Below are 230,686 nucleotides of genomic sequence, written 5' to 3' on the forward strand. Positions count from 1 at the left end.
TAGAGCAATCTGAACAGGTGGCAACGTCTTATTTAACGAAGGCGATGGCAATTTTAGATACTTTTCCGGCATCAAAAGAAATGAAACCTTTGAAACAAATCGTGAAAATGCTTGATAAACGAGATTATTAGGAGGAATGTATGGTGGAGAGAACTTTTGTCATGGTAAAGCCGGACGGCGTACAGCGCGGCTTAATCGGGGAACTTGTCACGCGCTTTGAAAAGAAGGGTTTACGAATTGCTGGCGCAAAATTGATGCGAATTTCTGATTCTTTGGCGAAAACTCATTATGCGGAGCATGACGGGAAACCATTTTTCGCGGACTTAATTGGATTTATCACATCTGGTCCTGTTTTCGCTATGGTTTTAGAAGGCGACGATGCAATTGCCACGGCACGCCAAATGATGGGCAAAACAAGTCCGCTTGAAGCGGCGCCGGGAACAATTCGGTCAGATTTTGCTCTACATACGAATAGAAACGTGATTCATGGTTCTGATGGTTCGGCTTCTGCCGCACGGGAAATTGGTCTCTTTTTTAAACAAGAAGAGCTCTTGGATTACGAAAAAGCCACAGATTCTTGGCTTTAGGTGGTGACTGTCTCTTATGGTAAGAGGCAGTTTTTTCAAAAGAACTGGTTGTTTTCTAGTGGATGTTATGCTATTATTTAACACATACACTTTAAAGCGCTAAAATATTTAAAGTAAAGGAGAATGTCAGATGAGATATTTAACGGCTGGAGAGTCACATGGACCGGGACTTACAACCATTATTGAGGGGCTACCTGCGGGATTGCCGCTTTTATCAGAAGATATTAATGTAGAATTAAAAAGACGACAAGGTGGACATGGTCGGGGAGCGCGCATGAAAATTGAAAAAGATCGTGCGCAAATTACGGCTGGTATTCGGCACGGGAAAACGCTCGGTGCACCGGTTGCCATTTTTGTGGAAAATAAAGACTGGAAGCACTGGGAAACAGTGATGAGCATTGAACCTGTTGATGAGAAACATGAAGGGTCGCGAAAAGTGACGCGACCACGCCCGGGACATGCTGATTTGGTGGGGGGCATGAAATATGGTCACCGTGATATGCGAAATGTTCTAGAGCGATCAAGTGCGCGGGAAACAACGGTGCGAGTGGCTGCTGGTGCGGTGGCTAAACAACTTTTGCGTGAACTTGGGATTTCAGTTGCGGCGCATGTGCTTGAAATTGGTGGTGTGCGGGCAAATTTAACGCGTGATTACACGGTTTCTGAAATTGCTGAAATTGCGAATAATTCGCCAGTTCGAACTTTGGATAAGGATATTGAACAGGCGATGATGGATAAAATTGATGATACGAAGAAAAAAGGGGACACAATTGGTGGCGTTGTTGAGGTTGTAGTCGGTGGTGTTCCAGCAGGCCTTGGTAGCTATGTTCAGTGGGATAAAAAACTAGATGCTAAAATTGCACGTGCAATAGTTAGTATTAATGCCTTTAAAGGCGCTGAGTTTGGCGTTGGCTTTGAAGCAGCGCGCAAATATGGTAGCGAAGTCATGGACGAAATTGTTTGGTCGGAAAAAGACGGCTATACGCGTACGAGCAATAATTTAGGCGGATTTGAAGGTGGTATGACAAACGGTATGCCAATTGTGGTTCGCGGTGTCATGAAACCTATTCCGACTTTATATAAACCACTGCAAAGTGTGGATATTGATACGAAAGAAGCCTTTAATGCGAGCGTTGAACGTTCGGATAGTTCGGCAGTTCCAGCGGCGAGCGTGGTAGCTGAAAATGTAGTGGCGTGGGAAGTGGCCTGTGCCGTGCTTGATAAATTTGATAGCGACCGTTTTGATATTCTAAAAAAACATGTGGAAGAGCATCGTGAACTTACGAGGGGCTTTTAATATGTCTAAAATTACTGTTCAAACAGCGAGCAAGACGTATCCTGTATGCATTGGACGTGACATGTTAATTTCATATGGTGATGAGTTTTTAGACGAGTTAAAAAGGTTTTCAAAAGTTTTTGTTTTGACGGACCAGCACGTTTTTGACTTACATAAAGAGAAGCTCGACCGTGTTCTTGAAAGTTTAACGCACGTGACGTATTATGTAACGCCAAACGGTGAAGAGGCGAAAACATTTCAGGTGTATGAAGATGTGATGACAAAAATGATTGAAACGGGGCTTGATCGTAAGTCCGTGCTACTTGCTTATGGTGGCGGTGTTATTGGCGATTTGGGAGGCTTTGTTGCGGCAACGTATATGCGGGGTATTCCGTTTTACCAAATTCCGACAACTGTTTTAGCGCATGACAGTGCGGTAGGTGGGAAAGTGGCAATTAACCACCCGCTTGGGAAAAATTTAATTGGCAACTTCTATCAACCAGAAGCGGTGATCTATGATACGGCGCTACTTGCCACGCTACCTGTACGCGAAATGCGTTCGGGCTTTGCTGAACTTATTAAACATGCTTTAATTAGCGATCAGGCATTACTAGATGAACTAATGACGACCTTCCAAACACCAGATGACTTTTATTCACAAGATTTAACACCGTTTTTACAAAAAGGCATTTTGGTTAAAGCGGGAATAGTGGCACAAGATGAAACCGAGCAGGGCGTTCGCGCATATTTGAATTTCGGTCATACGTTTGGTCATGCTCTTGAAGCCTACGGTAATTTTTCACGTTTCCTTCACGGCGAAGCCATCATTTTTGGCATGATTTATGCGCTTTTAATGAGCGAGAAAACCCAAAACTTCTCGTTTGATAGGGCGTCGTTTACTTCTTGGCTAACTGGACTTGGTTACGAAACTGCGCTCCCAAATGATGTCCCATTTGAAACGATTTTTGAAAATATGCTACACGATAAAAAAACGACCTTTGAAGAAATTAAAATGGTGCTGTTAAATGAAATCGGTGAGATGGAAATCGTTCCTGCTGACCGGGAACTTGTTTTACAAATTTTTAACCAAATGAAAAAAGGAGAATGATGAGTGTGAGAGCGATTCGCGGTGCAACGACTATAAAAGAAAATACGGCAGATGAGATTTACGAGGCGACGAGCGAGCTTTTTCAGGAAATTTTAAAGCAAAATCAAATTGTTGACGCGGAAACGCTTATTTCGGTCATCATCACGGTAACAGAAGATATTACTGCAGCTTTTCCAGCGCGTGCTGTAAGGGTAACGCCTGGTTTCGAGCTTGTTCCTGTCATGGGTATGCAAGAAATCCCAGTACCCGGTGCGCCTTTAAAATGTATTCGGATGATGGTGCAAGCAAATCTTGATAAGTCACTTGCTGAAATTGAACATATTTATTTAAATGATGCTGTTCGTCTCCGTCCAGATCTCGTGGAAAGGAAGGATTCTTAATGAAATGGAAAACCTCTTTAGAAGGGCTTCATTCGTATAAGCCGGGTAAAAGAGAAGATGCGGTAATGAAAGAATTAGGGTTAACTAAAATTACAAAACTTTCCTCCAATGAAAACCCGCTTGGTGCGTCTAAAAAAGTTCAGGAACTTGCGCGCACCTTAACGTTTAAAACGGAAATTTATCCTGATGGGCATGCGAGTAATCTTCGAAAAACCGTTGCGGAATTTTATGATATATCGGAAGAAGAACTTGTCTTCACGGCAGGTGTGGATGAATTAATTGAGCTTTTAACACGTGTATTACTAGATCAAACGACGAATACCGTTATGGCAACGCCAACTTTTGTACAGTATCGGCAAAATGCGCTCATCGAAGGGGCAGAGGTGCGAGAAATTGCTTTGAAACCTTCCGGGCATCATGATTTTGAAAAAATGTTGGCTGCGATTGATGAAAATACGGCTATCGTGTGGATTTGCAATCCGAACAATCCAACAGGTAATTTTTTACCACTTGATGCCATTTTTGCCTTTATTCAAAAAGTGCCAACAGACTGCTTAGTCGTGCTTGATGAGGCCTATATCGAATATGTAGAGCCACAACCAGCTGCTCATGAAAAATGGGTGCGCGAATTTCCAAACCTGATTATCACACGTACATTTAGTAAAATATACGGGCTTGCAAGTTCACGAGTTGGTTACGGCATTTGCTCAAAAGAAATTGTGCATTATTTAAATGTCGTTAGACCACCTTTTAATACGACTACAGCCGGGCAACTACTTGCGCAAGAAGCTTTGCTTGACCAAGATTTTGTGGCTGAATGCCGGGCGTTAAATCACGCGGGAATCGCGGCCTACGAAGCGTTTAGCGCAGAATATGCGCAAGTCACACTTTATCCGTCGCAAGGCAATTTTGTATTGCTCGATCTTGGCCGACCAGCAGCAGATATTTTTTCTTACCTAGAGAAAAACGGCTTTATTACAAGGTCAGGGGCTGCTCTTGGGTTCCCGAATGCGGTGCGGATTACGGTTGGGACAGCGGCAGAAAACGAGCAAGTGATTGCGCTCCTAAAAGAGTTTTTAGGATAGGAGGCGATTTTTATGAAGGGGACAGTCGTCATTGTTGGGCTGGGGCTTATTGGCGGTTCGATTGCACTTTCGATTAAAGCTAAACATAAAGAGGCCCATATTATCGGGATTGATGTGTCGTTAAACACACTTGAAAAAGGACTTTCGCTTGGGATTATTGATGAAATTGGCGAAAGTGTGCTTATCGATGCGCCAAAAGCAGATTTGCTCATTTTTTGCTGTCCAGTGAAAGAAACAGAAGAGCTCGTTCGTCATTTACCAGGGTTAAACTTAAAAAAACAGGTTATCGTGACGGATACAGGTAGTACGAAGCAAACCGTTATGCAGGCGGCACTGGAGCTTGCTAATCAGTCAATTACATTTATTGGTGGTCATCCGATGGCTGGCTCACATAAAAGTGGTGTGACTGCAGCGAAGCGCTTGTTATTTGAAAACGCCTATTATTTGTTAACGCCGGGAAATGAAATCGCAAATGAACGGCTAGCGGAATTAAAAGAGTGGCTAAGTGGGACGAATGCTAAGTTTTTAACGCTATCGCCTAAAGAGCATGACCAAATTACAGGTATGCTTAGTCACCTTCCACATATTGTTGCGGCTGCCTTAGTTCAAGAAACGGAAGCTTTTACAGCGACTCATCCTGATGCGTTTAGTTTAGCTGCTGGCGGTTTTCGAGATATTACGCGTGTTGCTTCAAGTGATCCGCGCATGTGGACGGACATTTCCATAAGCAATCGGGACATTTTAAAAGAACAACTTACTTCTTGGCGTGACCGAATGAATGAGGCAATACAACTTATTCATTCGGCTGATAAAAATGCGATTTATGATTTTTTTGATGGTGCGAAAGAATTTCGCGATTCGCTTCCGATTCACCGCGGGGCTATTCCAGCTTTTTACGATTTGTTCGTCGATGTGCCGGATTACCCAGGGGTCATTTCAGAAGTGACAGCCATTTTAGCTGATGAAAAAATTAGTTTAACGAACTTAAAAATTCTAGAAACGCGCGAAGACATAAATGGTGTGCTACAAATTACATTTCAAAACGAAGCAGACCGCTTGCGTGCAAAAGCAAGTATTGAGTCAAACGCAGCATATACGTGTTATTTAGAGCAGTAAAGGAGTGTAAAGATGAAATTACAAACAGGAAAAAGTCATTTGCACGGAACGATTGAAGTTCCGGGTGATAAATCCATTTCGCATCGTAGTATTATGTTTGGTGCTCTAGCAAATGGAAAGACAAGAATTCGCCATTTTTTGCGCGCAGACGACTGTTTAAGTACGATTCAAGCATTTCGTGATTTAGGTGTGAAAATTGAAGAGACGCCTGATGAGATTATCGTTCATGGCGTTGGCTTTAATGGTTTCAAACAACCTGAGGCACCGATTAACGTAGGAAATTCAGGTACAACGATTCGGCTCATGATGGGTATCCTTGCAGCTGCCCCATTTGAGACGACGCTATTTGGCGATGCTTCCATTGCAAAACGACCAATGAACCGCGTTATGTTGCCACTAACAGAAATGGGTGCTCAAATGACTGGACGAGTAGGCAGTGAATTTGCCCCGGTTGATATTAAACGCACGGAAAAACTCCGCGGTATTACATATCACATGCCAGTTGCAAGCGCCCAAGTGAAAAGTGCTATCATTTTTGCAGCACTTCAAGCGGAAGGTGAGACGGTTATTTTCGAAAAAGAAAAAACGCGCGATCATACTGAAGAAATGATTCAAAAATTTGGCGGAAATATCGAAGTCGATGGTCTAACCATTCGCGTCTCAGGCAACCAGACGTTCCAAGGGCAAGCACTAACAGTTCCAGGCGATATTTCCTCGGCTGCCTTTTTTATCGTAGCAGGATTAATTGCAGAAGATAGTGAAATCGTTTTAAAAAATGTTGGTTTAAACCCTACACGGACAGGAATAATTGACGTGGTGAAAAAAATGGGCGGAGACATTTCAGTGGAGCAAGGTGATTTAGCTGGCACCATAACCATACGAACATCGCGTTTAACAGGGACGACTATTTCCGGGGAATTAATTCCGCGTTTAATCGACGAGCTCCCCATCATCGCGCTCCTAGCCACACAAGCAGAAGGCGAAACTATCATTCGCGATGCCGAAGAATTGAAAGTCAAAGAAACCAATCGCATTGATGCTGTAGCAACTGAACTTGCGAAAATGGGCGCCGATATTACCCCAACAGCAGATGGTCTCATCATTCGTGGGAAAACGAAGCTCCGCGGTGCAAAGGTAACAAGTTACGGCGACCACCGCATCGGCATGATGCTCCAAATTGCAGCGCTTTTAGTACAAGACGGGGAAGTGGAACTTGAAAAGGCGGACGCCGTTTCAGTATCTTATCCAAGTTTTTTTGATGATGTGAAAAGTTTGTTTGATGAATCATAAACAAAAAGAGGCTTAACGGCTTCTTTTTTTTATACAAGAGTGGGCAAATTGGGGCATAAAAATACCAGTATACAATTTATTATCATATCTTTATATGCTATACTAAAAAAGGATATACAAGTCAACAAAGAGGTGATGCAGATGATTAAAATTCAAATTAGCGAAAGCGAATTGCGCGCCTATGCAAGGGAGCTACGGGAGGCAAGCGGAGGGGCACCTTATCATCCGTGGGGTTCTGGGAATATGAGCTATTCCTATGCCAACTCCATCAATGAGTTCCGAACCGCGATCATGGAATCAATTGAGATGATGCACCAGTTTTCCGAGCTCGCGGACAAAGATGCGGCACGTTTAGAGAAAATGGGCGAAGCGTTCGTAAAACAAGATCGAGCGGCAGGACAAGCCATCGAAGGGATGGGGCTGCGCTGATGGATGCGAAAAGTGAGCGAAACACACAAGCCCTACTGGATTTACGAAAGCAAGAAAGCGACATGGAAAATGTTTTACATACCCTTCAAAATCAACAAAACCAATTGGAATGGCTGGAAGAAGACCATGTACGCGTCAAACAGGAACAAGAGGAACTGCGTGAACTTTTGCGTGAGGCTTGGCAAGGAGAGCGCGCTACGGGTTTCCATTTGTATACCGAAGAGATGCAGTACGAGGAACAACGGGACTGGCGGCAAGGTATTGAGAGAGAAACCACGGATGTTACGAACCAAGTAACGGCTTCTAAACAGACTTTACGAGAGCTAGAAGCGGCGCAGGTCAAACTTCGAAAGGAGTTGTCCTCATGAGCCGAATAGATATTGCCGAAGTACGTGCCTTTCAACAAGCTTTACAACAAGCCAATACGACCATGCGAGCCCGTATTCAAGCCGTACAAGCAAGCGCCTTGCGGTATTCAGGCGACTACTTTTTAGACGGACAAGCCATTCAAGCTTCCCAGCAGTATTTTCGCGAAACCTACCAGACGGTAGGGGGAAGTTTACTTGACATTTTAGATACGAGTGAAGCCCTTTTGGAACGCTATTTGAATGACTTTAGTGCCCAAGTAGATGACTCTAGAAACGCCAGAGTCGATGCAGAGTTACTAGGCATAGCTGCCGAGAAAGCGCGAAGTATCCGCCGAAAACAAGAAGATTTGAAGCGGTCTCTTACGGCACAAACAGGAGCTTCTCAGGAAGGACGCGTCCAACAGTTACGGCTAGACCTAGTTAACGCGGTGGAAGAAGAAAAAATTCTGGAGAACTATTTACAATTTGAGCAAAGTCATACCCACTTTTTCCAAGAACTTTTAGGTCTTGTGATGACCACACAAAGAACGATGCGGCAACTCTTGCAGGACGTCCAATTTAACGCCCAAACAGGAAGCTATACATATCCAAAAGGCTATACCCAGTCGATAGAAGGGTTGAAAAAGCGACTTGATGCCATTCGCGGCGTAGACCCAAAACTAGAAAAAGCGCTAAAAGCGTATCAAGTTTTGGCAGTGGTGTATTACGATGCTCACGGAAAACCGCAAGTGATGTGGCTGCTTGAACAAAACGGAGTTGGCGTGAGTGACCCGAAACTAAAAAAATACTTAGAGAAAACCGGAAAATACTTAGATCCAAGCGACTACCAAATTATCACAAATGAGGATTTAAACCAAAAAATCAACCAAGCGTGGAAAAAAGGCACGTATTATATGGACGGCACGAAATACTCCGGGATGGTTGGTGGCACGCTCCGCGCATCAGCATATGTGGAGTCGGTGAAAGGCACGCTGGACGAAAGTGGCCTGATGGACGTGGTGATGGGGCTAGGTCTAAGCACAGCAGCCATTAGGGGGAGCATGACGTATGGGAAGGTTGGCGGGACTAAAAATGTTGATGATATATCTTGGAGTTTAAATAAAAATGGAGCAACTATAAATGGACGTAAGTATTCTGGACATGCTTTAGAAAGAATGGCTCCTGACACACTAGAGATTCGAGCTCGATTGCATACTAGAGCATATGAAATTGCCAAAGGTAAGGAATATGTTCCTGGAACAAGAGAATATAGCGATTTTATAAAAAAATATGTACAGCCAAGAAATGTTCCACCATCAGTTATTGAAGACGCTATAAAAAATGGTGTAAAAACTACAGGAAACCAAATAAATACATGGAAATTTGAAACTGGTGATGTTACAGTTATAATTAATGATTTAGGTAATGTAATCACAGTGATACCTAAATAAAGGAGGCAGATAAAAGTGAAATATGATGAATTAGACTTGATGGAACTGTTTCTATCTGAAAGTGAAAGTTTGATAGACAATATAGGTGATGGCAATATAACGTATAAAATTAGCAAAGATGATTTTACTTTAAAAATCTTTGTAAGAACCTATGAAAACCAAATTAGTGTGTTCTTGACCTATAAAGAAAAAGATATTTTTTATGGAGATTTTGATAATGTTACTGAATTGAAAAAGGAAGATATGTATTTGAGAGTTTTAAGAGAAGATGGTACAATTGTCAGTCTTGGTTTTGGAACAACGCTTTCTATAAGTATTGAAAATCAATAATTGGATTACAAAAGACACTTCACTATCTAATTGGCGTCGGATCGTAAAGCCTTGACTAGCAAGAGTGAACTCACTAATCAAGTTGCGAATAGCCAACAAAAAGCTAACTGTATTTATTGGACTGGAAAAGCAGGGACTGTTCTAGTTTCTGGGTTTATTTTCCGTACTCTAAAAGCTGGGAATATGTAGTTATTGAAACGGTATTAGTGAAAGAAGCTGATACCGTTTTTTCATGTATCAAAAAACAGATTTTGGAGGATAAAAGTAATGAATACAAGAAAAAATAAGCAACCGATAAAAGAAATCAGCCATCAAGATATTTATCGTGGAAAATCGGTACATATATTATAGGGACGGCATGAAATGCACCAGAATGGTTGGAGGCACGCTTCACACTTCGGCATATGTGAAATCGCGATGAGAGCCACGCTTGATGAAAGCAGCCTTATAGATGTAGTGATGGGGTTAGGTTTGAGTACCGCAGCGATTCGGGGGAGCATGACGTATGGGAAGGTTAGTGAGGTTAATGTACCTAAAGTTGAAATTCCAAAACAAAGTTTGAAACATGCAAGTGTTGGAGATTTTACTGTTAATCCTTCTACAGGAAAAATGTCTAAAATGAAAGGTGGCGGGCATGGTCAATCTAACATTGATTTTCTAAAAGAAAATGAGTTTGAAGTAAATATCGAAAGAACTTACCCTAATGGTGTTAGAATTGGAAATGTACCAGACCATAAGGTTAGGGCTAAAAGAACAGGTAATAATCAATCTTGGTTTCCTGAAAATTGGACAAATAAAGATATAGAAAGTGCAGGACAATATATTGCTAGTCAACCAAACTATGCAATTGCTAAAGATGGGGAAGCTATTTTTGGTGAATTCAATGGTGTACGAGTTGGAGTAATAAAAACTGATGGAAAACCTGCAACTATATTCCCAGATGCGACAAGACAGCCATAAAATTTTAGGAGGAAAATTATGGAATTTAAGAATGAAATGGATACGATGCTAAAAAAAAGGAAAGGTTTAAATATAAATGATGATTTTGGAATAGCAAAGTGTTGGAATGAAATGACAGTACTTTTAACTCAAAATGAAAATGAAACAATAGACTATCTTAATGAGTGTAATGAAGATGATTTATATTATATCAGTGAAATTTTTGAAGATATATCTGAGCAGCTTCAAAGTGAAAGATTTATTACTTGCTTAAGAAACCTTGATAAAAAATTTCCTAATCTAGACATGGCTAAAGATATTGATATAGCTGAAAGTTATATTGAGAATTAAATAAAAAGACATTTTACTAGTAAATGAGAATTCAGTTGAGAGCTCAAGATATGTTCAATATCACCCTGGTGCCCACTGCCAGGGTGATTTACCATATTACAAAGTATCTTCTCCAGAACATGGAATTACTAGAATTTATACAAAAGGAAAGGTTGTGAAAGAATGACTGAAGATATAGAAAAATTGACAACGTTATATGACAGAGTTATTGAAAATCTTCAAGAATTTTCAATGCCAGCAGAAGAACAAATAAAAAGATTAAAAGGTTTTCCAGTTGCTGATGAAATTGCTTCGGATTTTTCTGATATCACATTAAATTATGCAAAAGAACTATTTGAAAATGCTTGGATTACTTTAGACCAGTATCAGCAATTTTTAGCTATTGATGAAAAATTAGATGATATGAGTAAGGATAAAACACTTTGGTGTGAAGAAGCACTGAGAGGTGCTAGTGAATGGAAAAAATGTAGAGAAGCTGGGCTAGAACTGCTAATATCTTTAGGATATTAGAAAATTAGGTTTGAATGTATGTAGTCAAGTGATTGAGCCTTGGTAGTAAGGAGTAATTTGGAGGTAAATAGTAGTTGAAAAAATTATCTTTAGGTGAAAAGTTTGATTGGTTTATAGATACTTTAAATAAAAGTGGTATGTTCATTTTAGATTTGTCTAATGAAGAAATAGAAACATTCATTTTTGAAGATTTAATTGTTGGTGTTACTTCTTTTCTCAGTAAAAATAATTTGAATGAACTGAAAGAGAATGGACTAATTGATGAAGAGATTGAAAAAAAGCTTATCTTCTCAGAAAAAAAGTATTAAATATTGACAATACAAATTTGTGGAATATTGATAGTGTGAGACAAAGTTCTGAGTGGCTAGACATATTTAAAATTTCTGATGAGTTGAAGAAAAAGATTCATGAAAGATGGTCTGATGAAGAAATAGAATACTTGAAGACAACATAAAAAGGCACTTCACTATCTGATTGTCGTCGGATAGTAAAGACTTGACTAGTAAAGCGTGACCCCACTAATCAAGTTGCCAGTAGCTAACAAAAGCTGGCTGTATTCACTGTATAGAAGTTATGCTACTGAAAAAGATATGAGAAAACTAACTCTGTAGAGAGATTAGCATACTCATATCTTTTTAACTGCTTTCCAAAGTATAAAAATCAATGTGTTGCTAAGTATGAGAGGCGGTTTGTTAAGTGAGTAGGGCTAGACTAACAAACGAAGTGCGGAAAAATTAACATTTACAATAGAAACTCATATTTTGACAAATATCTACAGCAACACCTTAAATAACGCAATCAAATATTGGCAAATATTCACGACCAATTGAAGCATTACCTTCCGCATCACAGCAATTAATGATATAATAATACCCATGATTTCAAAGGACACGGGGGTGCGTTATGGAAAATGCTGAAAAGATGCTACATGCTTTAGAACATGAAGACATGGTTTTGGCTAAAAAATATTTTGATTTAGCGGTTCAAAATGGTTCTGATGAGGAGCAATTTTTTCTAGCTGAGCAATTGTTTAGCTTAGGATTTTTAGATGAAGCGGAAGATTTATACGAGCTGTTACTAGCCAATTATAAAGACGAGGGTGCGCTACTCGTTCGGGCGGCAGAAGTGGCACTTGAAAAAGATGATATTGATACGGCGCAGGAGTATTTAGAAAAGGTGAATAAACAAGATGAGGCGTATCTTGAGAGCTTACTTGTACTAGCTGATTTGTATCAGATGCAAGGCTTGTTTGAAGTGACCGAACAAAAATTGCTTGAGGCAAAAAAATTAGCACCGAATGAGGCTATTATTGATTTTGCACTAGGGGAATATTATTTATCGCAAGGCAGGTTTGCGCTTTCTGTGCAGCATTACCAAGCTGTGTTAGATACAGGTGTGACAGAACTTGCACAAGGTACCATTTCCATCTATGAACGTATTGCGGAAGCCTATAGTGCGAGCGGGGCATTTGAAGAGGCGCTGCCATTTTATGAAAAGGCACTTTCAGAACATGAATCAGTCGATACATTGTTTGGACTCGGACTTACCGCTTTTCAGGCGAAGGAGTATGTAAAAGCGATTCATGCATTTGACCACTTGAAGGAACATGACCCGGCGTACACGACACTCTACCCGTATCTTTCAAAAAGCTATCAGGAAAACGGGGAACTGGAGAAGGCACTCCAGGCGCTCACGGAGGGTTTGAAATATGATGAATTTAATAAAGAGCTTTTTTTCGAGGCTGGAAAAGTGGCAGACCGTTTAGGGAAGCTTGACGAAGCTGAGGAGTTTTTCAGGCAAGCAATTGTGTTGGACGAGGAGTACTCGGCGGCTATTTTAGAACTAAACAAACTCTTTTTAGCAAAAGAAGATTTTGAAGGTTTGCTTGAGGTTTCTGAGGCACTTTCTGACGAGCTTGTGACGGAACCGCAAATTTTTTGGGACTTAAGTGTTGCATACAGCGGTGTGGAACAATATAATAAAGCAAAAGAAAATTTTGAAAAAGCTTATCCTCATTTTGAAGAAAATCCGACTTTTTTACGGGAATATGGTTTATTCTTGCGGGAAGAAGGGGAAATTCAGAGAGCGCGTGAAATTTTTGAACGTTATTTGAAATTTGAGCCTGAGGATGCGGAAATTCGAAATTTACTTGAGTTATAATCAACTTTCGGAAGGAGTGAGTGTGATGAAGGCATCCATTTCTGTAGATGAGAAGAAAGATTTTATTCGTTGGCTTTTAAATACGCATCAAATGAAACTTCGAGAAGCAATGTGGGTATTAAACTATATTGCTGGCCACGATCAAATTATACAATATGTCCACTTTGTTGATGACCTAGAAGGCTGCCACCGCGGGCTCGTTCTTTCTGCTGAGGGTGTGGACTTTGAACCATTCCGATTCTTTAAAGGAAAATTGACGACGAGTGATCCAGAAAAAGCTTTTCATGATATTCGTTTAAATTGGGACGAGGCGTTATATGTGGTACTCCATTTTAGTGAGGCGATTAGTTCTCCAGAGTATGCGCTCGTTCGTGAAGACAACCCGCACAAAGACTTACAAATTAACGAAGAGGAACAACAACTTGCAACGGACTTTTTAGATCATACGCTTAGCAATTTTATGGCGGAATCAGTCCAAAAGGAAATTGACCGTGCAATTGATGCGGGAGATAAAGCGCGATTTTTAGAACTTACGACTTTTTTAAAGGAAATGAAAGAATAGATATTGCTAAAAACTGGGCAAGTTTTTAAGTTCGAGCGTTTTGCGCCCACTAACTTAAAAGCATGCCTAGTTTTGTGTTTTTTTTAGAATGGGGGAAGTTTTTGTGTATGTTTTGCTACAAAACCGTACGTTTTTACGGTTGCTTTTGATTATAAACTTTTTAGGGGCAATTTACGGTTATATTTGGTATATTCCGCAACTTGAAATAACGAAACCAATATTTTGGTTGTTTGTTCCTGATAGCCCGACTGCTGTGTTGTTTTTCTTTTTTGTACTGGCGGCTTTTTTAGCTAAAAAACATTGGCCACTTATGGAAGCACTGGCGTTTGTTAGTTTAATGAAATACGGTTTATGGGCAGTGGGTATGAATATTTTCTTAATGATTGATCAGCAAACGATTATTTGGACGGGCGTTATGCTTATGATAAGTCATGGTTTTATGGCTGTTCAAGCAATGCTCTATGCGCCTTTCTACCGCTTTCGAATTGGGCATTTTATGATTGCGGCCGTTTGGGTACTACATAATGATGTAATTGACTACTTATTTGGGCAAATGCCTATTTATATGGGACTAGAACGATTCTTACCGTACATCGGTTATGCTACTTTCTGGCTTACGATTTTTGTTCTGATATATGTTTACAGAAAAACGTTAAGAGAAGACCGAATGAAACTTGAACTATTTTAAGATTAGAATTTTCTCATAGTGAGTGAAACCTGTTGAGAAGCAAGTGAAGATACTTTATAATAAAAATTAATCAAGTAAGTATTAGGAGGAAGATGATTTAAATGTCATTAGGATCTTATATAATTTATTTTTTAATTGTCGCAGCTATTCCACTTTGGGCGCAATTTCGTGTAAAAAGCACGTATGCACAGTATTCCAAAGTACGTGTTAGAAGTGGCCAAACTGGAGCTGAAGTTGCGCGAATGATTTTAGATCGAAACGGTCTTTCAAATGTGCCAGTACATGCAACAAAAGGCGTTTTAAGTGATCATTATGATCCAAGCAAAAAAGCCGTTTTCCTTTCAGAATCAAACTATCATGAAGCAACCATTGCGGCGGCAGCAGTAGCCGCTCACGAAGTTGGTCATGCGATTCAAGATAAAGAAGATTATGCTTTCATGCGTTTCCGTTCTGCATTAGTCCCAGCAACGATGTTTAGTTCAAACATTTCGTGGGTGTTTTTAATTATTGGGATGTTAGCCACGATTCCAAGCCTTATGCTTATTGGAATTGTATTAATGGCTGTAGGTGTATTGTTCCAAGTGATTACTTTACCTGTTGAGTTTGATGCAAGTAAACGTGCACTTGTGCAACTTGAAGATGGCGGTTTCTTAGAATCTTCAGAACAACCACAGGCGAAAAAGGTGCTTAGCGCGGCGGCAATGACTTACGTTGCAGCAATGGCTGTAGCTGTTCTAGAGCTACTTCGTCTTATCTTAATTTTTACCAATATGAATCGAAACTAGTCATAAAACCTGAGAAAAGTTCTCAGGTTTTATTTTGAGAAATAAAGATAAAATGAGGGGAAAATATGGATTTTGATGTTATTGTAATTGGCGGTGGTCCGTCTGGTTTAATGGCGGCGATTCAGGCGGCTAGGAAGAATAAAAAGGTGTTGCTCGTTGAAAAGGGGCCGAAGCTTGGGCGCAAACTGATTTTATCGGGCGGTGGTCGGTGTAATGTCACCAATCGTTTACCTGTAGAGGAAATCATTCGGCATGTGCCAGGAAATGGCCGTTTTTTGTATAGCGCGTTTCATCAATTTGATAATGAGGATATTATTGCGTTCTTCGAAAAACTTGGCGTGCATTTAAAAGAAGAAGATCACGGGCGAATGTTTCCGGTTTCAAATAGTGCAAGGTCGGTTGCGGATGCGATGATTAATCGGATGGAGAAGCTTGGGGTTACGATTTTTATGAAGACGCCTGTTAAAAAGGTGCTTTACGAAAATGGGAAGGTGAAAGGCGTTTTGCTGCAGGATGGACAGGTGAAGACGTCTTATAGCGTGATTATCGCGGTAGGCGGCAAATCAGTTCCGCGCACGGGTTCGACAGGCGATGGCTACGGGTTTGCAAGGGACGCTGGGCATACGATAACGGAACTTTATCCGACGGAAGTGCCGATTACGTCTAAAGAGCCATTCATTGTGTCGCGCGTACTCCAAGGGATTTCACTTCGGGATGTGTCGCTTTCTGTTTTAGGTAAGAAGAATAAAATTGTTGTAACGCACCGAATGGATATGATTTTTACGCATTTTGGCATTTCAGGTCCGGCGGCACTTCGGTGTAGTATGTTTGTCAATCAAGCGCTTAGGAAGCAGGAAACTGTCACGATGGAACTCGATTTCTTTCCAGATATTGGGCTAGAAGATGTGCATCAAAACGTCTTTAAATTACTAGAGGAAAATCCGAAAAAAGCTGTTAAAAATGCACTTTCCCCTTTAATCCAAGAAAAGCTCTTGCTCTTTCTTTTGGAAAAAGTGGGAATCAATCCAGAAAATCATTTTAAGCAGGAAAGTCCGAAGAAATGGGAAGCGTTTGTTCAGCTTCTGAAAAGTTTTGTGTTTATGGTAGACGGGACGCTTGATTTTGAGAAAGCTTTTGTAACTGGCGGAGGCGTGCAGACGAAGGAAATTATGCCGAAAGAAATGCAGTCGAAACTAATGCCAGGGTTATTTTTCTGCGGCGAGGTTCTAGATATTAATGGCTACACGGGTGGCTATAATATTACATGTGCACTTGTGACGGGGCATACGGCTGGGGAATACGCGGCAAGGTTTGCTAGTGAAGCGCGGAGAAGTGAGATTGATTGATGGGTTTAAGCAGAGTAGCATCACTACTCTGCTTTTTCATTTAAAAAAATGGTGACGATTTGCTCGCGTTCTTTTAAAAATGCGGCATTGTCTCGGCTTGGATGGATGCGGTTTGTTAGGACGATGAGTCCTTTTTTTTGTATGATGTCAAGGACGATAAAGGTACCAGTGAATCCAGTATGGTAAAGGGCGTAATGGTCGCCGTTTGGTTTTAAGTCATAGCCAATACCTCGGTCGCGATTTAAATCTTTCGTATAGTTTTCTTGCATGCGGGCGAGGCTTTCGGGCGTTAAAATGGGAGCGCCGTCTTGGAATAGGAGTGCAGATGCAAAACGGCTAAGGTCATCTAGGGTTGAGAATAGCCCCGCATGACCGGTGTTGCCACCTGCAATGAAAGCTTTATGGTCGTGGACAATGCCTGAAATGACACCACGCTTCTCGGTTACTTCAGTAGGAACAGAAAGGGCTTTGTCAGCCGAATAAAATGTTGTATCTTCCATATGAAGTGGGCGCAAAATGGCGTCTTGGACTTGGGTTTCAAATGGCTTTTTGCAAGCGACTTCGATGACCTTACCAAGAAGTAGAAAATTCAAATCAGAGTAGTCTACAATGGTGCGATTTTTGGCGACAGGACAGGCTGCGCCAATATAAGCATCAATGTCATCAGGCGTTTCAATTGGGAAGCCGGGAATGTTTTTTGGGAGCCCAGTGCGATGCGTCAAGCAGTCGAGAAGCGTTAAATCGGGCGTGTGGTAGTCAGGCAAAAAAGTACCAAGCGTGTCCGTTAAAGCCAGTTTTTCGCTCTCAACAAGCTGCATTACACGCGTAGTCGTCGCAACTACTTTCGTGAGTGACGCAATATCATAAATATTTTTTTCAAAAGAAAGAAGTGGTTTTTTTGAAGGGCTGAGTTGTTTTAAACCGCGAGTAAAAGACTGTGTCGCTTCTTGTGTTAAGAACTGGAAACTCGCCCCTGGTACGGTACCTGAGTCGACAAGGTTTTCGATGCGTTTTTTCGTTTGTAAAAACATGGCTACACCTCTTTATAAGAGGGCGTCCAGATGGCACTTTGAATGTCATCTTCTGTAATCGTTTTAATTCGTGCGACCCCGTCTTTTATGGCCGCTTTTGAAACGGCATAAGCCACCTTTTCGCTCGTTTGAAGAAGAGTTGAAACGTGCGGTAAAAGCGCGGCACCTTTATGTGTTGCATCGACTTGCTCTGATACCGTTTTTGCTGCGGCACGCAACATACCGTTCGTAATTTTTTTTGCCCGCGAAGTGACAGCACCAAGCCCAAGCCCTGGATAAAGTAGCGCATTGTTCGCCTGACCAATTTCAAAAGTTTGCCCGTCGTATTCAACTGGCGCGCTTGGACTGCCTGTCACAATCAGTGCTTTTCCATTTGTCCACTGGATTAAATCGGCAGCTTTTGCTTCAGCGAGTTTTGTCGGGTTTGAAAGCGGTAAAATGGCTGGACGAATCGTATAGCTCGCCATTTCACGTACCACGTCTTCAGAAAATGCAGAAGGGACGCCGCTTGAACCAATGAGCATAGTTGGTTTGATACACCTCACAAGCTCTAAGAGGGAAGAGGTGTCAATATTCTCGAAATCCGCTCGGTCCCGTGCAAAAGAACGTTGGCCTACAGTCAAGTCAGTCATGTCATCTGTGATAAGACCATTTCGGTCGACTAAATAAAAGGATTTTTTAGCATCATGTCGCGTTGCTTCGCTACTGTGTATAATTTCATGGCAAAGCTGGCTTGCAATACCAATTCCCGCTGTTCCCGCACCGAAAATCAAAATTCGTTGTTTGGCGAGTGGGATTTTGGAAACACGTGTGGTTGAAAGAGCAGCGGCAACAACCATCGCACCAGTCCCTTGAATATCATCATTAAACGTGCAAATCCCATCTTTGTAGTCATCTAAGATGCGGCTTGCATTATCTCGTCCAAAATCCTCAAAATGAAAAACAGCTTCTTTAAAAATTTCTTTTGCAGTGGAGATAAATTGTGCGATAAAATGGTCGTATTCTGTTTTGGACATGCGTGGCTTACGTTCGCCAAGATAAAGGGGATCATTTTGTAGCTCCAAATTGTTTGTGCCAAAATCTATGATGACAGGGAGGCAGCTAGACGGGTCGAGACCAGCTGCTACAGTATAAACCGCAAGTTTTCCTATAGCAATTTGAACACCATTTACACCCCAGTCACCAATGCCTAAAACACCTTCGCCATCTGTAATGACCATCATTTTAATTTTTTCAGGCTGTTCACATGCGTTCACCAAACTATTACGCAATATTTCTGGGCGAAAAGCATTGATAAAAAGCGCGTCATCGGTATTTTGAAAATGCTTATGATATTCCGTTACCGCATCCCCAATTGTTGGCGTATAAATGACAGGGAGGAGCTCCGTAACGTATTTTTGTACCGTCGCAAAATAAAGCGTCCGATTTTTATTATATAGGTCCGTTAAATAATAATTTTTTTGAAGCGCATCAGGAAGCGCGTCCAAAACGGCTTTCACACGAACAATTTGCTCATCAAGCGTTTCCACGTGCGGCGGAAGTAGGCCCTCTAAATGATATTTTTCGCGTTCAGCATATGTAAAAGCAGTACCTTTGTTTAAAAACGGGTTTTTTAATCGATTATTTTTAGTCATAAAGTTGCTCCTTTTCAATCTTTGGTTCCATTTTACCGCTTTTTTCAGATAAAATAAAATCCCTGCGCATACGTAATTCCAAGATCAACCAAATAATTGAGCTGATCTCTATTTTCAACACCTTCCACGACGACTTTTTTCCTCTTCTTTTCTAAAAAATGATGCAAGTTCGTGAGCACTAATTTTTTCCCGTGATGATGTTGAACATTTTTCAGCAGTTCAGCATCCGTTTTTACAAAATCTGTTGGGTGCTTTAGAACGCGTGCGATGTCTGCATAGCCAGAACCAAAGTCATCAATCGCAAATTGCGTGCCAAACCGCCTTCTCAGAGAAGTCATTTTCGCATGTAAGTCTGGCAACTGGTATTCATCAATAGAGGATGTTTCTAAAAATTCAAATGTAATTTTGCCACTTTCTTTCAAAATGTCCTCTAATTCTTGGTAGTGATTGATAAATGTGTCATAAGAAATATTTAAAAAAAGTTGCGTACTTTCGCGCCAACTAAAATGCTCAATGCCATTTTTAAGGGTGCGCAGTTCAAATTGATGAATCAAACGGTTTTTCTCGCATTCTTTAATAAAATCTCCAATGGAAAAGCGGCTAACGCGCGTTAAAGATTCGTAGCCAAAAATATGATTTTCTTGAATATTTACAATCGGTTGGTAAATTGTCTGGAATTCATTGGATTCAATTATATCCAAAATTTGATCTCTATTCATCTACTAACTTCCTTTTTTCTATCAAGGCTAACTCTTTATGCATGTAGTCAAAGAAATGTGTCGTAGTGGCATCTGACGTATCCATTTCGTTTAGTTTATCCATCGCTTTTTGATAAAAATCTGTTTGATTTGTCAGTGTATAGTATTTCGCAAGCAATGCATAAACGGCTGTCGATTCCATACTCTCCACAGGTTCTTTCGTATCCCGATAAAAACGTGCATAAACTCGATTATTTTGGTTCCATTCATTTTCTAAAAAAGCATCAAACTGCGGTTCTTTTTTATGTGTTAGCGTCACATATTGAATCGCAATTAGCATTTGATCAATCATATTCACTTGATTACCAGTCGTTTTATAGCGCCCATTTTCAAAGATTTCATCAAAAAACGGGCTAGCTACCGCATTTTCAAGCGGCGTAAAAGAGATTTCATCAAATCCAGCTTTTTTCATTGCAACACTATTATAATAACTCAAATGAAGCGTTTCTGCCTTTTCTTTTGTTTTAAAATCGAAGAAATCACGAGGTGTTTGGTTCACCAAGCCATATTTTTTCCAACTCACCGCGATTTTATTCGCGAATTCCTCGTATTTTGGGTAATGAAACTTGGCGCTTGCCTCCTGAAGGGCTTCATAAATCCGCATGTCATCAATAAAGGCGTTTGTAGTCACGTCATCGCCCATTTTCCACTTTATAAACGTTTGATCCACAAGAAGTTCATTTTGCATCGCCGTAAAAAGCGTATTAAATGTAAGGCTGTCGTTATTTAAAACTAGATACTGCATGTATAAACCTATACTTTCAGATAAATATTTGGTATTTTTTGAAACCTTATAGTCTGCAATTAAGCCGTTTTCTGCTAAATAATTCGCTTTCACATGTTCCTCCACATCCGAAAATTCAGGTTCTGTTTTTGCAGGCGGATTTTGCGTACATCCTGCTAAAAATGTAAGAAGTATCAGTAAAAGAATTTTTTTAAACATCCATATCGCTCTCCTTTGAAACGCTTGCTAAAACTTGATTACGCCCATTTTGTTTAGCAAGATATAGCGCCTGATCGGCTGCTTCAAACAGGTTTTCTTTTGTTTTATAAGGCTGTTCAGGGAAGTTTTGGCAGGAAACGCCTAACGATATTGTCACATGCCCGCTTTTAGGATTATAGGGGAATGTTGTGCGTTCAATTTGGCTACGAATGATTTCGGCGATTTGTTTACTTTCAGGGAGTGCGACACTGGGCAGTAAAATGGAAAATTCTTCGCCACCAATTCGAGAAATAAGGGTATTTTTAGGCAGTATATGATTTTTTAAAATCACGCTAAACTGGGATAATACTGTGTTGCCCGCCTGATGCCCATGCAAATCATTAATTTCTTTAAAATTATCGATGTCAATAACGATTAAACTAAGCGGTCTCTTTTTTTTCATAGAAAGAAGAAAAGCTTTTTCAAATGTGTCTAAAAAATAACGGATGTTAGGCAAATTGGTTAATACGTCTGTCATGGCGGAATTTCGGAGCTGAAACATGATTTTGTTGCTCTTATCAATGTAGTTACAAGCGGCGAAAACAAGGGCACCTGTAAGCATGAAAAGCATGTAGTAAAGCATGGCTTCTGTTCCTGTTAAAATCGTATGGCTTCCAAAGTCGGTAAAATAGTAATAGGCGAGAACTGGTATGGCACAGGAGAAGACAATTAAATATTTTTTTAAATAGCTCATTTTAAAACGGGTGACAATAAAGCAAATGATGTAAAAGCCTGTTAGGAGTAGAATGAATTTCAACTCATTTTGTGTCGTATGTCCTAACCAAATATGACCAACCACCATAAAGAAATAGGCAATTGTAACAGGAATTCGGCCACCAAAAATGGCGGTAATAAGTAATACATTCATCCGCATATTGGTGTACACGACAGTCGCCGCATCTTGTTCGCCACGAAAAATAAAGTAAACGCCGGCTAAACCGTAGTAAATACCGAGTAAAACATTTAAAAGTAGTCGACTTTTACGTTTTAAAAACCAATCGGGCTTTAATTCGCGAAGTTTGCGGAAGGTAATTCCTTGGATGAATAAAATCGCTAGAAAGGTCGAAATACTATCGATATAGGCATCAAATTGTGTGGGCATAAAAATTACTCCTTTAGTAAAACGGTTAAATTAGCTGCTGCGTGAACACGATTTCGACCGTCTTCTTTTGCCGCGTAAAGCGCCTTATCAGCAGTATTCAAGAGAGCCTCACCACTTTCAAATTCATGAAGTTCGTCCATCGTTGCCGTGCCAACAGAAACAGTCAAACGAATATCTTCATGCTGAAAAGGAAAGTCGGTTTTTTCAATTTTTTCCCTAAGCTGTTCGGCGTAAAGTTTCGCCCCTCTGCATGAAACATTTGGTAATAAAATCGCAAATTCTTCACCACCAATTCTTGCAATGACTGTTTTATCGGGAAATAAGACGTTTTGTAAGATACTGCTGAAGCTAGATAAAATAACATTACCCGTTTGATGCCCATATGTATCATTAATATTCTTAAAAAAATCAATATCAAAAATAATAATGCTCAGTGGTGCATGATTTTTTTTACTCTCAGAAAATTGTTCACGCAAACAATTGTCAAAATGGCGGTAATTTGCAAGATTTGTTAAAGGATCTAAGATGGTTGATTGGCGCAAAGCAAAGAGTTGCTTGTTTGAGGAATCAATGAAGCGTGCAGCCATATATAATAAAAAACTACCAAAAAATGAAATGCCAAAATATAATACCCACTTCGAAATCGCATCCATTTGAAGGGGGATGGCCATTTTAATGTGAAGGTAATAAATCATAAATGGAACAATGCTAAGCTTGCTTAAAATAAATTTACTAAAAAGTGAAATTTTCAAGGCACTAATTTGGATGCAAATAAGGAGAAAGGCGAATATGAAAAAAATATAGAGTAATTGAAGGCTTGTGTTAGATGCTAATAAAATTTTACTACAAGCCATTATGATTGCAGCAATTGTCGCGGGTCCTGCACCTGAAAACAAGTTGACAATTAAGATAATATTAATAAGCATATCAGTGTAAACACCGTAATCGGTGTCAGGTAAGCCGCGTAAAATAAAATACAACCCTAAAACACCATAGTATACGCCAATCAAGTAACGAATAAGATGATGTTGTCGATTATTGATAAACCAGTTTGGGCATCTTTCCCGAAGCCAACGTAAAACAATACCGTGAAAAAATAAAGCAGATAAAAAAAGCGCCAAACTAGACCATAATGAGTCAATCATATGCCACATAAAAAAAGCTCCCCTTTTGTAATTCGTACGGGAATTCAGTAAAATAAAAAGATACGGTTCATTCAGGAGGCGTGTCACGTTGCTATTCTGATGTTCATACAAAAAACTACCCATTTTTTAAACGCTGATTTGCATACCATATTATTGCAAATTACCATATTGTTGTCAATATAAGTAAAGGAAGGATATTATGCAGCGAAATGATGCTTTTTTTGAAACTTCAGATGCACTTATTCAACTTGTAAAAAAACGGAGTGAGCACTTGGCGCTTGAAGGCTTTGTGAAAAGTCGTGGCCCGAAAAACCCAAAAGTGATGTTAATTGAGGAGGCACCGGGCGAAACAGAGATTCATCATTTAATTCCGTTTAGCGGACGTGCGGGCGCTGAACTAATGAAGTTTTTTGAAAGAGCTGGCTTAACGCGGGAGGACGTTTATATCACAAGTACGGTTTTAAGTCGCCCTTTTAAAGAGGTTCAAAAAGTGGATGCGAAAACCGGGGAGCAAATTTTAAAGCGCTACAATCGTACGCCAAATCAAAAGGAGATTGATGCGCACGCTCCTATTCTTGATGATGAATTGCGGCATGTGCAACCGGAAATTGTTCTGACTACAGGGAACATTGCTTTAAGACGAGTGCTCGGGGAGAAAATATCAGTTTCAGATGTGCGCGGGAAGCGGCTCTATGTGCCATTTTCTAAACTGGCTTCGTTAAATCAGCGAGAGTATGTTAAAACAGAACGGAAATTTCGGATGATGGCGACTTTTCATCCGGCGAGTATTTTTTACAATCGAAAATTATTGCCGCTTATTGAAGCTGACTTTGATGCGCTTCGAGTGTGGTTAAAGGAGATTACGTCATGAAAATTGCGGTTATTGGTGCGGGGATTGTTGGTGCAAGTGCGGCCTATCATTTGGCGAAATGGGGTCATGAGACGACGATTATTGATGATAGGGCCCCAGGGCAGGCAACAGAACATGCGGCTGGAATTATTTGCCCGTGGCTTTCAAAACGGCGGAATAAAGTTTGGTATGAGCTCGCGAAACAAAGCGCTGCTTTTTATCCGCAGTTGTCTACAGAATTGGCGAATTTTTCGGTGGATTCTGGATACAAACAAGTGGGCGCGCTTGCGCTTCGGGGAAATGAAAAGGCACTTGATGCGTTGTTTGCGCTTGCGAAGGAGCGGCTTGAATTGGCACCTGAGATGGGTGAGGTGATTCGATTACAGGAAGCGGATGTGAAAAAGCGGTTTCCGCTAGTGAAAGCTGGTTTTGGGGCGGTTTTCGTCAGTGGTGGCGGGCGTGTCAGTGGTGCACGGATTCGTGATGCACTTTTAGACGGGGCAAGCCGAGTCGGCGCTCATAAAATATCGGCGCACGGTAAGCTAGATGCGACAGGAACGCTTTTTGCAGGTGAGGAGGAAGTGGCTTTTGATAAAATTATTCTGGCAGCGGGTGCGTGGATGCCACACTTTTTGGAGCCGCTTGGTTTTGAGGTAGATGTTTTGGCACAGAAAGGGCAAATTATTACAATGACATTTTCTGAGGAAACAGACGACTGGCCAGTGATTTTGCCACCTGCGACAAAGAGCATTGTGCCTTTTAGTGCAGGGAAAATAATGCTTGGCGCCACGCATGAAAAAGAAGCCGGCTTTAATCTTGAAGGGACAGAAGCCGGCTTCCGGGAAATCATGACGGAGATTGAACCATTTATTCATTTAGAAAGTGCACTGAAAAGTACAATTTCGGTTGGAACTAGACCTTATACGCCTGATTTTACACCGTTTATCGGACAAATTGCAGATACACCAATTTATGCAGCTAATGGTTTGGGAGCTTCTGGCTTAACAACGGGTCCTTTTGTTGGAAAATTGATTGCCGAATGCGCGACTGGTGAACCGGTTTCGCTGGACTTAACACGTTTTGACCCAGCGAATTATGTGAGAAGACGCTAATAAAGCGGATTTTTATTTTCATCCAGTGTGAAGCCTTCCCCCATCACATCATGAACAATACTGACAGAAACGAAAGCGTGCGGATCGACGGCTTCGATAATATTTTTTAGTTGGATAATTTCGTTTTTCGCAACGACGATATAAAGGACTTCTTGGTCAAGTTTTGAAAAGCCTCCTCGCCCTTCTAATATGGTGACACCGCGGTTCATTGCAAGCATGACGTGGCTTGCGATAGCATGGTTGTCTTTTGAAATAATTAGTGCCCCGCGTGCGGCATAAGCGCCTTCTTGGACAAAGTCAATTACGCGTGCGCCAATGAAGACAGCAACAAGGGTATACATGACTTGTCGAATGTCTAAATAGGAGAGTGAAGCCGTTAAAACAAGCGCATCGATGACGAATAATGTGCGCCCCATACTAATCCCTTTCTTAAAGTGAAGCAATTTCGCGATAATATCGCTACCGCCTGTTGTCCCGCCGTATCGAAAGACAAGCCCAAGACCAACACCTGTGAAGCTACCCGCAAATAAAGCGACAAGTAGTAAGTCAGTGTGCAGGTCGAGTGAAAACGGGATGCGCTGGAAAATCCATAAGAAAAGGGAGAGGCTGATGGTGCCGATACCACTATAAAGAAATGTACGGAAACCTAAAATACGCCAACCTAATAGGAAGAGTGGAATGTTTAAAAGAAGGTTTGAATAGGCGGGATCAATATGGAAGAAGTGTAACAATAGGAGAGTAATCCCAGTTAAACCACCTTCACCAAGTCCGTTTTGAATGTTGAAATTCACGAGGCCAAACGCATAAATGGCTGTACCAAGCATAATAAAAAGAATATTTTTAACCCGAAGTGTTTTGAACATATTCTGCTCCTTTCAAGATTTTTAGAATAACGTTATAATAATACTATTAGTGTATCAAAAAATGGGAGGGAAAGCGCGTGGCAAAGACAATAAGAGAGATGCAAAATGAAGTAGATGCTTTTATTGGGCAGTTTGAAGAAGGGTATTTTTCGCCGCTTGCCATGATGGCGAGAATTACTGAAGAGACAGGAGAACTAGCGCGCGAGATTAATCATCATTATGGTGAAAAGCCTAAAAAAACATCGGAAGGCGAAAAAACAATTCAAGAGGAACTTGGCGACTGTCTTTTCGTGTTAACTTGTATGGCAAACTCACTACATATTGATTTAGAAGAAGCTCATAATATGGTGATGCAAAAATTTGCGACACGAGACAAAGAGCGTTGGACGAAAAAGGAGGAAGAAAAATGATTCGAGTAGCAGTATCTGGTTATAAAGGTAAAATGGGTCATGAGGTTGTCAAAACAGTTTTACGGGAAGAGGATTTGGAGCTTGTTGCTGTACTTGATAAAGAGCCAGCAGAAAAAAACATCAACGAACTAGCGGCATTTACTGATTTAGATGTGCCTGTATTTGGTGATTTAGAGCAGCTTCTTACTGAGGTGAAACCTGAGGCTGTCGTAGATTTTACGATGCCAAGCGTTGCCTATTCCAATACGAAAAAAATTATTGAGCACGGTGCACGCGCAATTGTTGGAACTACGGGATTTACACCTGAACAAATCGAAGAGCTGACAAAACTCTCTACGGATAAAAAAATCGGAAGTTTAATTGCCCCTAATTTTGCTGTTGGAGCCGTTTTGATGATGCAATTTGCTGAAAAAGCAGCTGAATATTTCCCGAACGTTGAAATTATTGAACTTCATCATGATAAAAAATTAGATGCACCAAGCGGGACAGCTGTTAAAACGGCAGAGATGATTTCAAAAACTCGTGAAAAGATTAAACAAGGTGCAACTGGGGAAGAAGAAACTATTCAAGGTGCGCGCGGCGCTGATTATGAAGGCATGCGCATTCATAGTGTTCGCTTGCCAGGACTTGTTGCTCATCAAGAAGTTATTTTTGGTTCTGTTGGCCAGGGGCTCAGCATTCGGCACGATTCCTATGATCGGATTTCTTTCATGTCTGGCGTTGCACTTGCCATCCGTAAAACGGCGGAATACGATACACTCATTTACGGACTTGAAAATATTTTATAATGGAAGTGAAAAAAAATGAATATCGCTCTGATTGCCCACGATGAAAAAAAGGAACAAATAATCGAACTTGCGCTAAGCTACAAAAATTATTTAGAGCCGCACACGCTTTTTGCAACTGGAACGACTGGAAAGCGAATCATTGAGGAAGTAGGGCTTCAAGTTCATCGTTTTAAATCTGGTCCGCACGGCGGTGACCAGCAAATTGGTGCAAAAATATCAGAAAATCAGATGGACTTGGTCATTTTTTTGCGCGACCCATTGACTGCACAGCCGCATGAGCCAGATGTGACGGCGCTAATTAGACTTTGTGATGTATATGCGATTCCGCTTGCAACGAACATCGGAACGGCAGAGGTACTACTTCGCGGGCTTGCAGACGGCTTTTTAGATTGGCGCAAACTACGACGTGATGACACGTTTTAAGAAACGAGAGAGAGCTATGAATCAACTATTTAAACAAGCGATTCCAGTTTTAGAAAAATTAGAACTAGCAGGATATGAGGCGTATTTTGTTGGCGGTTCAGTGCGTGATACGCTCCTCGCGCGCGAAATTGACGATATTGATATTGCTACAAGCGCCTTTCCTGATGAAGTAAAATCACTTTTTCCAGCTACGTATGACACTGGCATCGAACACGGGACAATTACCGTCCGCTTTGAAACAGAATATTATGAAGTGACAACATTCCGTACAGATGGAAAATACGAAGACTATAGACGCCCAAAAAGCGTAACATTTGTGCGCTCGCTAGAAGAGGACTTGCTACGCCGTGATTTTACGATGAATGCTATTGCGATGGATAAAAACGGTGTGTATCATGATCCTTTTCACGGGCGTGACGCGATTCGCTTGAAAATGATTTGCGCTGTTGGAAATGCCAAAACGCGGTTTCATGAGGATGCTCTCCGAATGATGCGCGCAGTTCGCTTTGTCAGTCAACTGGGGTTTACTCTTGAGTCAGAAACCAAAGCGGCGCTGCTTTCTGAAGTGGGCCTTCTTTCGCATACTGCAACTGAACGAAAAAGAGTAGAGTGGGTTAAATTGATGCGCGGACCTTTTCGGAAAGAAGCCTTAGAAATTGCGCTACTCGCGAACATGGAAAATTATTTGCCACAACTTGCTGGCAGAAAATCGCAACTTGCCGAAATGTTCGCGTTTCATTTTGCAGATGACCCAGTTGAAGATGAAATTTGGCTTGCGTTATTACTTGCTGTTCGACCGAGTGAGGCGGATGAATTTTTGAAAGCTTGGAAGTTGCCGACTAAACGCATTCAGCTTGTTACAGCCGCGTACGCGCTCATTCTAGAAGATGTTTCATGGAATCCGTTAACTGTATTTCATGCTGGGCCGCTTTTAGTAGATTTAGTTGAAGCGGGACGCGCGTTTTATTCAGGTGAGAAAAAAACAGCTGCTATACTTGAAATTTATGAAAAGTTGCCAATTAAATCTCGTCGTGAGCTTGCGATTTCGGGAACGGAATTGATGGAGATATTCGGAAAACCAGGCGGAGCATGGCTTCGGGAGCTTTTTTCAGAGATTGAGCGAGCGGTCATTTTTCGGGAAGTTGAAAATGAAGAGGAAGCGATTCGGAGGTGGTTGCATCGTGGCTAATCAAAATCGGGAGAAGTTACTCGCTCTTTTTGCAAAGCAGCAAGGTGAGTTTTTATCAGGGCAACAAATTGCGGATTTACTCGGCTTATCGCGTACGGCGGTTTGGAAGCATATGGAAAGTTTACGAAACGAAGGTTTTGAAATTGAGGCGGTTCGAAATAAAGGGTATCGGCTAATTAAAAATAGTGATTCTTATTCGAAAGACAGCATTCTAATTGATTTACATACAAAATTCATGGGGCAAAAACTTTATTTCTACGATGAAGTGGATTCAACGCAATTTGTGGCGCATCAAAAAATTAGCGAAGGTGCAGCGAGTGGAACGGTTGTCGTTAGCGAATTACAGACGAATGGCAAGGGACGTCTTGCGCGCTCATGGGATTCACAAAGTGGCAAAGGAATTTGGATGAGTGTCATTTTAAAGCCGCAAATTGCGATGCAAAAAGTACCACAGTTTACGTTCATCGCCTCGCTTGCGGTGGCAACAGGTATTCAGGAAGTTACAAAGCTTGAACCGCAAATTAAATGGCCAAATGACATCTACATTGACAGAAAAAAAGTGTGTGGAGTTCTAACTGAGATGCGTGTTGAAGCAGCTTCTGTCGAGGCAGTTATTATTGGCATCGGCATCAACGTCAATCAACTAAGCTTTCCAGAAGAGATTAAGGAAAAGGCCACTTCACTTGCTCTTAAGAGCGGGCACTCTATTTCGCGAACAGCGCTTATTCAAGAGATTTTAAAACAACTTGAAAAATATTATCAGCTATTCATGGAAGAAGGCTTCCGACCAATTAAGCTACTTTGGGAAGAGAAGGCCATTCCTTTTGGGGAAAAAATTACGGTTTCAACGATGCAAGGAAAACTGACTGGCCGTGCCGAAGGAATTTCAGATGACGGCGTTTTGCTTGTCCGCGACGAATCAAATGTGCTGCACCAAATTTATTCGGCAGATATTGACTTCAACTCCTAAAATTGTTTTTCTGCTACAGAAAATTAAAAAATCAAGCCAATTTGCTTCGAGAAATTAAATTTTGCATAGGTTAACCTATTAGAAAATGCTAAACTTAGCATTTTCTTTTTTTGCGGAGATTGTGTAAAATGAAAATTGAATTAGGAGGTTTGAGATGAAAAAAATCATGCTGTTTGTTGGCGTTTGTGTGTTAGGTTTAGTTCTTGCTGCTTGTTCACAAACGGAAGGGAAAAAAGCCGAAGAAAATGACAAGACGAAAGAAACAAGTGAAGCCGCAAAAACGTTTTTAACGACAATTGGAACAAAAGAATTTTCAGATAAGAAAGATGGTTTTGTCTATGTGGGGCGTCCGTCTTGTGAAGATTGCCAAGCTTTTCAACCCATTTTAAAAGAAACACTTCAAGAAGAAAATTGGCCGGAGAAAATGGCTTATTATAATACAGATGCTGCAAGTGAAGAAAACCGCGATAAAATGATTAGTTTGTTGAAGGGGATGGATATTGATTCTGTGCCAACTATGGTGTATTTAAAAGATGGCAAAGTGGCATCTAAATTTTTAGGGAATGAGAGTAAAGCCGATTTAAAAAACTGGCTGGAAAAAAATGAGGAATAAAGTTAATCGTCATGCAAAAACTAGCCTGCCTTCGCTATTAGGTGAGGGCTTTTTTAGTAAGTATACTTTATAGCTGTGCGTAAATATGCTAAACTAACAGAGGTAGAGAGGCAATGATCGTATTCGACTGAAACGATACAGTCCTTCTTCTTTTTCAACTTATTTTTGCCGTGATTCACGAATGAACATGGACGAAAGGATGCGTTAAAATGAAAACACCAACTGATTTTTTAAGCATGATGCTAAAGCAGGAAAAAATTACAATGTTAACTGCTTATGATTATCCTTCTGCTAAAAATGCAGAAGCTGCTGGAGTGGATATAATTTTAGTCGGCGATTCACTCGGTATGACAGTTCTAGGCTATGATTCGACAATTCCAGTGACACTCTCTGATATGATTCACCATACAAAAGCGGTGAAACGAGGGGCGAAAAATACGTTTATTGTGACGGATATGCCTTTTATGACGTATCACGGGATGGAAAGCGAGACGGTAGAACGCGCTCGAACGCTTATTCAAGAGAGTGGGGCAAATGCAGTGAAACTGGAAGGTGCTGGTGATGTAACGCGGCATATCGCTGCTTTGACTGCGGCAGGAGCCCCTGTTGTTGCACATCTTGGTTTGACACCTCAATCTGTTGGGCTTACAGGAAGCTATAAAGTCCGCGCAAAATCGCAAGAAGATGCTAAAAAATTATTAGAAGATGCTAAAAAGGTAGAAGCTGCAGGCGCTATTGCACTCGTTTTAGAAGCAATACCAAAACAGCTTGCCGAAGAAGTGACGAAAAATTTAAGCATTCCAACAATTGGGATTGGGGCCGGGTCTAAGACGGATGGGCAAGTACTTGTATATCATGATGTCACCGGGTATGGTATTTCGCGGCGTGCTAAATTTGTGAAGGCGTATGCGGAAGTAGATGAGCTGATTGAAAAGGCACTTACCGCTTATGTGCAAGATGTTAAAACGCAAAATTTCCCAGAAGAGAGCCATAGTTTTACGATGAGTGAAGAAGATTTAAAAGGCTTATACGGGGGGAAATAAGATGAAAATTGTACGCACAAAAACGGAACTTCGTAGTACGCTTCTTGATGTGAATTCGGATTCGATTGGTTTTGTCCCAACTATGGGCTATTTGCATGAGGGTCACCTTAGGCTCGTTCGGGAAGCAAGGCGAGAAAATGACGTGGTTGTGATGAGCATTTTTGTAAATCCAGCGCAATTTGGACCGAACGAAGATTTGGAAGCTTATCCGCGCGATGAAAAACGCGATATTAAACGGGCTTCTGAAGCAGGTGTTGCGATTCTCTTTTTGCCAAGTGTTTCGGAAATGTATCCGTCTGAGTTATCGGTTGAATTACATGTTAAAAGACGTGTTGATGTACTGGACGGTGCGAAACGACCAGGGCATTTTGACGGTGTTGTCACCGTGCTACTCAAATTATTCCATCTCATTGGTTCTTGCCGCGCTTATTTTGGGCAAAAAGATGCCCAGCAAATTGCGGTTGTGGAAGGCCTTGTTCAGGATTATTTTTTGCCAGTCATCATTTGTCGTGTTGCGACGGTGCGCGAACGAGATGGCTTAGCGATGAGTAGTCGAAATGTCAACCTATCTATAGCTGAGCGAAGCGAGGCACCAATCATTCACCAAGCCCTATTAGCTGGTAGGAAATGCATTTTGGAAGGTGAGAGGGATGAGTCGGTCATTTTAGCCGAGGTACGAGCGGTACTTGGCGATGTGGCGATGAAATTAGACTACTTGGCGCTCTATGAATATCCTGATTTTACTGCCGTGTCAGATGATTCAAAATCGCTTATTTTAGCCATAGCGGTGCAGTATGAAAGAGCACGTTTAATTGATAATGAGATTATAAAGCGAGGTGATGAGTGATGCTTAGAACGATGATGCATGCGAAAATTCACCGTGCGACGGTTACGGAAGCAAATTTAAATTATGTGGGTAGTATTACGATTGATGCGGCTCTTTTAGAAGCAACTGGTTTACTGCCAAATGAAAAAGTACAGATTGTAAACAATAATAATGGTGCTCGTCTAGAAACGTATATTATTGCTGGTGAAAAAGATAGTGGTGTCATTTGTTTAAACGGTGCTGCAGCTAGGCTTGTATCGCCTGGAGATATTGTCATCATTATGGGTTATGGCTTATTTGAAACAAATGAGGCAGAGGCGCTTACGCCAAAAGTTATTGTTTTAAATGAGCGCAACCAAATTGTTAGTCGACTTTACGAAGAAAAAGCAAATACAACGTTGTAAAAAAACATGTGGAACTGGTTTTAGGAAGGTGAATGATATGGGACGAAAGTTAAAAAAATATATAGTGGTCGATTTAGAAACGACAGGAAATCAGGCATCAAAAGATGACCGAATCATTCAATTTGCCGCCACGCTAGTGGAAGGAAAACAAATTGTAGAGACTTTTTCAACCTATATTAACCCACTAAAGCCGGTTCCGCCTTTTATTCAAGAGCTAACAGGGATTACGCCCAATGATTTAGCGGGCGCACCGCTTTTTGAAGATGTGGCGGATACGATTTTAGCGCTACTTGATGATACGATTTTTGTTGCGCATAATGTTAATTTCGATTGGACTTTCTTACAGAAGGAAATGCGCCGCGCGGGTAAGCCGCTTCGTAAAATGAAGTTGCTTGATACTGTTGAAATGGCGCGCATCCTATATCCTTCTGTGGATAGCTATAAATTGCAAGATTTAGCAGATGAGTTTGGGTTTATTCACGAAAACCCGCATAAAGCGGATAGTGATGCTTTAGTGACGGCTGAGTTATTCATCCAATGTGTGGAAAAACTGGAAAGCTTGCCAGTTACGGTTATTCGAAAGATGACAACGATTGCTCAGCCATTAAAAACGTATTTACCAGAACTTTTCTTTGATATTGAAATGAAAAAAGAGCGCCGAGCTGAGCAGGTTCCTGAAAAATGGACGGAACATCGCGGTTTAGTTTTGCGTAAAAAAAATATTCATAAACCAATATATGATAAGAGAGATAAATTGGATTTTCCAAAAAGTGATGCGGACAAATTAGCTTTATTTAAACGTGCGGGTGCGCCCTTATACGCGAGGAGCGGTCAATTTGAAATGATGAATCTGGTCTTTCAAGGTATGCAAACTGGGTGTCATGCGCTTATTGAAGCGGGAACTGGTATTGGAAAATCATTAGGTTATTTTTTGCCATCAATTTATTTTGCAAAACAAAAAGAGCTACCTGTTATTATTAGTACATATACGAATCTTTTGCAAACGCAGCTTTATGAGAAAGATGTTCCACTCGTGTCAAAATTAACAGGTTTTGATGTGCAAGCTTCCCTTTTAAAAGGGAGAGACCATTATTTAAATCTGTTTAAATTTGAACAGTTACTTCATGAAAATGATCCACAGTATGATGTTGTTGTGACAAAATTAAAACTACTTGTTTGGCTTACGGAAACTGAAACGGGTGATATTGATGAAGTAAACTTATCAAGTGGTGGGGAATTGTTTTGGAATCGAATGAAGCACACAGGGTGGTATCTTTCCGAAAAAAAAGACCCATGGATCGACTTTGACTTTTATAAGTTTAGTTTAGAAAAGGCACGCCACGCGGATCTTGTCATTGTGAATCACGCTTTGCTTCTTTCAGACCATTTCAATGGGAAAAGATTATTGCCAGCCTATTCTTTTCTGGTCATTGATGAGGCTCATCATTTTGCGGAGAGTGCGCGCATGCAAAAGAGTTTTTATCTATCTTATCGAAAAGTAAAGTATTTCTTGAACCAACTTGGAACGCTCGAAAAATACTCACTGCTTAGTCGTTTAGAAATGGTTTTCCCAGCAGAAGAAAGTTTGTTTGATTTAGATATTGCGCAGTTAAAATTGACCGAGGCGACAGATATTTTATTTAGTCTATTACATGCGGAACTTTTAAAGAGTCGCGGCACAAAAAAAGAACTCGTTTTAATTGAAAATGAGCAAAAGATTCATTTTGATGACACATTAAAATATGCTGCCGAAAATGTGCTCGTATTGTTTCGTGAGGTGGAACGAAATATTGAAACACTTCTTGAAAAAGGGAAGCAGGATGTGGCAAATTTAAAAGAGGCTGAAACGGCTTTTGTTGAAGAAGTATATTCTTTCTTATTAGACTGGAAAACAATGCGGGAAGACTTTGCTTGTTTATTAAATGAAAATCAGCCTGTTATGACGGTTTCGCTTATGGCAGACAAAAATGGGGCATTGCCGAGTCTTCGAATTGTTGGTACGCTTATGGAAGTTGAGCGGGCACTTCAAAAGGACTTTTTTGAACAAAAAGAAAGCGTCATTTTGACGTCTGCCACGCTCTCCGTTAATCATGACTTTTCCTATATAAAAAAAGCACTAGGTCTTGAAGAAAGTGAGTTGATTGAAGCAAAAATTCCGTCGCCTTTCCAGTATGAGGAAAATGCACGGATTTTGATTCCAGAAGATATGCCGCAAATTAAAGGAACGCCTGTTTTTGACTATGCAAAGGCTCTTGCTGATTATTTGAGTGATGTAGCGCTTTGTACAAAAGGGCGGATGCTTGTTTTGTTTACGGCAACCGATATGCTGCGCGAAACGCTTCGCTTTATGAAAGAAAAAGAGGCGCTTTTAGAATATATGATTCTTGCGCAAGGTGTCTCTACTGGAAGTCCTGCTCGCTTGACGAAGCAATTTCAACTGTTTGAAAAAGCGATTCTACTCGGGACGACGAGCTTTTGGGAAGGGATTGATATTCCTGGCGAAGACTTATCTTGTCTCGCTATTGTGCGCTTACCATTTGCGCCGCTAGATGATCCATATACGAAAGCTCAAATTGCACTCCGAAAAGAGCGCGGGGAGAATGCTTTCCAAACGTATTCTCTACCAGAAGCTGTGTTGCGCTTTAAGCAAGGCTTTGGACGTTTAATTCGCCGCGAAACAGACCGCGGGATTATTTTAGTATTTGATAATCGAATTGACACGACAAAATTTGGTCAATCATTTTTAAATTCTATTCCGAAAGTGCAAACGAAAAAAGGCAATAAAACCGTTTTGCTAAGCGAAATTATCGACTTTTTTAAATCAGTTTAACAATAAAGCTTCAAAAAAAAGCAGCAAATTGCTATAATAGGAACATATTGAAACTTAGCCATTCTGGCAATTAAAGAATAGAAATGAGCGAATCAATTTGCAAAAACGAAAAAACAGACGAAAAATCGTCCGATATATCCTTATTGTAGTTAGTATTTTCATCGTTTTAGGACTTGCGTTCTTTTGGTTTTTGCATAGTGCTGAAAAGCCAATTAAAGCGGATGAACAAGAGGCGTTAGACCGAATAAAGGGTAGTGTAGATTTATTATCGCACGATGATTTTTATTTATATAATGGGACGAAAGAAACCTATTATGTTTTAACTGGGAAAAACAATTCTCGAAAAGACATTATTGTTTGGGTTCCAAAGAAAAAATCGGGTGAAGTTTTAGTCAAATATGCGTCTGATGGCATTAGCGAACAACAAGCACGAGATATTGTGCAAAAAGAGAAGAAGCCGCGTAAAATTTTAAATGTTACACTCGGTATGGAAGACGGCGTCCCAATTTGGGAAGTCAGTTATTTAGATAAAAACGATAATCTTGGTTACTACGACATGTCTTTCAGCAAAGGAGAATGGCTAAGACAAATCGAAAATTTATAAGAGGAGGAGAAAAAATGGACTTACCTTTGTCTAAACGCGTGCAGGAAGTCGCACCCTCACCGACGCTTTTTATTACGGCGAAAGCGAAAAAAATGAAACAAGATGGTATTGATGTCATTGGTCTTGGCGCAGGAGAACCCGATTTCAACACGCCGGAAAATATCATTCAGGCAGCTTATAAGTCCATGAAAGATGGCTTTACGAAATACACCCCTTCAACAGGAATACCTGAGTTGAAAAAAGCTATCGTTCAAAAATTAGAACGTGACCAAGATGTGCGTTATACAGAAGAACAAATTTTCGTTGGAACGGGAGCGAAACACGTTTTATATTCGGCCTTCCAAACGATTTTAAACCCAGGCGATGAAGTGATAATTCCAGTTCCATACTGGGTGACTTACCCGGAACAAGTCAAACTTGCCGGCGGTGTGCCTGTTTTTGTTGGGACAGGATTTGACGCCGATTTCAAAATCAGTCCGGCTAGTTTTGAGCAAGCGATTACGGCGAGAACGAAAGCTGTTCTATTTAATTCGCCAAATAACCCAACTGGCATGTGCTACTCAAAAGCCGAACTAAAGGCGCTTGCGGATATCGCTGTTAAACATAATTTATGGATTATATCAGATGAAATTTATGAAAAATTGTATTATGGTGACCCAGCAGATATTGTGTCTGTTGCAAGCCTTGGTCCAGAAATTTATGCGCGGACCATTTTAATAAACGGCGTTTCAAAAGCATATTCAATGACCGGCTGGCGAATTGGTTATGCGGCTGCAAATGCTGAAGTCATTCGCGGCATGGGGAAACTGGCTGATCATATGACGAGCAATCCAACGGCTAATGCACAGTACGCAGCAATTGAAGCTTATAACGGGAGCCAGGAAGTGCCGGAGAAAATGTATCAAGCGTTTTCAGAACGCATGGCGCAATTTTATCCACAGTTAGAAGAAATACCAGGCTTTAAACCGAAAAAGCCAGATGGTGCTTTTTATTTCTTTATTCATGCGCGTGAAGCCGCTATTCAAAAAGGGTATCCAAGTGTGGATGCGTTTGTGGAAGCTTTGCTGACAGAAGCGCTTGTCGCTGTTGTTCCAGGATCAGGTTTTGGTATGCCGGATTATATTCGGATTTCCTATGCGACAGATCCAGCTTTATTCCAAGAAGCAATAAATCGAATGAAAGACTTTATGAATCAATAGGGAGTGTACATGGTGAAAATTACAATTAATCAAGTGAAAGATTATGTAGGAAAAGAAGTTACAATTGGCGTTTGGCTTGCCAATAAGCGTTCCAGCGGTAAAATTGCTTTTTTACAAATGCGTGACGGAACAGCCTTTATGCAAGGTGTTGTTGTGAAAGCGGAAGTGACAGAAGATATTTTCGCACTTGCAAAAGGAATGACGCAAGAAACAAGTTTTTATGTAACAGGAATCATTCAAGAAGATACACGTTCGTCGTTTGGCTATGAAATGACAGTGAAAAATATTGAGGTGATTTCTGAATCACATGATTATCCGATTACGCCAAAAGAACATGGTACAGAGTTTTTAATGGATCATCGTCATTTATGGTTACGTTCCAATAAACAACATGCGATTATGAAAATTAGAAATGAAATTATTCGCGCATCTTACGAGTTTTTCAACAAAGAAGGTTTCATTAAAGTGGACCCACCGATTTTAACAGGTAGTGCGCCTGAGGGAACAACTGAATTGTTCCATACAAAATATTTTGATGAAGATGCCTATTTATCGCAAAGCGGGCAACTTTACATGGAAGCAGCTGCTATGGCGCTTGGAAAAGTGTTTTCATTTGGTCCAACATTCCGAGCTGAAAAATCGAAAACGCGTCGTCATCTAATCGAATTTTGGATGATTGAGCCGGAAATGGCTTTCTACACGCTAAAAGATAGCCTTGAAGTGCAAGAGAAATATGTCGCATTTCTTGTGAAATCCGTTTTAGACAATTGTGCGATTGAGCTTGAACGTCTTGGTCGAGATACAGCCGTTCTTCAGAAAATGACGGCACCATTCCCGAGGATTACGTATACAGATGCCATTACGCTCCTTAAAGAAAAAGGTTTTGACGATATTGAATGGGGGGAAGATTTCGGTGCACCGCATGAAACTGCAATTGCCGATAGCTTTGAAAAACCAGTTTTTATCACGCATTATCCAAAAGGCATCAAACCTTTTTATATGCCAGAAGACCCTGAAAACAGTGAAGTTGTTTTATGTGCCGATTTAATTGCACCTGAAGGATATGGTGAGATTATCGGTGGTTCCGAGCGTATTCATGATTTAGACCTAATGCTTTCTCGCGTGAAAGAATTTGGCCTAGATGAAGAAGCTTACAGCTGGTACATTGACTTGGCACGTTATGGTTCCGTACCGCACTCTGGTTTTGGACTTGGTTTAGAACGGACAGTAGCCTGGATTTCCGGAACTGAACACGTTCGCGAAACCATCCCATTCCCGCGCTTATTAAATCGTTTATATCCGTAAAAAAAGAGCGAAACCGAAGTGGTTTCGCTCTTTTTATGTCCCAAATAAAATTTTCCTGCATTTTCTTATTTTTTTCGTCTATGCTATAATTTTTATGTGAGGTGTTTTGGATGGAAAATAATAATTTAAGTATGTGGATGACGGAAGGATTCGTGACGTTACCGCAAATTTTCATTAAAAATTATACTAAATTAAAGATAGATGACACGGAATTTATGCTTATTTTACAAATTGAGTCATTCCGTGTAAGTGGTAATTCATTTCCAAGTATTCATGAATTAGCAGAGCGCATGGGGGCATCATTTGAGCGGACGACGCGACTGCTTGAATCTCTTGTTAGAAAGGGTTGCTTGGCCATTTTAGCCCAGGAAAATAAGCTAGCTAGTGAGGTCTATTCGTTAGAACCGCTTTATCAAAAACTTGCTGCTTTTCTAGCTAATGAAGAACTTTCCAATCAAAAAGAAGCGATTAGTGAGGCAGAAACACACATTTACCGCACCTTTGAATCGGAGTTTGGTCGACCGCTTTCTCCGCTTGAAGCTGAAATGCTTTCTGGCTGGCTAGACCAAGATCACTTTGCTCCAGAATTAATTCGGGAGGCACTAAAAGAGGCGGTTATTTCACAGAAACTCAATTTTCGTTATATCGACCGAATTTTATTAAATTGGAAAAAAGAGAACGTGAAGACGGTAGAAGATGCACGGCGTGTCGCCGAAAACTTCCATCAGAACGGGCGAACTGGGATTACGATGAATCGAAGCGAAATTCAAAAAAGTAAGGATTCCATTCCGCTTTATGACTGGCTAGAAAATCGAAAAGGATGATTAGGACATGCTAAATAAAAAGCAAACGGTGATGTGCATTCAGGAAATGGCGAAAATGTTTCCACATGCACATTGTGAGCTCGTTCATAAAAATAATTTTGAGCTTTTAGTCGCTGTTGTATTGTCGGCACAGTGCACGGATAACTTAGTGAATAAGGTTACGGCTTCTTTGTTTGAAAAATATCATACGCCTGAGGATTACTTGGCGGTTCCACTTCAAGAGCTTGAAGATGATATTCGCTCAATTGGGCTTTACCGCAACAAAGCAAAAAATATTCAAGGTTTGTCAAAGCGCTTATTAGAAGAGTTTAACGGTGAAGTACCACGCACACATGCAGAATTAGAAAGCTTACCTGGTGTTGGTCGAAAAACGGCCAATGTTGTTTTATCAGTCGGATTTGGTGTTCCCGCAATCGCTGTAGATACGCATGTTGAGCGCGTCACAAAGCGCCTTGGCATATGTCGCTTAAAAGATTCCGTCACCGAAGTGGAAGAAACTTTAAAGCGCAAATTGCCAGAAAAGATGTGGTCAGATGCGCACCACGATTTGATTTTCTTTGGTCGCTACCACTGTAAGGCAAGAAAGCCAGAATGTCCAACTTGTCCACTCCTTTTTATTTGCCGCGAAGGTAAGAAACAAGCGAAAGCGAGAGGTTTTGATGGCTAAATTTGAATATGTGCAGGAACTAAAACACGCTGCATTTCCTACACCAAATGTAAATATCACTGACTTTGATGAAGAATCAATATTCGTTGTGGGCTGCCCTTTTTGGCAAGAAACCTTATTTTATACAAAAAATGGGGGTGTGCAACCATGGAAAAATGATGCGCAAAAAGCCTGCCGCAAACTCACTAAACAAATGACAGCCATTTTAAGCGCTATGGAAACGAAATTTCGCGCACATGAAAAACCAGACTTCTATCTCACACAAGATGCACTTGGTATTTTCTTATCCGTCCTTTTTTGGAGCAACCAACAGCCAGTTCGCTTAGATAATTTGAATGAAGCGTTAAGCAAGCTTTTAATCAAGCCGCTTAATATTGAAGAACGCCTCGAATATTGTTTGACGCGCGCTCATACATTTCCAGGATTTAAGCAACTAAATGAGCTTTTATTAGAACAACGAAAATTAATTGCTAAGAGCTAAAAAAGAAGCATAGCGGCTAGCTATGCTTCTTTTTTCAATTGTTCGGAGGGTCACCATTTGTGGCGGCTCCGTTAGGATTAGAGTTAGAATTGTTATTTCCATTCTGATTATTGTTTGTCGCATCATTATTTGCGTCAGCTTCTGCAGGTATTGTAACAGAAGTTGTTGCGGCGCTACTTCGTTTGTCATCTTTTATGGCTACGACACTAATATTGACCGTCGTTCCGGGACTCATTCCGCTAATTGTAATAGAAGTTGTTGTGACGTTCGATTTTTGACCATTTACGGTAACTTCGTAAGTTGCTCCTTCGACCGCTCCCCAACTAGCAGAAATCTGTTTAGTAGTTGCATTGTAAGATGCTGATACACCACTAGGTGCCGCAAGAGGTTTATTTTTTTCCTCTTCTGCTTTTTTCTTTTCTTCCTCAGCCTTTTTCTTCGCTTCCTCTTCCGCTTTCTTCTTCGCTTCTTCCTTCTCTTTATCTGTTGTAGAAGCCGTTTTACTTGGTGCAGTACCAGCAATAAATAGCTCATTCGTTACTTTATCACTAGGTGTTCCTGCAGCAGCGCGAACAGGAGGATTAGAGCCTTTTAGAATTGGAATAGACACCACATTACTAGGTGCTTTAAAGTCAGCAGTTTCTTTATTAGCAGAAACATGACTCATCAATTTACTAAACATCCGTTGTGAAATCTTTTGCTCATCAGGAGATAAATAATTTTTCAAGCTGTCGTAACCAGTCCAAACAGCAATCGTGTAATTTGTTGAGTAACCAGCGAACCAGGCATCGCGAGCCGCACCACTTGGATAGTAATATTTGCTTTGTGCTGCTGCATCAAAGTTCGTCGTCCCTGTTTTACCAGCTACTGGAACGCCAGGAACAGCTGCGCTTGTACCAGTACCAACCGATAAAACATCCTTTAAAACATCAGAAGTCATATAAGCCGTAGATTCCTTCATCGCGACTTCACTTTTCGGTTCCATATCAATCGTTGTAGTGTCGTCAGATAAAACAATTTTTGTCACCGTATGAGGTTTCGTATAAATCCCTTGATTACCGAAAGCCGCATAGGCACCAGCCATCTGAAGCGGATTTGACTCATTGGCTCCAATCGCATAAGACTCATAGAACTCTTTATAATTAAAGCCGAGTCCGTCGGTAAAGGCTTTTGCCTTATCAAGTCCAACCGCCTGTAAAGTCTTAAGTGCTGGAATATTACGTGACTGGTAAAGTGCTTGACGAACCGTTATAGGTCCTTTATAGCCAAAGTCCCAGTTATTAATTTTAGAACCCCCCGTATACGTATAAGGTGCGTCATCTAAAATTTGAGCTGTTGACCAATTCAAATATTCAAAAGCAGGACCGTAATCAGCAATGGGTTTCATTGTCGAACCAACTTGCCGTTTCAGTTGTGTCGCATAATTGTAACCACGTGTAACGTTTTCCGCTTGATTTCGCGAGCCTCCAATTGCTTGCACACGACCATTTTTCGTATCTTGTAATACAAGACCAGCTTGCATTTTATCATCGGAAAACTGCACGATTTCATTCGTATTTAACATTTTTTCTGTATATTGTTGGGCATCTTGATCAAGTGCCGTATAAATCGTTAGACCATCTTTATAAACATCATATTCTTCTGGAATTTCACTTAAAACTTGTGTCACATAAGCATCATACTTGTATGTTTTTTCTTCACGTTCTTCTTGCGAACGCAGGCCATCGGAAATAGGTGTTTGTTTCGCCTGTTCCATTTCTTGCTTCGTAATTTTATCATGATTATACATGTTCGTTAAAACTAAATCACGACGCTTTTTCGCAAGTTCTGGATCGTCATACGGATTATAGTTATTGGGACTTTGTGGCATACCAGCAATTAAAGCTGTCTGTCCTAAATTTAAATCCTTCAAATTTTTTCCGTAAAAATGTTCAGCCGCCGTTTCCATACCATGAACTCGGTCAGACATATACACTTTGTTGACATAAATTTCAATAATATCGTGTTTGCTATATTTTTCTTCAAGTTGTAGAGCTAAATAGGCTTCTTGTGCTTTACGTGCAAGCGTCTTATTTGTGTAATCCAGATAGCTCATTTTAATGATCTGCTGTGAAAGTGTACTCGCACCTTCTGCACCAAATCCATTTTTAACATTTGCAACGACGGCGCCACCAAGACGAATAGGGTCTAGACCATCATGCGAGTAGAAACGTGCATCTTCCGTAGAAAGAATGGCATTTTCTAATTGTTTTGGAATATCTTTATACTCAATATACTCACGACGTTCTGTACCGATTTCTGCAAAGACCTTACCATCTTTATCTAAAATTTTAGAAGATAGCGGGTCACGCAATTTTGAATCAGTGAGTGAAGGCGCGTCTTTTGCATAGACGTAAAATAAAGATGCACCAGCAGCGATGCCAAAAAATGCTAAGAATAAAGCTACAAAGAATATGGATTTAAAAATTGTTTTCCCCATATTTTTTTTAGGTTTTTTCGCTTTGGCATTTGTTTGCTTGCTGCGATACTCTGATCTAGTTTGCGGTTTTTCTGCCATTAATTTTTCTCTCCTTTAATCAAATCGAACTAAAAAAGTGTAAATCATAACTGCTGACAAACGGCAACCTTCTCTAGTTGAAGCCAGTGTCTGGATGTTGTCATACTCTAATGCATTTTGCTTTTAGTACTCGTGATTTTTTGAGAAATCTCACCAGTTTTCTACAATTTGATCGATTATACTTAAATAGTCCAATCTTGGATTTAGACCATAGGGAATCAGTGTCGAATGCACTTTTAGCTCAGCAAGCGTGATAGATTTACGCCCACCATTTTGCATTCTTTCCCAAAACGGCAAGAAAGAGTCAAAACGTGTTAAATAAACTTCCCCAAGAGAACTAAAAGAGGTAATCACAAAAGCAAAACCACCTTGGTTTAAAACTTGTTTCATGTGTTTCATTTGATGGGGATGAAAGTTACTTAACGGAAAAGAAGTTTTGTTTTTTGTTTCTTTCGCCTCAAAATCAAGATATTTTCCTTGATAGACGCCGTTATAGTCTGTTGTTGACGGCTGCTTGAAATAGGCTTCTTTAATGGTCGCGCTACTTCGTTTTGGATAGTCAACTTTCACAATTTGAACAGGTGTAGGTTTCTTATGAATGACTGCCCGTTCATGTGCCAAATAATAGGCATTGGTTTCATTTAAATCTTCCTCAAGCGACATACCACGTTTCCCGTAGTTTGTTTGCGGCTTCTTTTTTACAGGGGACTGGCTATTTTGATGCAACAGATTTTTTTTCCCATTAGGATAGCCAATTGCCATATGCTCACCTCAATTATGATTACTTTTCAAAATGAACCATTCTTTATTATACCAAATAAAAATGAAAATGATAGTAAATTTTGGTTAAGGCGCATGCAAAAAGGCATTCTTCCTTAGTAAAATGAGTCTTTAAAGCAGAGAAATGTTTAAAAAAGCAACTTTATGTTATCCTAGTTTTAAGTAAAATCTTTAAGGAAAGGTGCTAATTATGGACAAACTTGTTGCGCAAACAAAGGCGCTTTTACAACAAAATGAAGAAAATTTCAAACGCTATTTAGCGAATCAAAAAAAACAAGAAGACTTTGATTTTTATCAAGATATGAAGCCGTTTGTTGATGCTGCTAAGGAAAAATGTGACCAATTTTTAGCGCTTTCTGTTCCTTATGTGAACGAAAACAGGCCACTTTATTTAACAGAAACACAGCTTTTGCAGTGTTCCGAAAATATTCAAATGACCGCTGTCAATTGTTTTAATGGAAAATCCTTTTATAAACATTTCCATGATCACTATGAATCATCTAAGTATACACTAGAACGTATGTTGACTGCATTAGAACGAGGTGAAAATTTAGAGTGAAATCGATTGCTGTTTCTGGCTATAAGAATTTTGAATTAGGCGTCTTTAAGCGTGATGCCGAGGAGGCAAAGTACATCCAATTAGCGTTAAGGAAAAAATTACTTTCCTATATAGAGGAAGGTTTGGAGTGGGTGATTATTTCTGGACAGCTTGGTACTGAGCTTTGGACCGGAGAAGTTGTGCGGGATTTAAAGAAAGAATACGCCATTCGATTAGCTATTTTAGAGCCATTTTTCGAGCAGGCGAGTAACTGGAATGAGGCGAATAAACTGTGGCATGAGGAAGTGATAGCTGCAGCAGATTACCATGCCTATATTACAGAGCGACCGTATGAGAATCCTGGGCAATTTGGTATGCGTGACCAGTTTATTATTGAAAACACAGAAGGCGCGCTCTTACTTTATGATTTTGAAAAAGAAGGATCTCCGAAATTTTTTTATGAGCGAGCAAAGCACTTTTCGGAACAAAATGAGTACGCGCTTACACTAATTGATTTTTATGAACTACAAGAAATTGTGAGCGAAAGTCAAAATGAATTTTTTTAAAAAAGAAGGGTTTACATTGACAAATGTTGTTAGATTTGGAAGAATAAGGATATGGATTTTAAAAAATGAATGACTGCATGATGAAAAATAAATCATGGAATGAATAAAATTGAGGTGGACATTATGGCTGAGGAACAATTTGACTATCATTTAACAGCAAAAGAAATTTTGGAAAAAGCATTTAAAACTGGCTTACGTGGCTATAATCCAGAAGATGTGGATGAGTTTTTAGATATGGTCATTAAAGACTACGGCACGTTTACACGTGAGATTGAAGCGTTACAAGCGGAAAATATTCGTCTTGTGCAAGAACTTGATAGTGCTTCTGTCAAATCAGAGCAAACAAGAAGTGCATACCAGGCGCCAACACAAACAGCAGGTACAACTAATTTTGACATCTTAAAACGTTTATCGAATTTAGAGAAGCACGTTTTTGGAAATAAGCTAGACGACAACGAATAAATATGATAGTATCAGCTAGTAGAAAAATTTATTAACGTTCGGATAATCGCTGCGTTATGCAGAGGAAAGTCCATGCTCGCACGGTGCTGAGATGCCCGTAGTGATCGTGCTTGGTGAAACCATAAGCCAAGGCAAACTTATTATTAGTTTGACGGCAGGTGAATGACCTAAGTCTTTTAGATATGGTGATTGTACCTTGAAAGTGCCACAGTGACGGAGTCCCCTTAGAAATAAGAGGAGTGGAACGAGGTAAACCCCACGAGCGAGAAACTCAAACAATGGTAGGGGCACTTTTCCCGAGTAAATGAATGAGGGAAGAGACACCTTTTTAGATTGTCCATAAATGGTAAAATTCTAGGAAAAACGGAGCGTAGGCTTTTGACAACGAAGGTTGCTATTTATGGGCAATCTGGGTGTAGATAGATGATTATCCCTTTATTGTAACCCTGTAAACAGTAGAGGACAGAACATGGCTTATAGAACGTTAATAACAGGATGAAATTAAAATTAAGGCTGTTTCAAAAGGCCACCGCATTCTTTTAATGCCTTTTACGTATTACGTAGATGTCCTTTTGAAGCAGTTTTTTTCTTGGATAAAATATAAAAGGATGATGACAATGAACGAATTTAAGCTTGTAGCTACCGCTGCATCTGGTCTTGAAGCAATTGTTGGAAAAGAAGTGAAGCGACTAGGCTATGAACCGAAAGTTGAAAATGGAAAAGTATTTTTCAGTGGAGATAAAAGCGCGATTGCCCGTGCGAATTTATGGTTACGTGTTGCTGATCGTGTCAAAATTATTGTTGGTGAATTTAAAGCAACTACATTTGATGAGTTATTTGAAAAAACGAAAGCCTTACCATGGGAAAATTATTTACCGCTAGATGCGGCATTTCCAGTTTCTGGAAAGTCCGTTAAATCAACCCTTTATAGCGTGCCAGATTGTCAAGCAATTACAAAAAAAGCAATCGTAAATCGGCTTAGTGAAAAGTACCGGCGGAGTGGAAGGCTGATGGAGACGGGGGCGCTTTTCAAAATAGAAGTATCGATTTTAAAAGACGTAGTCACACTTACGATTGATACGAGCGGAGCAGGCTTACATAAACGAGGCTACCGTACGGCGCAAGGCGGGGCACCGCTTAAGGAAACAATGGCGGCAGCACTTGTTTTACTAACGAGTTGGCATCCGGACCGACCATTTTATGACCCAGTTTGTGGCTCTGGGACGATTCCAATTGAAGCGGCGCTGATTGGGCAAAATATTGCGCCTGGATTTAATCGTAGTTTTGTGTGCGAAACGTGGGACTGGATGCCAAAACAGATTTTTAAAGATGCGCGAAATGAAGCGGAAAACCTAGCCAATTATGACCAGCCGCTTGATATTTTAGGTGCAGATATTGACCACCGCCTAATTGAAATTGCAAAGCAAAATGCGGAAGAGGCGGGACTTTCTGACTTGATTTCCTTTAAACAAATGCAAGCAAGTGATTTCACGACCGAAAAAGAATATGGGGTTATCGTGGCAAACCCGCCTTATGGTGAGCGTTTAGAAGATGAGGAGCAAATTCGAATTCTTTATAAGGAAATGGGAGAAGTCTACGCGAAACTACCAACTTGGTCGGTTTACGTGCTCACAAGCTATGAAAAATTTGAAGAAGTGTACGGAAAAAAGGCAACGAAAAAACGTAAATTATATAATGGCTATTTGCGAACTGATTTATATCAATATTGGGGACCACGAAAACCGAGAAATAAGGAGTGAGTGACAATGTCAGAATCCATTTACGAACTTGAAAATGAGTTTTTAACTTACGTGAAACGCAAAGAAGCGCTTAGTGAGGCACTTAATTTAGTTTATTGGGATATTCGTACGAAAATCCCGAAAAAAGGAGCCACAGCGAGGGCTGAAGTTATCGGCGTGCTTTCAGAAGACATTTTTAAACTTGAAGTTTCTGAAGAAATGGCTGCATTTATTGCAGCCCTCACACCTCGTAAAAATGAGCTGGGGGAAGTGGCTCGTAAAACGCTTGAGGAATGCAGTCGTTTGTATGAACACAACAAAAAAATACCTGCAAAAGAATTTGCCGCTTATTCGAAATTAGTTGCGGACGCAGAAAACGTTTGGGGCGAAGCCCGTGCAGAAAACAATTTCGCGAAATTCGAACCACTTTTAACCGAAATTGTCGCGATGAAACGTAAGTTCATCGAGTACTGGGGCTACAAAGCGAATCGGTACGATACTTTACTTGATCAATATGAACCAGGGATGACAGTGGAAGTGCTTGATGCAGTGTTTAGCAAATTAAAAAGCGGGATTATGGAACTTCGTAAGGAAATGGAACAGGGAGTAAAACCGAGTGATAAACCTCTTCAAGTGAACATTCCAAAAGACGTTCAAAAAGATTTTAGTGAACGTATTTTGCAGAAAATGGGTTTTGATTTTGACGCTGGTCGCTTAGATGATACGATTCACCCGTTCGCCATTGGTTTAAATGTTAATGATGTGCGAATAAGAACACGTTATGATGAAGACAATTTTAAAATGGCTGTGTTCGGTATTATCCACGAAGGTGGACATGCGATTTATGAACAAAATTTTGATGTGAAACTTTCGGGTACGCCGCTCTCAGAAGGCGCTTCTATGGGTATTCACGAGTCTCAGTCACTCTTTTATGAGATTATTCTCGGATCAAGTTTTGCTTTTTGGAAAAGTAATTTTAAAGACCTTGTGGAACTTAGTAAACCACAGTTTGATGCGGTGACTTTGGAGGACTTTTACCGCGCAACAAATATTTCTGAAAGCTCGCTCATTCGAATTGAAGCTGACATTTTGACATACCCGCTGCATATCATGATTCGCTATGAGCTCGAAAAAGCACTTATGAACGGCGAACTTGAAGTCGCTGATTTAAGAGAGGCCTGGGCAGACAAATATGAAGCCTACCTTGGAATTCGCCCGGAAAAAGATAGTGACGGCGTCTTGCAAGACATTCACTGGGCTGGTGGTGACTTTGGATACTTCCCGTCTTACGCACTTGGTCTCATGTATGCTGCTCAGTTTTTCCACACAATGAAACGTGAAATTCCAAATCTTGATGCGATTATCGCAAGTGATGACTATACGGAAATTCGCAAGTGGCTTACAAAAAACGTCCATCAATACGGAAAGCTAAAGAAACCGCTTGAAATTTTGCAAGATACAACTGGCGAAAGTTTAAACCCCGATTATTTGTTAGATTTATTGAAAGAACGTTACAAATTTGTTTATAAGTTCTAAAAAAGCGATTGACCAAATGAAAACCGTTCGTTATAATGGAAAAATAATTAAATGAAGCACTTATATAATAATTGTGATATGGACAATAAGTTTCTACCCGGTTGCCGTAAATAACTGGACTATGAGTGATAAGCGACAATCAGCACAGCTGGTTTATTTTGCCTATCTCTCTAGCCGGGAGATAGTTTTTTTATTGTCTGAAAATGAAGGGAGCACTTGTTTTGAAGTTATTAGAAGACTATATTTTGGAAAAAGGGACGGTTTTAGAAGGGGATGTTCTGAAGGTTGATGCCTTCCTAAACCACCAAATTGACCCCCGACTAATGCGAGAAATTGGCAATGAATTCGCGGAGCATTTTAAAAATCGTGGAATTACAAAAATCGTCACCATTGAATCATCAGGCATTGCGCCTGCCGTATTTGCTGGACTTTTCCTTGATGTTCCTGTCATTTTTGCGCGCAAGAAAAAATCTGTCACACTAAAAGAAAACTTATTTACAGCAGACGTCTATTCTTTTACGAAAAAAGAAACCAATTCAATTTCCGTATCGCAAAGCTTTTTAACAAGTGAAGATACAATTTTAATCATCGATGATTTTTTAGCGAACGGACAAGCTGTCTTAGGCTTACTTGAAATTGCCAAATCCGCAAAAGCGAGTGTTTCTGGCATCGGTATTGTCATCGAAAAATCATTTCAAAAAGGACGAGCTTTACTGGACGAAACAGGATTAGAAATCCTCTCACTAGCTCGAATCGCCGCACTTGATAATCAAACGATTCGCTTTGTTCAAAAGGAGGATGACCATGTTAAATAAAGGGAGAATGGCCGCACTCGGCTTCCAACATGTTCTCGCAATGTATGCTGGCGCAGTTATTGTGCCACTTCTTATTGGCGGTGCACTCGGCTTTAACGCCGAACAAATGACGTACCTCGTTTCAATTGATATTTTTATGTGTGGTATTGCGACACTTCTTCAATTAACCGTCAATCGCTTTTTCGGAATTGGCTTGCCAGTCGTCCTTGGTTGCGCCGTTCAGGCGATAGCGCCCATCATTTTAATTGGGCAGGAAATGGGTATCTCTGCGATTTACGGCTCTATCATTGCGTCAGGCCTTTTTGTTCTTCTTATCGCACCGTTTTTTTCTAAAATTGTGCGCTTTTTCCCCCCAGTTGTAACGGGTTCGGTTGTGACGGTCATCGGGTTAACACTTATTCCTGTTGCAATTAACAATCTTGCGGGTGGTCAGGGCTCGAAGGATTTTGGCTCTTTTTACAATATCGGTTTAGGGTTTGGTACGCTCCTACTCATCATCTGTATCTATCGTTTTGGTAAAGGGTTTGCAAAAGCAATCGCTGTGCTGATTGGTCTTATCGGTGGTTCACTTGTTGCTGCCATTTTACGTGGCATTAATTTAGCACCTGTAAAAGAAGCGGACTTTTTCCATTTGCCAGAACCATTCTACTTTGGTATGCCAACTTTTGAATGGCCCGCAGTTGTGACAATGATTTTAATTGCGCTCGTCAGTATGGTCGAGTCAACAGGCGTCTATTTTGCATTGTCAGATATTACAGGTCGAACACTCAAAAAGCAAGATTTAACACGTGGCTACCGCGCAGAAGGGCTGGCGATCATTCTCGGCGGCATTTTCAACACTTTCCCGTACACAGGCTACTCTCAAAACGTTGGTTTAGTGCAACTATCTGGGATTAAAACACGTAAAGTTATTTATGTTGCCGCCGGATTTCTAATAATCCTCGGTTTGATTCCGAAAATAGGTGCAGTAACAACCATTATTCCAACGAGTGTTTTAGGTGGTGCTATGGTCGCTATGTTCGGCATGGTTGTTGCTCAAGGAATTAAAATGCTTGGTAAAGTAAATTTTTCATCGCAAGAAAACTTACTTATTATTGCATGCTCAGTCGGCGTTGGACTGGGTGTTACGGTAGTCCCTGATTTATTCCAAAATTTCCCTTCCTTCATGCAACTTTTTACAAGTAACGGCATTGTAGCGGGAAGCTTTACAGCTATTCTTTTAAACATCTTATTTAATATGATCCCAACTCGCCAAAAAAAAGCCGCAGAAGATTTGGAATTACAGCAAGTAAATGACTAGTCGACTAAAAAAGCAGCCTCACTCGCTCAGGCTGCTTTTTAGTTGACTTTTTTCAATAAAAGCGTAAAATGTAAAACGTAATGATTCTTATTTGTAAGAAAGGAGAAACGATGGCTAAAAAATCAAAGGTAGCAAAATATGAACGGCAAAAAGCTTTGGTTGCTGAATATGCAGAATTGCGTCAAAAGCTAAAGGCAGAGGGGCGCTACGAGGAGCTTCAAAAATTACCGCGCGATTCATCGAAAACACGTCTGCACAACCGTTGCGAATTAACTGGTAGACCTCATGGATACATGCGCAAATTTGGTATGAGTAGAATCCGTTTTCGCGAGCTTGCACATAAAGGACAAATTCCTGGCGTTAAAAAAGCCAGTTGGTAAATGATAAATGAGAAGGTTGGAATGTTTCAGCCTTCTTTTTTTTAGATAAAATGAAAGCAATTGCGTGATAAAGCTTATAGACAAGTCATAGCTTATAATGTTTTGAATCACGCTAGATAAGGATAACTCGCAAAAATTAAAAACCGAATTACCAAGAAATGCTTTTTTGATTTTACTGGTTTAAAACATCTTGTTAGGCATATTTTGTGTACATCTTAATAAGAATTCATAAATTATCTACATACTATTTTCCTCTCCTATGTTAAACTGAAAGAAAAAACAACGTGCAGGTGAATACGTTCATGAAAGACATTCGCTACCATAGAAAACGATTTCGACCATGAAGACTTAAAAAAACTTAAGGATATTGTGATATGAAATCAATTAAGAGCGAGCAAAAATGATTCATTTTAATATATGTACTCGTTATGGGATAAAACTATGTGAAAAAATTTTACCTGCTAGTTTTTATAATCGAATTTTGTTAGTATTATAGTACTCTATTAAAAATAAGAAAAGAATGACAAAGGGGTCACGAAATGGAAACTAAACAACCTAATTTACTTGTTGTGGATGGGATGGCACTGCTTTTTCGTGCTTTTTATGCCACGGCGGTAAGTAAACAATTTATGTATAATGAAAAAGGAATACCGACAAATGGTGTACAAGGGATGTTACGTCACATTTTTGCAGCAATGCGTCAAAGTCAACCAACACACGCGGTAATTTGTTGGGATATGGGCTCACAAACATTTCGTAATGAACTTTTCGATGGATATAAAGCTGGTAGGACTGCACCGCCAGATGAAATGATTCCGCAATTTGATCTCGCGAAGGAGGTTGCGGAGGCTTTTGGGTTTGTCAATGTCGGTGTTCCCGGCTTTGAGGCAGACGACTGTATTGGGACGATTACGACAAAATTAACGTCAGATTTAAACACAACGGTTTTAAGTGGTGATAAAGATTTGCTCCAACTCATTCATCAGAAAAATGATGTGTGGATTATGCAAAAGGGCTATGGCAACTATAAGCGTTACGATGAGGCTACTTTCTATGAAGAAATGGGCATTACGCCTGCACAGTTTGTGGATGTGAAAGCACTCATGGGTGACTCGTCAGATGGATACCCGGGTGTACGCGGTATTGGGGAAAAAACGGCTTTAAAACTTATTCAAGAATTTGAGTCGGTGGACGGTGTTTTAGCAAACCTTGATAAACTGAAACCCGCTCAAAAAAAGAAAATTGCAGAAGATAAGGAAATGCTTTTCTTGAGTCAAAAACTAGCGGCGATTCATACGGATGTACCACTTGAAATCGATTATGACCGCTGCTTATTCCGAGGTTTTTCAAAAGAAATGAATGATGCGATTTTGGAATATGGCTTAAAAACTGTACAACGAGATATTGTTTTATAAGGAGTGGAAAAACAAATGCAAGCAATTTCTGTGAAAGAAAAATATGCAAATTATGAGCTTAACGAACGAGCGAAACTGCTTGAAATTCGATCGCTCTTATTTGAAGTTGCTGCTATCTTGGATAAAGATGCTGTTTTGCAAGAGGATTTAAAATGGGGGCAACCGAGCTACGCGCTAAAGGGCGGTACCCCAATTCGCTTAGACACATTTTCTGATGGGCAAGTTGCGATGTTTTTTCATTGCCAAACGAATTTGATTGAAAATTTCCGGACGATTTTTGGGAATGAATTACAATTTTCAGGTAATCGTGCTATCATATTTGATATTTCTAAGCCGCTTCCTAAAAAAGCCATTCAGTTTTGCGCAGAAGCTGCGTTTACCTATCACCAAAAGAAATAAATCCTAGTAGGAGACAATGATAACTATTCGTTTGATCTGGCTTTAATTACTAAAAGCAGTAAAAAACAGGCTCTTGACAAATTTCTTAGTTTGTCAAGAGCCTGTTTTTTTATTTTTTCGATTGAATGGCTTGGCGAGCAAGTTCGTCGGCTTTTTTATTTTGAGAGACGTTACGATAATTGATGTAGAAAAGTGGAACTAATTCGGCGAGTTTCAAAATAGTGTCTAGATGTGGTTTGAATAACGGGTTTTTAACATAGTTCTTTTCGACACTGTCTAAAACGATTTTTGAATCGGTGTAAAGGCGGATAAATTCCGGGTTGTGTGTGAGCGCAAGTTCTAGACCAAGCTTGCAAGCGATAAATTCGGCTTCATGATTCGTTAGTATGCCGATTGGAATCGCGTGTTGTTCATAGATTTGATCGGCTTTTAAAACAATGCCAGCACCGCTTAAACCTGGATTTCCAGAGCTCGCTCCGTCAACAAAAACGTCCATTTGATGCACTCCTCTTTGGATTGATTTTCCTCATTATTATATTTTTTTCTTCATGAAAATGCAAAAATAAAAAGCTGGCAATGGCCAGCTTGTCCGAGTCATAGTAATTTTATTAAACTTTTTCTACATTTGCTGCTTGTGGTCCGCGGTTTCCTTCTACAACTTCGAAGGAAACTTCTTGGCCTTCTTCTAAAGATTTGTAACCATCACCTTGAATTGCTGTGAAATGTACGAAGATATCTTCGCCGCTGTCTGTTTCGATAAAACCATAACCTTTTTCATTGTTAAACCATTTTACTTTCCCATTTTGCATTGAAATAAATCCTCCAAATCTTGGCCCTTTTAAGGTACCTTTCTGTCATACAAGAAAGTCTCATACGATACATTTAATATAAACCAAAGTACCTACATAGGTCAAGGGGATTTTTCAAAAATTATATAATCTTCTGACTTGTAAAGGTTTTCTTTTTGGTTTTTAAAGCTATTTTAGAAGAGGAGATCAAATGAAGCGACGAAAGTACTAAAACTTACAAACTAATCTGGTTTTATCATGCTTTTTTTAACCAAAGAAAAAGTTTTGTTTGAAAAAGGGGTAAATGCTTTGTGAAACTCGGGGGAGTGTAGTACAATTTGTATGTGAAAGAAATTGAGTTGGAGGGTAGTGCTATGCCAACACCTAGTATGGAAGACTATATTGAGAAAATCTATTCTCTGATCGAAAATAAAGGTTATGCGCGCGTTTCTGATATTGCTGACGAACTTATGGTGCATCCTTCTTCGGTTACGAAGATGGTACAAAAACTTGATAAAGATGAGTATCTCGTTTACGAAAAGTATCGTGGTCTGATTTTAACGCCGAAAGGAAATAAAGCGGGGAAACGACTACTTGAACGCCATACTTTATTAGAAAGTTTTTTACGTATTATTGGCGTGAAAGAAGAGCATGTTTATGAGGATGTTGAAGGAATCGAACATCATTTGAGTTGGAATTCAATTGACCGAATTGGTGACCTTTTGCAGTTTTTTGAAGAAAATGAAGATGCACTGAAAAAGCTTCGAGCGCTGAATTCAGTAGACTCAGGCAAAGATGAGTGAGGTAACATGAGATTGTAAATGTAGATGCGCAGTCCAATTTTCCGTACAGTAGTTTCTTACTGGCCGATTTTTTCGGTGCCTAAAAAGGAAAGGGCTTACATTTTGCAATTTCTTAGTATACATATATGGAGGGGAATAGAATGACAAAAGAAGTTAAATCAGACATCGAGATTGCACTTGCAGCGAAGGTAGCGCCTATCATAGAAATTGCAGAAAATATCGGTTTAGGTGAACAGGATTTAGAGCTTTACGGGAAGACGAAGGCGAAGTTAGCCTATGAAACCATCCATTCATTAGAAAATAAAGAAAACGGAAAACTCATTTTAGTAACAGCGATTAATCCAACGCCTGCAGGTGAGGGGAAATCAACAGTGACAGTTGGCCTTGGTGATGCACTTTCTCGTAAAGGGAAAAAGACGGTAATTGCGCTTCGTGAACCTTCTTTAGGTCCAACGATGGGAATTAAAGGTGGGGCGACTGGCGGCGGTTATGCGCAAGTTGTACCAATGGAAGATATTAATTTACATTTTACGGGGGACTTTCACGCAATTACAACAGCTAATAATGCTTTATCAGCATTTATTGATAACCACATGCAACAAGGTAATGATTTAAAAATTGATCAGAGACGAATTGTTTGGAAACGTGTTGTGGATTTAAATGACAGGGCGCTTCGTAAAGTGGTTGTTGGTCTTGGCGGTCCAGTGCAAGGAATTCCTCGTGAAGACGGTTTTGATATTACGGTTGCATCTGAAATTATGGCAATCATTTGCCTTGCGACAGACTTAAAAGATTTGAAGCATCGTTTAAGCGAGATTGTTATCGGCTATAATTACTCGCGCGAACCAATTACGGTTGGAGAGCTTGGTTATGAGGGGGCTTTAACGTTGCTTTTAAAAGATGCGTTAAAACCGAACCTCGTACAAACGTTAGAACATACACCAGCGATTGTACACGGGGGACCATTTGCAAATATCGCGCATGGTTGTAACAGCATTTCGGCAACCAAAACGGCGCTGAAGCTCGGTGAATTTGTCGTAACAGAAGCAGGATTTGGCGCAGATTTAGGCGCAGAAAAGTTCTTAGATATTAAAGTTCCTTCTTTAGGAAAAGCACCCGATTGTGTGGTCATTGTCGCAACGATTCGTGCGCTGAAAATGCATGGTGGTGTAGCGAAAACCGAACTAGGGGCTGAAAATGTAGATGCCTTAAAGGCTGGTTTTGCTAACTTGAAAAAACACACTGAATCGATTGGGCAATTTGGGTTGCCATTTGTGATTGCCATCAATAAATTTGTGACAGATACGGATGCAGAAGTTCATGCCCTTGAAGAACTCTGCCAAGCTAATGATATTCCGTTCTCGCTCACAGAAGTTTGGGAAAAAGGCGGAGAGGGCGGTCTTGAACTTGCCGAAAAAGTTATCGGTGAAATTGAGAAAGAAACAGCAAATTATACGCGTCTTTACGATGATTCCGAATCTATTGAAGCAAAACTTGAAAAAATCGTAACGAAAATTTATGGTGGAATGGGTGTTGAACTATCAACAAAAGCACAAAAACAAATTGTGGATTTCAAAAAATACGGTTGGGATCGTTATCCCATTTGTATGGCGAAAACACAGTATTCGCTTTCTGATGAGCCTACGCTACTTGGTCGTCCAGAAAACTTTACCATTCATATCCGCGAATTTATTCCAAAACTCGGTGCAGGCTTCATTGTCGCTTTAACGGGTGATGTGATGACAATGCCAGGACTTCCGAAAAAACCGGCGGCACTCAATATGGACGTCGATGAAAATGGAAATGCAAAAGGATTATTTTAGAATAAAAAATCTCAGAGGCGCGATTTTTCGCGCCTTTTTTGTATGTTCTTTTCAAAAATAATTGTATTTGAAAAGCATAGAATGGTGAGGGGGATTGTGTTAAAATAGATGGGCGGAGAAGGGGAAATAGTGATGTCCTAAAGTACTCCTATACAATTAAGTGAAGAGTTTACGAAAGAAATGCAGTAAGTGTGCTAAAATAATGATACAAACCTGAATAGGATGAGGATAAATGAAACAACTAAAAGCAATAAACCTAACAAAGACATTTGGAGAGAAAATGCTCTTTGAACAAGTCGATTTGACAATTTCAGAAGGTGAACGCATCGGTTTAATTGGCGTAAATGGTACAGGAAAATCCACCTTTTTAGATTGTATTGCAGGAGTTATGAGCGGGGATACAGGAGAAATTGTAAAAGCGAATGACTATGCGATTGGTTTTTTAAGACAAAACCCACCTTTAAATGAAAATGCGACTGTTTTAGAGGCCGTTTTTGCGGGAGAAACGCGAAACTTGCGGGCAGTGCGGGAATATGAAGAAGTAATACTTGAGATGGAAGAAAATCATAGCGAGGAAGTCCATGAACGTTTTGCACGAGCACAGGCAGAAATGGATGCGACGAACGCATGGGATATGAACACCGAAGCGAAAATGATTTTGGATAAACTTGGCGTTACACAATTAAAAGCAAAAATTAGTGAGCTTTCTGGTGGCGAACGAAAACGTGCCGCACTTGCTGCGGTATTAATTGAAACGCCCGATTTACTTATTTTAGATGAGCCAACCAACCACTTGGATTTTGACACAATTAAATGGCTGGAAGATTTTCTAATCCGTTTTAAAGGCGCTGTTTTAGTGGTTACACATGACCGTTACTTTTTGGACAGGATTACAAACCATATTGTTGAACTCGACCGCGGTAAACTTTACCGTTATGTTGGGAATTATGAGAGCTTTATGGAATCTAAAGCGATTCGGATGGAAAATGAAGTTCGGGAGTCAGAAAAAAATCGCAATTTATATCGAAAAGAACTTGCTTGGATGCGCCGCGGGGCAAAAGCGCGTTCTACGAAGCAGAAGGCGCGGAAGGATCGCTTTTCGGATTTAGAGGATAAGGTGAAGACGAAGGCGTCTGATGCGAAACTAGAGCTCGATTTCAAGACGAGTCGCTTAGGAAATGATGTTTTTTTACTGGAACATGTGGCGAAGCGTTTTAACCAAAAAGTGATTTTAGATGATTTTAATCTATTGATTACTCCTAACGAAAGGCTTGGGATTACTGGGCGAAACGGTACGGGGAAGTCTACTTTACTTAATATGCTTACTGGAGAAGTTAGAGCGGATCAGGGTGTTATAACAACAGGGCAGACGGTGCAAATCGGCTACTATACGCAGCAAAATGCTGAGCTTGACCCGGAGAAGCGGCTCATTACTTTTCTTCAGGAAATCGGTAATGAGGTTAAAACGATGCAAAATGAAACGATTAGTGTGAGCGCCATGCTTGAGCGCTTCCTCTTTCCAAAAGAAACGCACGGGAAATTGATTGGTTCTCTTTCGGGCGGAGAAAAACGGCGCCTCTTTTTACTTAAAATTTTAATGAGCGCACCGAACGTTTTATTACTCGATGAACCGACAAATGACTTAGACACAGAAACTTTAACCGTGTTAGAAGACTATTTAGAAACGTTTAATGGTACCGTTATTACGGTCAGCCATGATCGCTACTTTCTTGATAAAACAGTTTCAAAATTACTGGTGTTTAAAGGGGAAGGCGTCGTGCAAGAATATTACGGCTCATATAGCGATTATTTACGTTTAGAGGAAAAACCAGTTGTGCGGAAAATACAGGAAAAACCAGTTGTCGAAGCAAAAGAAAAAGAAAAAGTGCGGCTTTCTTATATGGAGAAAAAAGAGTGGGCAGGTATTGAAGAAGCCATTGCCACAAAAGAAGAACTCATTGCGAATTTAAATGAGGCCTTACTAAAAACGGGGGCAGATTTTACGAAAGCTCGCGAATTGAGTGAACAAATTGAAACGGCAGAAGCCGAATTGTTACATTTATATGAGCGTTATGAATATTTATCGCAATTTGCGAATTAGGAGTGAGAAAATGAAACAATATCTAGATTTGGAAAGGTTTGTTTTAGAAAATGGCACACAAAAAGGGGACCGCACAGGAACTGGAACGATTAGTACGTTCGGGTATCAAATGCGTTTTAATTTACAGGAAGGTTTCCCGATTTTAACGACAAAACGTGTGCCGTTTCGGTTAGTGGTTAGTGAATTGTTATGGTTTTTGCACGGGGATACGAACATTCGTTATTTGTTACAGCATAACAATAATATTTGGAATGAATGGGCGTTTGAACGCTATGTGAAAAGTGCAGATTATAGTGGTCCAGATATGACGGATTTTGGTTTACGTGCAAACAGCGACCCTAAGTTTAATGAAATTTATCAAGTGGAAATGGAGAAATTTAAAACACAAATTTTGGAAGATATAAGTTTTGCCGAAAAATACGGTGAGCTTGGTAATATTTACGGGAAACAATGGCGTGAATGGAAAACATCAAGTGGGGAAACAATTGATCAGCTGAAAGATGTGATTCAAATGATTAAAACAAATCCTAATTCGCGGCGTCTAATTGTATCCGCATGGAATCCAGAAGATGTGCCGAATATGGCTTTGCCGCCTTGCCATACGCTGTTCCAGTTTTTTGTGGCGGACGGAAAATTATCCTGTCAGCTTTATCAAAGAAGTGCGGATATCTTTTTAGGTGTACCGTTTAATATTGCGAGTTATGCACTCCTTACGCATTTAATTGCACGTGAAACAGGGCTTTCAGTCGGTGAATTCGTTCATACGATGGGGGATGCGCATCTTTATAATAACCATATTGAACAGGTTAAAGAACAGTTGTCGCGTGATACACGTCCGCTTCCGAAACTTGTTTTATCAGATAAACCAGCCACGATTTTTGATTTTGATGTGGCGGATATTACGCTTAGCGGCTACGACCCGCATAAGATGATTAAAGCACCGATTTCTGTTTGAGGAGGATGACGATGATTTCTTTTATTTGGGCACAAGATAAAATGGGCAATATTGGTAAAGATAACAAAATGCCGTGGCATTTGCCTGCAGATTTGAAGTTTTTTAAAGAACAAACGAGTGGTCATACGGTTGTAATGGGGCGTAAAACCTATGATTCACTTGGAAAGGCGCTTCCTAACCGGCGAAATCTTGTTTTATCTCGAGATATGACACTTCAGTTGCCAGACGCAGAAGTAGTGCATGATAAACAAGCGATTTTAGATTTTTCGGCAAAGGAATCCATCTTTATTTGCGGCGGAGCGGAAATTTATCGCTTATTTCAAGAGGAAGTAGATCGTTTAATTGTAACAAAAATTAATGCGACTTATGACGCCGATACAGCTTTCCCCGAACTTGACTGGTCAAAATTCCAATTGGTGAGCCAGACAGATGGCGTGCGAGATGAAAAAAGCAATGTTACATTTGGTTTTTATACTTATGAAAGAAAAACGGTATGATGAAATCGAAGCTCGAGCAGCGTACGGAACGAATTTCTGCCGCCTCTCATTTATTTCGCTGTCCAATTTGTGAGTCGCCTTGTCAATTTTTTATGCCACTTACATTAAAATGCGAACAAGGGCATGCGTTTGATGTTGCAAAACCAGGCTATCTATTTTTACTGCCACACGGAGTGAAAACGAAATATGAAAAGCGTTTATTTGAGGCGCGCAAACGGCTTATTGAAACAGGATTTTTTGACGGCATGACGGCGAAAATTGCGGCTATCATCAATCAATTACCTCAAGTTGAAATTCAAATGGTTGATGCGGGTTCAGGTGAGGGCAGTCACTTGGCACACCTTTTGTCGGAAAGCGAAAAGAAAATCCAGGCATTTGGTTTTGATCTTGCAAAAGAAGGAGTGAGACAGGCGGCAAAGGACTACGGAGAAGCTATCTGGGCCGTTTCGGACCTTGCTAATATCCCACTAAAATCCGGACAAACCGATATCATATTGAATATTTTGTCACCAGCTAGCTATGACGAATTTGCGCGAATTTTAACAGATGACGGACTATTAATTAAAGTGATACCAGAACCGAATTATTTAACCGAATTACGTACCTTTTTTTATGAGGAAAACACGTATTCCAATGAGCGTGTGCGTGAACGCTTTAAGGAAACTTTTACGATTTTACGCGAGGAACGCATCACCTACGAGCGAAACCTTGACCGAGCTGAATTAGCGGATTTAATGGAAATGACACCGCTTGGCTGGCATATTACGGAAGAGAAGAAAGCTATGCTACTACAAAAAACACCTCAAAAAATCACCGTTGATTACAAATTGATGGTTGGCGCAAAACATAATTTGGACTTAAATTAGGACAATCCTTGTTATATAATAAAAAGAAAACAGGAGGTTTCGTATGACTGAATGGTTAGCACTTCAAAATGGCTCTGATATTCGTGGCATTGCGATTCAAACGGACGAGCATGATATGACTTTGACGGATGAAGCGATACAAAAAATAGCACGCGGCATTACCCTTTTTCTTACTAAAAAGAAAGGTTTGAAAGGACGTATCAAAGTAGCGATTGGGCATGACAGTCGTTTATCTGCGGAGCGCATTAAGGCACAGCTTACTTCCGTTCTTGAGACAGATGGTTTTCATGTTTTGGACGCACACCTTGCGACAACGCCCGCTATGTTTATGGCGACTCAGTACGAGGAAACGGACGCCGACTGCGGCATTATGATTACTGCGAGTCACCTTCCTTATTTTTACAATGGTATCAAAATTTTCACTAAAACAGGCGGCGCTGAAAAAGAAGATATTGCATATATATTGGAACAAGCAAATGAGCCCTACAAAACAGAACAAACGGGTTCGGTCGAAAATATTGATTTGATGAGCCTATATGCGTCTGATTTAGTGAGGAAGATTCAAACAAAAGTGGGTGCTGGCGAAAAACCGCTTGAAGGTAGCAAAATAGTGGTGGATGCTGGAAACGGTGCAGGAGGCTTTTTCGCAGAGCGCGTTTTAGCTCCACTAGGTGCCGATGTTTCTGCGAGTCAATTTTTAAATCCTGATGGTCATTTTCCAAACCACATTCCAAATCCTGATAATGATGAAGCGATGGCGAGCTTGCAAAAGGCTGTTTTAGCGAGCAACGCAGATCTCGGTGTCATTTTTGATACAGATGTTGACCGGGCAGCCATTATGGACGGGAATGGAGAGAGTTTGAATCGAAATGCACTCATCGCCGTCATTTCTGCCATTTTATTAAAAGAGCATCCGGGAACAACCGTTGTAACGGACTCCACGACGTCTGACCACTTAAGAACATTCATCGAGTCGCATTCTGGCAAACAGCACCGCTTTAAACGTGGCTACCGTAATGTGATTGGTGAGGCCATTCGTTTAAATGAAGCGAAAGTCCCGTCTGAAATTGCAATCGAGGTAAGCGGGCATGCTGCTTTAAAGGAAAACTACTTTTTAGATGACGGCGCCTATTTAGTTGCACGCATTTTAATGGAATACGCTGGCCTTAGAAAAAAAGGGCAAGACTTAATGACGCTAATTACAGATCTAAAACAGCCAAAAGAAAGCCAGGAAATTCGTATTCAAATTACGGAACCCGATTTTAAAGCATACGGGCAAAACATTCTGCGGGAGTTTGAGGAGTTTGTCAAACAAGTTCCTGAATTTGAACTTGAACGTGAAAACTTTGAAGGCATTCGCGTGAAAACAAATGGCAAGTTTGGAACAGGATGGTTCCTCTTAAGAATGAGCTTACATGAACCAGTCATGCCATTTAATTTGGAAGCTGATGAAGCAGGTGGCATAACACTTATGCTTGATGCACTCAAGCCATTTTTTGAACGTTTTGATTCTTTACGTGTCCCCCTTTAAAGTTTAAAAAATCTTGAAGAGAATTCTTCAAGATTTTTTGTTTTCATGCTATGATAAATGATGTGAAAAGAGGAGGATGACGCATGCGAATTGGAATGCGGACGTTAAAAACAGCGATTGGGGCAACAGTTGCCATCATACTTGCACAGTGGATTGGATTAGAATACGCTGTTTCAGCAGGAGTTATTACGATTTTAAGTGTTCAAAATACAAAGAAGGGATCCATGCAACTTGCCATTCAACGTGTATACTCGACTGTAATTGCGCTAACGATTTCAGCTATTTTATTCCTTCTAATAGGATTTAATGCCATTAGTTTTGGCTTATATTTACTCATCTTCATTCCGCTAGCTGTCAGGCTTAAAGTAACCGATGGCATCGTTGTTAGTTCGGTGCTTGTCACGCATATTTTAGTGGAGCAATCATTGGCACTTTTCTGGTTTGTGAATGAAATGGCGCTTATGGCGGTAGGGGCTGGGATAGCAATACTATTAAATCTTTATATGCCTAAACTGGATGTAAAATTAAAACAAGAGCAGCAAAAAATTGAGGCTCTCATGCGGCAAATTTTATTTGCAATGTCGCAAAGTTTAAAAAATGAATTACCCTATGTAGACGGAGATGTTCGTTTTCGGGAACTTAAAACGTCCCTTCTAGCCATGCAAGCAGGTGCTACGCGAAATGTGGACAATTATTTTTTAAAAGAAGTGCATTATTATGTGCAATATGTTGATATGCGCCTTGTTCAATATCGTGTTTTGACGCAAATGAAGCGACATCTTGCGGCGTTTAAAGGGAATACGGAGCATAGCAAAATTTTGGCTCGTTTGACGGAAAAAACAGCGCTTGAGCTTGCGGAAGATAACCCAGCTGATGTGCTCGTTGAAGAAATCACAAATCTTGTTCGCGCTTTTCGAAAAAGTGAGCTACCTAATTCGCGGGAAGAATTTGAAAATCGTGCTATTTTATTTCAATTTATGAATGATTTACGTTATTTTTTAGAGACGAAACGTGATTTTTATGAGGAATTTGGATTGGAGAAAGAGAAGGTGAACGTTTAGTCTAAGTTGGACGGGGAAAACTGGTAAAAAGCATGCGGAGGTGGTGTTATGTATGCGGTAATTGCACTTTTTGATGAAAATACGGAACGAGAAATCAAGGATATTTGGTTTGAGTTGAAACGGCGTGGCTTATCAAATTATGTGGATGACATGCGCCACCGAATGCCACACATTACAATTGCTACGTACGACAATATTCGGCATCAACAATTTGTCAATAAACTGGTGCATTTTTATAAAAGCCAATATGAAGTAGGGGTGGAATTTAATGCGGTAGGAACGTTTTTGAAGTCTGGCGTTGTTTTTCTAGCGCCAACCGTAACGAAAGAACTGCTATCCTTACATGAAAAACATCATCTTTTATTTGACGATTATAACCGCAATCCAACTTCACATTATTTGCCAGGCAGATGGACGCCGCATACGACCATTTCGAGTCATTTACATGCCGAAAAAATAATAGGCGTTTACCGGTACGGGGTGCATCTTTCACCAATTAAAGGAAAGATAACGGGAATTGCTTTAATTGAATCTATCCCGGGAAATCGTGTTGAAATTATTTTTCGAAAAAGATTAAAGAAATTATCAAAAAGTTAAAAAGTATTATAAAAAGAGCCAGAAACTAAGCGAAGTCCATTATTTAAAAATGGTGTATAGCCTAGTTTTGGCTCTTTTTAGTATGAATTAAACAGCTAGTTCTTCTGTTTCTTGTTCTTTCTCAAGGGAAGATGTGGCGCGGCTTGTAACAATACCAGACACCATGCTATCGCTAACATTAAGCGCTGTACGTCCCATATCAATAAGTGGTTCAATCGAAATTAAAACGCCAGCAAGTCCAACAGGTAGGTTTAAGGCGGATAAAACGATGATAGCAGCAAATGTTGCGCCACCGCCGACACCTGCTACACCAAACGAGCTAATGGCTACAATCCCAACCACTGTTAGAATAAAGCTAATCGAAGTAGGATCAATGCCAACTGTTGGGGCAATCATAATGGCAAGCATGGCAGGATAAATGGCTGCACAACCGTTTTGACCAATCGAAAGCCCAAATGATGCCGCAAAATTGGCAATTCCTGACGGCACACCTAGTTTGCGTTGTGTTTCAATATTGAGAGGTAAGGCTCCCGCGCTCGTTCTGGAAGTAAAAGCGAAAGTTAAAACGGGGAGTGATTTTTTTACATAAGTGATTGGGTTGACCCCTGCAATTGCAACGATTAATAGGTGAATGATAAACATCGTGATGAGTGCGACGTAAGAGGCAATGACAAAGTTTCCTAGTTTTAGTATGGCGTTTGCATCGCTTGTCGCCACAGTGCTCGTCATAATTGCGAAAACGCCGTACGGAGTTAGACGAAGAATTAATTTCACGATACGAAGAACGATGGCGAAGATTGCGTCAACACCACGCGAAAATATTTCAGCCTCTTTCGGCTGCTTGCGTCTTACACCGAGATAGGCGATACCAATAAAAGCAGAGAAGATGACAACTGCAATGGTTGATGTAGCTCTAGCGCCAGTCATATCGAGGAACGGATTAGCAGGTAACAACTCTAAGATTTTTTGTGGTAAAGTAAGATCACCAATTTCTGTGAACCGGTCCTGAAGCTCCTTGCCGCGTGCAACTTCTACCGCACCTTGTGAGATGTTGTCGGCGTTTAGATGGAAGAGGAGGGCAGAAGCAATGCCGACAACAGCAGCAATTGCCGCTGTCACAATAAGCGTTCCAATAATCCAAACGCCTATTTTAGCGATATTTGTTTTGAGTTCGAGTCTTGTAAAAGCTGTGACAATAGATACAAAAATAAGTGGGATGGCAATCATTTGTAGGAATTTGACATAACCGCCGCCAACTATTCCTAACCAGTCAGTTGTTTCTTTTGTGACACTGCTTGACATGCCATAAATCCACTGTAATATAAATCCGGCTAAAATACCGACGAAAAGTGCGAGTAAAACCCTTTTTGAAAATGAAACATGACGCTTTTGTAAAAAAATGAAAAGTCCGATAATGGCAAGTGCCACGATTAAATTAATTATGACTAAAAAAGTGTTCAAATAAAAAGCCCCCTTTTTAAAGTTTATAATTCCGATAAGAATTATTGGTATTAAGAATACAATGAAATAAAATAGAAGTCAATTAAAATTTTTAAAAAGAGGAGGCTGCCAGACTGGCAGCTTCCTCTTTACGACCTCCAAATTGGTACTCGGCTTTAATCAGAGCTTTATCTTTGTTTGCGGTCTTATTTTATTAACTTATGCGGGACGGCGGGAAACCGTAATGTTTTTTGAAGAGTTTACTAAAATAGTAGGCATCATTATAGCCCACCAGTTTGGCAGCTTCTTTAACGGTTAGGCGACCGTCTTTGAGTAGCAAATAGGCTTTTTCAAGCCGTATTTTAATGAGATAGTGAATAGGTGAGTCACCCGTCTCCTCTTTAAAGACACGAGAAATGTAGGCAGGACTAATGTACATTGTTTCAGAGAGTCGTGACAAGGAGACATCCTCAGTATGATGTTTTTCCATGTAATGAATAATTTCATTAACAATTTGTTGCTTTTCAAGTTCTTCCATGGACAGTTTTAAACCACTTGTTTGAATTTGTTCGGGCTCTGCTTCACGTAAAATTTGAATGATGAGTTGCATGACATACGTTTTCAGTAGCAAATCATAACCAGGACTTTCTTCGGATTTTTCTCGAAGAATTTCCTCGCAAATGGCTAAAATTTTTGAGCTTGTTTGGCTTTTTCGTAAAACAGTTTCTTTAAAAGGAAAAGTATTACGCGGAAAGCCAGCTAAAGAAAAATTGCGAAAACCAATGTGAATTTGAATATTTTGCATACCGATTTCAGCAATATCAAAATGATGAATACCTGGGTTTAAAATGAGCATATCGCCACGCTTTAAAAGAACTTCACGTCCTTCAATATTATATTTTACCTGTCCGTCATAAATAATGGAAAACTCGATAAAATCATGATGATGATTCTCGCCAATCCGTGGCTCATTTGTATAACAATCGCCCACATATAAAATTTGCGGATTAAACGTGTTGGTATCGATTTTGAGCATCGTATTTCCCCCTTTGGATTCAAACGCTTACACGCCTCATTTTAATTATATAATATAGTCCATCATTATGGGAAAGATTAACCATTCTTTTTTAATAAAATCGGTGTAAACTAAGTACTTGTATATTAATTCAAAAGGATGTGACACACTTGGACAGCTTAAAATGGATTTGGACCTACGTGAGACCTTATCGCACTCGCCTGTTACTTGCTTTTATTCTTATCCTTCTTGCTTCGCTCATCAGCGTTCTTTATCCATTGCTTGGTGGTAAGTTGATTGATTTGGTCGTCTATCAGCAGAAGACATCTTTACTTATTCCCATTCTGCTTATTATGTTAATAAGCACTTTTATTCGAACCATTTTTCGTTATACGTACCAAATTATGTTTGAACGGATTGGACAAAATGGCTTATACCAAATACGCGAAGATCTTTACCAAAAACTGCAAGCACTTGATTTTGATTTCTTTAACCACACTCGCGTTGGGGATATTATGGCACGAATGACAGGGGATACAGACGCAATACGTCATTTCGTTTCTTGGGTTGTGTATAATATTTTAGAAAACCTCCTCCTGTTTATTTTTGCAATCGGTATTATGCTAACAATCGACTGGAAACTTACGCTTACACTCGTACTTTTAACCCCATTTATCGGAATTCTGACAATCATGATGTCAAAAAAGGCACAACCTGCTTTTTATGAAATTAGGGAGAGTTTTTCGCGTCTTAATTCCATGGTGGAAGAAAATATTAGTGGAAATCGCGTTGTAAAGGCTTTTGCGCGGGAAGATTACGAAATGCAAAAGTTTCACAAGCACAATCTTGACTTTAAAAAACGTAATTTGGATTCTGCTGAAGTCTCTAAAAAATATTTACCAATACTTGATTCATTAGCCGGCATGCTCACGATTATAACACTGATTTTAGGTGGATATTTAGTCATGAAGGGACAAATGTCACTTGGTGATTTAGTAGCTTTTAACGGATTTTTATGGATGCTAAATGGTCCGATGCGAATGAGTGGCTGGTTAATTAATGATGCACAGCGTTTTATTGCTTCTTCTTTTAAAATCCGAGATATGCTAAAAGCAGAAGCGAAAATTCCGTTACGTGCTGAAAAATTGCCACATACAATTGAAGGGTATGTAGAGTTCAAAAATGTTTCGTTCCATTTTGAAGATGACCCGACAACCGAGGTATTAAAAAATGTTTCTTTTCAGACTAAACCTGGGCAAACGATTGCTATTTTAGGTGAGACAGGGGCAGGGAAGTCAACGCTTGTTAATTTAATTTGCCGCTTTTATGACCCAACTTCTGGGCAGGTGCTAATTGATGGCGTTGATGCAAAACAATGGCATGTGCGTGAGCTTAGACAGCATATTGCAACAGTGATGCAAGATATTTTCCTCTTTTCAGATACGATTGAGGGGAATATTGCTTTTGGTGCACCAGACGCTTCACTAGAAGATATTCGGCGCATGGCGCGAATTGCTGATGCCGATCATTTTATCGAAACGATGCCAGAAAGTTATGACACAATTGTCGGTGAGCGTGGTGTCGGTTTGTCTGGTGGGCAAAAACAACGGATTTCACTTGCACGAGCCTTGTTAAAACAACCGTCGATTTTGATTTTGGATGATACGACTTCTGCAGTTGATATGGAGACGGAAGTGAAAATTCAAGATGAGCTAAAAAAAGTAACACATAAGACGACAACGTTTATTATTGCGCACCGGATTTCTTCGGTAAAAGACGCAGATGAAATTTTGATTCTCCGTAAGGGAGAAGTGATTGAGCGCGGAAACCACAAAGATTTACTTGAGAAACAGGGCTATTACTATGAAATTTATCATAAGCAACTTGGAACGGAGGTGAATGATGATGGCACGGAATAAATTTGATGTTGATGAGGAACTAGAAGAGGGCTTCAATGCGGCGCACTTAAAACGAATTTTCGTCTATATTAAACCGTATCAGAAGCCGATTTATTTGACGCTGTTTGTTATTTTGCTTGCTAATGTTGCCCAGATGGCGGGGCCTTATTTAACTAAAATTGTTATTGATGATACGATTCCAAACCAAGACTATACACAACTTTTTTGGATTGCTGTCATTTTCATTCTTTCGGTCGTTGTGACTGGTTTATGTATGCGTTACCGAATTTATTCTATCACGGTTATTGGACAAGACATTTTAAAAGATATGCGGACAGCGATTTTTAGCCATTTGCAAAAATTACCATTTTCTTATTTTGATAGTCGCCCGCACGGTAAGATTTTAATTCGGGTTGTCAATTATATCAATATGTTAAGTGACTTATTATCGAATGGATTAATTAACCTCATTTCAGATATTTTGAGTGTTATTGTAACGCTTGGTTTTATGTTCGCTATTGATCCTGTTTTGACGCTTTATAGTTTGGCGCTAGTACCTGTTTTACTTGTAATTGTATTAGTCATCAAAACGGCGCAGCGTAAGGCCTACCAAGTTTTAAGCAATAAAACATCAAATATGAATGCATATATTCATGAAAGTATCGCAGGCATCAAGGTAACACAAAGTTTTGCACGTGAGGAAAAGAATTTTGAAATTTTTAGCGATGTAAGTGATGCCTACCGAGAGTCATGGATGAAAGCTGTCAAAATCCAATTTTTACTTTGGCCGGGTGTACAAAATATTGCCGTTATGACCACTTGTTTAATTTACTTTGTTGGTATTAGAGGGCTTGGTGTAGATGTTTCAACGGGAACATTAATTGCTTTTGTTGGTTATGTGGGGAATTTTTGGAATCCAGTTATTAATATTGGGAATTTCTATAATGCACTAATTACAGCAACAACTTATCTTGAGCGAATTTTTGAAACACTCGATGTGAAACCAGATATTCAAGATTTACCGCATGCGAAAAAAATGCGCCCGATTAAAGGAAATGTAGATTTTAATAAAGTCTTTTTCCGCTATGAGGAAAATCATGATATTCTTAAAGGAATTGATTTTCATGTGAAAGCAGGCGAATCGATTGCGCTTGTCGGTCCAACGGGGGCAGGGAAAACAACGGTTATCAATTTGCTAAGTCGGTTTTATGATGTGAATGAAGGGGAAATTGCTGTGGACGGGCAAAATATTCGCGATGTGACACTTCATTCGTTGCGCAGTCAAATGGGTGTGATGCTGCAAGACACCTTTATTTTTTCCGGGACGATTATTGAGAATATTCGTTACGGGAAGCTAGATGCAACGGAAGAAGAAGTTATTCGGGCGGCGAAAATTGTTCGGGCACATGATTTCATTAAGGATTTAAAGGACGGGTACCATACGGAGGTTAAAGAGCGTGGGAGTACGCTTTCGGCTGGGCAAAGGCAGCTCATTTCATTTGCGCGGACGCTACTGGCGGATCCCAAAATTTTAATTTTAGATGAGGCAACTTCAAGCATTGATACAAAAACAGAAATTTTATTACAAGAGGGGCTTGAACGGCTCCTAGAAGGGCGGACTTCATTTATTATTGCGCACCGGATTTCAACAATTAAAAATAGTTCGCGAATTTTCTATATTGATAACGGACTTGTGCAAGAAGCAGGCAGCCATGATGAACTTATGGCACAAAAAGGCTATTACTATAATTTATATCAGGCGCAATTTGATTTACTAAACGCACTTTAATAAAAGCGCACGGAATTCATTTAGACTCCGTGCGCTTTTGTTGTACAGAGTCTTTTTAGGAATTTTTCACAAATTGATGTTACAATAGTGATGAAAAATCAGATTGTGAAAAATTTTAGATTTTTGTGGAATAAAGCCTATCAGTCTGAAAAATCTTGTGAAGAAGGTGTGATTAATGGAGAAGGAACAAAATCATCACCATGATTTGCATCAAGAAGATTCGGAGCATATGCATGATAAGCATGCAGGGCATCATACGGGGGACTTTAAGAAAAAATTTATTATTTCGCTTTTTTTAACGGTTCCGCTTGTTGTGACATCAGCCGCTGTGCAGGATATTTTTGGCTATCAATTTACCTTCCCGGGAACGGAATTTGTACAGCTTATTCTCGCATCAATTTTGTATTTTTACTGTGGTTTACCGTTTTTAAAAGGAGCCATTTCGGAAGTGAAGGACCATGCAATTGGCATGATGAGTTTAATTAGTGTCGCCATTTCAGTTGCTTATTTTTACAGTGTAGCAACGGTTTTTGGCTTTCATGGTATGGATTTTTTCTGGGAATTGGGGACACTGATTTCAATCATGCTACTTGGCCACTGGCTTGAAATGCGTTCCATTATGGGAGCGTCAAAAGCGCTTGAAGCTCTTGCAGGACTTTTGCCGAAAAAGGCAATTCAATTGGTGGACGGCAAACAGGTGGAAGTAGAGATAAGTGCTATACGGCCAGGTGACAGAGTGCTTGTACGTGCAAATGATAAAATTCCAACTGATGGCGAAATCGAAAGTGGCAGCACGCACATTGATGAGTCCATGCTAACAGGGGAATCAAGGCCAGTAAAGCGCCAAGTAGGGGAGCAGGTTATTGGCGGATCAATTAATGGAAGTGGCACGATAACCCTTCGTGTTACGGGAGTCGGAGAAGAGTCATATTTACAGACGGTCATTGATATTGTTCAAAAAGCACAAAATGCAAAATCAAAAACGCAAAATCTAGCAGACCGAGCTGCTAAGTGGCTTACCTACATTTCACTTGTCGCGGGATTTACAACCTTGATTGTTTGGCTTTCTTTAGGAATGGAAGCTTCATTTGCTATTATGATGATGGTCGGCGTTATGGTTATTGCTTGTCCGCACGCTCTTGGACTTGCAATTCCACTTGTCGCCTCTAATTCAATTTCGCGAGTTGCAGCGAATGGTGTCTTAATCCGAAACCGGACTGCATTTGAAAATAGTAGCAAAATGACGACCGTTGTTTTTGATAAAACGGGTACACTGACGGTAGGGAATTTTACGGTCGTTCGGGTGGAAAGTTTTCATGATGATTTTACGGGGGAAGATGTCCTTCAGCGCGTTGTTTCCCTCGAGCAGTTTTCAGAACACCCAATTGCAAACGCGATTACAAATTACGGTAAAGAACACGCGGTGCAAAAGCATGAGGTCACTGATTTTGAAGCTTTAACTGCAAAAGGGGTGAGTGGTTTCATTGGCGGTGAAAAAAACGCGGTCCTTAGTCCAAAGGCTTTGGCAGATTTTGGTTTGTTAGCTCCTGAAACGGAAGATGTTGCTGCACGGACGGTAGTCTATTTAGTTGTCGATGGCGCTCTAGCAGGGCAAGTCGAGCTTGCCGATGAGGTTCGGCAAGAATCAAAGCAAGCTGTGAAAGATTTACAAGAAAATGGCATTCATGTTTTTATGGCTACTGGAGATAATCAAGCAGTTGCAAAACATGTAAGCGAGGAGCTTGGTTTAGACGGTTATTTTGCAGAACTTCAACCTGAGGAAAAACTCCAAATTTTAACGGATTTACAAGAAAAAGGGGAATACGTGGCCATGGTCGGCGACGGGGTCAATGATGCGCCTGCACTAGCAACGGCAAACGTTGGAATTGCGATTGGCAGCGGAACGGAAGTCGCGAATGAAGCTGCTGATATTATTTTAATCCAAAACAATCCAGAAGACGTGTTTAAAGTCATTCATTGGGGTAAGTTAACCAAGCGCAAAATGATGCAAAATCTAGCATGGGCAACGCTCTACAATGTGATTGCCATTCCAATTGCGGCAGGCGTGTTATACCCGTTTATACTACCACCAGCAATTAGTGCGGCGATTATGTCGCTAAGTACGATTATTGTGGCCATTAATGCGCAACTTTTATTAAAGCAAATTAAATAAAAGTTATATGTTTAGATTTTTAATAGGCTGTGTATTTGTTTTAATTGAAAACGAATACACAGCCTATTTTGCTTATGTTAACTAGTAAAGAAACTTCACAAACTGTCCATGAACAAAGCTAAAGACTGTGCGGCGAAAAACATTTGAAAACAATCATCGCCTGTACTTTCAAACATGTGAAGTTCATAGTATACTATAAAGGTATTTCCAATATAGAGAAAACTAAACGGAGGAATGTGATGAAAAAGGGAAGGGTTATATTTATTTCAATTATCGTCATCATAATTGCAGCAGTGGCTATTGTAGGAGGAAAGATATATATGGATAATAAAAAGTTGGATGAAGAAATGAATGAGGTTGTATACAGCGATGAGGCTAAAGAGGTTTTTGAAAAAAACCTGAAAAGTTTTGATAATAAAGCTTTAACTAATCAAGGGATTATCAAGAAGTATGAAATTAATAATGACAGTATTGAACATAACCCAATGGGTGGAATAAATGTAATTCTTAAGATAAATGGAGATAGTGATTTAACTGCTAATTTTGACATTGATAAATATAATGGGGAGTTGCGCGCTGGAGGCGTTGGCTTATCTGAAAAACTATCTGAAAAATTAGGTAGACGAGGTGAGAGCAGTGAGTAAATCCTATAGTGACGTTGATAGAGTAAACATTGCTAAGCAAGAATATAAAAATTGGAATGAAGGCGAAGAAATCACAATTGATAATGAGGATGGGCAACCTCGTAAAAGTTTAGGCATTGTATCACAAGTAATTGATAATAAGGCAACTGGAGAACAAACTTATATTGTAACGAATGCTTACTTGGTTCAAGAGAAATGGAGCAGAGTGGTTGATATGGTATTTATAAATACGAATAGGGTGTTGAAAGACTTATAAACTGTTCGTTTTTCGGATAATTGCTGTAAATGCTAACAATAAATCGCCTTTTTTATATTATGAATCGCGTGAAAAGAAATCGGCTATTTTTTGTAAAAGTATCTGCCTAAGTAGAAGCAGAAAATAGAAACAAATTTAAAAATGGATAGTTTTCATATTACAAATAAAAATAATATAATATTCACGGATAAAGTTCCATGGTCATGTTAAATTAAAAAATAAAAGAAAACAATACATAAAAAGTTCCATGTTTGGGCAAACAAGACAATCCTATATAATCATAGGATTGTACTAAAAGTTAGAGAACAAGTGCGCGCGATAATCAAAAAATTGTTGTAACTTCTAAATGAGAGTTTGAAGTTAAAAAAGCGCTCTTTATCGTATAATATGAAGGATGATTTTCGATAGAGAGAAAAAGGTGGGGGAATAATATGAAAAAGGGAAGGGTTATATTTATTTCAATTATTGTTATCATAATTGCAGCAGTGGCTATTGTAGGAGGGAAGATATATATGGATAATAAAAAGTTGGATGAAGAAATGAATGAGGTTGTATACAGCGATGAAGCTAAAGAGGTTTTTGAAAAAGGATTGAAGAATTTAGATCCTAAAGCGTTAACGTCAGATGGTGTTATTAAAACTTATAAAATAGATGTTGATAGTGTCGAGCATAATCCTATGGGGGGAATAATGGTAAAATTGCTAGTCAACAATAATGAAGAGCTGTATGTGAAAGTGACTTTGAATAAAGATAGTAACAGCGGTACTTTAGAGGAAACCGGAGGGGGAATATCTTCCCAATTATCTAAGGAATTAGGGCGGTGAATGAAGTGCGATACACTGACAAGCAAAAAGAGCAGATAGCTAGGCAAGAATATGAGAATTATAAGGTAAATGAAGAAGTTACTATAGGTGGAAATAAGCAAACTATAGGTAAGGTTTCCCAAGTAAATGATAAAAAATCCTCTGGCGAGCAATCCTATGTTGTCACAGAAAAAGGGACACTTCCAACAGCACCTGCATCGGAGCGAGCAAATGTAAAAGAAGTAACCATTCTCTATCGAGGTTCTACGGAAATCAATAAAATAAACCAAAGCCCTCTAGATGTTATTCAGGATTGGTTAGGAAATGATTTAATCATGGGGACTGCTATTATTAATGGAGGAGGAGCTCCAACAACTCCACAGCTTATTTCTTCTGCGGATACGCTAAAAGAAGCTATTCGGACATATCCGAATGCTAAAATCTATGTTTATGCACACTCGCTAGGTTCGATGAACGGACAATATGCTCTGGCTGATTTAAGTGAAGAACAGATTAGCCATATTGGAGGCGCTTATTTGTATCAGGGACCAAATGTGTATTCTACACTAAACAGCAAACAAAAGGAAGCGGTTGCGGCACTAAATAAATTAGGGATTATCAATAATTATATCGATTCTAAAGACATTATTCCTATAGGATATGGTGTTAATCAAGAAACTGTCGGACAACTTATTTTAGTGGATTCAAAAAAAGCAGACAATGTAGGTGCTCAACACATGTGGGGTGGTTATCAGTATGATAAGGATGGCAATGTGTTAACGGATGCAAAAGGCTATGCGGCTTTGGCCAAAAATAATACAAAGGAAAAGCTAAGTGGGCTAGCTGAATTAAAAAAGATATTTGCTAAAAGTGGTGGGAATTTGTCAGGGGCCGAAAAAATCTTTTTAGATGCTGCTGAAGCGCTTGCGATAACGCAAGGAATGAAAATGACGATTCAATATGAGATGAACGAACTACAGCAGACTTATAAAAAAGCCATAGATAATGCGGATGAATTGTGGCGAGATACTTTGAAAGATGCTCGAACAATTGGGGTATCACTTTCAGAATCAGAAATATTAGATGCGTTGGCAAGTGGCGGGGCTACGGAGGCTAGTTTTCGAACTAAACCAATTGCTAAATATGATAAAAAAGTTGCAAAACTTAAAGCGATTGAAAAAGAATATGATGAGTTATTGAATAATATTAAAGAAGCGATTGCTGAACAGTTGCAACAAGATAATGAATTAGCGCGGCAGATTGGAAGTGCATAAGATGAATTTTGCTATCCAAAGATGTTTAGAAGAAATGGAACAAAGCTTTACGAGGGAACGAAAAAAGTACGAAATGCACTTGGAAGAAATTGATTTTCAAAGTAAGCAGTTTAAAAAAGGACTCGATGATTTGGCTGACCGTCTGAGATATGTGACGTCTCGCTATGATTTAGAAAGAATACCGCCAGTAGGAAAGGGCTACTCCATTATCGTGCAGGCACATGAAGAAGGTCACTTTTTTATAAAGCAGTATGCGGATGAAATTAGAAGAAAAAATAGAGAGAACAACTTTCGACTATCATAAAGAAAAAATACGTTATGAAGAGGAATTATTACTTGCTAAGAGAGAAATGGGTGAAAATTCGTAATGAATAGTGTAGCAAATGGATTAGAGGAAGTAAAAAAGAAGGCTGAGGAAACATTAATTCGTTTTTTTACTGCCTCTCATAATAAATCTACTTCTGAAACAAGAAAACAAGTAGTTAAAGAAATGGAGAAAAGTGCCGTACAAAATATTACGAGGGCGAGTGAGAAATATTTAGATTCTTTTTCTAACTCAGTCCAAGGAAAATGGAGCAAAGCAGCAAATGTTGCTTTTAAGCAAACCATTAAAGCTTTAAAAGCTTTGTAACAAAAAAACCTCCGTTAATCTAATTAGCGAGAGGTTTTTTTATATCTGTTTAAAGGGTGGAGGTCATTTTTTTAAACATAAAATAAAACGCAGAAATACATAAAGGTTGTGCCGGCGATGACAAAAAGGTGCCAAATTGCGTGCATGTACGGGATTTTTGGAAAGCTGTAAAGCACAGCGCCAATTGTAAACATAATACCGCCGGTTGCAAGTAACCAAAAACCGGTTGCTGTAAGGCCGGAATAAAGCGGTTTGATACCGACTAAAACGAGCCACCCCATGACGACATAAACGATGGTTGAAAGTACCCGCCATTTTTCCAAGAAAAAGATTTTATACGTAATTCCAAGAAGTACAAGTCCCCATATAATGCCGAAAAGCGTCCAACCAAGTGTGCCTTGAAGAGTGATTAGGCCAAACGGTGTGTAAGTGCCTGCGATGAGTAAGTAAATGGATGCGTGATCCATAATGTTGAAGATTTTACGCGCTTTGCATGGCTTAAAGCTGTGAAGTAGTGTGGAGCAAAGGTAGAGAATCATAAGTGAGATACCGTAAATGAGAAAACTAGTTAAGTAAAGGGGGTCGCTTTTTGTTGCCCCGTATAAGACGAGTAAAATAAAAGCTGGTATGCTGAGTAAGAAACCAAGACCATGTGTGATGGCATTTGCGAGCTCTTCTTTAAAATTATAGGAAATTGTGTTCATTTTATCACCAAACTTTTCTTTTGTAATAACTTTATCTTACGGCAAAAATGTTAGAATGAAAAGAGTTTTCTGAGATTTTACTAATATGACTATCCTAATGACCAATTGAACGTTATAATAAGGAGTATCAAGCGAAAATTGGATGTGATGACACTTATGAGGAAAATAAAAATTATTACGGACTCGACAGCATGTATTTCGGTGGAGGAACAAAATGAGTGGGGGATTGCGGTTTTACCATTGTCTGTGGAGGTTGATGGGAAAATATATAATCCGCTAACCGATTTAACACCGGAATCTTTTATGGATTTAATGAGCTCGTCAAAAAGTTTACCAAAATCTTCTCAACCTGCAATTGGCAGTTTCGTTCGGATGTATGAAAAATATATTGATGAAGGTTATGATGTTTTATCCATCCATTTAACGGAGAAATTAAGTGGAACAGTGAATACTGCTAGGCAAGCTGCCGAGATGGTTAACGGAAATGTCACGGTTGTCGATACGGATTATATCGCAAGAGGTCAAGCTTTCCAAGTACTTGAGGCCGCTAGACTTGCAAAAGAAGGGAATTCTTCTGTTCAAGAAATTACAGAACGTTTGACGGAAATCCGTTCAAAAACGAAACTTTATATTGTCGTTGTTACGCTTGAAAACCTAATTAAAGGTGGACGTGTTGGGAAAGTGCAAGGAATTTTAGGTAGTTTATTAAACATTAAATTGATTGCCCGTTTGAAAAATGGTCAGTTGGAAGAAGAAGCCAAATTACGAAGCAACAAAAAAATCATGTCCTACTTATTTGACGTGGTGAAAACGGAATCGAAAAAAATTGTTGCGTTAGATATTGAACACGCAAACGGTCTGAAAATGGCTGAGGAATTTAAAGCACAGGCGATGGAAATGTTACAGCTCAAAAAAATGCCGATTTTTAATGCCGACCCAGTTGTGTCAACACACGCGGGAAACGGTGCTTTTGCGGTTATGTACTATACTGAATGAAGCGAGTGAAGGAAACAGATGAAGAAAAAATGGATTTGGCTTTTAGTCACCGTGTTTATCATCATTGCGGGGACTTTAGGCGGATTTTATTTTAAAAATTACATGGAGCAAAAAAGGATTGCGGAACAAACACCGATTAAATTGCTTGCGATGGGCGATTCCTTGACAGAGGGAATTGGCGATGAAGAAAAAAACGGTGGCTATGTCGGGATTTTAGAGCGAGAACTGAAACAGAATGAGGATGTCAGAAATGTGAAAACCTATAATTACGGCGTTTCAGGCAATCGTATTGACCAGCTTTTAAAACGTTTGGATGAAAACGAGGATTTTCGCTCCGATTTAAAAAAGGCGAACGTCATAACGATTACAATCGGGGGTAATGATGTAATGAAAATCCTCAAGTCTCGCTTACTTGAAGCACAAGTTAGTGATTTTACAAAAGCAGAAAAGAAATTCCAGAAGCAATTAGTCACCCTTTTTTCAGAAATCCGTACGTTAAACCCAGATGCACCCGTCTATTTAGTAGGTATTTATAACCCGTATACGACGTATTTCAGTCAAATTAAAGAGCTGGATACGATTATTTCGAGCTGGAATAAAGGGTCTGAAAAAATAGTAGCAAGCGAACCTGGCATCACATTTGTTCCAGTGGCGAATACAATCGAAAATCGTGAAAAGAAAAATATAGATAAGCCAAATCCGCTCCTTTCAGGTGATTATTTCCATCCGAATCATAAAGGGTATGAAAAAATGGCGGCAGAGCTTTATGAAAATATAAATCAAGCGATACAAGACGGGGAAATTCCAAAATAAGAAAGGTGATTGGTTTGGAGCGGAGCAAGCGAAAAAAAGAAACGAAAGCGGATTTAGTCAGGCAAATAAATTATTGGAAAATCATTTGTCTTACGCTATTAGTTTTTATTGGCGGATTTTTCATTTGGATTTATTTATCGATTTTCGTTTTAAGTCCTACTGAATCTGGTGGGCCAGCTTTAATTAGCAATAAAAAGAATGTTGAATTTCAAACGAGTACAACAAAGGCTGATTTAAATAAATTAATTGCAACATATATTGATGATTTTACAAAAGATGAGGATATTGGCTATGACGTTTATGTTGGAAATACGGTAACTTTCCAAGCGGAGGCGGAACTGTTTAACGAACCGATTCAGCTCACACTTAATTTTTCCCCAAAAGTAGTAGATGATGGAAATGTACTACTTACGCTTAAAAGTATGTCAGTTGGCGCGCTGCCGCTTCCTGTCTCTTCTGTCATGAGTTTTGTGAACAAGGAATATAGTTTCCCAGACTGGGTGACGGTGATTCCAAAAGATAAAACGATTTATCTTGCGCTCGATCGTCTAAAATTAAAAGGAGATACAAAAGTTCGTGTCGATGCACTAAATTTGAAGAAAGATGATATTTCGTTTACACTTTTAGTACCGGTAAAGTAGTTATTTTGGTAGGAAGGTGACAAAAATGACAGAAAAACAGTTAGAAAAAGCGACATTTGCTGGAGGGTGCTTCTGGTGTATGGTGAAGCCTTTTGACACACAACCTGGTATTTTGAAGGTTGTATCTGGGTACACAGGTGGTCATACCGAAAATCCAACGTATGAGGAAGTTTGTGGCGGTAAGACAGGTCATGCGGAAGCGGTTGAAATTACGTTTGATCCAGAAGTTTTTCCTTATGAAAAATTAGTCGAGGTTTACTGGCAACAAACGGATCCAACTGATGCGACAGGGCAATTTGTTGACCGCGGTGATTCTTACCGACCAGCCATTTTCTACCATAACGCCAAACAAAAGGAAATTGCTGAAAAATCAAAACTTGCTTTAGAAAAAAGTGGTCGTTTTAAAAAACCGATTGTAACAGAAATTGTACCGGCTGAAACTTTTTATCCAGCAGAGGACTACCATCAAGATTTTTATAAAAAAGATGCGCGCCATTATAAAGGTTATCGTAATGCATCTGGTCGCGATCAATTTATTCAGTCACACTGGAAAGGATGATATGTATGGATAATGAGAAAAAACAAGCGAGACTAAGCGAACTAACGGACTTACAATATAAAGTGACGCAAGAAAATGCAACGGAGCGTCCATTTGAAAATGAATTTTACAATCATTTTGGTGATGGGATATACGTGGATATTGTGTCTGGAAAACCACTTTTTTCTTCTAAAGATCAATATGATGCTGGTTGTGGTTGGCCAAGTTTTACAAAACCAATTGATGCAACAGAAATCGCGGAAGAATTTGATGCGAGTCACGGTATGCGCCGGACAGAAGTTCGTTCAAAAGAAGCCGATTCCCATTTAGGTCATGTATTTACAGATGGACCACGGGAAAGTGGCGGGTTGCGTTACTGTATTAATTCTGCAGCACTGCGCTTTGTGCCACGTAACGACTTGGAAAAAGAAGGGTATGGCGAATTTAAAAAATTATTTGAATAAATTAGAAGGCTCTTTGGATTTCTAAAGAGCCTTCTTTTAAAAGGAGCGGGTTAAATTGAAAATAGCGATTATTGGTTTAGGCGGGATTGCGCAAAAGGCGTATTTACCTGTCTTTGCAGAAATGGAAAATGTTGAAATCCATCTTTATACGAGAAATTCTTTGAAATTAAAACAACTTAGCGAAAAATATCGCTTTCCGCACATTCATCAGTCAATCGATTCGCTCATTGAAGCGGGGATTGAAGCGGCCTTCGTACATAGTTCAACAGCAAGTCATCCAGAGATTGTACGCCAACTTTTAGAAAAACAAATTCCCGTATATGTGGATAAACCTATTTCGGATAATATCAAGGAAACACGCGCTTTAACAGCACTTGCAAAAGAAAATAATACACTTCTTATGACGGGCTTTAATCGCCGCTTCGTACCGTATTACAAAACGCTTAAAGAACAGCCAGATGCGAATATGATTGTTATCCAAAAAAATCGTCCAAACCAACCAGGCGAGGCACGCTCATTCATTTATGATGATTTTATTCATGTTATTGATTCTGTTCGTTTCCTTTTAGGGGAAAAAATTGAACGTTTTGATGTTTACGGCACGTTTGATGAGGACTTGCTAGCTAGTATAACGGTGCAATTTGTTAGCAAAACCAAAACGGCGACGGCTATCATGAACCGAAATAGCGGCGTTAGCGAAGAAAAAGTTGAGCTTATGACGGAAAATGGGAAATGGACTGTCGACAATTTGACAGAACTAACCATTCAAACGGGTATTAAAACGCGCTTAGAGCGCCATCCAGATTGGGAAAAGACACTCGTGAAACGTGGTTTCGTACCGATTATCCATGCTTTTTTAGACGCTGTTAAAAGCGGCACGGAAGAACCGATTTCAAAAGATGATGCGCTAGAAACACATGAAATTTGTGAAGCTATCTTGGAAAAATTATTCGAGCGCTGATTTTATTATTTTTCAAATACACTTTACCTTTTCGTAAAAATCCTCTATAGTAAAAGTTGAAAAACGAGTTGGAGGGAACGAATTTGGGACGATCTTTTTACCATTTTTTAATGACTTTTCGAGATCCGGTGAAGCAAGATGCGAAAACCAATTTTGCGAATGCTGCCTATAAAGATCATAGTTTTCCAAAACAAGCAAAAAATTACCATACTTTAAGTGATTATTTGGAATTAAATGCGCCTTATTTAAATGGTATGGCGACTTTTGATGAGCTTTGGGATGAATATTTGTTAGATGAAGAAAAAAATCGCTAAGGAGGAATAGAAATGAGTGTACATATTGCAGCCAAACAAGGAGAAATTGCAGAAAGTATTTTATTACCGGGGGACCCACTGCGCGCAAAACATATAGCGGAGCGATTTCTTGAAAATCCAGTTTTATTCAATGATGTCCGTGGTATGCTTGGTTTTACGGGCACTTATCAAGGAGAAAAAGTATCTGTCATGGGGACTGGAATGGGTATACCGTCTATTTCAATTTATGTGAATGAACTAATTCAAAGTTATGATGTGAAAAACTTAATTCGTGTTGGTACAATGGGCGGCATGCAAAAAGATGTCAAAGTGCGTGATGTGGTTATCGCTCAAGCTGCTTCAACTGATTCGCAAATTAATCAAAATACATTTTCAGGTGTTGATTTTGCACCTGTAGCTGATTTTACATTACTAAAAAAAGCATATGATGCAGGTGTTGAAAAAGGTTTATCGATTAAAGTTGGTAATGTTTTTTCTTCTGACCGTTTCTATAATGACGAGCTAGATAAAGAAAAATTGGCGGATTATGGTGTGCTTGGGATTGAAATGGAAGCAGCTGCACTCTATACGCTCGCTCAAAAATATAATCGTCGTGCGCTAGCTATTTTAACTGTGAGCGATCATATTTTTACGGGAGAAGAAACTACAGCGTTAGAACGTCAAACAACTTTTGATGATATGATTGAAGTAGCACTTTCCGCTACACGTAAATAAGGTTTAAAATTAAAAAAGCTGATGGGGGCATTGTGCAGTATTTCAGAAAGGTTGATCATTTCACATGAATACAATTATTGGGGTAGCACTTGCGATTTGTATGTCAGTCGTACAAACTGTTCATGATGGTGATACACAAAAACAAGTAAGTACACCGAAAAATGAAGTAACACAAAACACGAAACTTCAAGAATTAAAAAAAGATCCACTATATCCGTTTATTGATAAACAAAATCAAACAAAAGTAGTAAATGGCATTACGTATATTGAAAATGAAGATAATCTTTTAATTTTAGCGAATAAAAAATATTCGATGCAACCTACCTATACGCCTGCTGATTTAGTTGTGCCAGATGTCGCCTTTTCATTTGGTGATACTTCGATTGAAAAAGCTCATATGCGAAAAGAGGCAGCTGATGGACTTTCGAAAATGTTTCAAGGGGCGAAGGCGGCTGGATACGATTTATATGCCGTATCAGGGTATCGTTCTTACAAACGTCAACAAGAAGTTTTTCAGGCTGAAGTAAATGCAAAAGGCGATGCTAAAGCGCGTGAAGCCGTAGCATATCCGGGAACAAGTGAACACCAAACGGGACTTGCTATGGATATTTCATCTAAAAGCGCGGATTTCAATTTAAGCGAAGGCTTTGGTAACACAAATGAAGGCAAATGGGCAAAAGAAAATGCGCACACATATGGTTTTATTTTGCGCTATCCAGAAGGCAAAGAAGCAATCACAGAATATCAATATGAGTCTTGGCATTTCCGTTATGTCGGCGTAGATGCTGCTAAAATTATTTATGAAAATAACTGGACACTAGAAGAATTTTTTGACCATGTAGCCGCTCTAGATAAGGAAGTTCAAGCAGCTAGTAAAGAATCATGATTCAGACTGCTGACAAACGGCAATCTTCGTCGTTAAACCCTCTGTTCCGATCGAGTGCGCTCCACTTCGGTACTCGTCGTTGCCTAGCATCTCAGCATTTGTCAGCAGTCTGATTTTACGTGGGCCGTTTTGTTTTGTATAAACTTTAAGTTTTTTTCAAGCGAATCATGATACATCATGATTCTTTTTTTTGAAACAAAATACTTGCTTTTATACCTGTGGGGGGTATAATAGGTATTGTAATTAAGAAAAGGAGGGGCGTTTATGAATAAGGATAAGCCAATTGTTCCACGTGATTCGGAGGAAACTAAACAGATTTTAAATCGCTTGAAGCGTGTGGAAGGACAGATTCGGGGTATTCAGCAGATGGTGCGAGACGACCGGTATTGTACGGATATTCTCGTGCAAATTTCAGCAGCGAATTCGGCGCTAAAAAAAGTTGGACTAGAAGTGCTTGAACATCATACGAAGCACTGTGTGATGGATGCTGCCGGTCAGGGAGATGGCGAAGCCGTTTTGGATGATTTGGTTCAAACCATACGCCAGTTTTCCAAAACGTAAAGGAGTGTTTTAAATGGAGGATAAATATGTTCGTCAAGATTTAAATATATTTGGTATGACTTGCGCAGCCTGTTCGACGCGTGTTGAAAAATCATTAAATAAAGCAGACGGTGTGAAAAAGGCAAATGTCAACCTAGTAACAGAAAGTGCAGCAGTCTACTACGACCCTAATGTGATTTCAAAAGACGGCCTTATCGGTGTTGTGAAGCACTCAGGGTATGATGCAAAAGAAAAAATGTCCAAGGCAGAAAAAGATAAAATATTAGCGAAGAATTTTCAAAAAGAAGTTTGGCGTTTCGTCATCTCAGCACTTCTTTCGCTTCCGCTTTTACTTACAATGATTTCACATATTCCTGTGCTTGCTACGACAAGCTTTGCAGAAACTATCATGAACATCATTAACCCCACAGTACAACTCATTTTAGCCAGTATTGTGCAGTTTATTATTGGGTATCGTTTTTACGAGGGGGCTTATAAGGCTCTTCGGGGGAAAAGCGCGAATATGGATGTTCTTGTCGCACTTGGAACGAGCGCAGCTTATTTTTACAGCCTTGTCGAGTATATCCTGCAAATGACAGGACAAACAGATATGCCGCATTACTATTTTGAAACGAGTGCGATTTTGATTACACTCATCTTGCTTGGGAAATTACTTGAAAGCTATGCAACATCGCGTACGACAGAATCCATTGCAGGCTTATTAAAGCTCCAATCGAAAGAAGCGAATGTGCTTCGTGATGGCAAAGAGTGGAAAGTTCCGCTCGAAGAACTCCGCCTAGAAGATATTTTAGTGATTCGTCCGGGTGAAAAAATACCCATAGATGGTATTATTATATCTGGAGAAACGAGTATTGATGAGTCAATGATTTCCGGGGAACCAGTACCTGTGAATAAAAAAGAAGGCGATGATGTTATTGGGGGCACAGTGAATTTTGATGGTGCCTTGCAAGTTCGAGTAACAAAACGTATGGAAGAAACCGTTTTGCAATCCATCATTCGATTAGTGGAAGAAGCACAAGGTGTGAAAGCGCCCATCCAAAGGATTGCCGATAAAATTTCAGGTATTTTTGTTCCTGTCGTTTTAGGTATTGCGCTTATTGTATTTATCACTTGGCTTTTCGTTGGTTTTGAATTGAGTCATGCGCTTGAAGTAGCTATCGCCGTTCTTGTTATCGCCTGTCCCTGTGCGCTCGGCCTAGCAACACCAACTGCGATTATGGCGGGAACAGGAAAAGGCGCAGAAAATGGTATTTTATTTAAAGGCGGGGAACATCTTGAACGGACTTCTAAAGTGGACACCATTATTTTTGATAAAACAGGTACACTTACGGAAGGAAAATTAAATGTAACAGATGTTTTCAGTAGCGATGAACGTTTCCTAAAATATGCGCTTGCAATTGAGTCGCAAAGTGAGCATCCAATTGCTACGGCGATAAATCAGAAGCTTTTGGAAGATGGCGTTCAAACAGGTGACGTTGAAATCGGACGGGTGCGCGCGAAAGCAGGACACGGGATGTCAAGCGTCATGGACGGTCAAAAAGTGGAGCTTGGTTCTTACCGTTACATTCAGGCGATAACGGAGCTTTCAGAAGATGACCGCAAACGAGTTGAATCATTTATGCAAGAGGGGAAAACAGTCGTCTTAATGGTCATCGAAGGAACTTTTGCTGGCGCTTTCGCATTATCAGATGTGGCTCGTCCAGAAGCGATTCAGGCTATTCAAAGCTTGCAGGCGCAAGGGATTAAAACCTTTGTTTCCTCAGGTGATCAAACCGTTGTCGTTCAGAATATGGCGAAAGCACTGCAACTTGACGGCTTTTTTGCAGAGCAACTTCCCGGGGATAAAAGTGAGTTAGTCGCTAGGCTACAAAATGAAGGCCATGTGGTAGCCTTTGTTGGTGACGGCATAAATGATGCCCCAGCACTTGCTGCTTCAGATGTGGGGATTAGCATAGGAACAGGTACCGACATCGCAATTGAAACTGGTGATGTGACACTTGTTGGGCATCGTTTAACACTTATCCCAGAAACTGTTGAGCTTAGTCGTGCTACGATGCGAAATATTCGACAAAACTTCTTTTGGGCGTTAGCCTATAATTGTGCTGGCATTCCAATTGCAGCCCTTGGACTTCTTGCTCCTTGGGTAGCTGGACTTGCTATGGCGTTTAGTTCTGTATCCGTCGTTAGTAATGCACTGCGACTAAAAAGATATAAATTTAAAAATTAGGAGGAAATTAGTATGGAAAATGTCGTATTAGAAATTGAAGGAATGAGCTGTGAACATTGCAAAGCACGCGTTGAAAAAGCATTAGGTGAATTAGCGGGTGTTTCAGGAGCAACGGTATCACTGGAAGAAGCTACAGCAACCGTCAGTTTTGATGCAGATAAAGTAACGAAAACAAAGTTAGCAGAAGCTGTTCTAGAAGCTGGTTATGAAGTTGTTTAACGACAAAAATAATAGATGATATTCGGTGAGTCGCATCATATGAGAAGCTTTAACAACGAAGATTGCCGTTTATGAGCAGTCTGGGCGCAGTCAATTTGATTGCGCTTTTTGTGTATGCACCCCTTATTACAATTATTTCAATGGAAAAGGATACCACAAACGTCAAAAAACTGTTAAAATAAGAAAGTTAGGATAGTAAATGAAAGTTGCTATACATAAAGAAAGTGGTGAAGGTTGATGGATCAAAACCAACAACAAGATGAAAATAACTCAAAAAAACAGAAGCCAGGGCATGGCTATATTAAAATAAAGACGTTTCCTTTTATTATGCTTTTATTTGCATTTGTTTTTGTGACGGCGCTTGTCACAACGATTGTAATGTCACTTGGGGAAGATAAACAAGTCAAAGTTTCTATTCCAGAGCGAAAAGAGTTTACGAAATTATATGAAGCGTACGATGAGATTACGAAAAACTTCTACCAAGATACAAATTCAGCTGATTTAGTTGACGGAGCGATTACAGGAATGATTAACTCATTAGATGATCCTTACTCAACGTTTATGACAAAAAAAGAGTCGGAGGATTTTAATGATTCGATTAGCTCAAGCTTCGAAGGAATTGGTGCTGAAATAGCCGAGCAAGATGGAAACATTATGGTTGTTTCACCAATTAAAAATTCTCCAGCTGAAAAAGCGGGTATTCAGCCTAAAGATGTTATTTTGAAAGTAGATGGAAAATCTGTCAAAGGAGATACCGCGACAGAAGCGACGAAAAAAATTCGCGGAGAAAAAGGTACAAAAGTAACTCTTACCATTCAACGTGCTGGTGTCGATAAACCTTTTGATGTAGTCATTACACGTGCGGAAATTCCGATTGAAACGGTATATAAAGAAATGGGCGATGATAAAATCGCACACGTTACCATCAGTACTTTTTCTGAAAATACATCCGAAGAACTTTTAAAAGCCTTAAAATCATTAGAAAAAGATGGTATGAAAGGACTTGTTGTTGACCTAAGAGGTAATCCTGGTGGCTTGCTTGACCAAGCGGTGAGTATTGCAAGTATGTTTGTTCCTGATGGGAAAGTAGTGGTCCAAGAAGAAGATAAAGATGGCGAAAAAACAGCCATCACTGCTGATAGCTCAGAAAATGATGGCTACAAAGTGAAAGTGCCAACTACGATACTAATTGATAATGGCAGTGCGAGCGCATCGGAAATTTTAGCAGCGGCTGCAAGTGAATCGGGAGATATTAAAATCGTTGGCACAAAATCTTACGGAAAAGGAACAGTTCAAACAGCCAAAACAACCACGGACGGTTCAACAATTAAATTAACCATTGCGAAATGGTTAACACCAAATGGTACATGGATTCATAAAAAAGGCATTACACCTGATAAAGTCATTAGCATGCCAGCTTATGCGACTGCTACCGTTCCATCAAGCAGTAAAACATATACCGTCAATGATTTTGGCGATGATATTTTAACCATTGAAGAGCTCTTAAAAGCGCTCGGCTATAACGTTGGTGAAGTTGACGGACTTTATACAACCGAAACTGCCTACGCGGTGGAACGCTTCCAACGTGACAATGATTTAGAGCAAACAGGCATTATGACGGGGAAAACGACTGACAAGTTAGTAGAGTTGATTCAAAATCAACTAAAAGAAAACGATCCGCAACTAAATGCCGCAAAAGCCATGACCAAATAATTTATACGTATGTAAAATATAGGAGGATATTGAAGTGGATAACTATTTAGAAATCGAAGCAGCCGTAAGAAGAGTATTCAGCAGTTTTCGCCGTGATATCGAATCCGTCTTAGACAATAAAATGAGAAGTGGTGAATACCGCGTATTACGACTAATTGGTAGTGGTGTCAACAAAACGAGTGATTTAGCTAAAAAACTAGACGTTTCGGCGAGCCACATTACATCTCTCACAGACTCGCTAGTTGCTCGCTCGCTTATTACGCGCACCCGTTTAACAGAAGATAGACGCATCATTTTGCTCACACTAACAGAAGAAGCTGAACAAATTGTGAAGGAAGTTGGCAAACGAAAACGCGAATTGATTGTGGAACGCTTCGCTATTTTTTCAGAAACCGAACAAGAAGAATTTAAGCGGCTATTAAAAAAATTAGCTGATTCAATTGATTGAACCTCACATTTGTGAGGTTCTTTTTCATGTAAAAACCTTGCCTTTTTAAAATGTCTCGATTATACTAAAATAAAAGTTGCTCAAAGGAAACATTTTTAGCTTTAGTTTAAAAAGAGTCTTTTGGGAAAAAGGAGGGTTTTATGAACTTAACAAATATAACGGTTCGATATGATGATAGAGTTGTACTGGATGATATTAATGTGGCGATAAAGTTTGGGAAATTAACGGGAATTATTGGACCTAATGGTGCGGGGAAATCAACACTTTTGAAAACGATGATAGGACTCGTAAAACGTGAAAGAGGTGAAGTGACGATCTCAGATGTGCCGCTCATAAAAGTGACGCAAAAATTGGCTTATGTGCCGCAACGAAGTGAAATTGACTTAACTTTTCCGATTACGATTCAAGAAATGGTGCTGCTCGGGACATATCCAAGTTTGCGGCTCATGCAAAAGCCTGGGAAGAAAGAAAAAAAACTGGCTTTCGAAGCGCTACAACAAGTTGGGATGGATGCGCTTTGTAACAAACAAATCGGGCAATTGTCAGGGGGACAGCTACAACGAGTTTTTATCGCGCGTGCACTCGCACAAAATGCAGATATTTTTTTACTTGATGAGCCTTTTGCTGGTATTGACGCGACAAGTGAGATTTTTATTATGGCGCTTTTAAAAAAATTGCGTGATTCTGGCAAAACAATTGTCGTGGTGCACCATGATTTTCATAAAGTGGCAGAATATTTTGATGAGATTATTTTATTAAATAAAAAATTAATTACAGCTGGACCTGTGGATACTCATTTTACGGATGAGATGATCAAACGAGCCTATGAGATTCAAAATGTGAGGGGGGCGTAAAATGGAGTTTATTAGTGGGCTACTAGAATATCAGTTTTTACAAAAAGCGCTGTTGACTTCTGTAACGGTAGGAATTGTTTGTGGAGTCATCGGAAGTTTCATCATTTTACGCGGGATGTCACTGATGGGGGATGCAATTAGTCATGCAGTGTTACCGGGTGTGGCTATTTCATACATGGCTGGAATTAATTTCTTCTTTGGAGCAGTGCTATTTGGTATTTTGGCGGCGTTTGGGATTGGGTTTGTGAATCAAAAAAGTGTTATTAAAAGTGATACCGCAATTGGGATTGTTTTTAGTGCTTTTTTCGCACTAGGCGTGATTTTAATTACGCTTGCGAAAAGTAGCACAGATTTATATCATATTTTATTTGGAAATGTACTTGCTGTACGTTCATCAGACATGTGGCTGACGATTGGAATTGCGACTATCGTCATCTTACTCATTTGGCTGTTTTACAAAGAATTACTAATAAGTTCCTTCGACCCAATCGTAGCCAAAACATACGGTTATAACACGCAAGTTTTGCATTATTTTTTGATGTTACTTCTCACGCTTGTCACGGTTGCGGCACTTCAAACGGTGGGAATTATTCTTGTTGTGGCACTCCTCATCACGCCAGCCGCAACGGCGTACTTACTCACGCACCGGCTGAAGGTGATGATTTTTTTAGCCGCTTCATTTGGAGCTGTGAGTTCGGTTGTTGGCCTATTTTTAAGTTACCGCTATAACTTGGCTTCTGGCGCAACGATTGTACTTACAGCAACACTTCTATTTATCATCATTTTTATAAGCAAAAACCTTATTTTAGTCAAAAAGAAAGGGGTTTTAGGATGAAAAAAATTGCTTTGCTTGTGAGTTTCCTCTCCTTGTTCGTGCTTTTCGCGTGCGGGGCGGCAGAGGATAAAGAAAAGTCTAATGGCAAATTGCAGGTGGTTGCAACGTATTCGATTTTAGCAGATATGGTGAAAAATGTTGGTGGTGACAAAATCGATTTATACAGCATTGTGCCAGCGGGTGTGGATCCGCATGAATACGACTTATTGCCTGAGAATATTCAGAAGGCGACAGATGCGGACGTTATTTTTTATAATGGTTTAAATCTTGAAACAGGGAATGGCTGGTTTACGAAAATGCTTGAAACGGCTGGGAAAACGAAAAAAGATGCGACGGTTTTAAGTGAGGGTGTGAAACCAAAATATTTAACGGAGCAAGGGAAGGAAAGCGAAACGGATCCACATGCTTGGCTAGATGTGGCAAATGGGATTATGTATGTAAAAAATATTGAGAAAGCACTTTCAAAAAAAGATCCTGAAAATAAAGCTTACTATGAAAAACGAGCCAAGGCTTATATTTTGAAACTAGAAAAACTAGACGAAAAGGGGCGTCACGCGTTTAGTAATTTGAGTGAGAATCAAAAGGCGCTTGTTACAAGTGAAGGAGCATTTAAATACTTTGCTGATAGGTACGGGCTTTCTACAGCTTATATTTGGGAAATCAATACTGAAAATCAAGGTACCCCAGAGCAAATGCGTCAAATTATTAAAACGATTCAAACGCGTGATGTGAAAAGTTTATTTGTTGAAACAAGTATCGATCCCCGAAGTATGGAAAGTGTCTCTAAAGAAACAAGTGTCCCCATTGTTGCAAAACTATTTACAGATTCAACCGCAAAAAAAGGGGAGGACGGGGACACTTATTTTGAAATGATGCAACTTAATTTTGAGCGCATACATGATGGACTGGCGAAGTAACATTTACTTTTAATGCTATCTTTGTTATAATCTTATCTTGTGACAAGGCGTATCCTTGTGGGTTGGGAGAGGGACAATTTCATAGAGGGAAGAAAAATGAAAAAAGTTTTTGAACAAATGTTTCAGCTAAAGAAGGAAGGTACGACGATTCGCACTGAACTTTTAGCTGGCATGATTGGCTTTTTCACCGTTGTGTACATCATCGTTGTCAACAGCTCCATTTTAAGTGAGGCTGGAATGAGTTATGAGGGCGTTGTCATCGCAACGATTTTTATTTCCGTAGTAGGTTGCTTCATCATGGGTTTTTGGGCAAACTTGCCGCTCATTTTAATGCCCGGAATGGGAATTAATGCGCTATTTGCCTATAGTTTAGTAAACACAATGGGGCTTTCATTTCAAAAAGCGCTCGCTGTCGTTGTGATTAGTGGAATCCTTTTTATGGTACTTGCTTTCACACCGTTAGCTCGAAAATTAAATGAAGCCATTCCACTTGTTTTGAAGCAAGCGATAACTGTTGGACTAGGATTCTTCTTGATTTTACTTGGCTTAGAGAAAGGCGGAATTGTAACGCGTGGTAGTCATTCGATTTTAGCACTTGGCAAATTAGATGATCCCGCCGTTTTAGCGACGATACTCACGCTTTTCGTTACGATGATTCTTGTCATTCGGAAAGTACCAGGCGGCTTTTTAGTTAGCCTGATTGTTGGAACACTCATCGGGTATTTCTTCGGAATAAACGGAAAAGTTAGCGGAGATGCACTTAGTCTCGCACCGTTTAAAGAAGTGTTCTTTCAATTCGATTTTTCGGGTATGACGGAAGTGGCCTTTTGGTCTGGCGTTTTTTCCTTAACGATGGTCGTAGTGTTTGAAACGGTCGGTTTGACGTATGGTCAAGTGCGCCAGTTAAAACACGAGGAGCGCTTACCGCGAGTTCTTCAAGCCAGTTCTATAACAGTATTTTTATCTGGAATTTTTGGAACAAGCCCAACTGTCTCAGCACTTGAAAGCGGCTCGATGATTGCAAGCAACGCCAAAACTGGTCTTGCAAGTATCACAACAGGTGTCTTATTTCTATGTTCGCTCTTTTTAATGCCGTTCCTTTCAGTCATTCCAAACAGCGCTGTAGCGCCGATTTTAATCATCATCGGAATGTCAATGGTACAGGAATTAAAAGAAATGGATTTAAGAAACCCTGCGAATAGTTTTTCAAGCCTACTCATAATTGTCATTATTCCTTTCGCCTATAGTATCGCTGACGGAATAGCAGCAGGCTTTATTGCCTATCCGATTTTACATGCATTTGTAAAAAAAGAAGAAAAGATTTCGCCTGTTATGTACGTGATTGCGGCTTTATTTTTAGCGCAATATATTTTACAATGGATATAATGACTCGGAAAAGCTGCCCAGTCGATGGGTGGCTTTTCTTTTTGGAAAAGAGGAGACGAAATGTACTATTATTATCTCATCACGGTCGCCGTTTTGATTGTCGACCAATTCACAAAATGGCTAGTGGTACAAAATATGGAAATCGGTGAACAAATTACGGTTATCCCGAATTTCCTTTACTGGCTAAGTTATCGCAACAACGGAGCTGCTTGGAGCATTTTAGAAGGAAAAATGTGGCTCTTTTATATCATTACCATAGTTGTCGTTGGAATTATTATTTATATTATGCAGAAGTATGCAAAAGGTCATACACTCTTCTCCGTTAGCTTGGCGTTCATTTTAGGCGGAGCTTTAGGAAATTTCATTGACCGAGTGTTGCATCAGGAAGTCGTGGATTTTATTGCCACTGTGTGGGGGAGCTATCATTTCCCAATTTTCAACATTGCGGATGCCTCGCTTTCAGTTGGGGTTGTTCTCATGATTGTTTACGTCTTTTTAGATGACCGTAAAACGAAAGGAAAAAATTCATGAAGCTTGTAATTAATGAAGAAATAGCAGGTACTCGTTTAGATAAAGCGCTTAGTGAACAGACGGATTTAAGTCGTTCCCTCGTTCAGTCGATGTTAAAATCGGGCGATATACTTGTTAATAACGAAAGTGTTAAGGCAAACTATAAGGTGCAAAATGGGGATGTTATCACCTACCAAATTCGGGAGGTCACAGAACTTGTTGCGGAAGCAGAGGATATTGCACTCGATATTTATTACGAAGATAAAGATGTGCTCGTTGTCAATAAACCACAAGGCATGGTTGTTCATCCAGCTGCCGGCCACATGTCTGGTACGCTTGTGAACGCGCTACTTTATCATTGTAAAGATTTGTCTGGGATAAACGGGGTTGTCCGTCCAGGCATTGTTCACCGTATCGATAAAGATACATCGGGGCTTTTGATGGTCGCAAAAAATGATGCGGCGCACGAGTCGCTTTCCGAACAGCTAAAAAACAAGACGAGCGATCGAATCTATTTAGCTCTCGTTCACGGCGATATTAAACATCAAAAAGGCACAATTGAAGCCCCAATTGGGCGAGCAAAAGAGGATCGTAAAAAGATGGCAGTCATTGCGGGCGGTAAGGAAGCACGCACGCACTTTGAAGTGGTCGAACGTTTTGGCACCTACACGCTTATAAAATGTAGGCTTGATACTGGGCGGACGCATCAAATCCGTGTGCATTTAAAATATATTGGTCACCCTCTTGCTGGCGACCCGAAATACGGTCCTAAAAACACATTAAAAGGTAGTGGTCAGTTCTTACATGCCAGTGAATTAGGCTTCGAGCACCCAACAACAGGTGAACACTTGCATTTTAAAGCCCCGTTACCAGATGTATTTGAAGAAGCACTCAAAACCTTACGCGAAACTAGTTGAATATTTTTTGAAGAGAGAGTGCTGAAATGATTTTTTTCAACAGCCATTCATTACAAAATAAAAACCATCCTTTTTCTCATCAAAAGAATGGTTTTTATATTTGTTTTGATAAAGTACATCTTTTTTTGTTTTTGTTTTGCGCGTGGATAAATCAAGTGTGTGAAAAGGACTGCGCTTGATTTCTGGATTTAAGCGACCTTCACGCACGCGTTTTTCGCGCTGTTTTTTAGCTTTAGATTTAGCCATATATGCCACTCCTTTACTTTATTCTTTTAATAGTATAACATGAATTTTATTTTTCGGGTAAAAAGCATTGACACATATGTTTTTTTCCTGTAAGCTGAAAATAGTTCAAGAGCACCTTTAAAGGTAGTCCAGAGAGGCTAAAAAGGTAAACGTTTTGTACGGGGAAAGTGTCTTTTCCTATACACATGATACGTATATCCTTCGCCGCTTTGGTGAAGTTTTTTTTGTATAAAAGGAGGATATTATGGCTGAAAAAGTAGTCGTCATGGATAAAGCAGCAGTAGGGCGTGCCCTTACTCGTGTCAGCTATGAAATTATTGAGCGTAACAAAGGCGCAAAAAACTTAGCGCTCGTTGGAATTAAAACGCGTGGAATTTTTCTTGCTAAGCGAATTGCAGAGCGAATTCAAGAAATTGAAGGCGTAGCAGTACCAGTTGGGGAAGTCGATATTGCCCTTTACCGCGATGATTTAAGTTTTAAAAACGAAAAAACACGAGAACCATCTGTAAACGGCTCAGAAATTCCATTTTCCTTAGAAGGGAAAAAAATTGTCTTAGTGGACGATGTGCTTTACACAGGGCGTACAGTTCGTGCGGCGATGGATGCGCTCATGGATGTTGGTCGTCCGGAACAAATTGAGCTTGCAGTACTTGCGGATCGTGGACACCGGGAACTACCTATTCGCGCGGATTTTGTTGGAAAAAATGTGCCAACATCAAAAGAAGAACGGATTGAAGTGCATCTTTCCGAAGTAGATACGGACCAAGATGCCATTATTATACTTAAGTAAAACACTTTTTAAATGCAGTCCAGAGAGGCTAGCAAAGAGTGCGTGTAGAGGGAAACTCTACCCTTCTAACTCTTTGCATAGCGCAGGGAGTTTTTTTATTAAAGGAGAGAAAAAAATGACAGAACAAATTGAAGCAAAGCCAGTACTTGATATACACGAAAAACCTACTTGGAATAAATGGATTGTTTTAAGTATCCAGCATCTGTTTACAATGTTTGGCTCAACCATTTTTGTGCCAAGTGTGACAGGAATGAATCCCGGCGTCGCCCTTGTATCTAGTGGGCTCGGCACGCTCGCGTACTTAGCGATTACACGCGGCAAGATTCCCGCTTACTTAGGTTCCTCGTTTGCATTCATTCAGCCACTTACGATGTTTATGCTAGCTGATTCGCCAGGCTCCGTTATGGTTGGAACATTTTCCGTTGGGGTTGTGTACGCGATTATTTCATTGATTGTTTATTATGCAGGTGTGGACTGGATTCAAAAAGTCTTGCCACCTGTTGTTGTTGGACCTGTTATTATGGTTATCGGGCTTAGCTTAGCACCAAATGCAGCTTCTATGGCGATGGGAACAAATAATGGTGGAGATTATAGCTTTCAGTCGGTTGCAGTTGCCCTTATTACACTTATGGCGGCTGTCATTGCGATGATTGCGTTTAAAGGATTTTTTGGACTCATTCCCATTTTATTCGGCTTCTTTGTCGGCTATCTAGCAAGTATTCCGTTTGGTCTCGTTGATTTTACACTTGTGAAACAAGCAAGTTTATTCCAAATTCCAGATTTTACAATCCCATTTATCGATGCCAATCCAGTTGTAACGGCAACGGTCATCATTAGTATGGCGCCACTTGCATTCGTCACGATGGCTGAACATATGGGGCACCAACTCGTTTTAAACAAAATTACGAATCGAAATTTCTTCAAAGATCCAGGGCTACATCGTTCGCTTATTGCGGACGGAACTGCCTCAATTATTGCTTCGCTAATTGGTGGACCTCCTGTTACGACTTACGGTGAAAACATTGGTGTGCTTGCCATTACACGGGTTTACAGCGTCTTTGTTATTGGTGGTGCGGCAGTATTCGCTGTATTATTCGGCTTTATTGGCTATATTAATGCCATCATTACTTCTGTACCGCAAGCTGTTCTAGGTGGGATTTCATTCCTCCTATTTGGTGTTATCGCCTCAAGCGGCCTTCGAATGATGATTGATAACAAAATAGATTTAAATGTGAACCGCAACTTAATTATTACTTCTGTCGTGCTTGTTATCGGCATTGGTGGCTTCTTTGTGGAAATCAACTCTGTGAAAATTACTGGGATGGCAATGGCGGCTGTCGTTGGCATCATTTTAAACTTAATTATTCCTGAGAAGAAACGAGCATGAATTTAAGACCTCTTTTGGACAAATCTAAAAGAGGTCTTTATATAGAAAAAGAAAGGTGGGCTACAAAATGAAACATCTTTTGACAATGGACGAATTAAGTAATGAAGAAATTGAAGGACTTTTAAACCAAGCCGCTTTTTTTAAAAAAGAAGAAAAAACGAAATTCGAAAAAGAAGTTTATGCTGTCAATTTATTTTTTGAACCGAGTACACGCACACATACAAGCTTTGAAATGGCTGAAAAAAAACTTGGAATGAACGTTTTGAGTTTTGAACCTGGCGCATCAAGCATAACAAAAGGAGAAACACTTTATGATACAGCCTTAACCATGCAGGCCATCGGAACAGACGTTGCGATTATTCGGCACCCAGCTGAAAACTTCTTTGATGAGCTCCGTACACTTGACATGGCCATTATAAACGGCGGGGACGGGTGCGGTGAGCATCCTAGCCAGTGCCTTCTTGATTTGTTCACCATACGCGAACAATTTGGACATTTCAGCGGTTTGAAAATCGGCATTGTTGGCGACATCTCCCACAGTCGTGTGGCAAACTCTAATATGAAAGTACTCAAACGACTTGGCGCTGACATTTATTTCGCCGGTCCAGACGAATGGTTTAATCAGGATTTAAGTGCGTTTGGTGAGCATATGACAATGGATGCACTCGTTGAAACAGTCGATGTTGTGATGCTATTACGTGTGCAACATGAACGTCATGACGGGAAAGCAATTTTTCATAAAGAAACCTATCATCAAACATTTGGTTTAACGGAAACACGTGCTAATAAAATGGGTGATCAAGCGATTATCATGCATCCAAGCCCAGTTAATCGCGATGTTGAAATTGCGGATTCTTTAGTGGAGTCAGACAAGTCGCGCATAATCACGCAAATGACAAACGGTGTCTATATCCGCATGGCCATTTTGGAAGCAGTTTTAAAAGAAAAAGAAGTGAGGGTGAAAACATGTACATTTTAAAAAACGGACAAATTTTAAATGAAAACGGGGATTTTACTAAGCAAGACATTTTAATAAGCGGTGATAAAATTGTGAAGATTGCCGAAAATATCACGGAAGAAACGGCGACGATTATTGACGTTAAAGGGAAATTTATTTCACCGGGATTCATTGATGTTCATGTGCACCTCCGCGAACCAGGCGGAGAACATAAGGAGACAATCGAAACGGGGACAAAGGCGGCGGCAAAAGGCGGCTATACAACCGTTTGCTCGATGCCAAATACAAAGCCAGTTCCAGATACGCCAGAAAAAATGGCTGCGCTCGTTGAACGAATTCAGGACACAGCTCGCGTTCGCGTTTTACCATATGGGTCGATTACAAAAGAGCTTGGCACGGATGAGCTTGTTGATTTTTCGGGCTTAAAAGGCGCAGGAGCTTTTGCGTTTACAGATGACGGGGTAGGTGTTCAGACGGCTGGCACGATGTATGAGGCGATGCAAGCTGCGGCGAAACTTGACATGGCGGTTGTTGCGCACTGTGAAGATAACTCGCTCGTTTATGGAGGAGTCGTCCATGACGGGAAATTTGCTCGAAAAGTAGGTTTAAAAGGGATTCCAAATATTGCGGAGTCCGTTCAAATCGCGCGTGATGTTTTGCTCGCCGAAGCAGCTGGTTGTCATTATCATGTTTGTCACATCTCGACAAAAGAGTCGGTGCGTGTGGTACGCGATGCAAAACGTGCTGGTATTCATGTGACGGCAGAAGTTTCACCCCATCATTTGCTGTTAAATGAAGAGGATATTCCGGGCAATATCGGTAACTGGAAAATGAATCCACCACTTAGAAGTCGTGTGGATCAAAACGCCCTTTTAGAGGGACTACTTGATGGAACGATTGACTTTATCGCAACAGACCATGCCCCGCATGCGGAAAGTGAAAAAAATATTTCGATGGAGAAGGCGGCATTTGGGATTGTTGGACTTGAGACGGCGTTTCCGCTACTATACACACATTTTGTGAAAGACGGGGACTGGACGCTTAAAAAGCTTATCAGTTATATGACGGAGAAACCAGCAGAGGTATTCAAACTTTCGTACGGACGTCTTGGTATCGGAGATGTTGCTGATATTACTGTAATCGATTTAGACAAAGAAGAGGAAATTAATCCAGAGACCTTTTTATCAAAGGGAAGAAATACACCATTTGGTGGCGTGAAATGCTACGGCTGGCCGGTTTTAACTATCTCACGCGGTGAAATCGTCTATACTTGGGGGGATAAATGATGAAGAGAATGTTAATGCTTGAAGATGGTACTTATTTCATTGGCGAAAAGATTGGTTCTGACAAGGAAACGATTGGTGAGGTTGTGTTTAACACAGGCATGACGGGCTATCAGGAAACGATTACCGACCCATCCTACTATGGCCAGATGATTACTTTCACGTACCCGCTTGTTGGAAATTATGGTGTCAACCGCGATGACTTCGAGTCCATTCAACCTGTGGTTAAAGGGGTGATCGTCCGTGAGGCGGCTGATTTTGCTTCCAACTGGCGTGAACAAATGACGCTTGATGAATTTTTAAAGGAAAAAGATATTCCTGGAATTGCGGGAATTGATACGCGTAAACTTACCAAAATGATTCGCAGCGTTGGAACATTAAAAGGCATTTTAGCCTCAGCTGATGCCGATAAAGAAAGTTTACTGCATCACCTGAATTCTGTTAGGCTACCAAAAGATCAAGTGAGCGAGGTATCGTCTTCAAAGCCGTTTGCGAGTCCGGGTGAAGGGAAACGTGTGGTTCTTGTGGATTACGGTGTAAAAGGATCAATTTTAAAGGAATTGAATAAGCGGAATTGTCATGTGACAGTTGTGCCGTATGACACAACCGCTGCAGAAATTTTAAACATGCATCCTGATGGTGTGATGCTCTCAAATGGCCCGGGAGATCCAAAAGATGTGCCAGAAGCGATGGAAATGATTTTAGGTTTGCAAGGCAAGATACCACTTTTTGGAATCTGCTTAGGGCATCAATTATTCGCGCTTGCAAATGGTGCGGATACGTTTAAAATGAAGTTTGGTCACCGCGGCGCCAATCACCCAGTAAAGGAGCTTGCTACTGGACGCGTTGATTTCACGGCTCAAAACCATGGCTATTCGGTTGATGCGGATTCGCTTTCAAAAACCGATTTAGTCGTGACACACGTGGAATTAAATGACGGCACAATTGAAGGTTTGAAACACCGCGATTACTTAGCATACACCGTGCAGTATCATCCAGAGGCAAATCCTGGACCAAGCGATGTGAATTACTTATTTGATCAATTTATCGAAATGATGGATTTAGAACGGGAAGGATGGATGGAAAATGCCTAAGCGTGAGGATATTAAGACGATTTTAGTTATCGGATCTGGCCCCATTGTGATTGGCCAAGCCGCAGAATTTGATTATGCAGGCACACAAGCTTGCTTGAGTTTAAAAGAGGAAGGCTATCGTGTTGTCTTAGTGAACTCAAATCCAGCAACGATTATGACAGATGCTGAAATGGCAGATAAAGTATATATTGAACCGATTACACTCGACTTTGTGTCGCGCATCATTAGAAAAGAGCGTCCTGAAGCGATCTTACCAACACTTGGGGGACAAACGGGTCTCAATATGGCAATGGAACTAGCTAGTGCTGGCATTTTAGACGAAATGAACGTAGAAGTACTCGGAACCGATTTGACGGCCATCAAAAAAGCGGAAGACCGCGAGGCATTTCGTGACCTTATGAATGAACTCGAACAACCTGTACCAGAAAGCGAAATTATTCATGACTTAGACGAAGCAAAAGCTTTCGTAGCTCAAATTGGTTACCCGGTTATTGTTCGTCCAGCATATACGCTTGGTGGTTCAGGCGGCGGGATTTGTCATAATGACATCGAACTTCAAGAAATCGTTCAAAGCGGCTTAAAACTGAGCCCAGTAACACAGTGCCTACTTGAAAAAAGTATCGCTGGTTTTAAAGAAGTCGAATATGAAGTTATGCGCGATGCAAATGATAATGCGATGGTTGTGTGTAACATGGAAAACATGGATCCAGTTGGCATACATACAGGAGACTCTATCGTAGTTGCCCCAAGCCAAACGCTCTCAGACCGCGAATACCAACTACTGCGGGATGTCTCGCTAAAAATCATTCGCGCCCTAGAAATTGAAGGCGGCTGTAACGTTCAACTCGCTCTCGACCCTGATAGCTATCAATATTATGTCATCGAAGTGAATCCGCGAGTTAGCCGTTCATCGGCACTTGCATCCAAAGCAACTGGCTATCCAATTGCGAAGCTAGCAGCAAAAATCGCAGTCGGCCTCACATTAGATGAGATTAAAAATCCTGTAACTGGCACGACTTTCGCTCACTTTGAACCAGCCCTCGATTACGTTGTTGCAAAAATTCCACGCTTTCCGTTTGATAAGTTTGAAAATGGCGATAGACGACTCGGCACGCAAATGAAAGCAACGGGCGAAGTCATGGCAATCGGGCGCACGTGGGAAGAAGCCCTTCTAAAAGCCGCACGCTCCCTTGAAATCGGCGTGAGCCACGTATATTTAGAAGAAGCAGAACAGGCAACAGCCGAGAAACTCGAACAAAAAATTCGCTTCCCAGAGGACGACAGACTGTTTTTCCTGGCCGCTGCTCTTAGACGAGGGGAGACAATCGAGTCCCTTCACGAAAAAACAAAAATCGATCTTTTCTTCCTGTATAAATTAGAAAAAATCATTTCGCTTGAAAGTAAATTAAAAGAACAAAAAGGTGACCTTGAGGCGCTTTATACGGCGAAGCGAATGGGCTTCTCTGACGCGTTTATTGCGAAGTTGTGGGAGACAAGTGAATCTGCGCTTTACGATTTGCGCAAACAAGAAAATCTTTTCCCTGTGTATAAAATGGTAGATACATGTGCGGCCGAATTTGCGTCTACGACTCCCTATTTTTACAGCAGTTACGAAGAGGAGAATGAATCGATTCGCTCCGAGAAAGAAAAAGTTATCGTACTTGGTTCTGGTCCCATTCGAATTGGCCAAGGTGTAGAATTTGATTACGCAACCGTACATTCCGTTTGGGCTATCCAACAAGCTGGCTATGAAGCGATTATCATTAATAACAACCCAGAAACCGTTTCCACAGACTTTTCAATTTCTGACAAGCTGTATTTTGAACCGCTAACGCTAGAAGATGTCATGCACATCATCCATATTGAAAAGCCACTAGGCGTTGTCGTTCAATTCGGTGGACAAACGGCCATTAATTTGGCGGAAGGGCTTGCAGAACGCGGTGTTCAAATTTTAGGTACAAGCTTAGAAGATATCGACCGAGCTGAAAACCGCGATAAATTTGAAAAAGCACTTGAAAGTTTGCAGATTCCGCAACCAGCCGGCAAAACGGCCACTTCTGTTGACGGAGCGCTTGAAGTCGCAAAATCAATTGGCTATCCCGTTTTAGTTCGTCCGTCTTATGTGCTAGGCGGACGTGCTATGGAAATTGTTGAATCAGAAGAGGCGCTCACCTACTATATGAATAACGCGGTAAAAGTAAATCCAAAACACCCTGTGCTTGTCGATCGTTATGTGCAAGGTCAGGAAGTGGAAGTCGATGCAATTAGCGACGGAAAAGATGTCCTTATCCCGGGAATTATGGAGCATATCGAACGTGCAGGTGTACACTCGGGCGATTCTATTGCAGTCTATCCGGCCCAAAGTTTAAGCCAAAAAGTCAAACAACAAATTACAGAGTATACAACAAAACTTGCGACAGGACTTGGCATTATCGGCATGCTAAATATTCAATATGTCGTAAGTGGTGAAGAAGTTTTTGTGATTGAAGTCAATCCTCGCTCCAGCCGGACAGCACCGTTTTTAAGTAAAATAACGGATATTCCAATGGCAAACGTGGCAACAAAAGTTATTCTAGGTAAAAGTTTGAAGGAGCTTGGCTTTATGCCAGGACTTGCGCGCGAGAAGAAGGAAATTTTTGTGAAAGTACCAGTGTTTTCGTTCGCGAAACTTCGTAGTGTGGACACTTCACTCGGTCCAGAAATGAAGTCTACAGGTGAAGTCATGGGGAAAGATGTTACGCTTGAAAAAGCACTGTATAAAGGTTTTGTCGCTAGCGGCACAAAAATGCATGACTACGGTACGGTGCTTCTAACAATTGCTGACCGTGATAAGGAGGAAGCAACCTTACTCGCGGAACGTTTTAACACAATTGGTTTTACGATTATGGCAACGGCTGGAACGACGAAAGTATTAAAAGAAGCAGGCATTAAAGTTTCTGAAGTGAAAAAAATTGGTGAAAATCATGAAACGTTACTGGATTATATTCGAAATGGACAAATTACCCTTGTTGTAAATACGCTAACAAGTGGGAAAAGACCAGAACGTGATGGGTTCCAAATCCGCCGCGAATCTGTTGAAAATGGCATACCAGTTTGTACGTCACTCGACACGGCAGAAGCCATTTTACGCGTACTCGAATCACGCTCGTTTGAACTAGAAGCGATTCAGTCTGTTTAAATAGACGGGAGGAGAAACATGGAAGCGAAAAATATGGAAGTCGTCAAGCAAACCGAAATCGCCGACCGCGTTTTTGAATTAGTGCTTCGCGGTGACGCCGTTTTAAAGATGAAACCGGGTCAATTTTTGATGATAAAACCAAACCGAGAAGACCTGCTTTTAAGGCGACCAATTAGTATTGCAGCGTATGATAAAGAGCGGAGCGAGTGTACACTCATTTACCGAGTTGAAGGGGACGGAACGCGGCAAATGGCACAGCTGAGTGCAGGGGATTTGGCCGATGTTTTAGGACCACTTGGAAATGGCTTTTCCTTTCACTCACATTTAGCGGGTAAGCGGGTACTGCTTGTTGGCGGAGGGATTGGCGTACCTCCTTTATATCAATTAGGAAAAGAACTACACGCGCTAGGCGCAGCGGTAACGTTTGTAAATGGTTTTTCGGCGGAAAAGGATATTTTTTATGAGGCGGAAATGGCCGAATTTGCCGAGGTCCATATTAGTACGGTGGATGGAACATACGGAACAAAAGGTTTTGTGACGGATATTACGAACCAATTCGACTGGACGCCTGAGGCTGTTTTTAGTTGTGGCCCGCACGCCATGCTAAAGGCCGTTCAAACGAACTTTCAAGGTGCCAAAGTTTACCTTTCACTTGAGGAACGTATGGCTTGCGGAATTGGTGCTTGCTATGCCTGTGTCGTGCGGGCAAATGAAGACGGGAAGCAATTTAAAGTTTGCCAAGATGGTCCTGTTTTTAACGCAAATGAGGTGAAATTATGAATCGTTTAGAAGTGAAAATTCCCGGCTTACACTTAAAAAATCCGATTATGCCAGCATCTGGTTGTTTCGGATTTGGACGTGAGTATGCAACATTGTTTGATTTAAATAAACTTGGTGCGATTATGGTCAAGGCCTGTACACCAGAGCCTCGTCTTGGAAATCCCACGCCACGAATCGCAGAAACGCCTAGTGGCATGTTAAACGCTATCGGCTTACAAAATCCTGGTTTAGAGGCGGTAATGCGCGAAGAACTGCCTTTCCTCGAACAATTTGATACGCCGATTATTGCCAATGTGGCGGGTGCAACAGAGGAAGATTATGTCACAGTTTGCGCGAAAATTGGTGATGCCAAAGCTGTCAAAGCGATTGAATTAAATATTTCATGCCCAAATGTCAAACACGGCGGCATCGCTTTTGGCACGGATCCTGAAGTGGCATACAGGTTGACAAAGGCAGTCAAGGAAGTGGCAAAAGTACCTGTCTATGTCAAACTTTCGCCAAATGTGACTGATATTAAGGCAATCGCACAGGCGATTTCTGAAGCCCGTGCAGACGGCTTGACGATGATTAATACGCTACTTGGCATGCGTCTTGATTTAAAAACGCGCAAGCCGATTATTGCAAATGGTACGGGCGGTTTGTCAGGTCCAGCCATTAAGCCTGTTGCAATTCGCATGGTTCATGAAGTCAGAAGAATGACACAGCTCCCAATCATTGGAATGGGCGGCGTTCAAACGGTGGATGATGTGTTGGAATTTCTAATTGCCGGCGCGGATGCGGTCGCAGTCGGCACACTCAATTTTACAGATCCACATATTTGTCCAAAGCTAATTGACGCGCTTCCTGCTCGCATGGACGAGCTTGGCATTAGCACACTAAAAGACTTGAGGAAAGAAGGGGCAAGTAGATGACAAAACCAATTATTGCGCTAGATTTTAGTACAGCGGAACAAGTCGCAGGATTTTTTTCGAAAATAGCAGAAGAGAAGTTAGCGCTAAAAGTAGGGATGGAATTGTTCTATGCGACTGGTCCAGCCTTTGTTGAATCGCTTAAAGCTGAAGGCCATGAGGTGTTCCTTGATTTAAAGCTGCATGATATTCCAAATACTGTGGAGCGCGCGATGGCGGTTATCGCCCGTCTTGGTGTCGATATGGTGAATGTGCATGCTGCGGGCGGAAAACGTATGATGGAGGCTGCGCTTTCTGGTCTTGAAAAAGGCAGCCAAGGCGGAAAACGTCCAAAACTAATTGCTGTGACGCAGCTGACGAGTACGAGTGAGGCGGATATGCAACATGATCAGCGAATTCAGACGACGCTTTTAGAGTCAGTGCTCCATTATAGTTCGCTCGCTTATGAGGCAGGTCTTGACGGTGTGGTGTGCTCCGCATTTGAAGCGCTGGACATTAAAAGAATCACACACCCGGACTTCTTATGTGTCACGCCTGGAATTCGTCTCGCAAATGCCGCGTCTGACGACCAAAAGCGCATCGTCACACCAAGTGCGGCACGAGAGATGCAAGCGAGTGCCATTGTGGTTGGTCGTCCGATTACCCAAGCAGAAAATCCGCAAAAAGCATATGCGAAAATTGTAGAGGAGTGGGGAGAATGATGGAAAAAAACACGGCAGAGGCATTACTAAAAATAAAGGCTGTCTTTTTGCAGCCGAGTGACCCGTTTACATGGGCATCAGGTATGAAGTCACCAATTTATTGTGATAATCGTCTAACATTAGGATTTCCAAAAGTACGAAAAATGATTGCGATGCACTTAGCTGAAAAAATTAAAGCTGAATTTCCAGACTGTGAAGTTGTTGCAGGAACCGCAACAGCAGGTATTCCACATGCTGCATGGGTAAGCGATTTACTCAACTTGCCAATGGTATACGTTCGCGGTGAAGCAAAAAAACATGGTAAAGGAAACCAAATTGAAGGAAAAATCGAGCCAGGTCAAAAAGTTGTCGTCATCGAAGACCTTATTTCAACTGGTGGAAGCTCGCTAAAAGCAGTAGAAGCCCTTGAAGCAGCCGGTTGCACTGTACTCGGCATCGCCGCAATCTTTACATACGGCTTACCAGTTAGTGAAAAACGATTGCGCGAAGCACATATTAAGCTCGTCACACTGACCAATTACGAAACACTAATTGATGTCGCCATTGAAGAAGGCTATGTCACAGAAAATGAGCGTCAAATTCTAAAAGAATGGAATAAAAATCCAGAAGCATTTGGAAAATAAAAAAGCATGAATCCAGTAAAAGACACTTTTAAAATGGCTTTTACTGGATTCATGCTTTTTTTTGTGGCCTAAATTCTATACGATTGACAGGATTTTTGCTCAAATCTTAGGAAGAAATATTTTATAAGCAAAAACAATCACAAAACATAACAAAAATTATTGATTTTGAAAAATTGTCACAAAAAAAGAATGAAACTGGGGAATTTACACAAATGGAATTCTTTATTCCTTGCTATACTTTTGATAAGAAAAACACAAATGGACTTATCAGAAGAAAAGACATAAAAACTAATGAGTTGCAAAAAAGCTTAATTATACAGGGATATAATTCAAAAAAGAAAGATGCTCTAATTTATATATTTTCTGTACAGTCTCTTAGTTAAAATGAATATCATCTAGAGAAAATAAAAGGATACAGTTCGTAATTTTCGTTTAAGTATGTTATTTTTTTTCGAAATAATAGTTTAATATGCAAAATCAAGCATAAAGTTATACTAAATAATTTTTAAAAGGAGAAAAAAGATGAATTTTAAACGATTAGGTATTATTACACTCGCAACTGCTTTAGTTGCTCAAGCACCGTTACTTGTAAGCGCGGCAAAAGTAGGGGATTCTGAGAAAAAATCAGCAACATTAGAAAGTAATCAAACTTTATCTGCTACTAGTGATTTAACATTAACAGTCGGGGAACCTGTAACGAAAACCCTTCACGTTCAAGACCAAGCTTCAAGCACTAGTGAATGGGGAAGTTATGTTTCTGATGTAAAAGTGGTTTTAACCGATATGGATGGAATTAGTTATAAGGTAGTGTACGGACCTAAAAGTGATGATGGGACTCATTATCAATATTTGGATGTAATTCTTTCAGGAACTCCAACAAAAGCTGGTGCTGGAAGCTTTAGCCTAGAATATTATGATGGTGCTGGTAACGGTGGAGTATATCCATATACGGTGAATACACAGTCGACGACAACGGTAGAATATGTTGATCAGAATGGAACCAAGATTGCAGATGATACTGTACAAAAAGGAGATTTAAATACGGCTTATACGACAGAAGCAAAAATAATCGACGGCTACACATTAGATGAAACAAAACTTCCTAGCAATCAAAATGGACAATTTGGTGAAACAAACCAAACTGTCACTTACACGTATACAAATAATCAAAATGCAGTAAATAAAGGAACAGTAGGTATTTCGTTTTATTCCGTAGATGGTAAATGTAAAGAGTTAGTGTCCTCACTCGACTTATCATATGCCTATCCAGATGGTGTACCAACAGATACAGTGACATTTGGTGATTTAGCAAAAGATGCCACATATAATGATTTAAGACCAGGAACATTAAACTCTGAAATATTATGGAGTGATGTGCTTAGTAATATGGTTGCGTATATGAGTGGAGATATAGATGCAGCGCAATTTGAAGCTGCTGTTGGGGCAAGTCCAGAAGACTTTGATTTAGATGGAATTGCTGCAAACTTCGAAGGATATGAATTTGATGAAGCCACGTATCAAGAAAATCTAAGTAAAATGGTTACTTTTGAACAAGATGGTGGTAATGTCAATTTACAAGTTCCATTTAAGAAAATAGCAGAAGTTCAAGCAGCAGCGGATGTGACCGTGAAATATGTGGACACAAAAGGAAATGAATTAGCACCAGCGGACACTTTAAGCGGAAATGTTGGCGCGGATTATACATCAGAAGCAAAAACAATTGCTGGTTGGTCATTAAAAGAAACACCTGCTAATGCAACAGGTACCTTCAGTGATAAAGCACAAACAGTCACTTATGTATATCAACAAGTTGTCGATCCTGTAAAAAGTGAAGTTACCATCAACTTTGTAGATAAAAATGGTAATAAAATTGCTCCTTCTAAAAAGATTTCTGGAGAACTTGGAACTCAGTATAAAGCTGTAGCGGAAGACATTCAAGGCTACAAACTGATTGATCAAGATTCGGCTAATGCTTCTGGCGTATTCACAGAAGAACCACAAACAGTTAACTTTATTTACGAAAAAGATGGTGTACCAGCAACGAATAATGGAACTGGAAATGGAACTGGAACCGGCAATGGTGATAATAACTTGACTCAAAATCAAACTAGTAAAATGGAACTTCCAAAAACTGGGGATACAAGCAGTCCACTTCTTATCTTGTTCGGTGGAGCACTCGTACTGGGCGCATTTGGTTTGTTCTTTAGAAGAAAACAAACGCAACGTTAATTTTAATGGATATAGATTCAACTTTTCTTATAAGCAAGAATATCTATTATCATTTGTCTAACCCATAGAAATGGGACAAGGTGAGGCCCCCCCTTAAGTTGTGCTTTTTATCGCATAACTTAAGGGGGGTTATATAATTACTTTTTATGAGCGATGCACGATAAATCTTTCAGATAAAATTTATTTTGTTTTTACAAGGTTTTACGGAGTTCTTAAAAATACTGCTATTTCAAGAAATTTAGTACAAAAAGGTTCACTTTTACCTTGCCGGATTTGCCACCACAGTTGGAAGAGGCAGGTCAATTCCGCCGGCCACAAGTGCGGCCCGAATTTCTTTCAATAAATCACGTTTTACATTATATTGCTCGCCGTTTACAGCTTTTCCGACAACGCGGATAATCATATTTGCCCCGTCCGAATTTTCCACACCTAAAACTACAGGCGTTTCTACAATGTTTTTATTATGTTCTTTCATTTGTTTACAAACTTGACCAATAATCTGCATCGCTTTTTCTGTATCGGCAGTTGGACTAATTGCCACGTCAACAAGCACACGCATATTTCCGCGCGAATGGTTACTTACAACCATAATTTGCCGATTAGGAATGAAATGTAGTGTCCCGTCAAAATCGCGCACCTGCGTTGTTCTGAGACCTAAGCTTTCCACAATCCCATTCACAGCATCAAGCGTGATATTATCACCAACATCAAGCTGGCGTTCAAGCAAAATAAAGAATCCAGTCACCACATCGCTAACAAGCCCCTGTGCCCCAAAGGCAATCGCCAAACTCAGCACCCCAGCGCCCGCAATAATTGCTGTCACGTCCATAAAATTTTGTAAAATCAAAATCGCAAAGGTGAAAAATAAAACATAGCCATACACATTAAACGTCAAGCCCTCAAGCGTGTCTGCCCGACCAGTCGAAACCGCTTGATTCGCACGATATTTTTTAAAAAAACTTTTAATGATTTTCCGACCGACATATTTTAAAATGAAATATAATACAACTAATATGGCAACGCGTATACCAATAGAAATTATATTACCCCAAAAAGCATCCCAATCAATAGTACTTAACCATTTTGAAAACTGATTCACGATTTGTGTCACGTCCTTCTTTCTAAATTCTAATCCATTGTATCAAACGGAGCGTCATCCAGCAACGGGACAAATGAAGTGTGAAATTAATAAAGAAAATGGTTGCATTTTTTTGTTTTAAAGGGTATTATAGATTTTGAAAAAGTCATTAAATATGCTTTCATGTTACTGTTACGAACAGGCATGGAGAGGTGAAGCTGGTCTACTACCGAGTTTATTACACCCTCCGTGCCTTTTTCTATGTTTCTTATCAAATTGGCGAGAAAGCATACTTAGGAGGAATGAATAATGTTTAAGAAGATGTTCAAAAAAGAAAAAGACGAAACGATTTTCGCACATGCAACAGGAACTTTTGTTGCACTTGAAGAAGTACCAGATCCAGTGTTTAGTCAAAAAATGATGGGTGAAGGTATTGCCATTAAACCAACAGATGGCACAATTGTTGCACCTGCTGATGGAGAAATTATTCAGCTTGCTGATACGAAACACGCTTTTGGGATTCGCACAGAACTTGGTCAAGAAATTCTTGTCCACATCGGTCTTGAAACGGTTGCGCTAAAAGGTGAAGGTTTTGAAGTGTTGACGAAAATGGGAGCAAAAGTGAAAAAAGGAGATGCGCTTATCAAAGCGGATTTAGATTTCATCGAGAAAAATGCGAGCAGCACAATTATTCCAATGGTTGTAACAAATAGTGCAGAAGATAAGTTTGATTTCGATTGGAAAGTGGTAACGAATACAATTGCCGGCGAGACAGAAGTTTTTACTTCTAAATTGAAATAAGTCATGAGCAAGGGAGTTTCGGCTCCCTTGCATTGAAATTGCGATTTTGGGGGGAGCCAACATGAAAATTATTCGGATATTAAATAATAATGCGGTGGTTATTCGTGATGGTGACCAAGAAAAAATCGCAATTGGGGGTGGCATTGCTTTTAATAAAAAACGTAATGACATTGTTTCGCCAAGTAAAATTGAAAAAATGTTTGTCATGCAAGAAGAGGCTGAGCATTTTCAAGAGTTATTAAATCGCATCAACGAAGAATACTTTGCCATCTCTGAAGAAATTATTTCATACGCTGAAGCCACGTTAGGTGGAAAGTTAAGTGAGCATATTCATATCGCACTAACCGACCATCTTGCCTTTTCAATTGAACGAATAAAAGAAGGCATTATTTTACAAAATAAACTTTTGAATGAAATTAAAGTGTTATATGAAGCAGAATTTAAAATTGGTTTGTGGGCAATTAATCACGTGAAAGAACGTTTTGGCCTCGATATGCCAATTGATGAAGCGGCGTACATTGCGCTTCACATTCATACGGCAAAAATAGGTTCAGGCGACATTCATGAAAGTGTCCGTCAAGCCACCATTATTTCGAGCATGGTTGAGATGATTACGACAGAACTTAACGTCTCCCTCTCAGGCCAAGACATTGCCTATGAGCGACTTATCACACATCTTCGTTTTGTTTTAAACCGTGTAGAGAAGAAAGAATTACATACGATGGACGATGAAATGCTAAACATGATTAAGTCCAAATTTGAATTTAGTTTTAATACCGCAAAAAAGGTGGCACTTCTCTTAGAGAGAGATTACAAAAAAGCTTTGCCTGATGCGGAATTAGGATATATTGCTCTTCACATTGAAAGACTCAGGAGTTTTTGGGGAAATTAAACTTTTTTAGGAGGAATAAAGATGGATGTATTAAAAAGATTCGCGATTGGCGCAGTATACCCAGTTGTCGCCCTTGTTATTATGGGCATTTTCTGGATAGCAAGCCAAACTGGAATGGATGCAATGAAATCCATTTATGATGGTCTTGTGCTCATGTTCCCGTTAATCGTTTCGATGGGAATCGCGATTGGGATGTCAAAAGACCAAAGCGGAGCTGCAGCTCTTGCAGGTGCTGTTGGTTGGTTAGTATACGGAGCCGTTGTTGTATCGCTAAACTATCCAAAAGATGGTGTTTTTACAACAACTCAGTTCTCAGCGAATTTCAACTTCATTAGCGGGATTTATATGGGGATAACAGCAGGCGTTTTATACAATAAATTTTATAATATTCGTTTGCCAGAATGGCTTGCCTTTTTCGGTGGACGTCGTTTTGTTCCGATAGTAACATCTATTGTAGCCTTATTCATTGGCGCGTTCGTTGCGGCAATATTCTAAAGATATCGAAAAATGAAATGGAGGAAATGAAATGTTAGGTGGATTGCAAAAAATCGGAAAAGCGCTCATGCTGCCCATTGCCGTATTACCCGCAGCAGGTCTTTTAAACCGACTAGGCGCAGAGGATGTATTTAATGTACCATTCATCCACTCAGGGGGAGCAGCACTATTTACATTCTTATCTTTACTATTTGCTATCGGGATTTCCATCGGTTTATCTCGTGATAATAGCGGAGCTGCCGGCTTAAATGGTGCGCTCGTATTCTTTATTTTAAACTTTGGTGTTATTGGTGTAAATAATAGTATCGACATGGGCGTTTTCGCTGGTTTTATCGCCGGATTAACGGCACCAATTTTATACAATTACTTATATGACAAAAAGTACTTTGGAAATCAAAATTTCTTTGATGGACGTCATCTTGCTATTTTAGTGAATGCCATTTTAGCACTCGCATTAGTTGCACTATTTGGTTGGTGTTGGCCAACTATTCAAGATGGTCTTGATGCTTTAAATGGTTGGATTACAAGTGCTGGTTCATTTGGTGCAGCTGTGTTTGGCGTACTGAACCGCGCATTAATTCCAACTGGGCTCCATCACGTTTTAAACACATACTTATGGTTTGGTTATGGCGACTTTATTGATGCCGCAGGCCAAATGGTACACGGGGATATTAACCGTTTCTTCGCAGGAGACCCAACAGCTGGAACATTCCAAGTTGGTTTCTTCCCAATCATGATGTTTGGTCTTCCAGGAGCTGCGCTTGCGATGTACCTCACTTCGAAAAAGAAAAATCGTAAAGAAGTCGGCGGGATGATGTTCTCCCTCGCTTTCACAGCGTTTCTAACAGGGATTACCGAACCAATCGAGTTTACCTTCATGTTTATCGCACCATTCCTATACGGAATCCACGCCATTTTAACAGGGGTGTCGATGTTTATAACTAATTTCTTAGGTATAAAACTTGGTTTTACATTTAGTGCCGGGGCAATCGATTTCGCCTTAAACTTTACGAAGGGCCATAATGCATGGCAGCTCATCCCAATTGGGCTCATCTTCACACTGATTTATTTCGTACTATTCTATTTCATCATCAAGAAGTTCAATTTGAAAACACCAGGACGTGAGGATGAAACAGCTGAAGAATTAGCTGCAGAAATGCCAAATGCTGCCGTTCAAACGGCAACAGCAGCAGTTGGCTCAACTGAAGCCGAAATGCCAGTTGGCGGAAAAGTCGATAAATACGAAGAAATGGCGCGCGGTTACTTAGGCGGCCTCGGTGGACCAGACAATCTTGTAAAAGTCGACAACTGTACAACTCGTTTACGCTTACAAGTCAAAGATTCTGATTTACTAAACGAACCAGCGCTTAAAAAATCAGGCGCTCGTGGTGTCGTCAAACTTAATAAAGAAAATGTTCAAATTATTGTCGGTGCAGACGTTGAGTTCGTCGCTGATAAATTGCATGATATTACTGGGAAATAAAGTAGTAAGTGAGCGAGGGGAAATCCCTCGCTTTTTTTTACTTGAAATGCCCTATTAAATTGGCGATAATGAAGAAAGAATGGAGTGGATAAATGTGTTAGAAGTCATTGTTCAAAATGCGCTAGACGCAAAACGTGCCGAACAATTTGGTGCAGACCGAATGGAAGTAGTTTCGGCAATCAGTGAAGGTGGGCTCACACCAAGTTACGGTGCTATCTCTGAAATTGTTACAAATTCGAAGCTGCCAGCGATGATGATGATTCGACCACACAGTTTTTCCTTTACATATGATGAAGCAGATATCCGCGCCATGAGACGTGATATCGAAGTCGCAAAAGAAGTGGGCGCAAAAGGTATTGTATTCGGTGCTTTAACAAAAGAAGGGAAGATTGACACAACTTTGCTTGAACAGGTGATCAGCTGGAAAGGTGATTTAAAACTTACTTTTCACCGCGCTCTTGAAGAGGCTTCTGATATTGAGGAAGCTTATGAAGTGCTACGTGGATACGGGGAAGAGATTGATCAAATTTTGACTTCCGGAGGTACAAATAGCGCGCTTGACTCTCTTCCACGTCTAAAAAGATGGATTGAGGATAGTAAACATAATCCGGGTTCTTTCCGCATTCTTGTCGGAAGTGGTGTATCGAGCGATAATATCACAAAATTTCAACATGCCTTAAAGCATACTGATTACCACGTAGGAAGTGGTGCTAGAGAAAATGGCACTTTTATGAACTCTCTGGATAAAGAAAAAATAGCGAAACTAAAGCAAGCTATAAACTTATAATTGTGAGCTCAAAAAAACTAATTTGCCAAACCAAATTAGTTTTGCATCGCGCTTATAGTTTCTTTACAAGCTAGAAGCCACCAATTTTGGTGGTTTTTTAGCTATCTAATTTGGACAAGATAAGCTATAATAGACCAAGGAATATACGGAAAAGGTGGCAAAAATTGTGCAAAGTTTAATTGGCAGAAGCCAAAAGATGAAAGTAAAAGAAGTTACACAAGCTGGCTTTCTTTTAGAAAAAGATGAAAAGCATGTGTTATTAAAAAAAGGAAATAGCCAAAATCAAGATCTCACATCAGGCGATGAAATTCAGGTGTTTATTTATGTAGACTATGACCACGAAATAACAGCAACCACCACAATACCAAAAGTTCAAGTTGGCCATTATGGCTTTGGAACAGTCACCAATGTTCGGAAGGATTTAGGCGTTTTTATGGATATCGGTATTGAAAAAGATATTGTTGTTTCAATGGATGATCTGCCTGCACTTACACACCTATGGCCCAAAAAAGGAGACCGCTTAATGCTTTCTCTTCGGGTGGATGAAAAAGAACGAGTTTGGGGAGAGCTTGGTTCGGAGACCGAATATAAAGCCATTTCAAGACGTGCAAAAGAAGATATGTTCAACCAAAATGTATCCGGTACAGTCTATAAACTCCTAAAAATTGGTTCATTTGTGTTAACCGACAACTATGCAATTGGCTTTATTCATGAAAGTGAACGTACGAGCGAGCCTAGACTTGGTGAATATGTATCAGCGCGTGTTATTGCCGTGAAGCCTGATGGTACACTAAATCTTTCTTTACGTGGCCGCGTACATGAAGTATTAAATGACGATGCCGAAATGATTTTAACTTATTTAAATAGCGTTGGCGGTGAAATGCCATTTGGAGATAAATCTAATCCTGATGCCATTCGCGCTAAGTTTGGCATTAGTAAAGCCCAGTTTAAACGCGCAATTGGCACACTTATGAAAGCGCGAAAAGTCACACAAGAAGATGGGCTCATTACGAAACTCATTCAGGCACCTTCTGAATCCGACTAAAGTTGTAGACATGCTTACAGCTATAGCGGTTTGTTCCGTTAAGTAGATTTTTTTATAATGAATTTATTAACGGCTCGATTTAGACAAAAAAGGAGGTGTTCGTCATGAAAAAATTCGAAAGTTCCATGCTTTTTATCGGTCTTATTGTTGTCATTGTTGGAATTGGTTTAGAAGTTTTATTTAAATGGCAACTTTTAATTATGCTTGCGATAGGGATACTTTTACTATTTTCTTCGCGAAAAACTGATTTAACAAAACGTAAGCAACGCAATCGTTTATTTTTAGCAGCCGTATTTATTTTAATCGCCATTCTCCTTACTTCTACGTTTAAAGTAGGGCTAGTGATTGTTGGAATTTTTGCGATTTTTCATTATATCGGTCGCAAACGAGCGCCAGAGTTACTTATGTTAGAGACGAGTGAACCAGAATCAAAAACGGATAAGGCGAATCATTTTATTCGTAATCAGTGGTTTGGTAATCAGCGTGTACTTGATGTTGTTTATGAATGGGAAGATATTAATGTGCAAACGGGAATTGGTGATACAATTATTGATCTTGGAAATACGGTCTTGCCAACAGGGGAGAGCATTATTATGATTCGCGGTATTTCTGGGAAAATACGTTTATTAGTTCCATTTGATATTGGGATTTGTTTAGAACACTCTGCCATTTTTGGTAAATTACAATACGATAAGAAAAGTACGACGATGCAAAATAATACAGTGAAACTATACTCAGATAATTATGATAGCGCAGCACGAAAAATTAAAATCGTCACATCTGTTGTATTTGGAGATTTAGAGGTGATTCGTCTATGACATATACGAAAACCCAAATGGCACTTTGTTCAGCTTTACTACTTGGAGCAACATTCGTTGGAACACTCATTTACTATTTCGCAAGTAGTTTAAGTTGGTATGAGCTTTTATTCCAAGCAAAAATCTTATATTTACCATATATCGTTTTTGTGCCACTAACCGCTGTTTCTGCTGGAGTAATCGTTGGTGCTGTTTCCGGTTACGTTATCAAACAGAAATTTGAAGGTATTGATTTTGCCATTCGCTTACTGGAACAAGGTGATTTAGAAAAAAAAGTGCATGAAGAAGATGAGGAAAATTTTGTTGAAGTACAACAAGTATATCGGCAAATTGACCAACTACGCGAAAAAATGAAGTCTCAAACGTTATTGACACAAAAAATTGCAAGTGAAAAAGCAGAAACAAGTGGCGAATCAAAAGAGGCGATATTATCAGAAGAACGCCACCGAATTGCTCGTGAGTTACATGATTCCGTCAGCCAACAATTGTTTGCTGCCATGATGCTTTTATCTGCATTAAATGAACAAGTGGAAAATAACGCGTCTCCCATTTTGCAGAAACAGCTAAAAATGGTAGAATCAATAGTAAATGAATCGCAATCAGAAATGCGCGCACTACTTCTACATCTACGTCCAACACAACTTGAAGGAAAATCACTTAAAAAAGGTATGGAACAGCTTTTAAAAGAGTTAACAACTAAACTTCCAATTAAAGTGGAATGGCAGATTGACGATATTAAGTTGCAAAAAGGAATTGAAGACCATTTATTCCGTATTGTACAAGAATTACTCTCCAACACGCTACGTCATTCAAAAGCAAAATTGCTTGAAGTACGTTTTGTTTTAATTGACAACTTAGCCGTTTTAAAAGTTGTAGACGATGGAATTGGCTTTGATATGGATAATGTGTCCCAAGGTTCATATGGCTTACAAAATATGCGTGAACGCGTCGCCGAATTTGGCGGGGTCATTAAAATAATTAGTTTTCCTAAAAAAGGGACAAGCGTAGAGATAAAAATTCCGTTAGTGGCGGAGAAGGAAGTGGACAACGAATGATAAAAGTTTTATTAGTAGACGATCATGAGATGGTGCGTATTGGCGTATCTGCTTATTTATCTGTCCAAGATGATATGGAAGTCGTTGGCGAGGCAGAAAATGGTCTAGAAGGTGTTAAAATGGCGATGGACCTTCGTCCCGACATTATTTTAATGGATTTAGTCATGGAAGAAATGGACGGGATAGAGGCAACAAAAGAAATTATGCAAAAATGGAAGGAAGCAAAGATAATCATTGTGACAAGTTTTATTGATGATGAAAAAGTTTACCCCGCACTAGAAGCGGGTGCAAGTAGTTATATGTTAAAAACATCGACAGCAAGTGAAATTGCCGATGCCATTCGCGCTACATATGGCGGTGATTCCGTGCTCGAACCTGAAGTGACAGGCAAAATGATGCAACGTTTAACCGCAAAACCAGAAAAGAACTTGCATGATGATTTAACAAACCGTGAAAATGAAATCTTACTTTTAATCGCAGAAGGAAAATCAAATCAAGAAATTGCCGACGAGCTTTTTATTACACTTAAAACTGTGAAAACACACGTCAGCAATATTTTGTCAAAACTAGACGTGCAGGACCGCACACAAGCAGCCATTTATGCTTTTAAACATGATTTGGTTAAAAATCAAGAATAGAAGGGCGTTTTTAGAATGAAAGAAGGATTTGCAGTTATCGGCCTCGGCCGTTTTGGTGGAAGTATTTGCCGCTCTCTTATAGAGCAGGGGATGGAAGTACTCGCGATTGATTCGAGTGAAGAGCGCGTCAATGAATACATGTCGATTGCAACCCATGCGGTTATTGCGAATTCAACAGACGAAAACGCACTTCGCCAACTAGGTATTCGAAATTTTGAACATGTGATAGTTTCTATCGGTGAAGATATTCAGTCTAGCATTTTGACAACACTTATTTTAAAAGAAATGGGTGTCAAATTCGTAACGGCAAAAGCAACAAGCGATAAACACGCTAAATTGCTCGACAAAATAGGAGCCGACCGAGTTGTCCATCCAGAACGTGATATGGGACGAAGGATTGCCCATTACATCGTGTCAAAAAACATGTTAGATTACTTGGAGCTTTCGGATGAGTATAGCCTCGTTGAAATTGCTGTTTCTGATCCAAAGTTTCTTGGAAAAAGCTTACAAGAGCTTGATTTTCGAAATGAATACGGCGTAAATATTGTGGGTATCAAACGAGATAAACAAATGATTATCACGCCAGAAGCACAAGCTGTTTTGCATGATGGTGATATTCTCATCGTAATTGGATCTGATGATGATATTGAACGCTTGCAAGAAAAAATCCAGTAATTTGTATAGAAATAAAACGAGCGGAGAATTTTCTCCGCTCGTTTTTTATACTTCCATGATGATTGGTAAAATCATAGGGCGACGTTTCGTTTTTTCATAAAGAAATGGTTGAAGCGTGTCAGTAATTTCATTTTTAATTTCCGACCATTGCGTCGTTTTGCGTCCCATTACTTTGTGTAAATGTTTTTTTAGTAGGTCTTGTGCTTCGCCAATTAAATTCCCTGATTCACGCATATAAATGAAACCTCGGGAAATAATATCTGGGCCTGCCATGACTTTTGAATTTGCCATATCAATTGATACGACCACAATAACAAGTCCTTCTTCTGATAAAATGCGACGATCGCGCAAAACGATATTTCCAATATCGCCAATACCGCTACCATCAATATAAACGCTAGCTGCTTGAATTTTACCTGCTACATGTGCAGAATCACTTGTTAGAGCAAGCACATCACCATTGCCACAAATGAAACTGTTTGTAAGAGGCACATCGCACTCTGCTGCTGATTCAGCATGGATTTTTTGCATTCTATATTCCCCGTGAATAGGCATAAAATATTTTGGTTTCATTAAACGAAGCATTAATTTTTGCTCTTGTTGTCCGCCGTGTCCAGAAGTATGGATGTTATTTACTTTACCGTGAATAACTTCTGCACCTGCTTGGTAAAGCAAGTTAATTGTACGGTTTACACTAATCGTATTCCCTGGAATTGGGGAAGAGGAGAAGACGACTGTATCACCAGGTTGTATTTGAATTTGGCGATGTGTCCCGTTTGCAATTCTTGAGAGTGCCGCCATCGGTTCCCCTTGGCTCCCTGTACAAAGAATCGTTAATTCATCTGCTGGGATACGATTAATTTGGTTGGGCTCAATAAAGGTATCTTTTGGAGCTTTAATATAGCCAAGCTCACGACCAATATCAATTGCCGATTCCATACTCCGCCCGAAAACAGCAATTTTACGTCCCGTTTCAAGTGAAGATTCCACAACTTGTTGTAGTCGATAAATATTGGATGCAAATGTTGCAAAAATAATCCGTCCAGATACGTCCCGAAAGATATTCTTAATGCTTTCGCCAACAACACGCTCACTCATTGTAAAGTTGGGTACTTCGGCATTTGTACTATCTGATAAAAGGCATAACACACCCTCTTTTCCGATTTCAGCCATTTTAGTCAGGTTAGCAGGTTCGCCAACTGGAGTGAAATCAAATTTGAAGTCTCCAGTATGCACAATGTTACCAGACGGTGTTTTAACAACAACTCCATACGTGTCAGGAATACTATGAGTTGTTCCAAAAAAGGAAACACTTGTTTTTCTAAATTTAAAAACATCATCTTCTTCAAATTCATAAATTTTAGCTTGACGAAGTAAGCCATGCTCTTCTAGTTTATTACGAATAAGAGCACTTGCTAATTTTCCAGCATAAATAGGGATGTTAATTTGACGAAGTAAATAAGGTACACCACCAATATGATCTTCGTGACCGTGCGTAATAAACAACCCTTTAATTTTCTCTTTATTTTTCACTAAATAAGTATAGTCAGGAATGACATAATCAATCCCTAACAGCTCGTCCTCTGGAAACTTAATCCCAGCGTCGATCAAAATAATTTCATCCTGAAATTGTACGCCATACGTATTTTTACCGATTTCACCAAGTCCACCCAAGGCGAAAACAGCAGTTTCATTATTTTTTACAAATTTCATAAAATCTTACTTCTTCCAGAGCGAAAAGCCCGGTTGTCCTTCTTCATACGCTAAATGTTTGTCACTTAAACCTTCGATAAATTCGATGTGGAAAGGTTCATTTTTCAAATTTTGGCGTACTTCAACTTCATCACTTGCGTCCATGTATAAAGTTTGTGTTTTCTCTCTAACGGGTGTTTCAGTGCTTGTTTCCTGATAAAATACTTTAAAAATCATTTTTTTCTCTCCTTAGTTATAAAAATTAAAAAAAGTTAGCTTGTAAACGATACAAGTCCTAAACTTTGATTTTAGTGTTTGCGGATATTAATTTGTCAGTATGGAAAAAGACAAAAATAAAGTAGCACAGCAGGACAAACCAACCCTATCTGTGTGCTTTACTATGTGTGAGATTTTAATTAACATACCATCATTCCACGAATTTAAAACAAATTTGTGAAATGTGATGATCATTAAAAACTCCATTTTCCAAATATATTTCAAGTTTCTTTCTCTCCGAACAATATCCTTGCTTTCTAATATACCATAAAATGATATAAATGCTACTAGAATATGCTTTATTTTTATAAAAAAGCTTTTTTTGCAGAGATTTCCCCCTTTTTTATGTGAATTTGTTATACTAAAATGGAAGTCTAAGTACTGAGGAGTATGTTTAAATGAGTAAAATTGTATTTTTTGATGTAGATGGGACACTTGTAAATGATGCAAAAGAGATTCCCTCCTCTACAAAAGAAGCCGTTCGTTTGCTTCAAGAGAAAGGCATTTTTGTGGCAATTGCAACCGGAAGAGCCCCATTTATGTTAGATGAGATTGCAAGTGAATTGAATATTAAATCATTTGTCAGTTATAACGGTCAGTATGTTATCTTCGAAGGAGAAGTCATTTATAAAAATCCGCTTCCAAAAGAATCTTTAGAACGACTTATTACAGTTGCTTGCGAACGAGAGAATCCAATCGTGTTTTCGGCGAGTGATTCACTTCGCGTTAATTTACCTGATCACCCAGGCGTAGCAGAAGGAATGTCTTCAATTAAACGTGAATATCCAAAAGTAGATGCCAACTACTACAAAGGACGTAATATTTACCAATGCCTTCTTTTTTGTGCTGAAAAAGATGATGATTTTTATGCAAAAAACTTTCCACAATATCGTTTCTTGCGTTGGCATGATGTTTCGGTGGATGTTTGCCCAGCAAATGGATCAAAGGCAAAAGGAATCCGTGAGCTAATTAAAAAACTCGGGTTTAAGATGGAAGACACCTATGCATTTGGTGACGGTCTTAATGATATTGATATGCTAAAAGAAGTTGGTTGCGGGGTTGCAATGGGGAATGGCCGTGATGAAGTAAAAGCAGTTGCAGACTATGTGACTGGCTCTGTTGATGAAGATGGAATTATGGAAGCACTCAAAGTTCTTCATGTTCTATAGGAAAATTCTGTTAATTTTAAAGATATAAGAAATATTTAAGCTAAAAGACCTATTTTGTGAAAAAAATAAGTCTTTTTTTTGGTGAAATTTGTATGTTTTTGCTTACTTTTACTTAAAATATATTGTAAAAGTCATACGACAGGTGTACTATATTAGGAGCTACTTTTATGCTGTAAAGTAGTTAATAAATAAAAAGGAGTGTTAACATGAGTGGACAAAAAAGGCAAAAGCCATTTGTTCCCTATATTCCAGCATCGAAATCACTTCCAGAACTTACAGGTACATCGATTGTTCTAGGTATTATTCTCGCTATTCTTTTTGGCGCTGCAAATGCTTATCTAGGATTAAAAGTAGGTTTAACGGTATCGGCATCTATTCCAGCTGCAGTTATTTCGATGGGGATATTACGTGGCATTTTTAAACGGGATTCTATTTTGGAGAATAATATTGTACAAACAATGACAACAGCTGGTGAAGCACTAGGTGCGGGAGCCGTGTTTACAATTCCAGCACTATTTTTAATGGGTGTTGAAATCAAACAAATTATGTTGATTTTTATCGTTCTTGTTGGTGGTTTCCTAGGTGTATTTATGATGGTCCCACTTAGAAGAATGCTCATTGTGAACGAACATGAAACATTGCCATATCCAGAAGGAACAGCTTGTGCGGAAGTTTTAAAATCTGGTGAAACAGGTGGCTCACAAGCGAAACTAGTTGCACTTGGTTTTTTAGCTGGTGGGAGTGTAAAAATACTCACAGATGGCTTTAAACTTTTTAAAAGCGAGATTCAAGTTGGCGTTTATAAATTTCAAGAGGCATTTATTGGGACGCAAATTTATCCAGCTTTAGTTGGTGTTGGCTTTATTATTGGTCCAAGAATTGCTGGTCAAATGGTTGCCGGAGGACTTATGGCATCACTTGTTTTAGTACCAGCTATTGCATTTTTCGGCGGAGAAAGTGCACAAATTATTTTTCCTGCAAGTGAGGCACTTAAAAATCTTGATGCAGCCGGGATTTGGGATAATTACATACGATATATTGGAGCAGGAGCAGTTGCAGCTGGCGGATTAATTACATTAGTTAAAACTTTACCTGCGATTATCCAGACTTTACGCAGTACAATGCAAAGTATGAGCAAAAATAAAGGGGCAAAAATGCTTGAAATAGAGCGTACAGATAAAGATATTCCAATGAAGTGGGTAATCATTTGTATTGCGATTTTACTTGTAATTATAGCGTTTGATCCATTTACAAATGTGGGCATCATTGGCGCACTTGCAATTGGTATTTTTGGCTTTTTATTCGTAACAGTAGCTTCTCGAATTGTAGGAATTGTCGGAAGTTCATCTTCACCAGTTTCTGGTATGACAATTGCAACTTTGCTTATCGTAGCTCTCGTTTATAAAGCTTTTGGCTATCACGGTGATCAAGGTATCATTTTAACATTGACTGTTGCAGCTATCGTATGTTCAGCATTAGCCGTTGCGGGTGATATTTCACAAGATTTAAAAACAGGTTATTTAGTTGGTGGAACACCTTGGAAACAACAAGTTGCCATGATGATTGGTGTGCTCGCGAGTGGTCTTGTTATGGGGTATATCTTAACCTTACTTGACAATGCTTACGGAATGGGGTCCGCCGAATTACCGGCTCCAAAAGCAATGCTTATGAAAATTCTCGCAGAAGGAATCTTAAATGGTAACTTACCATGGACACTGATATTTATTGGCGTCTCGATTGCGATTGTCATCGAATTTTTAGGCATGAACTCACTTGTATTTGCAGTTGGTTTGTATTTGCCATTAAATATAAGTGCAACCGTCATGTTCGGTGGATTTGTGAGAATGATTGTAAATGCAGTCATTAAGCATAAAAAAGAAACAGAATCAGAAGGAAAAGGGGCAGAACGAATTGAACGAGGGACATTGTTTGCATCTGGTTTAATCGCAGGTGAATCATTGCTCGGTGTGATTATCGCCTTTATCATCTCCATTAACGCAAACATCATCCCAACAGAAGTTCTTATTCAAAATCAGTGGTTGCCATTTATCGTCTTTATCATTGTCTGCGCACTGCTTTATATTTCAACCATTCCACGTTCTAAAAAAGCAAAATAGGAGGTGCTTTTTGTGGCAAAAGAAAAAGTGAATTTGCTTCATCAAATTCCCACCCTAAAAGATAAACTACAAGTCACGAAAGAAAACGATAAATCATATTTACTTGTAGCGCGAAATAATCCTATTGAGAAAATAGCAATCCGCTTTTTTAAACAAAAAGCCTTTCGTAAAATTCAACTAGATGCAGAAGGCGAATTTATTTTAAGTCGAATCAATGGACAAAAAAATGTGTTAGAACTTGAGGCTGAATTCAATGAAGCTTTCGGAAACGAAGATGAAATGAGTCTTGCCCGTTTAGTACGCTTCCTACAAATTGTTGAATCGTACGGCTGGCTGTCGTTTGAAAAAAGATAATCGTGAAGCTGGGAATGTTTGAAACATTTCCAGTTTTTTTTGACAGAAAGAAAAAAATATGGCAATAATTAAGAAAAAGCATTTTGGAGGGAATAGGATGGATCTACTAGTTTTTGACTTCGGAGGCACAAGTGTAAAAGGTGGAGTTTTTCGTAATGAGGCACTTGAAGACACTTTTTCATTTCCAACGCCTAAAACTTGGGAGGAAATGAAAGCGTTACTAAAAAAGGAAAAAGAAAGTCGACAAAATAAATTTAGGTTCTCAGGTGTTGCCATCAGTGCACCAGGTGTTGTACTAAATGAAGAAGGTATCATCGATGGCATTAGCGCCATTCCATACATTCACCATTTTCCAATTAAAGAAGAACTAAAAAATTTATTTGAATTGCCCGTAGAAATGATTAACGATGCGAATGCGGCAGGAATGGCAGAAGCAATTCGCGGGGCAGCGAAAGGACTTTCCAACGTCTTATTTCTAATTCTTGGAACAGGCGTTGGCGGTGTTTTCATTCAAAACGGCCAACTTTATACAGGAAAACATGGCTATGCCGGGGAATATGGCATGATGTTTTTAGAGGGAGATAAAACCTTTAGCGAACTCGGCACAGTTGTCCGAATCGTAGAGCGCTACAGCAAACGAACAGGTGAAGAGGCGGATACTTTAAACGGTGAACTTATTTTTAAGCGAGCAGAAGAGGGAGATGCGGTTGCGCAAGAAGAAATCAAGAAATTCTATCATACACTCGCGCTTGGCATTTTTAATCTGCAAGTAGCCTTCGACCCTGATTGCATCGTTTTAGGCGGCGGAATTTCCTCGCGCAAAGCTTTTCTCACTGAAATGAAAGAAACAATGAAAGACTTTTTAGAGGAAAAAGAGTGGGCGTACTTCGCGCCAGAACTAAGACAATGCGAGTTCCAAAACCAAGCCAACCTAATTGGTGCGGCTGAATACTTTAAAAGCAAACAATAATGAAAAGGAAAAATGAAAGATGCAGGACAAATCCTTCGACTTGTCTTGCGTTTTTCATTTTTTAAAAGGTGTATTTTGATTGAAAAAGGCATATTCATCAGCAAAAAAAAGTGGTGTTGAGTCTAATTTGTCCAAAAGGTCGGTAACTCGATGCTCATTCCGTTCGATGCAACATGTGATGGCATTTTTAAAACTTGGAAGATGCGCAATTAAATAATGGTCGTGTTGTGCAGTCTTGGCATAGACATTTTGAGCTTGAAGGAGGCGCGCAAAATCGGTTGTTTGAATATTTGGTACATCGACGGGCGTAATGAGACAGTTTTCTTCGTGTAACAGCTGCGAAACGCTATAAAGACCACCAAGAGGGCCGTAATCAGTAAGTTTCGGGTCATCCACAACGAGTTTAACTTTTTCATTTTGAGAAAAAAGGGTACTCATTTTCGAAAACTGTTTTGCTTGAATAGAAATATAAACCAGTGTGACGAGAGGCGTTAGTTTAGCTACTAGTTCCTCTGCCCACGTTTTTGTTTTGCCTGCTGGGATATAAAACGCCTTATCGCTACCAAAGCGCGTTGAATTCCCACCTGCTAAAATAATGGCAACACTAGGCGTCTTTTTCAAGGTGACCATCCTTTAAAATAACAATTTCGTTTGTCATTTTTTGCGCTTCAAAACGGTAATGCGTCACAAAAATAACAGGTAAATCAAAATCGGTAGCCATATTTTGAACAAGCTCCATGCAAATGTGGCGAGTGTCCTCATCAAGCCCATTAAACGGTTCATCAAGCAGTAGTAAATTAGGATTTATGATCATCGCACGCGCCATGGCAACACGTTGTTTTTCCCCCCCAGAAAGCTTTTGAACGGAGGAATAAAGCAAGTGTGAAATTTGCAAGTAATCACTAATATAGCGAACTTGGCGTTTGATTGCGGCGGTTTCTTTTCGTTTGGCTTTATTCATCTTTAAGCCAAACGAAATATTATCGTACACATTCATATTTGGAAACAGAGCTAAATTTTGAAATAAATAACCAATCTTACGTTCAGCAGTTGGCAAATGGAGAGAAATGGATGTGTCATTAAATGAAATATCCTCAAACTGAATGATGCCAGAATCAATTTTTTTTAGACCACTAATACATTGAAAGAGTGTCGATTTCCCAGCGCCACTCGCGCCCATGATGGCAGTTATTTTATTTCCAAAAGTGTAGTCCACCTTTAAATCATGAAATGGCATTTTTTTAGTAAATTGAAGCTGTAAAGTCATTTTTACATCCCCCTCATCAAATTGCTTTGCCTAACTGTTAGAACGTGAATAATCATAAGTGCCACAACACCAATTAGTAAATTGAAAAGCCCTAAGTAAACCGCAATATGTGTATTTCCTTGTTGCACCATAAAATAAATACTTGATGCAATAGTATCTGTTTTTCCCTCAATATATCCAGCAACCATAAGTGTCGCCCCAAATTCACCCATTGCGCGGCAAAAGCTTAGTAGAATCCCTGCTAAAATTGGTTGCCAACAATTGGGTAGAATGACTTTACGGAAAATTTGTCCAGAACTTGCAGAGAGTGTTTCAGCTGCCCACACTAGCTCGTGATCAATGGATAGAAAAGCAGCTTTTAGACCTTGATACATGATGGGAATAATAATAATGACAGTTGCGATTATTGCACCAGCAAGGGAGAAAATAAAGCTAAAATGGAAAGTATCCCAAATCATACCACCAAACGGATTATTTTTCCCAAAAATAGAAAGTAAAATTAAACCAACTACAGTTGGCGGTAGGACGAGCGGAAGTAAAATCAACGTTTCAACAGGAAGTTGAATTTTTGATTTCCGTTTCGCAAAATAATAACTAAGTGGTAACATAGCAAAAAAGGCGATAATTGTAGAAACAACCGCCACAAAAATAGAATGCCAAACAGGCGTAAACATAGTGATGACCTCCAAGCCAAGAAGATGTTTCCATTTTATTATCGCTTTTTGGACTGTAAAATGTCAACGATTAGCCAAAAATCAATTGGCTTCGCTGTTCAAATACGCTATTTTGCGTTATATTAGTATAAAGTGAAAACATGCAGAAAACGAGGGGTTTTTATGACGTTTAGACGGGATTCAATTTCCTACAAACAAGCACAAAAAAGCGTGACTGAAAAAATAGAAACATTAAGTGAGGAATTGACAGCGATTTATTCAAGTAAAGGTAGAGTTTTAAGTCGTGATATCACTGCACCATTTGATTTTCCGTACTTTCGCAGGTCGGGGTATGATGGTTTTGCAATTTGTGCAGAGGATGATAAAAACTATCCGATCACGCTTCGTGTTGTGGCGGAAGTGCCGTGCGGTGAAACCTATGATAAGCCGCTAAAAAAAGGTGAGACGGTTCGTATTATGACGGGGGCAAAAGTGCCAAATGGAGCAGATAAAATTATTATGCTGGAGCAATCAAAACAGGCAGAAGATGGATTTATTACTTTAATTAACACGCACCCGCAAAAGAATATTACTGAAATTGGTGCAGAATTTCGGTTGGGTGATATTTTGCTTTCAAAAGGGCATGTAATGAACGCGGGTTCTGTAAGTTTACTTGCTGCTTTTGGCATAACAGAAATACCTACTATTAAACGACCTAAAGTGGCGATTTTTTCGACTGGGAGTGAGCTTGTTTCACCATTTGAAAGCTTGCCAGATGGAAAAATTTATAACAGTAATGATGCGCTCTTATGCATGCTTGTCGAGGAGTTTGATTGTGAGATTTGTTTTCAAGAAGCCTTACCAGATGATTACGAATTGACGCTTGAAAAATTAACTTTAGCGAGTGAAACGGCAGATTTAATCATTACAACAGGTGGAGTGTCTGTTGGTGACTATGATTTCATGGCAGATATTGCCACACAAAATGAGCTTATTTTTAATAAAATCCAAATGCGACCTGGTAGCCCAACGACAGCACTTCGTTTTCGCGGGAAACTACTCATCGCACTGTCAGGTAATCCTGGAGCCTGTTTTACAGGGTATCAGTTATTTGTTTTACCTGCACTTGCAAAACTTTCGGGGAAAAAATTACCGATTCGTGAGGTGACGGGGATTATGGCAGAAGATTACTTAAAAAATAATGGCTATGACCGTTTCTTACGAGGTATATACCGGGAAGAGGCAGGCACCATTTTTGTCTCTAAAGTAGGAAGTGACATGTCAAGTTCGCTTGGAAACTTGCATCAGGCAACTTGTTTAATTATGATTCCACGTGGACAAAAAGGGAAACAAAAAGGTGAAGAGGTAAGCGTATGGCTCTTATCTTCCAAGTAGTAGGTTTTAAAAATAGCGGAAAGACGACGCTCATTCGAGAGTTTATCGCATTGCTAAAACAAAAAGGCTATATCGTTCACGCCATAAAACATGATGCACATGATTTTGAAATGGATCAAAGCGGGACAGACACATTCTATTTTTCAGAAGAAGGTGCAGATGCCGTTATGATTACATCTAGTGAAAAATACGCTATTGTAAGTCAAAAAAGCGTCAGTCTTCGCCGTGCTATTGAAAAAATGGGTGTGGCAGATGTCACCTTAATTGAAGGCTATAAAAAAGCACCTTTTCCTAAAATTGTCCTTATTCGTTCACTTGACGAGATGGCGTGGTTTAAACAGGAAGTGGAGCAAATTGTTGCATTTGCTTCGCTCCGCAAAATGGAAACGGATGAGGTTGCTTTTATTGGGACAAATGAAGCAAGACAAACATTTTTAGAAACAGTAATAGGGGAGTTTTTAGAATGAAACGGGTAGAATTGACGCATGAAAAAATTGAAATGGCACCGCTGTATGATTTTTTAATGGATGCGAAATATGGTGGCATTAACACTTTTATTGGAACGATTCGCGAATGGACAAATGATGTACGGACGGAGCGAATGCGTTATACAGCTTATGAAGAGATGGCGCTTTTAGAAATGGACAAACTCGCGCAATTTGTAGAGGATAAATTTGATGCAAATGTTGCAATCATCCATCGCCTAGGAGACTTGGAAATTTCTGATATTGCCGTTTTTATCGGTGTCGCAACAAAGCATCGTGCCGAAAGCTATGAGGGATCAAGATACATTATTGAACAACTAAAAAAATCTGTTCCAATTTGGAAAGAGGAATTTGACACAGATAAAGTAAGATGGGGGGGCTTAAATGATGACAACGATTAAGTTTTTTGCTTACTTGACCGAGAAAGTAGCACCAGAGGCAACACTCAATTTAACAGGCTGCAAGACGGTTGGCGATGCACGCGACTTAATTAGCGGTGAATTTCCTGAAATCTCAGATGAACTTCATCGGTGCATGCTTGCAGTCAACATGGAATTTAAGCAAGATGTCGATCAATTACCGGAATCCATTTTGGAAATTGCGGTAATTCCGCCTGTTAGTGGAGGTTGAAAATGGATAAGCTATCACATTTTAATGCAGAAAAGCGCGCTCAAATGGTTGATGTTACAGAAAAGGATGAAACGAAACGAATTGCGGTTGCTGAATCGGTTTTGATTATGAAGCCTGAAACTTTAAAGCGAATTAAAGAAGGCAAAATTTCAAAAGGCGATGTTTTAGCTGTAGCGCAAGTTGCTGGTATTATGGCCGCAAAAAAAACGAGTGATTTTATTCCAATGTGCCACCCGTTAATGACAACAAAAGCAGATTTATCATTTCAAGATGACGGTCATAAGACACTTCGAATCGAGGCAACAGTTGTTACAGTTGGCAAGACTGGTGTTGAGATGGAAGCTCTTTCTGCCGTTAGCATTGCAGCACTCACAGTTTATGATATGTGCAAGGCAATGGATCGCAGCATGGAAATTACACGCACTCGTTTGCTTGAAAAATCAGGAGGTAAAAGTGGCGAATTTTCGTCAAAATAGGGGGAATAACTGTGCAAGTATTAACGGACCGTTTTGGTCGGGTACATGATTACATTCGAATTTCGGTTACAGATCGTTGTAATTTACGCTGTGTTTATTGTATGCCAGAAGAAGGGCTTAAATTCTTACCTCATGAAAAAGTGCTTTCCAAGGATGAAATTGTAGATTTTATGAAAATTATGGCGCAATTCGGAATGAAAAAAGTGCGGATTACGGGTGGGGAACCACTTCTTCGGACAGATATTGTTGAAATTGTCGAAGGAATCGCGAGTATTCCAGAAATAGAAGACATTGCTGTAACAACAAATGCTATGTATTTGGCTAAAAAAGCAGAAGCTTTAAAAAAAGCAGGACTTTCGCGAATTAATGTCAGCCTTGATTCTCTTCAGGCGGACCGTTTCAAGGAAATTACACGTGGTGGTCGTTTGCAAAAAGTGCTTGATGGGATTAAAAAAGCGGAGGAAGTAGGACTTTTCCCGATTAAACTAAACGTTGTCCTAATTAAAGGGCAAAATGATGATGAAATTATCGATTTTTTAAAGTTTACAAAGGATAAAGATATTAATATTCGGTTTATCGAGTATATGCCAATTGGTCATGCGGGAAATAGTTGGAAGAAGAAGTATTTGTCTTTAAATACCATTTTTGACAAGTGTAAAGAAGTTGGTTTTGAATATGAACCAGTTGATTCAGTTCGAGGGAATGGTCCTTCCGAGAATTACCGAATTAAAGGGGCGGTTGGAACGTTTGGGCTAATTCATCCAGTGAGTTCCCATTTTTGCGCCAACTGCAACCGACTACGTCTTACAGCAGATGGTTATATTAAAGCGTGTCTATACTGGGATGAGGAGCTTAATATTCGCCCGTACATTCAAAAAAATCCTGAAGAGTTAATTAAGATTATCCAGCAATCCATCGACAATAAACCAGAAAACCATGAAATGGCATTAAAACTTCAAGACGAAGTGACGTCGCATAAACCAACTTGGAGGCGCATGAGCCAAATTGGTGGATAAAGTAAAGTGTAGGGTGCTTTGACCCTACACTTTACTTATGTCTTTCTGCTAAAAGATGCCCCATCTCTGGTAAAATTAAATGTTTCATGCCCGTTTCGCAGGCGTTTTTTGAGCCAGGTAATGCAAAAAATAAAATATCATTATCTAAAAAGCCACTAAATGCCCGTGTTGCCATGGCTCTAGTCCCAATTTCTGCAAAACTAATTTGCCTGAAAAGTTCACCAAACCCAGGAATTTCCTGTTTAATTTCCGAGAAAAGTGCTTCAAAAGTGACATCGCGTTTTGCAAGCCCCGTCCCACCAGTTGAAATAATACAATGTATCGGCTCTTGTTTTAAAGAAGCCATGGCACGCTTAATTTCTGTTGCATCATCTGGGACAATAATTCGTTTAAAGACACGATGCGGGGTTACAGCTAAACTTTCTTCAATACAGGTACCGCTTAAATCTGTTTCCAGAGTGCGCGTGTCGCTGATGGTTAAAATGGCCACAGTCGAAACAAATGAATTGCTCGCATGCATGTAAAATCCTCCTTTAATTAAAAAAGTGATGATAAATTTTCCGTGCTACATTTAATTCGTCCGTACCGTGTACTAAAACACGACCGTTTTTAAAAACCGTAAGCTGATATGTTTCAAAATCAAAATAGAGTAGAAAATCATTATAGTGTACATCTAGTTGTTCACGTGTAAGTCGTTTTACAATGCTGTTAAAGTCAACCTGCTGTTTATTTTCTAGTTGAAATTGAACCGTATCACGCCCGCAAAGTACAACGGGCTGTGAGGAAAATGGCGTATGTTCTTGCCTATTTTTACCGCAAGATGGACAAGTTGGCAATTTTAAAACAGCCATTTTCTGTAACAAAAGTTGCCAGTTATCAATTTGATAAAACGTATTATATGTAAAGTGTTCATCAAGCATCATTTTAACGAGCAGTGAAACTTGTGACCCAGCAACAATCGGGATAAGCGCACCGTGCACACCAATTATATCGCAACTCGCTTCATTCGTTTGCGGCGTTTCTCCAATAAGGCAGGTGAGGCAGGCGGAGCTTTTGGAATCAATTGGCATAAGTCCTGCATAGGTCCCCGCACAAGACGTATAAATCCACGGAATCTCGTTTTTCCGGCACCAATCATTTAGAAAGCGCCGCGTTCCGAAATTATCCGTACAATCAAGTACATAACTGACATCCGTAAAAGGTGCGAGAGACTCTGCATTTGCATCATCTACAATAAAGTCCACTAAAACCTCATGATTCAATTGTTTTAAAGCTAAGGCAGCGGCGTACGCTTTAGGTAGCCTTGCTTTTGCATCAGCTTCCGTAAAAAGCGTTTGACGTTGCAAATTCGACAATTCGACAAAATCACGGTCGATTAAAATAAGTTTTTTAAAACCCATTCGCACCATCATCTCAGCCGCATAAGTTCCAATTGCGCCCACTCCGACAATAAGGACAGATGTTTCTCCTATTTTTTTTTGACCGTGTGTTCCAATTTCTTTTACTCGAACCTGTCTGTCATATCTGTTCATAGCAAAACCTCCTAAAAAAGATACATAAAAAATGCATCTTTTTTATCTTAACCTAACACATCAACATCTGGTGGAAGATAAGATGGATTATTTTTATTAATGTGGTCAAAAAACATAATGCCATTTAAATGGTCAATCTCGTGCTGCACAACAATTGCTGGATAATTTTTAAGACGTAGCTTAATTGGTGTCCCGTTTTCATCAAAAGCAGAAAGGGTAATGCGCTCGCTACGAACAACGTAACCAGGGACTTCACGGTCTACAGATAAACAACCTTCCCCACCAGCAAGGCATGCTTCTTGAACGGAATAACTTTTAATTTTTGGATTATATAAAACGTAGCTATATAATTTGTCATTTTCATCTTCAATATGAATAGCGATAATTCGTTTATTTACAGCGAGTTGTGGTGCAGCAAGACCAACGCCACCACGCAAACCATATTTTTCCGCTATTTCTTCATCTTGACTGTTTTTTAAGAAGGTTAACATTTCTCGACCTAGATCTTTTTCTTCATTCGAAAGGGGGAAAGTCACTTCTTTCGCTACTTCGCGCAAAGCTGGATGGCCCTCGCGAACAATATCTTTCATTAAAATCATTTCATCGACGCTCCTGTTCATTCATTACTATTCTTTATTTTATCAAATATATTTTAAAATGGGAATGGATTAAGAAAAGTAAATTATGTAGGTGCATAAAGACGAACGAATTAATTATTCATAGAAGAATAATTCGCTTTTAATACAGAATAAAAAAAATAATAGTTTGTGAAATCACAAACTATGAAATAGAAGAGTGGGAAAAAGCCTTATTGATGTGATAATAATAGTTTTATAATATTATATAACAGATTTTAAAATAAGATGTACTTTTTAGTACAGTAAGTATAAACGAATAATACCTTACATATAGCTAATGTAAGCGATAGAAAATCAGAGGTTGATTATATTGACTTCCTTGATTGAGTAGTGTAAATTAAAAGAGAAGATTGGTGTATTAATAAATTTTTGTTTTTTGATTAGGACAGTTTTTTTAAAAAAATGGGTTAATCAAGACAAAAAGTCATGGCCTGTTTGTGAGAAAACGTTTGATAATTCACAAACTCAGACGTTTGCAAATGTTTTGCAATGTGTGTCTGGGGAAAAAGAAAAGCAGCATCTAGGTCAGTGAACAAGTTTTAGAAGAAATATTCTAAGGGTAGCTACACATTTTTACATACAATAGAATGATTTCTTCTATTCATAATGCTCACGTTTTTATTAATACATAATCAGGTTTTATAGAAAATGAAGCTTCCAGATACTCTGAATGATGACGCATTCATTTTCTTCACTATTTTGTTAAACGAAAGGAAGAGATACGTAATGGCTTCTAAAGAAAAGAAGGCAGTAATTGATGTATTGCAACAATTTGATGCAGTTGCGAAACAATTTGAAATGGTTCAAATTTTAAATGAAAAAGGAGAAGTTGTAAATCCTGATTTAATGCCAGACTTAACAGATGAACAATTAGTTGAACTAATGACACGTATGGTTTGGACTCGTGTACTCGATCAACGTTCTATTTCGTTAAATCGTCAAGGCCGTTTAGGATTTTATGCACCAACAGCAGGACAAGAAGCTTCTCAACTTGCTAGTCATTTCGCGCTTGAAAAAACAGACTATGTATTACCAGGTTACCGTGATGTGCCACAACTTATTTGGCACGGATTGCCACTTACAAAAGCTTTCCTTTTCTCACGTGGACATTTTGTAGGGAATCAATTCCCAGAAGACTTAAAAGTATTGTCCCCGCAAATCATTATCGGCGCGCAAATCGTGCAAGCTGCGGGTGTTGCTTTAGGACTTAAAAAGCGTAAAAAAGATAACGTCGTAATCACATATACAGGTGATGGTGGTTCATCACAAGGTGACTTCTATGAAGGATTAAACTTTGCTGGTGCTTTCCATGCTCCTGCTATTTTCGTTGTTCAAAATAATATGTTCGCGATTTCAACACCACGCGAAAAACAATCTGCAGCACCGACACTTGCTCAAAAAGCAGTGGCAGCGGGAATCGTTGGTGTTCAAGTAGACGGTATGGATCCACTTGCTGTTTATGCCGTAACGAAATTTGCGCGTGAACGTGCTGTTGCTGGCGATGGCCCAACACTTATAGAAACAATGACTTATCGCTATGGTCCACATACACTCTCTGGTGATGATCCAACACGTTACCGTACAAAAGAACTAGACGGCGAATGGGAACTTAAAGATCCAATCGTTCGTTTCCGTACTTTCTTAGAAGGTAAAGGACTTTGGAACGAAGAAAAAGAAAATGAAGTTATTGACCGTGCAAAAGAAGAAATCAAAGAAGCAATTAAAGAAGCAGATGCGATTCCAAAACAAAAAGTATCTGATCTTCTTAAAAATATGTATGAAACACCAACAGCCAACGTGAAAGAACAATTGGCAATTTATGAAGCGAAGGAGTCGAAATAATCATGGCGCAAAAAACAATGATTCAAGCGATTACAGATGCGCTTGCAGTTGAACTTAAAAATGATGAAAACGTCTTAGTATTCGGTGAAGACGTTGGTAAAAATGGCGGGGTTTTCCGTGCAACTGAAGGGTTGCAAGCTGAATTTGGTGAAGACCGCGTATTTGATACGCCACTTGCAGAATCTGGTATCGGTGGTCTTTCAATTGGGCTAGCGCTTGAAGGTTACCGCCCAGTTCCTGAAATTCAATTCTTTGGTTTCGTATTTGAAGTGATGGACTCCGTTGTTGCACAAATGGCACGTATGCGTTACCGTACAGGCGGAACACGTACTGCACCAATTACAATTCGCGCACCATTTGGCGGCGGGGTACACACACCTGAACTTCATGCCGACAATTTGGAAGGCTTGATGGCACAATCTCCAGGGCTTAAAGTTGTTATTCCGTCCACACCTTATGACGCAAAAGGATTGCTTATTTCTGCAATTCGCGACAATGACCCAGTTATTTTCCTAGAACATATGAAATTATATCGTTCATTCCGTGAAGAAGTTCCAGAAGGTGAATATACTGTTGAAATTGGTAAAGCAGCGGTTCGCCGTGAAGGTACTGATGTTACAATCATCGCTTACGGAGCAATGGTACAAGAATCTTTAAAAGCTGCAGAAGCTTTGGAAAAAGAAGGCGTATCTGCAGAGGTAATTGATTTACGTACAATCAGCCCAATTGACACAGATACAATTGTTGCCTCTGTTAAAAAGACAAACCGTGTAGTCGTGGTTCAAGAAGCGCAAAAACAAGGTGGAGTAGCTGCAAATGTCATTGCTGAAATTAATGACCGCGCGATTCTTTCACTTGAAGCGCCAGTGATGCGTGTTACAGCGCCAGATAGCGTGTTCCCGTTCTCACAAGCAGAAACAGTTTGGTTACCAAATCATAATGATGTCGTAGAACGAGTTAAAGAAGTTTTAGCTTTCTAATTAAAGCGGCGTAATATTCTATAAAAGTTTGAATAAAAACAGGAGGCTTAATAGATAATGGCATATTCATTTAAATTACCGGATATTGGAGAAGGTATCCACGAAGGTGAAATCGTCAAATGGTTCGTAAAACCAGGCGATAAAATTGAAGAAGATGAATCTTTATTTGAAGTACAAAATGACAAATCTGTAGAAGAAATTACTTCCCCAGTATCAGGTACAGTAAAAGAAATTAAAGTAGCTGAAGGCGAAGTGGCAACAGTAGGTCAAGTGTTAATTACTTTTGACGGTGTGGAAGGTCACGAAGAGGACGCCGCTGAAGAGGTAAAAGAAGAAGCGAAAGCACCAGCTGCAGAAAATTCTAACGGAAACGGCGTTTTCGAATTCAAATTACCAGATATTGGAGAAGGTATCCATGAAGGCGAAATTGTCAAATGGTTCGTTAAATCTGGTGATAAAGTAGAAGAAGATCAAGCGATTTTTGAAGTACAGAACGATAAATCTGTAGAAGAAATCACTTCTCCAGTTGACGGTACAGTGAAAGATATTTTAATCGGAGAAGGTACAGTGGCAACAGTAGGACAAGTGTTAATTACGTTTACTGGTGATTTTGAAGGTGTTGCAGATCATTCCTCTACACCTGAAGCACCTGCTGAAACAGCTAAAGTAGAAGAAAAAGTAGCGACGGCTCCTGTAAGTGGCGGTAACGGAACACCATCTGCTGAAAAAGATCCAAATGGTCTTGTCATTGCGATGCCTTCTGTTCGTAAATATGCACGTGAAAAAGGCGTAGATATTCGTCTTGTTGCTGGAAGCGGCAAAAATAACCGTATCTTGAAACAAGATATTGAGGCTTACTTAAGTGGTGATGCACCAGCTAAACCAGCTACTGAAGCGGCAAAAGGAGCAACACCAGAAAAAGAAGTAGAAGCTAAGAAATCAACACCAAAACCAATCCCAGCAGCTTCTGAAGCATATCCAGAAACACGTGAAAAACTTACGCCAACTCGTCGTGCGATTGCAAAAGCAATGGTTAACTCGAAACATACAGCGCCACACGTTACTTTGATGGACGAAATCGAAGTTTCTGCTCTTATGGCGCATAGAAAACGTTTCAAAGAAGTAGCGGCTGAAAAAGGGATTAAACTTACATTCCTACCTTATATGGTAAAAGCCTTAGTTGCTACATTAAAAGAGTTCCCAGTATTAAACACGACGATGGATGATGCAACTGAAGAACTTATCTATAAACACTATTATAATGTTGGTATTGCCGCTGATACAGATCACGGTTTATATGTACCAGTAATTAAAAATGCAGACACAAAATCGATCTTCTCAATTTCAAATGAAATTAATGAGCTAGCTGGAAAAGCACGCGATGGCAAATTGACAGCTGACGAGATGCGCCATGGTTCTGCAACCATTTCGAATATCGGTTCTGCCGGTGGACAATGGTTCACCCCAGTTATCAACTATCCAGAAGTTGCCATTTTAGGTGTAGGACGAATTGCTGAAAAGGCAATTGTTAAGAATGGCGAAATTGTAGCCGCTCCAGTCCTTGCTTTATCCTTAAGCTTTGACCACCGTGTCATTGACGGCGCAACAGCTCAAAAAGCAATGAACAATATTAAACGTTTATTAAATGATCCAGAATTATTACTAATGGAGGCGTAAAATAATGGTTGTAGGAGATTTTCCAGAAGAAAGAGATACGATAGTTATTGGTGCAGGCCCTGGTGGATATGTGGCTGCAATTCGTGCAGCGCAACTTGGACAAAAAGTAACGATTATTGAAAAAGAATATTTCGGCGGTGTATGCTTGAACGTTGGTTGTATTCCTTCCAAAGCGTTAATTACAATCGGTCACCGTTTTAAAGAAGCAAGCCATTCTGACAATATGGGGATTACAACGAAAGATGTTAATCTTGATTTTACAAAAGCACAAGAATGGAAGGGCGGGGTTGTTAATAAATTAACAACAGGTGTCCGAGGTCTTCTTAAAAAGAATAAAGTTGAAATGTTAGAAGGGGAAGCATTTTTCGTTGATGAACATTCACTTCGTGTTATTCATCCAGATTCTGCTCAAACTTATACGTTCAACAATGTTATTATCGCAACAGGTTCACGCCCAATTGAAATCCCAGGTTTTAAATACGGCAAACGTGTATTAAGTTCAACAGGAGCACTTGCTTTACAAGAAGTGCCCAAAAAACTTGTTGTTATTGGCGGCGGTTATATTGGAACAGAACTTGGCGGAGCATTTGCGAATTTAGGTACTGAACTTACTATTTTAGAAGGTGGACCTGAAATTTTACCAACTTATGAAAAAGATATGGTATCGCTTGTTAAACGTAGCTTAAAGAGCAAAAATGTTGAAATCGTTACAAAAGCACTCGCTAAATCAGCGGAAGAAACTGAAAATGGCGTAAAAGTAACATACGAAGCAAATGGTGAAACAAATACAATCGAAGCAGATTATGTACTTGTAACAGTTGGTCGTCGTCCAAATACAGATGATATTGGTCTAGAACAGCTAGGTGTAAAAGTTTCTGAACGTGGATTAATCGAAGTGGATAAACAAGGACGTACAAACGTGCCGAATGTATTCGCAATCGGCGACATTGTTCCAGGCGTTCCTTTAGCGCATAAAGCAAGCTATGAAGCAAAAATTGCGGCTGAAGCTATTGCTGGGGAAAAATCTGAAAATGATTATACGGTGCTTCCAGCAGTTGTGTTTAGTGACCCTGAACTTGCGACTGTTGGGATGACAGAAAAAGAAGCGAAAGAAAAAGGAATTGATGTGAAAGCATCAAAATTCCCATTCGGCGGAAATGGCCGCGCGCTATCACTTGATGCACCTGAAGGTTTTGTACGTTTAGTGACGCGTAAAGAAGATGGACTTGTGCTTGGTGCCCAGGTTGCAGGAATGAATGCATCAGATATTATTTCTGAAATCGGTCTTGCAATTGAAACAGGCGTAACAGCAGAAGATATTGCCCTTACAATCCATGCGCATCCTTCACTTGGAGAGCTTACAATGGAAGCAGCAGAACTTGCTCTAGGGCGTCCAATTCATATTTAATAAAAAAATACGCTGTTTACAATTGTAAACAGCGTATTTTATATGTTAAAATTTACATGGCGTAGAAAAGAGAAAAATTTCACGAAAATATTTTAGAATTCAGGTGTGAAAATGAAAAAACATTGGCATATTCCGCATTCCGTTTTTATTTTACTTATGATTCTTGCAGGGCTTTGTACAGTGGATACATTTATTCAGTTTGGTGTAGGATTTATCCATCATATGCATGACACCGATGGCTATAAAGCCGTTTTGCGTATTCTTGCCACACCATTTACAAACCCAATCATAACCATTCCAATTGCAAGTGTCTTTGTGAGATATGTAATCGTGTTTATGTTAAATTTTGTAGTTCCAGCATTCTTTTTCGTCGGCATGCACTTTGCAAGAATCAGTTACAAAGAAAAACATCTAGAATCGCATAGTTACTCCGCATGATGATTTTGATTCTTAGAAATAAACGAGAGTAAGGTGAAGTGATGAAAAAAAGTTTGTTTTGGATAACTTATGTTATAGCGGGCATTTGTTTTCTATTAGCCATCGTAGCGTTTATCATTGGTTTTATTCAACATATGCATGATACAGGGGGATTTCAGGCAGTTTTTAAAATTTTAGAAACACCCATTACAGGCTTTATTAAACTAACAAATGGCTATATTCAAAAATCGATACTGGAAATTATCATTTTAATTTTTGTAAGTTACATCTTACCAGCTTATTTTATTGTAATGACAATTTTAATGAAGCGTAAAAGAGAGCGAGAATTTTAAAGGTGCTTAGGCATCTTTTTTTTGCAAACAATTTATTTCAAACTTTGAGAGTTGCGTGATAAAATGAATTTAGCAGGCTACAAGTTCCGAAACGGAGTATTCAACTTGTTCTCACATGTGGAACTTTGGGATTTTCCAAAAAGAAGGGGTGACAAAGAATGAATTATAGTTATCCGATTGATATGGACTGGACGAAAGAGGAAATTGCGACAGTTATTCATTATTTTGAATCGATTGAGAAAGCTTATGAGAAAGGTGTTAGTGCGACTGAACTGAAAGAAACATACCGCGCCTTTAAGAAGGTTGTCCCGTCTATTGGAGAAGAAAAGCGTCTTGGGCGCGAGTTTGAAGAAGTTAGCGGCTATTCGCCGTATCAAGTTATGCAAATGTTGAAAAATGCTACAACAAGTACGATTAAAATGAAACCATAACTAGGGGGAAAAGGAAAAAATGGATATTAGTCAAATTAAAGCTATTGAAGTAAAGCCTTCTGAGGGGATTCGCATCGCAAAATCACAAAATGCGAAAGTAAAAGTCATCTCATTTGTAAATTTGCGTTGTCCGTATTGTCGCAAATGGCATACTGAATCAAGAGAGGTATTGGAACGTTTTGTCCGTGATGGAAAAATTGAATTAGTCATTAAACCTTTTGATAAAGAAAAAGAAAAGCTTCAACCTGGTAACGTGACCCATCGCTATTTAAATTATGACACGCCGTTTGAAACATGGGAAACAATTGATACAATTTATGCTACACAAGATGAGTGGGGGAATTTACCACTCCATGAAGTAGCTTCTTATATGGAAAATCAGTTACATTTAAAAGAACAAGATAACAAAGAAGCTTCAGCTGCTATTATCGAAGAAGCGAATCGTGCGAATATTGTTTTTGTACCCACTGTCATTGTTGGAGAGCACATTTTCGATGAACATATTACACCAGAAGAGCTTGAAGAACTTTTAAATGCAGAATTTGCTAAAAAATAACATATTTGAATGGAAGTGAGAAGTGAAAAACTCACTTCTTTTTTTACTTTTAGAGGTAATTGATGTTGTGTGTATTTTCTGATAAAATGGAAGCATGACTATTTGTTCACAAAGAAGCAATTGGAGGGAGCAACATGATGGTATTTGGAGTGCCAATTGAGAATGTATATTATTACATATTAATTGTAGTAGGTATACTTATTATAATCGATCTATTATCGGCTTTAATCTTCTCAGTTAGTATCGTCAGCTTTGTTTTAGATTTATTACCCATTCCTGGATCGATTATTTTATACTTTTTAGCTGCGTTCTCATTAACCGGTTTTTTAGGTGAGAGGTATACTTCCTTATCAAGTGTAAATGTATTAATTGGCTCGGTAATTATAGGGTTAATTTTCTCAACCATTCTCTATTTTGGAATACTTTTACCACTTTCTAGAGCAAGCGATTCAATTGCTTATGAAACAAAGGATTTAGAAGGAAAAACAGGTGTTGTTATTACTTCTATTCCGAGTGACGGTTTTGGTGAAGTGCTAATTGAAATGAATGCAGGTAAAGTGGCAAAAGCGGCAAAGTCAAATGATAATAAACCAATCTCACTTGGAGAAACTGTACTTATTATTGATGCGGAAGATGCTTATATTTTAGTTTCGCCCTATTCCTCTTTCTTAAATTAAGGACAAATTAGTTACTACACAAAAGGGAGGCTGTAAAGTTTGAATATTTTAACTGGAGGAATTACATTAGTTTTAATCGTTGCAGTTGTTGTTTTAATTTTGTTTTTAATTGTGTTTGTAACCAAATACAAGACGGTCGGACCTGATGAAGCGTTAATCGTTTCTGGAAGTTATTTAGGACGGAAAAATGTATTTATTGATGAAGGCGGGAAAAAGGTGAAAATTGTTCGTGGTGGCGGAACATTCGTAATGCCTGTTTTTCAACAATCACGTCCGATTAGTTTGCTATCTAGTAAATTAGATGTCAGAACACCAGAAATTTATACGGAACAAGGCGTCCCCGTAATGGCAGATGGCACAGCAATTATTAAAATTGGTGGGTCTATCTCTGAAATTGCGACCGCTGCTGAACAATTTTTAGGTAAAACGAGTGAAGAGCGAGAAGCAGAAGCCATTGAAGTAGTCGAAGGGCACCTTCGTGCAATTTTAGGCTCCATGACGGTAGAAGAGATTTATAAAAATCGTGATAAGTTTTCGCAGGAAGTTCAAGGAGTGGCGGCACAAGATTTAGCTAAAATGGGTTTTATTATCGTTTCGTTTACGCTAAAAGAAGTACGTGATAATAATGGTTATTTGGATGCGCTAGGGAAACCACGTATTGCGCAAGTTAAACGAGATGCTGATGTTGCAGAAGCAGAAGCAAGCAAAGAAACACGTATGAAACGAGCGGAAGCAGAAAAAGAAGCAACGCGTTCTGAATTAGAGCGCAAAACAGAAATTGCTGAGGCTGAAAAGCAAAACCAATTGAAAGTTGCTGAATACCGCCGTGAGCAAGAAACGGCAAAAGCCAATGCTGACCAAGCATATGACTTAGAAAGTGCACGTGCGAAACAAGAAGTTATAGAACAACAAATGCAAATTCAGATTATTGAGCGCCAAAAACAAATTGAGTTAGAAGAACGTGAGATCCAGCGCCGTGAACGTCAATATGATGCAGAAGTAAAGAAAAAAGCAGATGCGGACCGCTATGCTGTTGAACAACAAGCGGCAGCTAGAAAAAGCCAAGAATATGCAGAAGCAGAGGCTGATCAATATCGTATTGAAACGAAAGCAAAAGCTGAAGCCGAACAAGTTCGTGTTCAAGGGATTGCTAAAGCTGAGGCGGAGCAAGCACAAGGTACAGCGGCAGCTGAAGTCATTAAATTACGCGGTTTAGCAGAAGCAGAGGCGAAACGGAAAGTCGCAGAAGCGTATGAATTGTATGGTCAAGCAGCAATGCTTGATATGATTGTTACAATGCTTCCAGAGTACGCGAAGCAAGTTGCGGCTCCAATGGGTAATATTGATACAATTACAGTTGTGGATACTGGAAGCGGCGGTAAAAATAGTGGTGCTAACAAAGTAAGTGGTTACGCTACGGATTTGATGACAACAGCACAAGAAAGCTTAAAAGCAACTACAGGACTTGATATTCGTGAGCTATTAGAGAACTTTTCTGGTAAAGGGAATGTGAAAAATAGTGTGGATGAGTTAACGAAAACGATTAAATCAGATAAGTGATTAAAATCATGAGTCTTTTGCTTGTTTTTAGAATACAAAAGGATGGCCAGAGGGCCATCCTTTTGTTTGTAATCTAATATGAATAATACACGTGAACCTAGAAGAATTTTCGTCTCCAAAAAACAAGTGCAAGAATCCCGGCGATACTAAATGAAATGCCTAACGTAAGTATCCAAGCAAGTGACATATCCATGAATGGTAATTTCACGTTCATGCCATAAAAACTAAATACCATGGTTGGAATCGTTAAAATAATCGTAAAGGACGTTAAAAATTTCATGACGATGTTCATATTGTTCGAGATAATCGAAGCATAGGCATCCATCATACCACTTAAAATATTGGAATGAACTTCCGCCATTTCAATTCCTTGGCGATTTTCAATAATAACATCTTCCAGTAAGTCCTGGTCTTCCTCATACATTTTGACAATATGTTGCCGCATCATTTTGTCTAAAACAAGTTTGTTGGACTTTAGAGCAGTAACGAAATAAACTAAACTTTTTTCAATACCCATTAAATCATAGAGCTGCTTATTTTTCATAGATTCATGTAGTTCTTTTTCGATTTCATCCGTTTGACGATTTAGTCGTTTAAGGTGCCGTAAAAATTGTGTAGAAATCATATAAAGAATTTGTAAGGCAAAACGGGTTTTCATATGTGTGTAGAATCCCTTAATCCGCCGTTTTATAAAAGATTGAATAATCGATGAGTCAATGGTGCAAATCGTAAGAAAATAGTCTTTTGTGAGAATAATCCCCATTGGAATGGTTTCAAATGAAGCATAATGGATATCTTCCTCATCAACAACAGGAAAGTCACAGATGATTAAAACAGCTTCTGTATCGTCGTCACGTTCAATACGCGCGCTTTCATCTTTATCAAGTGGATCCTCAAGAAACTCTAATGGAATATTGTACTTTTCGGCAATTAAATTGATTTCCTCAGAAGTAGGTGCAACAATGTTAATCCAGGAATTGCGCTCCACCTCTTCAAGCTCAATTAGTTTACCATTTTCATCGGATTTAAAAATTTGGTGCATATTGAACCCTCCTCTTTTTTTAATAGAGCAGGTATTTTGTCAAAAGAAAAGGAATTGCCTTTCGCAAAATAACGCTGCGCATGTATACTTCGATGTGGATCAGGCTCACTAGGCTTTCGATTTTGTTTTTTCAAGACAATTCACTTCCTTTCAGATAATCATTCACAACCTCACTATTATAACGAGTTTAGAGGCATTTGTACATGTTTATTTTCAGCAAGCAAATAAAGTGGTTTGAGCGCACGTAAGACATCTTCTGCTTCTTCTAAAAAAGTACTCGCAGAGCGCAGCACGGTAGAACCTTCTAAATAAATTTTCCCAACCAAAAACTCGCCTTTTTTCACATCACGAAAACGTTCTAAAGTACTTTTAAGTTCCTTTTTGTTTAAAGCGAAGGTGGCGCTAACGGTATGATCTTTTGACAGGGAAAAACCGTTTGGCAGCGCATCAAACATCGCCTGGTTCGCCAAAAAGCGACTGGCAATTTGATTGCGATTTTCATTTTCATAAATGAAAGCAAGCCAGATAAATACATATTCGCCGTACAGGCCAACTTGAAAATGAGGGTGTTTCTTGTAGCCACGCTTGTCCGCGCAAATCGCAAGCCATGTGCTATCAGGAGGATTCACCGACCGTCTTGCATGTCTTGCAATATGTAAATGCATGTCCGTACCAAGCTCTGTGCTTAAAAATTCCGTGAGTTTCTCACCAAACAGCTTAAATTTCGGCTGAATTTGCGTTTGAATGGCCTCCATCCGACTTGCTAATCCAGATGTTCTCATTGCTACAAAATCCTTTTCTGAAAAACCATTTGTCATCTATTATACCCTCCCAAAATATTCGTCATTACCATTATACGGAAGTAAGCGAGCATATACAATTAGAAGAATTTTATGCTAAAATAAAGCATTATAACGAAGGAGCTGTTGAGATGAGCCATCTAAATACGGAGAAACAATTTGTTAGCGCTTTTTTTGAAGAAGCAGGGGCCGAGATAGTGGCTTCTTTTGAGGAAAACTTAGAGGTTGAAACAAAATCAGATCGTAATGATTTGGTGACAAATATCGATAAAAAAATCGAATTGCTATTTGTGAAACGAGTTCACGAGCAATTTCCCCATCATCGCATTTTTGGAGAAGAGGGGATGGCGACAGAAATTGATTCCCTTGAAGGTCCTGTTTGGATTGTCGACCCAATTGATGGCACACTTAATTTTGTCATGCAGCAAAAGAACTTTGCCATTTCCGTAGCGCTTTATATTGACGGAGTTGGTGTGTACGGAGCTATCTATGAAGTCGAAAAAGGAGATATATATACATGTGAAAAAGGATGCGGCGCGTATTTAAATGGTAAAAAGTTACAACCCGTAAGCACAGAAGATACACTATCTGACCATCTACTAGTCGCTAATTTAAGTGCGATTCGGACAAATGAACAGCTTGTTGACGCCATCAAAGCATCACGCGGCTTGCGACTTTACGGAGCGGCTTCGCTTGAATATATGTACGTGGCAACAGGTAAAGTAGGCGCCTACATGTCTGCCAATTTGGCCCCGTGGGATATTGCCGCTGGTAAAATTATTGCCGAAGAATTAGGGTGCGTTGTCACTCGTCTAGACGGACGTCCGGTAAATATGTTGGAACAAGGCTCGTCACTTGTCGCTTTGCCAAACGTCCACCAAGAACTTTTGAAAATGTATTTATCATAAAAAATTTCGTTTTCTGAAAACAAATGGGTGTCAAGTGAAAAAAGTTGTGCTATAATAGGAAAGTTGATTTATACGAAATGTTCGGATTAGGCATAAACGGTCGATTTCACTGATGACTCATTTGTTATACGTTGTGCGATTAGTACTTCGTAAGTTTAATTTTACTGCTTCCGAGGAAAATAATTTATTTTCCTTTTTATTTGTCTCACAAACTGGAAGTACGATGAGAATTCATATACATTTCGTTCTAAAAAAGCAAATTGAAACCTGATTTTAGGAGGAAACAAACTAGTGAAATTAAGAGAAGACATTCGTAATATTGCGATTATTGCCCACGTTGACCATGGTAAAACTACTCTCGTGGATGAGCTTTTGAAACAATCTGGGACGTTCCGTGAAAATGAACATGTTGATGAACGTGCGATGGACTCAAACGACATCGAACGCGAACGTGGAATTACTATTTTAGCAAAAAATACTGCCATTAATTATAAAGGTATTCGTGTAAACATTATGGATACACCTGGTCATGCCGATTTCGGTGGTGAAGTAGAACGAATCATGAAAATGGTTGATGGTGTACTTTTAGTTGTTGATGCATATGAAGGAACCATGCCGCAAACACGTTTCGTACTAAAAAAAGCGTTAGAGCAAAATTTAACACCCATTGTTGTTGTTAATAAAATTGACCGCGATTTTGCGCGCCCGGAAGAAGTCGTAGATGAAGTATTAGAATTATTTATCGAGTTAGGGGCAAATGATGACCAATTAGAATTCCCTGTCATTTATGCATCCGCAATTAATGGGACTTCAAGTGAAGACTCTGACCCGTCAAAACAAGAAAAAACAATGGCACCTCTTTTAGATACAATTGTCGAACACATTCCAGCACCTGTTGATAATAGTGATGAACCGCTTCAATTCCAAGTTTCTCTTTTAGACTACAACGACTATGTTGGTCGTATTGGGATTGGTCGTATTTTCCGGGGAACAATGCATGTCGGTCAGACGGTTGCACTTATGAAACTTGATGGTTCTGTGAAACAGTTCCGCGTGACAAAAATGTTCGGTTTCTTCGGCTTAAAACGTGAAGAAATTAAAGAAGCAAAAGCAGGAGATTTAGTTGCACTTTCGGGAATGGAAGACATTTTCGTTGGAGAAACGGTAACCCCTTTTGATCAGCAAGATGCACTACCAATCTTACGTATCGATGAACCTACGCTACAAATGACTTTCGTAACAAACAACAGTCCATTTGCAGGTCGTGAAGGAAAGCATGTGACAAGTCGTAAAATTGAAGAACGGTTAATGGCCGAGCTTCAAACAGACGTTTCACTTCGTGTAGAACCAACTAGTTCGCCAGATGCGTGGACAGTTTCAGGACGCGGAGAACTTCACTTATCAATTCTAATTGAAACGATGCGTCGTGAAGGATATGAATTACAAGTATCCAAACCAGAAGTTATTATCCGCGAAGTTGATGGTGTAAAATGTGAACCAGTAGAAGATGTTCAAATTGACACACCTGAAGAATTTATGGGTGCAGTCATCGAATCGATTAGCCAACGTAAAGGTGAAATGCAAAATATGATTAATGACGGAAATGGTCAAGTACGCTTGCAATTTAAAGTTCCAGCACGAGGCTTAATTGGTTATACAACTGATTTCCTTTCCATGACGCGCGGTTATGGAATTATCAACCATACTTTCTTAGCCTATGAACCAATGCAATCAGGACGTGTTGGTGGACGTCGCAACGGAGCATTAGTATCCATGGAAACAGGAAAATCAACAACATATGGGATTATGCAGGTGGAAGACCGTGGAACGATTTTTGTTGAACCAGGGACAGAAATTTATGAGGGCATGATTGTTGGCGAAAATAGCCGTGAAAATGATATAGCTGTTAACGTCACAAAAGCAAAACAAATGACAAATATTCGTTCCGCAACGAAAGACCAAACCAATGTGATTAAAAAACCTCGTCAAATGTCTTTAGAAGAATCACTTGAATTCTTAAATGATGATGAGTATTGTGAAGTAACACCAGAAAGTGTTCGTTTACGTAAGAAGATTCTAAATAAAAACGAGCGTGAAAAAGCTGCTAAACGAGCGAAGAGCGCTGAATAATTTTTAAGAGGCTAGGGATTCATCCTAGCCTCTTTTTTCATATTCGAATGTCGCAAAAAGAGCTAATGCAAATAGAACTTACTTTTTTTACTACCGCGAATAGATAAATTTTTTGTGAACTCATTTTCCATTGTGTTCTCACGCACCGCCTGTTATGATAAAAATAAAAAGAGGTGGGAACATTGATCCAAGTAATACCTGCTACAGCATGTAAAGAAAACCCACAAATGGAAATGAGTCGCATATTTGTAGATGGCTTCTATCAATGGTTAAAGTTTTTTTCAAAAGATAAGGATAAATTGACGAAAGCATTTCGTCACGCCTTCCAATTAGATGTCTTCCATTTGGCAATAATCGATCAAGAAATTGCTGGAATGACTGCGCTAAACGATGGTTCAAAACCAACACTTCTTTTGGAGAAAAAGGAGTTATCTAAACATCTCGGCTTTATTCGTGGAAGCATAGCTTTTAAAGTTTTAAAACATGAATTCGAAGAGAAACAATATCCGTTCCCCTTGCGGCCAGGTCTTGGTTGTATTGAATTTGTAGCTACTTCAGAAAATTATCGGCATATGGGTGTTGCAAGTACGCTTATTAAGTCGCTCTTAGAAACACCTCATTTTACGTCTTATGCGCTTGAAGTGGCGGATACAAATAGTCAAGCTGTTAAATTATACCAAAAATTAGGCTTTGAGGAATTTATGCGTGTTGAAATGAAACATAAAAAGCGAAGTGGAGTTAATTATTTACTCTATATGGAGCGAAGTAACGAAATAATTTAACGAAAAGGAGTTTACCATAGCAGCTCCTTTTTGTAATATGATTGTAATATTTCAAGTTTTTTGTTATAGTAGTAAGAAGAAAGGAGTGTGTTTAGTATGAAAAAGTGGTTACTAAGTATAATCATTTTGTGCATCGCGGTTTTAGGCGCAGCTTGTGGAACAAATTCTGATAAAGACAAATCGTCTGAAAAAGCAGAAGAGGTACAGAAGAAGGAAACTGCCCAAAAAGAAACAAAATCTGACACGGAAAAAGAAGATGCGGATACAAATACAACTTCTGATGATGGCAAAGATAGCTCGAAAGCAGATAAACCTGCGGCAGATGAAAATCAGGATCAAAGTCAGAACAAAGATACATCTGAAAATTCAAATGGTGATACATCTGAAACAACAAAACAAACCATTGCGGCACCACAAATTAGTAAAGCAGCGTTCAGTACATCCAATGTGTTGCCTATTACAGGTGGTGAAGTGACAACAGTTTATGGAAATTACAGCCCATCTTTTATTAAAGATTTTAATTCGCTTGTCGTTCGTATCAATCAATATAAAGTAGAACGCGTCCAAAATCCGACGAAGGAAATGGACGTGTACTCGCCTGAAAGTTACATGAAAAAAGGCGGTTATGTCGTGACACTAGACGTATCTATTTTTAATAAAACAACTAAAAATATCACTTACAAAGCAGAGCAAATTAATTTAGTTGGAAAAAGTAAAAGTACGGGTGGAAGCTTAGACAATTTTATTCCTAATAATTACCACTTAACAGGAAGTACGGCTGACCCTTATGTATTTAGTCCAGGAAAAACAGCAGAAGGATTTATTACTTATATGATGGATGATACTAAATACGCAGACTTTAAAGCAAGTCCAAGCGTTGCGGTTCCAAGTCCAGGAGTATTTGACGCGAGCTTGCCTAAAACAGAAGCTGCAGTTGCAACATTACCAATAAATTAAAAAAACGGCGTGTAGTGCTTGGTTTTATCAGCCAAGGAAAACTACACGCCGCTTTTATTTAGATTCCCGTTCTAAAATCTCGCGTTTTAACTGACTAAGAGGTTTTGTGAACGGTTTATTAAAATAAAATTTTCCGGAATTGATTCGCGCCATCGTTCGAACAGCAACGCGATGATCGCAATCTGGGCAAATATACATACGAATAGGTTTATTGCGCAGTTGCTTCGTTTTAAATTCGCGTCTATCTAAATCGTCTGTCCGGTCACACAATATGCAAGTTGCTTTCATGAAAAATCACCTCGTACATTCATTATAGCATGTTTTTCAGAAAAAGAAGAGGAAGGTAGTTTTTAGTATAAACCGTTTGCAGCTCAGTAATTTTGTGCTATACTTAATTTATTAATTGATAAAAGCGTCTAGAAAACGCATGAGAGGGAGGGTCGCTGTGATGACTGAAAATAAAAACTACCGCAATCAAGCTGTTCAATTACTAAAAGAAGATTCACGCCGAATCTTGCAACTCATTAAAGTGCAGATGGATAATTTAACTTTACCACAGTGTCCAGCGTACGAAGAAGTACTAGATACACAAATGTACGGTTTATCCCGTGAAATTAATTTTGCAACTAGACTTGGCTTAATTGATATGGAGGAAGGAAAACGCCTTCTAGCTACATTAGAAAAAGAATTGTCGACATTACATGAATTGTCAATGAACAAGCAGTGAGATTTTAAAAAGGGTCTACAAATTCTGTAGACGCTTTTTTTCGTTTACACCTAAGCTCTTTTTCTTTATAATATTAAAATAGAACGTTAAAAAAGCGCAACAAAGATTGGAAGAGGATTATGCTAAAAAAAATTCTGAAATCTTATGACTATTCTTTAATAGTTGTTTATCTTATTTTATGTATATTTGGCTTAATTATGGTCTATAGTTCTAGTTGGTCACTTGCTTATCGGCAAGACTTGCCTGCTGATTTCTATTATTTACGCCAAGTTAAAAATTTAATCATTAGCTTAATATGTTTTGGTTTATTTGCCTTTTTTCCGTACAGAATCTATCAAAATAATAAATTTTTAATCCCAATGATGCTCGGCTCAATTTTATTGCTGCTTCTTATTTTTGCAATGGGACATACAGCAAACAATGCGCAGAGCTGGTTTAGATTAGGAGCGGCATCGCTTCAACCTGCTGAATTTGTTAAAATCTCGGTCATCATTTACTTAGCTGCGATTTATGCTAAAAAACAAAAATATATTGATGATTTTAACCGCGGTGTATTGCCACCCATATTTTTCCTAGCAGTTGTTTGCTTTTTAATTGCCATCCAACCAGACATTGGTTCTGCATTTATTATTTTTATGACAGGTTGTTGTATTATCATATGCTCTGGTATGCGTTTAAAAACCATTCTTAAACTAATTGGCCTCGGTCTAGGTATCATATTAATTTTGGGCTTCATTGTACTTATTTTACCAGATGAAATTCAAAAAGAAATTATTTCTCCAACTAGAATGGGTCGTTTGACAAGTTTTCTCAATCCATTTATTGATAGAGGGAATACGGGACACCAACTTGTTAATTCATTTTTTGCCATTGGTTCAGGTGGCGTTTTTGGACAAGGACTAGGTCAAAGTGTGCAAAAGCTTGGTTATTTACCTGAAGCACATACTGATTTTATTATCGCTGTCATTGCTGAGGAACTAGGTGTATTCGGTGTTCTCATTGTTATTTTAGGTCTGTTCTTTATCATTTTTAGAGTCATTTTGACAGGCTTACGGGCGAATAATCCATTTGGTGCACTGCTTTGTTATGGTGTCGCGGGTTTGATTGGCATACAGTCGTTTATTAATTTAGGAGGCGCCACTGGTTTGATTCCCATTACAGGTGTGACACTCCCTTTCATCAGTTACGGGGGCTCCTCGCTAATGGTTATGTCAATTTTAATTGGAATTGTTGCTAACGTTGGGATGTTCACAAATTATCAACGGAAATATGGCAAAAAAGGGGAAGTACAGTAGGAAAAGAGGCAAAACATGACGAATGTTTTTCCTTTTTATTTTAATAATATTCGTATGTTTTGTAGATTTTCTAAAAAAATGGGAGAAAGTAATTTACATCTAGTATGTTTTAATACTATAATTGAATTTATATACCGCTTTTTAGATGACAGCTGAACAAATGAAAAAAGCTTTCGTGTTGTTGGCAGATATGTAAGGCAACGAGAGGCTTGTTTTGTGTTAAAAAGGTAGAGTGTTGGTTAGGAGGAGAAAAATGAATAATATTAATAAAGTATTAGTAGCAAACCGCGGTGAAATTGCCATCCGTGTGTTACGTGCATGTACTGAACTCAGAATCAAGACAGTAGCAATCTATTCACAAGAAGATACGGGAGCATTTCATAGATATAAGGCGGATGAAGCTTATCTCGTTGGAGAAGGTAAAAAGCCAATCGATGCGTATTTAGATATCGAAAATATCATTGAAATTGCAAAAGAAGCTGAAGTCGATGCGATTCACCCAGGTTATGGTTTCCTGTCTGAAAACATTGAATTTGCGCGCAGATGTGAACAAGAAGGCATCATTTTTGTCGGTCCTAAATCGAAGCATTTAGATATGTTTGGTGATAAAATTAAAGCGAAAGAACAGGCATTGCTAGCTGACATTCCGGTAATTCCTGGAAGCAACGGACCTGTTTCTGAAATTGAAGAAGTTATTGAATTTGGTAAGAAAAATGGTTATCCATTAATGATTAAAGCGTCTTTAGGTGGCGGCGGTCGAGGAATGCGAGTTGTGCCTTCTGAAGAGCATGTGAAAGAAGCATTTGAACGTGCTGCATCAGAAGCGAAAGCAGCTTTTGGTAATGATGAAGTTTACGTTGAAAAATGCGTAATGAATCCGAAGCATATTGAAGTTCAAATTTTAGGTGATTCACATGGAAATATCGTCCACTTGTTTGAGCGTGACTGCTCGGTTCAAAGACGTCACCAAAAAGTAGTAGAAGTTGCTCCTTGTAATGCTATAACATCAGAACTACGCGAACGTATTTGTGCGGCAGCAGTTAAGTTAATGAAAAATGTAGACTACTTAAATGCAGGTACTGTTGAATTTCTTGTTGAAGGAGAAGATTTTTACTTTATCGAAGTAAATCCACGTGTTCAAGTTGAGCATACGATCACAGAAATGATTACGGGGATCGATATTGTACAATCGCAATTGTTTATTGCCGACGGTTATTCAATGCATGACCAACTTGTTGCAATCCCGCAGCAAAAAGATATTCGCATTCAAGGATCAGCAATCCAGTGCCGTATCACAACAGAAGATCCACTTAATAATTTCATGCCAGATACCGGGCGAATCAATACGTACCGCTCAACAGGTGGTTTTGGTGTTCGTCTGGATGCAGGAAACGGTTTTCAAGGAACTGTTGTTACGCCGTTCTATGATTCACTACTTGTAAAATTATCGACATGGGGAATGACATTTGAACAGGCGCTACGAAAAATGGTACGTAACCTTGTGGAATTTCGGATTCGTGGCGTAAAAACGAATATTCCATTTCTACTAAATGTCGCACGCCACCCAGATTTTATTAGCGGAAACTACAACACATCCTTTATCGATTCAACGCCAGAACTATTCAAATTCCCACACGTACGTGACCGTGGGACAAAAACCCTGCGTTATATTAGTAACGTAACCGTAAATGGATTTCCGGGAATTAAGCAAGACGAAAAGCCAGTTTATACGGAACCACGAGTGCCAAAAATCCCTTACGGACAAAAAATCGTGCCAGGTACGAAGCAAATTTTAGATGCAAAAGGACCAGAAGGCATAGTGGACTTCGTGAAAGCACAAGATGAAGTTTTATTAACAGACACTACGCTTCGTGATGCCCATCAGTCTTTACTAGCGACACGCGTCCGCTCAAAAGATATTTTCCAAATTGCAGATGCCATGGCACATTTACTTCCCAACATGTTCTCATTCGAGATGTGGGGCGGTGCCACGTTTGATGTCGCTTATCGGTTCTTAAACGAAGACCCATGGGTGCGTTTAGAAACTTTGCGGAAACAAATTCCAAATGTAATGTTCCAAATGCTACTACGTGGTGCAAACGGTGTCGGTTACAAAAACTATCCTGATAACGTCATTCGTGAATTCGTCAAACTCTCTGCCCAGTCAGGCGTTGACGTTTTCCGTGTATTCGACAGCTTAAACTGGATTAAAGGAATGGAAACTTCCATCGAAGCTGTTCGAGATACTGGAAAAATTGTGGAGGCAACAATTTGCTATACGGGTGATATTGACGATGAAACACGTACAAAATATACCATTGATTATTATAAAAATATGGCCAAAGAATTGGTGGCGCAAGGGACACATATCCTCGGTATTAAAGATATGGCAGGCCTTTTAAAACCACAAGCAGCTTATCGTTTAATTAACGAACTAAAAGATACAGTCGATGTGCCTATTCATTTGCATACACATGATACGAGTGGCAATGGAATTTATACGTATGCAGCAGCTGTAAGTGCGGGTGTAGATATTGTTGACGTGGCATCTAGTGCGATGAGTGGCGCAACAAGTCAGCCAAGTATGACGGGTCTTTATTATGGACTTGTGAACGGAAAACGCCAAACTAATTTAGATGCGCATAATTCGCAAATTTTAAACCACTACTGGGAAGATGTTCGCAAATACTATAAAGACTTTGACAATGCATTAAATTCACCGCAAACAGAAGTGTATGTGCATGAAATGCCAGGTGGACAATATACAAATTTACAACAACAAGCTACAGCTGTAGGACTTGGAGATCGCTTTGATGATGTAAAAGAAATGTATTCGACTGTTAATAAAATGTTTGGTGATATTGTAAAAGTGACGCCTTCTTCAAAAGTTGTAGGTGACATGGCATTATTTATGGTGCAAAATGAATTAACAGAAGAACTTATTTATGAAAAAGGGGATACGATTGATTTTCCTGATTCGGTCATCGAATTTTTCCGAGGCGAAATTGGACAGCCATATGGTGGGTTCCCAGAAAAACTCCAAAAACTTGTGTTAAAAGGTCAAAAACCACTAACCGATCGTCCGGGGGCACTCATGGAACCTGTTGATTTTTCTAAAGTAAAAGAAGAATTGCATGAAAAAATGGGTTACGAGCCATCTGAGCGTGATGTGATGGCGTATATTCTCTATCCAAAAGTATTTCTTGATTATCAAAAAATGATTGATAGATACGGGAATGTGACGGTTCTTGACACGCCAACATTCTATAAAGGAATGCGTCTAGGTGAAACCATTCAAGTTGAGCTAGAAAAAGGGAAAATTTTGCTCATTAAATTGAATTCTATCGGTGAGCCAATAGCGGATGGAACCCGTGTCATTTACTTCGAATTAAACGGTCAACCACGTGAAATTAATGTACAAGATTTCAACGTACAAGCGACTGTTGTAGCGCGGCGTAAAATTGATACAACAAACCCTGAGCACGTCGGAGCTACAATGACAGGCTCGGTCATCCAAGTTGTTGCTTCCAAAGGTCAGAAAGTGAAAAAAGGCGATCCGCTTCTCATTACAGAAGCAATGAAGATGGAAACAACGATTCAAGCACCATTTGATGGTGAAGTCAAAACAATCTTCGTATCAGACGGTGATACAATTGAGTCCGGAGACTTGTTAATGGAAGTCGCACGCATTTAAGAATACTGTTATGGGCATGGCTCGCCGTGCCCATTTTTTTATGAAAAAAGCTTGAAATTACTTTACAAATAGTAGGTTTTAAGGTAACTTAACATAAGGTGGTTCTTCCCACCAAATGAAAGCAGCTTATGCGAAACGGAAGGGTTACATAAGAGAACATACAAATACATCGACATCCGTAAGCTTCTAAGTGGAGGCGATTTTTATAAGAGCGTAATAAATTTACATGAAATTATTTACTAAACTTGGAAAGAAGTGTTTTTGTGAAACAAGTATGGGAAGTTTTAAAAGAACAAATTAAATATACTCCGATGATGATTCGTATTTCACGTTACGAGGATAGAGCGAACTATCAAAGTCACTACTTAGGATTATTATGGGAGATTTTAAATCCACTCATTCAAGTCGCTATTTATTTTCTTGTTTTCGGCTACGGGTTAAGAGGAAGTTCAACCCTTCAAGGAACTGACGTTAGTTTCCTTGAATGGATGTTAGCGGGGATTGTACCGTGGTTCTTTATTAACAGTGTTGTCATGCAGGGAACAAATAGTATTTTTAATAAAATTCATCTCGTATCAAAAATGAATTTTCCGATGAGCATTCTACCGAATATTACCATCATCTCGAATTTAATGAGTTATTTTGTTATGACCATCATCATGGTCATCATTTTCTTAGTAAAAGGAACACCAATTAATATTTACTGGGGACAATATATCTATTATTTCGTTTCGATGATTTTATTCCTGTTTAGCTTTTCGCTTTTCAATGCGACAATTACTGTTTTAGTACGAGATTACTTTATGGCGTTACAAAGTATTATGCGTGTATTATTTTATCTTACTGGTATAGTTTGGAATATCCCGCAACTTCTACCTGAATGGGCTGCTAACTTGTTAAAATTAAACCCATTTATGTATATTGTAGACGGTTTTAGAGATTCGCTCCTACTTGGAAAATGGTTCTGGGAATCGCCGTCCTATACGATTTATTTTTGGCTACTCACTGCATTTTTCCTTTTTGTCGGATCCATCTTGCATATGAAATTCCGCGAAAGATTCGTTGATTTCGTATAAGGAGTGTTTTATTTTGAGTAAAAAGCTAAAAGTATCATTTAGGCACGTTTCTAAAGAATACGATTTATTTGTGAATAAGACTGAAAACATGAAAGCTATCTTCCGTAAAGATTCCCAAGATTCTTTTTGGGCATTAAAAGATGTCTCCTTTGATATTTTTGAAGGGGAGTCTATCGGGATTATTGGAGTTAATGGTTCTGGAAAGTCCACGATTTCAAGTATTATGGCGAATATCGTCCAAGCAACTGAAGGAGAAGTCACGACAAATGGTGTGGCCTCACTCATTGCGATTAATACAGGATTCAAAGGACCACTTACTGGGGTTGAAAATATCCGCCTAAAATGCCTCATGCAAGGGTTAACAAATAAACAAATCGAACGTTTACTGCCTGATATTATTGACTTTGCCGATATTGGTGATTTCATCCATCAGCCTGTTAAAAATTATTCAAGCGGGATGCGCTCGCGTTTAGGATTTGCTGTATCTGTCCATATCAATCCGGATATTTTAATTATCGATGAGGCTCTTTCTGTCGGAGATGATACATTTTATCATAAATGTGTGAATAAAATAGAGTCATTTAAAGCAGATGGAAAAACGATTATTTTTGTGAGTCACTCACTAGAACAAGTAAAGAAGTTATGTGATCGTATTATTTGGATGCACTACGGAGGTTTAAAGGAAATTGGCGCAGCAAATGAAGTAGCTGAATCCTATGAGTCATTCGTGAAATGGTTTAATGAGCAATCAGCATCATTTAAGAAAACCTACCAAAAAGAAATGGAAGCAGCACAAAAAATTCGTCCTAAAGAAGTCCATATAAACCCAGCTTTTAGTGAACAAAAAGTAAAGAAAACAGATAAATTATTACTTGCTTCAAGCGTTCTTTGTCTGGCTCTTTTTGGCACTTTAGTTGCGACAGGGCATTCATTGTTAGGCCTATTTTAAAAAGAACACCTGAACCACACGCGGTTCAGGTGTTCTTTTTATAGAAAACGACTTGTTTGATCAATATAAATCAGTTCCTTCAAGAAATCTTTATAATAATCAGATTCAAAGTGTGAAAAAGAATGTCCAAATGGATAGTAGTAATCACCAATGTAGCCTTTATTCGTGAAGTCAATAACACGGGCATTTGGCGCTTTATGCAGGAAGTAATTATTCAGACGATCCCACAAATATTGTGCTTTTTGAATAGCCATTTTATTTGGGTAAGCTGTCTTTTTTCTAGACTCGTCATAATATTCATAAGTGAAACCACCTTTATTTAAAATGATACGATTTTCAGGAATGATTGTTATAAGCTCTTCAATAAAACGGTCAGCATAATGTGTCCATTCGTTGAAATATTCCTCATCATTAAAGTGCGTCATCATTTTATAACAAGGTAGATCATCAGCAATACGGCTATTTTCAACAATGTACGAAAAAGTAATCGCGGTGTCTTCGTTCAACCACATAACAGGTCGAATGGCGTCTGCATATAAATCAATAATGAAATAATCAGGTTTTGCTTTTTTTAAACGTTTAAAGAAATCTTTTTTAATATCATCTTTCATATAGTTCATATCAAAATGAGTAATTTCATCCTTATATTTATCAAAAGCAATTTTTTCGTCAAAATCTTTTGTCATAATACTAATAAGCGATGAATGCATTTGTGTTAGCGCAACATTAAAAAAGGACTTATACTCTGGGTTAAAATAGGGTGTGGAGTTAAACGCATTGCGACTAAAGCAAGTTCCGAGAACAGCGATATTTTTTGCTGTGCCTTCACTGTGTACGCTCGGTGCAATTTGAACATATAAATTATGTTGAGACGTTTTAGTTAATTTAAAATTGAACGTTTTTTTAGGTGCAACTTGAAATTTATTATCAAATTTAATGCTTTCTGGAACAAAAACTGGAAAATCAGGGAAGCCATCTAGTCGAATAAATGCATCCCATCTTTGATAGGGATTAAATGTATCAAAAGGAAACAAATCAGCTTTATTAACTTTGAGATGATAAGAACTTAACCAATTTGTTTTAAAAGGGAAAATCAATTCTTCTAAATACTCGGACTTTAAGAATTTTTTATCGCGTCTTTTTAAAATAAACTGTCCCTTCTTTAATGCATGTTGACTTTCAAACTTAAACGAAAAATCTTTTGAGCTTTCAGAAAAGCTTTGTAATGTCACTTCTTGATTCACTTGTTGGATAAAGTAAAAAGCTAACCGATTGGCACCAGTCATATAAGAAGAGATCTTTGTAAAAGGAATTGCACTTGGCAAAATAGTTAAGTCCACTTTGTTTTTCAAAGACTCAGCTAAATCTAAGTACATGAAGGAAGAATTTTGCTCACCCGATTTCACAACTAAAAAGCAGTCGAGATTATTTAAATCATCCACTAAAAAAGCACTGTCCAATTGAGTAAACGAAATGTTAAAATTAAATTTTTTATCACTTATATCACTTAAATCAAATTTTTGGACATGCTCGAAATAATTGTAAAGGGTGGGGTTAGGACGCCGTTTAATGACTAGCTGCGTCTTCAGTCCTTGCTTTGCTAAATTAAATGTAGCAGCTTGAATGAACCCAGTCCCACTAAAGCCTTCCTCTGATAAAGCAAATGTTTCTAGTATGGCTTGAAATGGTTTAGGCGTAGCAACTAAAAGTAGCTTACTTGATGAAAAATCGAAGCTAAACTCAAAGAAACTATCCGCATCTTCCAATATATCAACTTGGTCAATTGCGCTCTTTTGGACAAAAGCATCTCCTTCACTAGTGTGACACAAAAAAGTCCAATTTGTTTTCCTATCGAATAAGGAATATTTGGAGATTAAATCAAAAGGAAGTATAACTTGATAAAAATCGTCTAAAAAATTAACTTCAAGCTTAAATGATTTTGCCGGATGCATAAATTGGTTTTGCTGTTTATAAACTACAGAAACACTATGAATCTTTGCATGACTTTTCAAATTTAGTAACCAAGATCGTGTTTCAGTAGAGGTTGTAATCATAGAAGCGGTAACTTGCATGAGAATTCTCCTTTGCATTGTAATATTCTTATGAATTATTGTACCATAAAAAGGGGAATTTCAAGCATTCATTGCCTAAAAAGTGTATATTTTTTGACGAAAGATGTTTCGATTTCTTTACAATTCATTTTTTTAACCGCAAGCGCTGTAATATATGTTATAACTAAAAAGTACCAAACTATATAAGGAGGAGATTTTAATCAAACAAAGAAGTAATCATTGGCGTTTTTTGATTTGTTTAGCTCTTATGCTATTATTTTTTCTGCCAGCAATAGAAAACGCTCAAGCAGCAACGTCTTACAGTACGTATTATGCGCCAAATTCAATTAATTTGAGAGCAAGCAGAACATTTGATAGTAAAACAATTGTTCAAATCCCTAAAAATGCATCTTTTAAAGTGCTAGATGGATCAAAGGACCAAAATGATTGGGCAGAAGTGACATATAAAACATATACTGGATATATGCAAACGCGTTACTTCGCAAACACAAATTTAGCAAAGACTTACACGACCTACTATGCACCATCAAATATTAATTTGCGTGAAAATCGAACTTTTGATTCGCAAACAATTGTCGTTATTCCAAAAAATGCATCGTTTATTGTTGAAGACAACTCTGAAGATGGAAATAATTGGGTACGAATAATGTATAATCAAAAAGAAGGTTATATGGAAAAGCGATACTTAACGTTATATAATCCTTCAAAAGGGTATGGTACCTATTATGCGCCAAGCCCAATTAACTTACGTAAATCAGCAACTTTTGATTCGGCTACTGTCGTTCAAATCCCTCAAAATGCATCTTTTTCCGTAGAAGATAATTCAGCAAATAGTGCTGGGTGGGTGCGAATTGTTTATCAAAATAATATTGTTGGTTATATGCAACAGCGGTATCTAAGTGGCTATGATCCTACTAAAACGTATAATGATTATTATGCTTCAGATGTAGTCAATCTAAGATCAGGTCGTGATTTTTCAACCAGTGTGTCTTATGTGGTGCCAAAAGGACAAATTATGTATGCATTGCAAGGGTCAACAGATAGTAATGGTTGGACAGAATTTCAAGCAAATGGTCGAAAAGGGTATATGCAACTAAGATATGTTACGGCAAAAATTCCTAATGCCACTTATGTTAATTATTACGCAATTAATAATGTTAATTTGAGAAATAAACAAGATTATAATTCGCCAACAACTGTAACGATTCCTGCAGGTCAGCCAGCTCTTGTAAATAAGGCTGATATTGGTAAAGACTGGGTACGTGTCGTATATAATAATATTCCGGGCTATACAAAGCTAGGTTACATGTCTAATGGAGCTCCTATACAAAAATATTATTATACGACGACCTACCCAACAACTTTTTCGAGCATGCTTAGCACGAATATGAGATTATCACCGCAGACAGATAAAAAACCAAGTAAAATGTATATCTCTAGTGACGGAACATCTGTTACTGGAACGAGTGGCAAAGTTACTGCTACTAGTGTTCCTGTAAGAACTTCTGCTACTACTACTGGTTTTGTAACAACAACACTGAAAATGAATCAAACTTTTACGGTCTTAAGTACAATAACGGATAGTAACATGAAGAAATGGTATCAAGTAAACTTCTCGAGACAATGGTTTAATGCCAATCAAACAGATACCTCCTATTATTTAAACCCAAATAATTTTGGTAAAAATACAGCGAGTTACTTGCAGTTTCTTATTTTGTCGGAGCCAGCAAACATTGATCCAGCAGAGGTTAATCGAACTGTTTTAGCTGGAAAAGGGATACTAGCTAACAAAGCCACTAGTTTCCAAACGGCGGCTCAGCAGAATAAAGTTAGTGAAATTTATTTGATTGCTCATGCGCTTTTAGAAACAGGAAATGGGACGTCTCAGTTAGCGAATGGTGTGGTTGTGAGTAGTGTTGATGGCAAACCTGTTACGCCTAAAAAGGTATATAATATGTATGGCATCGGAGCTGTTGATAGCGCACCCCTTCAAAAAGGTTCAGAACGGGCCTATAAAGAAGGCTGGGATACGCCTGAGAAAGCAATTATAGGTGGCGCTAAATTTATTGGTGACAAGTATATTAATGCAGGCCAAAATACGTTGTACAAAATGAGATGGAATCCAGCTAATCCAGGTACTCATTTATATGCAACTGATATTGCTTGGGCATACAAGCAAGTCAATACGATGAATCAAATATATAGCAAGCTTACACGTTATACGCAAAAATTTGATACACCCATTTATAGGTAAGTAAAAAGCCAAAGATTAGTGAATAGACTAATCTTTGGCTTTTTATATAGTGTATGCTTAGTAGAAGTTGATAAAAAATAGTTATTTTGCTATATTAATAGATAGTTTGAAAAGGAGGATGGTTTTTTGAAGCGCAAAAAAGAGATATGGTATCTTATCTCCCTTTTTATTGGCTTTATTGGCTTACTTGGGTTTTATAAGTTTGATATCATTAGTTTTTTAGTTATCATTTCCTTTGGTGCTATGCTTTTTTTATGCATACGGCAACTGAAGTTTCTCACATTTAACTGGTTGAAATTTATAGGTAGTAGTTTGCTTGCTGCCTTTTGGTTAGCATCTACATATTTAGGTAATTTATCACCAAACATAGCAGTAAGCTTTATTTACATAGCAGGAGCATTTTATTTTTTGGCGAATTTATTTTACTTGCTTTTATTTGAACTTGCTCAGCCATTCTCACTTTTGGTTAAGAGTAAAACTAAAAAATATGAATTAGCCATATATGCGGGAATACCTTTTGTTTCTTGGATATTGTCATTTTTAGCTTATTATCCAGCAAAAATGACGTTTGATTCTTATTACCAGTGGGCGATGGCGCATGACGTGAGGCAGTATAGTGCGTGGCATCCGATGCTACATACTTTATGGGTGGAATTGACATCTAATATTTATGATTCACCGGCAAGTTATATTTTCTCTCAAATTATTGTTGTAGCACTCATTGTTGGTTATGCCATCTATTCACTAACGAAATTAGGGCTACCGAAATTTTTAGCTTATTTGCTAACGTTTGCTTATGCACTTTGGCCTATCATGATGTTATACAGCGTAACAGCGTGGAAGGACGTTCCATTTGCAGCATTTATTTTATTATTTACGACATTATTAGCAAAAATTATTGCGTCTAAGGGAGCTTGGTTGAAAAAACCACTTAATCTTACTGCACTTATTTTAGTTGCTTTTGTAACAATTAATTTAAGAAATAATGGTATTTTTATTGTTGTTGTGACTTTGCTTTTATTAGTTATTTTTATGAAGGGATTCAGAATCCGAACAGGGCTTGTGTTTGTTATCGTTATGGGAATGAATTTACTTTTCAATGGTCCAGTTGCCAATGCTTTAAACGTGGAACAAAATCCGTTAAACCAAGCTCTGGCTATTCCGTCGCAACAAATTGGCGCAACTTTTTATTATAACGGTCAGTTTACAAAAGAATTAAAAGACTATTTTACTGAAATTTTACCAGAAGAAAATTGGAAGAAGGATTACAATCCGTATACAGTTGATCCGATTAAACACGATGAAGCCTACAATTCTGCGCCTATTGATGCGGATTTCGGTTTATATATTAAAAACTGGGCCAAGCTAATGAAGGATAATTTTGGGATTTATGTAAAAGCATATTTGGACCAAACGAGTGTGATTTGGTGCTACCAGTCTCCGGAGGATTATAAAGTCTTTTTCGGCTCGACAGCAAAATTACAAGATATTAATTATGACATTCGAACATTTGCCATTATAACAGATACGCCAAACGACATTGAAAAAGTGAATAAAGCAGGTTATGAGCGCTATATGAACGAGCTTAATTCTGTAGGTGTATCGAACAATCTCACTTACGAAGATTATGTTAAAAATAGAGTCGAACCGTCTGCTAAGTCACTATATTCAAATTCTAAATTGACAAGTTATGATGAGTTTTTAAACCAACTTATGGATAAAGTTAGAACGGATTGGCAAAATATTTTACTTAAAGGAGCAATTCCTTTATTACTACTTCTCATTGCATTTGTTTCAAATCTTGGACGGGGAAGAAGATTAAGTTGGTTAGTTTTTGTGCCAGCATTTCTAGCTGTTGCAACGATTGCTGTTGCTATGCCAGCAACAGACTTTAGATATAGCTTTAGTTTTATTTTCACAGTTCCTTTCCTATTTTTTGTTGCAAAGCTAAATTTGGAAAAAAATTAGAATTATTTGGAGGCAAAGAAAAACATGGAAAAAGTGGCTGTTTTAATCCCTTGTTATAATGAGGAGATTACGATAGGAAAAGTAATTCGAGATTTTAAGAGAGAATTACCAAATGCTGACATATATGTATATGATAATAATTCAAGCGATTTGACGGTTGAAATTGCGAAAAAAGAAGGTGCTATAGTACGTTCAGAAGTAAGGCAAGGAAAGGGAAATGTAGTTCGAAGCATGTTTTCAGACGTAGATGCAGACTACTATGTGATGATTGATGGTGATGATACATATCCTGTGGAGGCCGTACATGAAATTCTCGATGCTTTAAGAAACCATGAGGCTGATATGGTCATTGGGGACCGTTTAAGTAACGGAACATACTCAAGCGAAAATAAGCGAAACTTCCATGATTTTGGAAATAATTTAGTTCGTAATACGATTAATCGTATTTTTAAGAGTGATATTCGTGATATTATGACAGGATATCGCGGCTTTAATCGTTATTTTGTTAAGACAATGCCTGTATTAAGTCCAGGGTTTGAAATTGAAACGGAAATGAGTATTCATGCACTTGAAAATCGATTTTTATTAAAAGAAATTCCTATTGATTACCGTGACCGTCCAGAAGGAAGTGAATCAAAACTAGATACATTTTCTGATGGAATGAAGGTCATTAGTACTATTGTCCGTTTGTTTAAAAACAGTAGACCATTCCTGTTCTTTGGTATTTTAGCGGCGCTATTCTTAATTGTTGGCATAGCAGTAGGTATTCCAGTACTTGTAGGTTTTGCTAAAACCGGTTTAGTATTGAAGTTTCCAAGCGCTATTTTAGCTGTAGGTTTAATTATTCTGGCAATGTTATTTTTCATCTGTGGTCTTATTTTAGATACAATTCAACATCGAAATAAACAAATTTATTTCTTAGAACTAGTAAAATATAAAGAAAGAGTGACACGAAAAACGACTTAATTACATTTTAAGTCGTTTTTCTCATTAATAATCAGAAAAAACGAATTTTTAAAACATAAAGTCCTATTGAAGTTTTTTTGTTGAGCGGCTAGAATGGTATATAGAGTAATCTTTTTGATTACAAATTTAATAATGGAAAGGATGCGCTATGAGAAAAAGTAATTGGGTTGTTATTCTGCTGGGAGTATTTTCTCTGATGTTATTTTTTGTAAACCCGGAGAAAGTTTTAGCAGAATCTGGGGAGAATGGTATTGGAGCAAATGAAATTTTAGATAAAGAAGTAAATGAAAAGGTTTATACCCCAAAACAACAAACTGAGGAAGAAAAAGAGGAAGCAAAGCAAAAACCCGTTCAAGAAGAACAGGGAGAGATGCTGTTTCGTTCTGCACTTCCAGGAGTAACTGCGACGTCTCTTTCTACGCTAAACCAACACATCATTAATCAAAATTATCCAAAGGCGACAATTCAAAAACAATTAAAGAATTTTGATCGCTTTGCTTATCAGGACGGTGTCGGGAAACCACGAGGCATTGTTATTCATGAGACGGCAAATGATAATTCTACGATTACACAAGAAATCAATTATATGACGAATAATTGGCAAAATGCATTTGTGCATACATTTGTTGATCATAATCAAATTATCGAAATCCATCCGACTGATTATGCAGTCTGGGGGGCTGGACCGAAAGCCAATCCATATTTTGTTCAAGTTGAGTTAGTACGCGAAAAGACAGCGGATGGCTTTTATCGCTCTGTTTATAACGATGCTTACTATGCGGCATATATATTAAAGAAGTATAATTTATCACCTGTAAATGCTCACAATACTGGTAGTGGAACGGTTTGGTCGCATGATGCGGTATCGCGTTATTTAGGTGGTACAACACATAGTGATCCAGTTGGGTATTTTGCAAGATGGAACTATTCATTTAATGAGTTTTTCCAACTCGTTCAATATTTATATAATCGCTTAGATGTGACGTACTATGCTTCTTCACCTATTAACTTAAGAGGGGATGCAAATTGGTCCTCTAATACAGTTGCAAAGATAAAAATTGGTGAAGCGATGAAAGTAGACCCTGCAAAAAATAAAAACGGTTGGGCATATGTTAATTATAATGGAACAATTGGCTATATCCCGTATGCGTATATTCAAACTGAGAATACTTTTAAAACAGTTTATGCAAAAGATAAGTTGAATTTACGTTCTGATGCAAGTTGGAGCTCTAGTGTAGCTGGTGTTGTTCCAGCGGGTCAAGCCATTGTTTCGAATTCAGCAAAGGATAAAAATGGTTGGTCATATGTCACGTATGTTACTGGTACCGGAAATTTTTCTGGCTATATTCCGGCAGCTTATTTCCAAGATACGAACCCACTCAAAACTTATTACGGGAAAAATGATCTTAATTTAAGAGCAGATAGCAATTGGGATTCAAAAGTTTCGGTAACCGTACCTGTAGGAAAAGCAGTTATCGTTAATAGTGCGCTAACTAAAGATGGTTGGTGGCATATTACGTATAATGGCGTTTCAGGATATTTGCCTGGTAGCTACTTGCAAACAACTAATCCAATAAAAACTTATTACGGTAAGGATAATTTGAATCTTCGAGCAGATAGCAATTGGGATTCAAACGTAACCACAACGGTTCCGGTTGGTGAAGCGGTGATTGTTAATACGGCTTTAACCAAAGATGGTTGGTGGTATATCACGTATAAAGGTATTTCTGGCTATTTACCAGGGGCGTATTTACAGACGACAAATCCAATTCGTTACGCTTTTTCTAATGACTTGTTAAATATTCGTTCAGACAGTAATTGGAATTCTACGATTAGTGTAGTGGTTCCAGCTGGTGAGAAAGTGCAGATTAATGATGCAAAAGAAAAGGATGGTTGGGCGTATATGACATATGCTGGGAAATCTGGCTATTTACCAGAGGCATATGTATCAAACGTAAATAAATACACGGCTTACTATGCTATAAATGCAATTAATTTAAGAGCTGATAGCAACTGGAATTCGGCTGTTGTTGGTGTGATTCCTGCAAAAGCAAAAGTAGCTGTAGATTTAAGTAAAACTAAAAATGGTTGGTTATATGTAACCTATAATAATTTAAAAGGCTACATTCCAGAAGTCTATCTAAGTAAATAAATGATTAATCCTCAAGTAAATTGACGTTCTGTCAAAAACTTGAGGATTTTTTACGTAAAAAAAGAAGGCTAGAAATAAAGCCCTCTCTTTTAACGAAAATCATTCGTTAATTCTTTTTTTTGCTCGCTGTTTTATCATCTTTATGCATGTCATGATACAATTTGTCGATTAATTGATGGACACTATCTTTAATCTCAGGATGTTCTAAAGCAAACTTCATAGTTGTTTCAATAAAACCAAATTTATCTCCCACATCAAAACGTTGTCCTTCAAAATCATAGGCAAATACGCGTTGGATTTCATTTAAACGGTTAATTGCATCTGTTAACTGGATTTCTCCACCAGCACCGGGTTCTTGAGTGGCTAAATAATCGAAAATTTGAGGTGTCAATAAATAACGTCCTAAAATAGCTAGATCAGATGGTGCTTTGTCCGGATCAGGTTTTTCGACAAAACCTTTTACATTAAATAGACGTTCACTCATCTTATCAGCAGGATCAATAATGCCGTAACGATATGTTTCCTCGTGTGGAACAGTTTGAACGCCGATGACTGAACTATGCGTATGTTCATATTGATTGATAAGTTGTTTTACACATGGAACCTTAGATTTAACAATATCATCGCCCAGCATGACAACGAAAGGCTCATTACCAACAAAACCTTTTGCTTGTAAAATGGCGTCACCTAGTCCTTTAGGTTTTGATTGTCTAATGAAATGTAGATTAATGTTTGTTGTTTCTTCCACAAGGTGGAGTAGCTCTAATTTGTTTTTTTCTCTTAATGTTATTTCAAGTTCAGGAACAGAGTCAAAGTGGTCTTCAATGGCACGTTTGCCCTTACCTGTAACAATTAAAATATCTTCAATTCCAGATGCCATTGCTTCCTCCACAATAAATTGAATTGTAGGTTTATCTACAATGGGTAGAATCTCTTTTGGCATAGCTTTTGTAGCAGGTAAAAACCTAGTACCTAATCCTGCAGCTGGAATAACGGCCTTTCTTACTTTCATCTCGAAACCTCCAATAAATATATACTTCATTACTTTTTATATTATAAACGATATCATTATAGAATAGCAAGGCGATTTCGGTCACAAATTACTATATAACTGGACTGATGGAACCCTATTCTATGAAACGAAAATCGAGTTGGAATTGACATCCATAAATTTAATGGCTAAAATTAAACAAGATATGCCATTTAGTTAGGAGAATAATATTTTATGAACATGCGAGTTACTGAAAACAAAAGAGTCGCAATAAGTATTATCGTGCCGCTTTATAATGTGGAAGAAGTCATCTTAGAAACTTTAAAAAGTATTGAAGCTCAAACATTCGATCATTATGAGGTATTACTTATTGATGATGGATCAACAGATAGAACAATTGAAATTGTAAAAGAGTTTATTAAGAATCATAAAATGTTTAAACTGATTCAACAAGAGAATGCGGGTCCAGCAGTTGCTCGAAATCATGGACTTCGAAATGCTGAGGGAGAGTATATTTGTTTTGTTGATAGTGATGATATTATCCCAGAAAATGCACTTGATTTAATGTACCAAGCTGCTCTAGATAATCAAGCTGATTTAGTCACAGGGGCAACTAAGCGATTTAATTCCGAGAAAGAATGGTTCATACCTTCTCATGTGGAGCATAATATCGCAAAACCTGGAAATAAAACAATTTTCAAAAACCCAGAATTGTTTTACTCAATAGGACCGTGTGCTAAATTATATCACCATAAGTTAATTGAGGACCGCTTTTTCCCTGAAACAATTAGGTACGGGGAAGATCAACCTTTTGTTCTCCATGCTTTGTTAAATGCCGAAAATATTTATACGGTAGAAAAAGTTGTTTATTATTACCGTTTAAGAGACGGAGAAGGGGAGTCTTTAACACAATCCGTTTATAAAGATCCAGTGCGTATTTTGCAATCTGTATTTGATGTGTTTGACTACGGGGAGAAGGAAATTCAAAGAAGCAAAATACCTGAAAATATTGCTTTAGAGTACTATAAACGTGTATCTAGTGTTGAATTCTGGGCAGCTTTAAAAGCATCTACTGAGAGTAAAAATGCTGATATTCAAAATACATGCTATACGATGATTTTAAATTGGTTTGAAACGAAATCGGAAAAATTTTTAAATTTAATTCCATCTTTTCGTTATTTTTTATTGTATAGTACGATTGACCGAGCGAACTATATAAGAAAAAACGCTAAAGATTCCTATCGTAAATTGATTACTTATTTATGGACGAAACAAAGGGAAGAAGCAAAAGAGGCTTTTATTAAAACCTACCCAATATATTACCAAGCAGCCATTGGGATTATAACTAATGATAATTGGAAAAAAGCGAAAAGAATTTCCAATCGATTTATTGTTCGTTCTAAGTTAAAAACACCTCGTCTTGTAAATGGTTTTGCGCGAAGAATCTTATTTAAATGCGTGTCTTTCTTACCAAAAAAAGATTTTCTTGTGCTTGCGACTGAAAGAAGTGTAAAGCTTGAAGGAAATTTACTGGCGATTTATGACTTTATGTTTTACAACAACCGTACTGAACGTATATTTGTTTTTTTGAATAAAAAGCGAAGTTGGTTAGAAATATTGCAACTTTATTATGTTTTAGGGCGCGCTAAAAATATTGTATTAGATGATTATTACAATAAAATTTATGGCTTGAAATTCAGCAAACGATCAAATGTTATTCAATCGTGGCATGCTGCTGGAGCTTTTAAAAAGTTTGGCTTTAGTGCGTTAGAGGGCAATGATTCGAACACTGAAGAATTTGAGTCACGGGCGCATTCTCCTTATTCTGCTGTTTTAACAAGTTCTGAGGCTATTGTCCCGCAGTATATGGAGGCATTTCATAAAGATAAGTCTCAAATATTCCCAATTGGGGTGCCCCGGACGGATATCTTTTTTGATGCGGATTATAAGCAATATATTGAGGAAGTATACCGGAAACAATATCCCATTTTACGTGAGAAAAAAGCCATTCTTTATGCGCCAACATTTAGAGGCGGACCTGACGAACGGAAGAATTTTTCTGTTGTGATGGATATAAAAAAAATGCGTGATAGTCTAAGCGATGATTATGTCTTAATTTTAAAGTTTCACCCGATGATTAAAAATATTACAATGAATATTGATTTAGATGATCCTTTTATTATCTTAATCAATTCAACAGATGATATAAACGATATCATGCTATTTAGTGATGTTTTAATTACCGACTACTCTTCTGTTATTTTCGAGTATAGTATCATGAACAAACCAATGTTTTTCTTTGCATATGATATTGATGATTATTTTGATGAACGAGGTTTTTATTTTAACTATGAGGAAATGATTCCGGGAAATATTTATAAGACAACGGATCATTTGGTTGAAGCAATTAAATTTGACCAATTTGATTATGAAAAGTTAGTTTCGTTTAGGAAACAATTTATGTCTAGTATTGATGGTCATTCCACACGTCGCTTTATTGAAACTTTTTTAGATAATAAAGGGGAGAGAGTATGATTTCAATTATTCAAGTAGGTTCTAGGGAACAAGTAGAAGAAGTACTTCCGAAATTAAATGCGGCTGAAGGTGAATTCATCCTTTTAAATGGAAATGAATCAGATATTGTCACTTCCCAAATGCTTACGTTCGCTAAAAACTTTAAGGAAGTTATGGCAAGTGCAGATATTCATTATTTTCAAAAAAATCCTGTCTTTTTAAAAGAGACAAAGAACTTTTCTTTTGAAAAAATAGAGTTAGACGCTAGCTTAAATTATATCGATGAAGTTGAGCTTTCTGTGCCTAGCTATCTTGAACAAGAGCCCTTTTTAATCTTTGAAGAAAACTATCATTTTATGTTGATTCGTCGAAAAGAACTTTTAAACGCAGCAAGTGAGCTTGATGCTAGTGATAATTTTGAAGAGTTAATGTTTCAGTTGCTTTCAAAAAATCAATTTATCGTCAAACAAAAAGTTTTAGAATTTCTAGATGATGTTGCACCCCCGAAAAAAGCTGAAGTACGTGTGGAGGAAGTTTTTGAAAGGTATACGTTTTTAAAGTTGCGACAAGAGAAGCATAGCTCGATTCGTTTGCTGAATCAAAAATATAATATTAACACCTTGAATTATTTAATTAGGGAACAAATCGGTCCGTATTTTCAACAACTTATTCTTGAAAAAGAAATAACTAAAGCAGAAGGATTTTTAGCTAGCTTTCTAAAAAAATTAGAGCAATTAGATAAAATGATTGTGTCTGATTTAGTCTCACTTGGCTATTTTTTCGTGCAAGTTCCAATCGAAAATTATCAAAATGTAAAGAGCAATTCATCGTTTGTTCAAACGTATTTACAGTTTAGTACATTTTTATTTGATCAAATGCATTTCAATTCAAGACAATATTATTTGCGCTTTTATCGTCAAACAACAAATGCATTATACAAAGCTGTGCGAGCAAATTCTGATAAAGAACTACAAAAATGTAATGAACTGTTTTTTAGTAAATAATTTGATAACAAAGTGAAGTTAGCTAAAAAACTAGCTAGCTTCTCTTTATAGGTGAGGGGATGAATATGGAGATAAAAAAACTGAATAAAAAGTGGATATATGGGGTTAGTTTTGTCCTCCCCATTTTACTAGTCGTCATCGCACAATCAATAAACGATATGTATTTTTGGGGAACAAAGACGTTTTTGGCAGCTGATTTGAAAAGCCAATACATCTCATTTCACTATTTGTTACATGATTTACTTTATGGAAAAGCGAACTGGAGTTTCACCTTTCAAGGCGGAATGGGTGTAGGAACACTTGGAATAATTGGTTACTATTTGATGAGCCCATTTTCGTTCATCATCGCTCTATTTCCAAAGGACTTATTAGTATATCTTATTCAAATTGTTTACTGGATTAAAGTAGGTCTCGCAGGGTTATTTATGGCCATTTATTTAAAGAATACGTTTAAAAAAATTACATGGTGGATAATTCCACTTGCCATTAGTTATGCGCTATCTGGTTTTATTGTTGTTTACCAGTCGAATATTATGTGGCTTGATGTCGTGTACATCTTCCCAATTATTATGCTTGGTGTAGACAAACTAATTCAAGATGGCAAGTCTGGAATATTAATTTTTGGTGTTACATATGCACTTGTCACGAACTTTTATATTGGCTATATGGCTTGTATCGGAGCGTTCCTATACTTTTTAATTCGGATTTTTGAACTTTTGGAAAGACCATTTTCTTTTTGGAAAAAGTTCTTCCATTTCGTTTCTTCTGGAATAATCTCTGCATTATTAGCGGCACCAATTGTTGTGCCAGTTGTACTAGAAACACTTTCGGCACCCAAAAAGGACAAAGTCATTGAATGGTTTAAATTTGATTTAACTGAACCAATCCATACATTAAGTAAATTTTTAACAGGCGTTCAATATCCGCTTGTTGATGTGAATCAAAATGCGCCCAATGTTTACGTCGGTATTTTTATTCTATTATTAGTCGTTTTGTTTTTCTTAAATCGAAATGTTTTGCTAAAAACTAAATTGTTGTGGTTAGCTGCATTAATAGTATTATTCATTGCGACACAAAGCGTTGGAATGAATTATGTTTTTCACGGATTTGCAGAACCAAATGGTTGGCCATATCGTTATATTTTCATTTTTTCTGCCTTTGCAATTGTGATGGCTGCAAAAAGCATCGATGTATTTTCAGGGCTTAAAATGTATCAAATTTTAATTGTTTTATCGGCGATGCTATTATTATTTATATGGCTTTACTCGAATAATAAGGAAATCATCTCAAGTAACATTTTAGTCACCAATGCAATTATGCTTATTTGCTTAACAATAGGCCTTATTGGATTGGAAAAGTTTCCTAAAATAGCCATATCTTGTTTAGTTTTACTCGTTGCGGCGGATTTACTGATGAATACCTATCAGACGAACCGCGTCTATCCAGCAGAAACCTATGAACAATATCAACAATTTGATAAAGAAAAAAAAGCGATTGTCTCTAAACTAGCTAGTGATGATTTTACTAGAATGGATTTTACGAGCCAACAACCATTTCGAAATAATGATTCATTCCGCTATAGTTTTGATGGTATAACCAATTATAATACACTTACACATAAGCGATTGAATCAAAATTTAGGAAAAATCGGCTTTTTGACAACCCCGTCAATGGTGTGGTTACGCTATGAAGGGAACACGCTAATTACAGATTCATTGTTTGGAGTAGCTTATAACGTGCAACCTAAAAATAGTCAGATTACAAAAGAGGGCTTTAAGAAAGTGTTGCAAACAGATTCCTATGACGTGTATCAAAACCAAAACGCGCTTTCCTTAGCCTACATCCCGCAAGTTGATTATCAAACAATTAGCAGTAAACTTGAAGATTCTTCCATCAATTATTTTGAAAAGCAAAACCTTCTTTTTTCGAAAAAAGGGAGTGAACTATCGTACTTCCAAATGACGACCCCGGTAAAATGGACGACAAAAGGGCTAACTGTGTCGCGAAATAGTCAAAATTTAACGCTCAAAAAAGATCAACAAGCAACTGAAGGAAAGCTAGAAGCACAAATTGAGATCCAAAAACCATCGCAACTTTATTTATCATTAAATGGCATAACAAATAGTGCTACACCGTTACAAATATTTGTGAATGGTAAACAAGTATCGCACTCTACTTTTGAAGTAGCACCGCATATCATTAATCTTGGTGAACAAAAAGCGGGCGTTACGACAGTGAGCTTTGTAGTTCGAAACCCGGTTGAGAATATCGGGGGACTTCAATTTGCTAAATTAGATTTAGAAATGTTCCAAAATCGTGTAAATGAATTAGAAAAAAGTAACTTAGACGTAGAGAAAATACGTGAAAATAAACTAGAAACGAATTTTGTCGCGAAAGAAAAAGAAACCGTCCAATTTACAATTCCATATAGTAAAGGTTGGAGTGCGAAAGTGAACGGGGAGAAAACAGATATAACCCCACTTTATAATGAAAGCTTTGTTGGGGTTACGGTGCCTAAGGGGAAAAACCAAATTGTGCTTAGCTATACTCAACCTGGACTTCTTGCTGGATGCCTTGCGTTAGTCGTTGGCGCTATGCTCTTATTTTGGTTAAGATTTAGAAGAAGGCGTTCCTAAAGTTTATACGGAGAAGGATAGCTTCTTTTTACAATCTTTTATGTTACAATATAGCTGTATGAGCTTTCAAACTTTAGAAATAAAGGAGAATAAAGAAATGATTTATGCTGAAATTCTTGCCGGGGGTAAAGGTACCCGAATGGGAAATGTGAGTATGCCAAAGCAATATTTACCACTAAACGGTAAACCTGTTATTGTGCATACAGTTGAAAAATTTATTTTAAACGCGCGTTTTGATAAGATTTTTGTTGCTTCACCAAAGGAATGGATGAATCACACTGAAGATGTTCTTAAAAAACATATTCATGATGACCGAGTCGTTGTGATTGAAGGCGGCACAGACCGCAATGAAACGATTATGAACGGAATTCGTTATGTAGAAAAGAATTTTGGCTTAAACGACGATGATGTGTTAATCACTCATGATGCTGTTCGTCCGTTCTTAACGCACCGAATCATTGAAGAAAATATCGATGCAGCTTTAAAACACGGAACTGTAGATACGGTAATTACGGCAACGGATACCATTGTTGAATCAACTAATCATGAATTTATTACAGACATTCCAGTACGAGATGTAATGTATCAAGGCCAAACACCACAAAGTTTTAACATGAAAATGATTTATGGCCACTATAATGCGCTATCTGCTGAACAAAAAGAAATTTTGACAGATGCTTGTAAAATTTGCTTGTTAGCTGGTGAAAAAGTGAGTTTAGTAAAAGGGGAAATCTTTAATATTAAAATTACGACACCATATGATTTACAAGTAGCGAATGCGATTATACAGGAGCGGATAAATAATGATTAATCAAGTATATAGGCTCGTGTCTGAACGACAATTTGAAGTTGCAAATATTGATGAAACATTGACGGAGGATGTCGTTGTTGTTCGCCCCACATATCTTTCGATTTGTGCGGCCGATCAGCGTTACTATACTGGTTCACGTGGAAAAGAAATTCTAGCTAAAAAACTTCCAATGGCACTCATCCATGAAGGTGTCGGTGAAGTCGTTTATGATGCGAAAAAAGAATTTCCAATTGGCACAAAAGTTGTCATGATTCCAAATACACCCGTTGAAACAGACCCTGTTATTGCAGAAAATTATTTACGTTCAACGAAATTCCGTTCAAGCGGATTTGATGGACTCATGCAGGATAATGTTTTCATGCGCCGAGATCGTCTTGTTGAGTTACCAGAAGATATGGATATGTCAGTTGCCGCTTTTTCAGAGCTCATTTCAGTAGCCGTTCATGCGCTACTACGCTTTGAATCACGCGCCGATCAAAATCGCTCTTCTTTTGGTGTTTGGGGAGATGGAAATTTAGGTTTCATCATGACATTACTTTTAAAAGATAAATACCCCGATGCAAAAGTCTATATTTTTGGGAAAACACCGTACAAACTAGATTTCTTCTCGTTTGTAGATGGCGCATACAATATTGATGAAATTCCGGAAGGGCTTGAGATCGATCAAGCGTTTGAATGTGCAGGAGGCAGAGGTAGCCAGTACGCAGTCAGCCAAATTATTGACCTTATCAAACCAGAAGGAACTATATCGCTACTCGGCGTATCGGAATATCCGATTGAATTTAATACACGTATGGTGCTCGAAAAAGGACTTACTGTTTACGGAAGCAGCCGTAGCGGACGTGTTGATTTTGAAGAAACTGTTCGTTTCTTACATGAAAATAAACGTGCTGTTGAATACTTAGCCAATTTAGTTGGAGAAATCCATGATATTCGTAGCATTCAAGATGTCATCGAAGCATTTGAATCTGACTTACGGAGCCCGTGGGGGAAAACGGTTATGTCGTGGAACATATAAGAAAAAAGGCGTCGCTACGGCGGCGCTTTTGTAAAAGGGACAAAGAATCTGGAGTGTGATGAAAATGAAGCGTATGTTAGCTTCCGTATATATGAGTTTCGTCAAGGTAATTGCCTTCCTTTGTCGCATGTTTAAACGGCAAAATAAAGTGGTCATGCTGATTACTTTTCCTGATAGCCCAGAACAAATTGCAAAAAAAATGGTAGAACTTAAAGTTACGCCTGAAACAATCGTTTTTTACGATCCTCGTTTAGATACAACAAAAATCGCTCAAAATTTCATGCAAATGATTCCGATGACAACGAAAACATTGTTACGACGCATTTATCACATGAGCACAGCAAAAATCGTTCTTGTCGATAATTATTTTCCCGAGCTTGCAGCAATGAAATGGGCAGAAGGAACAATCTGTGTACAAATTTGGCATGCAAGCGGAGCACTTAAAAAGTTTGCTTGGGAAGATAAAAGCGTTGCAGGGCGAACTGCTTCGGAGCAGGCGAGGTTTAAACGCGTTTACGCGGCGTTCACTCATGTGGTAGTGGGGTCTGATGTGATGGCCGATATTTTCAAACGGTCTTTCTTAATAGACGACAGCAAGCTACTTAAAAGCGGTGTGCCAAGTACCGATTACTTTTTTCAAAAAGAAGAAGTAAATGTGATGCATGAGCGCTACCGCTCGAAGTATCGAAAGAAGACGATTTTATATGCACCAACTTATCGAGACGGCGAACTCGGTGCTGCCAAACTGCTAATTAACGTAGCCGTGATGCGCGAAAGATTGGCGAATGAATACGTGTTACTTTTAAAACTGCACCCCGCAATTGCGAGCCAACTTGACGTCTTAGAAGATGATTTTGTACGTGTGGTACCAAAAGCGGAATCAATGAAGGAAGTTTTGGCTGGCAGCGACATTCTTGTGACCGATTATTCGTCAACACCCGTTGATTTTGCATTACTTAATCGCCCAGTTTACTTCTATACGCCGGATTTAGAAACGTATGACAAGGAACGTGGCCTCGTGACGGGATACCTCGATTTAATTCCAGGGACGCCCTATCAAACGACCGAGGCACTTTCAGACGCTATTTTAAAAGAGGCTGCACGTGCTGAACAAATTGAGGCATTTAAAAAAAGTTGGAACAAATACTCGACAGGAAACGCAAGTGCAAACCTCGTTTCTTTTATTAAAAAAAATCTTTAAAAAAAGAGGGACGTACGATGAAAAAAGTGATAACTTACGGCACGTTTGATTTGCTCCACTGGGGACACATTGAGCTTTTAAAGCGGGCAAAAGCCCTTGGCGATTACTTAATTGTCGCTCTTTCAACAGACGAATTTAATGCGCTAAAACATAAAGAGGCCTATCATAGTTACCCGCACAGAAAATTAATTTTAGAAGCCATCCGTTACGTCGATGAAGTCATTCCAGAAAAAACATGGGAACAAAAGATTGACGATGTCAAAACGCATGACGTTGATACTTTCGTAATGGGAGACGATTGGCGCGGCGAATTTGACTTCCTAAAAGATTACTGCGAAGTCATATATTTGCCTCGAACAACAGGCATTTCAACGACACAAATTAAAGATGATTTAAGCTGAAACTTGTGCAATTTTTGCGCAGGTTTTTTTGCGTTCATAAATTCACGGAAGTAGTCACCCACTTGTTTTTATGCTATGATGGGGTTATTAAATTTGTTTCTGAATGAGGATAGGAGAGAACGATGACAAACTTATATCAAGATGACAGTTTAACCCTACATACCGATTTATACCAACTGAATATGATGAAAGCGTATTTTGACGATGGCTTACATGAATGTAAAAGCGTATTTGAAGTTTTCTTTCGTGATATGCCATTTGATTCTGGCTTCGTCGTTTTTGCAGGCTTAGAGCGCATTATTTCGTATATGCAAAATTTGCGTTTTACAGAATCTGACATCACCTATTTACACGATGAATTAGGATTTGATGGTCCATTTTTAGAGTATTTACGAAACTTTAAATTTAAAGGTACTATCCGTTCGGTTCGTGAAGGTGAATTTGTTTTTAAAACAGAACCAATTGTGCAAGTGGAAGCGAGCTTAGCAGAAGCACAGCTCATTGAAACGGCACTTTTAAATATTGTAAATTTCCAGACATTAATCGCAACAAAAGCGGCACGAATTCGTGAAGTCGTGGAAGATGAAAGCCTGGCAGAATTTGGAACACGGCGGGCACAAGAAATGGATGCGGCGATTTGGGGAACTCGTGCGGCATACATTGGCGGCTGTGATTCAACAAGTAACGTGCGTGCTGGAAAGATTTTTGGCATTCCCGTTTCTGGAACGATGGCACATGCGATGATTCAAGCATACCGAGATGAGTATGAAGCATTTAAAAGCTATGCGGAAAGTCATAAAAACGCGATTTTTCTAGTAGACACATATGACACGCTTAAATCAGGCGTACCGAATGCTATTCGGGTAGCGAAAGAACTAGGCGACAAGATAAATTTTATTGGCATTCGTTTGGACAGTGGGGATATGGCGTTTCTATCTAAAAAGGCACGCCAAATGCTTGATGAGGCAGGATTCCCGGATGTTAAGATTTTCGCGTCAAGCGATTTAGATGAACATACGATTCTATCTTTGAAAGCACAAAAAGCGAAAATTGATTCTTGGGGTGTGGGCACGAAATTAATTACAGCATATGATCAGCCAGCGCTTGGTGCAGTTTATAAAATGGCGGCTATCGCAGATGAAAACGGTGTGCTACAGGATTCTATTAAGCTGTCGAGTAACACGGAAAAAGTTTCCACCCCTGGTAAGAAAAAAGTGTATCGTATCATCACGACGGACGAAGGTTTGAAGGCGGAAGGCGATTATGTAGCGCTTTCGGATGAATCTTTGGATGGTGTGGAGGAACTAACGATGTTCCACCCAGTGCATACGTATATTACGAAAACGGTGCGCCATTTTACAGCACGGGAGCTTCTTGTACCGATTTTTGAGGACGGGGAACTCGTATATGAAGTGCCTACTTTAGAAGAAATTAAGCAGTATAAAGAAGACAATTTGGCACTACTTTGGGATGAATATAAACGGACAGTGCGTCCAGAACAATATCCAGTTGATTTAAGTGTGAAATGCTGGAAAAACAAAATGAGAAACATCGAGAAAGTACGCAAAAGCGTTCAGCTTCATTCACCAGTCGATTTAGATATACCATTTTAAACAAACACGAGCGACTTTCTTTTTCTAAAAGTAGGTCGCTGTTTTGATAGGAGGATTTTTATGTTGAGAGAACAAATTATACGTGAGATGCACGTTTTACCGGAAATAAACCCACAAGAAGAAATTCGGAAAAGTGTTGATTTTTTAAAGGCTTATTTGAAGAGACATCCGTTTTTAAAATCGCTTGTTTTAGGTATTTCTGCTGGTCAAGACTCTACTTTAGCAGGGAAACTAGCTCAAATGGCAATTACCGAACTTCGCGCCGAAACAAATGATGCATCCTACCAATTTATTGCCGTAAGCTTACCATATGGCAAGCAAATTGATGAAGCTGATCGCACGGATGCGCTCGCCTTTATTGCGCCTGACAAAACGATTACCATTAACATTAAAGCTGCCGTTGATGCGAGCGTCAGCACACTGGAACAAGCTGGTGTGACGCTTTCTGATTTTGCTAAAGGGAATGAGAAGGCAAGAGAACGCATGAAAGCTCAATATTCCATCGCAGCGATGTATCAAGGGACGGTTGTTGGGACGGATCATTCTGCGGAAGCTGTAACTGGTTTTTATACGAAATACGGGGACGGCGGGACGGATATTAATCCGCTTTTCCGCCTCAATAAACGACAAGGTAAGGCTCTCCTTAAGGAACTAGGATGTCCCGTACATCTTTATTTAAAAGAACCAACAGCAGACCTTGAAGATGATAAACCTGCGCTGCCGGACGAAGTAGCGCTTGGCGTATCTTATAACGAGATTGATGATTACTTGGAGGGACGCACTGTTACAAAGGAAGCTGCACAAAAAATTGAAGAGAGATATATAAAATCCATGCATAAACGTCATATGGCGATTACGATATTTGATGATTTTTGGAAATAGGAGGCATGTAAAATGAAGATGGGATTTGGATTATTCACGACTTTTATAGCTCATCCAGGTCAGCAAAAAGCGCTTGCAGAAATTTTACTTGAAAGTGCTTCTGCTCTTGAAAAAGAAGCGTCTTGTCTTTCCTACATCGTTGGCATATCTGAACAAGATGAAAATATTGTTTATGTGACTGAAATTTGGACGGACGAAGGGCATCACCGCGCTGCGCTTGAAAACCCAGCTACGAAAGCGGCAATTGAACGGGCGATGCCACTCATTGCAAATGTGGAACGCAACAAGGAACTGGATATTATTGGTGGAAAAGGATTATAAAATGAAAACGATTATGATTGTTTGTGCAGGCGGTGCTACTTCAGGCTTAATGGCACAATATGTTGTGAAAAGTGCGAAAGAACAAAACTTAAACGCCGTTCTTCTTTTTCCGGAGGATGTAAAACGGAAAGTTGATTTTTTTCAAAAAAATAAAGATCGTGATGTTGTGTTTTTCATGGGTCCTGTGTCGGCAATTACGAGTGCGCACTTTCGCGATTTTAAAGAACAAGTGGACGCCGTTTTGGTTGCCCCGCAAGTGAGCTATATGTATTCGGAGGTGGAGAAAATTTTGGGAGAAATAGGGATTCCGAGTGCGAAAATAGATTCACTTGCGTTTGGTCGCATGCAGGGCAATAAGATTTTAGAGCAGGCGCTCGAGCTCGCCGGTGAAATCTAGGGTTGCAACTTTTGATACAAGACGTTAAAATGTAAGAAGAATGAAAGGGCAAGCGATTGTCCTTTTCTTATTTTGTGGTTTGAGCCGACTATCTCGGCTTAATTTTATAGATAAGGTGGTTTTGGAAAAAAAGATGAAAGAATTTCTAGAGCAAGAAAAGATTATCGTTTTGGATTTTGGGAGTCAGTATAACCAATTAATTACGAGACGTATCCGCGAATTTGGTGTTTATAGTGAGCTTCATCCGCATACGATTACGGTAGAGGAAATGAAGGCGCTAAATCCAACTGGTATTATTTTCTCAGGTGGCCCAAACAGTGTTTATGATGAGGGAGCATTCCGCTGTGATGAGGGCTTGTTTGAAATGGGAATTCCGATTTTAGGTATTTGTTATGGTATGCAACTTATGACTTTACACTTTGATGGTAAAGTGGAACCTGCAAAGGACCGTGAATACGGAAAAGCAAACGTACATCTAGAAATTCCAAACCATTTATTTGCTGGTATTCCAACTGATCAAACGGTCTGGATGAGCCACGGTGACCTCGTTGTTAAAGCGCCGACCTCGTTTGACGTTATCGGAACAAGTAAGTCTTGCCCAGTTGCGGCGATTGCTGATGAGAACAAAAAAATGTACGGTGTCCAGTTCCACCCGGAAGTGCGCCACTCAGAATACGGCAACGACCTGCTTAAAAACTTTGCTTTAAACATCTGCGGTTGTAAAGGCGACTGGTCGATGGAGAACTTTATTGATGTAGAAATCAAAAAGATTCAAGAGCTTGTTGGGGATAAAAAAGTGCTCCTAGCGCTCTCTGGTGGGGTTGATTCTTCTGTCGTTGGCGTTTTAATCCACAAAGCAATTGGTGATAAGCTTACGTGTATTTTTGTTGATCATGGCTTACTACGTAAAGGTGAGGCTGACCAAGTTATGGCAACCCTTCAAGGCGAGTTCAACATGAATATTATTAAGGTGGACGCAAAAAAACGTTTCATGGACAAACTAAAAGGCGTTTCAGATCCAGAACAAAAACGTAAAATCATCGGCAACGAATTCATTTATGTATTTGATGATGAAGCAAGCAAACTAGATGGTGTGGAATTCCTTGCACAAGGTACGCTTTATACGGATATCATTGAAAGCGGCACAGCAACGGCGCAAACAATTAAATCGCACCATAACGTTGGTGGCCTTCCAGAAGACATGCAATTCCAATTGATTGAGCCACTCAATACGCTTTTCAAAGACGAGGTTCGCGCTCTTGGAACGGAACTCGGTATGCCAGACGCAATTGTGTGGCGCCAACCTTTCCCAGGTCCTGGCCTCGGTATTCGCGTACTCGGTGAGGTAACGGAAGAAAAACTAGAAATCGTCCGCGAATCCGATTTTATCCTAAGAGAAGAAATTAAAAATGCTGGTCTTGAACGCGAAATCTGGCAATACTTCACGGCTTTACCAAACATCCGAAGCGTAGGTGTCATGGGTGATGGCCGCACATACGATCATACCGTTGTCCTTCGTGCTGTAACAAGCATCGATGGCATGACCGCTGACTGGGCTCGCATTCCGTGGGACGTGCTGGAGAAAATTTCCGTACGTATCGTAAATGAAGTGAAACATGTAAACCGCGTCGTGTATGATGTGACAAGCAAGCCACCAGCGACGGTGGAGTGGGAATAAAGAGCCAACATAAATTGAAGTGAGAATGCCTATTTTAACGCATTTTTTGGAATGTAAAACGGATAAAATGAATTAAAAATAACATAGTTCCCTGCCAAAAACCCTGCCAAGATATTTTCTTAGCAGGGTTTTAGTTATAATAAGTTATACATGCTATAGGGGATACCAGTTTCTTTTATTATATGCTCTTTAGTTATAGTTTCGTGTTCGTAGTAAATAAGGTTGAATGTAAGTAATTTAACTGCAAATTCGTTTGCTTCACGCTCGTATTTTCCTAGTACCTCATGTGTTTCTTGTATAAAAAACATACTACTTTCTTCGTGAAGTAGACAGTGCCCTAATTCGTGCGCACAAACAAACTTTTTTTTATATTCATCTAAAGAACTATTGATTACTATATGAGTTTCATTTAGATAATCAATAACTATTCTCTCTCCTTTTATACTTGATGGGAGTTCGCTCTCGGTAATAAAAAAGCCTAGCTCCTCGGCGATTATATATGGATTATTTGTATCAAATGAGGAGACTATGTCTTTTACTACAGAATCAATGTATTTACTCATGGTTATACTCCTGTATGTTTATTTGTTTTCTCTCTATTGATTTCTTTTTCTATGTGTTTCTAATCTTTCCCAAAATAGCCCTTCAAGGAATCCTTTTAATTTTGCTTCATCTTCTTTCGTGAGCTTAACGCCGTCATAGCGCATTTCTTTATTTGAAGTTAAGAATTTTTCAAGCTCGAGAACATCGGTTTTTGTTGCCCATTCTGGAATCTCGTTTTCTAAAAAAGGGTTGTCAGTTCTTTCTAATAAATAATCTGTTGAAACATTAAAGTAATCTGCCACGAGTTGAAGTTTATCGCTTGAGGGCGCTTTAGTACGCCACGCATAAATTGAATTTTCGCCAATTCCTGCGGCTTTTGCTACTTCTTGTAAAGATACTTTTTTTTCATTGGCTAAAGATTTTATACGCGAAAATGTAGACATATCAACCATCCTTAAAGCCTTAGAAAATAATTTTATTAAATTTGATAAAAACATTTGACTTTTATTAAATTTAATGATAATATTTATTTACAGGCTAGTTATTCAACTTAATAAGACAACAAATAAGAGCCGAAAATTTACGTTCCCCAACGTGTTATGGCAAATTGTTTGCTTATTTTGTCATGGTTTTATTTTATCAAATTTAATAAAAAAAGTCAATATTAAGTTGAATGATTAGTCAATATAATAGAATAGGAATATTTAGGGTGGTGAAAACTTTGAAAATACATACCTATGAAGTAGAAATTTATGTGCGATTCAATGCTATGGATTGCCAAATCTTTAATGTGACAGTGAAGTTATTTGAAAAAAATAAAGATAAAGCAATTAAGGTAGCTAAGAGTAAAATCATTGCTCGGTTCAAGAAAGAACAGAAAGAATTTAAAATGATTCGACTTGTTTGGATAGATTACGAGGGTTATGAAGAAAAGACTCTATATGATTGTTTTGTTGATTTGAAACAAAAAGAATTGTCAAAAAACACAATTATGAAAGTGATGAAAATTACTTATCATGAGTATTGCTATTTCAATAATTACTTCGAAGGAAAAACTAGAAAATTGACTAAACAGAAATATAAGGAATTAAGCAAATTTATGTCAGATGAAAAAATCAGACGTAAGCATCAAATTCCGAAAAGTGAGTTCATAAAATTTTTAAAAACTAATTAAAACTGAATAACTTGGAGGGTGTCACTCCAATATCAACGGCACGGCGGTTACAACTGGTTAGGAGAAACAAGACTATGTGCAAACATAGAAGCAACTCATGCGGTTGGGCGGTTCTAACAAGCTATTTTTAGCTTATACATAAAATTTCTAGGGGTGAAATGATGGAAACTAAACTAGAAAAAAGAAAACGAAGAAATGAGCAAGTGAGTTTCATACGTGCCATGATGTTTTTAAAAACAGAACAGGAATTACATGTTGCTAGAAGATTGTATAAAAAACGATTTGGGAGGTCTATCAATGAATAATGTACTAAAAAGATTTATTATAGATGATTTTGGTTATGAAGCCTTAGAAAGGTGTCGCACAGTTTCTAATTTAATTAATGAAAGTGTTATTGTGAATACGCTTAATGGTAAAGTGTTAGTGTTCTTGAATCCTGATAATGAGAAAGAAGTGATTCAAGTTTATCAACATTATAAAGAACCTTTTCTGATGGTTTATAATGGCTGTTTTTGGGAAATGCAGTCTAACTTTAAGTTCAGTCAAAAACTTATGCAAGTTTTAGAAAGGTTTCATGGTGAAGATAATGAGGTATAGCACCCATTTAGTTACAAGTTTAGCCATTTCAATGCCAGTATTGATGTTAACAGATAATGTTGAAGTTATGGCAATAAGTGGTTTGACATTGGGTGCTTTGTTACCTGATATTGATGAACCCAGAAGTTTTGTTGGAAAAAGAATACCTTTCTTGCCTCATGTAATTAATAAAATATTTGGGCACAGAGGAATGACGCATTCATTAATAGCGATATTACTAATGTTTGGGATATACTTACTTTGCTCAAATATATTTACATTAATGTTAGTCTTGGGTTACTTCTTACATGTTTTAGAAGATACATTTAGTGTTTCGGGTATTGCTTGGCTGTTGCCTTTTTCGGATAGAAAGTTAGCATTTAAATTGTATAAAACGGGTGGAATATCTGAAAATCTAATATTTATAATTATGTTGGTAGTTTTAACATGTACGATTTATTTTGTTATGTGAGGGATTTAGAAAACAATAACATGGATTAATGAAACAATGTTATACTTTAATAAATAAACAAAAAAGGGTGAGCAGAATGAAGATGACGAAAAAAAATAAGATTATTATCGTAGTTTTGAGCGTTTTAATTTTAAGCGTGGGTATTGGAATTTTTGTATCGTATCAAGAGAAAGCAGAAGAAGCGAAACAAGAAGAATTGCAAAAACTTAATGCTGAAATGGATGCTGTGCAAAAAGAATTGGATTCATTTTATACAGATACGAGCAAGGAATTTATTAAAGGTGATGTAACTCTTGATCGAATTGATAATTTAGCTAAAAAGAAGACTTTTGAAAGTGAGGAAATAGATTCTGAAATTCAAACAGTAAGAAAAATGGTAGTATTGCGTGATGAAGTGGCGACACTATTAGATGATAAACAAGCATTGTCTGAAACGGTTGATATTGAAAAAGCTGAAAAACAAGCAAAAGAGTTAAGAACAGAGAAAGAAGCTTTTGTGAACGAACAGTTTAAAGTCATTAATGAAGCGAAGTCACAAAAAAAGCAAATTCAAACAGCAATTGACAAAGTGAATCAATTGTTCACAACAGTTGAGAAGAAAGACGTTAAAAATGATGTAACATGGGATATTTACAATATTGCTGAAAATGAAGTGGGTAAAATTAAACAAGAAAAAGCTAAAAATGAATTAACAACTCATCTAGCAAAAGTGTTGGATAAACTTAAAAAGCAAGATGAAGAAAAAGCTAAAAAAGAGGCAGAACAGAAACAACAACAAGAGGTACAGCAACAACAAAATAATGTGTCAAAAAATAATTCTTCTCAATCGAATAGTTATTCAGGAAATGGGAATGAGAGAAAGTCACAGTCCAATAATTCAGCTTCTAGTTCGAGCCGTTCTAATGAGAATTCAGGAAGTAGTTCTAGCTCTTCGAATAGCACAACGCCTAAAAAAAATAATAGCGGAAATTCTTCGAGTAATAGGAGTTCGAACAGTTCAGGTTCTTCAAGTCCTTCTGGAGGTAGTTCTCAAAATAATAGTGGTGGTACAAAAAGTAATAATGGTACTGTTGAAAATCCAAATAGTGGTGGAACTTCGATTTTTGAAGGTTGGGATTAAATTAATAAAATATTGAAAGGTGCTTATGAAAAAAATGAGTGCCTTTTTTTGTGAGGTGAAAAAGATGAGTATACGTTCTCCGACTGTAATAATTAAATAATTTGAATTTTATAAAAGAAAAGGAGAAACTTATGAAATTAAACAATAAATGGAAAATTGTGCTATCACTGATTACGGTGGTAGCTATTTTTATGCAAACAATTATCGCACCTTTGCTAGTTACAGCTAAAAGCACAGAAAGTAATTCTTATTTATTAGGGAAAACAGATACAGGGAAGGTAATTACCAGTTCGTCTAATCCACATCCGCTCCTTAAATCAACTGGTAATAGTTCGGGTAAGTGGAGTGCTTGGTACGGAGGATATGAAACTTCTACTTCGTTTATTACAGTAGGCGGAGAAGTTGCTTTTTGTATTGACCCTGATTTGCCATTTCCAATAAATAGAGAATATGCAGAGCAAATTTATCATGATGAAGCAATTTACAATATACTTTATTACGGTTACCCAAGGAATGGCACGAGTGAAAAAAATTATGTTGATACCTACGTAGCATTAAATGTTTATTTAAATAATTTTACGAGTCCTGCAATGAAAAGTGATTCAGGAGTTAAATATTTGCTAGATAAAGCGAATGCTAAAACTGCACCTACAGGAAAATTTGATATAACCAATAAGGTTCAAACAGCGTCTTGGAATGAAAGTACTAAGCGTCAAGAAACAGGTTGGTTTAATACTGTTTCAGAAGGAAACAATAATAAATACACGTTGAATTTACCGACAGGAATTACTGCAATAACAGAAGATGGTAGAAGCTTTACAGGTATGGCTAAAATCGATGTCAATCAAAGTTTTAAATTAGTTGCTGACGCTTCTTATGATGGGACTGTTTCGTTTGACGTTCCAACCGATGTACTTGCACCAACTGCGTTAAAATTTATTCCGAAACAAGGCGGAGTACAAAGTTTGCTGTCTGCTGGAACTGTTCGTGACCCGATTGAGGTACAAGGAATAAAAGCAATGTTTAAAGCTCAATTAGGAAATATTGAAATTACTAAAACCAGTGAAGATAATAAGGTGCTAGCTAATGCAGAGTACGATATAAAAGATTCATCGAATAAAGTAGTGGCACATGTTAAGACTGATGCGAACGGTAAAGCTACCGCAAAAGATTTAATGATGGGGAATTATTCTGTCGTTGAAACAAAAGCGCCTAACGGATTTACAATTAACACAACACCGCAAAAAGCAACGGTTAAAGCTAAAGAGACAACAAAATTAACTTTCAAAAACAAAGAGGTTTTAGGGCAGTTCAAAATCACAAAACAAGACAGTGAAACAGGTGCTAAAGCACAAGGCGATGCAATGTTCAAAGGTGCAACTTATGGTATCTACTCGGATTCTAAAGCAACGCAAAAAGTATCTGAAATCACAACTGATGCGAGTGGTAAAGCAGTATCTGAAAAACTTAAACTAGGCACTTATTACTTCAAAGAATTAAAAGCGCCACAAGGTTATAATTTGGATTCGCAAATTCACGAAGGTAAGTTAACTTACGCTAACCAAACAACGGAATTGGTATTCACTAATACAACGCTTAAAGACAATGTCATTAAAGGTAATGTGGAGTTGGTAAAATTTGCGGACAAACCTCTTTTTGGTATTTTACTAGATGGACAAAAACAAGCGCTTGAAGGTGCAGAGTTTACGCTCACGTTAGACAGCGATGGGCAAGAGTTTGGTAAAACCATTAGTGATAAAGATGGTAAAGCTTCGTTTGAAAATGTTCCATATGGCACGTACACCGTTTCAGAAACGAAGGTGCCACAAGGTTACAAAAAAGTAGCTGATTTTAAAGTCACTATTGATGAACAAGGACGCACGTATCACTATATCCTTGAAGATAAAGTATATAGCGCAGATGTGAAATTTGTGAAAAAAGATGCTGAAACGGGGAAAGTTATTCCACTTGCGAACACAGAAGTGAAGTTCCTTGATAGTAAGGGTGAGGTTGTGAAACAAAATATTAATTATCCAACTCAAAAAACACTTGAAAGCTTCAAAACAAGCGAGGACGGTACTTTAATCACACCTGAACCTTTTGTTTTTGGAGATTACACAGCTGTAGAAATTAAAGCTCCAGAAGGATATTTGATTAACACTCAACCGACAACATTTACTATTGATGAAATGAATGCGGATAGTGTTGTGGTGGTTGAAATTTCTGACATGCCAGTGAAAGGGAAAATCCAAGGACACAAAGAATTTGAAGTGATTGACAATGAAAAAACAGAAGTTAATAAGTCTGTTTACAAATTCATAGATGCGAAAGCTGTTGAATTTGATGTTATTGCAAAAGAAAATATCATGACTCTTGATGGCACCATTCGTGTGAAAAAAGGTGAGAAAGTAGACCATGTTATAACGGATAAGGAAGGTAATTTTGAAACATCCAAAGAGCTTTATCTTGGTAAATACGATTTGGTAGAAACTAAAACGAATGATGATTATGTTTTAGCTAAACCTGTTTCTATTGAACTCAAATACAAAGACCAAAATACAGCTATTGTTTTCGCAAATGTTAATGTGAAAAATTACTTGAAAAAAGGGGACATGGAGTTCACGAAGAAAGACATCACAAACGGAAAAGAGCTTCCAGGAGCGAAAATCAAAATTTACGACCAAGATAAAAAAGTCATCAGAGAGGGCACGACAGACCAAAACGGAAAAATTTACTTCAAGAAATTAAGCAAAGGTAAATACTACTTCCAAGAGTCTGGCGCGCCTGAAGGTTACCAGCTAGATGATTCTCTTTATTCTTTTGAAGTAAAAGAAGATGGTGAAATTGTGAAATGTGAAATGACGAATAAACCTACTGAAAAGTCTTTTACTATTATTCCTAAAACAGGAGATAGTGCAAATATGGGGCTCATTATTGGTGGCTTAATTCTAGCTTTTGCAGGTGGTATGTTCTTGATTGGCTCATATGCTAATAGTCGTAAAAAGAAAAGACAAACAAAATAATTTGAAAGCTCTTGAGTGATATCGAGAGCTTTTTATTTTGAAAGGAATTGGGGAAAGTGAAAGTTTTATTTAATATTTTGTTGTGGCTTATTGTTATTGCAACAAATTTGTATATCGTTATTTTAGCACTCACGTTAGTTTCAATTTCGTTTCAAGTGAACGTATGGGCAACACTTTGCTTGGCGATCGGATTGTTGATTGTCATAGTGCTATCTTTACGAGGAACTTACGAAGTCACAAGAAGTAAGAAAGGGAATGTGATAAATGAATAATGTTTATTTAGTAAAAGCAATGGTACATGGTGAAAGAATAGCCTATATTATTACCGCTCGTACTTTTACATTGGCGTATAAAGAAGCTCTAGCAACAATTGGGGCTAATAATGTAGATTTTACACTGGAATGTGTAAATAAGATAAGTATTAAAGAAATTCATGAAAGAATTATTCATTTCATGGTCGGAAAAAATATAAAATTAGCTGTACAAGCTAACTAATCTAAAGAGAAGAGGAATTTAATATGAAAATCAAATTAACAGAAAACCAAGTAAACGAACATTTAGGAAATGTGTATTTAATTAATGCAAAAGTGAATGAGAATTTCCAAACCAAACAAGTTGAAAGTGTTGTGTATCATGTTGCGGGTGATAATCCAGAACTAAAAGACGGCAGTTATGCGATTAAAATTGAAACAAACCAGCGTCCCAATATCAAAACTCTAGGACGAGTGAAATTAGTTGGTGTTGTTTATGCTCCAAGGGCTCAATCTGGCGCAATTGAGGGGCAAGGAAATGCACGTGCTACGGCATGGGCGAAAATTGTGGATACTTTTGAAGCTTCGGAAGTATTGCCATTTTCTGATGCGGATAAACTCGCAGATTCAAATGGCGAACGAGTAACGAATAAAAAATAATGATGACAGAAAGAGCATGAGCGAAATATAAGCCATGCTCTTTTATAATAGTGGGGGGAAAGTATAATGGTGGAGTTGTCTAAGAAACAGGAAAGAGTGCTGAAAATATTAAATTATGTAGCGAAAATGTTATGTTTGGTATTTACGGGAGTCGTGCAAATGTATTTTATGTTTTTTGGCATGGTTCATCTTTTTCTAGGACATTCAATAGTTTTTTATAGTGCGATAGCAAGTTGTTTTGTGTGCATTCTATTTCAGAATTACATGGCTACATCAATTGATAAATCGCAAAAATCGCAAAAGGTGCTAATGCGATAAGCCAAACTGTACCATAATGTTTAAATCTTTGTTCTAAATCATTTGTTTTTATTTGTACAATAAATGTTTCTTTTATAAGATGTATAGACAAAGCCATTAATTGGATAATTTGAAAGAGAAACAACATCGGTGCTATGTAATTTAGAAAATCAGAAAAACTTTGTATACTAGGTGTATTAGCTTTAAAGAGAGTTGTGAAGTCAATGTTTTTCCAAGTGATGTATGTTAAGGTCGTTCCGATAACATATAAAATGTAGATAATCATAACACCTTTATTTTGTGTACTTGTTTTAAAAAATAATTTGATGCCATTTACCACAGTTAGACCGATTGCGACAATAATAAGAAAAATGCCAGCATTCTTGATAGAAAGGTAAAGTAGGCTATTTAATTTTTGCGAAAAATTCATAATATCAATATTTTCAAGTTTAAAAGTGTCTAGGCTGTAAACGTTGTAAACACATGAACCAATAACCACGATATAAACAAGTACTATAAAACTCTTTTCTAACATTTTGCCTAGAAATGCTCTGTTTTTATCCATTGAAATGACATCTTCATACGTAATATTTATATTCGTTTGAGTAGTTTGAAGCATTGCTTTCTCGCTTTTTTTTCTGTCTATCAGTTGGAAAATAAGACTAATTAGAGATATTACTATTCCTATCAATACAGTAATGATGTTGAATAATTCTATTGTATAACCCTCCAGTTTTTTCGCAAAACTCCCGTTAATTATATTATATTCTAAAATTATTGATAAATAAAGCCTGAAAGGAGTTGTTTCGTGATTTCTTTAAAATATAGAGGTGTGAGAATTATGCCATTTATGAAACACTACATCAGTTTTTTGGTATTAGGTATTTTTGGCATAGTATTTCTTTCATTAGAAGTGAGATTATTTTTAAAGCATTTTGATGTACTAAATAACCATGTATTGCTAAAATACTCGATGCTTAATTTGTTGTATTCTGCATTTATTGTTCTTTTGATCGCTTTGATTCTATTTCCACGTTGGCGGCATATTTACTATATGCAAAGACTTTCCCAAATGATATGGCAAAGTAAATTTTATCAAGTGAATGATGTGGGGCAAGAAGATGGCTTTGAGGAGAAACCGAATTTCAAAGTGAAACGTGAGATGTCTACATGGGCAAAAATTCGTTTTAAGTTAAAAGGAGATACATTTAAAGTTAGTTGTTTTATGGGGGGGTATTCTTTTCAAGAACAATTACGAACACTTGCCCCGAAACTAGAAGAAATGTTTAATGCAGATTTGGTGTGCGAAGAAAAGGATGGCTATTACTACACGTATACCTTGCAGTTGAATCCCGAGAAGAAAAGAATTCAAATTTCAGAGATGAAAGTTAAAAAAAATAAAATTTTGCTGATGAAAGGCCTAACGTGGGACATTGTTAAAACACCTAATGGTTTAGTAGTTGGGGAAGTAGGGGGAGGAAAAACCTATTTTCTATTGAGTTTGGTCATGGCTTTACTGAAAGCTGATGCTAAGTTAAAAATTTATGACCCTAAAACGGCAGATTTAGCCGATTTGCGAGATGTTCCGAAATTCTTAAACAAACATGAAGTATACACAGATTATAATCAAATTGCTCAGTCGTTGCGTATTACCGTAGAACAAATGAATGCCCGATATGTGAATGTAAAATCTTTGCCGAATTATAAGACAGGAAAAAATTACGCATATTATGGGCTAGAACCTGTTTTTATTATTTTTGACGAATTTGTGGCTTTCATTGATAAAATCGATAAAGTGAATGAAAAAGCTAAAATAAATGCGCATTTGTCTGAATTAGTTTTAAAAGGCAGACAAATGGGCTTTTTTGTTATTTTTGCAACTCAAAGACCCGATGCGGAAGCGTTAAAGGGTAGTATTCGTGACCAGCTTGGAGCGCGATTTGCTTTAGGGGATATGAGTTCGGAAGGCTATCGTATGACTTTTAAAAACATGCAGAAAAGTTATGTAAACAGTGGAGTACCAGCTCGGGGGTATTGTCATATCAAAGGTTCTACAAAAGTAGTGAGGGAGTTTTTTGCTCCTTTTGTACCTGAAAAATTTAATTTTCTGGAAGAGATAGAAAAGCTACTGCCTGAGGCGCAGGGCGCGTGGGCACAGGATAGTGCCGGCGGAGCCATAGCGCACCAAGCGGAAGGCTTCAGCTCGGGCGAAGAACGAGCTGAAAAGGAGGACATTCATGAAAAAGAATAAGCGAAGCGCCCCCCTTACTAATAGGGGGGTAGAGAATGCAAAGTGAAGACAGGCACGCGTTGACTGCGTGCATTGACTGGCTTTCCTTAACGGTTATGGATTTGTCTTTTGAAGAGATTTGCGAGAAGCTTTTGAAAATTCCTATTCACTTAATGCGTGATGACCTTGGCAGTGGGATTCGTGGTTACCGCGCATTTAAGAAATCTGATGACATCAGAGTTCTAGAAGGCGGAGGAAAAGCCACGGATTTGCATTATCATGTATTGCTGACAGGGAAAGGCTGTCGGCAATTTGAAACATGGTTAGAAGGTCGCAATGAAACATGGTTTGATTTTTTAAAAGACGCGATGAAATATGCTTCTAATGTTCCTCGCTTAGATTTAGCGATAGATGATAAACGTACGTATTTTGATATTAAAGATATTATTGAAATGGCTGAAAATCAAGAATGTATTAGTAAATTACGTGCGGGTGTTGATTATGGGAAGTTTAATTTAAGTGATGGAAAACGAGAAGGTCGAACAATTAGTTTTGGCTCACGTGAAAGCCTGTTATACATCGTTTTTTATGAAAAAAATTATGAACAAGCGGAAAAATTGAATTTGACAGATGAAGAGATGGAAGAAATGCTCTCTCAATCTTGGAATCGTTATGAGCTCCGTTTTCGGCAAGAAAAAGCAGTGGCAACGGTGAAAGAATTGTTACAGCATCAAGATGTGTCAAAAGTGGCGCTAGGTACACTTCATTATAATATGCGTTTTGCGCAAAGAAACCCTAACGACTCTACTAAAAGTAGATGGAAAACTTATCCATTCTGGGAAAAATTTATGGAAGATATTAAAAGTATTCGTTTGGTTATGAATCCGAAGCAAAAAGATTACATGCAACTGTTTTGGTGGATAAAACATTTTATTGCTCCGTCCTTAAAAATTATGAAATCCATTGATAATATTGTAGGCGGAGATAATCTAACCATGTTAATTGATAATGCGAAATTGACACCTAAACATAAAGATATGATTGAGGATTATGCGATACAATATTTCCGCAATAGTGAGATGGATAAAGATACGATAGCGATGAAAGTTCAAAAAGAGTTTCAAGAAAGTGAGTATTTAAACTTACAAGCAAGTGCCCAAGAATTTATTGAACTGGGAAAAAGACAAGATTTGTTGCAACTTCAAGAGCTAATTAATGAAAAGCTAATAGGCTAATTGGAGGGGACTTCATTCAGTCTTTTTTTTGTAAGAAAAGGAGGAGGTTATGAGATGTATATTAGTACAGTGTGTATTTTGATTACTTTGATTATAGTTTCATTATTTTTGAAAAATAAGGTAGCTATCGGAGATAGGGAACTAGAAAAATTGCTTTGTAACAAATTTCAATGTAAGAGGAATGAGTTATTTGTTTTGAGAGAAACAAATAATGAATGCACAGTAATTTTTAATGATTGTTATTATCAGATTATCATATCTAAGCGTCGTCCTTTTACAATCGTATCTTGCTTGGAAGTTTAAGATGTATACGACTGATTTTGATAAAAAGATAAAAGATATGGGCTTTTTGAAGGGGAATGTTGCGAAGCCTTCAAGGAGTTTGGAAAAAGGTGTTAGTAATTATACATTAGTCTATTTCCAAGATATTGGGAAGTATACTACTCTATTTGTGGAAGGGCGCACAACAATTTACCAAGAATTTGGCTCACACCGAAAACAGGTAAAAACCTATTCTTCTATCCGTTTTACTTTTTATAAAAGCTCCTATAATCCTAAATTTAAGCAAATGAATAATACAAAAGTCTATTGTGTAGATGTGGATTCTATAGAATTGTTAAAGAGATTAGAAAATTATCTCTTTTTTATTCATCATAATCGGCTTGTGAAATGAGGGTGAGAACATGCAAAATATCATGATGGGAATAACACTTATTGCGTTGTTCGTTTTCCTAGTGATTTATATGGCTGTTGCTTTGGCCAATAAGCGTCAAATAAAGAAAATTGAATTGTTACTAGAAAACAAGGTTGAGAATGCTGTTAGAGATAGTTTGGAACGAATTTTAAGTGAGGAGTGAATAAGGTGGACTTATGGCAGGCTCGACAAAATGAAATCAGATTTACAGGTATGACGCATGATTTAAAAATTAAACCTGAATACTTCGAACAAGTCCAATTAGGATTTAAAACGTTTGAAGTTCGCAAAAATGATAGAAATTTTCAGGTTGGAGATAAATTATTGTTAAAAGAGTGGTCAGGCGGTTACACAGGGAGGAAAATAGAATGTTTGGTCACATATATCACCAATTTTAAGCAGAAAAGGAATTATGTTGTTTTGAATATAGGTAAGGTGGTGTGACGTATTTAAATTAGGAAAACGAAATGAAGCAAGGAACTAAATAGAAGGTTTTTTTATTGAAAGATAAGGAGGAAAAAGAAAAATGAATTTCGGACAAAATATATTTCAGTGGATAAGTACAAATTTACAACCAATCGCACTTGTTGCGATTATTCTAGCAGGCGTTTGGTTATTTTTAAAACGATCACTGGTGCAAATCATTACATTTGTGATTGTTGCAATTATTGGTGTTGGCTTCGTGTTTGCGCCTGATGTTGCCAAAGACATGTTTTTAAAACTATTTACACAGTTCTTTAAGTAGGGGTGAAAGTGTTGGAAGAAAAAAAGAAATACCGTGATGTTAAAAGTTATACGAATATATGGAACGTGGAAATGGTGCTTCATGCGTTGGGAGATATAAAGTTACCCTTCGCAGTCACGGCATCACAACTTGTTTGGTTTGTATGCTTATTTATGGCGATGCTATTGCTTGATGATGTACCGCCGCTTTGTTACATCGAGAGTGTCTTATTTAAAAATGTTGCGATTCCGATTTTAATTACATGGTTTGTGAGTAAAAAAACGTTTGATTCAAAAAAACCGTATAGCTTTTTGTTTGCGGTGATTCGTTATCACTTACGGCATAAGAAAATGAAATCAAATAAGCAATTCAAATTGAAACGAAAATATGTAGTAGACGAAGAAATCATATTTATTCAAACAGTAAGGAGGTAAACATGGCTTTTCCAATAAAATTTATAGACAATAATTTAGTGTTTAATCATAATAATGAATGTTATGCCTACTATGAACTAGAAGCGTATAACTACAATTTTTTAAGTTCTGAACAGCGTTTTTCCATCTATGATTCTTTACGTCAATTAATTGCACAAAGTCGAGAGGGTAACATGCAATTGCTAATTGTATCAACTGAAAAAAGTATTCGAGATACTCAAGAGAAAAGTAAAAAGCATATTAAAGATACAGAACTAAAAGATATTGCAATAGAACACGTCAATAATGTAACGGAAGAACTTGTGAATAGTCTGGGCGAAAATGAGCTTGATTATAAGTATTATGTGGGCTTCAAATTAGTATTAAATGATGAACAAAGACCACTTTCATTTAAAACATTTTGGTCAGATGTTAAAAATAATGTAAAAAGCTTTTTTGCAAGTGTGAACAAAAATCTATTCAATGATTATACTTCTATGGATATAGATGAAATTGAGCGATATGCGAAAGTAGAACGACTTTTATATAGTAAAATTAATCGCCGTTTTCGTTTAACCCCTTTAGAATCCAAAGACGTTGCTTATCTTATTCGCCATCACTATGGACAAAAAGGTGTGGATTACAATAATTTTAACTATTCATTTGATACTCAAGTAGAAAAGGATAAAAAATTGATTAAGACATATGACATTTTGAATTTAAGTGATACCTTAGTTGAAGAAAAAGAACGATTCTTAAAATTAACCAATGCGGATACTGAAGAATATGTGGCGTATTTATCTATCGCAAATATTACATCAGATTTAAGTTTCCCTGACAATGAAATTATCTATTATCAACAACAACAATTTAATTTTCCTATTGATGTATCGATAAATTTAGAATGTATGGGGAATAAAAAAGCATTAACAACGATTCGGAATAAAAAGAAAGAACTTAAAAATTTAGATGAACACGCGTTCGAGAATAACAGTGATTCAACTCGGAATTTATCAGATGCGAGAGATGATGCGGACGAGTTAGAAGCCATATTAGACAAAACAAAAGAAAGCATGTATAAGCTAAGCTATGTAATTCGAGTGTCTGCGGATTCCGAAGAAGAATTGCAAAAACGAGTGACCCAAGTGAAAGATTACTATGATGATTATTCTATTATTTTAGAACGCTCCTATGGGGATATGGACGGACTTCATAAGGAATTTATTCCGAGTTCATCACGTTATATGAATGATTATGTGCAATATGTGACGGCAGATATGATAGCAAGTTTAGGTTTTGGTGCAACACAAGCGCTAGGCGAAGACACAGGTATCTATGTTGGCTATAACATTGACACAGGAAAAACAGTCAGAATTCAGCCATGGGCGGCGGCACAAGGAATAAAAGGAACAGTGACTAATGCCCTTGCTTCTGCTTTTATTGGTTCGCTTGGTGGTGGGAAGTCGTTTAATAATAATTTGTTAGTGTATTATGCGACCTTATTCGGAGCTAAAACTTTAATCGTTGACCCTAAAAGCGAACGTTACAACTGGCTAAATGATTTAGTGTTTTTAAAAGATAAGTTAAATATTGTTAATTTGACGAGTGATGAAAAAAATAAGGGGTTATTAGACCCATTTGTTATTATGGAAAATCGAAAAGATGCAGAACGTTTAGCCGTGGATACTATTACTTTTCTAACAGGTATTTCGGTACGTGATGCGGTGAAGTTTCCTCTGCTTTTGAAAGCAGTACGAAATGTGAGTAAGATGGATAATCCAGGCATGATGCATATTATTCATGAATTAAATGCTTCTGATGAAGAGATAGCTCATAGTTTAGCAAGTCACATTGAAAGTTTTGTTGACTATGACTTTGCACATTTGTTATTTAGTGATGGGCAAGTAGATAATACAATTAAATTGGACAAGCCACTTAATATTATCCAAATTGCCGATTTAATATTACCTAGCGAAGATGATAAAATTGAGGACTATACAACGATGGAAATGCTAAGTGTGGCGATGATGATTGTAATTTCTAGTTTTGCGCTTAAATTTATTCAAACAGATAGGGCAATATTTAAAATAGTAGATTTGGACGAAGCTTGGACAGTTCTACAGGTGGCACAAGGAAAAGCATTGACTAATAAATTAGTACGTGCTGGACGTGCGATGAATGCAGGAGTATATTTCGTTACACAAAATACGGATGACCTGTTAGACGAAAAAATGAAGAATAATATTGGTATGAAATTTGCGTTTCGTTCTACTGACCCTATCGAAATTCAGAAAACATTTGAATTCTATAACCTTGAAAATACGGAAGAAAATGAACACCGATTGAGAAATCTAAATAATGGCGAATGTCTGTTTCAAGATATTCGAGGGCGGACAGGCATTGTAAAGTTTGATGCCGTTTTTGAAGACTTATTTAAGGCATTCGATACACGTCCGCCAATGGATATAAACTAGGTGGTGAAGATGTGAACTTTAATAAAATTTGGAAGGGGGTAAGCGTGGGGCTTGCTCTCTTTTTTGTGCTAGCTATTTTCTTTTTGAATTCGCCTATCAGTGCTGATGCAAATGCATGGATAGAGGAAACGAAAAAAGTAGTTGCAGAATATACGAAATATCCCATAGACAATTACCAATTAGATTTTTATGTAGATACTTCTTGGGATTGGTTACCATGGCAATGGGGGGAAGGAATCTCTAATACAGCCTATTATGCATTGTATTTGATGACTTGTTTTATATGGTCGATTAATGTCGTGTTAAGCTACTTGGTTGGCTATGTGGTGGAACAAGCTTATTCATTGGATTTTATTTCTGATGTCATTTCAGCTTTATCCAAAAATATGCAGAATCTAGCAGGTGTTAATAAACACGGATTTATGAATAGTGGTTTATATCCGTCTTTAGTTCCTATTTTAATTCTAGTTCTAGGTGCTTATGTTATCTGGGTGGGTATGCTGAAAAAACAATTTCAAAAAGCTTTATCAGCAGTGCTTATTTTCGCCATGTTGTTAATTGGCTCTATGGGGTTCATTGCCTATTCGGATAAATATTTAGGTGAACTCAATACGTTTTCTAAGGAATTTAATACAACTATTTTAGATATTGGGGCGAATATGACCTTTACAGGTAAAAAAATAGACGCACCAGGATACACGGACAAAAACAAAAAATCAGAAGTGAAAATGCGTGAATTGTTGTTTGATATTCAGATTAAAAAACCGTATTTAATTTTACAATACGGAACAATGAACGAAAATAAAATCGGAGAGGAGAGAATCGATAAGCTTCTTTCAGCAAATCCTTACGCCAATGATAGTAAGCGTGCAGATGTTGCTAAAGAGGAAGTAGAAAAGCAAAAAAATACCAATATGGGGTTTCAAAAAGTCACTGACCGCTTGGGTATGGTTAGCCTTGTATTGATATTAAATTTAATCATTAGTATTTGTGTACTCATCTTGTCAGGCATTATGATTTACTCACAAATTATGTTTATTGTGTATTCAATTTTCTTAGTCGTGGGATTAGTATTTGCTTTGATTCCGAACCGTCAGAAGTCAGCTTGGTACGCTAGTTATAAAGTAATTAATGCGCTTTTAACTAAAACGGGAATCACGTTAATTATGACCGTGATGATGTCTATTTCTGCCATGATGTATAGCTTAACCGCAACGAGTAGCTTTTTGTGGCTGATTTTTATTCAAATTATTGTATATGTCGGAACGCTATTTAAAACGACAGAACTCTTAGGTTATATGAGTTTACAAGGTGAAGGTGTAAAAGGCATTACTGGATTTGCCAAGAGCGCATTAACTTATGGCGCTTTGCGAAAAATGACGAAACCAATGGGAAGGCGCAGAGTTCGACCTCAATCCCAAAATGTAAGGCGGAAAGGGAAAAGTCAACTAGAAAGTCATAATAATGACCCGCATACACCACAATCGAAATTAGAGAAGCTAGGGAAGCGTTACGGCGACTTAAAAGACATTAAAAACAAACCACAAGATGTTAAGGATAAATTGAAAAAGAAACTTGGCGATACGCCTAAATATGCGAAAGATGGATTACAGAAACAAAAAGATAAATTTAATACTGGTGTGGCTAATCGTGAAACGGAACTGTTTAAAAAACGTAATGCATTACAGAAACAGCGTAAGGAAGCAGAGGCAAAACGCAGAGAAGAACTGGCTCATAATAAAGATAGACTAACGCAAAGAGGAAAAACAACCAATGAAAATCCTATTCTTACAAGTGCTAAAACGAACTTAGATAGAACTTTGGCAAAAAGAAAAATACCGCAAGCAACCAATGAACAAGTGGACAAAGTAAATGCACAATTAGCTAATGAGAAGTTTACGGAAGCGATAAAAAATAAACATCTTCTTCCTACCGGGGCAGGAAGAAAAGCAGAGTATTCACTTAGTGAACGAGTAAATAATGACTCGATTTCTTCACCGAATTTAGGGTCGCAATTTTATAAAACAGGCTCTTCGTCTGTTGCGACTTCTCTAAAAATGAGAAAACCTGCTGGAGCGAAAGCCCCATCTGTTCCTAAAACGAGTCATCAACAGCCGAAGGTAATTCAGAAACCGAAAGTATCAGCAGAATTTGAACACTTTAAACGTGCGACTGGTAAAGATGTATTATACAACTGGCTAGAAAAGGATAAAAAAGACTAATGGCATATATCAAATATTTGAAATGGCTGTTAGTTCCTTCTTTTTTAGCAATCAGTTTTTGTGCGATTATGATTTTTGGGATACTTGCTATTATTTCGGAAAATAAGGAAGAAGATAGTGGAGTTGCGGGAAATGTCGTTTCTATGGGGATATCGCAAGAAGTTTTAAGTTATAAACCACTTGTAGAAAAATATTGTAAAGAATATGGGATTAAAGAATATGTGGACTATCTGCTTGCAATTATGATGGTCGAAAGTGGCGGTAAGGGAAGTGATGTCATGCAGTCATCAGAAAGTTTGGGATTGCCCGTTAATTCTTTGCAACCAGAGGCATCTATTAAACAAGCATGTCAATATTTTGCGGACTTGATTAAAAGCTGTAAAAAGAAAGGTATTGATGAATTAACCGCAGTTCAGGCTTATAATTTTGGCGGTGGTTTCGTTGGCTTTGTAGAAAATAAGGGGAAAAAATATTCTTTTGAATTGGCACAAGAGTTTTCTAAAAATAAAGCAAGGGGAAAGAAAGTTCCGTACTCGAATCCAGTTGCAGACAGTCATGGGAACTTTCGTTACAGTTATGGGAATATGTATTATGTGAAGCTAGTTCAGCAATATCTTAATCCTGTCAATTTTTCAGATGAAACGGTTAAGAAAATAATGACGGAAGCCTTGAAATATCAGGGGTATCCGTATGTTTTTGGAGGAGCTTCCCCAAGTACAAGTTTTGACTGTAGTGGGCTCACTCAATGGTGTTATGGTATTGCGGGAATTAATCTACCGAGGACAGCGCAAATGCAGTATGATGCGACCAAACACTTTAAATTAGAAGAAGGAAAAGCTGGGGATTTAGTGTTTTTCTCGGGAACTTATAATTCAGGAACCCAAATAAGCCATGTAGGCATCTATTTAGGAAATAATAAAATGTACCATGCAGGCGATCCAATTGGCTATGCAGATTTAACTTTACCTTATTGGCAACAGCATCTCGTAGGTATAGGGCGTATTGAAACAAACTAGAGCAGATTCTTTTGAGTCTGCTTTTTGATTGGAGGAAATTATGAAGGAAAAAAAGAAGCAAAATAAAGTATTGAAGTTATCTCGCCAAAAGTTCAAAAAAACAATGTTGATAACAGGGTGGGGGCTACTAAGTACAAGCATTGTGTTTGGTGTTTATAACAATTTTACGGCGGTTGACACACATACAATTAATGAAACCAGAGTTATTCAAGAAAAAACGAACGATATTTCAGGAGTTGAACAATTTGTTGAAAACTTTGCGAGAGAATACTATGCATTTGATGTCTCGCCGCAAGCGAAAGAATACGAGAAAACACAACTAGAGAAGTATTTTCAGAAAGATTTAATTCAAATGAATTATGAAATATTAAATGAAGCAAAAGAAAAAACAGAAGTTAAGGAATTTAAAATTTGGGCAGTTAAAAACATTTCAGAAAACAAGTCCAAAGGTAAAGATTATAAAGTTACCTATCAAGTTCGGCAACATCTGACAAAATCGAAAAAAGACTTTTATACAACGTATGTTGTCCATGTGCACAAAGATAAGGACTCTTACGTGATTACTAAAAATCCAGTTGTGACCGCAAGTCCTAATAAATCCAATTATGAAGCTCAAAAATTAATTAATAATGGGGATATGATTTCAGCGAAGGAAACGAAAAAAATTCAAAGTTTCTTAGACACTTTCTTTAAGTTATACCCAAAAGCGACAGACAAGGAAATTGTTTATTATGTCAAAGATAAAGATGTAAAGCCTATTGATAAAAATTATACATTTGTTAAAATTGATAATTTGGTTATTAATAAAGTCAAAAATGGTTATGATGTCCATTTTTATTGCCAGTATAAGGATAATGATACAAAAATGTTAATCATGAATGAATACAATGCGGAGCTTACTAAACAAGAATCTGGTGAGCTAGTTATTAAGAGTTTGGAGTGATTTTTATGCGCAAAGTGCTCATATTGATTAGTGTACTCCTTGTTTTTGGGTTAGGCTATTATACTCATTTTGCGATTTCTGAAAATGCATATAAAGATAAATTAAAACCTTACGTGAAACAGCAGGAAGAAGATAGAAGCGTGATGGAAGCTCAACAACAGCGCTTAGGTGACTTGGAAAAAGAAGTAAATGAATTAGAAAAGGAAAACGAAAATGTTAGTAACAGAGAGAGTTTGCCTGATGGAATTAATGATTTGGTTATCAATTACGTAAGAGATCAATTTAATTACACAAGTACGATAATGCGCAACGAAAATCTACAACCATATATTACAGCTGAAATGGTAAGCTACTTTAATAAAAGTGAAGGAGTTAGCGCAAATCAATCATTAAGACTGGAAAGTAAGTTACAAAAGTATGAGATAGGTAAATATTATTTGGAAGATGCGACTTGTAAAATGACGGTTCGTGTATGGACATCTTTTCAAATTGAAAAAAATCCTAAAATGGTGAATCAAATGTTGTTGGATTTGGAACTTGTTAAAAATGATGATGTTTGGTTAGTAAATAAGCAAGAGGTTGGAATTATAAATTAATTGAATTTGTAGGATTGAAGGAAGGTGAAGAAAGTGGTTAGAAGTACAGTTTCAAAAAAAGAATTACTAGTTTTAGGGTATCGTCCTCACACAGCTTCAACGATTATTAGACAAGCTAAGCAAATTATGGTACAAAGAGGATATTCGTTTTACAATAATAAGCGTTTAGGATATGTACCGAAAAATGTAGTTGAGGAAATAATAGGTGTTTCTCTTGAAGGAGAGAGTATTAATGCCTAAAACAAGATATACAGGTGTCTATACTGATAATAATGGAAAATTTTTTTATCAGGTAGAACTTGGGATTGACAAAATAAGCGGAAAAAGGATACAAAAAAAGGGGAGGAAGGATCAAAATGGTAAGCCATTTTCTTCAGCTAGAGAAGCTTATAAGGAATTAACTAGGTTAAAAAATGAGTATCTTGTTCTAAATGGGTATTCAAATTATGATTTAACTTATTATCAGTTTATGGAAAATAATTATTTGCCTTTTTATAAGTCAAATGTTGAACGTAGTACATGGAGTTCTCGTGAAACTGGATTATTAAAAATAAGAGATAGGTTTGCGGGAAAAAAGGTGAGAGAGATTTCAATTGAAGATTGTGAGTTATATAGGATTTGGTTATTGAATGATAGTGGATATTCACAAGCCTATAGTTCTCTCTTATATGGAATGTTTAGAAAAACTTTAGATTATGCTGTTAATATGCGCTATTTAGATGAAAATATTTCTAAACGAACTAAAGCCATACCCAAAGGGAAATCGGTAGTTTCTTACTGGACAAAAGAAGAATTTCAAAAGGTTCTGGCAGTTATATACAAAGATGATTTCTATGAACATATGTGTTTTATTATGATTTGGTTGTATTATATGACGGGTATTCGAGTAAGTGAAGGACTGGCTTTGAATTGGAACGATATAGATTTGAAGCGAAAAAAAATGAGAATTCATCATACTTTAGATATGATTAATCAAAAAGAATTTTTCAGGAAACCATATACTAAAACAGAAAATGGAACGAGAGTTATTTCTTTAGATGGGGACACAATCAAACTGTTAGAGGATTGGAAGAAGGTTCAACAGGAACACGGAATTGAGAATTATATTATAAGCTATACAGATTTACCCTTATACCGTTCAACCGTCCAAAGGGTAATAGAAAGATATGCAAAAATAGCTAAGGTACCAGTCGTTCAAGGAAAAGGATTACGTCATTCACATGTAAGTTATCTAATTAATGAATTTAACGCAGATATATTAGTTGTTTCCAGACGATTAGGTCATTCTAGCCCTGAAATTACACTTAAACATTATGCTCATTTGTGGAGTAGAAATGACGAATCTTTGGCGGAACAAATGAATGGAAATATAAGCTTTACATTTGCGGAAAGTTCAAGTATAGAGTTTAATGGAAATCAAGTAGTGAAAAAAACCCCTGCCAAACCCCTGCCAAGTTAACTTTTTTCTTTTAGAAACGTTGATAATGTAAGGATAGGAGAGTAGTGGTTTACGTGGAGTGGGAATAATAATCAAAGAGCTCTAAACTCTGCATTCATAAGAGTTTAGAGCTCTTTTTTATTCCGTTTTTCGAGTGCTCTGGACTAATTAAGATCTTGATTTTGTATTTTAATCATTGTATAAGGAATTTCATTAATATATGTTTTTTTGGATCTTACTTTGATAGACGAATAAAGTATCCATTCAATCATTCCCCGCACTATTCACTCTAAAAGTTACTTACGAAATTTTTCCGACATGGTCAAGAAACTTACTTCTATTTTCTTCGGTTGTTTTTGTTATACTCCCTTGATGAAGCCATTTCACATTTTTTATCCCCATATCTTTAAATACACGATTTTTTAATGCCTTTATTGGATTACCTGCAAAATATTGTATATACCATTTAGGTGCTTCCGCAGTGGTTATCACAATGGTTTCCTTAATGTTGCTCATTTTTCCAATCAACCGACCTTTTTCTTCGCGATAGGCAAATCCCTTTAACATGACCTTATCAAGGAATCCTTTATATATCGCTGGAAGTCCGTACCACCATATGGGTGTTATGATAATCAATTTGTCAGTATGGGATAAAATTTCCTGATATTTTCCTACAAGAGGATCTGCAAATTTCCCCTTAGAAAAGCCAGCAAGGTCATTTGATAACATAGCAGGATTAAAATTATCTTCTACTAAATTTATTACCGTTGCATTCGTTTTCAATTTTACTTTTTCTAAAATTGCATAATTAAAACTCTTTGAGTATGGGTGTCCTATTAATATTGTCGTCTTCATTTTAATTCTCCTTTATAGCTTTTTTAAATATTGAATCAACTTGTTTTTCTAATGCAAGTTGACTTTCTGGCGTAGTCTTAGCAGTAGCTAGGGGTTTCATCATATCTAACAATGCTACAACTTTTTTATAGGTATCAATTTTCAGTAGCATGTCATTCTTTTTCTTTGAAATTATTTGGTTTGTTTCTCTAATGCAATCATCCTCTGGAACTTGTTCGCTATTTAAAGATAATAATTCTTTTATTTCTTGAATGGAAAATCCAGAGTGTTTCATCACTAAAATAAGTTTTAATTTTTTTTCATCTTCCAAACTATATTCGCGGTAGTTATTTTCTTTCCTATGAATAGCTAGTAGTCCTTTTTTTTCATAGTATCGAATTGTTGAAACAGAAATATTCAGTTTTTCCGCAATTACTTTTATTGTACTCATGAGCATTGCCCTCCTTTTTTTAAGAATAACATTGAAGCTTGGTTTAATGTCAACTCTAGCAGTCAAAAAGATGCTTTTCCAGCTTGAATGTTGCTTTTTAAACACAAAAAACCAAAAGAGCGACAAGGCCAGTTCGCTCTTTTGGTAACTAGGTGGGGCAGTAAACAACAATTTGCTGTTTACCATAGAAATATAGTACCACGAGAACGTGGAGAAAATATGGAGAGCACATCTAAATTCTCCATATTTTCTCCATAGAGATTTGCTAATCTATACGTATAAAGGAGGGATGAGGTTGAAAAAAATTTTAATTTTGAGTGTCGTCATTGGCGTTTTACTTCTTACAAGTAGTTTATTTATTGGCTCTCGGTTGATAAATAAAAATATGTTGGTAAATAAACATCGAGATATGGATACGAGGAGCATGTTTATGGGAGGAAAAGATAAAGTTGTTGCCTTAGAAGATATAGATGAAGAGGCAAATCCTCTAAAAATACCAGATATACTTGAACCATCGGAAGCTAATGGTCGACAAATAGTTTATGATATTGAAGCAAAGACTGGTAAGTCCGCTATTAAAATAGGGGAGAAAACGAGGACACTCGGTTATAATGGGGATTATTTAGGTCCTGTTATTCGATTGAAAAAGGGGGAGAAAGTTACTTTTCGAACAAAAAATAGCCTGAATGAGGAAACAAGTTTTCACTGGCACGGCCTTATTGTACCCGCTATCTCAGACGGAGGACCACATGAAATTGTACCTAAAAATAGTGAAAAAGAAGTTCGTTTCACTGTAAAGCAAGATGCGGCGACGCTCTTTTTTCATCCCCATCCAGAAGGAAAAACGGCAAAACAAGTCTATCGAGGCCTTACTGGCTTCATTTACATTGATGATGAAAATCAAAAGACTAAAAACCTTCCTTCTATTTACGGGGAAAATGACTTCCCAGTTCTGATACAAGACCGCAATTTTACAGCAAACAATCAATTTGATTATGAAAACGATCAAAATAGCGACGGAACGCAAGGGAAAAACTTAGTTATTAATGGGACAATACGTCCATATCTTGATGTGAAATATGATAAAATTAGACTAAGAATGGTGAATGGTTCCAATGCGCGTTCATATAAATTTGCGCTTTCAAATGGGGCAAAAATGACGCAAATTGCAACGGATGGCGGACTTCTTGAAAAACCAGTTTCACTAGCCAATTTAACATTATCGCCTGGTGAGCGAGCTGAAATTTTGATAGATTTTACGAAAATGCAAAATAAGAAAGTGGCGTTAAAAGATGGTGAGGCAACCATTTTAAATTTTAATGTAGCAAATTCGCTCATTCAAACGAAGAAGCAGGAAAAAGTCCTTAATCAAATGCCTTCTTTTGTAACTGATGAGGATGTGCAGGCGGAAAAAATGACGCTTTCTGGGATGGGACATATGGTAGCAATTGATGGGCAAAAATTTGATATGAATCGTATTGATAAAATAGTAAATAAAGGTGAGGAGGTCATTTGGGAAGTCAAAAATGAAGGCGGCATGATGGGAGGAATGGATCACCCATTTCACATTCACGGGACTCAGTTTCAAATTGTAAGCCGAAACGGAAACCTTGCTTCGGGCAATGAACGAGGGCTTAAGGATACAATTTTGATTGCGCCAAATGAATCGGTCAAGCTAAAAATCCGCTTTAGTCAAAAAGGGGTGTTTATGTATCATTGTCATAATCTAGAACATGAGGAAAACGGTATGATGGGACAAGTCAAGGTGCTTTAAAAATATAAATTATCAGCACGGGGAGTGTTCACATTGAAAATCTTAATTGTAGACGATGAGCCTAAAATTTTAGATGTAGTGGAGGCCTATTTAGTTGCCCATGGCCACCTGGTATTTCGAGCGGATTCTGGTGAAACCGCATTCAAGAAGTTCACTTTAACTAATCCAGATTTAATTATTTTAGATTTGATGTTGCCTGATAAATCTGGTTTGGAAATTTGTGAAGAAATCCGAATAAGTGGTGATGATACGCCCATCATTATGCTTACGGCGAAGTCAAAAGAGGAGGATATTTTAACGGGATTACAATTAGGCGCAGATGATTACATTGTAAAGCCATTTAGCCCGAAAGAGCTTGTTATGCGGGTAGAGACTGTTTTAAGGCGAAGTTCCATGAGTAAAAAGAACAACAATAAATTAGCCTTTGACCACGGAAATTTCATCGTTTATCCGGGTTCTCGGCAAGTATTTTTACATGAAGAAGAGGTTTTTTTGACTAAAAGTGAGTTTGACTTGCTCCTTACACTGGCGGCAAACCCAGCACAATATTTTCCGCGTGAAGCGCTTGTCGAGGCACTGTATGGTTTTGATTCAATAAATTCTGATAGGACAATTGATTCACATATTAAAAATTTGCGTCAAAAAATAGAAGTCGATTCGAAAAAGCCAAGATTTATTCTAACCATATACGGAAAAGGCTACCGGTTTGGATGTGCAGAATGAAAAAACGAACAATCAAGACACAACTTATTTTTGGATTCGCGGCACTCTCTGTTTTGATTATTGGGTCAATTAGCTTTATTACAGCCTATTTAATGAACACGCATTTCGAACGCTACATCAAGGAAAAGCAGACTGAAATGTTGGAACAAACCGAACATAGCGTTTTACTGGCTTACAATGAAAGTGAAAATACGTGGGATACAAAGCGGCTTAGGCAAATAAATGAATCGATTGCTTCTAAGGGACAATGGCTCATTTTATTTGATGTGTCGGGAAATTCTATTTTCACACCAACAGAAAGCGAGCAAATTGAAAGTCAGAAAGAGATGGAAGCGCTGCGAGAGAAAAATCCAACTAAAACGGAAGAAATGACGAAAGTATTTGACCTCGATGATTCAAATGGGCGAGAGATTGCAACGTTAGATATTCATTATGTAGGTCCGTTAAATTATACGAAGCATGACCTTGCTTTTATGCGCGATATGAAAATGAATTTACTAATAGTCTCAATTTCCGCTTTCTTCTTACTCACCTTTATTGTGACGTGGATGTCCAGGCGGTTAAGTTATCCACTCGTTCGCTTAAATGAAAAGACGAAAGAGATTGCAGAAGGTAATCAGCTTGAAACGATGCTACCGGAAAGTCCTACAATTGAAATTAATGAACTTGTACTCTCCATTAATGAGCTTTCAAGACGTCTTAGTAAGCAAAATGAATTAAGAAATCGCTTAACAACAGATATTGCACATGAGCTTAGAACGCCTTTAACGACTGTAAAAGCACATATTGAAGCAATGCTTGACGGGATTTGGTCAGTGACCCCGGAGCGTCTTAAAAGCTGTTATGATGAAGTTGATCGCCTCACTCGCCTCATTGGCAGCATTGAACAAATATCGGCAATTGAAAGCCATATTGAAAATCTTGATATACGTCATTTTGATTTAAAGCGGATGTTACTAACTTTGCGTGATAATTTTGAGGCTCAGTACGGGGCAAAAAAAGTGAGACTAGAAATTATCACTCCTGAAATTGAATTAGTCGCAGATGAGGATAAAATTCGCCAGGTCATAACGAACCTTTTAGCAAATGCTTTAAAATTTACACCTGCTTTAGGAAAAGTTATTGTACAGGCTGCGGATACGGGGGATGAGGTTATTATTAAAGTGATGGATACGGGTGAAGGTATTCCAATTGAAGAACAAGAGTACATTTTCAATCGATTCTATATGACAAATTTAGCTCGGAATAATGGTTCTCGTGGCAAAGGTATTGGGCTTGCTATTGCTAGATCAATTATTCGGGCTCATAAAGGGAATATTCGCGTAGAAAGTGAACTTGGCAAGGGAAGTATTTTTATCGTCCAGCTCCCTAAATAGAATTTCATATATCGATGTATGGATGTTTGAATCATTTTTATGTTAAGAAGACGTTATATAGATATTGTGATATGCTAGAATAAAATAATTTCTTTCCGAATTTAGATTGGAGTAAATATGAGTCGCTATAAAAAATGGATTATCTTACTGGCTGCGTTAGCATTATTTCTTGTTATAGCTACCATGTTGAAAATGGAGCTTTCATCAGAAGAAAGATCATTTTTAACCCAGCTACTGCGTAATATATTTTAAATATATGTACAAAAGAGAGTTTGAAACACTACCGAAAAGAACCAAAAACATTTAAAGCCTATTTTAAATGTTTTTGGTTCTTTTATTTTGTTATAGCTACCAATATGATTTATGACTTAAAATCTGTCAACCCTTTTCCACTTAAGATTTTTGGAATATATTTTTCAACACGGGCTGTTTTTGTTTTAGATTGTTTTGGTTCTGCAAAATGGCGGATATAGCCGCGTTGCCTACCAGGTGTGAGCGCAAAAAAAGCTTCGTGCAGTTCAGGGTTTTCATCAAGTTTTTCTTGGAACTCTGCCGGAATTGGAATCTCTTCTTTTTCTTGCTTTGGAACTTGTAAACCTGCTTTTTCTATCTCGATTGCTTGGGTCACATATGCTTTGATAGAGCCTTCAAGTTTTTCAACTTCTGCTAGGGAAGTGAAGCGAATTTGGCGTCCGACAACCGTATTTTCTCCCGTTTTTTTAAGAATGCCATCTGGATCTTCCAATAAGGCTCCTTTAAAAAAAAGAAGTGCCATATAAGCTTTAAAACCTTGAATAATGACAATGTTTTTATCATCAAAGGTATAGCAAGGCTTGCCCCATTTTAACTCCTCTGTCAAGTTACACTCTAAAAGAATGGAGCGCAGTTTCTCAGATTCAGCATACCACTTTTTCACATTACTTAAATACTCATCAATTCTCGGGTTCATTTTGCTTTTGGTCATGAAAAGCACCTCGTTTCTTCAATATCATGTTGTTTCTTTAGCCAAAAGTTTGGAAAATAAAACATTACCCGAAAATTATAGCACAGAATAGGGAATTTGTAAGTTAATAATGATGTGGTAAAAATTTGGTAGTGGAAGAGAGCATAGACTTAATTTCACTAAAATCGTTGGCAACTGGAATCGAAGCGATCCATAAAAGGGAGAAAACGAGTATAACAATTAGTAGAAATTTGCAAGAGAATAAAAGAATCTTCATAAGCTACCTCCTTAAATGAAATAGGCAATTAGCGTTCTTTAAAATTTTTATAATATGGTGTGTCCTCACTGAAAGCTTTAAATTGATAACCTTGTTGTTTTAATTCTTTAATGATAGGGGGGAGAGCCTTTAGCGTACTTTTTTTCTCATGAAATAAGATGATGAGAGGATTGTTAGAATCTTCTAAGTTTTTAACTTGGGATAAAACAGTTTTTATGATTTGACTAGTGTCATCTTTGTAACGCCAATCGTTGCTATCGACATTCCAATCAAGCAAATGGAAGCCTTCCTCTTTTGCCCTTTTATATTCAGCATCAGTTAAGTAAGTACTACCGTAAGGGGCACGAATAAGTTTAGTAGAAATACCTGAAAGTTCTTGAAGCTGTTTTTGCATTTTTTGCATCTCACTTAAAAAAGTTGGCTTATTCTTGCTGTAAAGTAATTTGGCATCGTGTGTATAACTATGTAAACCAACTTTGGAAGGAGAGCTTTTTAAACGTTGCAATGTGTTTTTATCAGCTTGATGCAAATTATTACCGACAAAAAAGAATGTTGCGGGTGTTTTTTCGGTCATAAGAAAATCCAAAAACTGATTTAAAAAAGGCGTCGGTCCATCATCGAATGTGAGGAAGACCGTTTTACCGTCTATTTTTTCCACAGGAGGTGTTTCAGGTTTTTCTTTTGAAACAGGATTGGATTTTGTTTGTTTCGGCTCACTGGAAACTTGTGTATTTTCATTTGCTTGACCTGTTAAGTAGTTTGGTAATTTCCAAACTAGAAGTAACAGAATCATACAAAGTGGAAGCAAGAGAGCCAGAAAACGTTTTCCGACTCGTTTTTTATCTAATCTTTTCTTACGCATTTTAAAAACTCCTTTAGTAAATATACTTTGTATTCGTTAGTTCACCCTGAATAACATCTGTTGGAATAACAAAGGAGATGGGTCCCATATAACCAGGTGCAACATCGTATTCATCGAAAATGATAACAAGTTCATTATTTCGATCGATATAAAAATGATTTTCAAAGTATTCTTTCGTTAAAATAGGCACTAATTCATGTTCATCCCAATAAATTTTATCTGAATTTTTAGCTGACATTTCTTCTTTCATCAAGGTTGTAATATAGTTTTGTAAAATTACGGCGTAGTCATCATCTTTAAATAAATCATCTAAACGTACTAATTTTTGACTTTCTTTATCGAGTGTAATGTATTCATTTTGAACATAGCTACTTGCCATTGTCTTTTCCACAGTAAAGCGCACTACAAGTAGCTTATCGGTGTTAACAAGTGTGTCATAGTAGCTTGTAACACTGTAATGCTCTCCTTTTTTTGAAACATAGTCCTTATATTCCTTGTAGAGCTCTTCGCTCGTTTGAATATACGTGTTATTAATTTGTTTTGCGAAGGCATCATTTGAAAGCCCTTTTATTTCAGGCGTTGTAATAGAAGCTTCCGTTTTTTCCGTTTTTTCCTTCAATTGGCTACCTGTAACAACCGCAATCACGTGATTTAAGATGGGGACATTTCGCATTGCGTTTGCAACAGTTGAATTCGTCATCACAACAATGGAAAACAGTAAGCAAACGGCTAAAGCACTACATGTGCTCCAAGCTAACCAGTGGCTTTTTTTCTTCGATTGAATTTGTAAAGCACTTTCTACACGTTTATTTAATTCATTTGGGATAGGGACGTTTTTATAGGCTTTTTTTAGTCTTTCAAAATCTTTATTTGTCATCGAATAAATCCTCCTTGCGAATATCCATGCGAAGTAACTGCAAGGCTTTGTAGAGCCTTGTTTTAGTTGTGCTACTAGTTTTGCCAATAATTTCGGCAATTTCATCAATCCGCAAATCTTCAAAGTAACGCAAAACGATGATAGTTTTATATTTAATAGGCAACCGTTCGAGAGCTTTTGTTAAATCCATATCTTCATAGCAATCCACATGTTGCTGGCTCATTAATTCTAAAGTTTCGCCATCAACTAGTTTTAATTTTTTGTTTTTACGCAAAAAATCTATGGCGGTTCGAATGACAATCTTATAAAACCAGCTTTTTAGCGCTTCTGGTTTTTGGATCGTATTTAAATGTAAAAGCGCTTTTTGAATTGCATCTTGGACAATATCCAGTGCATCCGCTTCATTTTTTGCATAACTATATGCCAAACGATAAAAGTCTGCTTGGTAGGTTGTTATGCATTCAACAAAATGAGCGCGTATTTCTTCTTTCATCGAACAGGGGCCCCCTCAATATGCATATATCTAATAGACGATATAGCATAGCAAAAAGTTTGTTTTTTTTACAAATTTTTTTATTACGGTTAGCGTAACAAATTTTCACAGGTTTTCATATATGATGATATGTGGTAACTTAACTAAACATATAGGTAGACAAAAAAAGGTAAGCCTCACCCGCTTTTTTGACGAAATGAATGACAGGAAATATAATGAAGGAGGAGTGAAAAAGGTGGGGTGAAGATGGAAAAGAGTGAAAACCAATTTATTATTCAAACAGCTCTTTTAACTGGGAAAATTTTACTTGAAAACGGAGCAGAGACTTCTCGTGTGGAAGACACGATGGAACGGATTATTCGCAAAAGTATGGGGGAAGTGGCTGCCAAAAGTTATTATACATATGTAACACTTTCCGGTGTTTTTGTGAAGACAAATTTACTTGAAAGTAGTTTCTTACGAATTGATACACGTGGCTATAATTTGGAAAAAGTTGTCATAGTGAATCAAATCTCCCGTGACTATACAAGTGGTCAAATTTCGCTTTCTGAAATGCATGATAAGTTAAATAAACTCAATTTAGATGGCTCAAATGATGCCATGTGGAAGCAACTACTTTTTACAGGACTTTTAAGTGGCTCGATTGTACTTATTTTTGGCGGCAATTGGACGGATTTACCAAGTAGCATCATTTCAGGAATGTTAGCCTATTTTATTTTTCAAAAGCTAACCAATTTAGCAGATTATCCATTTATATTTGAGTTTGTTTCAACATTTATTGGCGGGTTAGTAGGGTATTTAATTTATAATTTGATTGGCACAAATATTAATTTGACGATGATTGGAACGGTTGTACCACTTGTACCAGGAATTGGTATTACAAATGCCATTCGTGATTTGATGGCGCGTCATTATATTTCGGGCATCATTCGACTATTTGAAAGTTTGTTTGTCGCAGCTGCACTTGGCTGTGGTGTGGCGCTTGTAATTTTAATCGTATCATAAGGAGGGCATTAAAGTGGCGTTTACAATCATTTATCAGTTCGTTTTTAGTTTTATCGCATCTTGTTCGTTCGGCTTTTTATGCCGTATTCCAAAACAGACGATTATTGCAGGGGGGATCGTTGGCGGCGCGGGGTGGCTAGGTTATTTTTTCCTCAGCACAAATGGATTTGGCGTTTTTATTACGAGCTTCTTTTGTTCCCTTATTTTGAGCACATTAAGCTTTACATATAGCTACATCCGGAAGTATCCGTCAACCGTTTACTTTATTCCAGGGCTTGTGCCAGTTGTGCCGGGAATTACATTTTACGAAGTTTTTAAAGAGCTGTTTATAGGGGAAACGGCATCCGCCGCCGCTACATTTTTCGATGTTGTTAGTTCGGCGGTGGCGCTTGCGTGCGGGATTACGATTGGAAATATCTTGTTCTTGCTTATTTTTAAACCGGCTATTAATAAAATGGCAAAAAAATCAGACTGAGGTAATCAGTCTGATTGATGTGTGTTAACTTATTTTGTCAAAGCAACAAAATGAATTTCTTTCCCGGTTACGTCAAGAAAAGGGAGCTTAACACGCGTATCTAAACAAAATGCATTGTAGAAGAAGGGGTGCAGCGTAGTTTCTTTACTGTCAATTGTATCTACAAAGCTTCTAATTTCCGCATATAAAATTTCAATATTTTTTAGCTTGCCAATTTTTGAATCAATACGATTTTCACTTACATTAACATTTGAGTTTTGGATTTTTTCATCAAATTCACTGTTAATTGCGGCGCGAGTTTTTTCAACACGTGTGTATCTTTGATCATCCCAATCGGTTTCAATGATATGGCAGTCTTCTAGATGTATAAAATCACCAACCCAAAGTTTACCATCTATTTCGACAACCATTTTTGTTTCTGAAAAGATTTCCTTGTTGCGATATTTTTTGAGTAAATAATCGTACATTTGCATGTGTGCTAGACTTTGGCACATGTGAATCATCTCCTTATAAGTATAGGATATCATAATGTGAAATTTTGAACAATTGTTTTTTAGGAAATCCATCAAAAGAACTGTCAATTTTTTTACTTTCTATGCAAAAGACCTAGAAAAAGCTAAAAAGATACATGCTATAATAAAAAAGGGAGGTGGCGTTATGTATAAGGAAATGAAGTTGAAAACGCATGACCATTCATCCTTGCACCTTTATGTGTGGGATGAGGTGGAAAAACCAATTGGTATTGTGCAAATTGTTCACGGGATGTCTGAACACGGAGCTAGGTACAATTTATTTGCGGAAACTTTGAACAAAGCGGGGTATATCGCTTTGGCTGATGATCATAGGGGGTTTGGCAAAACGGCTTTAAACAAAGAAGGACTTGGGCATATTGAGCCGAGTGATAGTGTACGGAAATTGGTTCTCGATGAGCGAGCTGTGCAACTTTACGCGCAGGAAAACTATCCAGAACTGCCTTACTTTATTTTTGCGCATAGCATGGGAAGTTTTATTATTCGTCTTTTTATGGCGGAATTTAAGACGAACGGCATTATTCTTTGTGGCAGTGGGCTACAACCGCCGTTACTTTTGACTGCAGCAAAGTGGATTTCAAGTCAGAAAATCAAAAAAAATCCATCAAAGCGCAGTGAGATGCTAAATAAATTAGCTTTTTGGGGCTATAATCGTACATATCATGAACCATCGAATTTTAGCTGGCTAACACGCGACCGCAACATACAAAAAGCTTATGAAAAAGATCCTTTCGGAGGACCAATTGTCGGAACAACAGGTTTTTTCCACACACTTTTTACTATGATTGCTGCGTCACAGGCGGAAACAGCTTTTACGTGCGTTCCAGCAAATTTGCCACTACTTTTATTATCAGGGACAGAAGATCCAGTCGGTCACTACGGTAAAGATATTCCAAAACTTGCCGTTACTTTGGCTAAAAATGGCGTGTCTGATGTGACTTACAAGCTATACGAAGGCGCCCGCCACGAATTAATTAACGAAACATGCAAGGAAACCGTATTTGTAGATATTATTCGCTGGCTTGAGGCGAAAAGGTCAGACAACTAAAAAACAATATGTGCTTATAAACGTTTGTGCAGCAAATTTTTTGTTGAAAAAAGAGGCGGGGATTTCCCCTGCCTTTTTTTATCTGATTTGTCCTTCGCCAAAAATGATGTACTTAGTGGAGGTGAGTTCTTGTAAGCCCATTGGACCTCTGGCGTGCAATTTTTGTGTGCTGATGCCAATTTCAGCACCAAAGCCAAATTCAAAACCATCCGTGAAGCGCGTTGAAGCATTAATATAGACAGCGGCTGCGTCCACTTCATTTTGGAATTTTAGTCCAGTAAAATAGTGATTTGTCACAATCGCTTCCGAATGCCCCGTACCATAGCGATTGATGTGCGTAATAGCCTCATCTGTGCTCTTCACGATCTTAACAGCTAAAATGAAGTCCAGAAATTCAGTTTCGAAATCTTCTTCAGTTACAGGCACACTTTTTGTTAAAAAGGAGCGCGCTAAGTCATCGGCTCGAAGTTCAACTTGAAACGGCGCAAGCGCCGTTTCGATAATTGGAAGTAGCTCTGAAGCAATAGCCTCATGAATTAAAAGTGTTTCACAGGCATTACAAACTGATGGGCGCGACGTTTTAGCATTCACTAATATCCGTGTAGCCATCTCAAAATCGGCGTCTTGATCAATATAAACGTGACAATTTCCTGTCCCCGTTTCAATAACCGGAACCGTGGCTGTGTCAAGCACGGTCTGAATAAGTCGTGCTCCACCACGCGGAATGAGTACATCTAAATATGTATTTAGGCGCATTAAATCGCGGGCAGTTTCTCGCGACGTATCTTCCACAAGCTGAATTGCCGTTTTAGGGAAGCCGGCAAGTTCAATCGCTTGCCGCAAGATGGCGACGAGCGCTCTATTCGAATGAATGGCCTCACTTCCGCCTCGTAAAATGACAGCGTTCCCTGTTTTAAAAGAAAGGGCAGCTGCATCAACGGTTACATTTGGTCTTGATTCATAAATAATCCCAATGACACCAAGGGGAACTCGTTTTTTCCCAATTGTAAGCCCTGCCTCATTTTGGAACATCTGGTCAACATGACCGATTGGATCCGCTAATTCAGCGATTTGCAAAATACCGTTTGCCATATCATGGATTCGCTCTTTAGTAAGGCGTAAACGGTCGAGCATCGTGTCTGCTGTTCCATTTTGTTCCGCATCTCTAATATCTTTTTCGTTAGCAGAAAGAATAGCTTCGTAATGCGCGATTAATCCGTTTTTCATTTCAACAAGTGCGGCATTCTTTTGTTTCGTACTAGCCAGAGCTAAGAAACGGCTAGCGTCTTTTGCGAGTTTGCCTTTAGTTTGTAGTTCACCCATTTAAGATATCCTCCTTTTTTTGCGCGAAAAGCGTTCCAACTTGATCACCAGAAATAATGGAATAAATAATTTCGGGATTATTCCCGTTTGTGAGTACCATTTTTTGATTGTTTTGTAAACACAGACTTGCAGCAGTAAGTTTTGTAAGCATACCACCAGTACCAAATTCAGAGCCTTTTCCACCAGCAAGTTTTAAAATATCAGCAGTGATTTCATTGATTTCGTTAAACATCATAGCATTAGGATTTGTAAGTGGATTCGTATTATAAAAGCCATCAATATCCGAAAGCATAATGAGTAGCTCAGCTTGAATGAGTTCAGCGACAACAGCTGATAAGCGGTCATTATCACCAAATTTTGTAATATGCTCAATTTCTTCCACCGCAACCGTGTCATTTTCATTTACAATTGGGATGGTCCCTTGTGAGATAAGCATTTCAAATGTATTGATTACATTTTCACGGCTAATAGGGAAGTCTGTCACGTCGCGCGTCAGTAAAACTTGTCCAACAGTGTAGCCATATTCACCGAAAAGTTTGCTATAAATATGCATCAATTCGCTTTGACCAACAGCCGCAATCGCTTGCTGTTCAGGAATTGTTTTTGGACGTTCTAAAAGTTGCAATTTTCGACAACCGACGCCAATCGCACCAGAAGATACGAGGACAACTTCCTTACCTTCATTACGAAGCTCAGACAAAACGCGAGCTAGTTTTTCAATAGTTCGCAAATTAATATTGCCATTTTCATACATAAGTGTACTCGTTCCAACCTTCACTACAATTCGTTTACACTGCTTTAAAGATTCACGCATTTTTCGTTCTCCTTCTTAAAATAGAATAACTCTATTTTACTATAAAATGGAGTTTTTACCAGCTAATTTTCACAAAAAAAGCTAGCCTCCATATTAGAAGCTAGCTCAGATAGATTGTGCGCAAAACGTTTCAGCTAACAAGCTATAGACTTTCTAAGCAGAACGTGTCGTTTTAGGCTCTTTCCCAAGTCGTGAAACCTGTCTTAGTCCCGTACTCATAAGAGTCAAGATAACAACCCACGCGACGATAATAAGCACAATTTGTTTAAACGCGATTTGAGGTAATGGATTGAGCGGGCAATCCCATAAAAAGTGGAGGACAATTGGAATGATAAACAGTTTCCAAAACTGTCCAGTAAATAAGTGCTGCATTTCCAAATTTTCGCTGCCTTTTTTAGCAAGAACAATCGCTGCACCAGTAATTGCAGCCCAAGCTACATGTCCACCAATCGACTGCCAACCACGTGAGAAAATAATTTCGAGCATCGTATCGCTTGCGAAAGTAACATTTTTGGTTAAAGCAAATGCCTCAAGGCTATAATTGAACGCATATCCTAGCGATTCAAACGCTGCAAAGCCAGCCCCAACAGCCGCACCAATTAAAAGACCATTTAATACATACTTAGAACGAAGTGATTTAATGAAGAGTGCAACAATGACCATTTTTCCTGTTTCTTCAATAATTCCAACAAGTAAAGCATTAAAATAATTTAGTTTCCCAACAGGAATAATGCTATACAAAATTAGAGTTGCAACGAGAGCCGCAACGCCCCCAATGAAAAACATTTTCACAACGTCAAAAATACTAATATTTCGCGGCGCATTTGTTTCAAAGAAGAAAACAAGTGCAGAAAACGGTACCGTAAATGAACCAATTACCATAAGTCCAGGAATCGTATTCGCATTTCCAAAAATATATGTACACGCAAGAAGTAATCCATAAGTGATAGCGAGAATAATAAATACTCGGGAGTATACCCAAGGTTTTGGCCATGAAGCAGAAATCATATTTTCAGAAGGAGTAGTACTTTCTGTCCCAACAATGAAAATCTTATTCGCTTCACCTTTCTTATGTTTTTTAAAAACATCTCGAAATAAATCGCCAACCTTTAGATTTGCATGTTCCTCTTCACCAGTTAAATGATCAATACTGCTTAAAACCCCGTTTCTATGCTGTTTTAAATGAGATTTAAGAGAAGATTCCTGTAAAGGCTGCCAGTCACTTTCTCCCTCTTTTTGAACTTCAGTCAATTCATTTATTTGATGTTTTCGGAACAGTGTTTCCAGTTCGGCTTCAGTATAGGGCCCTTTTTTCTGCCCATCTTTATTTACATACCAGCGTTCCATAAATTCTCCCCCTCGTTTGTTAGTCATAAAGTACATTCCACCAATCTTTAAAATTTAAACCAAAAATAAAAAACACCTTCCTTTAAAAGTGTTTTTTATTTGGCAAACAATTAAATTTTATTCAATTTTTCTGCTTGCTTAAGAGCAAATTGTAAACTTTCAATTAAATAATCTTTAGCAGCTTCAGAAAGCGCCTTTTTACCTAAAAGTAAGTTTTCTTCAAGTTCCAATTTTTCACAGACTGCTTCAACATAAATGGTTATGTCAGGAGAAACTTTCGCATGTTGTTTTTCATAAGAGGGAAGATCATTTTCGCCAAGTAAGTAATCAACACTTACACCATATAATTTTGCTATTTTAGCAATCATTTCCAAGTCAGGCTGACGCAAGCCATATTCCCAGTTTCCATAAGTGGATGGGGCTTTTAAACCAATTCGTTTTGCTGCCTCAACTTTTGACCAACCCTTTTTTTCGCGTAGAAATTTAAGTCTTGCACTTAAATCCGCCATATATACCACTCCTAGTCGGTGATTCGATTTATTAATTCAGCGTTATCCAAAATAAACTGGATATTTTTTCTAAGAAATTCAGCACTATGAGGTTTTAGTGGTTCATCTCCAAAAGCCAACTCATTCGCATCTAATAATTTCTCAGATATGTGCTCAAGTTCAAGTTTAATATTTTTATTTGGGTTTTGTTTTTTGTTTTGTACCTCATCATCTTCACCGATTAAATAGTCTACCGTAACATCATAAAGTGTTGCAATTTCTGCTACTGTCGATAAATCTGGTTCACGTATCCCGTATTCCCAATTTCCATATGTAGAAGGGGCATTTAAGCCAAGACGCTTTGCAGTCTCTCTTTTTGTCCAACCGCGTTTTTCTCGTAAGTTTGTCAACTGACGGCTTAGTTTTGTCATGTTTTTCATCTCCTTTACACATATTATACAATATTATACACAAATAAAGTATAAAACAACCCGATACGAATTGCAAATAAATTGACATACACTTTAAGAGTTGCTAAAATGTTGTTATAAACTCATATTGTGTGAAAGGAGACTTACTAAGATGGAACAGTTAAACACCAAAAATATCAATGTGAATAAAATTAGAGAGATTCGCCTTGGTAGAGGTATTACACAAGCGTTTATATCGCGGGAGATGGGCTATAAATATACAAGTGGCTATTCCAATGTTGAAAAGGGTTTAGTCAGACTATCTTATCAAAATGCGCTAATTCTAAGCGAAATATTAAACTGCGAGTTAACAGATTTCTGTGACTAAAATAAGGAAAACAATGCAGTAGTAAAAGATAATTGAGCTAAACTAAAATACTCACACATAATAAGGCTGTTGATTTATCATCAGTCCAGAAAAGTAAGCGTCTCTACAATTTAAAAGAGGCGTTTTTTATATGGTTGACAATGCGCTTAAAATCACATAGAATGAACCAATCTATTGAAGGACAGGAGCTGTAAGGATGAAGAAGAACAATGATTCGCTTCCAACGATTATCCTTAAAATGATGCAGGAGCGAAATTATGAGCTAACACTTGAAGAAAAAAACGAAGCATTTCAATATCTCGAAACACAACATACACTAAACCCAACTAACCTCAAAATCACTCATGCATTTATTCGCCTTTTAAATCAAAGAGCAGAATATAAAACGGCTAAATCAATTGGTCAAGAATTTTTAATGATGACAGGCTACAACAAAGAAATTTTAAGTGAGCTGGCCAGTACATATCAAAATTTAGATGAAATGGATCAATATTTTATGCTCGTTCGACAATTCACAAGTGAAGAAAATCGAATGCAACAAGAAATAGAGAGCAGAGACAATATTATTCCATTTCCTAAAAAGTTAATTGCTAGAAAACCACAAGCTGATTTTCTTTCTTTGAATAGCCAAGACCAACTTGTTTTCTTAAGTGAAGTTAACAAGTCTGATATTGAAACACATAAAGCAAATTTTACTGCTACTTTATCGGATAAAAAAGCTTCGCCGTTTGTACAATCTGTCATTTTTGAACTGTTTCATGAATGCCAAATTGATGAAAACGTTTTAGTTTGTAAACTGGGTGAGGAAGCTGTTTTTAATCCTAAGTCCTTTGAAACGGATTCTTTTTTGGACGAACTGGAAACAGAACTAGCTTTAGTTTTGGAAAATGATAATCCGGTATTATTCATGCAAATTTTTCAAATGGTGCAACATCATTACTTCATGTTATTCCCATTTTCCTTTAAACCTAAAAATGTTTCTTTATGGGTAGAGTGCTATATTCTTTGGGCAAATGAGCTATATAATCAAGAAGAAGGAACAATAGCGAGTGATTTATCTGAAGAAGTTGAAAATGGCCTTAATTTCATCCGAAAATTAGAAGCAAGTGGGCAAAATTATTTATTTTAATTTGTTTTCAAAACATATGTTTTTATGTTATTATGGTTGAGTATGGCTGAATCTTGTCATGAAATGAATTTTAAATCGAACTAAATAGATGATGGAGGGAATATGACCATGTCAGTAAAATGGGAAAAAAAGGAAGGTAACGTAGGTACACTTTCTTTTGAAATTGATCAAGAACAAATTAAATCAGGTTTAGATAGAGCTTTCCAAAAAGTTCGCAAGACGCTAAACGTGCCTGGATTCCGTAAAGGTAAAGTTTCTCGTCAAATCTTTAACCAACGTTTTGGGGAAGAAGCACTTTATCAAGATGCGCTTGATATTCTCCTTCCAGAAGTTTACACGAAAGCTGTTGAAGAAGCTGGAATCGATCCAGTAGATACACCACAAGTTAATATCGAGTCAATGGAAAAAGGCGAAAACTGGAAATTGTCTGCTGAAGTGACTGTAAAACCAGAAGTTAAACTTGGGGACTATAAAGGATTGGAAGTTGAAAAACGCGATTCCGAATTGACTGATGAAGAAGTGGCAGAAGAACTTAAAACTTTGACTGAGCGTCAAGCTGACTTAGTTGTAAAAGAAGAAGAGCCAGCAGCAGATGGGGATACTGTAGTCATTGATTTTGAAGGTTTCCATAACGAAGAACCTTTTGAAGGTGGTCAAGCGGATAACTATTCATTAGAATTAGGTTCTGGCCAATTCATTCCAGGATTCGAAGAACAATTAATTGGTGCAAAAGCTGGCGATGAAAAAGAATTAAGTGTGACTTTCCCAGAAGAGTATCATGCTGAAAATTTAGCTGGACAACCTGTCGTGTTTAAAGTAAAAGTACATGAAGTAAAAACAAAAGAAGTACCTGAACTTGATGATGAACTAGCTAAAGATATTGACTCAGAAGTAGAAACAGTTGCTGAGTTAACGGAGAAAGTAACAAAACGTTTGAAAGAAGCTAAAGAAGATGCTGCTGTTCAAGGAAAACAAGATGAAGTGATTGCGAAAGCAGTTGAAAATGCAGAAGTAGACATTCCACACGCAATGATTCATCACGAAGCGGATCATTTGATGAACCATTTTGCTCAAGATTTGCAAGCGCAAGGTCTTACTCCAGAATTGTACTACCAATTCACTGGACAAACAGAAGAAGCAATGCATGCACAAATGGAAACAGATGCTGAAAAACGTGTGAAAATGAATCTCGTTTTAGAAGCTATCGCGGAAGCAGAAAACATTGAGCCTACTGAAGATGCTATTGATGCTGAAGTAGCTACTCTTGCAGAAAAATACGGAATGGAAACAGATGCTGTCCGTGCTGCTCTTGGCGATTTAAGTGAACTTAAATCTGACCTTAAAATCCGTAAAGCCATTGATGTTTTAGTGGAAAGTGCTGTTGAAAAATAAGCAAACAGTCATTTGAAGCAAAACAGCCAAAAGGGCATGAGAATCTTCTCGTGTCCTTTCTTTATAGTAAATGAATAACTAGAATTTCTTTTTCTATAGTGCTATGATAAAATCATAAGGTCGAAAAGATTTCGGCTGAATAGAACGAAGGGGTGAAGAAGATTTGTTCAAATTTAATGATGAAAAAGGCCAATTGAAATGCTCCTTTTGTGGAAAATCACAAGATCAAGTTCGAAAACTTGTTGCCGGACCTGGCGTCTATATTTGTGATGAATGTATTGAGCTTTGTAATGAAATCATTGAAGAAGAATTAAATGTTTCGGAATTCGTTGATTTTGGTGATGTTCCAAAACCTCAAGAAATTCGACACATTTTAAGTGATTATGTAATTGGACAAGAACGTGCAAAAAAAGCATTATCTGTAGCTGTATATAATCATTATAAACGAGTCAACTCTAATGAGTCTTCTGAAGACGAGGTAGAGCTTTCAAAAAGTAATATTTGCTTAATCGGTCCGACGGGTAGTGGGAAAACACTCCTTGCTCAAACACTTGCACGCATTCTAAATGTACCTTTTGCGATTGCCGATGCAACATCATTAACGGAAGCTGGTTATGTTGGAGAAGATGTTGAAAATATCTTATTAAAACTTATTCAAGCTGCTGATTATGATGTTGAGAAGGCTGAAAAAGGCATTATTTATATTGATGAAATTGATAAAGTAGCGAGAAAATCAGAAAATCCATCCATTACACGAGATGTTTCTGGTGAAGGTGTTCAACAAGCACTTCTTAAAATTTTAGAAGGAACTGTTGCTAGCGTTCCGCCTCAAGGTGGTCGAAAACACCCACATCAAGAGTTTATTCAAATTGATACGAGTAATGTTTTATTCATTGTTGGCGGGGCATTTGATGGCATTGAGCAAATTGTTAAGAACAGAATGGGTGAAAAAGTAATCGGCTTTGGAACGGAAAATGAAGTTCTAAAAGAAGAGGAAACTTATTTATCAAAAGTCGTCCCTGAAGACTTGCTTAAGTTTGGTTTAATTCCGGAATTCATTGGGCGTCTTCCAGTTATTGCTACTCTTGAACAATTAGACGAGGAAGCGCTTATCTCCATTTTAACTAAACCAAAAAATGCTCTTGTTAAGCAATATCAAAAAATGTTGGAACTTGATGATGTTGAGTTAGAATTTGAAGAAGAGGCGTTGCGTGAAATTGCGAAAGAAGCCATTCATAGAAAAACTGGTGCCAGAGGACTTCGCTCGATTATTGAGAGTATCATGCTTGATGTGATGTTTGAAATTCCTTCACGAGATGACATAGCAAAATGTATCATCACAAAAGATGCTGTGACAGGTGATGAGGAACCTAAACTGCAGTTAGAAGATGGTTCTGTCATTCCGATTAAAACCTCTGCTTAAGTAAAAAGCCGGTATTCTTATAGAATACTGGTTTTTGCATATTAAAGGGGCATTTTATTATAGCTTTCAAACTTTTTCATGCTATAATCAAGAAAATGAAATGGATGGAATGAGGGGTCTTATGGAAACGAAGAACAAAGAACCTAAGTCAGCCATATTTGGATGGCTAAAGGTCATTTTATTAGCGCTTATTATTGCGTTTGGAATACGCTACTTCCTCATCTCACCAGTCACTGTTTATGGGGATTCTATGGATCCAACTTTACATGACGGGGAACATTTATTTATTAACAAGATGGCTAATCCCGATCGATTCGATATTATTGTTTTCCCAGCCCCCGATGAAGAGGGAGCTGAATATATCAAACGTGTCATTGGTCTACCGGGTGATACAGTTGAATATCGTTCAGATGAGCTTTATATTAACGGGAAAAAATATGATGAACCATACTTAGATAGTGAAAAAGAAAGTATCACAAGTGGATATTTAACAGAGGATTTTAAACTAAGTGAATTGCCTGCTTGCGGTGGCGTGAATAAAGTTCCAAAAGGTGAACTATTTGTTTTAGGCGATAACCGCCGAATAAGCAAAGATAGTCGCTATATTGGTTTTATTAAAGAGGACGATGTTCTTGGTAAAGTAATTTCGTTTGGCAACACTTTACAAAGATAAGCTTTATATGACTTTACATCAAAAAAAATAAATGGGATAATAGGTCATGTTGTCTATTTAAGGACACAATATTTATTATGTATGTGCATGAGAGGAAGTCGCAAATGGAAGAAAATGAAGTGAAAAAGAAATCAAAAAAACAGCAAATTTTTAGTTGGGTACTTGTTATTGCTGCAGCGTTAGTAATTGCACTTCTTGTTAGAACTTTTGTTTTTGCTCCAGTAAAAGTAGATGGATTATCTATGTATCCAACATATGAAAACGGGGATCGCGTTTTTATTGAAAAAATAACTGGTCCTGATCGCTATGATATTGTTGTGTTTGATGCACCGGTTTCAACTGGCGACGAGGGGAAATACTTCATTAAGCGTGTTATCGGCATTCCTGGTGACAAAATTGAGTTTAAAAATGGTGAGCTTTATCTAAATGGAAAAAGGCATCCAGAAACTTATCTTGCGGACGGTATGAAAACATACCGAGAGCCGGGGGACGGGGACGGGGATTTCACTTTAGCAGATGTAACTGGTAAAAGTGTTGTACCAAAAGGAAAGCTGTTTGTTTTAGGTGATAACCGTGAAGGAAGCATGGACGGACGCATGTTTGGCTTTATTGATGATTCATCGATTGATGGTGTTGTGCTCCAGTTTTCAAAAAAATAAAGTAAATCCGCGAGATTATCTCGCGGGTTTTCCTATTCATGGCTATTTTTTTCGTATATAATGAAAGTATGGAATTAATTAGTAGGCGGTGCAATAAAGTTGAAGGAAAAAAATCTTAAAAGATTATGGGCATGGATCTGGGCGGCGGTAGTTGCGATTATACTCGCTTTATTTATTCGCTTTTATTTTTTTGTTCCAATCATTGTAGACGGTGTTTCGATGATGCCAACATTAACAGATGGTAATCGCGTTATTATCAATCGTTATGGCTCTGTAGACCGATTTGATGTAGTCGTTTTTCGCGAAGATGGAACGGATTATATAAAACGTGTCATTGGGTTCCCAGGTGATGTCGTTGAATACAGAGGAGACACACTTTATATTAACGGAAAAAAATATGACGAACCATATTTAGACGAGTATAAGAAGAAAATGAAAGATGGTTATTTGACGGAAGATTATAGTACAAAAGAGATGCTTCCAGATGGTAAGGTGCCAAAAAACACTTATTTTGTGTTAGGTGACAATAGGAGAGCAAGTCGAGATAGTAGAATCATTGGACCAGTTTCAGAAACGAAGATGGTTGGGACTGTTCCTGTTTGTTACTGGCCTCTTGCAGATGCAAAATTTATTGAGTAGGAGTAGACATTTCATGACAATTCAATGGTTCCCAGGTCATATGGCGAAAGCTCGTCGAGAAGTGACCGAAAAATTAAAACTTGTAGATGTGATTTTTGAACTAGTGGATGCTAGAATCCCACTATCATCATCAAATCCAATGCTTGAAGAAATCATTCATCAAAAAAAACGCGTGATTATCCTAAATAAAGCGGACGCAGCAGACGATAAAATAACAAAGGAATGGATTGCCTATTTTAAAGAAAAAGGTTTAAAAGCAGTTCCTGTCAATGCGCAGCAAGGCAAAAATCTCCATGCAATTGAACGTGCAGCCGAAGAGCTTATGGCTGAAAAATTTGCACGTCTAAAGGAGCGTGGAATGCGTCCAAGGGCTATTCGTGCTATGATTTTAGGAATCCCTAATGTAGGAAAATCTACACTTATAAATCGACTAGCCAGAAAAAACATTGCTAAGACGGGGAATAAACCAGGTGTCACAAAAGCACAGCAATGGATAAAAGTGGGCAAAACACTTGAATTACTTGATACACCAGGAATTCTTTGGCCGAAGTTTGAAGATCAAGAAGTAGGGTTTAAACTAGCACTTACAGGTGCAATTAAAGACGATCTTTTAAACATGGAAGAAATTGCCTTATACGGTATACATTTTTTAGAGCAACATTATACAACAAAATTAACAGAATGGCTGGATTTCGTTAGTGCAACAGACGATACAGAGATATTAGCCCAGATTGCTACAAAAAATGGTTATTTTGATAAATATCATGATCCTGATTATGGACGCGGAGCAGAGTGGATAGTGCGCGAAATTAGGCAGCAAAAAGTCGGCAAAATCTCCTTTGACTTACCAGAATTGGGTGATAAAAAGTGAGTCACTCAATAAACGAAATAAAACAGATTATAAGTGAAGTTAATACAGAAAAGGAACTCTCTCCTTTTCTTCAAGATGAGCGAATAGGGGTTAAAAAGCTCGTTGAAAAAGCGCGTAAACGGATTGAAAAAGTATATCAGCTTCAAGAAAAAATGCGTGAGATGCAAATTTTTGAAAATGAGGCTCGGCAAAAAGGTTTTCGCTATGTTGCGGGCGTCGATGAAGTTGGTCGTGGTCCGCTTGCGGGTCCTGTTGTTGCGGCAGCTGTTATTTTGCCGGAGGATTTTGATGTGCTCGGAATAAATGATTCCAAGCAACTTAGTGAGACAAAACGAGAAATTCTTTTTGATGAAATTAAGAAAAAAGCCATTACCTATCATGTTGGGATTGTTTCGCATTCTATTATTGATGAAGTCAACATTTATGAAGCAACTAAAATTGCGATGAATAAGGCAATTGACGGACTTTTGCCGTCGCCTGATTTTACTTTAATTGATGCGATGCCATTAAAACGCTCATCTACTGAACAATCAATTATTAAAGGTGATAGCAAAAGTATCTCAATTGCGGCTGCTTCTATTTTGGCTAAAGTTACGCGGGATCATTTAATGAAAGAATATGATAAGAAATATCCAGGGTATGATTTTGCTCATAATATGGGATACGGAACGAAAAATCATTTAGAGGGGTTATCGAATATCGGTCCCTGTCCGATTCATCGAAAGACATTTGCACCTGTAAGATCGTATTTTTAAGTTTAAAGTAGCTTAAAATAAGTTGAACAGATTATGAAAAGAGTATTTCTTAGGAAGTACTCTTTTTTTATGCTTGAAAAAAGTTATTTTTGCCATTTGTCAAATTATAACTTTTACGTAAAATAGAAAAAAAGGAGGCTAAGATATGGATTTACTTAATAAAAACACATGGCAGGAATTATTGTATTTGCCTGCAGTTCTTAGAGCAAGAATTTGGCAATACTGTTTAGATAAAGAATGTTTCTCTTATGAAGAGCATGAATTTCAAACATTATTTTTAGAAAATGAAGAGGGGTTAGGGGTCGAAGATATTACAACGGAACTTTCAGAGTTTGAAGACTCTGGAGGTCAGTTTCTGTTTTATTTTGATGAAGAGTATCCAAGTCAGTTGCGTGAAATTCAAAACGCTCCACCAATTCTTTTAATCTACGGAAATATAGCACTACTCTCCAAACCTTCTATATCAGTCGTTGGAACACATAAAATGAGACATTACGGGAGAGCGGTAACTAAATTTTTAACAATAGGACTTTGTAAACAAAATATAGTAGTTGTAACTGGGATTCTGCATGGTGTCGAAGAAACTGCGACGAGGAGTGTTTTAAAGGCAGAAGGGCACTTAATTTGTGTGTTACCATCTGGTTTTAATGTACCATATCCCCATAACAATGAAGAATTATTTGAAAGAATAAAAGTGGGAGAAAATGTTCTAGTTAGTGAATATTTACCAAGCCAGCAAGCTAGAAAAAGTTTTTTTGAAGAACGTAGTAGAATCATGAGTGGATTGGCAAAAGGTGTGCTCATTACAGAGGCGGAAGAAAAAAGTGGCTCACTAGTGACGGCAAGCTATGCACTCGAGCAAAATCGAGAAATTTTTGGAGTTCCAGGAAATATTTTTGCAACTGGGTCTAGTGGAACAAATGGCTTAATTTTGGAAGGTGCGAAACTTGTCTCACAGACTATGCATATAATAGAAGAAATTAACTAAATATGAAGAATTTATAACTGAGCGAAGTGATTTGGCTTGCAATTCCTGTTTTTTTGATATAAGTTTGCTTAAGAATGGTCGAAAAATAGCGTATTTTAAAAAAGCGGATTGACAAAAGTTTTTGAAAGAGCTATTATTGACTACTGAATTGGATATCAATTTAGAAGAAGTAAACGATTAGCGAGGCAGAAAATAAGAAATCATTATTTAGCCCGCTTATTTGACCCAAATCAGGGAGGAAAAAGCCAATGGCGGATTATTTAGTTATCGTAGAATCACCAGCAAAAGCAAAAACAATAGAAAAGTATCTAGGCAAAAAATTCCAAGTAAAAGCATCCATGGGACATGTACGTGACCTACCAAAAAGTCAGATGGGTGTTGATGTAGATCATAATTTTGAACCGCGTTATATTACAATTCGCGGGAAGGGGCCAGTGTTAAAAGAATTAAAACAGGCAGCAAAAAAAGCGAAGAAAGTCTATCTTGCAGCCGATCCAGATCGCGAAGGAGAAGCAATTGCTTGGCATTTAGCAAATAGCCTTGAGCTTGATCAGTCTGACGATTTACGAGTAGTTTTTAATGAAATTACAAAAGATGCTGTAAAAGAATCCTTTAAAAATCCACGGAAAATTGATATGGATTTAGTAGATGCGCAACAAGCAAGACGTATTTTAGACCGTTTAGTCGGCTATAATATTAGCCCAATATTATGGAAAAAAGTAAAAAAAGGACTGAGTGCTGGGCGTGTTCAATCAGTAGCACTCCGTCTTATCATCGATAGAGAAAAGGAAATTAACAACTTTAAACCCGAAGAATATTGGACGATTGATGGCAATTTCAAAAAAGGAAAAAAAGCCTTCCAAGCCAATTTTTATGGTGTAAATGGTAAGAAGAGGAAGCTGAGTAATGCAGATGATGTAAAAGAAATTATGGGACAAATTAAAGGGAAAACTTTTGAAGTTATTGATGTAACTAAAAAAGAACGACTTCGCAATCCCGCTGCTCCTTTTACAACCTCTTCATTACAACAAGAAGCTGCTAGGAAACTAAATTTTAGAACCCGTAAAACCATGATGCTTGCTCAACAACTCTATGAAGGTATTGCGCTTGGGAGACAAGGAACTGTCGGGCTAATAACGTATATGCGTACTGATTCGACTAGGATTTCTGATACGGCAACGAATGAAGCTTATTCCTTCATTAAGGAGACTTATGGAAATGAGTTTGCAAGAAATAAGAAGCGGAATGATAAAAACCAAAAAGGCTCTCAAGATGCACATGAAGCCATTCGTCCTACTAGTGTTTTACGAACACCGCAAGAAATGAAAGAATATTTAAGTCGTGATCAACTTCGACTTTATAAATTAATATGGGAACGGTTTGTTGCAAGTCAAATGACTCCAGCTGTCCTAGATACGATGCGAGTTGACTTAGATAATAATGGTGTCATGTTTAGAGCAAATGGTTCAAAAATTAAATTTGCTGGATTCATGAAAGTGTATGTTGAAAGTAATGACGATAATAAAGAAGAAAAAGAAAATATTCTTCCAGACCTAGAAAAAGGCGACAAGGTGAACTACGAAACGCTTGAACAGCGTCAACACTTTACTCAACCACCTCCCCGCTATACAGAGGCGAGACTCGTTAAGACGCTTGAAGAAATAGGAATTGGACGACCATCCACGTATTCGCCTACACTAGATACTATTCAGCGTAGGAACTATGTATCTCTTACTAATAAGCGTTTCATGCCAACAGAGCTTGGGGAGATTGTAAACGAGCTAATTGAAGAGTATTTCCCTGAAATCCTTGATGTTAGTTTTACGGCAAATATGGAGTCTGAATTAGATGAAGTAGAACATGGAAAACAGCAATGGGTTCGAGTCATTGATGAATTCTACAAGAGTTTCGAACCAAATGTTGAACGCGCTGATAAAGAAATGGAAAAAATCGAAATCAAAGATGAGCCTGCTGGGATTGACTGCGATGTTTGCGGAGCTCCAATGGTTTTCAAAATGGGT

235 protein-coding genes, 1 other RNA gene, 1 pseudogene and 1 riboswitch (2 of these 238 cut by a window edge) are annotated in these 230,686 nt (G+C 38.3%); of the genes and pseudogenes, 193 read left to right on the forward strand and 44 right to left on the reverse strand.

The window, feature by feature from the left end; translation table 11 throughout:
* From hepT to R8923_RS03630, 21 genes and pseudogenes are all read left to right on the forward strand, one after another.
* Positions 1-131 carry the final stretch of a heptaprenyl diphosphate synthase component II gene (gene hepT / locus R8923_RS03530; RefSeq protein WP_485871377.1) on the forward strand. 838 nt of this gene lie to the left of the window's left edge, so only the last 131 of its 969 coding nucleotides appear in the window; its start codon lies off the left edge, out of view; the stop codon is at positions 129-131.
* 12 nt (positions 132-143) lie between these two features.
* Positions 144-587 carry a nucleoside-diphosphate kinase gene (gene ndk, locus R8923_RS03535; protein WP_485871634.1) on the forward strand — a complete coding sequence of 148 codons (444 nt, stop codon included), beginning with the start codon at positions 144-146 and terminating at the stop codon, positions 585-587.
* A 130-nt stretch (positions 588-717) separates the two neighbouring features.
* Positions 718-1,884: a chorismate synthase gene (aroC, locus tag R8923_RS03540; RefSeq protein ID WP_485871378.1), complete on the forward strand. Its 1,167-nt coding sequence runs from the start codon at positions 718-720 to the stop codon at positions 1,882-1,884.
* 1 nt (position 1,885) lies between these two features.
* Positions 1,886-2,971: a 3-dehydroquinate synthase gene (aroB, locus tag R8923_RS03545; protein WP_485871379.1), complete on the forward strand. Its 1,086-nt coding sequence runs from the start codon at positions 1,886-1,888 to the stop codon at positions 2,969-2,971.
* A 5-nt stretch (positions 2,972-2,976) separates the two neighbouring features.
* A complete protein-coding gene (gene aroH / locus R8923_RS03550) occupies positions 2,977-3,351 on the forward strand; it encodes a chorismate mutase (protein ID WP_485871380.1) in 375 nt (124 codons plus the stop codon).
* Positions 3,351-4,436, forward strand: a complete 1,086-nt coding sequence (hisC, locus tag R8923_RS03555; protein WP_485871381.1) for a histidinol-phosphate transaminase — start codon at positions 3,351-3,353, stop codon at positions 4,434-4,436. The genes aroH and hisC overlap by 1 nt, the downstream gene beginning before the upstream one ends.
* 12 nt (positions 4,437-4,448) lie before the next feature.
* The gene (locus tag R8923_RS03560) at positions 4,449-5,552 is read left to right on the forward strand and encodes a prephenate dehydrogenase (RefSeq protein ID WP_485871382.1); all 1,104 of its coding nucleotides are present in this window, start codon (positions 4,449-4,451) and stop codon (positions 5,550-5,552) included.
* A gap of 12 nt (positions 5,553-5,564) precedes the next feature.
* Positions 5,565-6,842, forward strand: a complete 1,278-nt coding sequence (gene aroA, locus R8923_RS03565) for a 3-phosphoshikimate 1-carboxyvinyltransferase (protein ID WP_485871383.1) — start codon at positions 5,565-5,567, stop codon at positions 6,840-6,842.
* Between the two features lie 141 nt (positions 6,843-6,983).
* Positions 6,984-7,271, forward strand: coding sequence for a DUF3130 family protein (locus R8923_RS03570; protein ID WP_485871384.1), 288 nt, complete (start codon positions 6,984-6,986; stop codon positions 7,269-7,271).
* Positions 7,271-7,639, forward strand: a complete 369-nt coding sequence (locus tag R8923_RS03575; protein WP_485871385.1) for a hypothetical protein — start codon at positions 7,271-7,273, stop codon at positions 7,637-7,639. Before R8923_RS03570 ends, R8923_RS03575 begins: the two co-directional genes overlap by 1 nt.
* Complete coding sequence (locus R8923_RS03580) at positions 7,636-9,069, forward strand: T7SS effector LXG polymorphic toxin (RefSeq protein WP_485871386.1); 1,434 nt, start codon at positions 7,636-7,638, stop codon at positions 9,067-9,069. The genes R8923_RS03575 and R8923_RS03580 overlap by 4 nt, the downstream gene beginning before the upstream one ends.
* Before the next feature lie 15 nt (positions 9,070-9,084).
* Positions 9,085-9,399 carry a hypothetical protein gene (locus tag R8923_RS03585; RefSeq protein WP_485871387.1) on the forward strand — a complete coding sequence of 105 codons (315 nt, stop codon included), beginning with the start codon at positions 9,085-9,087 and terminating at the stop codon, positions 9,397-9,399.
* Positions 9,400-9,816: 417 nt separating this feature from the next.
* Positions 9,817-10,359: an EndoU domain-containing protein gene (locus R8923_RS03590; RefSeq protein ID WP_485871388.1), complete on the forward strand. Its 543-nt coding sequence runs from the start codon at positions 9,817-9,819 to the stop codon at positions 10,357-10,359.
* Positions 10,360-10,377: 18 nt separating this feature from the next.
* Positions 10,378-10,689, forward strand: a complete 312-nt coding sequence (locus R8923_RS03595; RefSeq protein ID WP_485871389.1) for a hypothetical protein — start codon at positions 10,378-10,380, stop codon at positions 10,687-10,689.
* Positions 10,690-10,851: 162 nt separating this feature from the next.
* Positions 10,852-11,199 (forward strand): hypothetical protein, encoded by a 348-nt coding sequence (locus R8923_RS03600; protein WP_485871390.1) that lies wholly within the window; start codon positions 10,852-10,854, stop codon positions 11,197-11,199.
* A gap of 74 nt (positions 11,200-11,273) precedes the next feature.
* A pseudogene (locus R8923_RS03605) lies at positions 11,274-11,653 on the forward strand (hypothetical protein).
* Positions 11,654-12,102: 449 nt separating this feature from the next.
* A complete protein-coding gene (locus R8923_RS03610) occupies positions 12,103-13,359 on the forward strand; it encodes a tetratricopeptide repeat protein (RefSeq protein ID WP_485871391.1) in 1,257 nt (418 codons plus the stop codon).
* Between the two features lie 25 nt (positions 13,360-13,384).
* Entirely contained in the window at positions 13,385-13,921 is a 537-nt protein-coding gene (locus R8923_RS03615) for a ReoY family proteolytic degradation factor (protein ID WP_485871392.1), read from the forward strand.
* An 88-nt stretch (positions 13,922-14,009) separates the two neighbouring features.
* Complete coding sequence (lhaT, locus tag R8923_RS03620) at positions 14,010-14,609, forward strand: lipoprotein heptaprenylglyceryl N-acetyltransferase LhaT (RefSeq protein ID WP_485871393.1); 600 nt, start codon at positions 14,010-14,012, stop codon at positions 14,607-14,609.
* 101 nt (positions 14,610-14,710) lie between these two features.
* Complete coding sequence (locus tag R8923_RS03625; protein WP_485871394.1) at positions 14,711-15,394, forward strand: zinc metallopeptidase; 684 nt, start codon at positions 14,711-14,713, stop codon at positions 15,392-15,394.
* A 65-nt stretch (positions 15,395-15,459) separates the two neighbouring features.
* Positions 15,460-16,740, forward strand: coding sequence for a BaiN/RdsA family NAD(P)/FAD-dependent oxidoreductase (locus R8923_RS03630; protein WP_485871395.1), 1,281 nt, complete (start codon positions 15,460-15,462; stop codon positions 16,738-16,740).
* Positions 16,741-16,763: 23 nt separating this feature from the next.
* Here R8923_RS03630 and R8923_RS03635 read toward each other — a convergent pair whose 3' ends face one another.
* Genes R8923_RS03635 through R8923_RS03660 form a run of 6 tightly spaced genes read right to left on the reverse strand, consistent with a single transcriptional unit; the run spans position 16,764 to position 23,401 of the window.
* Positions 16,764-17,771, reverse strand: coding sequence for a serine hydrolase domain-containing protein (locus R8923_RS03635; protein ID WP_485871396.1), 1,008 nt, complete (start codon positions 17,769-17,771; stop codon positions 16,764-16,766).
* Between the two features lie 2 nt (positions 17,772-17,773).
* Positions 17,774-19,405, reverse strand: a complete 1,632-nt coding sequence (locus R8923_RS03640; protein WP_485871397.1) for an NAD-dependent malic enzyme — start codon at positions 19,403-19,405, stop codon at positions 17,774-17,776.
* A gap of 44 nt (positions 19,406-19,449) precedes the next feature.
* Positions 19,450-20,124 carry an EAL domain-containing protein gene (locus R8923_RS03645; protein WP_485871398.1) on the reverse strand — a complete coding sequence of 225 codons (675 nt, stop codon included), beginning with the start codon at positions 20,122-20,124 and terminating at the stop codon, positions 19,450-19,452.
* Complete coding sequence (locus tag R8923_RS03650; RefSeq protein ID WP_485871399.1) at positions 20,117-21,106, reverse strand: glycoside transferase; 990 nt, start codon at positions 21,104-21,106, stop codon at positions 20,117-20,119. Before R8923_RS03650 ends, R8923_RS03645 begins: the two co-directional genes overlap by 8 nt.
* Positions 21,099-22,247, reverse strand: coding sequence for a GGDEF domain-containing protein (locus R8923_RS03655; RefSeq protein ID WP_485871400.1), 1,149 nt, complete (start codon positions 22,245-22,247; stop codon positions 21,099-21,101). Before R8923_RS03655 ends, R8923_RS03650 begins: the two co-directional genes overlap by 8 nt.
* Positions 22,248-22,252: 5 nt before the next feature.
* Entirely contained in the window at positions 22,253-23,401 is a 1,149-nt protein-coding gene (locus R8923_RS03660; protein WP_485871401.1) for a GGDEF domain-containing protein, read from the reverse strand.
* Positions 23,402-23,591: 190 nt separating this feature from the next.
* Between R8923_RS03660 and R8923_RS03665 the strand changes: the two genes are divergently transcribed.
* Complete coding sequence (locus R8923_RS03665; RefSeq protein ID WP_485871402.1) at positions 23,592-24,263, forward strand: uracil-DNA glycosylase; 672 nt, start codon at positions 23,592-23,594, stop codon at positions 24,261-24,263.
* Positions 24,260-25,354: an NAD(P)/FAD-dependent oxidoreductase gene (locus tag R8923_RS03670; protein ID WP_485871403.1), complete on the forward strand. Its 1,095-nt coding sequence runs from the start codon at positions 24,260-24,262 to the stop codon at positions 25,352-25,354. The genes R8923_RS03665 and R8923_RS03670 overlap by 4 nt, the downstream gene beginning before the upstream one ends.
* Here R8923_RS03670 and R8923_RS03675 read toward each other — a convergent pair.
* Complete coding sequence (locus R8923_RS03675; RefSeq protein ID WP_485871404.1) at positions 25,351-26,217, reverse strand: YitT family protein; 867 nt, start codon at positions 26,215-26,217, stop codon at positions 25,351-25,353. The two genes, R8923_RS03670 and R8923_RS03675, sit on opposite strands and share 4 nt — an antisense overlap.
* A gap of 77 nt (positions 26,218-26,294) precedes the next feature.
* Between R8923_RS03675 and R8923_RS03680 the strand changes: the two genes are divergently transcribed.
* The 16 genes from R8923_RS03680 (at position 26,295) to R8923_RS03755 (ending at position 40,793) form a co-directional block, all read left to right on the forward strand.
* Positions 26,295-26,627 carry a nucleotide pyrophosphohydrolase gene (locus R8923_RS03680; protein ID WP_485871405.1) on the forward strand — a complete coding sequence of 111 codons (333 nt, stop codon included), beginning with the start codon at positions 26,295-26,297 and terminating at the stop codon, positions 26,625-26,627.
* Positions 26,627-27,415 (forward strand): 4-hydroxy-tetrahydrodipicolinate reductase, encoded by a 789-nt coding sequence (gene dapB, locus R8923_RS03685; protein WP_485871635.1) that lies wholly within the window; start codon positions 26,627-26,629, stop codon positions 27,413-27,415. Before R8923_RS03680 ends, dapB begins: the two co-directional genes overlap by 1 nt.
* A 15-nt stretch (positions 27,416-27,430) precedes the next feature.
* Positions 27,431-27,838, forward strand: coding sequence for a methylglyoxal synthase (locus tag R8923_RS03690; protein WP_485871406.1), 408 nt, complete (start codon positions 27,431-27,433; stop codon positions 27,836-27,838).
* Positions 27,839-27,854: 16 nt separating this feature from the next.
* Entirely contained in the window at positions 27,855-29,027 is a 1,173-nt protein-coding gene (locus tag R8923_RS03695) for a CCA tRNA nucleotidyltransferase (RefSeq protein WP_485871407.1), read from the forward strand.
* Positions 29,020-29,997 carry a biotin--[acetyl-CoA-carboxylase] ligase gene (locus R8923_RS03700; protein WP_485871408.1) on the forward strand — a complete coding sequence of 326 codons (978 nt, stop codon included), beginning with the start codon at positions 29,020-29,022 and terminating at the stop codon, positions 29,995-29,997. Before R8923_RS03695 ends, R8923_RS03700 begins: the two co-directional genes overlap by 8 nt.
* Positions 29,998-30,151: 154 nt before the next feature.
* The gene (locus R8923_RS03705; RefSeq protein ID WP_485871409.1) at positions 30,152-30,610 is read left to right on the forward strand and encodes a thioredoxin family protein; all 459 of its coding nucleotides are present in this window, start codon (positions 30,152-30,154) and stop codon (positions 30,608-30,610) included.
* A 209-nt stretch (positions 30,611-30,819) separates the two neighbouring features.
* A complete protein-coding gene (gene panB / locus R8923_RS03710) occupies positions 30,820-31,653 on the forward strand; it encodes a 3-methyl-2-oxobutanoate hydroxymethyltransferase (RefSeq protein WP_485871410.1) in 834 nt (277 codons plus the stop codon).
* A 1-nt stretch (position 31,654) separates the two neighbouring features.
* The gene (gene panC / locus R8923_RS03715) at positions 31,655-32,500 is read left to right on the forward strand and encodes a pantoate--beta-alanine ligase (RefSeq protein ID WP_485871411.1); all 846 of its coding nucleotides are present in this window, start codon (positions 31,655-31,657) and stop codon (positions 32,498-32,500) included.
* On the forward strand, positions 32,500-32,883 hold the full coding sequence (panD, locus tag R8923_RS03720) for an aspartate 1-decarboxylase (protein WP_485871412.1): 384 nt from the start codon (positions 32,500-32,502) through the stop codon (positions 32,881-32,883). Before panC ends, panD begins: the two co-directional genes overlap by 1 nt.
* Positions 32,884-32,920: 37 nt before the next feature.
* Positions 32,921-35,713, forward strand: coding sequence for an ATP-dependent DNA helicase DinG (dinG, locus tag R8923_RS03725; RefSeq protein WP_485871413.1), 2,793 nt, complete (start codon positions 32,921-32,923; stop codon positions 35,711-35,713).
* Positions 35,714-35,810: 97 nt separating this feature from the next.
* Positions 35,811-36,317, forward strand: coding sequence for a cell wall elongation regulator TseB-like domain-containing protein (locus tag R8923_RS03730; protein ID WP_485871414.1), 507 nt, complete (start codon positions 35,811-35,813; stop codon positions 36,315-36,317).
* 14 nt (positions 36,318-36,331) lie between these two features.
* Positions 36,332-37,516 (forward strand): pyridoxal phosphate-dependent aminotransferase, encoded by a 1,185-nt coding sequence (locus tag R8923_RS03735; protein ID WP_485871415.1) that lies wholly within the window; start codon positions 36,332-36,334, stop codon positions 37,514-37,516.
* 12 nt (positions 37,517-37,528) lie between these two features.
* Positions 37,529-38,821 carry an asparagine--tRNA ligase gene (gene asnS / locus R8923_RS03740; protein ID WP_485871636.1) on the forward strand — a complete coding sequence of 431 codons (1,293 nt, stop codon included), beginning with the start codon at positions 37,529-37,531 and terminating at the stop codon, positions 38,819-38,821.
* Between the two features lie 110 nt (positions 38,822-38,931).
* Complete coding sequence (locus R8923_RS03745; RefSeq protein ID WP_485871416.1) at positions 38,932-39,645, forward strand: DnaD domain protein; 714 nt, start codon at positions 38,932-38,934, stop codon at positions 39,643-39,645.
* 7 nt (positions 39,646-39,652) lie between these two features.
* Entirely contained in the window at positions 39,653-40,312 is a 660-nt protein-coding gene (gene nth, locus R8923_RS03750; protein ID WP_485871417.1) for an endonuclease III, read from the forward strand.
* On the forward strand, positions 40,305-40,793 hold the full coding sequence (locus tag R8923_RS03755; RefSeq protein WP_485871418.1) for a YpoC family protein: 489 nt from the start codon (positions 40,305-40,307) through the stop codon (positions 40,791-40,793). Before nth ends, R8923_RS03755 begins: the two co-directional genes overlap by 8 nt.
* 34 nt (positions 40,794-40,827) lie before the next feature.
* Here R8923_RS03755 and R8923_RS03760 read toward each other — a convergent pair whose 3' ends face one another.
* Entirely contained in the window at positions 40,828-43,350 is a 2,523-nt protein-coding gene (locus tag R8923_RS03760; RefSeq protein ID WP_485871419.1) for a transglycosylase domain-containing protein, read from the reverse strand.
* Positions 43,351-43,500: 150 nt separating this feature from the next.
* Positions 43,501-44,112, reverse strand: coding sequence for a Holliday junction resolvase RecU (gene recU / locus R8923_RS03765; protein ID WP_485871420.1), 612 nt, complete (start codon positions 44,110-44,112; stop codon positions 43,501-43,503).
* A gap of 208 nt (positions 44,113-44,320) precedes the next feature.
* Between recU and R8923_RS03770 the strand changes: the two genes are divergently transcribed.
* The 11 genes from R8923_RS03770 to R8923_RS03820 all read left to right on the forward strand — a co-directional run bounded on the left by R8923_RS03770 (position 44,321) and on the right by R8923_RS03820 (position 53,280).
* On the forward strand, positions 44,321-44,689 hold the full coding sequence (locus R8923_RS03770; RefSeq protein WP_485871421.1) for a DUF1798 family protein: 369 nt from the start codon (positions 44,321-44,323) through the stop codon (positions 44,687-44,689).
* Complete coding sequence (locus R8923_RS03775; protein ID WP_485871422.1) at positions 44,686-45,234, forward strand: SLOG family protein; 549 nt, start codon at positions 44,686-44,688, stop codon at positions 45,232-45,234. Before R8923_RS03770 ends, R8923_RS03775 begins: the two co-directional genes overlap by 4 nt.
* A 123-nt stretch (positions 45,235-45,357) precedes the next feature.
* Positions 45,358-45,696 carry a cell division regulator GpsB gene (gpsB, locus tag R8923_RS03780; protein WP_485871423.1) on the forward strand — a complete coding sequence of 113 codons (339 nt, stop codon included), beginning with the start codon at positions 45,358-45,360 and terminating at the stop codon, positions 45,694-45,696.
* Positions 45,697-45,730: 34 nt separating this feature from the next.
* Positions 45,731-46,178, forward strand: an RNA gene (rnpB, locus tag R8923_RS03785) — RNase P RNA component class B.
* Positions 46,179-46,313: 135 nt separating this feature from the next.
* On the forward strand, positions 46,314-47,456 hold the full coding sequence (locus R8923_RS03790) for a THUMP domain-containing class I SAM-dependent RNA methyltransferase (RefSeq protein ID WP_485871424.1): 1,143 nt from the start codon (positions 46,314-46,316) through the stop codon (positions 47,454-47,456).
* A 6-nt stretch (positions 47,457-47,462) separates the two neighbouring features.
* Positions 47,463-48,971, forward strand: coding sequence for a carboxypeptidase M32 (locus R8923_RS03795; RefSeq protein WP_485871425.1), 1,509 nt, complete (start codon positions 47,463-47,465; stop codon positions 48,969-48,971).
* A 40-nt stretch (positions 48,972-49,011) separates the two neighbouring features.
* Positions 49,012-49,113: riboswitch (purine riboswitch) on the forward strand.
* Between the two features lie 79 nt (positions 49,114-49,192).
* Complete coding sequence (locus tag R8923_RS03800; RefSeq protein ID WP_485871426.1) at positions 49,193-49,786, forward strand: xanthine phosphoribosyltransferase; 594 nt, start codon at positions 49,193-49,195, stop codon at positions 49,784-49,786.
* Positions 49,776-51,086, forward strand: a complete 1,311-nt coding sequence (locus tag R8923_RS03805) for a nucleobase:cation symporter-2 family protein (protein ID WP_485871427.1) — start codon at positions 49,776-49,778, stop codon at positions 51,084-51,086. The genes R8923_RS03800 and R8923_RS03805 overlap by 11 nt, the downstream gene beginning before the upstream one ends.
* A gap of 110 nt (positions 51,087-51,196) precedes the next feature.
* Positions 51,197-51,466, forward strand: a complete 270-nt coding sequence (gene rpsN / locus R8923_RS03810; RefSeq protein WP_485871428.1) for a 30S ribosomal protein S14 — start codon at positions 51,197-51,199, stop codon at positions 51,464-51,466.
* A gap of 539 nt (positions 51,467-52,005) precedes the next feature.
* Complete coding sequence (locus R8923_RS03815; RefSeq protein ID WP_485871429.1) at positions 52,006-52,881, forward strand: 5'-3' exonuclease; 876 nt, start codon at positions 52,006-52,008, stop codon at positions 52,879-52,881.
* A gap of 15 nt (positions 52,882-52,896) precedes the next feature.
* On the forward strand, positions 52,897-53,280 hold the full coding sequence (locus tag R8923_RS03820; RefSeq protein ID WP_485871430.1) for a DUF1801 domain-containing protein: 384 nt from the start codon (positions 52,897-52,899) through the stop codon (positions 53,278-53,280).
* Positions 53,281-53,389: 109 nt separating this feature from the next.
* Here the strand turns inward: R8923_RS03820 and R8923_RS03825 are convergent, their stop codons facing one another.
* Complete coding sequence (locus R8923_RS03825) at positions 53,390-53,776, reverse strand: ribonuclease HI family protein (protein WP_485871431.1); 387 nt, start codon at positions 53,774-53,776, stop codon at positions 53,390-53,392.
* Positions 53,777-53,888: 112 nt separating this feature from the next.
* The gene (cspD, locus tag R8923_RS03830) at positions 53,889-54,089 is read right to left on the reverse strand and encodes a cold-shock protein CspD (protein WP_485871432.1); all 201 of its coding nucleotides are present in this window, start codon (positions 54,087-54,089) and stop codon (positions 53,889-53,891) included.
* A gap of 353 nt (positions 54,090-54,442) precedes the next feature.
* On the opposite strand from cspD, the gene mntR reads away from it, so the two are divergent.
* The 9 genes from mntR (at position 54,443) to R8923_RS03875 (ending at position 64,302) form a co-directional block, all read left to right on the forward strand.
* Positions 54,443-54,871, forward strand: coding sequence for a transcriptional regulator MntR (mntR, locus tag R8923_RS03835; protein WP_485871433.1), 429 nt, complete (start codon positions 54,443-54,445; stop codon positions 54,869-54,871).
* Between the two features lie 140 nt (positions 54,872-55,011).
* Positions 55,012-56,694 (forward strand): formate--tetrahydrofolate ligase, encoded by a 1,683-nt coding sequence (locus R8923_RS03840; RefSeq protein WP_485871434.1) that lies wholly within the window; start codon positions 55,012-55,014, stop codon positions 56,692-56,694.
* 232 nt (positions 56,695-56,926) lie between these two features.
* On the forward strand, positions 56,927-58,795 hold the full coding sequence (locus tag R8923_RS03845; protein ID WP_485871435.1) for an ABC-F family ATP-binding cassette domain-containing protein: 1,869 nt from the start codon (positions 56,927-56,929) through the stop codon (positions 58,793-58,795).
* Positions 58,796-58,805: 10 nt separating this feature from the next.
* Positions 58,806-59,750, forward strand: a complete 945-nt coding sequence (locus R8923_RS03850) for a thymidylate synthase (protein ID WP_485871436.1) — start codon at positions 58,806-58,808, stop codon at positions 59,748-59,750.
* An 11-nt stretch (positions 59,751-59,761) separates the two neighbouring features.
* Positions 59,762-60,247 (forward strand): dihydrofolate reductase, encoded by a 486-nt coding sequence (locus R8923_RS03855; RefSeq protein ID WP_485871437.1) that lies wholly within the window; start codon positions 59,762-59,764, stop codon positions 60,245-60,247.
* Complete coding sequence (locus tag R8923_RS03860) at positions 60,244-61,113, forward strand: putative RNA methyltransferase (protein WP_485871438.1); 870 nt, start codon at positions 60,244-60,246, stop codon at positions 61,111-61,113. Before R8923_RS03855 ends, R8923_RS03860 begins: the two co-directional genes overlap by 4 nt.
* Before the next feature lie 43 nt (positions 61,114-61,156).
* Positions 61,157-62,644 (forward strand): phosphohexomutase domain-containing protein, encoded by a 1,488-nt coding sequence (locus tag R8923_RS03865; RefSeq protein ID WP_485871439.1) that lies wholly within the window; start codon positions 61,157-61,159, stop codon positions 62,642-62,644.
* Between the two features lie 83 nt (positions 62,645-62,727).
* A complete protein-coding gene (locus R8923_RS03870) occupies positions 62,728-63,705 on the forward strand; it encodes an aromatic acid exporter family protein (protein WP_485871440.1) in 978 nt (325 codons plus the stop codon).
* A 48-nt stretch (positions 63,706-63,753) separates the two neighbouring features.
* Positions 63,754-64,302: a 2'-5' RNA ligase family protein gene (locus tag R8923_RS03875; RefSeq protein WP_485871441.1), complete on the forward strand. Its 549-nt coding sequence runs from the start codon at positions 63,754-63,756 to the stop codon at positions 64,300-64,302.
* An 87-nt stretch (positions 64,303-64,389) separates the two neighbouring features.
* On the opposite strand, the gene R8923_RS03880 is transcribed toward R8923_RS03875, so the two are convergent.
* Together R8923_RS03880 and R8923_RS03885 are read right to left on the reverse strand one after the other, a co-directional pair.
* Positions 64,390-65,763, reverse strand: a complete 1,374-nt coding sequence (locus tag R8923_RS03880) for an L-cystine transporter (protein ID WP_485871442.1) — start codon at positions 65,761-65,763, stop codon at positions 64,390-64,392.
* A gap of 193 nt (positions 65,764-65,956) precedes the next feature.
* Complete coding sequence (locus tag R8923_RS03885; RefSeq protein ID WP_485871443.1) at positions 65,957-66,778, reverse strand: AraC family transcriptional regulator; 822 nt, start codon at positions 66,776-66,778, stop codon at positions 65,957-65,959.
* 149 nt (positions 66,779-66,927) lie between these two features.
* Here R8923_RS03885 and R8923_RS03890 point away from each other — a divergent pair, with 149 nt between their 5' ends.
* The 9 genes from R8923_RS03890 to R8923_RS03930 all read left to right on the forward strand — a co-directional run bounded on the left by R8923_RS03890 (position 66,928) and on the right by R8923_RS03930 (position 76,225).
* Positions 66,928-68,676 carry an ABC transporter ATP-binding protein gene (locus tag R8923_RS03890; protein WP_485871444.1) on the forward strand — a complete coding sequence of 583 codons (1,749 nt, stop codon included), beginning with the start codon at positions 66,928-66,930 and terminating at the stop codon, positions 68,674-68,676.
* A complete protein-coding gene (locus R8923_RS03895) occupies positions 68,663-70,444 on the forward strand; it encodes an ABC transporter ATP-binding protein (protein WP_485871445.1) in 1,782 nt (593 codons plus the stop codon). Before R8923_RS03890 ends, R8923_RS03895 begins: the two co-directional genes overlap by 14 nt.
* Positions 70,445-70,619: 175 nt before the next feature.
* Entirely contained in the window at positions 70,620-72,617 is a 1,998-nt protein-coding gene (locus R8923_RS03900) for a heavy metal translocating P-type ATPase (protein ID WP_485871446.1), read from the forward strand.
* Between the two features lie 239 nt (positions 72,618-72,856).
* Positions 72,857-73,261, forward strand: coding sequence for a DUF1310 family protein (locus tag R8923_RS03905; RefSeq protein ID WP_485871447.1), 405 nt, complete (start codon positions 72,857-72,859; stop codon positions 73,259-73,261).
* Complete coding sequence (locus R8923_RS03910) at positions 73,254-73,517, forward strand: hypothetical protein (protein ID WP_485871448.1); 264 nt, start codon at positions 73,254-73,256, stop codon at positions 73,515-73,517. Before R8923_RS03905 ends, R8923_RS03910 begins: the two co-directional genes overlap by 8 nt.
* A gap of 431 nt (positions 73,518-73,948) precedes the next feature.
* Positions 73,949-74,341, forward strand: coding sequence for a DUF1310 family protein (locus R8923_RS03915; protein ID WP_485871449.1), 393 nt, complete (start codon positions 73,949-73,951; stop codon positions 74,339-74,341).
* Positions 74,338-75,594, forward strand: a complete 1,257-nt coding sequence (locus R8923_RS03920; RefSeq protein ID WP_485871450.1) for a hypothetical protein — start codon at positions 74,338-74,340, stop codon at positions 75,592-75,594. Before R8923_RS03915 ends, R8923_RS03920 begins: the two co-directional genes overlap by 4 nt.
* 1 nt (position 75,595) lies before the next feature.
* Positions 75,596-75,898: a hypothetical protein gene (locus R8923_RS03925; RefSeq protein WP_485871451.1), complete on the forward strand. Its 303-nt coding sequence runs from the start codon at positions 75,596-75,598 to the stop codon at positions 75,896-75,898.
* Positions 75,899-75,961: 63 nt separating this feature from the next.
* Positions 75,962-76,225 carry a hypothetical protein gene (locus R8923_RS03930; RefSeq protein WP_485871452.1) on the forward strand — a complete coding sequence of 88 codons (264 nt, stop codon included), beginning with the start codon at positions 75,962-75,964 and terminating at the stop codon, positions 76,223-76,225.
* Positions 76,226-76,296: 71 nt separating this feature from the next.
* Here the strand turns inward: R8923_RS03930 and trhA are convergent, their stop codons facing one another.
* Positions 76,297-76,929 (reverse strand): PAQR family membrane homeostasis protein TrhA, encoded by a 633-nt coding sequence (gene trhA, locus R8923_RS03935; protein WP_485871453.1) that lies wholly within the window; start codon positions 76,927-76,929, stop codon positions 76,297-76,299.
* A 156-nt stretch (positions 76,930-77,085) separates the two neighbouring features.
* Between trhA and R8923_RS03940 the strand changes: the two genes are divergently transcribed.
* The 20 genes from R8923_RS03940 to R8923_RS04035 all read left to right on the forward strand — a co-directional run bounded on the left by R8923_RS03940 (position 77,086) and on the right by R8923_RS04035 (position 93,843).
* Complete coding sequence (locus R8923_RS03940; protein ID WP_485871454.1) at positions 77,086-77,925, forward strand: DegV family protein; 840 nt, start codon at positions 77,086-77,088, stop codon at positions 77,923-77,925.
* 18 nt (positions 77,926-77,943) lie between these two features.
* Positions 77,944-78,738: an SGNH/GDSL hydrolase family protein gene (locus R8923_RS03945; RefSeq protein ID WP_485871455.1), complete on the forward strand. Its 795-nt coding sequence runs from the start codon at positions 77,944-77,946 to the stop codon at positions 78,736-78,738.
* A gap of 14 nt (positions 78,739-78,752) precedes the next feature.
* Complete coding sequence (locus R8923_RS03950; RefSeq protein ID WP_485871456.1) at positions 78,753-79,379, forward strand: YpmS family protein; 627 nt, start codon at positions 78,753-78,755, stop codon at positions 79,377-79,379.
* A 25-nt stretch (positions 79,380-79,404) separates the two neighbouring features.
* Positions 79,405-79,938 (forward strand): peptide-methionine (S)-S-oxide reductase MsrA, encoded by a 534-nt coding sequence (gene msrA / locus R8923_RS03955; RefSeq protein WP_485871457.1) that lies wholly within the window; start codon positions 79,405-79,407, stop codon positions 79,936-79,938.
* Positions 79,939-79,943: 5 nt separating this feature from the next.
* Entirely contained in the window at positions 79,944-80,381 is a 438-nt protein-coding gene (gene msrB / locus R8923_RS03960; RefSeq protein ID WP_485871458.1) for a peptide-methionine (R)-S-oxide reductase MsrB, read from the forward strand.
* Between the two features lie 55 nt (positions 80,382-80,436).
* Positions 80,437-81,342 (forward strand): Gfo/Idh/MocA family protein, encoded by a 906-nt coding sequence (locus R8923_RS03965; protein WP_485871459.1) that lies wholly within the window; start codon positions 80,437-80,439, stop codon positions 81,340-81,342.
* 83 nt (positions 81,343-81,425) lie between these two features.
* Complete coding sequence (locus R8923_RS03970; RefSeq protein ID WP_485871460.1) at positions 81,426-81,656, forward strand: YozE family protein; 231 nt, start codon at positions 81,426-81,428, stop codon at positions 81,654-81,656.
* 12 nt (positions 81,657-81,668) lie between these two features.
* Positions 81,669-82,370 carry a purine-nucleoside phosphorylase gene (gene deoD, locus R8923_RS03975; RefSeq protein WP_485871461.1) on the forward strand — a complete coding sequence of 234 codons (702 nt, stop codon included), beginning with the start codon at positions 81,669-81,671 and terminating at the stop codon, positions 82,368-82,370.
* A gap of 64 nt (positions 82,371-82,434) precedes the next feature.
* On the forward strand, positions 82,435-83,256 hold the full coding sequence (locus R8923_RS03980; protein ID WP_485871462.1) for a M15 family metallopeptidase: 822 nt from the start codon (positions 82,435-82,437) through the stop codon (positions 83,254-83,256).
* A gap of 264 nt (positions 83,257-83,520) precedes the next feature.
* Positions 83,521-83,817: a metal-sensing transcriptional repressor gene (locus R8923_RS03985; protein WP_485871463.1), complete on the forward strand. Its 297-nt coding sequence runs from the start codon at positions 83,521-83,523 to the stop codon at positions 83,815-83,817.
* A 13-nt stretch (positions 83,818-83,830) separates the two neighbouring features.
* On the forward strand, positions 83,831-86,044 hold the full coding sequence (locus tag R8923_RS03990; RefSeq protein WP_485871464.1) for a heavy metal translocating P-type ATPase: 2,214 nt from the start codon (positions 83,831-83,833) through the stop codon (positions 86,042-86,044).
* Between the two features lie 12 nt (positions 86,045-86,056).
* The gene (locus R8923_RS03995) at positions 86,057-86,263 is read left to right on the forward strand and encodes a copper ion binding protein (RefSeq protein ID WP_485871465.1); all 207 of its coding nucleotides are present in this window, start codon (positions 86,057-86,059) and stop codon (positions 86,261-86,263) included.
* A gap of 237 nt (positions 86,264-86,500) precedes the next feature.
* Positions 86,501-87,976 carry a lmo1851 family serine protease gene (locus R8923_RS04000; protein WP_485871466.1) on the forward strand — a complete coding sequence of 492 codons (1,476 nt, stop codon included), beginning with the start codon at positions 86,501-86,503 and terminating at the stop codon, positions 87,974-87,976.
* A 34-nt stretch (positions 87,977-88,010) separates the two neighbouring features.
* Positions 88,011-88,424: a MarR family winged helix-turn-helix transcriptional regulator gene (locus tag R8923_RS04005; RefSeq protein ID WP_485871467.1), complete on the forward strand. Its 414-nt coding sequence runs from the start codon at positions 88,011-88,013 to the stop codon at positions 88,422-88,424.
* A 140-nt stretch (positions 88,425-88,564) separates the two neighbouring features.
* Positions 88,565-89,278, forward strand: a complete 714-nt coding sequence (locus R8923_RS04010; protein ID WP_485871468.1) for a metal ABC transporter ATP-binding protein — start codon at positions 88,565-88,567, stop codon at positions 89,276-89,278.
* A gap of 1 nt (position 89,279) precedes the next feature.
* Positions 89,280-90,113: a metal ABC transporter permease gene (locus tag R8923_RS04015; RefSeq protein ID WP_485871469.1), complete on the forward strand. Its 834-nt coding sequence runs from the start codon at positions 89,280-89,282 to the stop codon at positions 90,111-90,113.
* On the forward strand, positions 90,110-91,030 hold the full coding sequence (locus R8923_RS04020) for a metal ABC transporter substrate-binding protein (RefSeq protein WP_485871470.1): 921 nt from the start codon (positions 90,110-90,112) through the stop codon (positions 91,028-91,030). Before R8923_RS04015 ends, R8923_RS04020 begins: the two co-directional genes overlap by 4 nt.
* A 96-nt stretch (positions 91,031-91,126) precedes the next feature.
* Positions 91,127-92,416: an NCS2 family permease gene (locus R8923_RS04025; protein WP_485871471.1), complete on the forward strand. Its 1,290-nt coding sequence runs from the start codon at positions 91,127-91,129 to the stop codon at positions 92,414-92,416.
* A 60-nt stretch (positions 92,417-92,476) separates the two neighbouring features.
* Complete coding sequence (gene lspA, locus R8923_RS04030) at positions 92,477-92,947, forward strand: signal peptidase II (RefSeq protein ID WP_485871472.1); 471 nt, start codon at positions 92,477-92,479, stop codon at positions 92,945-92,947.
* Positions 92,944-93,843 (forward strand): RluA family pseudouridine synthase, encoded by a 900-nt coding sequence (locus R8923_RS04035; RefSeq protein ID WP_485871473.1) that lies wholly within the window; start codon positions 92,944-92,946, stop codon positions 93,841-93,843. The genes lspA and R8923_RS04035 overlap by 4 nt, the downstream gene beginning before the upstream one ends.
* Positions 93,844-93,879: 36 nt before the next feature.
* On the opposite strand, the gene R8923_RS04040 is transcribed toward R8923_RS04035, so the two are convergent.
* On the reverse strand, positions 93,880-94,089 hold the full coding sequence (locus R8923_RS04040; RefSeq protein ID WP_485871474.1) for a hypothetical protein: 210 nt from the start codon (positions 94,087-94,089) through the stop codon (positions 93,880-93,882).
* Positions 94,090-94,333: 244 nt separating this feature from the next.
* Between R8923_RS04040 and pyrR the strand changes: the two genes are divergently transcribed.
* The 11 genes from pyrR to R8923_RS04095 all read left to right on the forward strand — a co-directional run bounded on the left by pyrR (position 94,334) and on the right by R8923_RS04095 (position 108,020).
* The gene (pyrR, locus tag R8923_RS04045) at positions 94,334-94,879 is read left to right on the forward strand and encodes a bifunctional pyr operon transcriptional regulator/uracil phosphoribosyltransferase PyrR (protein WP_485871475.1); all 546 of its coding nucleotides are present in this window, start codon (positions 94,334-94,336) and stop codon (positions 94,877-94,879) included.
* A 115-nt stretch (positions 94,880-94,994) separates the two neighbouring features.
* Positions 94,995-96,266, forward strand: coding sequence for a solute carrier family 23 protein (locus R8923_RS04050; RefSeq protein WP_485871476.1), 1,272 nt, complete (start codon positions 94,995-94,997; stop codon positions 96,264-96,266).
* Positions 96,267-96,333: 67 nt separating this feature from the next.
* A complete protein-coding gene (locus tag R8923_RS04055; RefSeq protein ID WP_485871477.1) occupies positions 96,334-97,245 on the forward strand; it encodes an aspartate carbamoyltransferase catalytic subunit in 912 nt (303 codons plus the stop codon).
* Complete coding sequence (locus tag R8923_RS04060) at positions 97,233-98,510, forward strand: dihydroorotase (protein WP_485871478.1); 1,278 nt, start codon at positions 97,233-97,235, stop codon at positions 98,508-98,510. Before R8923_RS04055 ends, R8923_RS04060 begins: the two co-directional genes overlap by 13 nt.
* Positions 98,507-99,601 (forward strand): carbamoyl phosphate synthase small subunit, encoded by a 1,095-nt coding sequence (locus R8923_RS04065; protein WP_485871479.1) that lies wholly within the window; start codon positions 98,507-98,509, stop codon positions 99,599-99,601. The genes R8923_RS04060 and R8923_RS04065 overlap by 4 nt, the downstream gene beginning before the upstream one ends.
* Positions 99,594-102,779 carry a carbamoyl-phosphate synthase large subunit gene (carB, locus tag R8923_RS04070; RefSeq protein ID WP_485871480.1) on the forward strand — a complete coding sequence of 1,062 codons (3,186 nt, stop codon included), beginning with the start codon at positions 99,594-99,596 and terminating at the stop codon, positions 102,777-102,779. The genes R8923_RS04065 and carB overlap by 8 nt, the downstream gene beginning before the upstream one ends.
* Positions 102,780-102,797: 18 nt before the next feature.
* On the forward strand, positions 102,798-103,559 hold the full coding sequence (locus R8923_RS04075) for a dihydroorotate dehydrogenase electron transfer subunit (protein WP_485871481.1): 762 nt from the start codon (positions 102,798-102,800) through the stop codon (positions 103,557-103,559).
* Entirely contained in the window at positions 103,556-104,470 is a 915-nt protein-coding gene (locus tag R8923_RS04080; protein ID WP_485871482.1) for a dihydroorotate dehydrogenase, read from the forward strand. The genes R8923_RS04075 and R8923_RS04080 overlap by 4 nt, the downstream gene beginning before the upstream one ends.
* A complete protein-coding gene (pyrF, locus tag R8923_RS04085; RefSeq protein ID WP_485871483.1) occupies positions 104,467-105,168 on the forward strand; it encodes an orotidine-5'-phosphate decarboxylase in 702 nt (233 codons plus the stop codon). The genes R8923_RS04080 and pyrF overlap by 4 nt, the downstream gene beginning before the upstream one ends.
* On the forward strand, positions 105,165-105,791 hold the full coding sequence (gene pyrE / locus R8923_RS04090) for an orotate phosphoribosyltransferase (RefSeq protein ID WP_485871484.1): 627 nt from the start codon (positions 105,165-105,167) through the stop codon (positions 105,789-105,791). Before pyrF ends, pyrE begins: the two co-directional genes overlap by 4 nt.
* A gap of 522 nt (positions 105,792-106,313) precedes the next feature.
* Entirely contained in the window at positions 106,314-108,020 is a 1,707-nt protein-coding gene (locus tag R8923_RS04095; RefSeq protein WP_485871485.1) for a MucBP domain-containing protein, read from the forward strand.
* 259 nt (positions 108,021-108,279) lie between these two features.
* Here R8923_RS04095 and R8923_RS04100 read toward each other — a convergent pair whose 3' ends face one another.
* Entirely contained in the window at positions 108,280-109,119 is an 840-nt protein-coding gene (locus tag R8923_RS04100; protein ID WP_485871637.1) for a mechanosensitive ion channel family protein, read from the reverse strand.
* A 288-nt stretch (positions 109,120-109,407) separates the two neighbouring features.
* Between R8923_RS04100 and R8923_RS04105 the strand changes: the two genes are divergently transcribed.
* From R8923_RS04105 to R8923_RS04150, 10 genes are all read left to right on the forward strand, one after another.
* Entirely contained in the window at positions 109,408-109,899 is a 492-nt protein-coding gene (locus R8923_RS04105) for a PTS sugar transporter subunit IIA (protein WP_485871486.1), read from the forward strand.
* A 61-nt stretch (positions 109,900-109,960) separates the two neighbouring features.
* Positions 109,961-110,791 carry a PRD domain-containing protein gene (locus R8923_RS04110; protein ID WP_485871487.1) on the forward strand — a complete coding sequence of 277 codons (831 nt, stop codon included), beginning with the start codon at positions 109,961-109,963 and terminating at the stop codon, positions 110,789-110,791.
* A gap of 21 nt (positions 110,792-110,812) precedes the next feature.
* Complete coding sequence (locus R8923_RS04115) at positions 110,813-111,286, forward strand: PTS transporter subunit EIIC (protein ID WP_485871488.1); 474 nt, start codon at positions 110,813-110,815, stop codon at positions 111,284-111,286.
* 31 nt (positions 111,287-111,317) lie between these two features.
* A complete protein-coding gene (locus tag R8923_RS04120) occupies positions 111,318-112,769 on the forward strand; it encodes a PTS transporter subunit EIIC (RefSeq protein WP_485871489.1) in 1,452 nt (483 codons plus the stop codon).
* Positions 112,770-112,863: 94 nt separating this feature from the next.
* Positions 112,864-113,556: a copper homeostasis protein CutC gene (locus R8923_RS04125; RefSeq protein WP_485871490.1), complete on the forward strand. Its 693-nt coding sequence runs from the start codon at positions 112,864-112,866 to the stop codon at positions 113,554-113,556.
* 166 nt (positions 113,557-113,722) lie between these two features.
* Positions 113,723-114,601 carry a CvfB family protein gene (locus tag R8923_RS04130; protein WP_485871491.1) on the forward strand — a complete coding sequence of 293 codons (879 nt, stop codon included), beginning with the start codon at positions 113,723-113,725 and terminating at the stop codon, positions 114,599-114,601.
* A gap of 104 nt (positions 114,602-114,705) precedes the next feature.
* Positions 114,706-115,419, forward strand: coding sequence for a cell wall-active antibiotics response protein LiaF (gene liaF, locus R8923_RS04135; RefSeq protein ID WP_485871492.1), 714 nt, complete (start codon positions 114,706-114,708; stop codon positions 115,417-115,419).
* Complete coding sequence (locus R8923_RS04140; protein ID WP_485871493.1) at positions 115,416-116,474, forward strand: sensor histidine kinase; 1,059 nt, start codon at positions 115,416-115,418, stop codon at positions 116,472-116,474. The genes liaF and R8923_RS04140 overlap by 4 nt, the downstream gene beginning before the upstream one ends.
* Positions 116,471-117,112 (forward strand): response regulator, encoded by a 642-nt coding sequence (locus tag R8923_RS04145; RefSeq protein ID WP_485871494.1) that lies wholly within the window; start codon positions 116,471-116,473, stop codon positions 117,110-117,112. The genes R8923_RS04140 and R8923_RS04145 overlap by 4 nt, the downstream gene beginning before the upstream one ends.
* Before the next feature lie 15 nt (positions 117,113-117,127).
* Positions 117,128-117,787 carry a potassium channel family protein gene (locus R8923_RS04150; RefSeq protein ID WP_485871495.1) on the forward strand — a complete coding sequence of 220 codons (660 nt, stop codon included), beginning with the start codon at positions 117,128-117,130 and terminating at the stop codon, positions 117,785-117,787.
* Positions 117,788-117,832: 45 nt separating this feature from the next.
* Here R8923_RS04150 and rnjA read toward each other — a convergent pair whose 3' ends face one another.
* Positions 117,833-119,500 carry a ribonuclease J1 gene (rnjA, locus tag R8923_RS04155; RefSeq protein WP_485871496.1) on the reverse strand — a complete coding sequence of 556 codons (1,668 nt, stop codon included), beginning with the start codon at positions 119,498-119,500 and terminating at the stop codon, positions 117,833-117,835.
* A 6-nt stretch (positions 119,501-119,506) separates the two neighbouring features.
* Positions 119,507-119,716: a DNA-dependent RNA polymerase subunit epsilon gene (locus R8923_RS04160; RefSeq protein WP_485871497.1), complete on the reverse strand. Its 210-nt coding sequence runs from the start codon at positions 119,714-119,716 to the stop codon at positions 119,507-119,509.
* 437 nt (positions 119,717-120,153) lie between these two features.
* Between R8923_RS04160 and R8923_RS04165 the strand changes: the two genes are divergently transcribed.
* The 4 genes from R8923_RS04165 (at position 120,154) to R8923_RS04180 (ending at position 124,365) form a co-directional block, all read left to right on the forward strand.
* On the forward strand, positions 120,154-120,924 hold the full coding sequence (locus tag R8923_RS04165; RefSeq protein WP_485871498.1) for a Cof-type HAD-IIB family hydrolase: 771 nt from the start codon (positions 120,154-120,156) through the stop codon (positions 120,922-120,924).
* 206 nt (positions 120,925-121,130) lie between these two features.
* Positions 121,131-123,041 (forward strand): OPT family oligopeptide transporter, encoded by a 1,911-nt coding sequence (locus tag R8923_RS04170; protein WP_485871499.1) that lies wholly within the window; start codon positions 121,131-121,133, stop codon positions 123,039-123,041.
* Between the two features lie 12 nt (positions 123,042-123,053).
* Positions 123,054-123,395: a hypothetical protein gene (locus R8923_RS04175; RefSeq protein WP_485871500.1), complete on the forward strand. Its 342-nt coding sequence runs from the start codon at positions 123,054-123,056 to the stop codon at positions 123,393-123,395.
* A gap of 97 nt (positions 123,396-123,492) precedes the next feature.
* Positions 123,493-124,365: an ROK family protein gene (locus R8923_RS04180; RefSeq protein WP_485871501.1), complete on the forward strand. Its 873-nt coding sequence runs from the start codon at positions 123,493-123,495 to the stop codon at positions 124,363-124,365.
* Positions 124,366-124,419: 54 nt separating this feature from the next.
* Here R8923_RS04180 and R8923_RS04185 read toward each other — a convergent pair whose 3' ends face one another.
* Genes R8923_RS04185 through R8923_RS04195 form a run of 3 tightly spaced genes read right to left on the reverse strand, consistent with a single transcriptional unit; the run spans position 124,420 to position 126,306 of the window.
* A complete protein-coding gene (locus R8923_RS04185; RefSeq protein WP_485871502.1) occupies positions 124,420-124,986 on the reverse strand; it encodes a molybdenum cofactor guanylyltransferase in 567 nt (188 codons plus the stop codon).
* Positions 124,970-125,632 (reverse strand): ATP-binding cassette domain-containing protein, encoded by a 663-nt coding sequence (locus R8923_RS04190; RefSeq protein WP_485871503.1) that lies wholly within the window; start codon positions 125,630-125,632, stop codon positions 124,970-124,972. The genes R8923_RS04185 and R8923_RS04190 overlap by 17 nt, the downstream gene beginning before the upstream one ends.
* 2 nt (positions 125,633-125,634) lie before the next feature.
* Positions 125,635-126,306 carry a molybdate ABC transporter permease subunit gene (locus R8923_RS04195; RefSeq protein WP_485871504.1) on the reverse strand — a complete coding sequence of 224 codons (672 nt, stop codon included), beginning with the start codon at positions 126,304-126,306 and terminating at the stop codon, positions 125,635-125,637.
* A gap of 162 nt (positions 126,307-126,468) precedes the next feature.
* Here R8923_RS04195 and R8923_RS04200 point away from each other — a divergent pair, with 162 nt between their 5' ends.
* Genes R8923_RS04200 through moaA form a run of 6 tightly spaced genes read left to right on the forward strand, consistent with a single transcriptional unit; the run spans position 126,469 to position 130,287 of the window.
* Positions 126,469-127,680 (forward strand): molybdopterin molybdotransferase MoeA, encoded by a 1,212-nt coding sequence (locus R8923_RS04200; RefSeq protein ID WP_485871505.1) that lies wholly within the window; start codon positions 126,469-126,471, stop codon positions 127,678-127,680.
* Positions 127,659-128,147 carry a molybdopterin-guanine dinucleotide biosynthesis protein B gene (gene mobB / locus R8923_RS04205; protein WP_485871506.1) on the forward strand — a complete coding sequence of 163 codons (489 nt, stop codon included), beginning with the start codon at positions 127,659-127,661 and terminating at the stop codon, positions 128,145-128,147. Before R8923_RS04200 ends, mobB begins: the two co-directional genes overlap by 22 nt.
* Positions 128,144-128,566 (forward strand): molybdenum cofactor biosynthesis protein MoaE, encoded by a 423-nt coding sequence (locus tag R8923_RS04210; RefSeq protein WP_485871507.1) that lies wholly within the window; start codon positions 128,144-128,146, stop codon positions 128,564-128,566. Before mobB ends, R8923_RS04210 begins: the two co-directional genes overlap by 4 nt.
* Positions 128,550-128,795, forward strand: a complete 246-nt coding sequence (locus R8923_RS04215) for a MoaD/ThiS family protein (protein WP_485871508.1) — start codon at positions 128,550-128,552, stop codon at positions 128,793-128,795. Before R8923_RS04210 ends, R8923_RS04215 begins: the two co-directional genes overlap by 17 nt.
* 2 nt (positions 128,796-128,797) lie before the next feature.
* The gene (gene moaC / locus R8923_RS04220; protein ID WP_485871509.1) at positions 128,798-129,271 is read left to right on the forward strand and encodes a cyclic pyranopterin monophosphate synthase MoaC; all 474 of its coding nucleotides are present in this window, start codon (positions 128,798-128,800) and stop codon (positions 129,269-129,271) included.
* A gap of 11 nt (positions 129,272-129,282) precedes the next feature.
* Positions 129,283-130,287, forward strand: coding sequence for a GTP 3',8-cyclase MoaA (gene moaA, locus R8923_RS04225; RefSeq protein WP_485871510.1), 1,005 nt, complete (start codon positions 129,283-129,285; stop codon positions 130,285-130,287).
* A 31-nt stretch (positions 130,288-130,318) separates the two neighbouring features.
* Here the strand turns inward: moaA and R8923_RS04230 are convergent, their stop codons facing one another.
* Genes R8923_RS04230 through def form a run of 3 tightly spaced genes read right to left on the reverse strand, consistent with a single transcriptional unit; the run spans position 130,319 to position 132,418 of the window.
* Entirely contained in the window at positions 130,319-130,807 is a 489-nt protein-coding gene (locus R8923_RS04230) for a MogA/MoaB family molybdenum cofactor biosynthesis protein (RefSeq protein WP_485871511.1), read from the reverse strand.
* 13 nt (positions 130,808-130,820) lie between these two features.
* A complete protein-coding gene (locus R8923_RS04235) occupies positions 130,821-131,819 on the reverse strand; it encodes a ThiF family adenylyltransferase (protein WP_485871512.1) in 999 nt (332 codons plus the stop codon).
* Positions 131,820-131,866: 47 nt separating this feature from the next.
* Positions 131,867-132,418 carry a peptide deformylase gene (gene def, locus R8923_RS04240; protein WP_485871513.1) on the reverse strand — a complete coding sequence of 184 codons (552 nt, stop codon included), beginning with the start codon at positions 132,416-132,418 and terminating at the stop codon, positions 131,867-131,869.
* Between the two features lie 765 nt (positions 132,419-133,183).
* Here def and pdhA point away from each other — a divergent pair.
* The 10 genes from pdhA to floT all read left to right on the forward strand — a co-directional run bounded on the left by pdhA (position 133,184) and on the right by floT (position 142,358).
* Positions 133,184-134,299 (forward strand): pyruvate dehydrogenase (acetyl-transferring) E1 component subunit alpha, encoded by a 1,116-nt coding sequence (pdhA, locus tag R8923_RS04245; RefSeq protein ID WP_485871514.1) that lies wholly within the window; start codon positions 133,184-133,186, stop codon positions 134,297-134,299.
* A gap of 2 nt (positions 134,300-134,301) precedes the next feature.
* Positions 134,302-135,279, forward strand: coding sequence for an alpha-ketoacid dehydrogenase subunit beta (locus tag R8923_RS04250; RefSeq protein ID WP_485871515.1), 978 nt, complete (start codon positions 134,302-134,304; stop codon positions 135,277-135,279).
* Positions 135,280-135,336: 57 nt separating this feature from the next.
* Complete coding sequence (locus tag R8923_RS04255; RefSeq protein ID WP_485871516.1) at positions 135,337-136,956, forward strand: dihydrolipoyllysine-residue acetyltransferase; 1,620 nt, start codon at positions 135,337-135,339, stop codon at positions 136,954-136,956.
* Between the two features lie 4 nt (positions 136,957-136,960).
* A complete protein-coding gene (lpdA, locus tag R8923_RS04260) occupies positions 136,961-138,364 on the forward strand; it encodes a dihydrolipoyl dehydrogenase (protein ID WP_485871517.1) in 1,404 nt (467 codons plus the stop codon).
* A 111-nt stretch (positions 138,365-138,475) separates the two neighbouring features.
* Positions 138,476-138,802: a hypothetical protein gene (locus tag R8923_RS04265; RefSeq protein ID WP_485871518.1), complete on the forward strand. Its 327-nt coding sequence runs from the start codon at positions 138,476-138,478 to the stop codon at positions 138,800-138,802.
* Positions 138,803-138,843: 41 nt separating this feature from the next.
* On the forward strand, positions 138,844-139,134 hold the full coding sequence (locus R8923_RS04270; RefSeq protein ID WP_485871638.1) for a hypothetical protein: 291 nt from the start codon (positions 138,844-138,846) through the stop codon (positions 139,132-139,134).
* 158 nt (positions 139,135-139,292) lie between these two features.
* Positions 139,293-139,565: a UPF0223 family protein gene (locus tag R8923_RS04275; RefSeq protein WP_485871519.1), complete on the forward strand. Its 273-nt coding sequence runs from the start codon at positions 139,293-139,295 to the stop codon at positions 139,563-139,565.
* Between the two features lie 19 nt (positions 139,566-139,584).
* A complete protein-coding gene (locus R8923_RS04280) occupies positions 139,585-140,121 on the forward strand; it encodes a DsbA family protein (protein WP_485871520.1) in 537 nt (178 codons plus the stop codon).
* A gap of 134 nt (positions 140,122-140,255) precedes the next feature.
* Complete coding sequence (locus R8923_RS04285; RefSeq protein ID WP_485871521.1) at positions 140,256-140,798, forward strand: NfeD family membrane protein; 543 nt, start codon at positions 140,256-140,258, stop codon at positions 140,796-140,798.
* Between the two features lie 60 nt (positions 140,799-140,858).
* Positions 140,859-142,358 carry a flotillin lipid rafts scaffold protein FloT gene (gene floT, locus R8923_RS04290; RefSeq protein WP_485871639.1) on the forward strand — a complete coding sequence of 500 codons (1,500 nt, stop codon included), beginning with the start codon at positions 140,859-140,861 and terminating at the stop codon, positions 142,356-142,358.
* Between the two features lie 97 nt (positions 142,359-142,455).
* Here the strand turns inward: floT and R8923_RS04295 are convergent, their stop codons facing one another.
* Together R8923_RS04295 and R8923_RS04300 are read right to left on the reverse strand one after the other, a co-directional pair.
* Complete coding sequence (locus R8923_RS04295; protein ID WP_485871522.1) at positions 142,456-143,400, reverse strand: magnesium transporter CorA family protein; 945 nt, start codon at positions 143,398-143,400, stop codon at positions 142,456-142,458.
* A 176-nt stretch (positions 143,401-143,576) separates the two neighbouring features.
* Positions 143,577-144,218, reverse strand: coding sequence for a YktB family protein (locus R8923_RS04300; RefSeq protein WP_485871523.1), 642 nt, complete (start codon positions 144,216-144,218; stop codon positions 143,577-143,579).
* Positions 144,219-144,331: 113 nt separating this feature from the next.
* Here R8923_RS04300 and R8923_RS04305 point away from each other — a divergent pair, with 113 nt between their 5' ends.
* From R8923_RS04305 to R8923_RS04320, 4 genes are all read left to right on the forward strand, one after another.
* Complete coding sequence (locus R8923_RS04305; RefSeq protein WP_485871524.1) at positions 144,332-145,108, forward strand: inositol monophosphatase family protein; 777 nt, start codon at positions 144,332-144,334, stop codon at positions 145,106-145,108.
* Positions 145,109-145,399: 291 nt separating this feature from the next.
* A complete protein-coding gene (gene typA, locus R8923_RS04310) occupies positions 145,400-147,238 on the forward strand; it encodes a translational GTPase TypA (protein WP_485871525.1) in 1,839 nt (612 codons plus the stop codon).
* A gap of 182 nt (positions 147,239-147,420) precedes the next feature.
* Positions 147,421-148,020 (forward strand): GNAT family N-acetyltransferase, encoded by a 600-nt coding sequence (locus R8923_RS04315; protein WP_485871526.1) that lies wholly within the window; start codon positions 147,421-147,423, stop codon positions 148,018-148,020.
* Between the two features lie 96 nt (positions 148,021-148,116).
* Positions 148,117-148,977 (forward strand): DUF5068 domain-containing protein, encoded by an 861-nt coding sequence (locus R8923_RS04320; RefSeq protein WP_485871527.1) that lies wholly within the window; start codon positions 148,117-148,119, stop codon positions 148,975-148,977.
* A 54-nt stretch (positions 148,978-149,031) separates the two neighbouring features.
* Here R8923_RS04320 and R8923_RS04325 read toward each other — a convergent pair whose 3' ends face one another.
* Positions 149,032-149,265, reverse strand: coding sequence for a YlaI family protein (locus tag R8923_RS04325; protein WP_485871528.1), 234 nt, complete (start codon positions 149,263-149,265; stop codon positions 149,032-149,034).
* A 160-nt stretch (positions 149,266-149,425) separates the two neighbouring features.
* Here R8923_RS04325 and R8923_RS04330 point away from each other — a divergent pair, with 160 nt between their 5' ends.
* From R8923_RS04330 to R8923_RS04350, 5 genes are all read left to right on the forward strand, one after another.
* Positions 149,426-149,704, forward strand: a complete 279-nt coding sequence (locus R8923_RS04330; protein WP_485871529.1) for an Fpa/YlaN family protein — start codon at positions 149,426-149,428, stop codon at positions 149,702-149,704.
* 119 nt (positions 149,705-149,823) lie between these two features.
* Positions 149,824-150,999: a putative lipid II flippase FtsW gene (ftsW, locus tag R8923_RS04335; protein WP_485871530.1), complete on the forward strand. Its 1,176-nt coding sequence runs from the start codon at positions 149,824-149,826 to the stop codon at positions 150,997-150,999.
* Between the two features lie 253 nt (positions 151,000-151,252).
* Positions 151,253-154,693 (forward strand): pyruvate carboxylase, encoded by a 3,441-nt coding sequence (gene pyc, locus R8923_RS04340; protein WP_485871531.1) that lies wholly within the window; start codon positions 151,253-151,255, stop codon positions 154,691-154,693.
* A 263-nt stretch (positions 154,694-154,956) separates the two neighbouring features.
* Positions 154,957-155,769 (forward strand): ABC transporter permease, encoded by an 813-nt coding sequence (locus R8923_RS04345; RefSeq protein ID WP_485871532.1) that lies wholly within the window; start codon positions 154,957-154,959, stop codon positions 155,767-155,769.
* Between the two features lie 13 nt (positions 155,770-155,782).
* Positions 155,783-156,718, forward strand: a complete 936-nt coding sequence (locus R8923_RS04350; protein ID WP_485871533.1) for an ABC transporter ATP-binding protein — start codon at positions 155,783-155,785, stop codon at positions 156,716-156,718.
* A 38-nt stretch (positions 156,719-156,756) separates the two neighbouring features.
* On the opposite strand, the gene R8923_RS04355 is transcribed toward R8923_RS04350, so the two are convergent.
* On the reverse strand, positions 156,757-158,790 hold the full coding sequence (locus R8923_RS04355; protein WP_485871534.1) for a DUF6270 domain-containing protein: 2,034 nt from the start codon (positions 158,788-158,790) through the stop codon (positions 156,757-156,759).
* Positions 158,791-159,037: 247 nt separating this feature from the next.
* On the opposite strand from R8923_RS04355, the gene R8923_RS04360 reads away from it, so the two are divergent.
* The 4 genes from R8923_RS04360 (at position 159,038) to R8923_RS04375 (ending at position 166,130) form a co-directional block, all read left to right on the forward strand.
* Positions 159,038-161,044 (forward strand): SH3 domain-containing protein, encoded by a 2,007-nt coding sequence (locus R8923_RS04360; RefSeq protein WP_485871535.1) that lies wholly within the window; start codon positions 159,038-159,040, stop codon positions 161,042-161,044.
* 126 nt (positions 161,045-161,170) lie between these two features.
* Positions 161,171-163,012, forward strand: coding sequence for a DUF6020 family protein (locus R8923_RS04365; protein WP_485871536.1), 1,842 nt, complete (start codon positions 161,171-161,173; stop codon positions 163,010-163,012).
* Between the two features lie 24 nt (positions 163,013-163,036).
* Complete coding sequence (locus R8923_RS04370) at positions 163,037-163,978, forward strand: glycosyltransferase (RefSeq protein WP_485871537.1); 942 nt, start codon at positions 163,037-163,039, stop codon at positions 163,976-163,978.
* Positions 163,979-164,174: 196 nt separating this feature from the next.
* Positions 164,175-166,130: an SH3 domain-containing protein gene (locus tag R8923_RS04375; protein WP_485871538.1), complete on the forward strand. Its 1,956-nt coding sequence runs from the start codon at positions 164,175-164,177 to the stop codon at positions 166,128-166,130.
* A 106-nt stretch (positions 166,131-166,236) separates the two neighbouring features.
* Here R8923_RS04375 and galU read toward each other — a convergent pair whose 3' ends face one another.
* Positions 166,237-167,142 carry a UTP--glucose-1-phosphate uridylyltransferase GalU gene (galU, locus tag R8923_RS04380; protein ID WP_485871539.1) on the reverse strand — a complete coding sequence of 302 codons (906 nt, stop codon included), beginning with the start codon at positions 167,140-167,142 and terminating at the stop codon, positions 166,237-166,239.
* Between the two features lie 213 nt (positions 167,143-167,355).
* Here galU and R8923_RS04385 point away from each other — a divergent pair, with 213 nt between their 5' ends.
* The 12 genes from R8923_RS04385 (at position 167,356) to guaA (ending at position 181,597) form a co-directional block, all read left to right on the forward strand.
* Positions 167,356-169,656, forward strand: coding sequence for a bifunctional glycosyltransferase/CDP-glycerol:glycerophosphate glycerophosphotransferase (locus tag R8923_RS04385; protein WP_485871540.1), 2,301 nt, complete (start codon positions 167,356-167,358; stop codon positions 169,654-169,656).
* Positions 169,653-170,639 carry a hypothetical protein gene (locus tag R8923_RS04390; protein ID WP_485871541.1) on the forward strand — a complete coding sequence of 329 codons (987 nt, stop codon included), beginning with the start codon at positions 169,653-169,655 and terminating at the stop codon, positions 170,637-170,639. Before R8923_RS04385 ends, R8923_RS04390 begins: the two co-directional genes overlap by 4 nt.
* Positions 170,640-170,704: 65 nt before the next feature.
* Positions 170,705-173,275: a YfhO family protein gene (locus R8923_RS04395; protein WP_485871542.1), complete on the forward strand. Its 2,571-nt coding sequence runs from the start codon at positions 170,705-170,707 to the stop codon at positions 173,273-173,275.
* A 97-nt stretch (positions 173,276-173,372) separates the two neighbouring features.
* Complete coding sequence (locus R8923_RS04400) at positions 173,373-174,086, forward strand: IspD/TarI family cytidylyltransferase (RefSeq protein ID WP_485871543.1); 714 nt, start codon at positions 173,373-173,375, stop codon at positions 174,084-174,086.
* Entirely contained in the window at positions 174,079-175,104 is a 1,026-nt protein-coding gene (locus tag R8923_RS04405) for a ribitol-5-phosphate dehydrogenase (protein ID WP_485871544.1), read from the forward strand. The genes R8923_RS04400 and R8923_RS04405 overlap by 8 nt, the downstream gene beginning before the upstream one ends.
* 64 nt (positions 175,105-175,168) lie before the next feature.
* Positions 175,169-176,305, forward strand: coding sequence for a CDP-glycerol glycerophosphotransferase family protein (locus tag R8923_RS04410; protein ID WP_485871545.1), 1,137 nt, complete (start codon positions 175,169-175,171; stop codon positions 176,303-176,305).
* A 17-nt stretch (positions 176,306-176,322) separates the two neighbouring features.
* Positions 176,323-176,706: a glycerol-3-phosphate cytidylyltransferase gene (gene tagD / locus R8923_RS04415; protein ID WP_485871546.1), complete on the forward strand. Its 384-nt coding sequence runs from the start codon at positions 176,323-176,325 to the stop codon at positions 176,704-176,706.
* A gap of 122 nt (positions 176,707-176,828) precedes the next feature.
* Positions 176,829-178,319, forward strand: coding sequence for a nicotinate phosphoribosyltransferase (locus R8923_RS04420; protein WP_485871547.1), 1,491 nt, complete (start codon positions 176,829-176,831; stop codon positions 178,317-178,319).
* Positions 178,320-178,379: 60 nt separating this feature from the next.
* Positions 178,380-179,201: an ammonia-dependent NAD(+) synthetase gene (nadE, locus tag R8923_RS04425; RefSeq protein ID WP_485871548.1), complete on the forward strand. Its 822-nt coding sequence runs from the start codon at positions 178,380-178,382 to the stop codon at positions 179,199-179,201.
* 12 nt (positions 179,202-179,213) lie between these two features.
* Complete coding sequence (locus R8923_RS04430) at positions 179,214-179,522, forward strand: putative quinol monooxygenase (protein ID WP_485871549.1); 309 nt, start codon at positions 179,214-179,216, stop codon at positions 179,520-179,522.
* Between the two features lies 1 nt (position 179,523).
* Positions 179,524-179,919, forward strand: a complete 396-nt coding sequence (locus R8923_RS04435) for a PTS sugar transporter subunit IIB (RefSeq protein ID WP_485871550.1) — start codon at positions 179,524-179,526, stop codon at positions 179,917-179,919.
* Positions 179,920-180,040: 121 nt separating this feature from the next.
* On the forward strand, positions 180,041-181,597 hold the full coding sequence (gene guaA / locus R8923_RS04440) for a glutamine-hydrolyzing GMP synthase (protein ID WP_485871551.1): 1,557 nt from the start codon (positions 180,041-180,043) through the stop codon (positions 181,595-181,597).
* A gap of 134 nt (positions 181,598-181,731) precedes the next feature.
* Here guaA and R8923_RS04445 read toward each other — a convergent pair whose 3' ends face one another.
* Positions 181,732-182,160, reverse strand: a complete 429-nt coding sequence (locus R8923_RS04445; protein ID WP_485871552.1) for an ImmA/IrrE family metallo-endopeptidase — start codon at positions 182,158-182,160, stop codon at positions 181,732-181,734.
* 33 nt (positions 182,161-182,193) lie between these two features.
* Positions 182,194-182,583: a helix-turn-helix domain-containing protein gene (locus tag R8923_RS04450; RefSeq protein ID WP_485871553.1), complete on the reverse strand. Its 390-nt coding sequence runs from the start codon at positions 182,581-182,583 to the stop codon at positions 182,194-182,196.
* 278 nt (positions 182,584-182,861) lie between these two features.
* On the opposite strand from R8923_RS04450, the gene R8923_RS04455 reads away from it, so the two are divergent.
* The 8 genes from R8923_RS04455 (at position 182,862) to R8923_RS04490 (ending at position 189,416) form a co-directional block, all read left to right on the forward strand.
* Positions 182,862-183,314, forward strand: a complete 453-nt coding sequence (locus R8923_RS04455) for a hypothetical protein (RefSeq protein ID WP_485871554.1) — start codon at positions 182,862-182,864, stop codon at positions 183,312-183,314.
* Between the two features lie 297 nt (positions 183,315-183,611).
* On the forward strand, positions 183,612-183,911 hold the full coding sequence (locus R8923_RS04460; protein ID WP_485871555.1) for a hypothetical protein: 300 nt from the start codon (positions 183,612-183,614) through the stop codon (positions 183,909-183,911).
* Entirely contained in the window at positions 183,889-184,362 is a 474-nt protein-coding gene (locus R8923_RS04465) for a metal-dependent hydrolase (protein ID WP_485871556.1), read from the forward strand. Before R8923_RS04460 ends, R8923_RS04465 begins: the two co-directional genes overlap by 23 nt.
* A 76-nt stretch (positions 184,363-184,438) precedes the next feature.
* Positions 184,439-185,482 carry a toxin Cry1Ac domain D-VI-related protein gene (locus R8923_RS04470; RefSeq protein ID WP_485871557.1) on the forward strand — a complete coding sequence of 348 codons (1,044 nt, stop codon included), beginning with the start codon at positions 184,439-184,441 and terminating at the stop codon, positions 185,480-185,482.
* 131 nt (positions 185,483-185,613) lie between these two features.
* A complete protein-coding gene (locus tag R8923_RS04475; RefSeq protein WP_485871558.1) occupies positions 185,614-188,505 on the forward strand; it encodes a SpaA isopeptide-forming pilin-related protein in 2,892 nt (963 codons plus the stop codon).
* A 56-nt stretch (positions 188,506-188,561) separates the two neighbouring features.
* On the forward strand, positions 188,562-188,777 hold the full coding sequence (locus tag R8923_RS04480; RefSeq protein ID WP_485871559.1) for a hypothetical protein: 216 nt from the start codon (positions 188,562-188,564) through the stop codon (positions 188,775-188,777).
* Positions 188,770-189,000: a hypothetical protein gene (locus R8923_RS04485; RefSeq protein ID WP_485871560.1), complete on the forward strand. Its 231-nt coding sequence runs from the start codon at positions 188,770-188,772 to the stop codon at positions 188,998-189,000. The genes R8923_RS04480 and R8923_RS04485 overlap by 8 nt, the downstream gene beginning before the upstream one ends.
* Before the next feature lie 23 nt (positions 189,001-189,023).
* On the forward strand, positions 189,024-189,416 hold the full coding sequence (locus tag R8923_RS04490; RefSeq protein WP_485871561.1) for a hypothetical protein: 393 nt from the start codon (positions 189,024-189,026) through the stop codon (positions 189,414-189,416).
* A 268-nt stretch (positions 189,417-189,684) separates the two neighbouring features.
* On the opposite strand, the gene R8923_RS04495 is transcribed toward R8923_RS04490, so the two are convergent.
* Complete coding sequence (locus tag R8923_RS04495) at positions 189,685-190,278, reverse strand: hypothetical protein (RefSeq protein ID WP_485871562.1); 594 nt, start codon at positions 190,276-190,278, stop codon at positions 189,685-189,687.
* 243 nt (positions 190,279-190,521) lie between these two features.
* On the opposite strand from R8923_RS04495, the gene R8923_RS04500 reads away from it, so the two are divergent.
* The 14 genes from R8923_RS04500 to R8923_RS04565 all read left to right on the forward strand — a co-directional run bounded on the left by R8923_RS04500 (position 190,522) and on the right by R8923_RS04565 (position 203,719).
* Positions 190,522-191,964: an FtsK/SpoIIIE domain-containing protein gene (locus R8923_RS04500; protein WP_485871563.1), complete on the forward strand. Its 1,443-nt coding sequence runs from the start codon at positions 190,522-190,524 to the stop codon at positions 191,962-191,964.
* Positions 191,965-191,999: 35 nt separating this feature from the next.
* A complete protein-coding gene (locus R8923_RS04505; RefSeq protein WP_485871564.1) occupies positions 192,000-193,178 on the forward strand; it encodes a replication initiation factor domain-containing protein in 1,179 nt (392 codons plus the stop codon).
* A 304-nt stretch (positions 193,179-193,482) separates the two neighbouring features.
* Positions 193,483-193,851, forward strand: coding sequence for a hypothetical protein (locus R8923_RS04510; RefSeq protein WP_485871565.1), 369 nt, complete (start codon positions 193,483-193,485; stop codon positions 193,849-193,851).
* 10 nt (positions 193,852-193,861) lie between these two features.
* Positions 193,862-194,035: a hypothetical protein gene (locus R8923_RS04515; RefSeq protein ID WP_485871566.1), complete on the forward strand. Its 174-nt coding sequence runs from the start codon at positions 193,862-193,864 to the stop codon at positions 194,033-194,035.
* A 5-nt stretch (positions 194,036-194,040) separates the two neighbouring features.
* On the forward strand, positions 194,041-194,316 hold the full coding sequence (locus R8923_RS04520; RefSeq protein ID WP_485871567.1) for an ASCH/PUA domain-containing protein: 276 nt from the start codon (positions 194,041-194,043) through the stop codon (positions 194,314-194,316).
* Between the two features lie 82 nt (positions 194,317-194,398).
* Positions 194,399-194,617: a hypothetical protein gene (locus R8923_RS04525; RefSeq protein ID WP_485871568.1), complete on the forward strand. Its 219-nt coding sequence runs from the start codon at positions 194,399-194,401 to the stop codon at positions 194,615-194,617.
* An 11-nt stretch (positions 194,618-194,628) separates the two neighbouring features.
* A complete protein-coding gene (locus tag R8923_RS04530) occupies positions 194,629-195,030 on the forward strand; it encodes a conjugal transfer protein (protein ID WP_485871569.1) in 402 nt (133 codons plus the stop codon).
* 2 nt (positions 195,031-195,032) lie between these two features.
* A complete protein-coding gene (gene tcpF, locus R8923_RS04535; protein WP_485871570.1) occupies positions 195,033-197,483 on the forward strand; it encodes a conjugal transfer ATPase TcpF in 2,451 nt (816 codons plus the stop codon).
* An 11-nt stretch (positions 197,484-197,494) separates the two neighbouring features.
* Complete coding sequence (locus R8923_RS04540) at positions 197,495-199,705, forward strand: CD3337/EF1877 family mobilome membrane protein (RefSeq protein ID WP_485871571.1); 2,211 nt, start codon at positions 197,495-197,497, stop codon at positions 199,703-199,705.
* Entirely contained in the window at positions 199,705-200,721 is a 1,017-nt protein-coding gene (locus R8923_RS04545; RefSeq protein WP_485871572.1) for a bifunctional lytic transglycosylase/C40 family peptidase, read from the forward strand. The genes R8923_RS04540 and R8923_RS04545 overlap by 1 nt, the downstream gene beginning before the upstream one ends.
* Positions 200,722-200,761: 40 nt before the next feature.
* Complete coding sequence (locus tag R8923_RS04550) at positions 200,762-201,664, forward strand: conjugal transfer protein (protein ID WP_485871573.1); 903 nt, start codon at positions 200,762-200,764, stop codon at positions 201,662-201,664.
* A 5-nt stretch (positions 201,665-201,669) separates the two neighbouring features.
* Positions 201,670-202,260, forward strand: a complete 591-nt coding sequence (locus R8923_RS04555; protein WP_485871574.1) for a hypothetical protein — start codon at positions 201,670-201,672, stop codon at positions 202,258-202,260.
* Positions 202,261-202,284: 24 nt separating this feature from the next.
* On the forward strand, positions 202,285-202,500 hold the full coding sequence (locus R8923_RS04560) for a DUF3173 domain-containing protein (RefSeq protein WP_485871575.1): 216 nt from the start codon (positions 202,285-202,287) through the stop codon (positions 202,498-202,500).
* Positions 202,493-203,719, forward strand: a complete 1,227-nt coding sequence (locus tag R8923_RS04565) for a tyrosine-type recombinase/integrase (protein WP_485871576.1) — start codon at positions 202,493-202,495, stop codon at positions 203,717-203,719. The genes R8923_RS04560 and R8923_RS04565 overlap by 8 nt, the downstream gene beginning before the upstream one ends.
* Positions 203,720-203,998: 279 nt before the next feature.
* On the opposite strand, the gene R8923_RS04570 is transcribed toward R8923_RS04565, so the two are convergent.
* Together R8923_RS04570 and R8923_RS04575 are read right to left on the reverse strand one after the other, a co-directional pair.
* The gene (locus R8923_RS04570; RefSeq protein ID WP_485871577.1) at positions 203,999-204,553 is read right to left on the reverse strand and encodes an NAD(P)H-dependent oxidoreductase; all 555 of its coding nucleotides are present in this window, start codon (positions 204,551-204,553) and stop codon (positions 203,999-204,001) included.
* Position 204,554: 1 nt separating this feature from the next.
* On the reverse strand, positions 204,555-204,983 hold the full coding sequence (locus R8923_RS04575) for a MerR family transcriptional regulator (protein ID WP_485871578.1): 429 nt from the start codon (positions 204,981-204,983) through the stop codon (positions 204,555-204,557).
* Between the two features lie 289 nt (positions 204,984-205,272).
* Here R8923_RS04575 and R8923_RS04580 point away from each other — a divergent pair, with 289 nt between their 5' ends.
* The 3 genes from R8923_RS04580 to R8923_RS04590 are packed head-to-tail and all read left to right on the forward strand — an operon-like array spanning position 205,273 to position 208,856.
* Positions 205,273-206,757: a multicopper oxidase family protein gene (locus tag R8923_RS04580; RefSeq protein ID WP_485871579.1), complete on the forward strand. Its 1,485-nt coding sequence runs from the start codon at positions 205,273-205,275 to the stop codon at positions 206,755-206,757.
* 24 nt (positions 206,758-206,781) lie between these two features.
* Positions 206,782-207,480 carry a response regulator transcription factor gene (locus tag R8923_RS04585; RefSeq protein WP_485871580.1) on the forward strand — a complete coding sequence of 233 codons (699 nt, stop codon included), beginning with the start codon at positions 206,782-206,784 and terminating at the stop codon, positions 207,478-207,480.
* Positions 207,477-208,856, forward strand: coding sequence for a sensor histidine kinase (locus tag R8923_RS04590; RefSeq protein WP_485871581.1), 1,380 nt, complete (start codon positions 207,477-207,479; stop codon positions 208,854-208,856). The genes R8923_RS04585 and R8923_RS04590 overlap by 4 nt, the downstream gene beginning before the upstream one ends.
* Before the next feature lie 361 nt (positions 208,857-209,217).
* On the opposite strand, the gene R8923_RS04595 is transcribed toward R8923_RS04590, so the two are convergent.
* The 4 genes from R8923_RS04595 to sigV all read right to left on the reverse strand — a co-directional run bounded on the left by R8923_RS04595 (position 209,218) and on the right by sigV (position 212,308).
* Positions 209,218-209,820, reverse strand: a complete 603-nt coding sequence (locus R8923_RS04595; protein WP_485871582.1) for a YdeI/OmpD-associated family protein — start codon at positions 209,818-209,820, stop codon at positions 209,218-209,220.
* Positions 209,821-210,104: 284 nt separating this feature from the next.
* Entirely contained in the window at positions 210,105-210,938 is an 834-nt protein-coding gene (locus tag R8923_RS04600) for a polysaccharide deacetylase family protein (RefSeq protein WP_485871583.1), read from the reverse strand.
* Positions 210,939-210,951: 13 nt separating this feature from the next.
* The gene (gene rsiV, locus R8923_RS04605) at positions 210,952-211,815 is read right to left on the reverse strand and encodes an anti-sigma-V factor RsiV (RefSeq protein ID WP_485871584.1); all 864 of its coding nucleotides are present in this window, start codon (positions 211,813-211,815) and stop codon (positions 210,952-210,954) included.
* Positions 211,805-212,308, reverse strand: a complete 504-nt coding sequence (sigV, locus tag R8923_RS04610) for an RNA polymerase sigma factor SigV (RefSeq protein ID WP_485871585.1) — start codon at positions 212,306-212,308, stop codon at positions 211,805-211,807. The genes rsiV and sigV overlap by 11 nt, the downstream gene beginning before the upstream one ends.
* Before the next feature lie 246 nt (positions 212,309-212,554).
* Between sigV and R8923_RS04615 the strand changes: the two genes are divergently transcribed.
* Positions 212,555-213,313, forward strand: coding sequence for a threonine/serine exporter family protein (locus R8923_RS04615; protein WP_485871586.1), 759 nt, complete (start codon positions 212,555-212,557; stop codon positions 213,311-213,313).
* 13 nt (positions 213,314-213,326) lie between these two features.
* Positions 213,327-213,788 (forward strand): threonine/serine exporter family protein, encoded by a 462-nt coding sequence (locus R8923_RS04620; protein WP_485871587.1) that lies wholly within the window; start codon positions 213,327-213,329, stop codon positions 213,786-213,788.
* A gap of 29 nt (positions 213,789-213,817) precedes the next feature.
* Here the strand turns inward: R8923_RS04620 and R8923_RS04625 are convergent, their stop codons facing one another.
* Positions 213,818-214,282 carry a hypothetical protein gene (locus R8923_RS04625; RefSeq protein WP_485871588.1) on the reverse strand — a complete coding sequence of 155 codons (465 nt, stop codon included), beginning with the start codon at positions 214,280-214,282 and terminating at the stop codon, positions 213,818-213,820.
* A gap of 163 nt (positions 214,283-214,445) precedes the next feature.
* Between R8923_RS04625 and R8923_RS04630 the strand changes: the two genes are divergently transcribed.
* Positions 214,446-215,366 carry an alpha/beta fold hydrolase gene (locus R8923_RS04630; RefSeq protein ID WP_485871589.1) on the forward strand — a complete coding sequence of 307 codons (921 nt, stop codon included), beginning with the start codon at positions 214,446-214,448 and terminating at the stop codon, positions 215,364-215,366.
* A gap of 78 nt (positions 215,367-215,444) precedes the next feature.
* On the opposite strand, the gene R8923_RS04635 is transcribed toward R8923_RS04630, so the two are convergent.
* The 5 genes from R8923_RS04635 to R8923_RS04655 form a co-directional block, all read right to left on the reverse strand.
* Positions 215,445-216,689 (reverse strand): glutamate-5-semialdehyde dehydrogenase, encoded by a 1,245-nt coding sequence (locus R8923_RS04635; protein ID WP_485871590.1) that lies wholly within the window; start codon positions 216,687-216,689, stop codon positions 215,445-215,447.
* Positions 216,682-217,503: a glutamate 5-kinase gene (proB, locus tag R8923_RS04640; protein ID WP_485871591.1), complete on the reverse strand. Its 822-nt coding sequence runs from the start codon at positions 217,501-217,503 to the stop codon at positions 216,682-216,684. Before proB ends, R8923_RS04635 begins: the two co-directional genes overlap by 8 nt.
* Positions 217,504-217,656: 153 nt before the next feature.
* On the reverse strand, positions 217,657-218,850 hold the full coding sequence (locus tag R8923_RS04645; protein ID WP_485871640.1) for a PrsW family glutamic-type intramembrane protease: 1,194 nt from the start codon (positions 218,848-218,850) through the stop codon (positions 217,657-217,659).
* 110 nt (positions 218,851-218,960) lie between these two features.
* On the reverse strand, positions 218,961-219,359 hold the full coding sequence (locus R8923_RS04650) for a helix-turn-helix domain-containing protein (protein ID WP_485871592.1): 399 nt from the start codon (positions 219,357-219,359) through the stop codon (positions 218,961-218,963).
* 11 nt (positions 219,360-219,370) lie between these two features.
* Complete coding sequence (locus tag R8923_RS04655; RefSeq protein WP_485871593.1) at positions 219,371-219,769, reverse strand: helix-turn-helix domain-containing protein; 399 nt, start codon at positions 219,767-219,769, stop codon at positions 219,371-219,373.
* A 151-nt stretch (positions 219,770-219,920) separates the two neighbouring features.
* Here R8923_RS04655 and R8923_RS04660 point away from each other — a divergent pair, with 151 nt between their 5' ends.
* The 11 genes from R8923_RS04660 to topA all read left to right on the forward strand — a co-directional run.
* Entirely contained in the window at positions 219,921-220,136 is a 216-nt protein-coding gene (locus R8923_RS04660) for a helix-turn-helix domain-containing protein (RefSeq protein WP_485871594.1), read from the forward strand.
* Between the two features lie 196 nt (positions 220,137-220,332).
* On the forward strand, positions 220,333-221,265 hold the full coding sequence (locus R8923_RS04665; RefSeq protein ID WP_485871595.1) for a tetratricopeptide repeat protein: 933 nt from the start codon (positions 220,333-220,335) through the stop codon (positions 221,263-221,265).
* Between the two features lie 108 nt (positions 221,266-221,373).
* A complete protein-coding gene (gene tig, locus R8923_RS04670; protein ID WP_485871596.1) occupies positions 221,374-222,657 on the forward strand; it encodes a trigger factor in 1,284 nt (427 codons plus the stop codon).
* A gap of 163 nt (positions 222,658-222,820) precedes the next feature.
* Positions 222,821-224,080: an ATP-dependent protease ATP-binding subunit ClpX gene (gene clpX / locus R8923_RS04675; protein ID WP_485871597.1), complete on the forward strand. Its 1,260-nt coding sequence runs from the start codon at positions 222,821-222,823 to the stop codon at positions 224,078-224,080.
* Between the two features lie 121 nt (positions 224,081-224,201).
* A complete protein-coding gene (sipX, locus tag R8923_RS04680; protein ID WP_485871598.1) occupies positions 224,202-224,753 on the forward strand; it encodes a type I signal peptidase SipX in 552 nt (183 codons plus the stop codon).
* Positions 224,754-224,857: 104 nt separating this feature from the next.
* The gene (gene sipY, locus R8923_RS04685) at positions 224,858-225,412 is read left to right on the forward strand and encodes a type I signal peptidase SipY (RefSeq protein WP_485871599.1); all 555 of its coding nucleotides are present in this window, start codon (positions 224,858-224,860) and stop codon (positions 225,410-225,412) included.
* 99 nt (positions 225,413-225,511) lie between these two features.
* Positions 225,512-226,051, forward strand: a complete 540-nt coding sequence (sipZ, locus tag R8923_RS04690) for a type I signal peptidase SipZ (protein WP_485871600.1) — start codon at positions 225,512-225,514, stop codon at positions 226,049-226,051.
* Positions 226,052-226,064: 13 nt separating this feature from the next.
* The gene (ylqF, locus tag R8923_RS04695; protein WP_485871601.1) at positions 226,065-226,922 is read left to right on the forward strand and encodes a ribosome biogenesis GTPase YlqF; all 858 of its coding nucleotides are present in this window, start codon (positions 226,065-226,067) and stop codon (positions 226,920-226,922) included.
* Positions 226,919-227,677: a ribonuclease HII gene (locus R8923_RS04700; RefSeq protein WP_485871602.1), complete on the forward strand. Its 759-nt coding sequence runs from the start codon at positions 226,919-226,921 to the stop codon at positions 227,675-227,677. Before ylqF ends, R8923_RS04700 begins: the two co-directional genes overlap by 4 nt.
* Before the next feature lie 145 nt (positions 227,678-227,822).
* A complete protein-coding gene (gene dprA, locus R8923_RS04705; RefSeq protein ID WP_485871603.1) occupies positions 227,823-228,665 on the forward strand; it encodes a DNA-processing protein DprA in 843 nt (280 codons plus the stop codon).
* 248 nt (positions 228,666-228,913) lie between these two features.
* Positions 228,914-230,686, forward strand: partial view of a type I DNA topoisomerase gene (gene topA, locus R8923_RS04710; RefSeq protein WP_485871604.1) — the 5' portion only. The gene runs 306 nt beyond the window's last position; 1,773 of the gene's 2,079 nt are visible here — the first part of the coding sequence; it begins with the start codon at positions 228,914-228,916; its stop codon lies beyond the right edge, outside the window.

This window comes from Listeria tempestatis, from assembly GCF_963575625.1.
In the GTDB taxonomy this organism is placed as follows: domain Bacteria; phylum Bacillota; class Bacilli; order Lactobacillales; family Listeriaceae; genus Listeria; species Listeria tempestatis.

Coding starts and splice junctions, on each gene's coding strand:
- lspA (WP_485871472.1), top strand. CDS start 92,477: ATGTACTATTATTATCTCATCACGGTCGCCGTTTTGATTGTCGACCAA.
- R8923_RS04390 (WP_485871541.1), top strand. CDS start 169,653: ATGATTTCAATTATTCAAGTAGGTTCTAGGGAACAAGTAGAAGAAGTA.
- panB (WP_485871410.1), top strand. CDS start 30,820: ATGAAAACACCAACTGATTTTTTAAGCATGATGCTAAAGCAGGAAAAA.
- R8923_RS04140 (WP_485871493.1), top strand. CDS start 115,416: ATGACATATACGAAAACCCAAATGGCACTTTGTTCAGCTTTACTACTT.
- hisC (WP_485871381.1), top strand. CDS start 3,351: ATGAAATGGAAAACCTCTTTAGAAGGGCTTCATTCGTATAAGCCGGGT.
- R8923_RS03735 (WP_485871415.1), top strand. CDS start 36,332: ATGGACTTACCTTTGTCTAAACGCGTGCAGGAAGTCGCACCCTCACCG.
- R8923_RS04065 (WP_485871479.1), top strand. CDS start 98,507: ATGATGAAGAGAATGTTAATGCTTGAAGATGGTACTTATTTCATTGGC.
- sigV (WP_485871585.1), bottom strand. CDS start 212,308: ATGAAAGAAGAAATACGCGCTCATTTTGTTGAATGCATAACAACCTAC.
- pyrF (WP_485871483.1), top strand. CDS start 104,467: ATGACAAAACCAATTATTGCGCTAGATTTTAGTACAGCGGAACAAGTC.
- R8923_RS03815 (WP_485871429.1), top strand. CDS start 52,006: ATGGAAACTAAACAACCTAATTTACTTGTTGTGGATGGGATGGCACTG.
- pdhA (WP_485871514.1), top strand. CDS start 133,184: ATGGCTTCTAAAGAAAAGAAGGCAGTAATTGATGTATTGCAACAATTT.
- R8923_RS03670 (WP_485871403.1), top strand. CDS start 24,260: ATGAAAATTGCGGTTATTGGTGCGGGGATTGTTGGTGCAAGTGCGGCC.
- R8923_RS04115 (WP_485871488.1), top strand. CDS start 110,813: ATGGATGTATTAAAAAGATTCGCGATTGGCGCAGTATACCCAGTTGTC.
- nth (WP_485871417.1), top strand. CDS start 39,653: ATGCTAAATAAAAAGCAAACGGTGATGTGCATTCAGGAAATGGCGAAA.
- sipY (WP_485871599.1), top strand. CDS start 224,858: ATGGAAGAAAATGAAGTGAAAAAGAAATCAAAAAAACAGCAAATTTTT.
- R8923_RS04405 (WP_485871544.1), top strand. CDS start 174,079: ATGATTAATCAAGTATATAGGCTCGTGTCTGAACGACAATTTGAAGTT.
- tagD (WP_485871546.1), top strand. CDS start 176,323: ATGAAAAAAGTGATAACTTACGGCACGTTTGATTTGCTCCACTGGGGA.
- R8923_RS04020 (WP_485871470.1), top strand. CDS start 90,110: ATGAAAAAAATTGCTTTGCTTGTGAGTTTCCTCTCCTTGTTCGTGCTT.
- R8923_RS04295 (WP_485871522.1), bottom strand. CDS start 143,400: ATGCACCAAATTTTTAAATCCGATGAAAATGGTAAACTAATTGAGCTT.
- aroB (WP_485871379.1), top strand. CDS start 1,886: ATGTCTAAAATTACTGTTCAAACAGCGAGCAAGACGTATCCTGTATGC.
- R8923_RS03690 (WP_485871406.1), top strand. CDS start 27,431: ATGAATATCGCTCTGATTGCCCACGATGAAAAAAAGGAACAAATAATC.
- cspD (WP_485871432.1), bottom strand. CDS start 54,089: ATGCAAAATGGGAAAGTAAAATGGTTTAACAATGAAAAAGGTTATGGT.
- R8923_RS04180 (WP_485871501.1), top strand. CDS start 123,493: ATGGATCTACTAGTTTTTGACTTCGGAGGCACAAGTGTAAAAGGTGGA.
- R8923_RS04360 (WP_485871535.1), top strand. CDS start 159,038: ATGCTATTATTTTTTCTGCCAGCAATAGAAAACGCTCAAGCAGCAACG.
- R8923_RS04465 (WP_485871556.1), top strand. CDS start 183,889: ATGGTGAAGATAATGAGGTATAGCACCCATTTAGTTACAAGTTTAGCC.
- dinG (WP_485871413.1), top strand. CDS start 32,921: ATGGGACGAAAGTTAAAAAAATATATAGTGGTCGATTTAGAAACGACA.
- R8923_RS04015 (WP_485871469.1), top strand. CDS start 89,280: ATGGAGTTTATTAGTGGGCTACTAGAATATCAGTTTTTACAAAAAGCG.
- R8923_RS04060 (WP_485871478.1), top strand. CDS start 97,233: ATGTACATTTTAAAAAACGGACAAATTTTAAATGAAAACGGGGATTTT.
- moaC (WP_485871509.1), top strand. CDS start 128,798: ATGGATAAGCTATCACATTTTAATGCAGAAAAGCGCGCTCAAATGGTT.
- R8923_RS03595 (WP_485871389.1), top strand. CDS start 10,378: ATGGAATTTAAGAATGAAATGGATACGATGCTAAAAAAAAGGAAAGGT.
- rsiV (WP_485871584.1), bottom strand. CDS start 211,815: ATGACAAATAAAGATTTTGAAAGACTAAAAAAAGCCTATAAAAACGTC.
- R8923_RS04330 (WP_485871529.1), top strand. CDS start 149,426: ATGACTGAAAATAAAAACTACCGCAATCAAGCTGTTCAATTACTAAAA.
- R8923_RS03705 (WP_485871409.1), top strand. CDS start 30,152: ATGAAAAAAATCATGCTGTTTGTTGGCGTTTGTGTGTTAGGTTTAGTT.
- R8923_RS04025 (WP_485871471.1), top strand. CDS start 91,127: ATGAAAAAAGTTTTTGAACAAATGTTTCAGCTAAAGAAGGAAGGTACG.
- R8923_RS04545 (WP_485871572.1), top strand. CDS start 199,705: ATGGCATATATCAAATATTTGAAATGGCTGTTAGTTCCTTCTTTTTTA.
- recU (WP_485871420.1), bottom strand. CDS start 44,112: ATGGCAATTGGCTATCCTAATGGGAAAAAAAATCTGTTGCATCAAAAT.
- R8923_RS04255 (WP_485871516.1), top strand. CDS start 135,337: ATGGCATATTCATTTAAATTACCGGATATTGGAGAAGGTATCCACGAA.
- R8923_RS03795 (WP_485871425.1), top strand. CDS start 47,463: ATGTCAGAATCCATTTACGAACTTGAAAATGAGTTTTTAACTTACGTG.
- aroA (WP_485871383.1), top strand. CDS start 5,565: ATGAAATTACAAACAGGAAAAAGTCATTTGCACGGAACGATTGAAGTT.
- R8923_RS04165 (WP_485871498.1), top strand. CDS start 120,154: ATGAGTAAAATTGTATTTTTTGATGTAGATGGGACACTTGTAAATGAT.
- R8923_RS03695 (WP_485871407.1), top strand. CDS start 27,855: ATGAATCAACTATTTAAACAAGCGATTCCAGTTTTAGAAAAATTAGAA.
- R8923_RS04305 (WP_485871524.1), top strand. CDS start 144,332: ATGAGCCATCTAAATACGGAGAAACAATTTGTTAGCGCTTTTTTTGAA.
- R8923_RS03985 (WP_485871463.1), top strand. CDS start 83,521: ATGAATAAGGATAAGCCAATTGTTCCACGTGATTCGGAGGAAACTAAA.
- R8923_RS04400 (WP_485871543.1), top strand. CDS start 173,373: ATGATTTATGCTGAAATTCTTGCCGGGGGTAAAGGTACCCGAATGGGA.
- R8923_RS04645 (WP_485871640.1), bottom strand. CDS start 218,850: ATGGAACGCTGGTATGTAAATAAAGATGGGCAGAAAAAAGGGCCCTAT.
- ylqF (WP_485871601.1), top strand. CDS start 226,065: ATGACAATTCAATGGTTCCCAGGTCATATGGCGAAAGCTCGTCGAGAA.
- R8923_RS03875 (WP_485871441.1), top strand. CDS start 63,754: ATGTATGCGGTAATTGCACTTTTTGATGAAAATACGGAACGAGAAATC.
- R8923_RS03600 (WP_485871390.1), top strand. CDS start 10,852: ATGACTGAAGATATAGAAAAATTGACAACGTTATATGACAGAGTTATT.
- R8923_RS04515 (WP_485871566.1), top strand. CDS start 193,862: ATGCAAAATATCATGATGGGAATAACACTTATTGCGTTGTTCGTTTTC.
- R8923_RS04490 (WP_485871561.1), top strand. CDS start 189,024: ATGAAAATCAAATTAACAGAAAACCAAGTAAACGAACATTTAGGAAAT.
- R8923_RS04035 (WP_485871473.1), top strand. CDS start 92,944: ATGAAGCTTGTAATTAATGAAGAAATAGCAGGTACTCGTTTAGATAAA.
- R8923_RS03745 (WP_485871416.1), top strand. CDS start 38,932: ATGGAAAATAATAATTTAAGTATGTGGATGACGGAAGGATTCGTGACG.
- R8923_RS04200 (WP_485871505.1), top strand. CDS start 126,469: ATGACGTTTAGACGGGATTCAATTTCCTACAAACAAGCACAAAAAAGC.
- R8923_RS03925 (WP_485871451.1), top strand. CDS start 75,596: ATGAATTTTGCTATCCAAAGATGTTTAGAAGAAATGGAACAAAGCTTT.
- R8923_RS04470 (WP_485871557.1), top strand. CDS start 184,439: ATGAAGATGACGAAAAAAAATAAGATTATTATCGTAGTTTTGAGCGTT.
- R8923_RS04170 (WP_485871499.1), top strand. CDS start 121,131: ATGAGTGGACAAAAAAGGCAAAAGCCATTTGTTCCCTATATTCCAGCA.
- R8923_RS03755 (WP_485871418.1), top strand. CDS start 40,305: ATGGCTAAATTTGAATATGTGCAGGAACTAAAACACGCTGCATTTCCT.
- R8923_RS03845 (WP_485871435.1), top strand. CDS start 56,927: ATGAAACAACTAAAAGCAATAAACCTAACAAAGACATTTGGAGAGAAA.
- R8923_RS03900 (WP_485871446.1), top strand. CDS start 70,620: ATGGAGAAGGAACAAAATCATCACCATGATTTGCATCAAGAAGATTCG.
- def (WP_485871513.1), bottom strand. CDS start 132,418: ATGATTTTAATGAAAGATATTGTTCGCGAGGGCCATCCAGCTTTGCGC.
- R8923_RS03630 (WP_485871395.1), top strand. CDS start 15,460: ATGGATTTTGATGTTATTGTAATTGGCGGTGGTCCGTCTGGTTTAATG.
- R8923_RS04595 (WP_485871582.1), bottom strand. CDS start 209,820: ATGACCAAAAGCAAAATGAACCCGAGAATTGATGAGTATTTAAGTAAT.
- R8923_RS04145 (WP_485871494.1), top strand. CDS start 116,471: ATGATAAAAGTTTTATTAGTAGACGATCATGAGATGGTGCGTATTGGC.
- R8923_RS04285 (WP_485871521.1), top strand. CDS start 140,256: ATGATGGTATTTGGAGTGCCAATTGAGAATGTATATTATTACATATTA.
- ftsW (WP_485871530.1), top strand. CDS start 149,824: ATGCTAAAAAAAATTCTGAAATCTTATGACTATTCTTTAATAGTTGTT.
- R8923_RS03865 (WP_485871439.1), top strand. CDS start 61,157: ATGACTGAATGGTTAGCACTTCAAAATGGCTCTGATATTCGTGGCATT.
- panD (WP_485871412.1), top strand. CDS start 32,500: ATGCTTAGAACGATGATGCATGCGAAAATTCACCGTGCGACGGTTACG.
- tcpF (WP_485871570.1), top strand. CDS start 195,033: ATGGCTTTTCCAATAAAATTTATAGACAATAATTTAGTGTTTAATCAT.
- R8923_RS04095 (WP_485871485.1), top strand. CDS start 106,314: ATGAATTTTAAACGATTAGGTATTATTACACTCGCAACTGCTTTAGTT.
- tig (WP_485871596.1), top strand. CDS start 221,374: ATGTCAGTAAAATGGGAAAAAAAGGAAGGTAACGTAGGTACACTTTCT.
- R8923_RS04195 (WP_485871504.1), bottom strand. CDS start 126,306: ATGTTTACGCCTGTTTGGCATTCTATTTTTGTGGCGGTTGTTTCTACA.
- sipX (WP_485871598.1), top strand. CDS start 224,202: ATGGAAACGAAGAACAAAGAACCTAAGTCAGCCATATTTGGATGGCTA.
- R8923_RS04075 (WP_485871481.1), top strand. CDS start 102,798: ATGGAAGCGAAAAATATGGAAGTCGTCAAGCAAACCGAAATCGCCGAC.
- pyrE (WP_485871484.1), top strand. CDS start 105,165: ATGATGGAAAAAAACACGGCAGAGGCATTACTAAAAATAAAGGCTGTC.
- R8923_RS04040 (WP_485871474.1), bottom strand. CDS start 94,089: ATGGCTAAATCTAAAGCTAAAAAACAGCGCGAAAAACGCGTGCGTGAA.
- R8923_RS04525 (WP_485871568.1), top strand. CDS start 194,399: ATGAATTTCGGACAAAATATATTTCAGTGGATAAGTACAAATTTACAA.
- R8923_RS03580 (WP_485871386.1), top strand. CDS start 7,636: ATGAGCCGAATAGATATTGCCGAAGTACGTGCCTTTCAACAAGCTTTA.
- gpsB (WP_485871423.1), top strand. CDS start 45,358: ATGGCTGAGGAACAATTTGACTATCATTTAACAGCAAAAGAAATTTTG.
- R8923_RS04590 (WP_485871581.1), top strand. CDS start 207,477: ATGAAAAAACGAACAATCAAGACACAACTTATTTTTGGATTCGCGGCA.
- R8923_RS03640 (WP_485871397.1), bottom strand. CDS start 19,405: ATGACTAAAAATAATCGATTAAAAAACCCGTTTTTAAACAAAGGTACT.
- aroC (WP_485871378.1), top strand. CDS start 718: ATGAGATATTTAACGGCTGGAGAGTCACATGGACCGGGACTTACAACC.
- deoD (WP_485871461.1), top strand. CDS start 81,669: ATGAGTGTACATATTGCAGCCAAACAAGGAGAAATTGCAGAAAGTATT.
- R8923_RS04555 (WP_485871574.1), top strand. CDS start 201,670: ATGCGCAAAGTGCTCATATTGATTAGTGTACTCCTTGTTTTTGGGTTA.
- R8923_RS04460 (WP_485871555.1), top strand. CDS start 183,612: ATGAATAATGTACTAAAAAGATTTATTATAGATGATTTTGGTTATGAA.
- R8923_RS03940 (WP_485871454.1), top strand. CDS start 77,086: ATGAGGAAAATAAAAATTATTACGGACTCGACAGCATGTATTTCGGTG.
- R8923_RS04050 (WP_485871476.1), top strand. CDS start 94,995: ATGACAGAACAAATTGAAGCAAAGCCAGTACTTGATATACACGAAAAA.
- R8923_RS03590 (WP_485871388.1), top strand. CDS start 9,817: ATGAGAGCCACGCTTGATGAAAGCAGCCTTATAGATGTAGTGATGGGG.
- R8923_RS03980 (WP_485871462.1), top strand. CDS start 82,435: ATGAATACAATTATTGGGGTAGCACTTGCGATTTGTATGTCAGTCGTA.
- R8923_RS04275 (WP_485871519.1), top strand. CDS start 139,293: ATGAATTATAGTTATCCGATTGATATGGACTGGACGAAAGAGGAAATT.
- R8923_RS04565 (WP_485871576.1), top strand. CDS start 202,493: ATGCCTAAAACAAGATATACAGGTGTCTATACTGATAATAATGGAAAA.
- R8923_RS04055 (WP_485871477.1), top strand. CDS start 96,334: ATGAAACATCTTTTGACAATGGACGAATTAAGTAATGAAGAAATTGAA.
- galU (WP_485871539.1), bottom strand. CDS start 167,142: ATGAAAGTAAGAAAGGCCGTTATTCCAGCTGCAGGATTAGGTACTAGG.
- R8923_RS03860 (WP_485871438.1), top strand. CDS start 60,244: ATGATGAAATCGAAGCTCGAGCAGCGTACGGAACGAATTTCTGCCGCC.
- R8923_RS03820 (WP_485871430.1), top strand. CDS start 52,897: ATGCAAGCAATTTCTGTGAAAGAAAAATATGCAAATTATGAGCTTAAC.
- R8923_RS04265 (WP_485871518.1), top strand. CDS start 138,476: ATGAAAAAACATTGGCATATTCCGCATTCCGTTTTTATTTTACTTATG.
- R8923_RS03560 (WP_485871382.1), top strand. CDS start 4,449: ATGAAGGGGACAGTCGTCATTGTTGGGCTGGGGCTTATTGGCGGTTCG.
- R8923_RS03930 (WP_485871452.1), top strand. CDS start 75,962: ATGAATAGTGTAGCAAATGGATTAGAGGAAGTAAAAAAGAAGGCTGAG.
- carB (WP_485871480.1), top strand. CDS start 99,594: ATGCCTAAGCGTGAGGATATTAAGACGATTTTAGTTATCGGATCTGGC.
- R8923_RS03825 (WP_485871431.1), bottom strand. CDS start 53,776: ATGGACGTTTTTGTTGACGGAGCGAGCTCTGGAAATCCAGGTTTAAGC.
- R8923_RS03665 (WP_485871402.1), top strand. CDS start 23,592: ATGCAGCGAAATGATGCTTTTTTTGAAACTTCAGATGCACTTATTCAA.
- proB (WP_485871591.1), bottom strand. CDS start 217,503: ATGCGTGAATCTTTAAAGCAGTGTAAACGAATTGTAGTGAAGGTTGGA.
- pyrR (WP_485871475.1), top strand. CDS start 94,334: ATGGCTGAAAAAGTAGTCGTCATGGATAAAGCAGCAGTAGGGCGTGCC.
- R8923_RS04385 (WP_485871540.1), top strand. CDS start 167,356: ATGAACATGCGAGTTACTGAAAACAAAAGAGTCGCAATAAGTATTATC.
- R8923_RS04485 (WP_485871560.1), top strand. CDS start 188,770: ATGAATAATGTTTATTTAGTAAAAGCAATGGTACATGGTGAAAGAATA.
- R8923_RS04160 (WP_485871497.1), bottom strand. CDS start 119,716: ATGATTTTTAAAGTATTTTATCAGGAAACAAGCACTGAAACACCCGTT.
- R8923_RS04080 (WP_485871482.1), top strand. CDS start 103,556: ATGAATCGTTTAGAAGTGAAAATTCCCGGCTTACACTTAAAAAATCCG.
- R8923_RS03790 (WP_485871424.1), top strand. CDS start 46,314: ATGAACGAATTTAAGCTTGTAGCTACCGCTGCATCTGGTCTTGAAGCA.
- rnjA (WP_485871496.1), bottom strand. CDS start 119,500: ATGAAATTTGTAAAAAATAATGAAACTGCTGTTTTCGCCTTGGGTGGA.
- R8923_RS03870 (WP_485871440.1), top strand. CDS start 62,728: ATGCGAATTGGAATGCGGACGTTAAAAACAGCGATTGGGGCAACAGTT.
- R8923_RS04615 (WP_485871586.1), top strand. CDS start 212,555: ATGGAAAAGAGTGAAAACCAATTTATTATTCAAACAGCTCTTTTAACT.
- R8923_RS04600 (WP_485871583.1), bottom strand. CDS start 210,938: ATGCGTAAGAAAAGATTAGATAAAAAACGAGTCGGAAAACGTTTTCTG.
- R8923_RS03615 (WP_485871392.1), top strand. CDS start 13,385: ATGAAGGCATCCATTTCTGTAGATGAGAAGAAAGATTTTATTCGTTGG.
- R8923_RS04010 (WP_485871468.1), top strand. CDS start 88,565: ATGAACTTAACAAATATAACGGTTCGATATGATGATAGAGTTGTACTG.
- R8923_RS03575 (WP_485871385.1), top strand. CDS start 7,271: ATGGATGCGAAAAGTGAGCGAAACACACAAGCCCTACTGGATTTACGA.
- R8923_RS04280 (WP_485871520.1), top strand. CDS start 139,585: ATGGATATTAGTCAAATTAAAGCTATTGAAGTAAAGCCTTCTGAGGGG.
- R8923_RS04120 (WP_485871489.1), top strand. CDS start 111,318: ATGTTAGGTGGATTGCAAAAAATCGGAAAAGCGCTCATGCTGCCCATT.
- R8923_RS04630 (WP_485871589.1), top strand. CDS start 214,446: ATGTATAAGGAAATGAAGTTGAAAACGCATGACCATTCATCCTTGCAC.
- pyc (WP_485871531.1), top strand. CDS start 151,253: ATGAATAATATTAATAAAGTATTAGTAGCAAACCGCGGTGAAATTGCC.
- panC (WP_485871411.1), top strand. CDS start 31,655: ATGAAAATTGTACGCACAAAAACGGAACTTCGTAGTACGCTTCTTGAT.
- R8923_RS04420 (WP_485871547.1), top strand. CDS start 176,829: ATGACAAACTTATATCAAGATGACAGTTTAACCCTACATACCGATTTA.
- R8923_RS03915 (WP_485871449.1), top strand. CDS start 73,949: ATGAAAAAGGGAAGGGTTATATTTATTTCAATTATTGTTATCATAATT.
- R8923_RS03895 (WP_485871445.1), top strand. CDS start 68,663: ATGGCACGGAATAAATTTGATGTTGATGAGGAACTAGAAGAGGGCTTC.
- R8923_RS04570 (WP_485871577.1), bottom strand. CDS start 204,553: ATGAAGACGACAATATTAATAGGACACCCATACTCAAAGAGTTTTAAT.
- liaF (WP_485871492.1), top strand. CDS start 114,706: ATGAAAAAATTCGAAAGTTCCATGCTTTTTATCGGTCTTATTGTTGTC.
- R8923_RS04635 (WP_485871590.1), bottom strand. CDS start 216,689: ATGGGTGAACTACAAACTAAAGGCAAACTCGCAAAAGACGCTAGCCGT.
- R8923_RS04375 (WP_485871538.1), top strand. CDS start 164,175: ATGTTATTTTTTGTAAACCCGGAGAAAGTTTTAGCAGAATCTGGGGAG.
- R8923_RS04495 (WP_485871562.1), bottom strand. CDS start 190,278: ATGGATAAAAACAGAGCATTTCTAGGCAAAATGTTAGAAAAGAGTTTT.
- R8923_RS04370 (WP_485871537.1), top strand. CDS start 163,037: ATGGAAAAAGTGGCTGTTTTAATCCCTTGTTATAATGAGGAGATTACG.
- R8923_RS03760 (WP_485871419.1), bottom strand. CDS start 43,350: ATGGCAGAAAAACCGCAAACTAGATCAGAGTATCGCAGCAAGCAAACA.
- R8923_RS04300 (WP_485871523.1), bottom strand. CDS start 144,218: ATGACAAATGGTTTTTCAGAAAAGGATTTTGTAGCAATGAGAACATCT.
- R8923_RS04190 (WP_485871503.1), bottom strand. CDS start 125,632: ATGACTTTACAGCTTCAATTTACTAAAAAAATGCCATTTCATGATTTA.
- R8923_RS03770 (WP_485871421.1), top strand. CDS start 44,321: ATGGACAAACTTGTTGCGCAAACAAAGGCGCTTTTACAACAAAATGAA.
- R8923_RS04210 (WP_485871507.1), top strand. CDS start 128,144: ATGAAACGGGTAGAATTGACGCATGAAAAAATTGAAATGGCACCGCTG.
- R8923_RS03610 (WP_485871391.1), top strand. CDS start 12,103: ATGGAAAATGCTGAAAAGATGCTACATGCTTTAGAACATGAAGACATG.
- R8923_RS03645 (WP_485871398.1), bottom strand. CDS start 20,124: ATGAATAGAGATCAAATTTTGGATATAATTGAATCCAATGAATTCCAG.
- msrB (WP_485871458.1), top strand. CDS start 79,944: ATGGATAATGAGAAAAAACAAGCGAGACTAAGCGAACTAACGGACTTA.
- R8923_RS03945 (WP_485871455.1), top strand. CDS start 77,944: ATGAAGAAAAAATGGATTTGGCTTTTAGTCACCGTGTTTATCATCATT.
- R8923_RS04450 (WP_485871553.1), bottom strand. CDS start 182,583: ATGTCTACATTTTCGCGTATAAAATCTTTAGCCAATGAAAAAAAAGTA.
- R8923_RS03660 (WP_485871401.1), bottom strand. CDS start 23,401: ATGTGGCATATGATTGACTCATTATGGTCTAGTTTGGCGCTTTTTTTA.
- R8923_RS03885 (WP_485871443.1), bottom strand. CDS start 66,778: ATGCTCAAAATCGATACCAACACGTTTAATCCGCAAATTTTATATGTG.
- msrA (WP_485871457.1), top strand. CDS start 79,405: ATGACAGAAAAACAGTTAGAAAAAGCGACATTTGCTGGAGGGTGCTTC.
- mntR (WP_485871433.1), top strand. CDS start 54,443: ATGCCAACACCTAGTATGGAAGACTATATTGAGAAAATCTATTCTCTG.
- R8923_RS03655 (WP_485871400.1), bottom strand. CDS start 22,247: ATGCCCACACAATTTGATGCCTATATCGATAGTATTTCGACCTTTCTA.
- R8923_RS04665 (WP_485871595.1), top strand. CDS start 220,333: ATGAAGAAGAACAATGATTCGCTTCCAACGATTATCCTTAAAATGATG.
- R8923_RS04510 (WP_485871565.1), top strand. CDS start 193,483: ATGTATACGACTGATTTTGATAAAAAGATAAAAGATATGGGCTTTTTG.
- R8923_RS04475 (WP_485871558.1), top strand. CDS start 185,614: ATGAAATTAAACAATAAATGGAAAATTGTGCTATCACTGATTACGGTG.
- R8923_RS03990 (WP_485871464.1), top strand. CDS start 83,831: ATGGAGGATAAATATGTTCGTCAAGATTTAAATATATTTGGTATGACT.
- R8923_RS04445 (WP_485871552.1), bottom strand. CDS start 182,160: ATGAGTAAATACATTGATTCTGTAGTAAAAGACATAGTCTCCTCATTT.
- R8923_RS04650 (WP_485871592.1), bottom strand. CDS start 219,359: ATGGCGGATTTAAGTGCAAGACTTAAATTTCTACGCGAAAAAAAGGGT.
- lpdA (WP_485871517.1), top strand. CDS start 136,961: ATGGTTGTAGGAGATTTTCCAGAAGAAAGAGATACGATAGTTATTGGT.
- R8923_RS03570 (WP_485871384.1), top strand. CDS start 6,984: ATGATTAAAATTCAAATTAGCGAAAGCGAATTGCGCGCCTATGCAAGG.
- R8923_RS03625 (WP_485871394.1), top strand. CDS start 14,711: ATGTCATTAGGATCTTATATAATTTATTTTTTAATTGTCGCAGCTATT.
- R8923_RS04575 (WP_485871578.1), bottom strand. CDS start 204,983: ATGAGTACAATAAAAGTAATTGCGGAAAAACTGAATATTTCTGTTTCA.
- R8923_RS04435 (WP_485871550.1), top strand. CDS start 179,524: ATGAAAACGATTATGATTGTTTGTGCAGGCGGTGCTACTTCAGGCTTA.
- R8923_RS04320 (WP_485871527.1), top strand. CDS start 148,117: ATGAAAAAGTGGTTACTAAGTATAATCATTTTGTGCATCGCGGTTTTA.
- R8923_RS04505 (WP_485871564.1), top strand. CDS start 192,000: ATGCAAAGTGAAGACAGGCACGCGTTGACTGCGTGCATTGACTGGCTT.
- nadE (WP_485871548.1), top strand. CDS start 178,380: ATGTTGAGAGAACAAATTATACGTGAGATGCACGTTTTACCGGAAATA.
- R8923_RS03995 (WP_485871465.1), top strand. CDS start 86,057: ATGGAAAATGTCGTATTAGAAATTGAAGGAATGAGCTGTGAACATTGC.
- R8923_RS04230 (WP_485871511.1), bottom strand. CDS start 130,807: ATGCATGCGAGCAATTCATTTGTTTCGACTGTGGCCATTTTAACCATC.
- dprA (WP_485871603.1), top strand. CDS start 227,823: ATGGATTTACTTAATAAAAACACATGGCAGGAATTATTGTATTTGCCT.
- R8923_RS04250 (WP_485871515.1), top strand. CDS start 134,302: ATGGCGCAAAAAACAATGATTCAAGCGATTACAGATGCGCTTGCAGTT.
- R8923_RS03840 (WP_485871434.1), top strand. CDS start 55,012: ATGACAAAAGAAGTTAAATCAGACATCGAGATTGCACTTGCAGCGAAG.
- rpsN (WP_485871428.1), top strand. CDS start 51,197: ATGGCTAAAAAATCAAAGGTAGCAAAATATGAACGGCAAAAAGCTTTG.
- R8923_RS04105 (WP_485871486.1), top strand. CDS start 109,408: ATGTTTAAGAAGATGTTCAAAAAAGAAAAAGACGAAACGATTTTCGCA.
- R8923_RS04110 (WP_485871487.1), top strand. CDS start 109,961: ATGAAAATTATTCGGATATTAAATAATAATGCGGTGGTTATTCGTGAT.
- R8923_RS04150 (WP_485871495.1), top strand. CDS start 117,128: ATGAAAGAAGGATTTGCAGTTATCGGCCTCGGCCGTTTTGGTGGAAGT.
- R8923_RS04235 (WP_485871512.1), bottom strand. CDS start 131,819: ATGAACAGATATGACAGACAGGTTCGAGTAAAAGAAATTGGAACACAC.
- R8923_RS03850 (WP_485871436.1), top strand. CDS start 58,806: ATGAAACAATATCTAGATTTGGAAAGGTTTGTTTTAGAAAATGGCACA.
- R8923_RS04625 (WP_485871588.1), bottom strand. CDS start 214,282: ATGTGCCAAAGTCTAGCACACATGCAAATGTACGATTATTTACTCAAA.
- R8923_RS04395 (WP_485871542.1), top strand. CDS start 170,705: ATGGAGATAAAAAAACTGAATAAAAAGTGGATATATGGGGTTAGTTTT.
- R8923_RS04410 (WP_485871545.1), top strand. CDS start 175,169: ATGAAGCGTATGTTAGCTTCCGTATATATGAGTTTCGTCAAGGTAATT.
- R8923_RS04580 (WP_485871579.1), top strand. CDS start 205,273: ATGAGGTTGAAAAAAATTTTAATTTTGAGTGTCGTCATTGGCGTTTTA.
- R8923_RS04355 (WP_485871534.1), bottom strand. CDS start 158,790: ATGCAAGTTACCGCTTCTATGATTACAACCTCTACTGAAACACGATCT.
- R8923_RS04430 (WP_485871549.1), top strand. CDS start 179,214: ATGAAGATGGGATTTGGATTATTCACGACTTTTATAGCTCATCCAGGT.
- R8923_RS03635 (WP_485871396.1), bottom strand. CDS start 17,771: ATGTTTTTACAAACGAAAAAACGCATCGAAAACCTTGTCGACTCAGGT.
- R8923_RS04270 (WP_485871638.1), top strand. CDS start 138,844: ATGAAAAAAAGTTTGTTTTGGATAACTTATGTTATAGCGGGCATTTGT.
- R8923_RS04550 (WP_485871573.1), top strand. CDS start 200,762: ATGAAGGAAAAAAAGAAGCAAAATAAAGTATTGAAGTTATCTCGCCAA.
- R8923_RS04660 (WP_485871594.1), top strand. CDS start 219,921: ATGGAACAGTTAAACACCAAAAATATCAATGTGAATAAAATTAGAGAG.
- trhA (WP_485871453.1), bottom strand. CDS start 76,929: ATGAACACAATTTCCTATAATTTTAAAGAAGAGCTCGCAAATGCCATC.
- R8923_RS03805 (WP_485871427.1), top strand. CDS start 49,776: ATGTTAAATAAAGGGAGAATGGCCGCACTCGGCTTCCAACATGTTCTC.
- R8923_RS03650 (WP_485871399.1), bottom strand. CDS start 21,106: ATGTTTAAAAAAATTCTTTTACTGATACTTCTTACATTTTTAGCAGGA.
- R8923_RS04000 (WP_485871466.1), top strand. CDS start 86,501: ATGGATCAAAACCAACAACAAGATGAAAATAACTCAAAAAAACAGAAG.
- lhaT (WP_485871393.1), top strand. CDS start 14,010: ATGGGGGAAGTTTTTGTGTATGTTTTGCTACAAAACCGTACGTTTTTA.
- R8923_RS04325 (WP_485871528.1), bottom strand. CDS start 149,265: ATGAAAGCAACTTGCATATTGTGTGACCGGACAGACGATTTAGATAGA.
- mobB (WP_485871506.1), top strand. CDS start 127,659: ATGGCTCTTATCTTCCAAGTAGTAGGTTTTAAAAATAGCGGAAAGACG.
- R8923_RS03675 (WP_485871404.1), bottom strand. CDS start 26,217: ATGTTCAAAACACTTCGGGTTAAAAATATTCTTTTTATTATGCTTGGT.
- R8923_RS03905 (WP_485871447.1), top strand. CDS start 72,857: ATGAAAAAGGGAAGGGTTATATTTATTTCAATTATCGTCATCATAATT.
- R8923_RS03855 (WP_485871437.1), top strand. CDS start 59,762: ATGATTTCTTTTATTTGGGCACAAGATAAAATGGGCAATATTGGTAAA.
- R8923_RS04215 (WP_485871508.1), top strand. CDS start 128,550: ATGATGACAACGATTAAGTTTTTTGCTTACTTGACCGAGAAAGTAGCA.
- R8923_RS04655 (WP_485871593.1), bottom strand. CDS start 219,769: ATGACAAAACTAAGCCGTCAGTTGACAAACTTACGAGAAAAACGCGGT.